The 230,686-nt window shown below is 68.1% G+C and carries 194 protein-coding genes and 24 pseudogenes (1 of these 218 cut by a window edge); 96 read left to right on the top strand and 122 right to left on the bottom strand.

Features of this window, described 5'->3' with window-relative positions; all coding sequences use genetic code 11:
- The 8 genes from tnpA (OG788_RS01090) to OG788_RS01055 form a co-directional block, all read left to right on the top strand.
- Positions 1–54 carry the final stretch of an IS200/IS605 family transposase gene (gene tnpA, locus OG788_RS01090; RefSeq protein ID WP_406368503.1) on the top strand. 405 nt of this gene lie to the left of the window's left edge, so 54 of the gene's 459 nt are visible here — the last part of the coding sequence; its start codon lies beyond the left edge, outside the window; the stop codon is at positions 52–54.
- Positions 38–1,249, top strand: a complete 1,212-nt coding sequence (locus OG788_RS01085; protein ID WP_406368502.1) for an RNA-guided endonuclease InsQ/TnpB family protein — start codon at positions 38–40, stop codon at positions 1,247–1,249. Before tnpA (OG788_RS01090) ends, OG788_RS01085 begins: the two co-directional genes overlap by 17 nt.
- 442 nt (positions 1,250–1,691) lie before the next feature.
- Positions 1,692–2,684 (top strand): acyl-CoA dehydrogenase, encoded by a 993-nt coding sequence (locus tag OG788_RS01080; protein ID WP_406368500.1) that lies wholly within the window; start codon positions 1,692–1,694, stop codon positions 2,682–2,684.
- Positions 2,681–3,454 carry a PIG-L deacetylase family protein gene (locus tag OG788_RS01075; protein ID WP_406368499.1) on the top strand — a complete coding sequence of 258 codons (774 nt, stop codon included), beginning with the start codon at positions 2,681–2,683 and terminating at the stop codon, positions 3,452–3,454. The genes OG788_RS01080 and OG788_RS01075 overlap by 4 nt, the downstream gene beginning before the upstream one ends.
- Positions 3,451–4,065: an SAM-dependent methyltransferase gene (locus tag OG788_RS01070; RefSeq protein WP_406368497.1), complete on the top strand. Its 615-nt coding sequence runs from the start codon at positions 3,451–3,453 to the stop codon at positions 4,063–4,065. The genes OG788_RS01075 and OG788_RS01070 overlap by 4 nt, the downstream gene beginning before the upstream one ends.
- Positions 4,062–4,832 carry a glycosyltransferase gene (locus OG788_RS01065; protein ID WP_406368496.1) on the top strand — a complete coding sequence of 257 codons (771 nt, stop codon included), beginning with the start codon at positions 4,062–4,064 and terminating at the stop codon, positions 4,830–4,832. The genes OG788_RS01070 and OG788_RS01065 overlap by 4 nt, the downstream gene beginning before the upstream one ends.
- 132 nt (positions 4,833–4,964) lie before the next feature.
- Positions 4,965–5,531 carry a Dps family protein gene (locus OG788_RS01060; RefSeq protein WP_406368494.1) on the top strand — a complete coding sequence of 189 codons (567 nt, stop codon included), beginning with the start codon at positions 4,965–4,967 and terminating at the stop codon, positions 5,529–5,531.
- A gap of 418 nt (positions 5,532–5,949) precedes the next feature.
- Positions 5,950–6,516 (top strand): DJ-1/PfpI family protein, encoded by a 567-nt coding sequence (locus OG788_RS01055; RefSeq protein ID WP_406368492.1) that lies wholly within the window; start codon positions 5,950–5,952, stop codon positions 6,514–6,516.
- 590 nt (positions 6,517–7,106) lie between these two features.
- Here the strand turns inward: OG788_RS01055 and OG788_RS01050 are convergent.
- On the bottom strand, positions 7,107–7,619 hold the full coding sequence (locus OG788_RS01050) for a PadR family transcriptional regulator (protein WP_406368491.1): 513 nt from the start codon (positions 7,617–7,619) through the stop codon (positions 7,107–7,109).
- 95 nt (positions 7,620–7,714) lie between these two features.
- Between OG788_RS01050 and OG788_RS01045 the strand changes: the two genes are divergently transcribed.
- Entirely contained in the window at positions 7,715–8,266 is a 552-nt protein-coding gene (locus OG788_RS01045) for a hypothetical protein (RefSeq protein WP_406368489.1), read from the top strand.
- Here OG788_RS01045 and OG788_RS01040 read toward each other — a convergent pair.
- A pseudogene (locus OG788_RS01040) lies at positions 8,263–8,588 on the bottom strand (integrase core domain-containing protein); the annotation flags it as partial. The gene OG788_RS01045 and the pseudogene OG788_RS01040 sit on opposite strands and share 4 nt — an antisense overlap.
- A gap of 455 nt (positions 8,589–9,043) precedes the next feature.
- On the opposite strand from OG788_RS01040, the pseudogene OG788_RS01035 reads away from it, so the two are divergent.
- From OG788_RS01035 to OG788_RS01025, 3 genes and pseudogenes are all read left to right on the top strand, one after another.
- Positions 9,044–9,864 (top strand): annotated as a pseudogene (locus OG788_RS01035) (hemolysin III family protein); the annotation flags it as partial.
- Positions 9,865–10,622: 758 nt separating this feature from the next.
- Positions 10,623–10,961: a MerR family transcriptional regulator gene (locus OG788_RS01030; protein ID WP_406368488.1), complete on the top strand. Its 339-nt coding sequence runs from the start codon at positions 10,623–10,625 to the stop codon at positions 10,959–10,961.
- 172 nt (positions 10,962–11,133) lie between these two features.
- A complete protein-coding gene (locus tag OG788_RS01025; RefSeq protein ID WP_406368486.1) occupies positions 11,134–11,946 on the top strand; it encodes a MarR family winged helix-turn-helix transcriptional regulator in 813 nt (270 codons plus the stop codon).
- A 170-nt stretch (positions 11,947–12,116) separates the two neighbouring features.
- On the opposite strand, the gene OG788_RS01020 is transcribed toward OG788_RS01025, so the two are convergent.
- The 3 genes and pseudogenes from OG788_RS01020 to OG788_RS01010 form a co-directional block, all read right to left on the bottom strand.
- On the bottom strand, positions 12,117–12,512 hold the full coding sequence (locus tag OG788_RS01020; RefSeq protein ID WP_406368485.1) for a PPOX class F420-dependent oxidoreductase: 396 nt from the start codon (positions 12,510–12,512) through the stop codon (positions 12,117–12,119).
- 79 nt (positions 12,513–12,591) lie between these two features.
- Positions 12,592–12,768: a hypothetical protein gene (locus OG788_RS01015; RefSeq protein WP_406377031.1), complete on the bottom strand. Its 177-nt coding sequence runs from the start codon at positions 12,766–12,768 to the stop codon at positions 12,592–12,594.
- Between the two features lie 336 nt (positions 12,769–13,104).
- Positions 13,105–13,236: pseudogene (locus OG788_RS01010) on the bottom strand (chloramphenicol phosphotransferase); the annotation flags it as partial.
- A 294-nt stretch (positions 13,237–13,530) separates the two neighbouring features.
- Here OG788_RS01010 and dacB point away from each other — a divergent pair.
- Positions 13,531–15,120: a D-alanyl-D-alanine carboxypeptidase/D-alanyl-D-alanine-endopeptidase gene (gene dacB / locus OG788_RS01005; RefSeq protein WP_406368483.1), complete on the top strand. Its 1,590-nt coding sequence runs from the start codon at positions 13,531–13,533 to the stop codon at positions 15,118–15,120.
- Between the two features lie 407 nt (positions 15,121–15,527).
- Positions 15,528–15,734 (top strand): hypothetical protein, encoded by a 207-nt coding sequence (locus tag OG788_RS01000; RefSeq protein WP_406368482.1) that lies wholly within the window; start codon positions 15,528–15,530, stop codon positions 15,732–15,734.
- Positions 15,735–15,908: 174 nt separating this feature from the next.
- Here the strand turns inward: OG788_RS01000 and OG788_RS00995 are convergent, their stop codons facing one another.
- Together OG788_RS00995 and tnpA (OG788_RS00990) are read right to left on the bottom strand one after the other, a co-directional pair.
- Positions 15,909–17,120 (bottom strand): RNA-guided endonuclease InsQ/TnpB family protein, encoded by a 1,212-nt coding sequence (locus OG788_RS00995; protein ID WP_406368480.1) that lies wholly within the window; start codon positions 17,118–17,120, stop codon positions 15,909–15,911.
- The gene (tnpA, locus tag OG788_RS00990) at positions 17,104–17,562 is read right to left on the bottom strand and encodes an IS200/IS605 family transposase (RefSeq protein ID WP_406368479.1); all 459 of its coding nucleotides are present in this window, start codon (positions 17,560–17,562) and stop codon (positions 17,104–17,106) included. The genes OG788_RS00995 and tnpA (OG788_RS00990) overlap by 17 nt, the downstream gene beginning before the upstream one ends.
- Positions 17,563–18,489: 927 nt before the next feature.
- Between tnpA (OG788_RS00990) and OG788_RS00985 the strand changes: the two genes are divergently transcribed.
- The 3 genes from OG788_RS00985 to OG788_RS00975 are packed head-to-tail and all read left to right on the top strand — an operon-like array spanning position 18,490 to position 19,946.
- On the top strand, positions 18,490–18,837 hold the full coding sequence (locus tag OG788_RS00985; RefSeq protein ID WP_356756533.1) for a hypothetical protein: 348 nt from the start codon (positions 18,490–18,492) through the stop codon (positions 18,835–18,837).
- Positions 18,838–18,871: 34 nt separating this feature from the next.
- Positions 18,872–19,132 (top strand): hypothetical protein, encoded by a 261-nt coding sequence (locus tag OG788_RS00980; RefSeq protein WP_406368478.1) that lies wholly within the window; start codon positions 18,872–18,874, stop codon positions 19,130–19,132.
- Positions 19,122–19,946: a M57 family metalloprotease gene (locus tag OG788_RS00975; protein WP_406368476.1), complete on the top strand. Its 825-nt coding sequence runs from the start codon at positions 19,122–19,124 to the stop codon at positions 19,944–19,946. Before OG788_RS00980 ends, OG788_RS00975 begins: the two co-directional genes overlap by 11 nt.
- Positions 19,947–20,464: 518 nt before the next feature.
- Here the strand turns inward: OG788_RS00975 and OG788_RS00970 are convergent.
- The 3 genes from OG788_RS00970 to OG788_RS00960 all read right to left on the bottom strand — a co-directional run bounded on the left by OG788_RS00970 (position 20,465) and on the right by OG788_RS00960 (position 22,481).
- Entirely contained in the window at positions 20,465–20,980 is a 516-nt protein-coding gene (locus OG788_RS00970; protein ID WP_406368475.1) for a hypothetical protein, read from the bottom strand.
- 218 nt (positions 20,981–21,198) lie between these two features.
- The gene (locus tag OG788_RS00965; protein ID WP_406368474.1) at positions 21,199–21,516 is read right to left on the bottom strand and encodes a hypothetical protein; all 318 of its coding nucleotides are present in this window, start codon (positions 21,514–21,516) and stop codon (positions 21,199–21,201) included.
- Positions 21,513–22,481, bottom strand: coding sequence for a PIN domain-containing protein (locus tag OG788_RS00960; RefSeq protein WP_406368473.1), 969 nt, complete (start codon positions 22,479–22,481; stop codon positions 21,513–21,515). Before OG788_RS00960 ends, OG788_RS00965 begins: the two co-directional genes overlap by 4 nt.
- Before the next feature lie 156 nt (positions 22,482–22,637).
- Here OG788_RS00960 and OG788_RS00955 point away from each other — a divergent pair, with 156 nt between their 5' ends.
- Positions 22,638–22,853, top strand: coding sequence for a hypothetical protein (locus OG788_RS00955; protein WP_406368472.1), 216 nt, complete (start codon positions 22,638–22,640; stop codon positions 22,851–22,853).
- A gap of 395 nt (positions 22,854–23,248) precedes the next feature.
- Positions 23,249–26,119 carry a protein kinase domain-containing protein gene (locus tag OG788_RS00950; protein ID WP_406368470.1) on the top strand — a complete coding sequence of 957 codons (2,871 nt, stop codon included), beginning with the start codon at positions 23,249–23,251 and terminating at the stop codon, positions 26,117–26,119.
- 176 nt (positions 26,120–26,295) lie between these two features.
- On the opposite strand, the gene OG788_RS00945 is transcribed toward OG788_RS00950, so the two are convergent.
- Entirely contained in the window at positions 26,296–26,541 is a 246-nt protein-coding gene (locus OG788_RS00945; protein WP_406368469.1) for a hypothetical protein, read from the bottom strand.
- A gap of 714 nt (positions 26,542–27,255) precedes the next feature.
- Between OG788_RS00945 and OG788_RS00940 the strand changes: the two genes are divergently transcribed.
- The 3 genes from OG788_RS00940 (at position 27,256) to OG788_RS00930 (ending at position 31,862) form a co-directional block, all read left to right on the top strand.
- Positions 27,256–27,471 carry a hypothetical protein gene (locus OG788_RS00940; protein WP_406368467.1) on the top strand — a complete coding sequence of 72 codons (216 nt, stop codon included), beginning with the start codon at positions 27,256–27,258 and terminating at the stop codon, positions 27,469–27,471.
- A 612-nt stretch (positions 27,472–28,083) separates the two neighbouring features.
- Entirely contained in the window at positions 28,084–28,881 is a 798-nt protein-coding gene (locus OG788_RS00935) for a hypothetical protein (RefSeq protein WP_406368465.1), read from the top strand.
- 74 nt (positions 28,882–28,955) lie between these two features.
- A complete protein-coding gene (locus tag OG788_RS00930) occupies positions 28,956–31,862 on the top strand; it encodes an AAA family ATPase (protein ID WP_406368463.1) in 2,907 nt (968 codons plus the stop codon).
- Positions 31,863–31,865: 3 nt separating this feature from the next.
- On the opposite strand, the gene OG788_RS00925 is transcribed toward OG788_RS00930, so the two are convergent.
- The 8 genes and pseudogenes from OG788_RS00925 to OG788_RS00890 form a co-directional block, all read right to left on the bottom strand.
- The gene (locus tag OG788_RS00925; protein WP_406368462.1) at positions 31,866–34,043 is read right to left on the bottom strand and encodes a bifunctional serine/threonine-protein kinase/ABC transporter substrate-binding protein; all 2,178 of its coding nucleotides are present in this window, start codon (positions 34,041–34,043) and stop codon (positions 31,866–31,868) included.
- Positions 34,044–34,082: 39 nt separating this feature from the next.
- Positions 34,083–36,365 (bottom strand): bifunctional serine/threonine-protein kinase/ABC transporter substrate-binding protein, encoded by a 2,283-nt coding sequence (locus OG788_RS00920; protein WP_406368460.1) that lies wholly within the window; start codon positions 36,363–36,365, stop codon positions 34,083–34,085.
- On the bottom strand, positions 36,365–37,210 hold the full coding sequence (locus OG788_RS00915; protein ID WP_406368458.1) for a hypothetical protein: 846 nt from the start codon (positions 37,208–37,210) through the stop codon (positions 36,365–36,367). The genes OG788_RS00920 and OG788_RS00915 overlap by 1 nt, the downstream gene beginning before the upstream one ends.
- A 187-nt stretch (positions 37,211–37,397) precedes the next feature.
- Positions 37,398–37,583 carry a hypothetical protein gene (locus OG788_RS00910; protein ID WP_406368456.1) on the bottom strand — a complete coding sequence of 62 codons (186 nt, stop codon included), beginning with the start codon at positions 37,581–37,583 and terminating at the stop codon, positions 37,398–37,400.
- 349 nt (positions 37,584–37,932) lie between these two features.
- Positions 37,933–38,463 carry a hypothetical protein gene (locus OG788_RS00905; protein WP_351552319.1) on the bottom strand — a complete coding sequence of 177 codons (531 nt, stop codon included), beginning with the start codon at positions 38,461–38,463 and terminating at the stop codon, positions 37,933–37,935.
- Between the two features lie 308 nt (positions 38,464–38,771).
- Entirely contained in the window at positions 38,772–39,332 is a 561-nt protein-coding gene (locus OG788_RS00900; protein ID WP_406368454.1) for a transposase, read from the bottom strand.
- A 100-nt stretch (positions 39,333–39,432) separates the two neighbouring features.
- Positions 39,433–39,854 (bottom strand): annotated as a pseudogene (locus OG788_RS00895) (IS5 family transposase); the annotation flags it as partial.
- Positions 39,855–41,554: 1,700 nt separating this feature from the next.
- A pseudogene (locus tag OG788_RS00890) lies at positions 41,555–41,787 on the bottom strand (hypothetical protein); the annotation flags it as partial.
- 1,311 nt (positions 41,788–43,098) lie between these two features.
- On the opposite strand from OG788_RS00890, the gene OG788_RS00885 reads away from it, so the two are divergent.
- From OG788_RS00885 to OG788_RS00865, 5 genes and pseudogenes are all read left to right on the top strand, one after another.
- Positions 43,099–43,374 (top strand): helix-turn-helix domain-containing protein, encoded by a 276-nt coding sequence (locus OG788_RS00885; protein ID WP_406376642.1) that lies wholly within the window; start codon positions 43,099–43,101, stop codon positions 43,372–43,374.
- Positions 43,316–43,726 (top strand): transposase family protein, encoded by a 411-nt coding sequence (locus tag OG788_RS00880; protein WP_406368453.1) that lies wholly within the window; start codon positions 43,316–43,318, stop codon positions 43,724–43,726. Before OG788_RS00885 ends, OG788_RS00880 begins: the two co-directional genes overlap by 59 nt.
- Before the next feature lie 123 nt (positions 43,727–43,849).
- Complete coding sequence (locus OG788_RS00875; RefSeq protein ID WP_406368452.1) at positions 43,850–44,317, top strand: Mu transposase C-terminal domain-containing protein; 468 nt, start codon at positions 43,850–43,852, stop codon at positions 44,315–44,317.
- A pseudogene (locus OG788_RS00870) lies at positions 44,314–44,769 on the top strand (AAA family ATPase); the annotation flags it as partial. The gene OG788_RS00875 and the pseudogene OG788_RS00870, both read left to right, overlap by 4 nt.
- Before the next feature lie 97 nt (positions 44,770–44,866).
- A complete protein-coding gene (locus OG788_RS00865; RefSeq protein ID WP_406377029.1) occupies positions 44,867–45,112 on the top strand; it encodes a hypothetical protein in 246 nt (81 codons plus the stop codon).
- 279 nt (positions 45,113–45,391) lie between these two features.
- Here the strand turns inward: OG788_RS00865 and OG788_RS00860 are convergent, their stop codons facing one another.
- Complete coding sequence (locus OG788_RS00860) at positions 45,392–45,787, bottom strand: hypothetical protein (RefSeq protein WP_406368451.1); 396 nt, start codon at positions 45,785–45,787, stop codon at positions 45,392–45,394.
- A gap of 481 nt (positions 45,788–46,268) precedes the next feature.
- Positions 46,269–46,651, bottom strand: a pseudogene (locus OG788_RS00855) (transposase).
- A gap of 703 nt (positions 46,652–47,354) precedes the next feature.
- Between OG788_RS00855 and OG788_RS00850 the strand changes: the two are divergent.
- A pseudogene (locus OG788_RS00850) lies at positions 47,355–47,723 on the top strand (hypothetical protein); the annotation flags it as partial.
- A gap of 15 nt (positions 47,724–47,738) precedes the next feature.
- On the opposite strand, the gene OG788_RS00845 reads toward OG788_RS00850, so the two are convergent.
- The 6 genes and pseudogenes from OG788_RS00845 to OG788_RS00820 all read right to left on the bottom strand — a co-directional run bounded on the left by OG788_RS00845 (position 47,739) and on the right by OG788_RS00820 (position 52,845).
- Entirely contained in the window at positions 47,739–48,485 is a 747-nt protein-coding gene (locus tag OG788_RS00845; RefSeq protein ID WP_406368449.1) for a peptidoglycan-binding protein, read from the bottom strand.
- Between the two features lie 378 nt (positions 48,486–48,863).
- Positions 48,864–49,021, bottom strand: a pseudogene (locus OG788_RS00840) (transposase family protein); the annotation flags it as partial.
- A gap of 28 nt (positions 49,022–49,049) precedes the next feature.
- Positions 49,050–50,252 carry an IS110 family transposase gene (locus tag OG788_RS00835; protein WP_406376641.1) on the bottom strand — a complete coding sequence of 401 codons (1,203 nt, stop codon included), beginning with the start codon at positions 50,250–50,252 and terminating at the stop codon, positions 49,050–49,052.
- Positions 50,253–50,493: 241 nt separating this feature from the next.
- Positions 50,494–50,863 (bottom strand): annotated as a pseudogene (locus OG788_RS00830) (transposase family protein); the annotation flags it as partial.
- Positions 50,864–52,052: 1,189 nt separating this feature from the next.
- Positions 52,053–52,601 (bottom strand): hypothetical protein, encoded by a 549-nt coding sequence (locus OG788_RS00825; RefSeq protein ID WP_406368447.1) that lies wholly within the window; start codon positions 52,599–52,601, stop codon positions 52,053–52,055.
- Positions 52,564–52,845, bottom strand: a complete 282-nt coding sequence (locus tag OG788_RS00820; protein WP_406368445.1) for a hypothetical protein — start codon at positions 52,843–52,845, stop codon at positions 52,564–52,566. Before OG788_RS00820 ends, OG788_RS00825 begins: the two co-directional genes overlap by 38 nt.
- A 72-nt stretch (positions 52,846–52,917) precedes the next feature.
- On the opposite strand from OG788_RS00820, the gene OG788_RS00815 reads away from it, so the two are divergent.
- A complete protein-coding gene (locus tag OG788_RS00815; RefSeq protein WP_406368444.1) occupies positions 52,918–54,495 on the top strand; it encodes a hypothetical protein in 1,578 nt (525 codons plus the stop codon).
- A 125-nt stretch (positions 54,496–54,620) separates the two neighbouring features.
- Here OG788_RS00815 and OG788_RS00810 read toward each other — a convergent pair.
- The 7 genes and pseudogenes from OG788_RS00810 to OG788_RS00780 all read right to left on the bottom strand — a co-directional run.
- Positions 54,621–54,848 (bottom strand): annotated as a pseudogene (locus OG788_RS00810) (IS5/IS1182 family transposase); the annotation flags it as partial.
- Positions 54,849–54,974: 126 nt separating this feature from the next.
- Complete coding sequence (locus OG788_RS00805; RefSeq protein ID WP_406368443.1) at positions 54,975–56,339, bottom strand: hypothetical protein; 1,365 nt, start codon at positions 56,337–56,339, stop codon at positions 54,975–54,977.
- A gap of 16 nt (positions 56,340–56,355) precedes the next feature.
- Positions 56,356–57,951, bottom strand: a complete 1,596-nt coding sequence (locus OG788_RS00800) for a S8 family peptidase (protein ID WP_406368441.1) — start codon at positions 57,949–57,951, stop codon at positions 56,356–56,358.
- A 967-nt stretch (positions 57,952–58,918) separates the two neighbouring features.
- Positions 58,919–60,004 carry a hypothetical protein gene (locus OG788_RS00795; protein ID WP_406368439.1) on the bottom strand — a complete coding sequence of 362 codons (1,086 nt, stop codon included), beginning with the start codon at positions 60,002–60,004 and terminating at the stop codon, positions 58,919–58,921.
- A 328-nt stretch (positions 60,005–60,332) separates the two neighbouring features.
- Positions 60,333–61,415 (bottom strand): M14 family metallopeptidase, encoded by a 1,083-nt coding sequence (locus OG788_RS00790; RefSeq protein ID WP_406368438.1) that lies wholly within the window; start codon positions 61,413–61,415, stop codon positions 60,333–60,335.
- A gap of 2 nt (positions 61,416–61,417) precedes the next feature.
- Positions 61,418–61,738, bottom strand: a complete 321-nt coding sequence (locus OG788_RS00785; RefSeq protein ID WP_406368436.1) for a hypothetical protein — start codon at positions 61,736–61,738, stop codon at positions 61,418–61,420.
- Entirely contained in the window at positions 61,735–63,279 is a 1,545-nt protein-coding gene (locus OG788_RS00780; protein ID WP_406368434.1) for a S8 family serine peptidase, read from the bottom strand. The genes OG788_RS00785 and OG788_RS00780 overlap by 4 nt, the downstream gene beginning before the upstream one ends.
- Before the next feature lie 1,222 nt (positions 63,280–64,501).
- On the opposite strand from OG788_RS00780, the gene OG788_RS00775 reads away from it, so the two are divergent.
- From OG788_RS00775 to OG788_RS00755, 5 genes and pseudogenes are all read left to right on the top strand, one after another.
- Positions 64,502–65,032 (top strand): bacterial transcriptional activator domain-containing protein, encoded by a 531-nt coding sequence (locus tag OG788_RS00775; RefSeq protein ID WP_406368432.1) that lies wholly within the window; start codon positions 64,502–64,504, stop codon positions 65,030–65,032.
- Positions 65,033–65,456: 424 nt separating this feature from the next.
- Positions 65,457–65,660: pseudogene (locus tag OG788_RS00770) on the top strand (IS5/IS1182 family transposase); the annotation flags it as partial.
- 103 nt (positions 65,661–65,763) lie between these two features.
- Positions 65,764–66,708 (top strand): RNA polymerase sigma factor SigJ, encoded by a 945-nt coding sequence (sigJ, locus tag OG788_RS00765; protein ID WP_406368430.1) that lies wholly within the window; start codon positions 65,764–65,766, stop codon positions 66,706–66,708.
- Positions 66,709–66,819: 111 nt separating this feature from the next.
- Positions 66,820–68,016 (top strand): NAD(P)/FAD-dependent oxidoreductase, encoded by a 1,197-nt coding sequence (locus OG788_RS00760; protein ID WP_406368428.1) that lies wholly within the window; start codon positions 66,820–66,822, stop codon positions 68,014–68,016.
- A 544-nt stretch (positions 68,017–68,560) separates the two neighbouring features.
- Positions 68,561–68,869 carry a hypothetical protein gene (locus tag OG788_RS00755; RefSeq protein ID WP_406368426.1) on the top strand — a complete coding sequence of 103 codons (309 nt, stop codon included), beginning with the start codon at positions 68,561–68,563 and terminating at the stop codon, positions 68,867–68,869.
- Between the two features lie 20 nt (positions 68,870–68,889).
- On the opposite strand, the gene OG788_RS00750 is transcribed toward OG788_RS00755, so the two are convergent.
- A complete protein-coding gene (locus OG788_RS00750) occupies positions 68,890–69,657 on the bottom strand; it encodes a transposase (protein ID WP_406368424.1) in 768 nt (255 codons plus the stop codon).
- A gap of 66 nt (positions 69,658–69,723) precedes the next feature.
- Here OG788_RS00750 and OG788_RS00745 point away from each other — a divergent pair, with 66 nt between their 5' ends.
- Positions 69,724–70,269 (top strand): hypothetical protein, encoded by a 546-nt coding sequence (locus OG788_RS00745; RefSeq protein ID WP_406368423.1) that lies wholly within the window; start codon positions 69,724–69,726, stop codon positions 70,267–70,269.
- A 116-nt stretch (positions 70,270–70,385) separates the two neighbouring features.
- Positions 70,386–70,697, top strand: coding sequence for a hypothetical protein (locus tag OG788_RS00740; RefSeq protein WP_351549066.1), 312 nt, complete (start codon positions 70,386–70,388; stop codon positions 70,695–70,697).
- A 14-nt stretch (positions 70,698–70,711) separates the two neighbouring features.
- Here OG788_RS00740 and OG788_RS00735 read toward each other — a convergent pair whose 3' ends face one another.
- Complete coding sequence (locus OG788_RS00735) at positions 70,712–70,924, bottom strand: hypothetical protein (RefSeq protein WP_406368421.1); 213 nt, start codon at positions 70,922–70,924, stop codon at positions 70,712–70,714.
- Between the two features lie 337 nt (positions 70,925–71,261).
- Between OG788_RS00735 and OG788_RS00730 the strand changes: the two genes are divergently transcribed.
- Both OG788_RS00730 and OG788_RS00725 read left to right on the top strand, forming a co-directional pair.
- Complete coding sequence (locus OG788_RS00730; protein WP_406368419.1) at positions 71,262–71,903, top strand: transposase; 642 nt, start codon at positions 71,262–71,264, stop codon at positions 71,901–71,903.
- Between the two features lie 172 nt (positions 71,904–72,075).
- The gene (locus tag OG788_RS00725) at positions 72,076–72,513 is read left to right on the top strand and encodes a hypothetical protein (protein ID WP_406368417.1); all 438 of its coding nucleotides are present in this window, start codon (positions 72,076–72,078) and stop codon (positions 72,511–72,513) included.
- 126 nt (positions 72,514–72,639) lie between these two features.
- On the opposite strand, the gene OG788_RS00720 is transcribed toward OG788_RS00725, so the two are convergent.
- The 23 genes and pseudogenes from OG788_RS00720 to OG788_RS00610 form a co-directional block, all read right to left on the bottom strand.
- Positions 72,640–72,786 carry a hypothetical protein gene (locus OG788_RS00720; protein WP_406368415.1) on the bottom strand — a complete coding sequence of 49 codons (147 nt, stop codon included), beginning with the start codon at positions 72,784–72,786 and terminating at the stop codon, positions 72,640–72,642.
- 1,952 nt (positions 72,787–74,738) lie between these two features.
- A pseudogene (locus OG788_RS00715) lies at positions 74,739–75,476 on the bottom strand (DUF2637 domain-containing protein); the annotation flags it as partial.
- Between the two features lie 152 nt (positions 75,477–75,628).
- Complete coding sequence (locus OG788_RS00710; RefSeq protein ID WP_406368413.1) at positions 75,629–78,952, bottom strand: hypothetical protein; 3,324 nt, start codon at positions 78,950–78,952, stop codon at positions 75,629–75,631.
- Positions 78,952–79,401, bottom strand: coding sequence for a TadE/TadG family type IV pilus assembly protein (locus tag OG788_RS00705; RefSeq protein WP_406368411.1), 450 nt, complete (start codon positions 79,399–79,401; stop codon positions 78,952–78,954). Before OG788_RS00705 ends, OG788_RS00710 begins: the two co-directional genes overlap by 1 nt.
- Complete coding sequence (locus tag OG788_RS00700; RefSeq protein ID WP_406368410.1) at positions 79,401–79,847, bottom strand: TadE family protein; 447 nt, start codon at positions 79,845–79,847, stop codon at positions 79,401–79,403. The genes OG788_RS00705 and OG788_RS00700 overlap by 1 nt, the downstream gene beginning before the upstream one ends.
- A gap of 5 nt (positions 79,848–79,852) precedes the next feature.
- Positions 79,853–80,257, bottom strand: coding sequence for a TadE family protein (locus tag OG788_RS00695; RefSeq protein ID WP_406368408.1), 405 nt, complete (start codon positions 80,255–80,257; stop codon positions 79,853–79,855).
- Positions 80,258–80,277: 20 nt separating this feature from the next.
- Complete coding sequence (locus OG788_RS00690) at positions 80,278–80,493, bottom strand: hypothetical protein (protein ID WP_266766103.1); 216 nt, start codon at positions 80,491–80,493, stop codon at positions 80,278–80,280.
- Positions 80,494–80,539: 46 nt separating this feature from the next.
- Positions 80,540–81,424, bottom strand: a complete 885-nt coding sequence (locus OG788_RS00685) for a type II secretion system F family protein (RefSeq protein ID WP_406368406.1) — start codon at positions 81,422–81,424, stop codon at positions 80,540–80,542.
- Positions 81,421–82,380 (bottom strand): type II secretion system F family protein, encoded by a 960-nt coding sequence (locus OG788_RS00680; RefSeq protein ID WP_406368404.1) that lies wholly within the window; start codon positions 82,378–82,380, stop codon positions 81,421–81,423. Before OG788_RS00680 ends, OG788_RS00685 begins: the two co-directional genes overlap by 4 nt.
- Positions 82,377–83,858, bottom strand: coding sequence for a CpaF family protein (locus tag OG788_RS00675; RefSeq protein ID WP_406376640.1), 1,482 nt, complete (start codon positions 83,856–83,858; stop codon positions 82,377–82,379). Before OG788_RS00675 ends, OG788_RS00680 begins: the two co-directional genes overlap by 4 nt.
- Positions 83,848–84,669, bottom strand: coding sequence for a hypothetical protein (locus tag OG788_RS00670; protein WP_406368402.1), 822 nt, complete (start codon positions 84,667–84,669; stop codon positions 83,848–83,850). The genes OG788_RS00675 and OG788_RS00670 overlap by 11 nt, the downstream gene beginning before the upstream one ends.
- Positions 84,669–85,259: an SAF domain-containing protein gene (locus OG788_RS00665; protein ID WP_406368401.1), complete on the bottom strand. Its 591-nt coding sequence runs from the start codon at positions 85,257–85,259 to the stop codon at positions 84,669–84,671. Before OG788_RS00665 ends, OG788_RS00670 begins: the two co-directional genes overlap by 1 nt.
- A 135-nt stretch (positions 85,260–85,394) precedes the next feature.
- Positions 85,395–85,961, bottom strand: a complete 567-nt coding sequence (locus OG788_RS00660) for an ATP/GTP-binding protein (RefSeq protein WP_406368399.1) — start codon at positions 85,959–85,961, stop codon at positions 85,395–85,397.
- A 278-nt stretch (positions 85,962–86,239) separates the two neighbouring features.
- The gene (locus OG788_RS00655) at positions 86,240–86,920 is read right to left on the bottom strand and encodes a hypothetical protein (RefSeq protein WP_406368397.1); all 681 of its coding nucleotides are present in this window, start codon (positions 86,918–86,920) and stop codon (positions 86,240–86,242) included.
- Between the two features lie 22 nt (positions 86,921–86,942).
- Positions 86,943–87,830, bottom strand: coding sequence for an ATP/GTP-binding protein (locus tag OG788_RS00650; RefSeq protein ID WP_406368396.1), 888 nt, complete (start codon positions 87,828–87,830; stop codon positions 86,943–86,945).
- Entirely contained in the window at positions 87,824–88,345 is a 522-nt protein-coding gene (locus OG788_RS00645; RefSeq protein WP_406368394.1) for a hypothetical protein, read from the bottom strand. Before OG788_RS00645 ends, OG788_RS00650 begins: the two co-directional genes overlap by 7 nt.
- Before the next feature lie 904 nt (positions 88,346–89,249).
- The gene (locus OG788_RS00640; RefSeq protein WP_406368392.1) at positions 89,250–89,648 is read right to left on the bottom strand and encodes a hypothetical protein; all 399 of its coding nucleotides are present in this window, start codon (positions 89,646–89,648) and stop codon (positions 89,250–89,252) included.
- Positions 89,649–90,478: 830 nt separating this feature from the next.
- A complete protein-coding gene (locus OG788_RS00635; RefSeq protein WP_406368390.1) occupies positions 90,479–91,039 on the bottom strand; it encodes a hypothetical protein in 561 nt (186 codons plus the stop codon).
- A gap of 133 nt (positions 91,040–91,172) precedes the next feature.
- On the bottom strand, positions 91,173–92,075 hold the full coding sequence (locus OG788_RS00630; RefSeq protein WP_406368389.1) for an ATP/GTP-binding protein: 903 nt from the start codon (positions 92,073–92,075) through the stop codon (positions 91,173–91,175).
- On the bottom strand, positions 92,021–92,626 hold the full coding sequence (locus OG788_RS00625; RefSeq protein WP_406368387.1) for a hypothetical protein: 606 nt from the start codon (positions 92,624–92,626) through the stop codon (positions 92,021–92,023). The genes OG788_RS00630 and OG788_RS00625 overlap by 55 nt, the downstream gene beginning before the upstream one ends.
- A 673-nt stretch (positions 92,627–93,299) precedes the next feature.
- Positions 93,300–94,205 (bottom strand): replication-relaxation family protein, encoded by a 906-nt coding sequence (locus tag OG788_RS00620; RefSeq protein WP_406368385.1) that lies wholly within the window; start codon positions 94,203–94,205, stop codon positions 93,300–93,302.
- On the bottom strand, positions 94,202–96,811 hold the full coding sequence (locus tag OG788_RS00615; protein WP_406368383.1) for an ATP/GTP-binding protein: 2,610 nt from the start codon (positions 96,809–96,811) through the stop codon (positions 94,202–94,204). The genes OG788_RS00620 and OG788_RS00615 overlap by 4 nt, the downstream gene beginning before the upstream one ends.
- Positions 96,787–97,434, bottom strand: coding sequence for a hypothetical protein (locus OG788_RS00610; protein WP_406368381.1), 648 nt, complete (start codon positions 97,432–97,434; stop codon positions 96,787–96,789). Before OG788_RS00610 ends, OG788_RS00615 begins: the two co-directional genes overlap by 25 nt.
- 218 nt (positions 97,435–97,652) lie before the next feature.
- On the opposite strand from OG788_RS00610, the gene OG788_RS00605 reads away from it, so the two are divergent.
- The gene (locus OG788_RS00605; RefSeq protein ID WP_406368380.1) at positions 97,653–98,180 is read left to right on the top strand and encodes an SMI1/KNR4 family protein; all 528 of its coding nucleotides are present in this window, start codon (positions 97,653–97,655) and stop codon (positions 98,178–98,180) included.
- Between the two features lie 134 nt (positions 98,181–98,314).
- On the opposite strand, the gene OG788_RS00600 is transcribed toward OG788_RS00605, so the two are convergent.
- From OG788_RS00600 to OG788_RS00575, 6 genes are read right to left on the bottom strand one after another with little or no spacing between them, the layout of a single operon-like run.
- A complete protein-coding gene (locus tag OG788_RS00600; protein WP_406368378.1) occupies positions 98,315–99,427 on the bottom strand; it encodes an NlpC/P60 family protein in 1,113 nt (370 codons plus the stop codon).
- Positions 99,428–99,462: 35 nt separating this feature from the next.
- Positions 99,463–102,252: a hypothetical protein gene (locus tag OG788_RS00595; RefSeq protein WP_406368377.1), complete on the bottom strand. Its 2,790-nt coding sequence runs from the start codon at positions 102,250–102,252 to the stop codon at positions 99,463–99,465.
- 1 nt (position 102,253) lies between these two features.
- Entirely contained in the window at positions 102,254–104,869 is a 2,616-nt protein-coding gene (locus OG788_RS00590) for an ATP-binding protein (RefSeq protein WP_406368375.1), read from the bottom strand.
- The gene (locus tag OG788_RS00585) at positions 104,866–105,411 is read right to left on the bottom strand and encodes a hypothetical protein (protein ID WP_406368373.1); all 546 of its coding nucleotides are present in this window, start codon (positions 105,409–105,411) and stop codon (positions 104,866–104,868) included. Before OG788_RS00585 ends, OG788_RS00590 begins: the two co-directional genes overlap by 4 nt.
- Positions 105,408–105,743 carry a hypothetical protein gene (locus OG788_RS00580; protein ID WP_406368371.1) on the bottom strand — a complete coding sequence of 112 codons (336 nt, stop codon included), beginning with the start codon at positions 105,741–105,743 and terminating at the stop codon, positions 105,408–105,410. The genes OG788_RS00585 and OG788_RS00580 overlap by 4 nt, the downstream gene beginning before the upstream one ends.
- Positions 105,740–106,666: a conjugal transfer protein gene (locus OG788_RS00575; RefSeq protein WP_406368369.1), complete on the bottom strand. Its 927-nt coding sequence runs from the start codon at positions 106,664–106,666 to the stop codon at positions 105,740–105,742. The genes OG788_RS00580 and OG788_RS00575 overlap by 4 nt, the downstream gene beginning before the upstream one ends.
- 617 nt (positions 106,667–107,283) lie before the next feature.
- Here OG788_RS00575 and OG788_RS00570 point away from each other — a divergent pair.
- The 3 genes from OG788_RS00570 to OG788_RS00560 all read left to right on the top strand — a co-directional run bounded on the left by OG788_RS00570 (position 107,284) and on the right by OG788_RS00560 (position 109,087).
- A complete protein-coding gene (locus OG788_RS00570) occupies positions 107,284–107,895 on the top strand; it encodes a hypothetical protein (protein ID WP_406368367.1) in 612 nt (203 codons plus the stop codon).
- A 553-nt stretch (positions 107,896–108,448) separates the two neighbouring features.
- On the top strand, positions 108,449–108,805 hold the full coding sequence (locus OG788_RS00565; RefSeq protein WP_406368365.1) for a hypothetical protein: 357 nt from the start codon (positions 108,449–108,451) through the stop codon (positions 108,803–108,805).
- A 75-nt stretch (positions 108,806–108,880) separates the two neighbouring features.
- A complete protein-coding gene (locus OG788_RS00560; protein WP_406368364.1) occupies positions 108,881–109,087 on the top strand; it encodes a DUF6417 family protein in 207 nt (68 codons plus the stop codon).
- 93 nt (positions 109,088–109,180) lie between these two features.
- Here the strand turns inward: OG788_RS00560 and OG788_RS00555 are convergent, their stop codons facing one another.
- The 3 genes from OG788_RS00555 to OG788_RS00545 form a co-directional block, all read right to left on the bottom strand.
- On the bottom strand, positions 109,181–110,815 hold the full coding sequence (locus OG788_RS00555; RefSeq protein ID WP_406368363.1) for a protein kinase domain-containing protein: 1,635 nt from the start codon (positions 110,813–110,815) through the stop codon (positions 109,181–109,183).
- Positions 110,816–111,104: 289 nt separating this feature from the next.
- On the bottom strand, positions 111,105–111,629 hold the full coding sequence (locus tag OG788_RS00550) for a GNAT family N-acetyltransferase (protein WP_406368361.1): 525 nt from the start codon (positions 111,627–111,629) through the stop codon (positions 111,105–111,107).
- Entirely contained in the window at positions 111,626–112,879 is a 1,254-nt protein-coding gene (locus OG788_RS00545) for an XRE family transcriptional regulator (RefSeq protein WP_406368360.1), read from the bottom strand. Before OG788_RS00545 ends, OG788_RS00550 begins: the two co-directional genes overlap by 4 nt.
- A gap of 205 nt (positions 112,880–113,084) precedes the next feature.
- Between OG788_RS00545 and OG788_RS00540 the strand changes: the two genes are divergently transcribed.
- The 11 genes from OG788_RS00540 (at position 113,085) to OG788_RS00490 (ending at position 119,960) form a co-directional block, all read left to right on the top strand.
- Entirely contained in the window at positions 113,085–113,567 is a 483-nt protein-coding gene (locus tag OG788_RS00540; RefSeq protein WP_406368358.1) for an ATP-binding protein, read from the top strand.
- 77 nt (positions 113,568–113,644) lie between these two features.
- Positions 113,645–113,989 (top strand): DUF6415 family natural product biosynthesis protein, encoded by a 345-nt coding sequence (locus OG788_RS00535; protein WP_406368356.1) that lies wholly within the window; start codon positions 113,645–113,647, stop codon positions 113,987–113,989.
- 59 nt (positions 113,990–114,048) lie between these two features.
- The gene (locus OG788_RS00530; protein ID WP_406368355.1) at positions 114,049–114,717 is read left to right on the top strand and encodes a hypothetical protein; all 669 of its coding nucleotides are present in this window, start codon (positions 114,049–114,051) and stop codon (positions 114,715–114,717) included.
- Between the two features lie 202 nt (positions 114,718–114,919).
- Positions 114,920–115,060 carry a hypothetical protein gene (locus tag OG788_RS00525; RefSeq protein WP_406368353.1) on the top strand — a complete coding sequence of 47 codons (141 nt, stop codon included), beginning with the start codon at positions 114,920–114,922 and terminating at the stop codon, positions 115,058–115,060.
- A 267-nt stretch (positions 115,061–115,327) separates the two neighbouring features.
- On the top strand, positions 115,328–116,353 hold the full coding sequence (locus OG788_RS00520) for a radical SAM protein (protein WP_406368351.1): 1,026 nt from the start codon (positions 115,328–115,330) through the stop codon (positions 116,351–116,353).
- Positions 116,350–116,985: a dTMP kinase gene (locus OG788_RS00515; RefSeq protein ID WP_406368350.1), complete on the top strand. Its 636-nt coding sequence runs from the start codon at positions 116,350–116,352 to the stop codon at positions 116,983–116,985. Before OG788_RS00520 ends, OG788_RS00515 begins: the two co-directional genes overlap by 4 nt.
- A complete protein-coding gene (locus tag OG788_RS00510; protein WP_406368348.1) occupies positions 116,978–117,481 on the top strand; it encodes a hypothetical protein in 504 nt (167 codons plus the stop codon). The genes OG788_RS00515 and OG788_RS00510 overlap by 8 nt, the downstream gene beginning before the upstream one ends.
- Positions 117,478–118,278 (top strand): STM4013/SEN3800 family hydrolase, encoded by an 801-nt coding sequence (locus OG788_RS00505; protein ID WP_406368346.1) that lies wholly within the window; start codon positions 117,478–117,480, stop codon positions 118,276–118,278. The genes OG788_RS00510 and OG788_RS00505 overlap by 4 nt, the downstream gene beginning before the upstream one ends.
- Before the next feature lie 18 nt (positions 118,279–118,296).
- Positions 118,297–118,731, top strand: coding sequence for an NUDIX domain-containing protein (locus OG788_RS00500; RefSeq protein ID WP_406368345.1), 435 nt, complete (start codon positions 118,297–118,299; stop codon positions 118,729–118,731).
- A gap of 271 nt (positions 118,732–119,002) precedes the next feature.
- Entirely contained in the window at positions 119,003–119,773 is a 771-nt protein-coding gene (locus tag OG788_RS00495; RefSeq protein WP_406368343.1) for a hypothetical protein, read from the top strand.
- A complete protein-coding gene (locus OG788_RS00490) occupies positions 119,760–119,960 on the top strand; it encodes a hypothetical protein (protein ID WP_406368341.1) in 201 nt (66 codons plus the stop codon). The genes OG788_RS00495 and OG788_RS00490 overlap by 14 nt, the downstream gene beginning before the upstream one ends.
- A gap of 202 nt (positions 119,961–120,162) precedes the next feature.
- Here the strand turns inward: OG788_RS00490 and OG788_RS00485 are convergent, their stop codons facing one another.
- The 3 genes from OG788_RS00485 to OG788_RS00475 form a co-directional block, all read right to left on the bottom strand.
- Positions 120,163–121,083, bottom strand: coding sequence for a Ku protein (locus tag OG788_RS00485; protein WP_406368340.1), 921 nt, complete (start codon positions 121,081–121,083; stop codon positions 120,163–120,165).
- 157 nt (positions 121,084–121,240) lie between these two features.
- On the bottom strand, positions 121,241–121,444 hold the full coding sequence (locus OG788_RS00480; RefSeq protein ID WP_406368338.1) for a hypothetical protein: 204 nt from the start codon (positions 121,442–121,444) through the stop codon (positions 121,241–121,243).
- Positions 121,445–121,521: 77 nt separating this feature from the next.
- The gene (locus OG788_RS00475) at positions 121,522–121,896 is read right to left on the bottom strand and encodes a DUF6233 domain-containing protein (protein ID WP_406368336.1); all 375 of its coding nucleotides are present in this window, start codon (positions 121,894–121,896) and stop codon (positions 121,522–121,524) included.
- A 130-nt stretch (positions 121,897–122,026) separates the two neighbouring features.
- Here OG788_RS00475 and OG788_RS00470 point away from each other — a divergent pair.
- Positions 122,027–122,515 (top strand): annotated as a pseudogene (locus OG788_RS00470) (hypothetical protein); the annotation flags it as partial.
- Here the strand turns inward: OG788_RS00470 and OG788_RS00465 are convergent.
- Positions 122,506–123,056 (bottom strand): annotated as a pseudogene (locus OG788_RS00465) (transposase family protein); the annotation flags it as partial. The pseudogenes OG788_RS00470 and OG788_RS00465 overlap by 10 nt on opposite strands.
- Positions 123,057–123,239: 183 nt before the next feature.
- On the opposite strand from OG788_RS00465, the gene OG788_RS00460 reads away from it, so the two are divergent.
- Positions 123,240–123,866: a hypothetical protein gene (locus OG788_RS00460; RefSeq protein WP_406368334.1), complete on the top strand. Its 627-nt coding sequence runs from the start codon at positions 123,240–123,242 to the stop codon at positions 123,864–123,866.
- 502 nt (positions 123,867–124,368) lie between these two features.
- Here OG788_RS00460 and OG788_RS00455 read toward each other — a convergent pair.
- The 3 genes and pseudogenes from OG788_RS00455 to OG788_RS00445 form a co-directional block, all read right to left on the bottom strand.
- Positions 124,369–124,760: pseudogene (locus tag OG788_RS00455) on the bottom strand (transposase); the annotation flags it as partial.
- A gap of 69 nt (positions 124,761–124,829) precedes the next feature.
- Complete coding sequence (locus OG788_RS00450) at positions 124,830–125,753, bottom strand: hypothetical protein (protein WP_406368332.1); 924 nt, start codon at positions 125,751–125,753, stop codon at positions 124,830–124,832.
- A gap of 246 nt (positions 125,754–125,999) precedes the next feature.
- Entirely contained in the window at positions 126,000–126,929 is a 930-nt protein-coding gene (locus tag OG788_RS00445; RefSeq protein WP_406368330.1) for a hypothetical protein, read from the bottom strand.
- Positions 126,930–127,254: 325 nt separating this feature from the next.
- Between OG788_RS00445 and OG788_RS00440 the strand changes: the two genes are divergently transcribed.
- From OG788_RS00440 to OG788_RS00420, 5 genes are all read left to right on the top strand, one after another.
- Positions 127,255–128,199, top strand: a complete 945-nt coding sequence (locus OG788_RS00440; protein ID WP_406376639.1) for a protein NO VEIN domain-containing protein — start codon at positions 127,255–127,257, stop codon at positions 128,197–128,199.
- Positions 128,200–128,341: 142 nt separating this feature from the next.
- Positions 128,342–128,524, top strand: a complete 183-nt coding sequence (locus OG788_RS00435) for a hypothetical protein (RefSeq protein ID WP_406368328.1) — start codon at positions 128,342–128,344, stop codon at positions 128,522–128,524.
- 960 nt (positions 128,525–129,484) lie between these two features.
- Positions 129,485–130,438: an FHA domain-containing protein gene (locus OG788_RS00430; protein ID WP_406368326.1), complete on the top strand. Its 954-nt coding sequence runs from the start codon at positions 129,485–129,487 to the stop codon at positions 130,436–130,438.
- A 14-nt stretch (positions 130,439–130,452) separates the two neighbouring features.
- Positions 130,453–130,845 (top strand): hypothetical protein, encoded by a 393-nt coding sequence (locus tag OG788_RS00425; RefSeq protein WP_406368324.1) that lies wholly within the window; start codon positions 130,453–130,455, stop codon positions 130,843–130,845.
- Positions 130,846–131,047: 202 nt separating this feature from the next.
- The gene (locus OG788_RS00420; RefSeq protein WP_406377027.1) at positions 131,048–131,257 is read left to right on the top strand and encodes a hypothetical protein; all 210 of its coding nucleotides are present in this window, start codon (positions 131,048–131,050) and stop codon (positions 131,255–131,257) included.
- A 216-nt stretch (positions 131,258–131,473) separates the two neighbouring features.
- Here the strand turns inward: OG788_RS00420 and OG788_RS00415 are convergent, their stop codons facing one another.
- The 3 genes and pseudogenes from OG788_RS00415 to OG788_RS00405 form a co-directional block, all read right to left on the bottom strand.
- The gene (locus OG788_RS00415) at positions 131,474–131,962 is read right to left on the bottom strand and encodes a helicase associated domain-containing protein (protein ID WP_406368323.1); all 489 of its coding nucleotides are present in this window, start codon (positions 131,960–131,962) and stop codon (positions 131,474–131,476) included.
- 109 nt (positions 131,963–132,071) lie between these two features.
- Positions 132,072–132,200, bottom strand: a pseudogene (locus OG788_RS00410) (hypothetical protein); the annotation flags it as partial.
- Between the two features lie 827 nt (positions 132,201–133,027).
- The gene (locus tag OG788_RS00405) at positions 133,028–133,255 is read right to left on the bottom strand and encodes a hypothetical protein (protein WP_406368321.1); all 228 of its coding nucleotides are present in this window, start codon (positions 133,253–133,255) and stop codon (positions 133,028–133,030) included.
- Positions 133,256–134,443: 1,188 nt separating this feature from the next.
- Between OG788_RS00405 and OG788_RS00400 the strand changes: the two genes are divergently transcribed.
- From OG788_RS00400 to OG788_RS00385, 4 genes are all read left to right on the top strand, one after another.
- On the top strand, positions 134,444–135,847 hold the full coding sequence (locus tag OG788_RS00400; protein WP_406368319.1) for a hypothetical protein: 1,404 nt from the start codon (positions 134,444–134,446) through the stop codon (positions 135,845–135,847).
- Positions 135,848–135,943: 96 nt separating this feature from the next.
- On the top strand, positions 135,944–136,543 hold the full coding sequence (cyaB, locus tag OG788_RS00395) for a class IV adenylate cyclase (RefSeq protein WP_406368317.1): 600 nt from the start codon (positions 135,944–135,946) through the stop codon (positions 136,541–136,543).
- Between the two features lie 1,152 nt (positions 136,544–137,695).
- The gene (locus OG788_RS00390) at positions 137,696–137,848 is read left to right on the top strand and encodes a hypothetical protein (protein ID WP_406368315.1); all 153 of its coding nucleotides are present in this window, start codon (positions 137,696–137,698) and stop codon (positions 137,846–137,848) included.
- A gap of 47 nt (positions 137,849–137,895) precedes the next feature.
- Positions 137,896–138,705 carry a hypothetical protein gene (locus tag OG788_RS00385; protein WP_406368313.1) on the top strand — a complete coding sequence of 270 codons (810 nt, stop codon included), beginning with the start codon at positions 137,896–137,898 and terminating at the stop codon, positions 138,703–138,705.
- A gap of 1,131 nt (positions 138,706–139,836) precedes the next feature.
- On the opposite strand, the gene OG788_RS00380 is transcribed toward OG788_RS00385, so the two are convergent.
- Entirely contained in the window at positions 139,837–140,196 is a 360-nt protein-coding gene (locus tag OG788_RS00380) for a hypothetical protein (RefSeq protein ID WP_406368311.1), read from the bottom strand.
- Positions 140,197–140,740: 544 nt separating this feature from the next.
- On the opposite strand from OG788_RS00380, the gene OG788_RS00375 reads away from it, so the two are divergent.
- Together OG788_RS00375 and OG788_RS00370 are read left to right on the top strand one after the other, a co-directional pair.
- A complete protein-coding gene (locus OG788_RS00375) occupies positions 140,741–141,211 on the top strand; it encodes a lamin tail domain-containing protein (RefSeq protein WP_406368309.1) in 471 nt (156 codons plus the stop codon).
- Between the two features lie 238 nt (positions 141,212–141,449).
- Positions 141,450–142,085 (top strand): DUF1524 domain-containing protein, encoded by a 636-nt coding sequence (locus OG788_RS00370; protein ID WP_406368307.1) that lies wholly within the window; start codon positions 141,450–141,452, stop codon positions 142,083–142,085.
- Positions 142,086–142,088: 3 nt separating this feature from the next.
- On the opposite strand, the gene OG788_RS00365 is transcribed toward OG788_RS00370, so the two are convergent.
- Together OG788_RS00365 and OG788_RS00360 are read right to left on the bottom strand one after the other, a co-directional pair.
- Entirely contained in the window at positions 142,089–142,271 is a 183-nt protein-coding gene (locus OG788_RS00365; RefSeq protein ID WP_406368305.1) for a hypothetical protein, read from the bottom strand.
- A 108-nt stretch (positions 142,272–142,379) separates the two neighbouring features.
- Complete coding sequence (locus OG788_RS00360; protein WP_406368303.1) at positions 142,380–143,318, bottom strand: GntR family transcriptional regulator; 939 nt, start codon at positions 143,316–143,318, stop codon at positions 142,380–142,382.
- Positions 143,319–143,991: 673 nt separating this feature from the next.
- Between OG788_RS00360 and OG788_RS00355 the strand changes: the two genes are divergently transcribed.
- Positions 143,992–144,594: an RNA polymerase sigma factor gene (locus OG788_RS00355; protein ID WP_406368301.1), complete on the top strand. Its 603-nt coding sequence runs from the start codon at positions 143,992–143,994 to the stop codon at positions 144,592–144,594.
- Positions 144,591–145,202 (top strand): hypothetical protein, encoded by a 612-nt coding sequence (locus OG788_RS00350; protein WP_406368299.1) that lies wholly within the window; start codon positions 144,591–144,593, stop codon positions 145,200–145,202. Before OG788_RS00355 ends, OG788_RS00350 begins: the two co-directional genes overlap by 4 nt.
- 397 nt (positions 145,203–145,599) lie before the next feature.
- Here OG788_RS00350 and OG788_RS00345 read toward each other — a convergent pair whose 3' ends face one another.
- The 3 genes from OG788_RS00345 to OG788_RS00335 form a co-directional block, all read right to left on the bottom strand.
- On the bottom strand, positions 145,600–145,794 hold the full coding sequence (locus tag OG788_RS00345) for a helix-turn-helix domain-containing protein (RefSeq protein WP_406368297.1): 195 nt from the start codon (positions 145,792–145,794) through the stop codon (positions 145,600–145,602).
- A gap of 238 nt (positions 145,795–146,032) precedes the next feature.
- Positions 146,033–146,623 (bottom strand): HD family hydrolase, encoded by a 591-nt coding sequence (locus OG788_RS00340; RefSeq protein WP_406368295.1) that lies wholly within the window; start codon positions 146,621–146,623, stop codon positions 146,033–146,035.
- Between the two features lie 13 nt (positions 146,624–146,636).
- Positions 146,637–147,710: a helix-turn-helix transcriptional regulator gene (locus OG788_RS00335; protein ID WP_406368293.1), complete on the bottom strand. Its 1,074-nt coding sequence runs from the start codon at positions 147,708–147,710 to the stop codon at positions 146,637–146,639.
- Between the two features lie 162 nt (positions 147,711–147,872).
- Here OG788_RS00335 and OG788_RS00330 point away from each other — a divergent pair, with 162 nt between their 5' ends.
- From OG788_RS00330 to fxsT, 11 genes are all read left to right on the top strand, one after another.
- Positions 147,873–148,430 (top strand): ATP-binding protein, encoded by a 558-nt coding sequence (locus OG788_RS00330; protein ID WP_406368291.1) that lies wholly within the window; start codon positions 147,873–147,875, stop codon positions 148,428–148,430.
- Complete coding sequence (locus OG788_RS00325; protein WP_406368289.1) at positions 148,430–148,855, top strand: DUF6415 family natural product biosynthesis protein; 426 nt, start codon at positions 148,430–148,432, stop codon at positions 148,853–148,855. Before OG788_RS00330 ends, OG788_RS00325 begins: the two co-directional genes overlap by 1 nt.
- Positions 148,856–148,914: 59 nt before the next feature.
- Entirely contained in the window at positions 148,915–149,583 is a 669-nt protein-coding gene (locus OG788_RS00320) for a hypothetical protein (RefSeq protein ID WP_406368287.1), read from the top strand.
- 203 nt (positions 149,584–149,786) lie between these two features.
- On the top strand, positions 149,787–150,020 hold the full coding sequence (locus OG788_RS00315) for a hypothetical protein (RefSeq protein WP_406368285.1): 234 nt from the start codon (positions 149,787–149,789) through the stop codon (positions 150,018–150,020).
- Between the two features lie 495 nt (positions 150,021–150,515).
- Positions 150,516–150,938 carry a CU044_2847 family protein gene (locus tag OG788_RS00310; RefSeq protein ID WP_406368283.1) on the top strand — a complete coding sequence of 141 codons (423 nt, stop codon included), beginning with the start codon at positions 150,516–150,518 and terminating at the stop codon, positions 150,936–150,938.
- 2 nt (positions 150,939–150,940) lie between these two features.
- Positions 150,941–152,956, top strand: coding sequence for a trypsin-like peptidase domain-containing protein (locus tag OG788_RS00305; RefSeq protein ID WP_406368281.1), 2,016 nt, complete (start codon positions 150,941–150,943; stop codon positions 152,954–152,956).
- Positions 152,953–153,918 carry an AAA family ATPase gene (locus OG788_RS00300; protein ID WP_406368279.1) on the top strand — a complete coding sequence of 322 codons (966 nt, stop codon included), beginning with the start codon at positions 152,953–152,955 and terminating at the stop codon, positions 153,916–153,918. Before OG788_RS00305 ends, OG788_RS00300 begins: the two co-directional genes overlap by 4 nt.
- A complete protein-coding gene (locus OG788_RS00295; protein WP_406368277.1) occupies positions 153,890–157,402 on the top strand; it encodes an SAV_2336 N-terminal domain-related protein in 3,513 nt (1,170 codons plus the stop codon). The genes OG788_RS00300 and OG788_RS00295 overlap by 29 nt, the downstream gene beginning before the upstream one ends.
- A 160-nt stretch (positions 157,403–157,562) precedes the next feature.
- Positions 157,563–159,092: an effector-associated domain 2-containing protein gene (locus tag OG788_RS00290; protein ID WP_406368275.1), complete on the top strand. Its 1,530-nt coding sequence runs from the start codon at positions 157,563–157,565 to the stop codon at positions 159,090–159,092.
- The gene (locus tag OG788_RS00285; protein ID WP_406368273.1) at positions 159,089–160,150 is read left to right on the top strand and encodes an AAA family ATPase; all 1,062 of its coding nucleotides are present in this window, start codon (positions 159,089–159,091) and stop codon (positions 160,148–160,150) included. The genes OG788_RS00290 and OG788_RS00285 overlap by 4 nt, the downstream gene beginning before the upstream one ends.
- On the top strand, positions 160,151–164,452 hold the full coding sequence (gene fxsT, locus OG788_RS00280) for an FxSxx-COOH system tetratricopeptide repeat protein (RefSeq protein ID WP_406368271.1): 4,302 nt from the start codon (positions 160,151–160,153) through the stop codon (positions 164,450–164,452).
- A 286-nt stretch (positions 164,453–164,738) separates the two neighbouring features.
- Here the strand turns inward: fxsT and OG788_RS00275 are convergent, their stop codons facing one another.
- Positions 164,739–165,167 carry a hypothetical protein gene (locus tag OG788_RS00275; RefSeq protein ID WP_406368269.1) on the bottom strand — a complete coding sequence of 143 codons (429 nt, stop codon included), beginning with the start codon at positions 165,165–165,167 and terminating at the stop codon, positions 164,739–164,741.
- Here OG788_RS00275 and OG788_RS00270 point away from each other — a divergent pair.
- A complete protein-coding gene (locus OG788_RS00270) occupies positions 165,127–165,459 on the top strand; it encodes a hypothetical protein (RefSeq protein ID WP_406377026.1) in 333 nt (110 codons plus the stop codon). The genes OG788_RS00275 and OG788_RS00270 overlap by 41 nt on opposite strands.
- On the opposite strand, the gene OG788_RS00265 is transcribed toward OG788_RS00270, so the two are convergent.
- Both OG788_RS00265 and OG788_RS00260 read right to left on the bottom strand, forming a co-directional pair.
- Positions 165,354–165,569: a hypothetical protein gene (locus OG788_RS00265; protein WP_406368267.1), complete on the bottom strand. Its 216-nt coding sequence runs from the start codon at positions 165,567–165,569 to the stop codon at positions 165,354–165,356. The genes OG788_RS00270 and OG788_RS00265 overlap by 106 nt on opposite strands.
- A gap of 192 nt (positions 165,570–165,761) precedes the next feature.
- Positions 165,762–165,977 carry a hypothetical protein gene (locus OG788_RS00260; protein WP_406368265.1) on the bottom strand — a complete coding sequence of 72 codons (216 nt, stop codon included), beginning with the start codon at positions 165,975–165,977 and terminating at the stop codon, positions 165,762–165,764.
- 423 nt (positions 165,978–166,400) lie between these two features.
- Here OG788_RS00260 and OG788_RS00255 point away from each other — a divergent pair, with 423 nt between their 5' ends.
- Positions 166,401–166,895, top strand: coding sequence for an RICIN domain-containing protein (locus OG788_RS00255; protein WP_406368263.1), 495 nt, complete (start codon positions 166,401–166,403; stop codon positions 166,893–166,895).
- A gap of 110 nt (positions 166,896–167,005) precedes the next feature.
- On the opposite strand, the pseudogene OG788_RS00250 reads toward OG788_RS00255, so the two are convergent.
- Positions 167,006–167,182: pseudogene (locus tag OG788_RS00250) on the bottom strand (IS630 family transposase); the annotation flags it as partial.
- A 275-nt stretch (positions 167,183–167,457) separates the two neighbouring features.
- Between OG788_RS00250 and OG788_RS00245 the strand changes: the two are divergent.
- Positions 167,458–168,381, top strand: coding sequence for an ISL3 family transposase (locus OG788_RS00245; protein ID WP_406368261.1), 924 nt, complete (start codon positions 167,458–167,460; stop codon positions 168,379–168,381).
- A gap of 1 nt (position 168,382) precedes the next feature.
- Here OG788_RS00245 and OG788_RS00240 read toward each other — a convergent pair whose 3' ends face one another.
- The 3 genes and pseudogenes from OG788_RS00240 to OG788_RS00230 form a co-directional block, all read right to left on the bottom strand.
- A complete protein-coding gene (locus tag OG788_RS00240; RefSeq protein WP_406376638.1) occupies positions 168,383–168,820 on the bottom strand; it encodes an SMI1/KNR4 family protein in 438 nt (145 codons plus the stop codon).
- A 169-nt stretch (positions 168,821–168,989) separates the two neighbouring features.
- Positions 168,990–169,135 (bottom strand): annotated as a pseudogene (locus OG788_RS00235) (L-threonylcarbamoyladenylate synthase); the annotation flags it as partial.
- Positions 169,136–169,226: 91 nt separating this feature from the next.
- Entirely contained in the window at positions 169,227–171,134 is a 1,908-nt protein-coding gene (locus OG788_RS00230; RefSeq protein WP_406368259.1) for a DNA/RNA helicase domain-containing protein, read from the bottom strand.
- A gap of 97 nt (positions 171,135–171,231) precedes the next feature.
- On the opposite strand from OG788_RS00230, the gene OG788_RS00225 reads away from it, so the two are divergent.
- Both OG788_RS00225 and OG788_RS00220 read left to right on the top strand, forming a co-directional pair.
- Positions 171,232–171,588 (top strand): nucleotide pyrophosphohydrolase, encoded by a 357-nt coding sequence (locus OG788_RS00225; protein ID WP_406368258.1) that lies wholly within the window; start codon positions 171,232–171,234, stop codon positions 171,586–171,588.
- A gap of 17 nt (positions 171,589–171,605) precedes the next feature.
- Positions 171,606–174,077 carry a P-loop NTPase fold protein gene (locus tag OG788_RS00220; protein ID WP_406368256.1) on the top strand — a complete coding sequence of 824 codons (2,472 nt, stop codon included), beginning with the start codon at positions 171,606–171,608 and terminating at the stop codon, positions 174,075–174,077.
- A gap of 115 nt (positions 174,078–174,192) precedes the next feature.
- On the opposite strand, the gene drmB is transcribed toward OG788_RS00220, so the two are convergent.
- From drmB to OG788_RS00200, 4 genes are read right to left on the bottom strand one after another with little or no spacing between them, the layout of a single operon-like run.
- Entirely contained in the window at positions 174,193–176,031 is a 1,839-nt protein-coding gene (drmB, locus tag OG788_RS00215) for a DrmB family protein (protein ID WP_406368254.1), read from the bottom strand.
- 1 nt (position 176,032) lies between these two features.
- On the bottom strand, positions 176,033–179,284 hold the full coding sequence (locus OG788_RS00210) for a DNA helicase (protein WP_406368252.1): 3,252 nt from the start codon (positions 179,282–179,284) through the stop codon (positions 176,033–176,035).
- A complete protein-coding gene (locus OG788_RS00205) occupies positions 179,281–181,179 on the bottom strand; it encodes a UvrD-helicase domain-containing protein (protein ID WP_406368250.1) in 1,899 nt (632 codons plus the stop codon). The genes OG788_RS00210 and OG788_RS00205 overlap by 4 nt, the downstream gene beginning before the upstream one ends.
- Positions 181,180–181,187: 8 nt before the next feature.
- Positions 181,188–185,894 carry a DEAD/DEAH box helicase gene (locus OG788_RS00200; RefSeq protein ID WP_406368248.1) on the bottom strand — a complete coding sequence of 1,569 codons (4,707 nt, stop codon included), beginning with the start codon at positions 185,892–185,894 and terminating at the stop codon, positions 181,188–181,190.
- A 989-nt stretch (positions 185,895–186,883) separates the two neighbouring features.
- On the opposite strand from OG788_RS00200, the gene OG788_RS00195 reads away from it, so the two are divergent.
- The 3 genes and pseudogenes from OG788_RS00195 (at position 186,884) to OG788_RS00185 (ending at position 189,619) form a co-directional block, all read left to right on the top strand.
- Complete coding sequence (locus tag OG788_RS00195; RefSeq protein ID WP_406368246.1) at positions 186,884–187,915, top strand: hypothetical protein; 1,032 nt, start codon at positions 186,884–186,886, stop codon at positions 187,913–187,915.
- Positions 187,916–188,096: 181 nt separating this feature from the next.
- A pseudogene (locus tag OG788_RS00190) lies at positions 188,097–188,404 on the top strand (IS1380 family transposase); the annotation flags it as partial.
- Between the two features lie 888 nt (positions 188,405–189,292).
- On the top strand, positions 189,293–189,619 hold the full coding sequence (locus tag OG788_RS00185) for a hypothetical protein (RefSeq protein ID WP_406368244.1): 327 nt from the start codon (positions 189,293–189,295) through the stop codon (positions 189,617–189,619).
- Between the two features lie 124 nt (positions 189,620–189,743).
- Here the strand turns inward: OG788_RS00185 and OG788_RS00180 are convergent, their stop codons facing one another.
- The 11 genes and pseudogenes from OG788_RS00180 to OG788_RS00130 form a co-directional block, all read right to left on the bottom strand.
- Entirely contained in the window at positions 189,744–191,276 is a 1,533-nt protein-coding gene (locus OG788_RS00180) for an AMP-binding protein (RefSeq protein WP_406376637.1), read from the bottom strand.
- Positions 191,277–191,311: 35 nt separating this feature from the next.
- A complete protein-coding gene (locus OG788_RS00175; protein ID WP_406368242.1) occupies positions 191,312–191,989 on the bottom strand; it encodes a lysophospholipid acyltransferase family protein in 678 nt (225 codons plus the stop codon).
- A gap of 1 nt (position 191,990) precedes the next feature.
- Positions 191,991–192,752 (bottom strand): hypothetical protein, encoded by a 762-nt coding sequence (locus OG788_RS00170; RefSeq protein ID WP_406368240.1) that lies wholly within the window; start codon positions 192,750–192,752, stop codon positions 191,991–191,993.
- 161 nt (positions 192,753–192,913) lie between these two features.
- The gene (locus OG788_RS00165; protein ID WP_406368239.1) at positions 192,914–193,963 is read right to left on the bottom strand and encodes a polyprenyl synthetase family protein; all 1,050 of its coding nucleotides are present in this window, start codon (positions 193,961–193,963) and stop codon (positions 192,914–192,916) included.
- Complete coding sequence (locus tag OG788_RS00160) at positions 193,932–194,636, bottom strand: hypothetical protein (RefSeq protein WP_406368237.1); 705 nt, start codon at positions 194,634–194,636, stop codon at positions 193,932–193,934. Before OG788_RS00160 ends, OG788_RS00165 begins: the two co-directional genes overlap by 32 nt.
- A gap of 291 nt (positions 194,637–194,927) precedes the next feature.
- Positions 194,928–195,569 carry a lysophospholipid acyltransferase family protein gene (locus tag OG788_RS00155; RefSeq protein WP_406376636.1) on the bottom strand — a complete coding sequence of 214 codons (642 nt, stop codon included), beginning with the start codon at positions 195,567–195,569 and terminating at the stop codon, positions 194,928–194,930.
- A 14-nt stretch (positions 195,570–195,583) separates the two neighbouring features.
- Positions 195,584–196,564 carry a hypothetical protein gene (locus OG788_RS00150; protein ID WP_406368236.1) on the bottom strand — a complete coding sequence of 327 codons (981 nt, stop codon included), beginning with the start codon at positions 196,562–196,564 and terminating at the stop codon, positions 195,584–195,586.
- A gap of 316 nt (positions 196,565–196,880) precedes the next feature.
- A pseudogene (locus OG788_RS00145) lies at positions 196,881–197,429 on the bottom strand (transposase); the annotation flags it as partial.
- A gap of 174 nt (positions 197,430–197,603) precedes the next feature.
- Complete coding sequence (locus OG788_RS00140; protein ID WP_406368235.1) at positions 197,604–199,049, bottom strand: NF041680 family putative transposase; 1,446 nt, start codon at positions 199,047–199,049, stop codon at positions 197,604–197,606.
- Positions 199,050–199,628: 579 nt separating this feature from the next.
- Positions 199,629–202,394: a trypsin-like serine protease gene (locus OG788_RS00135; protein WP_406368233.1), complete on the bottom strand. Its 2,766-nt coding sequence runs from the start codon at positions 202,392–202,394 to the stop codon at positions 199,629–199,631.
- A 1-nt stretch (position 202,395) separates the two neighbouring features.
- The gene (locus OG788_RS00130; protein ID WP_406368232.1) at positions 202,396–202,710 is read right to left on the bottom strand and encodes a trypco2 family protein; all 315 of its coding nucleotides are present in this window, start codon (positions 202,708–202,710) and stop codon (positions 202,396–202,398) included.
- Between the two features lie 355 nt (positions 202,711–203,065).
- Between OG788_RS00130 and OG788_RS00125 the strand changes: the two genes are divergently transcribed.
- Positions 203,066–203,299, top strand: a complete 234-nt coding sequence (locus OG788_RS00125; RefSeq protein WP_406368230.1) for a hypothetical protein — start codon at positions 203,066–203,068, stop codon at positions 203,297–203,299.
- A 16-nt stretch (positions 203,300–203,315) separates the two neighbouring features.
- On the opposite strand, the pseudogene OG788_RS00120 reads toward OG788_RS00125, so the two are convergent.
- Positions 203,316–204,520, bottom strand: a pseudogene (locus OG788_RS00120) (IS110 family transposase).
- Between the two features lie 482 nt (positions 204,521–205,002).
- Here OG788_RS00120 and OG788_RS00115 point away from each other — a divergent pair.
- Positions 205,003–205,119, top strand: a pseudogene (locus OG788_RS00115) (hypothetical protein); the annotation flags it as partial.
- Between the two features lie 34 nt (positions 205,120–205,153).
- A complete protein-coding gene (locus OG788_RS00110; protein ID WP_406368229.1) occupies positions 205,154–205,753 on the top strand; it encodes a hypothetical protein in 600 nt (199 codons plus the stop codon).
- A gap of 99 nt (positions 205,754–205,852) precedes the next feature.
- Here the strand turns inward: OG788_RS00110 and OG788_RS00105 are convergent, their stop codons facing one another.
- The 9 genes from OG788_RS00105 to tap all read right to left on the bottom strand — a co-directional run bounded on the left by OG788_RS00105 (position 205,853) and on the right by tap (position 218,089).
- Positions 205,853–205,984, bottom strand: a complete 132-nt coding sequence (locus OG788_RS00105; RefSeq protein ID WP_406368227.1) for a hypothetical protein — start codon at positions 205,982–205,984, stop codon at positions 205,853–205,855.
- 170 nt (positions 205,985–206,154) lie between these two features.
- Positions 206,155–206,964 carry a hypothetical protein gene (locus OG788_RS00100; protein ID WP_406368226.1) on the bottom strand — a complete coding sequence of 270 codons (810 nt, stop codon included), beginning with the start codon at positions 206,962–206,964 and terminating at the stop codon, positions 206,155–206,157.
- A 531-nt stretch (positions 206,965–207,495) separates the two neighbouring features.
- Positions 207,496–208,449 carry a PIN domain-containing protein gene (locus OG788_RS00095; protein ID WP_406368224.1) on the bottom strand — a complete coding sequence of 318 codons (954 nt, stop codon included), beginning with the start codon at positions 208,447–208,449 and terminating at the stop codon, positions 207,496–207,498.
- A gap of 142 nt (positions 208,450–208,591) precedes the next feature.
- Complete coding sequence (locus OG788_RS00090; protein WP_406368223.1) at positions 208,592–209,581, bottom strand: integrase; 990 nt, start codon at positions 209,579–209,581, stop codon at positions 208,592–208,594.
- 113 nt (positions 209,582–209,694) lie between these two features.
- Positions 209,695–210,543, bottom strand: a complete 849-nt coding sequence (locus OG788_RS00085) for a hypothetical protein (RefSeq protein WP_406368222.1) — start codon at positions 210,541–210,543, stop codon at positions 209,695–209,697.
- Positions 210,544–210,772: 229 nt separating this feature from the next.
- Positions 210,773–212,413 carry a UvrD-helicase domain-containing protein gene (locus OG788_RS00080; protein WP_406368220.1) on the bottom strand — a complete coding sequence of 547 codons (1,641 nt, stop codon included), beginning with the start codon at positions 212,411–212,413 and terminating at the stop codon, positions 210,773–210,775.
- Positions 212,401–214,404 carry an ATP-dependent nuclease gene (locus tag OG788_RS00075; protein WP_406368219.1) on the bottom strand — a complete coding sequence of 668 codons (2,004 nt, stop codon included), beginning with the start codon at positions 214,402–214,404 and terminating at the stop codon, positions 212,401–212,403. The genes OG788_RS00080 and OG788_RS00075 overlap by 13 nt, the downstream gene beginning before the upstream one ends.
- An 872-nt stretch (positions 214,405–215,276) precedes the next feature.
- On the bottom strand, positions 215,277–215,834 hold the full coding sequence (gene tpg, locus OG788_RS00070; protein ID WP_406368218.1) for a telomere-protecting terminal protein Tpg: 558 nt from the start codon (positions 215,832–215,834) through the stop codon (positions 215,277–215,279).
- An 11-nt stretch (positions 215,835–215,845) separates the two neighbouring features.
- Positions 215,846–218,089, bottom strand: coding sequence for a telomere-associated protein Tap (gene tap, locus OG788_RS00065; RefSeq protein WP_406368216.1), 2,244 nt, complete (start codon positions 218,087–218,089; stop codon positions 215,846–215,848).
- Between the two features lie 191 nt (positions 218,090–218,280).
- Here tap and OG788_RS00060 point away from each other — a divergent pair, with 191 nt between their 5' ends.
- From OG788_RS00060 to OG788_RS00045, 4 genes are all read left to right on the top strand, one after another.
- Entirely contained in the window at positions 218,281–220,743 is a 2,463-nt protein-coding gene (locus OG788_RS00060; protein WP_406368214.1) for a Helicase associated domain protein, read from the top strand.
- Positions 220,744–220,805: 62 nt separating this feature from the next.
- Positions 220,806–221,063 (top strand): toxin-antitoxin system HicB family antitoxin, encoded by a 258-nt coding sequence (locus OG788_RS00055; protein ID WP_339135258.1) that lies wholly within the window; start codon positions 220,806–220,808, stop codon positions 221,061–221,063.
- Positions 221,060–221,308, top strand: coding sequence for a hypothetical protein (locus tag OG788_RS00050; protein WP_406368212.1), 249 nt, complete (start codon positions 221,060–221,062; stop codon positions 221,306–221,308). The genes OG788_RS00055 and OG788_RS00050 overlap by 4 nt, the downstream gene beginning before the upstream one ends.
- A 184-nt stretch (positions 221,309–221,492) precedes the next feature.
- Positions 221,493–222,260 carry a hypothetical protein gene (locus tag OG788_RS00045; RefSeq protein WP_406368210.1) on the top strand — a complete coding sequence of 256 codons (768 nt, stop codon included), beginning with the start codon at positions 221,493–221,495 and terminating at the stop codon, positions 222,258–222,260.
- A 43-nt stretch (positions 222,261–222,303) separates the two neighbouring features.
- On the opposite strand, the pseudogene OG788_RS00040 reads toward OG788_RS00045, so the two are convergent.
- The 3 genes and pseudogenes from OG788_RS00040 to OG788_RS00030 all read right to left on the bottom strand — a co-directional run bounded on the left by OG788_RS00040 (position 222,304) and on the right by OG788_RS00030 (position 225,701).
- A pseudogene (locus OG788_RS00040) lies at positions 222,304–223,076 on the bottom strand (hypothetical protein).
- A 44-nt stretch (positions 223,077–223,120) separates the two neighbouring features.
- Positions 223,121–223,987 (bottom strand): PIN domain-containing protein, encoded by an 867-nt coding sequence (locus tag OG788_RS00035; protein WP_406368208.1) that lies wholly within the window; start codon positions 223,985–223,987, stop codon positions 223,121–223,123.
- 532 nt (positions 223,988–224,519) lie between these two features.
- On the bottom strand, positions 224,520–225,701 hold the full coding sequence (locus OG788_RS00030) for a hypothetical protein (RefSeq protein ID WP_406368206.1): 1,182 nt from the start codon (positions 225,699–225,701) through the stop codon (positions 224,520–224,522).
- A gap of 484 nt (positions 225,702–226,185) precedes the next feature.
- Between OG788_RS00030 and OG788_RS00025 the strand changes: the two genes are divergently transcribed.
- Positions 226,186–227,016, top strand: coding sequence for a hypothetical protein (locus OG788_RS00025; RefSeq protein ID WP_406368204.1), 831 nt, complete (start codon positions 226,186–226,188; stop codon positions 227,014–227,016).
- Here the strand turns inward: OG788_RS00025 and OG788_RS00020 are convergent.
- Positions 226,972–228,171 carry a hypothetical protein gene (locus OG788_RS00020; protein ID WP_406368202.1) on the bottom strand — a complete coding sequence of 400 codons (1,200 nt, stop codon included), beginning with the start codon at positions 228,169–228,171 and terminating at the stop codon, positions 226,972–226,974. The two genes, OG788_RS00025 and OG788_RS00020, sit on opposite strands and share 45 nt — an antisense overlap.
- 114 nt (positions 228,172–228,285) lie before the next feature.
- Here OG788_RS00020 and OG788_RS00015 point away from each other — a divergent pair, with 114 nt between their 5' ends.
- Positions 228,286–228,546, top strand: a complete 261-nt coding sequence (locus OG788_RS00015) for a hypothetical protein (protein ID WP_406368200.1) — start codon at positions 228,286–228,288, stop codon at positions 228,544–228,546.
- Between the two features lie 304 nt (positions 228,547–228,850).
- On the opposite strand, the gene OG788_RS00010 is transcribed toward OG788_RS00015, so the two are convergent.
- Positions 228,851–228,997 carry a hypothetical protein gene (locus OG788_RS00010; RefSeq protein ID WP_406368198.1) on the bottom strand — a complete coding sequence of 49 codons (147 nt, stop codon included), beginning with the start codon at positions 228,995–228,997 and terminating at the stop codon, positions 228,851–228,853.
- Positions 228,998–229,410: 413 nt separating this feature from the next.
- Positions 229,411–229,854: a hypothetical protein gene (locus OG788_RS00005; protein ID WP_406368197.1), complete on the bottom strand. Its 444-nt coding sequence runs from the start codon at positions 229,852–229,854 to the stop codon at positions 229,411–229,413.
- Between the last annotated feature and the right edge of the window lie 832 nt (positions 229,855–230,686).

Genomic DNA, 230,686 nt, shown 5'->3' with positions numbered 1-230,686 from the left:
TGGACCAAAAAGCAGAAGGAACAGGAGGAGGGCGGCAGTGCACCGCGCGTATAAATTCCTCCTCCGGCCCACTGTGCGCCAGGAGCAGGCGCTGGGCGAGATGCTGCGGGATCACTGCTCGCTTTACAACGGGGCGCTGCAGGAGCGCCGTGACGCCTATCGGCACGTCTCGAAGACGGGCATCAAGTACGGCGATCAGTCTGCCCAGCTGAAGGACATCCGGGCGTTCGACCTTGAGCGTCAGGGACGCTGGTCTTTCTCCTCCCAGCAGGCCACGCTGCGCCGTCTGGACAGGGCGATGCAGGCGTTCTTTCGCCGCGTCAAGGCCGGCGAGAAGCCGGGCTACCCCCGCTTCCGGGGCGTGAACTGGTTCGACACCGTTCAGTTCCCGAAGGACGGCGACGGGTGCCGCTGGGACTCCACCCCCCACGACCCGGTCACCCGCGTCCGGCTGCAGGGTGTCGGGCACATCCGCGTGCACCAGCACCGAGCGGTCAGGGGCCGGGTCAAGACCGTTGGCGTCAAGCGCGAGGGTCGGCAGTGGTACATAGTCCTGGCCTGCGACGAGGTCCCCGCCGAACCCCTCCCGGCCACGGGCACGGTGACCGGCATCGACATGGGCGTCGCCCACTTCCTCACCACGTCCCAGGGCGAGCACATCGCCAACCCCCGCCACGGCAAGCGCAACGCCGCAGCCCTGGCCAACGCCCAGCGCACCCTCAAGACGTTCCCGCGAACGAAGCGGGACAACCGCACGGCCAGGCACCGCCGGGCCGTGGAGAAAGTCGCCCAACTGCACCGCAAGGTCAAACGGCAGCGCGCTGACCACGCACACAAGACCGCGCTCGCACTGGTCCGCACCTACGACACGATCGCCCACGAACGCCTCAGCATCGCGAACATGGTCCGCGCACCCAAGCCCGAGCCCGACCCCCGAAACCCCGGCACGTTCCTCCCGAACGGCGCCGCGGCGAAGGCCGGGCTGAACAGGAGCATCCACGACGCGGGTTGGGGGGTGTTCCTGGGCATCCTCGCGCACAAGGCTGAAAGCGCCGGTCGTCGACTGATCCCCGTGGACCCCCGCAACACCTCCCGCACCTGCCCCGCATGCGGGCACGTGTCCGGCCAGAACCGCGTCACACAGGAGAAGTTCGAGTGCGTGAAGTGCGGGCACACCGCCAACGCCGATCAAGTCGGTGCGCTGAACGTTGCTATCAGGGCCGGGCTGGTCCTTCCCGACGTGGCCTAGCCACCGACAGGAGAAGCCCCCGGATTTATCCGGGGGAGGAGTCACATCCAGGCGATCTCTTGTCTACTCTGGTCAACATAGATTTTAGCGAGTCCAGTAGTGAGGTAATCGGCTTCGAGTGGCGACCGTGCGCCGCGCGCCGGGCACCCCTGCGCATCGGTGCCAACGGCGCTGACGGGCGTGCCCCCGGAAGTGGCGGCGGCCCGCGTGCTGTCGGATGCTGGGCTGGACGGAGCGCGCCCCGCCCCCCTGATCCAGCTTTCCCCGGTGCCTTGCAGCCCAAGGGACGTGTGGGCTACTTGCCGGGGGCAGGACCTGCGCAGCCAGGTCCGAACCGTATGCCGTCAGCTCCTGGACCAGCTGTGCTGCGTGTTTTGAGCAGGAACCTACGGATACCCAGACGCCTGCTGATGCTCTTCGACGATGTATGCAGGAGGTCCGCGTGATTGTCACGCCCCCCGAGTTGCCTGAGCACCTGCGCACCCCGCAACTGCGCACGGCGGATCTGTTCGCCGGCTTCGTCGAGCGCGAGGCCCCGGGCGTGCCGCTGCCGGGCCGCTCGACGGCCCGCCGCTTCGCCGTCCTCATGGCCCTGGGGCGGCGGGACCTGTCGCTTGCACGGCTCGCCGAGGGGCACCTGGACGCTGCGGCGATCCTGCATGAACTGGACCACCGCCTGCCCGGCGAAGGGGAGCGGTGGGGGGTGTGGGCCGCGCGCCCGCCGGGTCCCGGCACGCATGCGACGCGCACCGATCGGGGGTGGACGCTCAGCGGCGTGAAGCCCTACTGCTCCGGGGCCCACGCCTGCACCCACGCTCTGGTGGGCGCGGACGCCGAGGACGGCTACCGTCTGTTCGCCGTCGCGCTGGACCAGCCGGGCGCGGAGCCGGTGGAAGGGACGTGGCCGGCGATCGGTATGGCCGGGAGCGACAGCCTGGAGATGTCCTTCACGGATGTGCCCGCGAAGGCCGTCGGTGGGGTGGAGGGCTATCTGGAGCGGCCCGGTTTCCAGCACGGGGGTATCGGTGTGGCGGCCTGCTGGCTGGGCGGTGCCCACGCCGTCGCTGCGCCGCTGTACGAGCGAGGACGGTTGAACGCGCACGCGGCCGCCCATCTCGGAGCGGTGGATGTGCTGCTGCACACGGCCGACACAATGCTGCGGCAAGCGGGTGAGGACATCGACGCCGATCCTCTCGACGCACGCGACGAAGCGCGGGTGCGCAGTCTGCGCGTGCGGGCCCTCGTCGAAAAGATGTGCACCGAGGTACTGGACCACGTGGGGCGTGCCACGGGCGCCGGGCCTTTGTGCCACGACGAACGGCACGCTCGCGCGGTGGCGGACCTGACGGTCTACCTGCGCCAGCACCACGCGGAGGCGGACCTGGCCGAACTCGGCCGCCTGGTGACGGCGGACCCGGCGGAGGCGACACGATGAGCCCGTCGAAGACCGCTGACGCTGCGAGAGCGGCCGCCGCTGCGGCGATTGACTCGCCGGGCACCGACGAGGCGGAGTGGCAGGCGGCACGACTGCCGGACCATCTGCCCCACCTGGTGCTTCCGCCAGGTCCCGTTGTCGTCGTGGCGGCTCACCCGGACGACGAGGTTCTGGGATTCGGCGGTGCGATGGCCACCCTCCTCGACGCCGCTGTGGCGGTCCACACGGTGTGCCTGAGCGACGGGGAAGCATCCCACGGCCCTGCGTCGCCGTCGGCCCGGGAACAGTTGGCCGCCCGCCGCCGCGGCGAACTGGCCGCAGCGCTGGGCGAGCTCGGGGACCTGCCTGCCCCTGTGCATGCAGCTCTGCCCGACACCGGCCTCGACGAGCACGAGACCCGGGCGCAAGCCGTGATCGGCGAGGTGCTGGACGCCGTCGGGGCTGCGGTGTGTGTGGCGCCGTGGGTGGGTGACCTGCACAGTGACCACGAGGCCGCCGGTCGAGCCGCCGAACGTGCAGGCCACGACCGCTCCACGCCGGTGTGGTTCTACCCCGTGTGGATGTGGCACTGGGCTCGTCCGTACGACGACCGTGTGCCGTGGAACCGGGCCTGTGTTCTTCCTCTGGCCCAAACGGCGGCCGACCGTAAGAAGGCAGCGCTGTCACGGTTCACCAGCCAACTGGAGCCCCGCGGCTGCGGCGTCGGGCCGGTGTTGCCGGCGCAGGAGATCGCCCACCACACCCGCACCTTCGAGACGGTGCTGCGTTGAACACCCCCGCCCGCTACTTCGACGACCAGTACGCCCGCGCCGTCGACCCGTGGCATCTCGGGGAGCGGTGGTACGACCGCCGCAAGTACAACCTCACCATGGCGGCCCTGCCCCGCCCCCGCTACCTGCGGGCCTTCGAGCCGGGCTGCTCGGTGGGCGTACTGACCGAACTCCTGGCCGCCCGATGCGATCAGCTGCTCTCCACCGACCGCATCGCCGCGGCCGTCGAAGCCACGACTCGACGCACCTCCGCCTTGGACCACGTCACCGTGAGACGGATGACCGTGCCAGAGCAGTGGCCCCAGGATTCCTTCGATCTGATCGTGCTGTCGGAACTCCTCTACTACTTCGATCCCCGCACCCGTACACGGCTGCTCGAACGGAGTGCGAAGAGCCTGGGGGAGGGCGGTCACCTGGTCACGGTGCACTGGAACCACCCGGTGGCCGAGCACACCTGCACAGGCCGCGACATCGCCGACCGCCTGGACACCCTGACGAGCCTGAGCCACCTCGCCCGCTACGACGATCCGGACTTCACCCTCACCGTCCACGAACACCGGCCAGGTCCGGGCCAGGCGCTCTCCCCGGCCCGCGCGGAAGGTCTGGCGTGACCCCCGCGGCCCTCGCTGTCGTCATCCCGGCACACAACGAGGAACACCGCATACATGCCTGTATGCGCAGCGTGCACGGGGCCGTAGAGCACGTGGCGCCGATGCCCGTCGTGATCGTGGTGGCGGCGGATGCCTGCACGGACGCCACAGCGACTCTGGCCGCCCGCGGCGGAGCCCACGTCGTCAATACCCCGAACCGCAATGTCGGAGCCGCACGGGCGGCCGGCATCGACCACGCCCTGAAGCTGCTGGCAGATGCCGGCCCGGACGTATGGCTGGCCATGACCGACGCCGACACCACCGTGCCGGCCCCGTGGCTCACCCACCAGGTCGCCTGGGCGCGGCGGGGCTACGACGCCGTTCTGGGCACCATCCGCCTCGCCCCCATCACGGCCGGCGCCCCTCATGTGGCCTGTCACGACGCCGACTACTTCCGCACCCGTCCGTTCAAGGAGACGGAGGCGATGTGGGAGCACCCGCACGTCCACGGAGCGAACCTGGGCGTGTCCGCCGCCGCCTACCTGCGGGTGGGCGGCTTCGCACCCCTGCCTACCGGCGAAGACCGCGACCTCGCGGTCCGGCTGTTCGCGGCGGGCTACCGGATCGCCCGTACCGACCGGCATGCCGTGCACACTGCGGCCCGCCTGTGCGGGCGGGCTCCCGGCGGGCTCGCGGATCTCCTCGCCTCCCTGCATCCCGCACCGCACGGCCTCGATTCCGTCCGTCACCGCGGCCCTGAACGGCTGGACCCGGTGAACCCGGCCTGACACCAGGTACCCAAAGACGCGCAGCCCGGCGAGGCGGGAGGGCTGCCTGGTCCGGATGAGGCTGCGGTGGTTGTGTCCTTCGATCACGGGTACCGGGAGTGGGCAAACCGTACGAGAACAGGAGACAAGGCTATGCCTTCCGAGGTCACCCCCGCCCCCCGCTACACCGTCCCGGGCCTCACCGTGCAGGACGCCGGCTCGCTCATCGAGGTGCTCCAGCAGCGCCTGCATGCCCTCAACGATCTCCACCTCACGCTCAAGCACATCCACTGGAACGTGGTCGGCCCGCACTTCATCGCCGTGCACGAAATGCTCGACCCACAGGTCGACCGTGTTCGCGCCATGGCAGACGACGTCGCCGAACGCCTCGCCGCACTGGGGGGCATCGCCCACGGCACCCCGGGCGTGCTGGTCGAAGAGCGCACCTGGAAGGACTACAGCGTCGGCCGCGCCGACGCCATCGCCCACCTCGGCGCACTCGACCTCGTCTACACCGGACTGATCGAGGACCTGCGCGCCGCGGTCAAGACAGTGGGGGAGATCGACCCGGTCACCGAGGACCTGCTGATCGAGCAACTGCGCGACCTGGAGCAGTTCCAGTGGTTCGTCCGGGCGCATCTGGAGACCGCAGGCGGCACGCTCACCACGGCCGGTGCCACTACCGAGACGGAAGCCGCCCAGCAGGCCATGGAGCATTGAATCCTCCCCCAGCTGAAGCAGGGGGATTCCTGGCTCACGCTGCCTACGGGTCAGCGACCCGACAGGTCTTCCGCGATCAACACCAGCCGGGTTGAAACCAGCCCGGTTTGATACAGCAAAGCGTGGAAGTGCATGTGCTGTCTTGGTTCTCGATCAGCACGGTGTGCGGGCTTGGTTCTTGCACCGCACGGCGTGCAGCGTACCCCGACGGCGTTTCGCCCTGGGGGCGAAATCCCGTCGTTTCCAGCCCTGCTCCGCAGGAATCCGATTCCTCCCCGGCTGAAGGCCGAGGCATCCTCGGAGGAACCCGGTGACATCGACAGCAGAGGCGGCGTGAACGGTTGCGGCCGGATCACCTGAGCGGGATCCGGAGCGCGACTGCGATATGCCCCACCCGGTACGAGGAAGGCGCATCACCATGTCCGACAAGCCGTTCAACGGGCACCGTGTCCTGGTACTCGTGACCAACTACGGAGTCGAGCAGGACGAGTTGCTCGTGCCGGTCCGCCGGCTAGGGGATGACGGCGCGGACGTCACCATCGCCGCCGTGACTCCCGAGCCCATCCAGACGCTGGTGGGCGACCGGGACCCCGGCGAGGCGGTGGAGCCCACCACCACGCTCGAGACAGTGGATCCGGGCGCGCACCAACTGCTGCTGATCCCCGGCGGCACGATCAACGCCGACCAACTCCGCCTGCAACCCAAGGCCCTTGAAACGATCCGGGCGTTCGCGGCGTCGGGTCGCCCGATCGCAGCGATCTGCCACGGACCCTGGGCCCTGGTGGAAGCCGATGTCCTGCGGGACAAGACCCTGACCTCCTATCCTTCAGTGCGCACCGATGCCCGCAACGCAGGTGCCAAGGACTGGGTCGACGAACCTGTCGTCAGCGACAGCGCAAACGGCTACACCCTGGTCACGTCCCGGACGCCGAAGGATCTCGACGATTTCCTTAACGCCGTCAGCGAGGCCCTGGTCGGCTCCTGAGGATCGCGCGTTGTGCGCAGGCCCTCCCTTCGGGGGCGAGCGCGGTGCGCGTGTGGAGCGTGCCGGGACACTCGCCCACACGTACTGGCCCGCTCTTGAGCACGTTGCGATGCCATCGGTGTCGCGCGCGGGTGTCCGACTTCTAGGTGGACTGGGCCGGGTCTCGCTGTCGGGTGGCGGGCGAGGGGTCCTCTCGGGCCATGTGGGCCTGGACTGGTTGAACAGTGTGTGCTGTAGGGCGGCGATGGCCTCGCTCCGGTGTGCTGCTGCTCCGCCCGTCTGACACCTCTGCGACAGGGGCCATCGGCACACGGGCGAGGGAACCGGCTGGGGGAGCGTCACGGTGGAGGATCGGCGTTCACGCCCGGGAGACCTACCTGCGAGCTTGGCGTGCGCGGGAGGTCACGACCGGCCCCGCGGCTCATCGCGGACCTGGCTCTACGGGATCGCGACCAATGTGTGCTTGGCCGCCTTGGAAGCCCGCCGCCGCTGGCCCTGCCGGCCGGGACGGTGGCCGAGCGCCTGCCGCTCGTCCCGCGGGCCATGGGGGCGAGGCCGCGCCCACGGGGTTCTGTGTCGAGTGGGACGCCCTAGCGAATCTGGTCGGCCGCCCACGCGGCCCACTCGCGGCGCATTGCGTTGAAGCGGAGGCCGTACTCCAGGGCGATCTTGCCGTTCACCGACAGCGGGTCGTCGCCCCAGTCGATGGAGTCGGCCAGTTGATGCAAGGCCTCGTGCTCCTGCTCCGAGAGCTCCATGAGCTCGGTGAGGTAGCTCCGTGCTTGGTCGGGTGTGATCACGTTGAGGAAGAAGACCCGAAGCAGGATGTCGCTGCGGGTGTGGCGTTGGGGCTTGATCTCCGTCAGCCAGTGGCGCAGTTCCGCCAGGCCCTCGTCGGTGAGGGTGTACTCCTTACGGCCGCGCGGGCCCTGGGCCGAGACGCTGATGAGGCCGTTGTCGGCGAGCTTGGACAACTCCGTGTACATCTGGCTCTGCGTGGCGGGCCAGACGTTGGCCAAAGAGGTCTCGAAGCGCTTCAGCAGGTCGTAGCCGCTGGCGGGGTGCTCTGACAGGAGTCCGAGGAGGGCGTGTCGAAGGCTCATGTCGTCAGCTTACCTTCCACTATTGACATGTCGATGCTGGAACTTCTAAGTTTGACGTGTCAGAATAGGAATGTCAGCAATTCCGGGGGCCTTCAATGTCGTACGTACGCACCTTCCTCCCATGGATCGTCTTCGCGGTGGTCCCCTCAGCCCAGTGGCAGTGGGGGGCGCTCGCCGCTCTGCTGGTGGCGGTGGCGGTGATCGCCCAGCAGCGGCGCGCAGGAGTCGGCTTCGACGCGCTGATCATGGAAACCGGCTCGGCCGTCTTCTTCGCGGTCCTGGCGGTCGTCGCCTTCGCAGACCCCCATTCGGCCGCCCACGCCTACTCGGCGGTGTTCTCCTCGGCCACCCTGGCTCTCATCGCCGGGGCCTCGCTGCTGATGGGCAAGCCGTTCACGCTGGGTATCGCCAAGCGGACCACGCCACCCGAGGTCTGGAGTCTCAAGCCCTTCATCCGGGTCAACGTGGTCATCACCACCGTATGGACCGCCGCTTTCGCCGTCACGGCCGGCGCCCTCGCGGTCCTCGCCCACGCCGACCAGGGCCACTCCACGACGGCGACACTCGTCCAGGTGCTCGGCTTCGTCGTCCCCGTCCTGTTCACCGTGCGCTACGTCGCCGCCGCCCAGGCCAAGGCGAGGGGCTAGTTGTATTGCCCTGTGAGGTTGGGGACGCGGCCGGCGGGTGGTTGGCCTTTCAGCGCGGTGTGTCCGCGGTGGTGATTGTAGGTCTGCAGCCACTGCGGGTAGGCGTCGCGTCGTTCGGTCTCGGTGCGGTAGGGGCGGGCGTAGGCCCACTCGTCCAGCAGGATGCGGTTGAAGCGCTCGACCTTCCCGTGCGTTTACGGCCGGTAGGGCGGGTTCGCTTGTGGGTGATCCCGGCTGCGGCGAGGGCATCGCGCCAGTCGCGTGAGCGGTAGTAGGAGCCGTTGTCGGTCAGCACCCGCTGGACGGTGATCCCGACCTGGGCTGGGCCCGGTCCCAGAAGGCGGTTGTCCGCTCATCGTGTTGGGCGACGGTGTGCGCAGCCGAAGTTCCCGATTGCCGACATGCTCGGGGCCCTGAGCTGCCCGCCGGAGGACGGCCGGCACTGTCCGGCCTGCCGCACCGGCCTGCGCTGGTATCCGGTTGTGGGGGAGGGATACCGGCGCTGCGCGAGATGTTCTTCCGGCGCCGCCGGTGCAGTAGGTGGCCCGACCCCGAATGCGTGGTGCGGGACCGGGCTGAGGCTGAAAGCCCTTGACCGGCAGTGGAAAGCGGGCTCTCAGCGGTCGCGCATCGGGTGGGCACCTGCACGCGATCTCTATGGGAAACGACTCTCTTCTGCGGCAGAAACGGAACTCCTGGTCGGCGGCAGTCCGGGAGCAGCGGTCGCTGGCATGTAGGTGGTCGGTCCCGCATGGTGAGGCTCTTACCATGGCCCGCATGATCACCGGTGATGCCCAGGAGCCCGAGCGAGCACGAGAAGGTGTGTCCCGCGACACCACTGAGGCTGAATGCATACCTGTCACCCTTGCGCGTGGCGAATACCGCGAGGGCGAGCCGCCTGTCGGATCACAAGATGACGATGCACGGGAGAGCGCCAACCCGGTTGCCGCTCTGGTGGAGCGTGCGTCCGACCTGGCCGAACCGATCAAGCCGAGGCTGCGTGGCTGGCTGCACGCAGGAATGGTCCCCGCCTCACTCATCGCAGGCATCGTGCTCATCTGTCTGGCCCGCACCCCAAAGGCGACCGTGGCGTGCGCCGTGTACTCGGTCACCGCCTGGCTGCTGTTCGCAACGAGCGCCGTCTACCACCGCGGCACCTGGGGGCCGCGCGGCGAGGCGATCCTGCGGCGTCTCGACCACGCCAACATCTTCCTCATCATCGCCGGCACCTGCACGCCCCTCGCGGTGGATCTCCTCCCGCCGGACCGGCGGGCCGTACTGCTGTGGATCGTGTGGGCGGGAGCCCTGGCCGGCATTGCCTTCCGGGTCTTCTGGGTCGGGGCTCCGCGTTGGCTGTACACCCCGTGGCCCTGGGGTGGGCACCGGTGCGGTACCTGCCCGACTTCCTGCACACCGGCGGAGTGGCCGTACTCGTCCTGGTCGTGGCCGGCGGGCTTCTCTACAGCGCGGGCGGAGTCGTCTACGCCCTTAAGCGCCCCGACCCCTCGCCCCGCTGGTTCGGCTTCCACGAGGTGTTCCACGCCCTGACCGTGGCAGCCTTCGCCGCGCACTACCTTGCCATCTCCCTGGCGTCTACTGACCCCAGCGCTTGCAAAAAATCTGTTCTGGCTGGAGTAGACATTGGGAGATCGTCTGGCTATGGTTTCTCTCGTAGTCAGAGATCAGCAGGGCCCGGCAGACACGGACTGCCGGGCGGCGGTACAGGTAGTTGCAGTTGGTAGGGCGGTGCGGTGGTGGAGTTCCGAAGCCAGAGTTGTCGTAGGACGGCGACGGGGCTGACGACCGGACCGGGTGGCCCGCAGTGATCAGGGGCCGCCGTGAGTAGGACCGCAGTTGAAGTACCTGTAGGTGCAGTTCGCGGTATCCAGCAGTGAAGTTTGTGAGTGGTACCTCGGTGAAGGCGTCGGCTGCGGGCGCGCGCACCGGGAGGTTCGGCAGTGGGGTTCTAAGCCGGAGCAGTAGTCGCAGGACGGGCGACGGGGCTGGCTGCCGAAGAGTGGCGCTGGGAGAGGCCACTGAGCGGTTCGCATCACCAGCAGTACGCAGTAGAGCAGTACCAGCAGTTGATTGATCCCAGAGGGAAAGAACGGAGGAATCTCGCGCCATCAGGATCGCCCGGGCGGAATGGCTGAGCCCGGGTACCGCAGGACATCGATAGTGAGGTGGTCTCCGGTCGAGCAACCGCGATCCCCGCACCCCCGACAGCATCTCGGTCGGGTCTGCGGAAACTGAAGGCCGGCCAAGTACCAGGGCCGGCAGATGGTGTAGCAGTTCCTTCGGGGCCCTGGCGCCAATGGCGCCAGGGCCCCTCCACGCGTTCCACGAGAGAGGTGCAATGACAGCAGACGACTCGTACGGTCGGCTCGACGACGACGACTACCCCGCCTACACCATGGGCCGGGCCGCCGAACTCCTCGGCACCACCCAGGGCTTCCTCCGCGCCATCGGCGAAGCCCGCCTCATCACCCCACTCCGTTCCGCGGGCGGACACCGCCGCTACTCCCGCTACCAGCTGCGCATCGCCGCCCGCGCCCGCGAACTCGTCGACCAGGGCACCCCCGTCGAGGCCGCCTGCCGCATCGTCATCCTCGAAGACCAACTCGAAGAAGCCCAGCAACTGAACGCCTCATACCGCCGCGAGACCGGAACGGCAGACCCGACAGCTGCTGTCTAAGACGGCTTGGACCGGCACCTCGGGCTCGCGGTCCGGTCTCAGCTCGGGCTCGGCAGATACACCGACGCTTGGACCGAGCCCGATGGGCAGTCATGAGAGAAGACGGAATTTTGCTGACCACGCGCCCGGAGCCCCGTGGGGCTGGATCGACCGCGGCCAGGTTCCACCGCGCGTGGGCGACCCGGATCAGGAACCGGGCCCCGTGGATGGGAAAGGCATGACCGAGTGGAAAGGCCCCGGCTTCGAATCCGTCCTCGCCGTGGCCCGCCAGGCCGGCAGGCTCGCTGAACTCCTCGACGTCCTGTGGGAGCAGGACCGCAACGAGGGCCCGCCTCCTTACGTTTCTGTCTCCCAGTTGCGCGTGATGTACCTCGTCGACCGCGAGAACGGGTTCCCCATGCGGGCGCTCACCCGGCGCCTGGGTGCATCGCCGCCGTCGGTCTCCCGTCTGGTCGACCGTCTCCAGGCTCTTGGCTTCGTGGAACGCCGACCGTGCCCCGACAGCCGCCGCGAAGTCATGCTGGGTCTGACGCCCGCCGGCCGTATACACCTGGCCCGGGTCCGCGAGCGGCGCGACCAGCTTCTCCTCCACGCGCTCCGCAGCATGCCCGGCCAGCAGCGTGCCGCACTGGCCGGAGGCCTTGCCGCACTGCAGCACGCGCTGGTCCTGCCACATGGCGGAGAGGACGTCCCCTGTCCGGACGGGAGCCTAGGTGGGCCACGCAACCCACGGCAGGGAATCGCGCCACCCTGGACGCCTGAAGGCCCAGTTCTGGAGCACACGGGCCACGATTTCGTGGCCGTGCAGATCGAAGGGTCCGTCCACCCGCGCCTGGAAGTGAAAGTCCGGTCCGCCTTCCCGGAATTCGACCTGACAGCTCATGTCGTCGTTGAGACGGACTTGCATGTAGTGCTGGCCCGCAGGTTCCGCGTTCAGCCGGTCAACGATCACGAAGCGGTGGCGCAGATTCATCTCGCTCAGTAGATCGAACAGTGCTTCCTCGGAAGGATCTTCCCAAGAGTCTCCGCTCCAGGTCCTCGCTCGCAGCACCGGCTTCCCCATGGGACGACCCTAGCGATGTTGATGCACTTGCGGGAGTGCGGCGTGGACGGTGACTGTGCCGGGCCCGTTCGTGACGCAGGCGGTTGCCGGGTTCAGACGGAGAACCCGGTGGTCTTCCGCGGCGTCACCCGGACGATGAGCCGGAGCACCTCTTCCGGCTCGGTCGGTGGGTCCTCGCCGAGGTACTTCTGCGAGAGCTCGCGAGGCAGCGACTTGTCCGGGTCCTCGATCAGTTCGGCGGTGCCGCGGATGTCTACGGACCGGTACGGGTTCTCGGTGTCGAAGACGGTGAGGCTGACGCGTGGGTCCCGGGCGAGGTTGCGTGCTTTCTGGCGCCCGGCCGTGGTGGAGAACAGCACCTCGTCTCCGTCCCGTGCGATCCAGACCACCGAGGTCTGCGGCCCGCCGTCCGGGTTCAGTGTCGCGACGGTGGCGAAGTTCCTGCCGTCCAGCAGCTTGCGCGTCTCCTCGTTGAACGTCACTGACACGGTCTCACCTTCCTGTTGGCATGCGTGAGTTCACTGCTTGCGCAGAACAGATGCGAGGGCTGATTCCTTCCCGCCGCGCTCACCGCCCGAGGCCGTCGGCGGAGTGGTCCAGGCGGGCCTGCCTCCTCGCCTGGGCGACGAGGGCCGGGGGCATCTCCGTCGAGAGGAAGCACGGCCGCGTCATGCGCCTGTTGGCCATCGGTGCGGCGTGGAAGGCGTAGCAGGACGAGGGCCGCATCCCCAAGGGTGCGTTCATGCCGGGCATCGACCGATCAACGCCCAGCAGGGCAAGTCGCTGCACGCGGAGCCGATCGCTCAACAGATGGTCGAGGACCGGGTACGGCCGCGCGGGGCGTTCGTAGACCTGGAGAACGAATGGGCGACGTGGCAGCCCAGCGACGATGATTCGCCGGGCCGTTTCGACGGCTCGTGCGTCCTCGTGCACGGCCTGATCCCGGAGCGATCGTGCACGCGCTGATACCGACGTCGCCGCAGCCGGGCCACTACGGGCGGGGCGCGCTGTCGTCGGGGCCCGCCGGAGTGTACGGGCGGGGCATCGCGAAGCAGCCCAGGGAGGCGGCGACTTGCAGGTCACGCCCTGGTGGACCACGTCCGCCTGGGACGCGGCCATCGCGATGGTCCGATCGCCTCGTGCGGTCTCACGGCCTGCAGCCGCCGCGGCGTCACACCTGACGCCGACCCACAGCACCCCCAGTTCACCCACGGCTCTTCCGTCAACGCTGCTGTGAGTTCGGTCCGCCGGGTCGGTTGCCCCGGTGGCTCACTGTGTGCGGACTCCCGGCCTTCCCGGCCTCGGCGATCGACCGACCGGATGAAGTTGTCCCATGCGCTGTCGGCACGGAGCCGAGCTGCGGAATGTGTGCGGGTTTGTGTTCTTACGATGCCGCCAGGAGCGCCCCGCCAGAAAGTCACCGGCGAGTAGGGCCCGTGCGAGTCGGCCCCGTGCGATGCGGGCCTGTCCGACTCGGCTTCTTCGACTCCAGAAACGGCGGAATGCATGAGACCGATGATTAGTGGTGGCCGGCTCCGGACCTGGTCCGCTGCTGGTGCGACACTTGTGGTTCTGGCGGGGGCGGCAGCCGCCGGCCCCCCGGCGGCGGCGCACGACGACGACCTCGGGCCCGCCATCGAGGCGATCATGCACAAGCCCGAATACAAGCACGCGCAGTGGGGCGTGTTGGAGACGGACCCGGAGACCGGCCGGGTGATCCACTCCCAGTTCCCGAACCAGTTCTTCGTCCCCGGCTCGACGGTCAAACTGGTCACCATCTCGACCGCCTGGCACACCCTCGGCCCCAACCACCGCTTCACCACTCCCGTGATGGCGACCGGCACCCGCACCGGGTCGACGCTGCACGGGAACCTGGCACTGGTCGCCCAGGGCGACCTGACCATGGGCGGGCGTACCAAGCCCGACGGGTCCGTCGACTACACCGACATCGACCACACCGAGGCCGCACTCCCCGGCGCGGCCCTCACCCCGGAGAACCCGCTCGCCGGCATCAACAAGATCGCCCGGCAGATCCGCGACGCGGGCATCACCAGGGTCGACGGCAACGTCATCATCGACCCCCGTCTGTTCACCCCTCCCGCGCTGAGCCCGCAGCCCACCCCGCTGATCCTCAACGACAACCTGATCGACCTGCTGACGACCCCGACCAAACCGGGGCAGCCGGCCAAGCTGTTCTGGCGCCCGCAGGTCTCCCCGTACCACGTCACCTCCACCGTCAAGACGGTCTCCAGCGGGGGGACCACCTCCGTCAACGTGACCGCCTCGCCCGACGGCACCCAGATCCACCTCTCCGGCACCATCGCCGCCGGTTCACAGCCGCTGCTGCGGGTCTCCAACATCAAGGACCCCAACGCCTTCGGACGTACCGCGCTGATCGAGGCCCTCGCCCGCGTCGGTGTCACCGTCACCGCGCCGCCCACCGGCCCCAACCCGCAGAAACAGCTGCCTGCCTCCTACCGCAACACCCCCCGCGTCGCCGCGTACGTCTCCCCGCCCTACAGCCAGTACGCCAAGCTGATCCTCAAGGTCAGCCACAACCTCGGCGCCAACCTGGCCCTGTGCAACATGGCCGTCGCACGCGGGAGCAAGAACTGCTTCGACGCGTTCCCGATCGAGCACGACTTCCTCACCGACGTCGCGCAGATCGACCCGAAACAGTTCCAGCTCGCCGACGGGCGTGGCGGCGTGCCGGCCGAGCGGGTCACCCCGAACGGTCTCGTCGAGCTCCTCACCTACTGGCTGCACACCCCCGACGCCAAGGCCTTCCGGAAGTTGCTCCCGATCCTCGGCGTCGACGGCTCGAACGGGATCTCCTGCACCACCAACTGTCCGGCCAAGGGCAAGGTCTTCGCCAAGCCCGGCACGATCATCGGTGACGACGACCTGAACCAGGAGCTCGCGGCCACAGCGCAGAACGAGGCGGGCTATCTGCAGACCGACGACGGCCGTCTGCTGACCTTCTTCGTCGGCGTCAACGGCGCCGCCACCGAGAACCTCGACAGTTTCATCAGCATCTTCAACGACGTCAACCAGATCACCGCCCTCCTCCAGGAGCAGGCCTCGGCACACGCATAGCGCTCCGCCGGCACCGCCGCACCGCCGCCCGGAGTACCAGGGGCCGTTTCGAAAGCGAGGCGACACCTGTGCTGTGCACACTCCGGCGGTCGGTGCGGCGCCCGGGCACCGGCGATGCCCCCGCCGGGCAGTACGGCCGGCAGGCGAGTCAACCGCCGGCGGCGGGGGATCGCTGCACGCCCTGCCGCCGACGGGTCCTACGCGCCGAAGCCGCGCCCGCATCTCGCGCAGCCGACGGCCTGGCGGCGCCGACCACGAACGCGACCGCCATGCCCGCCGACCTTCTCCACCGTGCTTCGGGACAGCCGACGGCCAGTGCTGAACTGGAGGCGTGCCGCACGGCCCCGTACACTCGGCGGCTGCCTCCGTGTCCGACGCGAGGCGCCGACAGGAAGGACGCGTCGCTCGTGTTCCAGGAAGCCCCGATCTACACACAGCTCATCGCGGAGCGCGGTGATGTGCCGGCGCAGGTGCGCGGTGAGGCCGAGCGGATCGGCAGGGACCTTCAGCGGGTGATGCTCCCCTTGCAGGTTTCCGCTCAGCCCGCGCCCGAGCGCGCATGGCCCAGCGCGCCTGCCAGCCTGGCACTCCCAGCCGGTGCGCAGCCGAGCTGACCGGCACCCGGGGACCGTGCGTCCGGCGGATGGTCGCCGTGTAGAGGTCGGGCGGGGGATCGCCCACGAATCGGCGGAGCCGGAGGCCCCCTGAACTTCCACGCAGACCGCGCGCGCCGGGGACGGTGTGACTCCTCCCCCCGGATAAATCCGGGGGGCTTCTCCTGTCGGTGGCTAGGCCACGTCGGGAAGGACCAGCCCGGCCCTGACAGCGACGTTGAGTGCGCCGACCGTGTCGGCGTTGGCGGTGTGCCCGCACTTCACGCACTCGAACTTCTCCTGTGTGGTGCGGTTCTCGCCGGACACGTGCCCGCATCGGGGGCAGGTGCGGGAGGTGTTGCGGGGGTCCACGGGAACCAGCATGCGACCGGCGCTTTCAGCCTTGTGCGCGAGGATGCCCAGGAAAACCCCCCAACCCGCGTCGTGGATGCTCTTGTTCAGTCCTGCCTTGGCCGCCGTGCCGTTGGGCAGGAAGGCGCCGGGGTTTTGGGGGTCGGGCTCGGGCTTGGGTGCGCGGACCATGTTCGCGATGCTCAGGCGTTCGTGCGCGATCACGTCGTAGGTGCGGACCATCGTGAGGGCGGTTTTGTGGGCGTGGTCGGCGCGCTGCCGTTTGACCTTGCGGTGCAGTTGGGCGACTTTCTCCACGGCCCGGCGGTGCTTGGCCGTGCGGTTGTCCCGCTTCGTTCGCGGGAACGTCTTGAGGGCGCGCTGGGCGTTGGCCAGGGCTGCGGCGTTGCGCTTGCCGTGGCGGGGGTTGGCGATGTGCTCGCCCTGGGACGTGGTCAGGAAGTGGGCGACGCCCATGTCGATGCCGGTCACCGCGCCTGTCGCGGGCAGCGGCTCGGCGGGGACCTCGTCGCAGGCCAGGACTATGTACCACTGCCGGCCCTCGCGCTTGACGCCGACTGTCTTGACCCGGCCCCTGACCGCTCGGTGCTGGTGCACGCGGACGTGCCCGACACCCTGGAGGCGTACCCGGGTGACCGGGTCGTGCGGGGTGGAGTCCCAGCGGCACCCGTCGCCGTCCTTCGGGAACTGAACGGTGTCGAACCAGTTCACGCCCCGGAAGCGGGGGTAGCCCGGCTTCTCGCCGGCCTTGACCCGGCGGAAGAACGCCTGCATCGCCTTGTCCAGACGGCGCAGGGTGGCCTGCTGGGAGGAGAAAGACCAGCGTCCCTGACGCTCAAGGTCGAACGCCCGGATGTCCTTCAGCTGGGCCGACTGGTCGCCGTACCGGACGGTGGTCTTCGAGGCGTGCCGGTAGGCGTCACGGCGCTCCTGCAGCGCCCCGTTGTAGAGCGAGCAGTGATCCCGCAGCATCTCACCGAGCGCGGAGCTCTGGCGGACGGTGGGACGGAGGAGGAATTTATACGCGCGGTGCACGCTCCTCCTTCTCCTTCTTCTTCCGCTTGTTGGTCCAGGGGCGTTCCCACTGGGTGTCGATGTACTTCTCCACCGTGTCCGCGCTGACCGCGCCGACCAAGGCGACGAAGAACGACGACGACCACAGGGTCGGCATCTGCGACTTCAAGTGCGGAAACTCCTCGCGCAGAACGCGGGAAGTGAAGCCCTTGAACTGGTTCGCCACGTACGACGCGAACGCCTTCGGCTCGTGCCTGACGAACAGGTGCACGTGATCGGGCATCACCTCAAGGGCGATGATCTCCCAGCCCTTCTCCGCAGCCTTCGCTTCGATCAGCTCACGCAGTCGGACCGCGACCCGGCCGCCGAGAACCCGGCGGCGGTACTTCGGGCACCACACCACGTGCAGTCCCACGTCGTACACGCCGCCGGAATACCGGCGGACCTTCCGAGTCACCGCCACAATCACCAATGTATGCACGGCATGTATCTAATATCTGCTGATATCGATAACCCGAGGCCGACAGGGCAGATCCGTGGACACAGTTGAGGTCAGAGCAGCACTGAGAAGCGATTCCCCCCACGCCTAAAGGCGCGGTCCCTTCGCTAGGTCCTGATGGCACGTGGACGCAGGCGGGTCCGTCACTTCCTCCGTGGCGGCGGACCCGCCCTGCTGCGTGGCCGAGGGCGTCGGTTTCGGTGAGGCGCCTTCCTCGACAGGCCGAGCAAGCTCTCGATCGGACGAGTTGTCAGTGGCAACGCCAATCGGCCTTGGGCGAGATTGACGTTGGCTCCGGTTGGGTGCCCCCGCAAACGCATCACGGCAGCATCGCTGGGCTTCATCGACCGCGCGGATGGACCATGGCGTACCGATACCCTCCAGGCGACTGCCAGCGGCCGGACGCAGGCCACGTTCCGGTAGCGGGCGCGCGTGAAGTCGGCCGACGCCTGCGTGGTACGGCATTCGTTGTCGCCCTGGGGGTGCTGAGTCCAGCTGTCGTCTCCATCGCCGTACCAGTCGAACAGCGGACCCACCCGGTCGTGTTCACCGGCGATGAAGCCGTCCAGCGGACACCATCGCACTCATGACGGCTTGCCCATGTCGACGCGCTCGCAGCCGGTACGAGTGCTGACTCCACACCCTTGTCGACGTCGTCGGTCCACCTGGCGACCCCGTTTTCCGGCGCGGGTGCGGACAGTGATCCGCGCTGCAAGGTTGCAGGTCGGAGCGTAGCCTGGAACCAGACTGCGCTTGCGGAAGTGCGGCATTCCTTCACCTTCCGCATCACCCACCTAGTTCCTGCGTCAACTTCTTGGCGCGGTCGACCGTGTGCCTCGGGTCGGAGGCACGGTAAAGAAGCGCTGACGCCTTTCAGAAGGCGGGCATCACATGGTTTCGTACGCATCCCCGGAACAGGTCGAGATCGACGTCCGGGACGAACTCCTTGAACCCGAGGACCAAGCCGACGGAGAGCAGCGGATCGTCGATTACACGACGTTCTTCTTCCCCGCGCACGGCGTCTTCGCCAGGCGGCTCATCTGCGGCCCCACTCTCAAGTCGTACAGCCGGGCGTTCGTGTCGCTCTGCGAAGTCGACGGGAACAACGTCCCGTTCCGAGGGCTGGCAACGATGAGCGTCGCCAACGTTGTTCCCCACGACGACGGCATCCTGGAGATAGTGGGCTCCATCCAGTGGAACTCCGACATCAAGGTGCGCGCCAGCGTGCTCTGGCAGTAACCGAGTCTTGAGCACGGACTATCCGGAGCGAACAGTGCCCGACGAGAACGGCGCAAGTGAACAGCGGACACAAGAAGGCCGCCTGCTGGACCGGTTTCCCGGGCTGCGTGAGTCCGTCGCGTCGCAGCCGGAGTTCATCGCCTGGAAGGACAGCTTCCCCCTCGTCGAGGTGGACGCCGAGTCGTTCCGGGTCGCCCGGGGCGACCAGCTCATGGATCGTGACCAGATGATGGTCGAGTGGATCAGGCTGTTCCGGCCGCAACTGCTCGAAAGAGGTACAGAAAATGACAGATAGCTCCGACGTGAGGCGCCCCGAGATCGTCATCGACGGCCAGGTGTTCTACCGGGTGGAGGGTGATCTGCTGCTTGACGCCGACGAACTCGATGTCTACACCGAGGCGCAGAGGGCACTGCGGGCACAGCGCAAGGCTGCCCGGCTGCTGGCACAAACGGGGGTCGGCACCATCGGCAGCGGTATCAGCCCGCTCGGGCAGCCGAGCAGCGGCCTGCTCGGCATCCTGCAGGACGGCAAGTTCCTCCGCTGGGAGCCGGGCACGGTCCTGAAGTACTGCGTCCTGCGCAAGACCTTCCCAGAGGAGGAGTTTTACGAGTCGGTCGTCGACAACATGCGGCGCGCCACTGACGACTGGTCGGCGACCTGCGGCGTGCAGTTCGAGCACGTCGAGACCGCCGACGAGAGCGATTCGCTGCGGCCGCCCGAAGTCGTCTTCCCGGTACGACACCTCGACTCCGGGGGCCAGTTCATCGCCGCGGCGTTCTTCCCGAACGACCCGGAGAACCGCAGGCGCGTCTTCATCGACCCGTCGTACCAGACCACCAGTTTCGACCGCGTGGGCGTACTGCGGCATGAGTTGGGCCATGCCATCGGCTTCCGACACGAACACATCCGCTCGGGCGCGCCCGCCCTGTGCCCCGACGAATCCACCGAGGGAACAGTGGACCTCACGCAGTACGACCCGCAATCGGTCATGCACTACTTCTGCGGTGGTGTGGGATCGCGGGAGCTCGCCATCTCCGAACTCGACCGGGTGGGCGCCCAGAAGGTCTACGGACCTCCGCTGTCCAGTTTCAACCTCCTTGCCGCCTGAAGGAGTTGACTGCGGCGCCGCATGGCGGCGGTCAGCAGGAAGCAGCGGCTCTGTCGAGCCGCAAGAGCCCGTCCATGCGGGGTCCAAGCCGAAGGTCACATTCCCGAACTACCAAGTAGACGTGTTCGCAGGCCGGGTGCCCGGACACCTCGCAGGCGTAGCACTCCAGGCTCTGCAGCCAAGTTGCCGGTGTGGTTCGTACACGTCGACAACTGCCCTGGATCTGCCGGCACCCGGCCTGGCCAAGAGCTCGATACGGGAACGAATCCGGCAGCAATCGAGGTCGGGCAGCGTCTTGGCCGCAGGTAGGGTACCCGGGCGTCTTGAAGCACGGTCGGATGCGGCGCTACTGAGCCAGCCTCGACAACGTTAACGCCATTACGGGGCGTTGCCGGTCTGAGTGATCTGACAAGACCAGTGTCACATTCGACGTACTCATGTGGCTGGGATCTGCCCGCCCTGCACCACACGCCAGACCGAGCTGGTGCGGTCACACTTGCGGTATGCCGGGTAGGCCGTCAATGTACGGCGGTGGCCCGGGGATTGACCTCACAGCGCTCGATCTCGTCGAGGGGGCCCGCGCTGGCCACGGCCGCCCGGACTCTCGCTTTGCCCTTCGCGGCGACCAGCACCTGCTCGTATGTCTCGCTCATGGTGAAGCCGTGCGTGTCCTTGTAGTTGATCTTCACGCCGAAGGTGCCCTCGCGCTCGTTAGGATTCCTGACCACGACGGTCGTGTACGGGTCGTCGGCGTCCGCGCAGTGTGTGAGCACGGCGGTGCCGTCCTTCAGGGGCCGGGTGGCAGCGACGGAGAGGGACGGCGTGGGGGTGGAACGCTCGGTCGGCCGCGAACGCTGGGTGTCGCCGTCTTCACCGGTAGGCGACCCTGAGTCGGCGCCGGGGGCGCCCGCCGCTGCCGTCGACGCGGACTGTGGAGAGGACTTGGCGTTGCCCGGCTTCGTGGCACCGCATCCGGACAACGCTATGACTGCCGCCAAGACCACTCCGGCGGTCATGTGCACCCGCTTGATCACGTCACTCTTTCGAAGAACGGAGCCGCAGGATCGATTCCTGGACGGCCGCGCTGGTCAGCGCGTGCAGAGGCTACCAGCGGGCGGAGATCCGGCACCGGCCACGTGATCAGCGCGAGTGAACGACCGGGGACACTCGACGGGCGCAGAAGTAAGGGCCATCGTCGCCGCGCCCCGACACCCAGGACCTCTCTTTCGGATCACTTGGTGGCGGTTCGATCTCAGGGCATGCTGAGTCCGAAGGAACTGCTGCCTGCGACGATGCGCTGGGCCGAGGCCACCTCCGCCCGGCTGACCGCAGCGTCCCCGTCGGCGGAGGTGGGCGCGAGCGCCTCCGGCCACGGAGTGATCTGCGCCCACCGGCTGGGCGTGTAGCGGACCGTGTGTGCGCCGGGTGTCCCGTCCGCGTAAGCCGACGCGTTCACCTCCCACCAGCGGCCCAGCGCCCGCACAACGGGACCGGGCAGCAGGCGTGCGGCCATCTCGCGGTCCACCGCGTCCGCACGCTCCTGGCGACCCTGCCCGTCCTGTTCGTTCATGAGCCGTTCCCTGCCTGACGTGCCGCCGGGCTTGGGGAGGAGTCGGCGGATTCCTTCGGTTCGGGCTGCTGCGGTACGCCCCCGCCCGGCACGAGCTCGGCGGCTGCCTGTTCCAGTTCCTGCCGGCGAAGTTCGCCGCCCTCGATCAGGTACGTGTCGGGCAGGGGCCGTGCCGGCAGCCCCCAGGTGCGGGCGCGGGTCCGTACGCCGATGTCGCGGCTGACGACGACTACCTCCGCGGGAGCGACGGCCTGGTGCAGACGCAGTGCCGAGGCCACCAACTCGTCGTCCGGAACGGGAAGGCGGGCGTGCCCGGGCTCATCGGCCGAGATGAACACGGGGGTTCCGTCGTCCGCGGTCGCTTTCTCAGGCTCTGTTTCCAGCACCGACTCCAGCAGCCGGAACACGCCGCGCGCCCGCCGGGAGATCTTCTTGTCCCCGGTCTGGTAGCTCTTGATGTCGATTTCGTCGACCACGACGTGCGGGACCATGACCGCGGTGCCCTTCCCGAACACCTTCTGCCAGGGGACCTTGTCGAACCGCGTGAAGTGCAGCGTGGTGTTCGTGTCCAGCACCGCGTACCGGACGGCACTGGCGCGCCCGTACCGTTCCTGCAGGGCACGCACCCGGTTGGCCAGGGTTCTGAAGTAGTCCTGGAGCTCGGTGATTTCCACGTACATCATCAGCCGGGCCTCGTCCAACGGTGCGGTGAGGATCGCCCGGTAGCGGCCCGCGCGGAGCTGTCCCGCGATCTCCCGGTCGCTGAACCGCCGGTTGAGTTCCTCGGCGGCCTTCCAGGTCCACTCGTCGTACCGCCTGCGCACGGCCCGTATCTCGGCCTCGGCATCCGCGCCCGTTCTCATCGTGTGAGGGATCCGGATAGAGACGTCGTTGAGGCTCCCGGCCACGAGATCCTGCTCCAGGAAATTGATCGCGTCGGTACAGGTCGTTCCGGCTCTCAGCATGCCCTTGTTCGCTCCCCCCGGACTGAGCTCGGTGCGCTCCGTCGGGCCCATCCTGCCAGCGGCTGGCACCCCGAACCCTGTTCGAGTAGGGCCGCGCCGCCCTAGGGGTGAAGGGCGGCCCATGAGGGCGTGCCCACCTGCGCGAGAGGTCAGATCATGACCGAGCCCGCCATCCATCTCTACGAGGCCGTCAACCCCGAGGCTGTCGATGCCGACAGCCTCTCCTTCTACATCGCTGAGCCCACCGGCACCGTCGTCATCGCCAGCATCGACCGCAACTCTGCCTACATCCGCATCGGTACCTGCCACTGCGCCGACCACCCGCAGCACGGTTCCCGCCTCGACACGGTGATCTTCAACAGTCGTCCATAGGCGGCTTCGTCCCCGGGCCCCGTCTACCCGATGGGGCCCCGGGACTGTCCGTGTGCGCGTCGCAACAGGTGCCCGGCGCTCATCGGTTTCCGCACGCCTTCCCGCGCCCCTATCCGCGGGCCCGCAGGGCGATATGCGGCTTTCGGTTCGACTCTCAGCGCGCGAGCATCATCACTGATGAAGATCTGCGAATCGGCCAGCCCTGCTCTCGTTTCCCACTTGGTTGACGGCAACAATGCCCGGACCCGTAGCTCTGGCGCTCGGTGCGAAGTAGCGATGCCACGGCTGAGCTGTGCCCCCGCCGCCTTCGCGGCAGGACACGCGAGCGAACCGGATCCGGGCGTGAATCGTCTGGGTTGACAAGTACCTCGGCTACGTTTGCGAAGAGGGCGGACATGGGGTGGGCGCGGACGCAATTGGGCGGTCGGTACCGGCTCGACGAACCGTTGGGCCACGGTGCAATGGGCGAAGTATGGCTCGCCGAGGACTTGGAGCTACACCGGCGCGTAGCCGTGAAGCTGCTGCACCCTCGGCTTCCGCAAGACCCCGCAGACCAGCGCCGGTTCCTCCTGCGGTTCGAACGTGAGGGACGGGCCACCGCCCGGTTGCAGCACCCCAACATCGCCGCCGTCCACGATGCCGGGAAGCACGGGACAACGCCCTACCTGGTGCTGGAGTATCTGCGCGGCCGCGATCTGCGAGCGGTGCTGGCTCGGGACCATCCCGGCGGCATGCCGCCTGAACAGGCGCTCGCCTGCGCCAGCCAGATCGCCAGCGCGCTGGCGGCGGCACACGCCGCGGGCATCGTGCATCGCGACATCAAGCCGGCCAACGTGATGATGCTGGACGACGGTACGTGCAAGGTATGCGACTTCGGGATCGCGCGCCTGCTCGACTCGGCGGACCCCCAGTTGACACAGACCGGGAGCGTGATCGGCACTCCGGCGTACATGCCACCGGAACAATTCGACGGCGTCCCCGTAGGCGCCGCCGCCGACGTGTACGCCTTGGGCGCCACGCTGTTCCACCTGCTGACCGGGCGTCCGCCCTTCCTGGAATCCCGGTTCGCCGCGTTTCGCGTGCTGCACGCCTCGGGCCAGATGCCGCAGGTCAGTTCGCTGCGAGCCGAGGCGGCGCCATTCCTGGACGCTCTGGTCGACCGGATGCTCGCGCGGCAGGCGTCCGACCGTCCGACTGCAGCCGACGTCGCCGCACGTCTCGGTGACCCCGCCCTGGCCGTGCCCCGTGCGCAAAGCGCCCCGCTGACCGACATGACGGCCGCCGCGCATGCGGCGCGGCGCATCGAATTTGGTGGCGCCCGGGGGCGCGTGCTGGCCACAATCGCCGCCGAAATGGCCAAGTCAGCCCCCGAGGAAGCGCGCAAACTGCGGGCGGAAGCGGTCGTCGCGGTGCGGAGCGAACGGTACGTCTCGCACCTGGACCTCATCGCCATTGCTCAGGCCATCCGGCCGCACGATCCACCTCACGCGGCAGAGCTGCTGACCGAGGCGGAGCGCCATATGCGAGGCGAGGCCGCGTCGGACGACGCCCCGGCGCTCCACCGGTCCGCCCGAGCGTTGAGCCAGTGGGACCTGCGGCGGCTATCCCGGGTGTGGGCCCTTGTGGACCTGGGGAAGGCCGAGCGCCTGGCCGGCGAGATCGCCGACATGGAGGCCCGGGACGACGCGCTGTGCGGAATCGCGCAAGAAGCGGCTCGGACGCGGCCGGGCGCAGCGGTGCGCATCGCGAGCGACCTGCGCGGCCTCGGACGGAACCATCGGCTGGAGCGCATCGCCGGGACTTTGGCGGAGGTGGACACCGAAGCCTGCTTGCAGGTCATGCGGATGCTCGATCCGGCGTCGCACGCACCGGTGAAGTCGGTGTTCCGTGCCCTGGCCGCCTGCGACCGCGGCGAGGCCGAGCGGGTCGCCGCCGCGCTCCCCGATCCCGATCTGAGAGCGCACGCACTCACGGCGGTCGCCTGCCATGTGGCGGGCGACGACGCGACGCGGGCGCAGCGGATCCTCACGACCATCGACGCGGACAACCGGCGCCGGGCGCGGCAGGACGTCGCCTTGGCCATGCTGGACGCGGATCCGCGCGCTGCCGCGGCCTTGCTCGCGTCGGCGGACTTCGACCGGTACGAGGAAGCGGTCGTGTTCCGCATCTGTCGGCAACTCGCGCCGGTCGTACCGGACCTCGCCGAGCGCTTGGCCCGACGTATGCCCGGTTCCTTCGACCGCGCCACGGCGCTGCGGTGCGTCGCCGCCGCTGTCGCGGGCTCCAACCCGGCACGTGCGGCGGCGCTGCTGGACGACGCCGTGCGGCAGGCGGAGGAGTGCGCGCACCGGAGCGCGATGCCGAAGCCGCTGGCGGAGTTCGCCGCCGAGGTGATGCCGCTGGATCCAGTGCGCGCCGCCGCGCTGTTCAAGGAGGCCGCCCGCATGGCCACGGCAAGGAGAATCGGCGTCCGGCGCGGCAAGGACACACAGTTCGAGGGGGCTGGTTCTCGCGCGATGCAGTTGCTTCAGGTCGCCGAGGCGCTCGCGCCCTTCGACGTCGCGACCGCCGAACGCCTGGTCTTCAAGGCGAGGATCGAAGCCGGGGATTGCTGGATGCTCAATCGTGTCGCCGCGGCGTTCGCCGCAGTCGACCCCGCCGCCGCGGCACGTGTCGCGGGACGCGCCCCCACGCCGCCCCGGCGCGCCGAGGCGCTGACGGCGGCGGTCCCTGTGGCGGCGGCTGCCAACCCGCCCGCGGCGATGCACATGGCCGAGCAGATCACCTCCCAGTTCGACCAGGACCGCGCCTGGGCGGCCATCACCACGGTGATCGTCTCCGGATCCGCCGACGCTGCCGTGCGGTTCGCCCGCACGCTCGCCGAGTCGCTGGAGGCCGCCGAGCCTCGGGGCTGGAGTCGGCGTACGCTGCCCGTGGTCGTCGTCGAGGAGATCGCCGCCGTCGACCCCGCGGCGGCCCAACGCCTCGTCACCGCGCTCGCCATCGGCGACCAGGACCATGCCTGGGCGGCGATCGCGGGGGGTTGGGCGGGGGTGTGCCACCACTGCAAGGGCATTCCGGAGTACGACTGCCTGCCCAGGGTGTGTCCCAAGGGCCGTTCGGGGGGCGGCCCCGCGGAAGCGCGAGCTGACCAGGGCTCCGCAGCACCCCGAACCCTGCCGTCCCCAGCACCGCCCGCCGAGCCGGCGGCCACGGTCCGCGTGGACCGAGCGGTCGACAAGTGCTCGACCGAGAGCGCCGAGTAGTTCGCTTTTACGAACTCCCGGTCGTGCCGGTGTTGGCCTGGTGGCGGTGGGGCCCACGCGCGGCTGGCCGTCTGACAAATCCGGTAGTGATCACTGGGCAGGTGATGTGCCGGCCGGGGGCGCGCCTCCAGTCCGGCCGGACAGATCAGATGCTTCGAAGCACGATCCGTCGTCCGTCAGGGCTGAAAGCGCGCCTGGTCGAGACGCCGGTAGACCATCGACAAAGTGATCAGCAGCTCCAGTAACTTCTTCCGGAGGATCTTGCGGGCCAGGCGTATGTCGTCGGGGGTGTCGACGTACAGCCGCCACGCCGCCCGCCGGACCAAGGACGGCAGGGACAGCGCGAACAGGCCCGCCGGGTGATCCTGCCGCGGCTGGATGCCGCCGGACAGACCTTCGGGGGCGCCGGACGCCGCCGACATGGTGCCGGCCGTACTGCCCGCACCAGAGCGCCGGACCCGCGCGGCGACCGACACCGCCCGCGCCCTGGTGGCCGTCGGCGACGTGTCAGCTACATCCGTCCAGCTTCAACTCGTGGAGCGGACCGCGCCGCAGCCTCATCTGCCGGCGGCGTCTCAACAGGCCCGAATCGTGAGGGTTCAGAAGGGGAGCGGTTCGGCGTCCAGCGACTGGGTGTATCCCGGGGCCCACCGCCCGGGGACGGTCTCGCAGATCGCCTCCAAGTCGGCCCCCGGACGTGCAGCCATGGCGCGCTAGCGGGTGTCGGCGGAGAAAAGCCCAGGGGGCAAGGAGCTGGAAACAACGGACGGCCTCCTGGCGTCTCCTGAGGTCAGGGAGGTCGCAGGCCTTGTCGGCGTGGCGTCGCTCGGGCTTGGAATGCTCGCGGTGGGATCGTGTCCTACCTGGAAATGGGCGACCGTCGGCTTCAGCCCGAGGCTGTCGTGAGTGTTCCCTGCAGAGAGGCCGACGCCCGTGCTGTCATCACCGGACCCTGGCGGTCTGCAGGACAGACCGTCTGTGGTTCGGCCCGTGGCGGTCCGATGGGCGTCGGCCGGGACTGCCCGTCCGGGCTGCGGCCATCCGAGTGTGCTGAAGCCGTGTCAGGCGACCGACCGAAAGCCGATTGACCATGCTGGGCGGGAATCAACACGCTGTCCAGCGATGAGGAGTACGGCATGCCGATGGACTCGGTGGCTAGATTTCTGGCGGCTCTGAACCCGGAGGATCGGCAGACTGTCGACGCCGCACCACGCGATGAGCAGGAGCGCCTCGCTGCGGCCTGGGAAAGCGAGTTGGAGGCAGACGCCGAACTCGACACGCTCGACGAGTTGTCGCCGCCTGCGGCAGAGGCAGAGGCGGCCCGTCGTGTCCTGGACCGCAGAGAAGGTTGACCCCCTGCGGCACCCGTGCCGGCGGCGGCCCTTGCACCGCCGCCAACGGAGACGTGAGAGCGGACTTCTATGCTGAGGCCCTGCACGGCAGGTCGTGGTCCTCTACTTCGCCAAGAGCGGCCAGATCAAGGAGATCGAGGCCGCATAGGAGAGGACGACTCCTGGGCACTCGCCCGTCCGTTGCGCCGCCGCCCAGGTGCCGAGGTCATCGGCCTGGACGATCACCTCGCCCGCCCGCACCGGCAGGGTTCCGCCGGCTCGGTTAGGTAATCGGTTCGGTTCGCTCTGGTGTGGTCGCTGCTGGTCAGAGCATGGGTCCCCAGGTCAGTGATGTGGTCGGTTCTTCGGCATCTGTGAACTTCCCTCGGGATCTGGGTCGGTGGGGTTTCACGCTGGGTGGATGAGTTCGTGCCGGCGCCGGCGGCGCGCCGCACAGTGCGACGCGGACCGGTCGACCCCGAACCCCTCACCCACCGGGTCGACGACCTGGGACATCTACCATCCGTGACGCGCTCACGGCCGGGTGGTCGGCCGCAACCATGGTCAGCTGTGCGGCGTGTGATCCGGTGGGACGGCTTTCGTCTGTTCCCGACCGGAAGGCGAGGGGGCCCGATGACGCAGGAGCAGACCGGGGACACGACGTCGCGGACCAGACCGGGCACGAGGCGGCCCAGGACAGTGCGAGGCCATGCGCTGCGCTGGGTGTTCCGCCTGGTGATGGCTGCCCTGATCCTGCTGCTCGCCATGCGCACCTACGAGGAGACGGGCGTCGCGCACGCACGGTCGACCGGGACGCTGCACACGGCCGAGGCCACCATCACGAAGCTGACGTCCCGCACGACGAGTGGGAGAGACGGCGGAGGACAGGACGGCGGCAGTGGCATCTGGTCCGTCACCACCGTGTACACGATCGAACTGCGCGTCGGCGACGAGACGAAGACGGCGAACGGCGTCCCGAACGACTCCGCGAACGACCTCCAGGAGGGCCAGCGGGTCGAGGCGGGCCTGTGGCATGGGCGGGTCGTGGAGATCAATGGGCGTGACGTGTGGCTCGGCTGGCACCCCGGGGGGTGGGACATCGCGTTGTTCGCGCTGTACCCGTTGATCATGGGGTATCTGATCGCCCTCGCCCTGGCCGCCGCCGCGTACCTGGCCGGCCTCGACGGCCGGGTGAGGTTGGTGCGGCAGGAGCGGTCCGTGCCCTGTGTTTTCGGGTTCGTCGTCGGGGTGGCGGCGAGCTTCGCGCTCCTCGGGTGCGCGGCTTTCGGTAACGGCATCGCGTACTGGCCGGTCGTTCCCGTCGGCGCCGGAACCGCCGCCGCGCTGGCAGGGCTGAGGGGAGCGCTCCGGCGGGCCCGGGCGACCCGCGCCGAGGACGCACCCAGCGGGAGCGCACCGGCCCAGGTCTGATGGCCGGGGCCCGGCCGCCCAGGGGACCACTCTGGAATGATCACGCAAAATCGGTGGGGAATGGAGACGCGCTGGTGCCATCGGTGGACGGGACGGCGACGATGCTGGTCGGCAGATCCGAGGAACTGAGGCGGTTCGACTCGGTGATCGCCGGTCTGGGGCAGGACGGCGTCCCCGCCGTGGTCGACATCGCCGCAGACGCCGGTATGGGGAAGAGCCGGCTGCTGAGCGAGTTTTGTGCGCGGGCGCGGCAGCGTGGGCTGACCGTGCTGCGCGGCAGGGCCACGGAGTACGAGCGGCACACTCCGTTCCAGACGTTCACGGACGCGTTCGCCGACGTCGATCGTGCCTTTCTCGACTCGGACGACGTACCCGAGGCGGCGGCACCGGTGCTGTACGGCGCCGACAGTGCGCAGGGCGCCGCGTCGGGCACGGGCAACCGCGATCGATTCGGCCTCTACCGTGCCGTCACGGAAGTGCTGACCAGGCTCGGGGGGCGGAGCGGGTTGGTGATGGCCCTGGACGACCTGCACTGGGCGGATCCCGCGTCCCTGGAGCTGTTGGACCACTTGATCCGACACCCCGCGTCCGGCCGGGTGCTGCTGGTCGTGGCCCGGCGCGAACGGCAGACGCCGCACTCGCTTGCCGCCGCTCTGACACGTGGCATCGACAGCGGAGCCGTACTGCGCATGCCGCTGCGGCCGCTGCCCGAGCAGGACTCGATCGAGGCGCTGGCCTCCGACCTGCCACCGGGCGACGCCGGCAAGATCTATGAATCCAGCGAAGGCAACCCGCTCTATCTCCTCTCCCTCCTGCACGCCTACCGGCACGGCGCGTCGTCGCGCGGCACCACCATCCGGGCCCACGACGACACCGCGTCCGGCGTGCCGAGCGGACTGGGTTCGCTGCTGCTGGACGAACTGACCGCGCTGACCGAGGCACAGCGCCGTACCGTCGAAGCGGTGGCGGTCCTCGGTGACCATGCCACGCCCGCGATGCTGAGCCTGACGGCCGGACCCACCACGGCGGAGGAACTCGACGACTGCATCGGTGCATTGGCGCGACGGGATCTGCTGCGCAGGGGGTCCGACGGGCGCTGGACCCTGCGCCACCCGCTGCTGCGGGCACTGGTCTACGAGAACACCCCCCCACCGCGCCGCGCCGAGATCCACCGGGGCGCGGCGGACGAACTGGCGCGGGCAGGAGCCTCCGCCGCCGAGCGGGCTCATCATGTCGAGAGGTCGCTGGTCGGCTGGGATCCGGTGTCGGCGGCCGTGTTGAGCGAGGCGGCCGCCCAGTTCGCCCACACGGCGCCCGCTACCGCCGCACATCTGCTGGAGGTCGTCCTGCGGCTCATGCCGGAGGCACCCGCCCACGCCCAGCGGCGTGGGGATTTGACGCTGGCGCGCGCCAGGGCCCTCGGTGTGGGCGGCAGCCTGCGGGAGAGCCGCGATCTGCTCCACACGCTGATCAGCAGGCCCGGGCCGGATGACGCATCGCTGCGCGGGGACGCGATAGCGCTGTGCGCGATGATGGAACGGCACCTCGGACACTCCCCGGAAGCGATCGCCCTGCTGCAACGGGAACTGGTCCGCAGCCCTGGTCCTGAGCCCCGCCAGGCGGTCTCCCTGGGGCTCGCGCTGGGCATGGCGGCCCTGAACACCGTCTCCTACCCCGACGTACGCGACGACATCGAGCGGACGCTCGCGACGGCCCGCTCCCACGGCGACCTCATGGGAGAGATGGGGGCCCTGGCGCTGGGGTCGTTGGGCGAGGCCTACGAAGGGGAGACGGAGGCGGCCCGCCGGTTCGCCGATGCCGCCGCCGGGCTCGCCGACGGTCTGACCGACCCCAACCTCACGGAACTGTGCGAGTCGCTGGTGTGGCTGGCCTGGGCGGAAGCCCTGCTGGAGCGCTACACCGACGCGGAACGCCACGCCGACCGGGGGCTGGACATCGCCCGTCGCAGCGGCCAGGTCCACGTCTTGCCACACCTGCTGAGCAGCAAGGCCTTCGTGCACCTCAACACCTGTCGGCTGCCGTCCGCCCTGGAGTCGGCGCAGGAGGCGGAATCCGTCGCACGAGCCATCGGCAGCAGCGATCTCCTGGCCTTCACCCTGTGTTTCAAGGCGCTGATCCTGCTCCCGCACCGCCCTCTGGGCGACACCAGGGCCTTGCTGACCGCCGAGGAGGCCGTGGCCGCGGCCGGCGGAAGCCGCCACTGGTGGGCGTCGCTGGCCGGCTGCGTGCTCGGTCACACGGCGCTCGTGAGCGGCGACCCGCACCGCGCACAGGACGCCATCCTGAGGGCGGGCGGTCCTGAACTGCTGGGGCTGCAACCCTCCATACGCCCGGGCCAGCTGGACACCCTCGTCAGCACCGCCCTCGCGATCGGCGACGTCGAGCAGGCCGCGCGCTGGGCCGCACGAGCCGTCGAGGAGGCCGACCGGATGGGGCTGCACGGCCAGCGCGGGGCGGCACTGCGGGCCGAGGCGGCGCTCGCCCAGCACCAGGGTGACGCCCGCGCGGCCGCAGACCTCTTCGAGCGTGCCGCGCAGGCGTACGCACCCTCCGGCGCCAGGCTCTGGGAGGCGTACTCCCTGCTGCTGGCGACGACCCAGGCACAGGCCGCGGGCGACCGTCCGCGCGCCGTCGCGATGTGGGAGCGGGCCCGCCGTATCGCCGACGACGGCGGCGCGCGCCTGCTGTCCGACCTGGCCGCGCTCGTGCGTCCCCCAGCAGAGGAGGCACCCCTGGCTCCCACGGAACTCGACCAACTGACCGCACGTGAATGGGAGATCGCGGAACTCGTCGCCGAAGGACTGAGCAACCAGGCCATCGCGACCAAGCTGTACCTCAGCCGCCGTACGGTCGAGACCCACCTGTCGGCGATCTACCGGAAGACCTCCGTGTCGTCCCGCTCGGCGCTGGCGGGCCTCATGACGCGCACGGTCCTGGACCGGCGCGCGCGTGAACGATGAAACTCAGGCCGTGGCGTCCCGGTAGTCGCCGAGACAGCGGAAGGCGCCTCTGGTCGCCCGGAACAGGTACATCGCGTCCGCGTACCGGTAGGTGGACGCGTCGTAGCGCAGCCGTTTGGTGATCCCCCGGTAGTCGGTCTCGCGCAACCGGCCCATGATTGCGCCCCGTTCCGCGCGCGACGCGCCCAGGGCCGTCATGGCGCGGGCCACGAAGAGCGTCGCGTCGTAGGCCTCGGCGGAGTACCAGGGCGGTGCGGTGTCGAAGCGGGCGCGGTAGGCGGCGACGAAGGACTTCGCTGCCGTCACCCGGGCCGGATCGAGGAAGGCGGTGGCGAACACCCATCCGTCGGCGGCGTCGCCCGCCGAGGTGAGGAAGCGGGGGTCGAGGGCGCGGTGGCCGGCCAGCCGCGCACCGGAGTAGCCGGCGGAGCGCAGCGCCCGGGCCAGCTGTGCGGCCCGCGCGTACCCGCCGCCGAACACCACCGCGTCCGCTCCCGCATCCGTCACCGACTCCGCGAGGGCCCGGAAGTCACGGTCCGCGCCGTCCTCGGCGGCGAGGGTGCGCCGGACCGTGGTGCGCTGGGCGGATCGGACGGCCTCGTCGACGCCGGCGCACAGACGCCAGCTGAAGTCGCCCTCGGCGCCATCGTCGATCAGCGCCGTCTTGCGGGCCCCGGCGGTGCGGACGAGGTACCTGAAGACCGGCGCCGCCAGGGTCGCGTCATCGGGGCGGGTGGCCGCGTACACCCGGTACTTGGTGGTGTCCACCTCGTTCAGTCCGACCGACACGGTGACCATCGGGAGCCGTGCCTGCTGGTAGAGGCCGAGGGTGGCCTTCGCACCGGCGTCGGTGGTCGGCCCGAGCACCGCGCGGACCCGGCCGTCGGCCGCCAGCCGCCGGGCGACCTGCCGTGCCCGGGTCGCGCTTCCTTCGTCGTCGTGCACCTGGAGCGCCAGGTCGAAGCCGCGCCCGGCGCGGGAGTTGAGGTGGTCGAGGGCGAGCCGGACGCCGTTCTCCTGGGCGCGGCCCGTCGTACGGCCGCTGCCGCTCAGGTCGGCGTGCAGGGCGACCACCAGGCGCGGGAGGCGGGTTCCGCTTCCCTGGGCCGAGGTACGGCCGGGGCCGTTCGCCGTCCACCACGCTGCCGTTCCGCCGGCAGCCAGGACCCCGGCGGCCGAGCCCAGTACCAAAAAGCGGCGGCGCGTGGCACCTCCCGGGCCGACGGCCGTCTCGGCGCCGGGCGCCGCGTCGGCCACCGTCGCCCCGGACGCTCCGGACACCTCGGTCGCGTCGACGGCGGGCAGGGCGAGCACGGCGGCCGAACGGCGCGCGATCAGCCGGGTCAGGGACTCCGGCAACCAGCCCCCGCCCTCGCCCGTACCGTCCAGGGCCCGACGTATCTCGGCCACCGCCGGCCGGGAGCCGGGCTCCTTCGCCAGGCACCCCCGCAGCAGTGGCAGCAACGGCTCCGGTACGCCGTCCAGTTCCGGCTCGTCATGGACCGTGCGCACCAGAGCCTCGGCCGCGGAGCCATGCCCGAAGGGGCGCTCGCCCGTCACGGCGTACGCCAGCAGACAGCCGAGCGAGAAGACGTCACTGGCCGGCCCGATCTCCCGGCCCCTGCCCTGCGCCTGTTCGGGGGAGAGGAACCCGGGGGAGCCGACCACCATCCCGCTGGCGGTGAGCGCGGTGTCCTCCGGCATCCGGGCGATACCGAAGTCGATCATCCGGGGTCCGTCGACGGCGAGCAGCACATTGCCGGGCTTGACGTCCCGGTGCACCAGCCCCGCCCCGTGCACCGCCTCCAGCGCCTCGGCCAGCCGCGCGCCCAGGACGCGGACGGTCCCGTACGGCAGCGGCCCGCACTCCTGCACCGCCTCCGCCAGCGAGGGCCCCGGCACGAACGCCGTGGCGAGCCACGGCGACTCCGCGTCCGGGTCCGCGTCGAGCAGCGGTACCACCCAGGGGTTGGCGACCCGGCCCCCCGTCTCCACCTCACGGCGGAAACGGGCCCGGAACCCCGCGTCGTCCGCGTGCGCCGCACGGATCACCTTCACCGCGGCGAGCGCGCCTCCGGCAGAGCGGGCCAGATACACCACACCCATGCCGCCCGCGCCCAGCCGGCGCAGCACCCGGTAGCCCGCGATCCTGGCCGGGTCGGCGCCGCGCAACGGCTGCATCAGCGCCTCACCCGGTGGACACCTGGTACGAGCGCCCCATCAGGTGGACACCTGGAACGGCGCCACGCCCTGGTACGCGAACCGGCCGCCGGCGACCTTCCACAGGTAGACCCCGCTGCCGTCGATGACCAGGGCCCCGGTCGCCTTGTCGAACGCGAGGTTCCGGCTGATCCCCTTGTACGTGGCCGAGCGCAGCGCCGTCGTCAGGTTCTGCCGGGTGCGGCGCCCGGCGGTCAGCGAGCGCAGAGCGCGTACGGAAAGTTGCGCCACGTCGTACGTCTCGACGGCGTACCGCTCCGGCTCCGCGTCGAAACGCTTGCGGTAAGCGGCCCTGAACGCCTTCGCCTCGGGCGCCACGGTGGCGTCCATGACCGGGGCGACGATCACCCAGCCGTCCGCCGCGTCCCCCGCCGCGGACAGGAACCGTGCGTCGAGCACCCCCTGGGCGGCAGCCCTGGCCCCCGGGAAGTCACGACTGCCCAGTTCCCGGGCCAGCAGCGCCGCCCGGTCGTGGTAACCGGCGAACACCACGGAGTCCGCGCCCCCGTCGAGCAGGGCATCCAGGGTTGGCCCGAAGTCGGTGCGCAGGGCGCTGACCACCTTCGGCACGGCCGGCTGCCGTTCCTTCCGCAGGATATTGGCGAGGCTGCTGCTGATCTCCCAGCCGTAGGCGTCCGCCGCCCGGTCGTCGACGATCCCGACCGTGCGCGACCTCGCGGTGCCGCGCACATACGCGTCCAGGTAGAACGGCAGGACCGTGTCCGTCACCCGGGCGTGCAGGAAGGACCGGCTGCCCGTCACCCCCAGCACGGTGGCGCCGGGCGACACCGCGATCAGGGGCAGCGAGGCCGCATCGTACGCCGCCAGCGAGGCCAGGGCGGTGGCGTCCGTGGTGGGACCGATCACGGCCAGCACGGAACGGTCGGCGACGAGCTTCGCGGCCGCCTCGGGTGCCCGGGCCGGATCGCCACCGTCGTCCACCGTCTTCACAGCGAGAACAAAGGGACCGTCCGCACGGGAGTTGAACTCCTCGACCGCCAGCCGCAGCCCCCGCTCCTGAGCCCGGCCGACCGCCTTCTGATCGCCGCTCAGGTCGGCATGCAGACCGAGGGTGTACACGGGACTGCTGGAGTTCGGGGCGGCGCTGTCGTTCTCGCCGTCACCGGAGAGCGCCGCCCACGCGGCCAGTCCGCCCCCGGCCGTGACCACCGCCGCGCCTCCGGCCAGCAGGAGGAAACGGCGTCTGCCGACGGCACGGACCGCGGGCTGCGCCGCCGTGTCCGTCGCAGCGGTGCCGACGGACACGGCGGCGACCTCGGTCTCGTCGATGGAGGGCAGCGCGAGCCCGGCGGCCGACCGTTCCGCGATCAGCCTGACCAACGGCTCGGGCAGCCAGGCCTCGTCGCCGGGGGCCGACTCTTCTTCGCCTTCGCCGGGAATCCTGTTGTCCTCGGGTTCCGGAGGACGTACGACGCGCAAGGCCTCCCGCGGGTCGCAAGGCGAGGCGGGCGACGAGGGCGCGGCGACCGTCAGGGCCTCGGACAGCGCCTCGGCCGTAGGCCGCAGCTCCGGGTCCTTCTCCAGACAGCTGCTCACCACCTCGGCGAGCTCCGCCGGAACACCCTCCAGATCCGGCGCGTCGTGCACCGTCCGGTACAGCAGCGCGTCGATCGACCCGGTACCGAACGGAAGGCGCCCCGTCGCGGCGAAGACCAGCACGCAGCCCAACGAGAAGACGTCTCCGGCCGGTCCCGGATCCCGCCCGCCCCGCGCCTGTTCCGGTGGCAGGAACCCCGGCGTGCCCACCACGACACCGGTCGAGGTGAGCGCAGTGTCCTCAAAATTGCGGGCCACACCGAAGTCGATCAGCCGTGGGCCGTCGAGCGCCAGCAGCACATTGCCCGGCTTGACGTCCCGGTGCACGAGACCGGCCGCGTGCAGCTCCCCCAGCGCCTCGGCGAGCCGCGCCCCGAGCACCCGCAGGCTCGGCACCGGCAGCGGCCCGTGCGCGGCGAGAGCCTCGGCGAGCGAGGGACCGGGGACGAAGGCGGTCGCGAGCCAGGGCTGTGCCGCCTCGGGGTCCGCGTCCACCAGGGACGCCACCCACGGGCTGGTCATCCGGCGGGCCGTGTCCGCCTCACGCCGGAATCGCTCCCGGAAATCGGGGTCCTCGGCGTACTCGGCCAGAATCACCTTCAGCGCGACCAGAGTTCCGCCGGCCGAGCGGGCCAGGTACACCACCCCCATACCGCCCGCACCGAGCCGTCCCAGCAGCCGGTAGCCCGCCAGCCTGGCAGGATCCGAAGTTCGCAGCGGCTCCATCACTTCCCCTTCAGCCGCTGCTCGATGCGCGTCAGCATCTGAGCCAGGGCCTTGCTGCCCAGCCGTTCGAGTTCCTGCGCGGTGTTGCCCTTCGCGCCCGTCACAGAGACGGCCACGACGACCGTGCCCAGCCGGGCGACCATCCACCGGTACGGCTGTGCGGCACCGCCGTTCTCGACGTAATCGCCGGCCTCGAGTACGGAGTCGTCGGCGTACTCCTGCTCGCGGGCGCCGAAGGGGGTGCCGAGCGACATGAGACCCGTGATCCGCTCGTCGGACCGGGGCCGCTGCTCCGGGCAGCGCAGCACCTCTTCGAGGGTGGTGCTCAGCTGCTCGTCGGCGCCGAGGACGGAGGAGTGCACGGTGGCGACCGCCGTCACCTTGACCGCGCCCTTGCCTCCGCCGGCCGGCAGTCGGCTGTAGCGGGACGTGCTCGCCAGCACCCCGCGCGAGAGCTTCTCACGCTGCCAGCGGCAGTCCTCGTTCAGCACGGCCCAGGTACCCGGGGTGCTCTCGGCCGGAGTCTGGGCGACGAAACTCCGCCCCCAGCCGGCCGGGGCGAGCACGACGGACTCGGCCAGCCGGCGCCCGTCCTTGGCGGTCCGGGGGACGAGGGAGGCATCGGGCGTGAAGACGGAAGAGGCGGCGGACGCGCCGGCCGACGGGCTCTCCCCGCTGACCGGCGAGGAACTGGCCGAGGCGCGCGGCGAAGTACCGGCCGAGGGCGAATCGCTCTGCCGGGAAGGCTGGTTGTCCGTCCCCTGGTCCGAACACCCGGCCAGCAGCGTCCCCGCGACCAGCAGCGTCACCCAACTGCCCCGCATCCCATGGGCGTTGCTTGTCACTCAGTCCCCTCAACACCGTTCGTGCCATTCGACTCGTCGAACATAGATGGCCGGGAGGGAACGGACCTCCGTAGAACCACGTATCTGGGTACGTAATCCGCAAGCGGAACGACGACAGTCGCGGTCAGCACCAACGCGCCCGCAATCACGCACAGGAACCGTTCGAAGAAGACGACCGGGATACCCCTCATCGGGGGAGCAGGGCGGAGGCGACGGCGCCCAGCGTCGTCGTCACCACCACCGACGCCCAGAACAGTACGGGCCGTACGACGACCCGTGGAGGCGAGCCGTGCCGGCGCCTCAGCAGCCCGCGACACCCGATGTGGACGGTCGCCCAGACCCAGCCGACGATTCCGACCAGCGCGGACGCCATGTGCCGGGCGCTCCACCGGGGTTCCGGGCAGGGTGCCCGGTTCTTTAGGGCCGGGGTGAATGCCCGCCCCCGCGTAGCGAGGCAGAGGCAGCCGTTACGCCCCCTGGGAGTAACGGCGTTCACCATCCGCGACGGCGCGGCGAACAAGCGATACAAGCCACGAGTTCAGGGAGCGGTCGTCAGCCTCGGCGGCGGTCTTGGCCTGCTCATGCAGATCAGAGAGGAGAGAGAGCGCGGAGAGCGCGAGCGCGCATCCTCACCCACACCTGCGGAGCCGTGCCGTGCTGAACCCCACCGACGAGCAGCAGCCGCAGCCGACGCCCTGTTCGGACGGCGCCAGGCGGGCCGGTCAGTAGCCGCCGCTCTGTGACGGCGAGGTCTTGGTGATCGCCTTGCCGTCGGTGCCCAGCACGTACCACTTGGCGCCGAAGGCGTCGAGCCCCTGCCCGTTGGTCTGCCCGGCCTTGGTGTCGTCGGCGAACGTGTAGAGCGGGTGCCCCTTGTACGTGACCTGCTTCGAGCCGTCGCTGCGCGTGATGGTCGACAGCAGCTTGCTGTTGACGCCGCCCCCGGCGGTCGGCTTCCCCTGCGCCTTCAGCGGTGGCCAGGCCTTGGCGCAGTCTCCGTTGCAGGTGGACTTGTTGGTCTTGTCGGACTGGAAGAGGTAGAGGGTGTGCCCCTTGCTGTTGACCAGGATCTTGCCGAGGGGACCGGACTTGGTGGTCACCGTCGCGGAGGACGAGGCGCTCACCGCCGATCGCGCTGCCTGGACGCTGCCTGCCGAACCGTGGCTGCTGCCATCGGCGTACGCCACGGTGGCCGCGGACAGGAAGAGTGCCGTTCCGGTGGCTGCGATGAATGCTCGGGTGTGGTACTTCACGAGAAGTCCTCCGGCTGCTATCGCCTCGGAGTGTCTTGCGGCCGTTGCGCTTCGGCGCGCGTCGCGTACCTTCCATTACACGCCAAAGTCGACAACCCGGCCACACGGCCGTCCCGTCACCACCGCAGGCCTGCGGTGCGCGTGCCGCAGGCTGTCTCTAACTTGATCTTGCACTTGTGTGGCGTGGTAATGGATTGGTCCGTCGCTCCCTCCATTACCGTCGTCGTAGCCGCGCAATGGGGTTGTCGGCCTTCGAAGTTGGGCCAGTCCGCCGCAGCCGATGGACCCGGCTAGGCCACTCGTCGGCCTCAGCTCAGCTCGCCGGCCAATAGTGGAGAGAGAACCGCCGCGCATGGCGGGCACTCCGACAGCGAAGCTGCGGAGCGGGCTGTTGGCGCGCTGAACTCAGGGGTGAGTGGAGACCAGGCGTCTTTGGTGGACAAGCCGCGGAATCTGTCGCGGACCTCGCTGGGGGCGCTGATCATCAGAGCGCGGATCTGGTTGATGGCCTGGGTACGGGCCTTGACTGCGGAGTTGCGAGCCACGCGCAGGACCCGGATGCTTTCCACGACGCCGTCGCGGGTCTTCGGGGTGCCGTCGGCACGGCCCGACAGAACAGCGGTGGCGGCCGCGTAGGCGTCGACGGGGTCGGACTTGCCATTGGCACGGCGGGCCTTGCGGTCGGGACGGTCAACCTCGATGACCGTGAGTCCGTTGCCGCGCAAGAAGCGGGAGAGCTCGGCACCGTAGGAACCGGTCCCCTCCATCCCGACAGTGATGATCTCGCCGTGGGAGGCGAACCATTCCAGCAGTCGCCAGTAGCCGTCCGGGGTCGTCTCGAATGATTCCGTGGCCAGATGGCGGCCCACTGTGTCGATGACAGCGGCCTGGTGAAAGTCCTCGCCAGGACAACTCGACAGCGTCGGTGGATTTTTGGGTCAGGCCCGAAGCGATCACCCAGCCATCATCACTGTGGATTTTGGTGGTCAGTCCGCCCCGGGATCGGCCGAGGGCGTGATCGTCCGGTTCGTCCGGCCGGTGGATCCCCCTTTTCGGCCGGTGGCGGCGGCGTGCTGGTGAGCACGCACGATGGTGGAGTCGATCTGCACGAGCCAGTCGATGTCGCCGGCCGCGTCCGCTCGAGCATGGATCTGCTGGAGAGCCCGGGTGAACACCCCGTCCAGGGCGTAACGACGGAAGCGGGTGCAGACCGTCTTCCACGGTCCGTAGCGTTCCGGCAGGTCACGCCAGGAGATCCCCGTCCGGATCTTGTAGACCATCCCGTTGACGACCTGCCGATCCTCCACGCGGGGACGACCTGTCGCGGCCCGCGGTATGAGCGGAGCGAGTAACTCCCACTCTAGATCGGTGAGTTCATGACGACGTATCACCCCACCATGATCCACCAACCGGCGATCTTTGAAGACGGACCCTAGTAGATCGACAGGTCAGAACATTGCCCAACCAGTGATCCATGCCAGCTTCGTCACGCTTTCGCCGCGATTGAGCGGAAGCAGGGGGCGGGAACCGTCTCTGCATCCCCTTTGCGGCCGCCTGGGCCGCCGTGGCCGTAGCCGCGTTCGTGGGCGAGCCTGGCCAGCGTGGCGCCGGCATCCAGCCGACTTCCTGCTCGCCTTCTTTCTCACCTCCGTAACAGCAGCCGCGTTCTGCGACGACGACACGCCGTGGACGCATTGGTAACCCTTCAGCAACGCCTGTTTCATCCAAGGCCCACGTCGCCGGAACGGGGGCTGTGAATGCTCAGAGAAGACGACTTAAGGCCACTGCCCAGACCGCTTGGAGACATGTCGGATTGCAGCGCAGGCGAGTCAAGGCCGCGCAAGTGCTCGGCTTTCGATCCATTTCCTCAGGGAGAGAAACGATGAGTGAGCGTCCCCGAGTAACCGCGGATGAGTTGACGCAGGCAGCACTTACCGGCGCCATGAGAGCTTTGGACGAACAAAATTCGGACCCCAGTGGAGCGATGAGCGAGCGTTCCCGAGTAACCGTGGATGAGTTGACGCAGGCAGCACTGGCCGGCGCGATAAGGGCTTTGGACGAACGAAATTCGGACCCCAATAGATCGTCTTCTTTCCCTGACCTTGGGCTCACCACAGTCGGCATCGCATTCCACTTTTGAGTGACCCTTGGCTTGAATCGCAAAGCAAGGGAAGCGCCCCGCCCCCTACTGGCAAAGGATAAACATGCCTTCCGAGGAGCACGCTGCGGAAGATCGCAGCAGGGACCAGGACCTGTACTGCCCCAGCGCCCAGCCGGACATGTCCGGGGCTGTGGTGTTCGGCGTGGTGGCCGGAACAGCCAATGAGCCGCATGTGCGCTATCTGGACCAAATGGTCCCCGTAACCCCAGAGATAACGGATCTGGCCCAGCCAGTCGAGCCCGCTGAGGTGTTCCGTATCGGCGCCCCTTGCGCAGGGAGCCTGTGTCGTCACTTCGACGGTGCCCAATGCAGCTTGGCCCAGAGGATCACACGCAGTCTGCCGCCAAGTACAGGTAGCCTGCCAGCTTGTCGACTGCGACCTCGCTGTCGCTGGTGGCAAGAGCAGGGCGAAGATGCCTGTCACCGCTGTCCGCTAATTGTGACCCTTCAACAGCATCCATCTCCTGACGTCGTCGAGGTTGCGAGACCACCCGACGACTCTCCGTCCTGAGCTGCACTACGCGGACCTGGCGCCGGCGCAGTATGAGAAGCCCGTAGGCCTGCTCGACCTTTCATCGCTGGGGTTGCGGCAGGAACCCCCGGTGCCCAGGGTCGCGTTCGACGAATGCGACGTCGATGCCCAGGCCGACGCTGTGTTCGCTGACTTGGTTCTTGAAGCACTCGTAGACCAGGGCCGGACGGTGTTGCCAGCGTGCTCGGAAACCTGGTCCAGCAGGACGATGCCCGCGGTGCTGTCGTGAATGTTCGCAGCGAGGACGACGACCGCGATGATCAGGCAGAGGACGTCCAGGTCAGGCCACGCTTGCGGCCCGGCACCTGCTTGGCCAGATCGAGGCCGGTCATGGAGGCGGGGACTCTGGCGGCCGGGTGGACGCTCTGGGTGTCCGGCGCTACCAGGGTCGGCCTTCCTCATCGGCGGCCGCGTATGCGGACTTGGCCGCTCAGGAGTTCATGGTTGGCTTCGTCCCCCCTCCTGAAGGGAGGGGGACTACTCCGGCTCGCACCGGAGGATTCCCGGTGCGGTCTTGCACTGGCTCCACAGGCTGTCACCGCCAGTCCGGCGGCCAGCAGGTTTTCGCGGCGTTCACGTCCCGGTCGTGGACCCTGCCGCAACCACCTGTCCAGGTAACGACGTTGAGTGGGAAGTGACCAGGCCGAATGAGACGGCGCTGGGACGAAGAGCGCGTCCTGTTGCGGAGGAACTACCTGCTCAACCAGACAGGTCAAGCGGCGCTGGGACTCATCGGCCCACACCTTCGCGGTATCGCGGTAGAGCCTCGACCGGACGCGATCGTCCTCCACTTCGCCATCACCGCACGCACTGCTGAGGTGGAAGAAGACCTCGACGACATTATCTTCGAGCTCGAGGTGTTCCTCGGCGGCGGACCCGAACACGTTCGGCGATCACAGCTGAGGTCCATGTTGGTGGGACAGACGCTACGTGGCTCGGGCGCCAGCACGCTCTGCTCTACGTCGCGAGCCGGAAGCCGGGTGACCGAGGCCCAGGGGTTCTGACGATTCCTCGTCCAGGGCCAATGGCGCCTTGAGCGACATGATCCTTTGGCACTTGGGCAGGCTGGCGGTACTTCGTCCGTGCTCGGAGCCGAGCACAGCTTTGCCGCGGAGACTGTCGGTGCTGATCATGGACTCGGACGCGCTGCTGGTAGAGCGACAGCTGCGAGCCGACCAGCTGGAATGCCCGCTGTGTTCCTCGGTCCTGGCACCGTGGAGGCATGGGCGGCCCCGGGAGATCCCGGGTGACCTGGGGACTCGTCTATTTCTGCGGCCGCGCCGTACGCGCTGCTCGGGCTGCAAGGTGACGCACGTGCTGCTGGCGGAGGTTCTCTGGCCGCGGCGGGCGGATGTGGCCGTGGTGATCGGGCCGGGCTGGAGATAGCCGCTCTGGGCATGGGGAACCGCCAGGTCGCTGCCCACTTGGGCTTGGCCGAGGGCACGGCCCGTGGCTGGTTGCGGGCGTTCGCCGGGCGGGCGGAGGCCGTGCGCCGACATTTCACCGTCGCTTTGGTCGCGCTCGCGGACGACCCGGTGATGCCGGATGCGGGGCCGCCGGCGTTCGCCGACGCGGTCTCGGTGGTCGCGGCCGCCCATCGGGCGGCCGCGACGAAGTGGCCGCACATGCTCACGGTGTCGCGGTGGGAGTTCGCCGGGCGGGCGATAGGCGGCAGGGTCCTGACCTCGCCTTCTATCGCTATTCGATCAACACGGGCCGCCCCTAGGCGGGATCGGAGGGTGCCGGAAGTCTTGATCGCGTCCGCCGGGATGCGGCGGGCTCTGTTCGAGACGCGAGGTGGGTTGCCTATGTCACCGACTGAGGATGAGGACCGTCGTCGGGCGGAGCGGGCCCGGCAGGTGGGCCTGTTTCGCTACGGCCTGATCCAGGACCTGATGACACGAAGCTCACGACACGCCAGCGTGGGAAGCTCGCCCGCGAACTGGCCGCGAAAGAGCACACCGACCCGTTCGGTCGGCAGGTCAAAGTGACCCGCGGCACTTTGGACCGCTGGGCCCGCCACTACCGAGCCGGCGGATTCCCCGCGTTGGTGCCAGCCCCGCGGCAGGTCACCCCGCGGACCCCGGTGGAGGTCCTGGACCTGGCGGCCGCGCTGAAGAAGGAGAACCCCGCCCGCACCGCGGCCCAGATCCAGCGGATTGCGGACGACTCAGGGCTGGTCGCCGACCGACCGGACGCTGCAGCGGCACTTCGCTGACGCTGGCCTGACCGGCGCCGGCGGCGAGAAGAACGTGTTCGGCCGGTTCGAGGCCACCCCGGGCAACGAGCTGTGGACCGGCGATGCCCTCCACGGACCGAAGATCGGCGGGCGCAAGACGTACTTGTTCGCGTTCATCGACGACCACAGCCGGGCGATCGTGGGCCACCGGTTCGGGTTCGCCGAGGACACCGTCCGCCTGGCCGCCGCCCTGCGGCCGGCGCTGTCTGCCCGCGGAGTCCCGGAGTCGATCTACGTCGACAACAGGTCGGCTTTCGTGGACACGTGGCTGCTTCGGGCATGCGCGTCCCTGGCCGTCCGCCTCACGCACTCCAAGCCCGGACGGCCGTAGGGCAGGGGGAAGATCGAACGGTTCTTCCGCACCGTCCGTCACCAGTTCCTGGTTGAACTCGATGACGAACGTGTCGGTCAGATTGACCATCTCGCCGAGCTGAACAGGCTTTTCACCGCGTGGGTGGAGACGGTCTATCACCGCCCGGTGCACTCGGAGACGGGGCAGCCTCCGCTCGAACGGTGGCTGGGTTCGATTCCCCGGCCGCTGCCGCTGCCCAGCCCTGCTGATCTTCGGGAGGCGTTTCTGTGGTCGGAGTTCCGGACCGTGACGAAGACCGCGACGGTCAGCCTGCACGGCAACAGCTACGAGGTCGACCCGATGCTGGCCGGGATGAAGGTCGAGCTGGTCTTCGACCCGTTCGACCTGTCAGAGATCGAGGTGAGGGCCTCGGGCAAGAGCGCGGGCAAAGCCGTTCCGCACCGGGTGGGGCGTCACACGCATCCGAAGGCGAGGCCGGAGACACCGCCGGAGTCGGCCCCGCCAACTGGAATCGACTGCCTGAAGATCCTCGACGAGAAGCACAGGGCGAACACCGCGAAGGGCATCAACTACTCGTCTCTGATGGACGACGGGCGGGGAGCTCGATGATCGACCGCATTCAGGGGTACTTCGGTTTCACCCGTGTCCCGTTCGGCCGCAACCTGGCCCCGTCCATGCCCCACCAGCACCATTCCCACCGGGAAGCCGCCGCCCGCATCGCCTGGTGCATCAACGACCGGGCGATCTGCTTGGTCACCGGCGAGGTCGGATCCGGCAAAACGGTCGCCCTCAAAGGTGCCGTCGCGTCGCTCGACCCGGCCCGGTTCACGGTGATCTACCAGCCCAACCCCGAGGTCGGCATGCGCGGCCTCTATGACCGGATCGTCACCAGCCTGGGCGGGACTCCCAAGTTCCACCTGGCCGCTCTCGCCACCCAGGCGTCCGCCGCGCTGGCCGCGGAGGTCGACGAACGGGGCACGCCGGCCGTCGTGATCGATGAATCGCACCTGCTCGACCACCAAGAGCTGGACGCGATCCGCATGCTCACCAACTACGACATGGACTCCACGACGCCGTTCGCGGTGTCGCTGATCGGCCAGCCCACCCTGCGCAAACGGATGAAGCACGGCGTCCTGGCGGCCCTGGACCAGCTACCAGATGCCCACGATGACGAAGGAGGAGACCGCCAGCTACATCAAGCGCCATCTCACGATCGCAGGACGAGAGGACACTCTGTTCTCCGACGATGCGGTCGAGCTCATCCACCTCACCAGCCGCGGCCTGCCCCGCTCGGTCAACAACATCGCCTGGCAGTCCCTCATCGCCGCTTTCACCGAGGAGAAGGGCATCCTCGACGAGTCCTCCACCCGGACCGCTATCACCGAGACCCACGCGACAGAGTGAGCACGAAGCCGACACCGTGTTCACGAGGACCCCGGCGGCCTGACGGCCGCCGGGGTCATTTCATCCCTACCCGTCGACAATCAGCACGTCGCCTTCATGCTCATCTTCAGCGTCGCTCAACAGGCGAACGCGACCCCTGTGCGTGATCAAAGGCTTCGAGAACCTTGATCATCAGGGGTCGCGTCTCTCGTTTGCCAAACCGGGCGAACCGACCACGGCGGCGCGTACGCAGGCGATCAGCTCATCTCGCCGACTGAGAACGCATCAGCCCTGGTCCACCTAGGTGTAGAACGAGATGCCGAAGGGAAGCGAAAAGCCCCACCTACTCGCGGCGCCATTAGCCGGCGGGACAGGCTGATGATCGATCTGCTGCACGTACGACCTAGTGCGTTCAGGAATTCCGGCGGTATTCATCCACTGCAGCTGCGCGGAGCAACCGGTGCAGTTATTCCAGAATGCGTCGAAGAGACCCCTCGTGTCGTCCGCGGCCTCCAGCGGAACGCCTTGGCGCTGCGCCTCGTTCCTCACGTGATCGGCGAAGTGGTTCGGGTCACTGAGGTCCTGCAGGATTTTTGCGAGCGCATCCGCAAAACCTTTGTTCACGAGGTCGACGACGGCCTGATACTGGTCGAAGTCAGCTCTTGTTGCTGGTGCTTCTGCGTGTGCGGTAGCCATCTCGGGTTTCCCTTCTGTGTCAACTCCCGGACCATGCGCTGTTCTCTCAGATAGTCGCAGGGGGCGGTGTTGCCTTGTGGAGCAAAGCCTTGGATCCACGAACCTCCTACCAGGATGAATATCTTCAAGGCTTCTACCCGTGAGCATCCACTGTCCTTGTTCCAACGACGTGGCCGAATGGTGTAACGAGCGTTGAGCAATCGTTGCCTGTACATCAACGACACGTCGTCACAGCAGGAAGTGGCGGCTAATGAGGGTGCCAAAATGAGTGGGGCCAGGTTGGCGTGGGCTTCGGAGACGACGAGCTGGACGTCAGACAAGTCCCGGGCGATCAGAGAGCACAGGAACGCCGAGCCGGTGCCGTCCTCGCTGGGGGCGCCGTCCAGGCCGAGGACCTCGGTGCCCGCCGGCGTTGACGCCGACCCAATCAACGCGTGGAGTTAGATCAGGCCCCCCGCAGGCCCCTCCTAGGTCAGTGCGTCTACCCAGACGAACGCATCGGCCCGGCACCCAGAGGTCGGTTGCGGAACGCCGCGAGTTGCTCGTCCAGGTGCCAAGTCATCGCCGAGACTTGGGACTTCGACAGCTGGGTCACTTCGAGGGACTCGGCGAGTCGACCCCATGGATAGATACGCCCAGCAGATGGGCGGTGGCGACCACGCTGATGAGAGCCTGCTCGGCCCCTCGGCGGCGCTCCAGCAGCCAGTGAGGGAAGTAGCTGCCGCTACGGAGCTTGGGGAGATGGCGAGTACGACGGTGCCGGCCCGGTGTCCCACTCGCGTGAGCGGTAGCCGATGCGGTGGTTGGCCGTCTTGTCCCTGACGTGCCCGTATCCGGCGCTGCAGAGGGCGTTGGCCTCAGCACACCTGAGTGCGTCGGTGAACGTCTTCACCATCGCGTGCGCCAGATCGGGACTTCGGCGGCGACGTTGCCGTCCGCGAGGCCGTGTAGGGGCAAATTGTCTGGTGCGGTCATCGTGCCGATTTCCACGAGCATGGGGGGCACTCGAAGACCAGCCAGTGGCCGTTCTTGTATCCGGACGCCCTCTCCGACGGGGGGCGAACTCCTGGATCGGGTGGGAACCACTGCACCCCACTCCCGGGATGCAGTCAAGGCTGCCACGCCGCTACCTGCGTCGATGCGTGGGCCAGAGGGATGCGCTCGGAACATGTCGAATGCGTAGTGGTGAATGTGTCTGGGAACGAGGCATCGAGCGAGGTATCGCTCGTAGGCTGCGTAGTGTTGGTGATCCTTGTCGCGCTGGCAACGTTGTCTTCGGCGAGATGTCCACGACGATGCGGTGAGAGGCCTTCCGCAACGGATCGATCGTGGTGGCCGCCAACGGGTTTGGACGGCGGCAGGTACTGGTGTCCTGGTCGCTGCCTCAGGCAGTCAGAGCGGCACGCTCGGGCTTTAACGTTTAGGGGCAACGCCGGTGCGTTACGGCTCTGGGTCAGGTGGTCGGGGTCGTTTGATGCGGATGGCTTGGGTGCCGGTGTGGGTGGGTTGGGGCCAGGTTTGGTGCTCAGGCCGCTTGAGCCAGTAGTTGGACATCTCGCGCTTGGCGACGCGGGACACACCTGATGAGACGCTGTTTGTCGCGATCATCTACGTCCTGGTAGCGGTTGCGCCTGGCAGTCTTTGCCGCCGTGCTTCGAGCATTCCAAGCCCGAGCGACTCCACACCGACAAGGCCGATGTGCTGGCTGTGGAGCCATTTCCTCAGGTCGGGCAGGTCGTAGGCTCCGCATCGCGCGCAAGGGAATCGACTCAAGCGAATGCCTGGGCCGCCGGCGGTGGGCCATCGAGCGCACGACCTCCTGGCTCACCGGATACCGCCGCCTGTCCCTCGCTACGAGCACCATGCCCGCAACTATCTGGCCCTCCTTGATCTCGGCGCCGCCATCTGCTGCTACAAGCGCTTCCTCAAGCTGACCATGCAGGACACGATGTTAGAGTCCAACCAGTTTTCTCCATGTCTTGTTTCCTACGATACCGTCCGAGATGATCCCTTTCTTTTGCTGGAACCATTTCACGGCCGCTTCAGTCTTCGGGCCGAATGCCCCATCGACACTGAGGGCCGGCGTCCATCCCAGGTCATTTAGGCACCGCTGAATGTTCTTGATTCCTTCCGCTTTCGGAGATCCCTGCCTAGCGAACGGCTGGTCAGCTGCCTCACGCTCGGCCCGAGTGGGGAATTTCGTCAGCCATTCACTGAGGTCGTCTGGCAAGCTTCCTGAATAATGCTCCTGTCCCGGACGCCAGCCCTCTATTTTTTGGATTGTCTCAGCAAATTTCGTGACCTGCCCGTCCATCAACTCTTCGACCGTCGTGGTCGTGCTCACCCCAAGGCTCGTGGCAATATTCTGCGCATAGACCTCAGGGTCGTTCGGCCCGTGCCCACTGGGGGCGTAGACTCTCATCATCTCTAGGATCGTCTTCGAACTGCGCTTCAGCAGGAAGCTTCGGATGGCCTGAAATCCTTCGGCCTCGGTGGGAAAGATGGCGAAAATATTGTTGCACTTCCCTCTATACGCTCCGTAGCTCTCCGCTTCTCCCGATCGCACGATGTTGCCAGGGTTCTTGTCGTTCCAGGAGATGCTGCCCTCGGTTCTTATCGCGTCCTCATAAAAGACGTGATCAATCCCAAGTATGCTGACTACGTCGCCAGGTTCCACGTCTTCTCGGATGTCACGCATGGAATTCTCCTTCTAGAGTGGGGAGGTCGAGCTCTATTTCATTTTCTGAGGCCCGACTCGCATCCGTTTCTGTTGCCCTGGCTGATACTTTCTTTCCGGTGGCATCACCTTCTCTTTCCGATTTCGATCCCAGTCGTTCGCCATTCCTTTCAGACGACGCCACAAGGCGCGAACGTGATGCCTCCCGTGGCGATATCAAGCCGTGCCGCAGACTCCTCCATAGGAGGGAGACCCTCAGCCTTCTGCTGTGAGCATCCGCTATCGCTGTTCGGGTGACGTGGGCCAGACGGTGCAATAGCGTTGCTCAGGCGTTTCCCGAGCATCAGCAACCCGTCGTCGCGATGGTGTCCCGCTGCGTCGTGTAGTCAGTGAGCGTTTTCAGCGTTGCCTGTCCAGGGTGAGGACAGGCCTTGGAGGACGGTCATGCGGTTGGGGCTGATGTGAGCCCTGCGGAAGATCTGCCAGGACTTCAGCCGTGCCATGCCGCGTTCGACGGGGGCTCGAACCTGGGCCAGTGCGCGGTTGACGGTGCGCTGTTGGGGGGGGGTGCCCCTATGGGTTTCGTCAAGCTGATGTGGCGGGCTGTGGGTCGTAGAAGGTGCCGTCGCGGAGCATCGCGAAGAGCACGTCGGCTCGTCGTCTGGCGAGGCAGAGGAGGGCCTGGGTGTGGTGCTTTCCCTGGCTGATCTTCTTGTCGTAGTAGGTCCGGGAGGCAGGGTCGGCCAGAGCCGCGAACGCGGACAGGAAGAAGGCCCGTTTGAGCTGCTTGTTTCCGCGTCGGGAGGGTTGTTCGCCGCGGATCGAGGAGCCCGAGCTGCGGGTTGTTGGGGCGAGGCCGGCGTAGGCGGCGAGGTGGGCGGCGGTCGGGAACGAACTGCCGTCGCCGACGTCGATGAGGATGCGGGCTCCGGTCCTGACGCCGATCCCCGGCATGGACGTCAGGACCTTCGAAAGAGGGTGGTTCTCCAGCAGTTCCTCGATCCGAGTGGCCAAGAGTTTCCGCTGGTCAAGCACCGCTCGGAGCGAGTTGGCGAGGCTGGGGACGATCAGAGCGGCCGCGTCGGTGCCTGGGACGACAACGGTCTGTTCGTCCAGTGCGGTGAAGATGTCGTCGACGAGTCGCTCGGCCATCCGCGGTGCCTTCGGACGTATCAGCGTCACGAGCCGGCGCCGTCCGGCTTTGCGGATCTGGGCCGGGGAGCCGAATTGGTCGAGGAGTTCGAGCACGGCCGGGTGTTGGACGCGCGGGCCCAGTACCCGTTCCAGCGACGGGTGGATCTGCGTCAGCAGGCCCCGCATGCGGTTGCTGATGCGGGTTGCTTCGCCGGCCAGGTCGTCGTCGAAGCCGACGATCATCTCCAGCTCGGCGATGGTCTCTTCCTCGAGGGCGACCGAGCGGAGTGTGTGAGGCATGACGCGGGCCGCGTCGGCGATGACGAACGCATCCCGGGCATCGGTCTTGGCCTCGCCGGGATAGAGGTCGGCGATCCGCCGCATCGTCAGCCCGGGCAGATAGGCGACTTCGCAGCCCATGTCCCGGGCCACTGCCAGCGGCAGAGCCCCGATCGAGGCCGGCTGGTCGACCACAACGAGCACGGTCCCGTGCTTGGCCTGCAGCTTGCCGAATACTTCGCGGAGCTTTGGCTCGCTGTTGGGCAGCCGCTTGTCGAAAGCCTTCTTTCCGGCTGGGGTGACGGCGGTGGCGTGGTGTTCGCCTTTGCCGACGTCCAGGCCGAGGAAAGCGCCGATGTCACTGACGTCGATCACGTGCGTCCTTCGGTCGTCCTCGCCCGGCCGTCCCACGGCACCGATCGCCACATCCACATTACGAAGAGCCTCCCGACCTGCGAAGAAGCCGGTGGTCATGCCCCTAATCAGCGGTCTGTCGATGCCTTCGAAGCCGGTGACACCACCCCCCAAGACATGCGATCGACAGGGGGAGAAAGTCATGCCCACTCCGAAGGCCGGGCGCCCCATTGCGGGGCTACCAAAACGGTAATGGGGGGGGGGTGAGTTCGTCGCCGGGTGGCCGTTCGAGCCCGGTGGTCACCCAGGTGCCGCCACCCTGGCAGGCGCGGTCGGCCAGGACCGGGACGCCCTGCCGCTCGCAGATCCGGATGATCCGGTGGCAGCGGGCCGAGGTCAGGTCATGGGTACGGCCCGGCAGCGCGGGCGAGATCCACAAGCACCTTGCCGGTGGGGTCGGTGACGACCTGGACATTCACCCCGCGGCGGCGGCGTTTGGCCGAGTAGTCGCCGCGGCCGTCGCCGGTCCGGTCACACTCGGCAAGGGTCCCGTCCAGCAGGACGAAGTCCGGGTCGCTCTCACGCAGGACCGTCAGCAATCCCGGAGCACGACCGGCGAGCAGACCGACGACGCCCACACTTATCTAGCGTTATTTCACGTTTGAGCAGGTCAGGCTAGCGCCATGGTTCAGGCACGTGAGGCATGTTTTCGTCCGACCGGGGCCTGCGTGGCGCACGGGCCCCGGCCGGACGTCTTCGCGGTCCTGGTGCGGGCTACGAAGTGAGCTGCTCCAGGAGCCAGGCGATGATGGCCCGGATGGTGCCGGAGACGGCACCGCTCAGCGCGGCATCGGTCAGGTTCAGGCGCTTGCGGGACATGCGACCTCCACGGGATTGTGCTGGGCGGGTGGGCAGCCGGCCGGCTCGTTGTCCACGCTGGGGCCCTCGCGGAGATCGACTCTGAGTTGCGACGAACCATCCCCTGATGAGGACAATGGTGCTGTTCAGGGGCATATCGAATGCCTAGCCGGGGGAGGTGGTTCGATGAGTGGCGACACGGGAGGCGGCCCGACGGGTCAGAGGCGGCCGCGGATGCTGGGGCGGGCACGGGTGGGATGGCCGCGGGCGCTGCGGGAGCTGAAGGACCTGCTGTACGAGGTGTATCTGGCGGCAGGCGCCCCGAGCCTGGATGGCATCGCCGCGGACATCGGCAGTGCCGATGCCGAAGACCCCGCGATCGCTGGGGCGCCGAGCCGGGATTCCGTTCGTCGCATCATCAGCGATCCGGTGCAGCCGCCCAGCCAGGCCGATGTGGTTTCCGTTGCTGTGGTGCTGGCCCGCGGGGCTGCGTGGGATGCCTCGGATCTGGCCGGGCGGGTACGTGCCCTGTGGGTCCAGGCCCGGATGGCGCAGGGCGTCGGACGGCCGCTCAGCGAGTTCGACGACAAAAACGTCCTGGCTGACCTGGAAGTCCACCCGGCTCTGGACACCGGTAACGCCTGTGACTTGTTCGGGGCCCTGCCCGCCTACGTAAAGCGCGCGCACGATGAACGTCTGGCGGCGGTGGTTGATGCTGCAGAGACCGGACGTAGTGGGATCGCGGTCCTGGTCGGCGGTTCCTCCACAGGCAAAACTCGAGCCCTGTGGGAGGCGGTCCGGGGGCTACCTGCCTCCTGGCGGTTGTGGCACCCCCTAAGCTCCGCCCGCCCAGGTGCGGTGCTGGGTGACCTTGCGGAGATTTCCCCGCGCACCGTGGTGTGGTTGAACGAGGCACAGCTCTACCTCGGCCCGGACCCGCTCGGCGAGCAGGCTGCGGCCGGTCTACGCGGCCTGCTGCACGACCCGTCGCGCGCCCCGGTGCTGGTGCTGGCCACCCTGTGGCCCGAGCACTGGAACGTCCTTACCACCCGAACCGACCTGGACCGGCACGCTCACGCCCGGGAACTGCTGCACGGGCACAAGATCGACGTGCCGGACGCTTTCACTCCCAAAGACCTGGCCGGCCTCGCCGACATCGCCGGTGATGATGCACGGCTTACCGAGGCCGCCAAGCGTGCAGACAGTGCCCAAGTCACCCAGTACCTGGCCGGGGTGCCCGTCCTGCTCGAGCGCTACGACGTAGCCCGGGGCGCCACCCGGGCCCTGATCGACGCTGCCATGGACGCCCGCCGTCTCGGTGCCGGCCCACACATCCCGCTGGACTGGCTGGCCGATGCCGCCCCCGGCTACCTCACCGACACCGACTACCACGCCCTCGGCGAGGACTGGCTCTCCCAGGCCCTCGAATACGTCACCACACCCTGCAACGGCATCCCCGGCATCCTCACCCCCGTCAAACGCTGCTGGCACCGGGCAGTCCGCCCAGAACACGCCTGGACCCCACTATCTGCTGGCCGACTACCTCGGCCAGCACGGCCGCCGCCACCGCAACGAGACCATCCCTCCCATCGACTTCTGGACCGCAGCCGCCCGCCACGCCCATCCCAGCGACCTCAACACCCTCGGCAACGCCGCCTGGACCCGCGGCCTCTACCAGGACGCCGCCCAGCTCCACAAACATGCCACCACCCACGGCAATCCCCACGCCCCAGCCACCCTCTTCGACCACTTCCACCGCCTACATCCCACCGATCCCCGCCCCGCCCGATGGGCCGCCGCGCACGCACCCCTCGACAACCTGGACGAAGTGTGTTCGCTGCTGCACCTGCTGAGGGAGGCGGGGGCACGGGAGCAGATGGACGCCCTGGCCACCCGGGCCGCCGCCCACGCCCCCCTCGACGACCCACGCGCGGTCGGCCGGCTGCTGTACGAGTTGGGGGAGGCGGGGGCACCGGAGCAGATGGACGCCTTGCTGGCCCGCGACCCCGCCGCCCACGCACCCCTCGACGACACGGGCTCGGTGGTCCGGTTGCTGGGGGCGTTGCGGGAGGCGGGGGCACGGGAACAGACGGACGCCCTGGCCACACGCGCCGCCGCCCATGTACCCCTCGACGACCCGAGCACGATTGCCTGGCTGCTGGGGGCGCTGCGGGAGGCGGGGGCACGGGAGCAGATGGACGCCTTGCTGGCCCGCGACCCCGCCGCCCACGCACCCCTCGACAACACGTACGACGTGGTCTGGCTTCTGGAGGCGTTGGAGGAGGCGGGGGCACGGGAGCAGATGGACGCCTTGCTGGCCCGCGACCCCGCCGCCCATGTACCCCTCGACGACACGTACCCGGTCGCCCGACTGCTGTACGGGCTGCGGATGGCGGGGGCACGGGAGCAGACGGACGCCTTGCTGGCCCGCGACCCCGCCGCCCATGTACCCCTCGACGACACGTACCCGGTCGCCCAACTGCTGTACGAGCTGGTGAAGGCGGGGTCACGAGAGCAGACGCGCGCCCTGCTCACGCGGGCCGCCGCCCACGCACCCCTCGACAACCCGAGCACGGTGGTCTGGCTGCTGGAGAGGTTGCGGAAGGCGGGGCTCCAACAGCGGGTGGACGCCCTGGCCACGCGGGCCGCCGCCCACACCCCCCTCGACGACCCGCGCGCGGCGGCCCAGTTGCTGAAGGCGTTGGGGGAGGCGGGGGCACGAGAGCAGATGGACGCCTTGCTGGCCCGCGATCCCGCCGCACACGCCCCCCTCGACACCCGGTACGTGGTGGACCGGCTGCTGGAGGCGCTGTGGGAGGCAGGGGCACAGGAACAGACGGACGCCTTGCTGGCCCGCGACCCCGCCGCCCACGCACCCCTCGACGACATGTACAACGTGGCCCGGCTGCTGGAGGCGCTGCGGGAGGCAGGGGCACAGGAGCAGACGGACACCCTGGCCGCGCGGGCCGCCGCCCATGTATCCCTCGACAACCCGCTCGCGGTGGCCCAGTTGCTGAAGGCGTTGCGGGAGGCAGGGGCACGGGAGCAGACGGACGCCTTGCTGGCCCGCGACCCTGCCGCCCACGTCCCCCTCGACCGCCCGCGCGTGGTCGCTCGGTTGCTGTACGAGCTGGAGGAGGCGGGGCTCCAGCAGCGGATGGACGCCCTGGCCACGCGGGCCGCCGCCCACGCCCCCCTCGACGACCCGCGCGCGGTGGCCCAGCTGGTGGAGGCGTTGCGGGAGGCAGGGGCACGGGAGCAGACGGACACCCTGACCTCACGGCTTCCCGCCGCCGGGCTCTTCGACCAATTCATCCAAGTTGAAGGCAACTTGGAGCAGTTCCGGTTCGGGCGTGAGCCCAATGGGAGTGCCGCCTCCCCATGGTCATGGGACGACCTGGAGTAATCCAGCCAGGACCCCAAGGCAGAACGTGCTGCCAGACATCACCAACATGCCTGAACACCCTCGGATAACCGTCAGGCACGCTGCTGAGCCTCTACATAGCTCACATGCCAGACACCCATTTCTTACCCCGAGATAACAATGACGTATGCGCGAGCGGTACCGACGGATATCCCGAAGCCGGCCACGATGAATGCGAGGGTGCCGTGGCGGCACAAGCACACCAGGCCGACCAGCGCACGCTGGTGCCACGGGAGCGTGCACCGCCCGTCACCCTCACAGGTGGCGACGAGCACCGTCGTGACCCATCCGACCACAGCGTGAGGCAGCTCAAGCGCGGCAGGACAGGAAACCAACGAGCCTCCTGTGCCACTGGGTTGAGACTTCGAACATCTCCCCCAACAGCACGGGGACCTCATGCGTTACAGTCCCCCGCCCCAACAGCACCGTCACCCGATCAGTTCCCACCCTGAAAAGGCTCACTACGCATGCGCTGCGGCGACTTCCGCAGCGAGCGCCGCCACCGGGATCTTGCAAATGTCTGAGTGCGCGCCGGAGAAGGGCTCTCCTTGTACGTTGTTGATAACGCTGGCGGCGTTAACCCGGTAGAAGGTTCCGGGAGCGAATTGGAAGTTCATGTTGCCGTTGGCTGGCATCACCAGGTCCTTCGATGGGTTCACTGCCTGGTATCCATCGGAGCCCATGCCATCCCAGCGCCCCGCCGTCTTGGCCTGCGCGTCTTCCTGGGCCAGGAAGGAAGCCTTCGGGTACCACACGCCTACTGCCCAGTCGAAGACGCTGAATGTAGCCACCAGAGGACCGTGTACCCGATCTGCGAAGGCGTTGAGGGCGCCAGCGCTGCCGAACGGATTGTCCTTCTTATGCGCGAACGACCAATGAGAGAAGGCACCTTGGAGGAGCAGCAGTGACGCAACCGGGCTGCTTGCAGGTGCGCTGATGCCGGACAAGGCGAAGGAAACCAGTCGGGCGCCGAAGCTATGGCCGATCAGGTGAACCCGCACAGAGGATGACCGGCTGTGCAGGGACTCAAGCAAAGGTCCCAGCCCGCTACGACCGATGTCGCCAGCGCGAGCCTTCATGATCGTGTACGAGAGGACTCGCACGGCGTCCTTCGCACCGTTGAGGGCGTGGCTGAACCAGTCACCGATGCCTTGCGTCGCGGAGCCCGGTGGTGCACTGCCAAATGCCTCGGCGGCAGCTTGGTATGCCGTCTTGGGGTCGGTCGTCAGTAGCAGAGCAGTCTCGCCCGAGTCCTCGAACTCGCCATTGAGCGATGGCGGTACGAGAGATGTCAGAAGCTGGTGGATCTGTCGCAGCCGCGCCTCTTTTTGCGTGTCAGGTTCATTCGAGCCGATGGCGTTTTCCCCCTGGTCGATGAGTTGGCCGATCTCTGTCACCGTCTGCTGCTGCGCCGGGTCGGCGAAGCCCGGCTGGAGGGACTTGGCGATCTCGGTCCCGGAGAGTGCTGCTGTACCGGCGTTGAGATCCACCACAGCGCCGTTTTCTGCCTGCGTCGCGGCATCTGCTGGCGGAGGGGTTGCCTGCGTGGGCGGGAACCACAGGGAAGGCCAGTAGATTCCAGCGAACCCCATCCTGCCGATGCCTGCCGCGCCGGTCGCACTGTCCCGGATCATCGGGAGCATCTTGTTGTACAGCGCGCGGGCGCTGTCCTTTGATGTCCCCCATCCGTGGCTGAACAGGAAGAGGTCGTCAACGCCCTCGGCGATCACCTGATCGAGGAAATCTCGCGCGACAGGTGCCGTCAGTCTGCCGTTCTCTTCGAATTCGAGGTCCCACACCGGCTCGTTCGTCGCCAGTCGTGTCATGGCCACTACCCTTTCGTCAGACATTCGCGAGCATGCGCATCAGGTCAACCAGGCCCGCCCCTTGTGCGTACCGTTCCCGGCCGAGGTCAGTAGCGCTGTCGGTGAGTAGGCGCTTGACCTGTCGGGGCCGGCCGATGAATTCCGGGCGGGCGGAGAGGAAGGCTGCGATGATGCCTGAGACGTGCGGCGCCGCCATCGACGTGCCGGACTGCTCGGCGTAGGTCAGCGAGCTGGCTGGGAAAGACGCATCGGTGCCTAGGTCCAGTCCGGCCGTGGCCCGGATCGTGCCGCTGGCGGCAGAAGCGATCCACTCGCCGGGCGCCACGACGTCCGGTTTCATTCGCCCATCGAGCGTTGGCCCCTTGCCCGATGTCCAGGTGACGCCGAAGGCGTGCGGCGCGTCCCGGTGCGTGGATCCGACCGCGATACAGTCTTCGGCATGCGCTGGTTCGGTGATCGAACCCATGACGGCGGAGGTGTTGGCAGAGTCTCCTGCGGTACGGGCACCGTAATTGCCGGCGGAGACGACCACTACCACGCCGGAGGCGACAAGCTGATTCACGGCCTGGCAGAGCGGTGACTGGCCTGCGGCGTACTGATCGGGTTTCCACTCGGAGCCGAGGCTCATGTTGACCCCGTGAACGCGCAGAACCCCAGGGTCTACGTTGACTTCGGTTCGCAAGTACGTTAGAGCGCGGATGACCGCGCTGGACGACGTGACCCACGTGCCCTGTTGGCTGAGCCGCATGACCTTGAGGCTTACCAACTGGCATGCGGGGGCCATCCCGGACAGTTTACCCACATGGGCCCGCTGAACATATCCCCCGTTCACTGGCTCCTTTGACTCCGCCACACGCGGCGTCAGGCCATCGGGCGTGCAACCAGAAATGATGCCGGCGACGTGTGTGCCATGCCCACTGCCGTCCACCAGGGGCTGCAGTTGAGATGGGGCGACAGGCTGCACCTGGTCTCCGGGGTTCACGAGGAAGCCGAAGTCGCGATGCAATTGGCTGGTCAGTCCTTGCAGCGGATCCTCCCCTCGGCCGGCGGAGGCCAGTTCCAGCTGGGAGAAGTGCGGGTGGCAGGCATCGATTCCGCTATCAATGACTGCCCAGACGATTCCGTGGCCTCGTGCGTCGTAGGAGTGCCAGGCAGCATTGGCCTTCACGGTGGGCGCGGAACGATCGATCTGCGGATGAAGTATGTAGTCCGGCCATACCCGGAAGATGGTCGGCGGTCGGTGGCTGTGCTCAGCAAGTTGCCGGTCTCTTGCCACCATGTCGCGCAGGACGGCGCGGGAAATTACGCACTGGTACAACTTCGGCGCGATGAGTGCGAGACCACTCGGAACGGGGGGTTGGACGGGGCTCGTCGACGTGACTTCTTCGGGCCACCACCCGCCAGCCTGCGTCGCGTACTGCTCCCACAGGCCGTAGAAAGCCTCGCGGACCGCCATCAGGCCCCCGGGATAGAGCACATTTAGCTCGATCAATATCGGGATCTGCTGCTGCGGGTCGATCGGGGTAGGTCCCTCGTCGGCGGCGCCGTCCGGCGGCAGGTTGAGGTGGCCCACGATGGGGGACCGGAACAGCTTCTGCGGCTCGTGCATCATGAGCGGGCCCTTTCCCTGAAGCCACGACGGAGTTGCAGTGGATTCCTCGACCTGGCGCTTTGTCAGTGGCAGCGGTCGGCAGACAACCCCGGACCGGTGAGCCGCTCTTGATAGCCAGTGCAGTCGGTGGTCTGCGTGCAGAATTCGACATAGACAGGAATTGAGACTGATCTACATGGAAAGCGCCATATTCACTAAGGTGTCAGCCAGCCGTGGACATCGCAAGTTGGCGAGAGTGCTTTGTCCGCGAACTGCTGCGCCGTCAGTTGTTCACGAGTCTCGATGGTGCAGCCAACGCCTTCGTCGTCGTTCAGCGGTGATGAGGGCAATCATCTCAATGCCCTGTTGTGGAATGGCATCGCCCGGCCGACGACTGCTGCCGTCTCGCCGTTCACGCGGCGTAGCCTCAACATCGGAAACAACCGGGAGAACTCCAACCCGCGCTCGCTATAAGGGAGATCACGGGGCCGGGTGGTCGCGGAGCCTTTCACACGGGACGAGGAGACCCCGCAAGCCGGGCAAGTCCGGGCCGAGGCACTCCCTGTGGCCGGGTGGACTCGGCGGCCACTGTTCTCACACTGTTTGACCTGTATGACGGACACTCCGTTGAGGTCCAGCACCAACGTCGTATGGTTGACCAAGCCCCTGGCTGCGCAGTGATTTTTCTGCACAGAGAGCAGAAATGATCACCCTGAACCGCGGTCGGCTGAACTCCCAGGCCGGCAACTGTCATGCATGTCAAGGACCATGACAGTCAGTCAGTGCACATACCGAGGCTCACCCACCCAAGTTTGGAGACCCCCCGTTAACAGGACGCCTCATCAGTTTGCAGCGCTCGGTGGAGTCCCTGTGCCTGATCCCGGGTCAGGGAGCGGGTGTCCTACGTCTGATAGCGTTTCGCGGGCCCGCGCGTCGACCAAGCGGGTTACAAGATGCTGCGAAGCGCCGAAAATGACAGCCCAGGCCACTATTTGCGGGCTGGAATCAGATCGCTCAGACCGGGAATGAACCCACCTCTGATGAGCAGCACTCCTATGAACGCCGTCAGAGCCCCGGTGGGGAATTTCAACAGGGCCGCCGACAGTGGCAGCATATAGGGACTACTCGTCCCCTGAATCCGACGCAAAGAAGCAATGACCGTGAGCGCTGCGCCAGCCAGCCCTGCCGCCTCGATGACGAGAACATCGACATGCTGAGCGTAGTGACTCGGGAGATACTTCGGCTTCCGCGCAATCTCTCCGGAAGGGCATGCGGCGATTCCCTTTCCCTCGGGGAGGAAACACATGTTTAGCGAATGGGGGCAGAACCAACCCCAGACCGCGAGTCCACTTGCGCCAAGGAGGACGAAGAAGGTGGCAATCCGCAGAATCACACTGAGGCTGCGAACCCTACTAAATTCGGCATCCAATGCATCGTATGAGGCGTCCAAGGCGACGACAAGGAGCCCGCGGTCCCCCGGCAGTGCCCCATCCACCACCATGCGGTCCGCGACCGCCTCCGCTCTCAGCCGAAGCGGGTCGCCTGGGCGAAGATGCTGTTTAACGTGGCTCAGTACGTCAGCGCTTCGGCTGATCAGGTCTTCTTCTGAGCACAACTTGAGCAGCATCACGTCGGTCGCGCGCGCATTGGCCCACGTCCTCTCCAGGGCTGCGGCTCCGGAGAAGAGGCGACGCTGCGCGGAGATCGCAGTTCCTGCCTCTTCCAGTTGCCGGGCGATCCCTTCCAACGTCCTTTCTCTCTGACATTGATCAGTTCGACTATCAACCGCCCGGCACCTTTCGCGATCTGCTTGCTGTTCCAGGTAGAGAATTCGTGCGGCGGCTCTCTCGCGCCAGACTGTTTTATGAACTCTGAACAGCCTCATGGGCAATTTGGGGAGCTGAACCACATTTTTTCGTCGATTCGTCTCGTATGCGTGATCACCCTTAGATTCGGCTGATATTAGAAAGCGTCCGAGCAAGAGCGAAGTGACCCACAAGAGAATGAAGATGAATGCGCCTCCTCTGGGCTTCTTCGGACTTTCTGTACCGTTGAAAGCGTTCCTGCTGGTCATCGCAACCTCCAGCAAGGGGTCCTCGTCCGAGCGCAGTACGGATAGCCGTCAGGTGCACGCAAGAGCAGGGTGCGTAACGAAGGTCAGTTCGGATCGGGCGGAGCCGTACGACGGCATCGAGGTTAGTGAGCTCTTTCAGCATGGCCACAGACGTTAGACCCGCCCGCAGGCCACGGACCTCCCTGAGAGAGTTGGCGACCGACGAACCGCGGCCAGATGAAGGCGCGGTGCCGGATGCGACACGCCCTTTGCCGAAACCCGTACAACCCTTGCCGACGGTGCCCTGAGGGTGAGGAACTGGCGAACTGGACAGGCGCGTTCTGGGTCGCTACACGCTATGAGTGACCTCGGGAGCGATCAGTGCGAGTGCCATCAACGCGGCCGAGACCTCCTGGATGACCTGTTCGGCTTCGCTGAAGACTGGTTGGAACGTGTCACCGCACTCGATGGTGAATCCGAACACCTTCGTAGCGGTCGGGTCGGTGAGGTGCCGGCTGTACGAGTAGTCGTCGCTCGCCCCCGAGGTGGGGTACAGCCCGTACGCGGCATCGACCCCGTAGTCGACACCACGTACTGCACTCACCGCGTCGTTCATCCCCTCCGCCAGTTTGACCCCGATCTGCAGGTCTCTCTCGGGAATGAACTCGCCGATGCCGTCGTCCGGCCGCCCGCGCACCGCATCAAGATTGGGGTTACGGAAGTTGTCGGTTGGGGTGACGGACTGGTTCTGGTCGGAGCCCCAGTTGTGCAGGATTGCCGGAAGCGCACTGTGGACGTCGACCATCCACTGGATTTGTGGATGGTTGTCGAGAGCCCAGACCACGTTGCGGGTTTCGGGCTCCGACGCTGCCGCAGGGCCTCGGTAGACTTGCAGATCGCACGGGTTGTCTGACGTATGGACATCTGCATTCGGGGCGAACTTCGTGGTGTGATCCCAAAGGAAATCGAAATTCCTGTTCAGGTCCACTCCCACGCATGAGGAACCGGTGAACCCGGCAGGTGCCGGTCGGCGGTTCTTCCGCCACGTTGGAGAGGTGGTCTGACTGAAGGCCCGGCCGTCTGGGTTGACGCAGGGGAAGAAGAACAGATTGAGGTTGTCCAGGACCTGCGTTACCTGGGCCGCGGTGAACGTCGATGCTCCGTAGCCGAGTCCAGTGGCCGAGTCGTGTGCCTCGGGTAGGTCTGCTGCCAACGAGATCAGCGCGTCGGGCGGCACCCACTCCCGGGCGTGCATCCCGCCCAGCAGCAGGATTCCGGGCACCTCGTCGGCCTGTCGTGTTCCCACCCGCAAGAGCCTCGTTGTTCGGCCCTCGTGAGTGTGGTGGGGCGGAGTGATGATCTCTGTCGTTCCGGGGTGGGCGTCGTGCAAGTTGGTGACCGCTGATTCGATCTCAGTCACGTTGAGATACATGATCACTCCTTCCTGCCCAGACCGTGGGGGACGGCGTCCCGGTCTGCGAAGCGGTCAGCGCTGCCGACCTCTTCCTTCCGGGTATGCCAGTTCTCGGTGACGTTCTCTACTTCGGTGATGTTCACCAGCGGTGCCGATCTAGACGCTCTGGCCTGCCCGAGTTGGTCCTGGCGGAAGTAGAGGTCCAGTTCGACGCCGGCCTGGGTACGGTGCGCGATGGCGCGGCAGCCGACATCAGGCTGTGTCTCGTGGAGGAACTTTCTGAGCGTTTCGGCGTTCTCGGCGACGACGTGGCAGCGGATAACCGCGGGTTCCTCGCTCATGGGTTCATCCCTTCGGCGAGTGCGACGGCCTGGGCGGCGTTCACCCTTCCGAAGCCGTAGTCGTCGTTGTGACCGGCCGCGTTGTACTGGACCTCCGGTCCTCCGATGTGGTCGGCAGACTTGTGCATCACCTCGCGCAGTTCATCGCGCGTGAGGTGGGGGTTCGTCGAAAGCACCAGTGCCGCGCACCCGGCCGCGCACGGAGCGGCGAAACTGGTGCCCGTGTTGGTTCCCCAACCGCCGCCTGACGTGGTGCTGACAACTTTGACGCCGGGGGCAATCAGTTCGACCTCCGGGCCGCGTGCCGCGTTGTCCTCCAGGTCTTGGTTGGTCGACCGCACCACGGCGATCACGTCCGCATGGGAGACCACTTCGTCCTTGGAGATGTCAACGTTGTGGCCATTGCTCGCCGCCCAGAAGATCGCCAGCCCCTTGCCCTGACGTCCATTCGTGGAGGCGAACTTGAGAGCAAGGTCCAAAATACTGGTCAGATCCCAGTCCGCGCTGTTCGGGCCCAGGCTGCTGACCAGGATGTCCGCTCCGTTCCCGGGGGCGATCCCGGGGACCTCCAGCGAGGGGTCGGTCGCGTATACCACGGCGCGGGCGAGGGTCGACTGGGTGCCGACCTGGTCCGGCAGACACGCCACTAGCATCAGGCTGCACTCGGGGGCCGCTCCCGAACCACCCGCCCCGTTGTTGTGCCGGGCCCCGACCATGCCGACGCAGAAGGTGCCATGACCGCTGTCTGGCATCCCGGAGGTGCCTTGGACGAAGACTGTCCCTCCCGCGCCATTGGCGAGGAAACCTGACAACGGATCCACTCCGGGGGCGAGGTCTGGGTGCCCTACGTCGAAGCCGTTGTCGATGACGGCGACTCGGATCCCGGCTCCGAAGGTACGGTCCCACGCCGACTCGATATGAACGTCGGCGTCCGGCGTACCGCCGTTTGTACCGACGTTCCTCCATTGCCATTGCTGCGCGTACCGGGCGCCGGCGGGCCTGAACCGGCCGGGGACATGCTCGATGAGCGAAGGCTCGGCGAAGACGAAGCGGTCGTTGCCATGAAGTTCGACGGAAGCGGCGAGGGCGTCCGGCCACGCGACGGCTTGCACCTCATACAGATTCTCCGCGAAGCGGAGTTTGTTGACGACGGTCAGACCAGCCGCCTCAAGCTCGAGTTCGGCCTCGTACTGCGAGAGCGTCGGCTGCAACTGGACAGTAAGCGCGTCGGTCGCAATACCGATTCTGCCGTTGGGTCGCCGGATGACCTTGCCAGCTCCTTCCGTCCCGGGGATCTCCTCGCGTGCGGTGAACGCTTCGCGGGTCCGCCGATTTGGCCTGACGAATATCCAGCTAGCTCGGGCGAAGACGTCGGCCGTCTCGTCGTCGACGCCAGCCTCGCGAACCTGCTCGCGGGCACTGCTCCCCAGTTCTGACTCCACCTCAGCGGCAGCTCTGCCGAGGCTGTCCTTGACGGCAACTACATCGTCGAGTTCTTCAGCCTCAACGAGATGGCCGCGCAGGTAATACTGGCGTGACATGGCACTCGCCTCTTTATGTCGAGTGAAAACCCTGGTCGGTGACGGTTTGGCCCGCAGCGAGGGAAGTGAACCTCATGCTGCAGGTCCGAGGGGCTCGGGGTTCGCCGGGCGGCCCCCAGTTCCTGAACTACGGCACTGGGGTGGGTCCGACCACCTATCGTGGTCCCGAGCCGTATACCGGCACCGAGCCCGAGGCCTCGGAAAGCTCGGTGCCATCCCGTAACAGATTTCCCATCTCGATGAATCAGCCTGTCGCTGGATGGGTAATCCCAGAACCTGTTAATGAGCCCATGACGAGTTCATCGCTCTCGCGCAGGGCGTCCGGGCAAATTCCTTGAGCGGTCGCAGCATCCCTGACCTGCGCAGTGAAGATCTGCGGTCCTTGAGCTGCCTGAGGGATTCGAGAATTGAATCCGACATCGCTTTTCCCATGATCTGCACGACGGTCTAATACGCGTCGCAGCCGGCATCCGCTTCATTTGCTCGTATTGCTACCGCCTGACTGGCGACCATCACTTTTCCTTTCTGAGGATGCTTGGTCCCATTCGCCATGCTTTCAGGCGATGTCGCAGAGAGTGCGGACACGATGCTTGGCTTGGCGATATCAAGCGGTGAGTCCACGGGCCCCTGCACAGGCGAGAGATCCTGAATTCCTCTACCCGTGAGCATCCCCCGCCTCTGTTCGGGCAACGTGGGGCGGATGGTGTAGTGGCGTGACTCAAGCGTTTCCGATGCATCGACTACACGTCGACGTCGCAGGAGGCAGCGACTGCTGCGGCTGCCGAAAAGGTGCCAGTGGCAGGCTGGCCCCGCCGTCAACTGCGCCAATGAGCGGACCGACCGGATGCGCTTGGCACATGCCGACGGCACAGTGGTGAACGTGTCTGGAATCGAAGCCTCGAATGAGGTATCGCTCGAACTCCTGGGTGTCTTCGAGCTCACTTGCTGCGGCAGCAGGGTGCCCCTACCTCTTGGGGCTCAGCGGCTGCTGGCTCTTTTGGGCCTGAGACCTGAGGGCGTCCACCGGAGCGTGGCAGCGGGGCAACTATGGCCTGACTACCCGTGCCACAGAGCCGCGGCCAACCTGCGCTCGGCACTGTGCCAAGGGCGGCGCCCCTGTTGTGTCACTCTGATCGACTGCATAGGCCAGCGCTTGCGGCTGTCGCCAGCGGTCCAGGTTGATGTGCTCCGGATTCGTGACTCGGCCCGACAGAGTGTCGACGTGCTGACACCGCTGCCCACAGACAGCGAGACGCTCATAGAGGCGTTCACCCGGGAACTTTTGCCGGGCTGGCCTGACGAGTGGATGCAATCGGACCGCGAACGCTGGGACCAAATGCGCCTGTACTCCCTGGAGGGCCTGGCCCAGCAGATGTTGACCGCCCAGCAGTACCTGCCCGCCCTCCAAGCTGCGTTGGCTGCAACCGCGATCGACCCGATCCGGGAGACCGCCCACCGCATCGTCATCGAAATTCATCTCGCCGAAGGCAATATCGCGAGCGCGGTGCGGTGTTACCACCAATACAAGGCCTACCTTCAGCGGGAACTCAAAGTCAGCCCGTCGCCGCAGATGGCCGATCTGTTGCAGGGATTACCATGCCTTCAACGTGACCAGCACAGTGCGCCGACGCAAGCGCCGATGCCTGCGCCTGACCGGTTGCGCGGACAGGCCAAAGCCTCACGTGCCCGAGAGGCGCCACAAAGATCCACCTCGCCTGCGACGGCAAGGGACGCCCGCTCGCGATCCTGCTGACACCCGGCCAACGCCACGACAGCATCTGCGCACGCCCCCTCCTCGAGCGCATCCGAGTCCCACGAACCGGCCTTGGCCCCGCTGCCGGCCCGATCAGGTCGTCGCCGATAAGGCCTACAGCTCCCGCGGCTTCCGCGCCTACCTCCGCCGGCGCGGCATCGCACACACCATCCCCGAGAAAGCGCGACCAGCAGCGACACCGTCACAACCGGGGCCGTCGCGGCGGTCGACCTCCGGCGTTCGACCGGCAGATCTACCGCCGCCGCAACATCGTCGAGCGCTGCTTCAACCGACTCAAAGGCTTCCGCGGCATCGCCACCAGGTATGACAAGACCTCCACCTCCTACGAAGCAGCGGTCAGTCTCGCGTCATTCCTGCTCTGGGCAAGATCCGTTTGAAGACGGGCCCTAGTCCCGCCGTTTCCGGCCTCGTGGGACGACCACGTCGACGCCCCGATGCACTGCTTGCCGACCGCGGCTACGACCACGACAAGTACCGTCGCCTGCTATGGCAGCGCGGCATCCGACCCGTGATCGCCGAACCAGGCCAACCCCACGGCTCTGGCCTCGGCGTCTTCCGCTGGGTCGTCAAGCGCACCATCGCCTGGCTTCACTGCTTCCGCCGCCTGTGCATCACGGACGGCCCAGGTCACAGACCTGGGCTCGGCTGTTATCGGGCGGAGGACCGCCTCGCCTGCCGTTCCAGGCACAGGGGCGCCTAGGATCGCGGGCATGGCCCTGATCATGAGTGATGTGGACCGGTTCGAGGCTGCCAGGCCCCGGCTGGAGGCCATCGCCTACCGGCTGCTCGGCTCGGCGGGCGAGGCGGAGGACGCCGTGCAGGAGACATTCCTGCGCTGGCAGGCGGCCGACATCGGCCGGATCGAGGTGCTCGAGGCCTGGCTGACCAAGGTCCTCACCAACTTCTGCCTCAACCAGCTGACTTCGGCCCGCGCGCGGCGCGAGACGTACGTGGGACGGTGGCTTCCCGAGCCGCTGCTCGCCGGGGACGCGATGCTCGGCCCCGCCGACACCGCCGAGCAGCGCGAGTCGGTGTCGTATGCCGTCCTCGTCCTCCTGGAGCGCCTGTCGCCCAAGGAACGGGCGGTGTATGTCCTGCGGGAGGCCTTCGACTACCCCCACCGGGAGATCGCCGAGATCCTGGACATCACCGAGGCGGCCGGCCAGCAGATCTACCACCGGGCCAAGAAGCACGTCGCCGACGGCAAAGCGCGCACCGAGGTCGACGAGGCCACCGCCCGGCGGATCGTCGAGGAGTTCCTCGCGGCGGCGACCAGTGGCCATACCGAACCCCTGATCCGCCTGCTCACCCAGGACGCCGTCTCGGTCGGCGACGGCGGCGGCAAGGTCCCGGCCCGCGCGAAGGCCTTCGAGGGCGCGCTCGCGGTTGCCACCTTCCTGCGTGGCCTGTTCAAGCCCAGCGATGCCAAGCGGAAATACATCGGCGGTGCGCCCGGGATCTACGCCACCACCGCCAACGGCGGGCCCGCGATCGTCGCGGTCGTGGACGGCCGGGTCGTCGGGATCACCTGCCTGGAGGTCACCGCGGAAGGCATCGTGGCGGTCCGCAGCCAGGTCAACCCCGACAAACTCGTCCGCGCGACCGAGCTGTGGGCTGCCACGGACCACGGGGAGGGCCCGCTCTGCACCCTCTGACGCGATGTGACGCGGGTCACGTCGCGATCCTGTCAGGAAACGCCGGGCTGCCCGGTTCAAGGGGCGACACCACGCCGGACAACGGCGCCCCGTCCAGACAGGAGCACGGACATGCAGCACCGCATCGTCGTCCTCGGCGCCGGCTACACCGGAGCCACCGCCGCCGGCCGCCTCGCCAAGAGGCTGCACCGCGAGGACGTCACCATCACCCTGGTCAACCCCGAGCCCGACTTCGTCGAGCGCGTCCGCCTGCACCAGCTCGCCACGGGCCAGGACTTCAAGTCCCGACCGTTCAGCAAGATGTTCGCCGGTACGGGCGTGGAGCTGAAGCTCGCGAGGGTCACAGCCGTGGACGTGGACCGCAGGACGGTCTCCGTCACCGGCGCCGACGGCCCGGCCGAGCTCGCGTACGACACTCTGGTGTACGCCCTCGGCAGCGGCTGGAACGACCAAGGCGTCCCCGGCACGGCCGTACACGCCGACCAGGTGGCCAGCCGCCCGGGCGCCCGCCGCCTCCGCGACCGCCTCGCCGCCCTGGAGGCCGGCAAGCCCGTGGTCGTCGTAGGCGGCGGCCTGACCGGCCTGGAGGCCGCGACTGAGATCGCCGAAGCCCGCCCGGACCTCAACGTCTCCCTGGCCGCCCACGGCGCCCTCGGCGACTGGCTCTCGGCGAAGGGCCGCGCTCACCTGCGCAAGGTGACCGACCGGCTCGGCATCGAAGTTCACGAGCACGCGGCGGTCACCGCCGTGGCGGCGGACAACGTGACGACCGCCGACGGCCGGACCGTCCCCGCCGCAGTCACCGTCTGGACCACCGGCTTCGCCGTCCACCCGATCGCCCAGAACACCACCCTGGAGATCACCGAGCGAGGCCAGATCGTGGTCGACACCACGATGCGATCGGTCTCCCACCCCGATGTGTACGCCGTGGGCGACGCCGCGCTGGCGATCGGCCCCCACGGCAAGCCCCTGCGCATGTCCTGCGCCTCGGGCATCCCCATGGCCTGGCAGGCCGCCGACGCCATCGCCGCCCGGCTCGCCGGCACCAAGGTCCCCCACGTCTCCATCCGCTACTTCCAGCAGTGCATCTCCCTCGGCCGCAGGCAGGGTCTGATCCAGTTCGTCACCGCCGACGACCGAGCGGTCGACAGCGCCCTGACGGGCCGTATGGCCGCCCTCTACAAGGAGCTGATCTGCAAGGGCGCCGCTTGGGGCGTCGCCAACCCGACGGCGGGCCTGCCGTCCCGGCGCCGGCGAGTCGTACGGCAGGAGACCCAGGACCATGCCCGGGCGGAGGCGACCGCTTGACCTTGCCCCCAACCTCTCGGTGAGCAGTCTGCTGCTGTTCCGGCTGGGCGCGAAAGGTCCGATGGCGCTCTGCCGGGCCGCCGGGCGCACCGAGTGCGCCGTCTCGAGCCGCTTTGGATGGTTTGGGGGAGAGGTGGGGCGCCGTCGTCGATGCTGGCCATGGCGAACGTTCGCGCCCGTCCGACCCGCTTGTAGCGGTCTTGGGGCAGGAGGTTGCACACGTTCAACCTGGCAAATTTTTGCCACCGTTGAGTTCGCAGCTCCGGGCCGAGTCGCAGCCAAATTTCATGGAGTTCACGGCTACACCTGGTGACCACCTGGCGAGGCGGCCTTCTGCGGTAAGGCTGGATTGCGTCGGTGGGACGCGGCGGGGCCAGGAGACACAGACCAGAACACCGGAGCTGGGACGAGCGGCCAGAGTCCCCCCGGAGGCGCAGGCCTAAGAGTTGTCCCGTAACCATCCGCGCCACTCTCGAAGAGCCCGTTGCCCCTTGGTGTGGGAGCCCAACGATCAACCGGGGAGGGCTGGGACTAGATTCTTTGCATGTCTTCGCATCTCAGTCCTGGCGCTTCGGGAGCCCTGCGACGCTTCGCTGGATGGCTTGCCCGGGGGTCGGTGGGCCACCCGATGCTGGAAGGGGTCGACTACTGGGAGGAGTTGCGCGAGTCGCCCTCCCAAATGGAGATCTGCGTCGCGATCTTTGCCAACGTCCTCGAACTTGATGACCAGGGACAACCGGTCAACGAGAAGCACGCAGAGCGCCGGGCTGCAGTCTGGCTCTACCGATACTGCACCGGGAAGCTGCCCCCCGGGGAGCCGGATATCGAGCCCTGGGAGTGTCAACTCTATTGACCGCTGGCCTGCGTGGCGGGCTATCCGGTGAGGGCAAGGTTATGTAAGCGAGCGATGCCGTGCATCGCGTGGTGCACTCCGTCGCCTCGCAGTCGGCAGTCGCGCAGGATCTTCCAGGTCTTCATCCGGGCGAAGGCGTGCTCGACGCGGGCGCGAACCTGCTTGTGGGACTTGTTGTGGGCCTGTTTCCAGTCGGGCAGAACCTCTCCCTTGCGGCGGCGGTGCGGCATCACAAGCCCGGTGCCCGGGTAGCCGCCGTCGGCGATGGTCATCGTGTTGCCGACGGCGGCCTTTGCACCGGACTCCGCCCAGGCCCGGCAGTCGTTGCGATTGCCCGGCAGCGGCCGGCCGACCACCACGACCAAGCGGGTGTCGGCGTCGATGACCACCTGATGGTTGGTGGAATAGCGATAGTTCTTCGACTGCTCGGCCACCTTGTGGTCCCGGGTAGGCACCAGGGTGCCGTCCACAATCAGTACCGCGTCCTTGGCGAACCGCTGGCGGGGATGCAGCGCGAGCCTCGGGCCGAAGTCATCGATCACCCGGTCCGCGGCCGACTTCGACACCCCGAACAGCGGGGCCAGTTGCCGCATCGTCAAGTTCGTCCGCCAGTACGCGGCGACCAGCAGCACCCGGTCCTCCAGCGACAGCTTCCACGGCCGGCCCCGGCCCGGGGAGTCGGCACCCTCACGACGCAGCGCGGTCACCAACTTGCCGAAGGCGCGCGGGCTCAGCCCGGTGAACGGGGCTATCCAGGACGGCTCGGACGCCGTGATCACACCTGACACATGCAAGATCATCGCAGAGCAAGATCACTTACGGGACAGTCCTTAGCAGGGAATTTGGTCGTCGGCTTGATTTCCAACGTCCCTCATTTCGCCGAGTATTTCGGTGTACTGTTCGACGGCGACTGCTGGAATGGAGGAGCTGGCGCCCCCGGATGCGACTATGGAACCCAATTTGACAATTGGGCGGCGAAGAACGGCTATGACGTATCCGGGGATGCGTACCAAGTGCCGACATTCTTGGCCGCTGTTTTTGCGCACAGGCCGTCAGGGACGAGGCCGAAGAATTACAATCTCCCCGGATGGAAAAAGGTGAAAATAGGCACGCCGCATATCATTGCGAATCATGCCGCGGGAGGGGTGGGTTATCGTCAGAATGTAAGAGACGTTGAGCGGAAGGGTGGAACTCGCTTCAAGGATAAGTATCATGACGATATGAGTCCTGCGCAGATTGAATCGACGATTCGTCAAGCCTATCGATATGCTGGACCCGCGCTAAAGGGGCAGCGTGAGCGCGTTAGGATGAGAGGTGTGAGCAATGGTCTGACTATCGAGATGTGGTTCAATAGGGATCTAGATTTGATCGAAACTGCCTATCCTGTGGGGCGTGGATGATGTTTTGTACGTGCGTCGAAGTGGAGTCACTGGAACGAACGGATTACGGGACTATTTGGGGGAATGTCTGGCATGAGGTCGAAGGTCAGCATTTTCCACATCAGAGATGGAATGACATGATCGTCCCGTACGTGGTTGCTCTAGCGGATGGGGTTTTCGAGGTCGCGTATGGGCGGGCGGCTGACGTGGAATTTTTCGATGGCCAGTATTCGGTCGAACTGCGGCCCACAGCGGGACGGATCCAGATCGTGCCGAAGGGAGTTCCCGACTTCATTTCGAGCGAAATGGAATACAGTGATTTGGTGGCCGACGTGACGGCGGCGGGGAGACTCCTGCTGGACGCGTGTCGGCAGCGGGGTTGGAGTCTTGACAGTGATGTTCTCCAGCTTAGGGAGATTTTGGAGAGATTGCCTCAAGGGCTCTCGTAGAGGTCACTGCATGATCATGCAACTACGCCGAAGCCCTGCCCGCTGAAGAAGGCGATGTCTCCTGCGCGCATCTTGCGAATCTGCGGCACGTTGGCGTCGTTGACACCCGGTGTGACTCCCCCGAGTTGCGCTTGCCCAACTGGAATCAGGTCATGGAGATCCGCCAGTGTTGAAGGATCGAAAAGGTTCCTGTAATCGTCGTGAGCTTGTTCCGATTTGACGGACACTATCGGTGTGGTGGTCAGGCTGCGAGTGCGGTCTCGTATTCGGCGGGACTGCGATAGCCGAGGCTGCTGTGCAGACGGTGCGAGTTGTACCAGCCCTCGATGACCCCGTTGCCCAATTCGGGGGATTTTCAGTTGATTACCGGCCCGACGGTGGGGTGGTCCAGAGGGGCGATCCTGCTGGTCAGAGGCGGGCTGGATCGATCGAAGAGGCCCTTTGTCGAGCTGGGGGTGGGCGATGTCGATGGGGGCGACTCATGGGGAAGATGTTCCTGAAGTGACGAGCGGCATCGCTCGTGCTTGATGCCATTGCGGCAAAGCTCAACAACCGTCCGCGCAAGTGCCTGGGATTCCGCACACCAGCCGAGAGTGTTGCCTTGGCCGCCACGCCGAGCGCCCCGCCACCAAGTTGGTCGGCGACATCACCTATCTGCCCACCGCGGAGGGCCGGCTCTACCTCGCCTGCTGGCTGGACCTGGCCACCCGCGAGGTCGTCGGCTATGCCATGGCCGATCACCACCGCGCCGAACTCGTCGTGGACGCCCTGGACATGGCCCATGGCCGGGGTGGGCTGGAGCCGGACTGTGTGATCCACAGCGATCGAGGCACCGAGTACACATCGACCCAATTCCGCGCCCGAATGCGGGAGTTGGGGCTTCGGCAGAGCTGCGGGCGCACAGGATCATGTTTCGAACAATGCCGCAGCGGAGAGTTTCTGGGCCCTGCTCAAGGAGGAAATCGGCACCCGGATCTGGCCCGACCCGGTCGGCCACCGCCCGCGCCGAGGTCTTCAACTTCATCGAGACCTTCTACAACCGCCGCCGCCTGTGACAAATCCGCTAAGGATCACTGCATGATTGATGCGCTGAGATGTTGGTCTAGTGATCACTGCAGGATTTCTGGTTGTTGTGACGTGTCGACCGGGGCTGGGGTTTTGGCAGAGGTTCAGGAGCCAGAGGCTCCTGAAGTGCGAGTTCAGTGATCGCTTCGGAATGTGGTGATCGTCGCAGGATTTCCTATTGCCGGGCACCAGTAGGGTGCGCGGGATGAACGTATGCGTTGAAGCCTCGTTGGATGCGGCTGCGTCGGGCAGTCCTGGGGCATCGCTGGTCCGGTGGTTTCGTGCCGCCCGCACCGGGCTGTACCGCGGCTTGGTGGAGGCGGAGACCGGGAGCGGGGGAGGGGTCGTCTCCGAAGCGCGGATCGTCCCGGACATCGACGACTTGGTGCGCCGCTTCCCCCGCATCGGGAAGATGTGGCCACAGTTCGAGGAGGAGCTTGCCGCGTTCTCGGCCTGCCCCCCGCTCACCCGGCCCGGCACCCTCCAGATCCTGCTCGCCGCCGCGCCCTCGGCCGGCCTGACCGCCGTCAAGGTGGGCGCCGTCTGGCGGGCAGCCTCCGGATTCGCGCACGGCCGCTACTGGCCCAACCTCAGGGCCTCCCAGCCCTACGCCGCCTTCCCGGCAGACAACGGCATCCACACCCTGGCCCTGGTCATTGACGAGGACCAGCACCGACCCCTGGCCCAGTACTGCAACAGCATGCTGCGCCGACTGCAGGAGCACTACACCGTGCGTGCCCAGGCCCACTGACCGAGCACGCCAGCAGCGCCCCTGCCACCCCCCGGTTGCGGTAACGCTGTTGAGCACCGACCTCACAAAGTGATTGGCCGATACGCCAGGGCCTGATCGACTACTTCATCAGCAGAAAGCTCGCGCTCAGAGCTCCTGGACGGCGCGAGGATTACGCAGCTCGTACGGGGCCCCCTTGGCGTCCAGCCACTGTCCCTCGGGCAACTCCAGGAGAGCCGTCGGGTTTTGAGCACGCAACGCCGCTCGCGTGGCAGGGAGAACCATCTCTGGCATCCCAGAAGTATCCCGGGCTTGCTGCCCGCGGCGCCCGTTCTTTCGTCGAGACGTCACCTCGGGTGAGGTATTCCGAACACGGGGAAGGCTGCGCTGGTGCCCTCTGCCGGCCTCGGACCGACGCTGCAGGCTGCCGCCGGGGGAGTGCTGTCGTGTGCCGGCGGGCGGGGCGGCTGGACAATTGGCGGCCTGCGGGAAGGTGCTGTGGCGGTGCGACCCGGAGCTGGGCGGAGGGTGAAACGCATCAGTTGCCGGAGCTGCCACCGTCACCACCCGCGCCGAACCCGCCCGCCCGCGGCTGCTGTGCAGCTTTGATCCAGTTAGTACGGCGGCGTACTCGGATACCGGACAGCATCGACGCGGCGGCCCCCAGACCTGACAGAACTGCCCAGGCCGCAGTGATCCGCCTGTCCCGCTGGTCGTCTCGCGACCGACGGCGTGCCCCAGCGAATCCGTGTCCCTCCCGCCATCCCATGCTGTACCGCCATGCGGCGGCACTCTGCTGGCCAGCGCCCGTCTGCCGCTCCCTGCAGGTGTGACGTTTCGCCAAGGACACTCCGGCGTTGTACAGCTGTCCGCAATTCGGGCACGTGAAGATGTTCACCGTGTCGCCCTCCCCTAGGCCTCAACCGTATCGGGCGAGCCGCAGGCTCAGAAGAGGCCCTTCGCCTCACTGTTGCGCGCCCGCTGTCCGTCCGATGGCCCGCTGACGTCCTGGGGTTGCCCTTTCGGTCCGGGCCCAGCCCTGGTGAAGAGCACGAGGATCAGTACGTGCTTCAGGGGGAGACAGGAACGACCTATACCGGGTGAGCCGTAATGAAGGGCGGAGCGCTACCGAGACGCCACCTGGCCATCTACCTGGCGGCGTTCCAGCGGCGTTCGAAGTCGTCGGCCTGCTTGGCGATGTCCTCGGCGGTAATGGGTCTGTTGTATTGGGCGGTGATTCCCTGCTGGGCGCAGTCCTGGGCCACGCTCTCGGCAGAGGGACTGTCCGAGCCCATCCGGTGGTTGGCCCAGACGTGGTACATACGAAAGGTGAGGAAGTAGCGGCGCAGCGTGGAGGGGCTGACGGGGTTGCCGCCGCGGCTGGTCACGCCTTCGCTGGCGAGGCTTGAGGAGAGCTGCTTGTCTGTGGGCTCCTGGCCGTGCACGTTCTGGTAGTTCTTCCACGCGAGGTAGTACCGGTCGACCACAGTGAGGGCGTTGTCCTCGCTCACGGGTGGCTGCTGCTCGTCGATGGATGCGTTCACCTTCGGGCCGGGTATCTCCTCGGCTGCGTGCGTCCCTGTGCTGGCGGCAGGCGCCACGGTGGAGGCAGGCTCCAGCGTCTCTTTCGCTTCGCCGGGGTTGGTCACTGTCTCGGCGGTTGGAGGCCCGCCGTCACCGAAGTCGCGCTGCTGGAAGGCGTGGACGAAGGTGTGGAGGTCTTGCGCGACGAGGGGTTCACCCGTCGCGGTGGTGATGCCGTCGCGCTCGAAGACGTAGCGGGCCAGGGTGGCCGCGTCCGGGTATCTGCCGTACTCATACGCGAAGTCGGTCCAGGCCCGGTAGAAGAACTCCTCCCAGTCCACGTCGTCACCGGCACGCCCGCCCTCAGCAGCGTCAGCGGTGGTGGTCGGCTCGTAGCGCTGCTGCAGGCTGGCCAAAATGGGGGAGAGTTGTTCATCGGACAGTGGGTCGCCTGCTGCTGTTGTGATGGCGAACTGGTCACGGAGGAACAGGGCGAACTGGCCCGGCGTGGGCGCCACAAGGAACTGAGCAACCCACGACTGATAGGCGTCCGCAAACAGACCACTGTCACTAGCATCCTGGAATGCCGGAGCCGACATCTGCGCCTGCGGCATCTGCGCCCATGCCCGGGCCTGCGCCTCGGTCTGCCCCGGGTTCTGCTCTGGGGTCTGCTGGACGTATCCGGCCAGCAGCTGGCTCGCCTCCAACTCCAGGTGCTCGGGCGCCGCGGGAGCGGCGGGAGCCGGGACGGACGCCTGCACCGCCACCGGCGTGGGTGCCGGCGGGAGCACGGCGGGCTCGATGCCCGCCGCCGCCAGACCGGACGGCGCCGTCTCCGCGAGCGGGACGCCGTAGCGCGCCAGGCGCAGCGGCATCAGCGACTCCACCGGGGCCTTGCGACGCCACGCCCGGCCGAAACGGGAACGCAGCCGCGCCTGGTAGACCAGCCGCTCCTGCTCCAGCTTGATGACCTGCTCGTAGGAGCGCAGCTCCCACAGCTTCATCCGGCGCCACAGCAGGAACGTCGGGAGCGGAGAGAGCAGCCAGCGGGTGAGGCGGACCCCCTCCATGTGCTTGTCGGCCGTGATGTCGGCGATGCGGCCGATCGCGTGCCGGGCCGCCTCGACCGAGACCACGAACAGGATCGGGATGACGGCGTGCATACCCACGCCCAGCGGGTCCGGCCAGGCCGCCGCGCCGTTGAAGGCGATCGTCGCCGCCGTCAGCACCCACGCGGTCTGGCGCAGCAGGGGGAACGGGATACGGATCCACGTCAGCAGCAGGTCGAGGGCGAGCAGGACACAGATACCCGCGTCGATGCCGATCGGGAAGACGTAACTGAAGTTCCCGAACCCCTTCTGGATCGCCAGCTCACGGACCGCCGCGTACGAACCGGCGAAGCCGATCCCGGCGATTGAGACCGCACCGGCGACGACCACGCCGATGAGAATCTTGTGCATCCGGCCCAGTCGTACGGTTGTTCTAGGTTTTGGTGTCACGCGCTGCTGGCCCTTCTGCATGGCTGCTATTGGTGCGTGTTGGGCTGTGCCATGGGTGGGGGTGGGAGTCTGGGCCTCGGTCTGGCCTGGGTGGCCGATCCACTGAGAAGTGATCATGGGGTGGGGGCCTTGCGGCTGGTGGTGAGGAGCTCTTGGATGAGCTGTTCGGTTTCCAGCTCGAGGTCGCAGTCGAGAGCCTGCGTGACGTGTTGGATGCGGGTGATCGCGGTGTGCAGGCCGGGCCGGTTCCCGGCCATCCATTCGACGATCAGCCAGTCCCGGTACAGCAGTTCCGCTGTCTCATCAACGTCAAGGCCGGTCACGATGGCTTTGCGTGCGGCGCCGAGATCGTAGTGAACGCCCTTCTGCGTGCGGTGGGTGGCGATGGTGTGGGCGACGTCGATGATGCGGGTGGTCATCTCCTGCTGGTGCGGCTCGGCCCACGCCGGCGCCCGAGTACCGAAGGGGCGCCCCCGCACGAGGGACAGAGCCTCCTCCAGGTCCGCCAGCCCTAGCGGACCCTGGGGCAGTGCCCGTTCGGCGAGTTGGACGAAGCGGGTCCAGTCGCACCGCACGCCGTCGGCGAGCGTGTAGGGGTCGTCTGCGTGGCGGCGGCGCGGCACGTACGCCTCGCCGTTCGCATCGTTGCCCAACGCTCGGCGCAGGCCCTGCAGACGGGCGTTGAGCGTGGCAGTCGACCAGGGACTGATCGGGTCCATATCGGCGCACAGGACGTCGGCAGTGCGGTTGGGGCGGAAGTAGAGGAGTGCGGCGAGCTGAGCGGTGCGCGGTCCATGACCGGTGCGGCCAAGACCGTCCACATCCACCGGCCCCAGCACCCGGATCTCCGGACCGCTGTCCAGCGAGACGCTCGCCTCGCCGGCATCCTCATCAGCGGGCGCCTGGGTCTGCGTTCGTTGTGCGCCGCTGGCGTCTGCCTCGCCTGTGCTCGCCTCTTCGACCGTCAGCAGGGGCTCGATGCCGCCGGTGGCGGCAGGCAATGCGTGCGCAAGCGACAGTGCGCCAGGATCGGCTGACGCCTTCAACAAGGCAGGGAACACGGCATCGTCGGCGTCCGAGCCGGCCGCTCCTGAGCCGTTTTGGACCGGTGGGGACATCGTGCCGTTGTCGCCGGGCAGATCCTCCTGCGAGCTCGGCTCGGCCCGCCGCCCCGTGGCGCTGGGCTCGCCAGGAACGTGCTGCCAGGCTCCCTCCGCCTCGTTTGCGGGCTGCCCGGAGACGGCGAGGGCGGTGATGATCTGCTGGTAGGCGGCGTGTTCCAGACGCTGCACGGTGATGTCGATGCCGAGTGGGTCGAAGCGCTGCGGTGTCTGCGCGGAGACGGCGAGGATGTCCGCCTCCGGGAAGTGACCTGCGGTGGTGCCGGTCGGGGCGATCAACGTGACCGGAATCTGCGGGGCCTTTCCCAGGACGTCGGCGAACTGCCAGGCCGTGTCGTCATCCAGCGCGCTCGCACACAGCACCACATACGGGTGGTCGGCGGTCTCGGGCATCTGGTGAACTTCCAGCAGCCGCTCGGTCAGATCACGCAGCGCGTGCGCGGGCTGGCGCATGTGCGCGATCCGGGAATTCGGCAGCAGGTGCGGGAGGTCCTCGCCGAACCCGACCGCGACAACCTCGACATCCCGCGCCCACGGGCTCATGCCCAACTCCAGCGCCAGCGACGTGCACACCTCGCTGATATGCACCGGATTGCCGTCCAGCAACACGACGGGCATCCGGGCCAGATCGGCCAGGACGAGATCACCGGACTCCGCACTGCCCACCGTGACCAAGGCCGGACACGGCGCCGCAATCGTGCGGGCCTTCTCCTCATCCAAGAGCTCGACGCCGGCATCGAGTCGCCACCAACCGGCTGCACCCGCCACGAACGGCACCTGCGGTGCGGACGCAAGGTCATCGGGCAGCACATGGACGGTGCGGGCATCCAGACGCGCAGCCCGCAGGACCGGCACCGCCCGGCCGTCCTGCTCAGCGGCGTGGACCATCGTGCGCAGCACCACGTCAAGGTGAGCCACACCGGAGGGTTCGGCGGCCGCCGCGAGCTGCGCCTCGGCGGGCGCGGTCTGCGCTGTGATGGCGATCGTCTCGCCCGGCTTGCGGCGCCTGCGCTGCAGCGTCCTACGCAGCGCGAGGGCCGCAGTAACGGCGGCCGCCAACAGCGCGCCGGCACCCACGACGGTACGCAGATTCAGCAGGCTGGTGGCCGGGGCCGGCTCGGCGCCCTCGGGAGAAGGGGTGGCGGGCTGCGATGTGGGGGCGGCGGGCTCCGCCGACTCGTGCGGGGCTGCGCTGGCGGCCGACGGCGTGCTCGAGGCTGACGGCGTCCTCGGGGCTGACGATGGGGGCGCGGCGCTCTGACTCGGCGTTGCGGCTGGCATGTCGTCCTGCCCGCCGGGGCCCTCGGAGGGCTTTTGGTCGGGCGGAGTGTGTGACGCGGAGGGCGGCTCGCTGCCGTTGCTCCCCGGGCGGTCCACCGGCGGGCTGTCCTGGTCGGGGCGGGCGCCCGGCACAGTGACGTGCTGGCCCGCATAGATCATGTCGGGATCGGTGATAGCAGGCAGCCCGTCCGGCTGCCGCTGGCCCTTGCTGGCCTCGAACAGGGCGGGCCACGCGCCGCCGTCGCCGACCTCATTCTCGGCAATCTTCGACAGGGAGTCACCGGAATGAACCGTGACGACGCGCTCGCCCTTCTCAGCAGCCACCGACGCACGCCCATCGGTCTGCGCCCGCAGTCCCTGAGGCCCCAGACTTTCAGGCATGGCCAGCTTCCAGCCCGGCTGCAGGAAGCTGTTGGACCGAAAGACGTGCCCGCCGGCCATGGCATGCCCCTCGTTCAGGTCGGCGATCTCCCGCCACCGTTCCCCATCGCCCAACTCCCGCTCAGCGATGCTCCACAAGCTCTCCGCAGGCCGCATCTCGCGCACCGTGTACGACGGGCTCGACGCCTGTGCAGCAGAAGACGCTTGGACAACCCGGGAGGACTGTGAGGTCTGAGGAGCCTGGCCAGGGACGCGGGTGGCCGAGGCGGTTGTCGCAGCCTGCGCATCGGAAGCCAGAGCCGAACCCGTAGGCAACAAGACCAGGATGCTCCCGACCAGAAGAGCAGCGGCGCGCTGCGAGGCGCCCAGCCCGCGCGGGGCCTGCCAACGGCGGCCGCGCAACTGCGCGACCAGCTCCCGCAGCGTACAGAACGTGAACTGCGCCCACCCGATCCAGCCGACCACGACCAGCACGAGCAAGAACACGGCCCCGGTGTCCTGCCGGTCCAGCAGGTGCGCCAGGTCGTCGTGACTGGACGCCCAAATCACCGGGGTGACCCAGGCCAGCAGCAGCGGCAGCCCGCCGACCGCGACGACCAGGACGAGCAGACTCACGACGGCCTTGAACAGCCGGCCAAGGGTGCGGTTGCGCATCAGGTTCCTTCGGGTGCTGTGACGCCGTGCAAGAGGGTGGCGGTGGCATGGCCGGTCACCGGCAGCGAGCCGATCCCGACGGCCGACAGGAAGGCCGTGTCGCTGGAGCCGTTCACGGTGACAGTGACCTTCTTGCCGTCACCGGACACGCTGACGGTGCCCGCGGCCCCGACAGAGCGCAGATAAGCCTGCGCGGCGGCCAGCGCGTCCTGCGGATCGACGGTGATCGCCTTGCCCGTGATGGCCCGGGCGGGATCGATGGCCTGGCCACCCGCCCGGGCGGCCTCACCCGCCACGTAGTCGGCGCGTTCGGTGGCGGCCATCTTCGCCCCGCCATCGACAGCCACGCCGATGATGCCGATCAGCGCGAGCACGCACACGGCGACGAACACCGTGACACCCCCACGGTCATCACGCGCGCAGGGGCCTATCGCACACCGGAAGATCATCAGGCCCCCCGCTGCCGGTACAGATCCACGACCGACGTCGCCGTGGACGTCAGCGTCCGGGCACCCGGCGCCCCCGGCAGCAGAAGATCGGACAACTGGACGGTGCAGCTCACCGTCACGGTCACCGTCCCGACCTGGCCCACCGGCACACTGAGGCCACCGGTGTTGACGTGCACGCTCGTTGACGAGCAGGCGATGCCCTGGTCGTTCAGGGATTCTGCTGCCGCTGCCCGCGCAGCACTCTGTGCGGAGGCCGCAGTGCGGTGGATGGACGCCTCCCGCGCTGCATCCTCGGCAGCCGCGTCAACCTTTGCGCTCGAGGTGACGATCCGCCCGCCGGCGATGGCCAGACACAAGAACATGATCAAGGACGGGAGGACGATGGCAGCCTCAATCGCGACACTGCCATCATCGCGGCGACCGCCAGGCCACCAGGCCACTCGCATACTGCTCACTCCCCTGGGACCGTCCAGCGTTCCACCGCTCCGGACGCGGACTGGGTGACCTGCAACCCGGCCACGCCAGGGATCATCGACATGGCTGTCCCGGAGACCTGCACCCGCACCCGCTGCCCGTCGCTGCCAGCAGCGACGCTGTAGCCGCGCAGGCTGTCACCCGCTGTCCGTTCCAGGACGTCCCGTGCCCGGGCCGCTCCGTCACCGGGGCCGGCCTGGTAAGCGCGGGCGACGCCGGCCCCTTCGCGGGCAGCGGTCAGGGCGATCTGCCGGGCGAAGTACCACATGGACGCCTGGACGACGGCGATCGTGGCGAGCAGTACGAAGGGGAAGACGATCGCCATCTGGATGGACGTGTCACCCCGGTCATCGCTCCAGCGCCGCCCCTGCCACCAATCCATCAGCCGTGCGGGAGCCGACATCAAAGGCCCGAGAGCTTGCCGTTGTACTTGGCAATCACCACGGCGATGCTTCCCGCGATGAGCACAGCACCGGTGACGGCAGCCACCCAGATGATGACGGTGGTCGTGCTGATGTCCCCACGGTCCGGCCGGCGCCTGGCCTCCTCCAGCCCGTCCTGCAGACGGCTCGTCAGCCAGTACACGGCACGGTACGTGCGGGCTGCGGTGTTCCTCATGATCTCTTCCTCTTCCTCTCTGAAGCATGGGTGGGTCGACTTGGTCTCAGACGGTCAGCATGCGGATCACCGCGGGGAAGGCCATCAGCAGCATCACCAGCACGGCGAGCAGGGCGCCCGGGGCGGTCATCTTCTCGCTGGCGGCATTCGCCTCAGCGGCCTGATCGGCCAGGAGTTCGGCATTGAGCGCGGCAGTGCGGGCGCGTAGCGCTTTGTAGACGGCGGCGCCGTCGGTCGCCGAGCCGCGCATGATGTCGGCGACGTCGCCCAGGACGGGCAGGTTGTATTCGGCGGCGAGCTCCGTGAGTGCCTGATACGGCGGGATCTTCTCCAACCTGGCCCGGCGCAGCGCACCTTGCAGGAACAGGAAGGGCCAGCCGCGGCCGACCTCGGCGGCCTTCTCCAGCGCCTCCGCAGGGCCGGCGTCAGCAGCGCGCTTGAGCGCGACCAGGTCCAAGTAGGCGGACAGGGCGTGCGCGAACTCCTCCCGCGCCCGCTTCGCCTGGTCCCGCACCGCGAGGTCCGGGGTGATGAACAGCAGGCCGGCGACGATGAGTCCGACGCCGGCGGGAACGTAGAACGGCAGGCCCACCCCGGCGATGATCCACGGAATCGTCGCGATCACCGGGCACAGCAGGCCCAGCGCGGCCAACGCCACCTTCTTGAGCATGAACTGACCCGGACCCTGCCCGATCAACGCCAGATTGACGGCAGGCACCCGAACACCCGGAAGCCGTTCAAGGCGAGCCAGCAGCCACCGGCCCCACACCTCGTCACGGTCCAGCTCCGGCTCCGGCATGGTCAACGTCGCCGGGGCGCTGCGTGCGAGAGCCGGCGCCAATGCGGGCTGAGGGCGCAGCAGTTCACGAATCAGCAGGGCCAGGCCCGCGCCGACTGTGCCACCGGACGCCACGACAGGAAGCAGATTCACGGGGTGGCTCCTTCGGGCAACCGGCCAGGCTTTTGCAGCTGGTCCGGCTCCGAGGCGGGGGCGGGGGCGGGCAGCCGAACGGTGCTTGCCGGGTCGGCGACCAGGAAGCGCGGGATGCGGCGAAAGTTGCCCAACTGCCGCATCAGAGCGAGGACACCGACGAACCCGGCCGTCAAGAAGGCGAGTACGAGCTGCCCGAGAAGCGTGGAGTAGGGGCGTGTGTAGGACGGGACGAAGAACCCGGCCACCACCACACCGACCGTGATGATGGTCATCCACCGCACCGTCGTGCGAGGCTTCGCCCGGTCCGCCTCGATGGCGCGCTTCTTGGCGACCTCCTCACGGACCGTGCCCGCCAGGTCCTCCAACGCCTGCGCCAGACCCGGCCCCCGGTCGTTGACCGACAAGATGAGCGCGGCAACCACCTTGTCCGCAGTGACGTCGCCGAGTTCCTCAGCGAACGCGCGGAGCGCTTCCTGCGGCCGCCAGCCCAGCCTCAGCCGATCCGACAGGTTGGTGATCTGCCCGGCGAGTTCCTCCGGCGCCCCCTGACGGCTGGTGATCATCGCCTGCTCCAGGCCCATGCCCAGACGGAGCAGACCCGCCAGCCGCTGAGTCCACTCGGACAAACCCTCCAGCGCACCGATGCGTTCCTGCGCAAGCTGCGCCGGGCTGATCAGCCACGGCACGCCGACCGTGGCCGCACCGAGCAGCGCACCGCCCACGAAGTTCCCCGAGACCAGCCACACCACAACGAACACAGCGACCGCCGCGGCAGTGAAAGTCCGCCGGCGCAGCCGGGCATTCTCGCTCTGGCCGGGCCCGTTCCGCCTGCCCAGCCATCGCTGGCGCAGCGGAGCCCGACGCGGAGCCGTTGTACCCACCAGGCCCGCCACGACACCGATCAGCCCGGCAACCAGGGTCATGCCGCTGAGCAGCGCCCACAGCAGCGTCATCGCCCAGCCACCACCCTGAGCGGCAAGGGCGCAGACCAGGCCCCGTAGGGCTGCTGGAGCAAGGTGGAATCGAAGCCGACGCGGCGCAGATCGTCGACGCACCCCGGGTCCATCCGCGGCACCGCCCGCAACTCACCGAACTCGGCGCCGGGGGAGAAGATCTCGTTCGTAGCCGGGCGTCCGTTCTCGCCGATCCCGGTCAACTCCAAGACGTGAGAGACGTAACGGTGACGGCGGCCACCGATCTGCGTCTCATCAGTCATGTCGACGTACACGACGAAGTCCAGACCGTTCGCAGTCTGCCGGTAGGCCAGAGCCTCGGACAGGTTCTCCTGGGCGAGCGCGTACAGCTCGGCGATCCTGTCGAAGACGATGTCGGGTCGGCGAGCGTGGATGGTGCACAGATTGCCGCCGGATCCATTCGTCAGCGCCTGCATCATCGCCACGACCTCGGGGCCACGGACCTCACCGACCACAATCCGCTCCAACGACATCCGCAAAGCCGGATGCATCAAGTCCAGCAGAGTGACCTCACCGGCACTGCGACCGGTGACGTCGCGCTCGCCGTTGGACTCGCGGCCGACCAGGGAGACGACCTGGCGGTGATAGCCGTTGGCATGGGCGAACAGCTCATCCTCAGTCTGAATGGTCGCGAACCGCGTCTCTGGGTCGAACTCCTTAAGCATCGCCCGCAGCAGAGTCGTCTTACCCGCCTTCTGCTTGCCCGCGATCATGATGTTCTTCTCCGCGCGCACGCACGCCCCGAGGAACTCCCGCAGCACCGGATCGATCGTGCCGAGACGAACCAGATGATCCAGATCGGCCTGGGAGACCCGGTGCCGGCGGATAACCGCATACGTCATCGGCCCCAGACCCGTAATCGCCTGAAGGCGAGAACCATCCTGCAACGACAGGGCGAGCGTTGGGTTCGCGGTGGAGATAGTCCGCTCGTTGTGCCCCGAACCCCGAGCCAACTCCCGCAACAACTCGAGCAATTCCTCCTCCGAGTCGGCGATCGGCCCGACCATGCGGCGCTCACCGTCGCCGTAGTCCAGCCACACCTCACTCGGGCCCTGGATGATGATGTCCTCGACCCGCTCATCGTCCAAGTACGGCTGAAGCCGGCCCGCCCTAAAGAGCAGGTCATAGACGCCACGGCGCAGAGCCTCGTCCTGCTGCGGCGTCATCGCCTGGGCATCCGACCACAGCGCGACCGCCTCATTGATCCAGTCCAGACAGCGCTGCTCCTCGCCGGCCCGGTCCATGTCCGGCGTGCTCTTCAGCAGTTCCTCACGCTGCTTGGCCACTTGGGCGGCAATGTGCCGGGCAACCCGATAGTCCACCGTGACCTGCGGCGTTGAGCTGCCGAGTGCGTGCGTACTTGCGGCAGCACCGGCACCGGCAGGTGCCGCCTTGGCCGGGCGAGGACCGGGCGGCGGGGCCACCGTAGGGTCGGCGTGCAAGGGCCTACCGCGCACCGGGCACCCCCGAAGCGAACGCGGCACGCGGATCGAGGCGAGCACGCCGGACAGCAGCCCGCTGCACCAGCAGGGCGCCAGTCGTTCGAGCCGCCTTCATCAGATTTGACCTGGTGAAGTGCCGCGACTGCTCATCACCATCGGACAGAACACGGGCGTCCTTCGGCGCGTAGGGCAGCGTCGCCACCACCGGAGCCTGCAGCACCCGCTGGACTTCGCCCGCCGGGTAGGGACCCTCATCGATGACCAACAGCCCCACGTCTCCGACCCGCTCCTCCAACTGGCGCACCCGCCCTTGCGCCGCCTGCAGGCAGCGCAAGGTGTTGCGCACCACCACCAGCACCGCGTCGGCCTGCTCGGCCAGGACACCGGACGGGCCGAACGCGCCGCGGCGGCCGAGGTCGAGCAGGACATCGTGGCCGTGCTCCGCTTCGATACCGCGGAACATCTGCGCCAGGGCCTTCCACACCGAACCGAGACTCGCGGCCTGCCCGGGATCGGTGATGCCCGGCAGCAGCAGCCGGTCAGGCGACGAGTCCCGCGGACCGTCCTCGCCGTTCAAGTCGATCAACTGGCGCCAGAACGCCTCACCGAACTCGCCCTTGCGCGCCGCCACCGACAGATTGGGCAGCCCGTACCGGTCACCGAGCGTGCCCTGCAACAACCCGTGCAACACAGCCCCGCCGTCCGGATCACACTCGGCCAAAATCATCCGCCGCCCCGGCTCCAACGGCCAGGCCAGCAGCAGCGCGAGCGCGCTCGTCGTCACACCAGGCGCCCCGCTGCACCCGGCGAGTGCTATCACCGCCATCAGCGGCCGTCCGGAGCAGCGAGGACCAGACGCAGCGTGCCAGCCGACACCCACGCCGCCACAGTCGGCCCATCATCGGCCGACGTCGCGACGTCGACGACCACGACCCCAGTACCCGGGGCTGCGCCGGAGGCCTTCACCACGCGGCCGGGGAGCGTCTGCGGCGGGCTATCCGATGCCTTGCCCGTCCCGGTCTCGCCCTGGACGGGCACATGGACCAGCTGGACCTTCTGGCCCGGCACCAGCACCGTCGCCGGGATCTGCTCCGGCTTGAGCCCGATCGGCACCAGCTGCTCGCCCGCCTTCACGAGACTGTCCTTGGTCACCTGCGACGGGGCCAGAATCGAGCCGGGCCTGAGCTCTACGGCGGCCCGCTTGCCCACCACCTGGTCCAGGTCACTGGCATGAACCGCCTTCACCGCCGGGTCCAGGGCGATGGACGCCTTGCCCAGGTCCTGCTCGGTGAGAACCTGGCCGACCTGCACGTCACGGACCACAGTGACGACCTCGGTGCGGTGCCCAACCTGGAGCAGCAGGACCGCCACGCCAGCACCGCCCGCCGCGATCAGCCCCAAAGACAGGGCGATCACGCCGGGACGGCGGCGGCGCGCCGACACTCGGGGCGGGCTGACGGGGCCAGCCGCTCTGCCCTGCGGTGGCAGCCCACGGTCGGCCACCGCTGTTGATTCCTTCGTCTTACTCAACGTCGTATTCCTTCCGGCGGCCTACCTGACGACCTGTACCTCGCCGATTGCTACCTGCGCCTGCGACTGCCTGGCCTCGGTGAACTGGCCCGTCCCACCACCGCCGTTGACCTGCCAGTCGACCGCCCAGGTAGCGGTCGCGGCGACGGGGTACTTCCCACCTTTCTGGTCGGCGGACGTGCGGCTGTAGGTGTGGCCGCAGGTCGGCGACGCCTGCTTGCCGTAGAAAGCCGTGTACCTCGTACCGGGTCCGTTGCAGGTCACGGTTGATCCGTCACCCATCCGCCAGACGATCTTCGTCACCTTGGCTGTCGCGGTCACCGTCACGCCTCCCGCCGTGGCTGAGGCGGTATTCGGCCCGTACGTGGTGGGGCCCTTGTGCACCCACATCCACATCGGGACGCCCACGATGTACGTGCCGGCTGCGCGCGGGCTGGCGATCTCGGGGCCGGCGAGTTTCATCTTTGCGACGGCCTGTTGCGCGACCACGGCAGGGTCGACGGCGGGTTCACCTGGTGGTGTGTCGGCGACGAACGTGTCGATGACCGGGGCTCCGCCTGGGCCGTTCTCGCATCTGCGCTCGTACACGGCCCCGTCCTTGGAGGACTTGTCCTCCCAATACATGCTTCCCGGCGGGGGCTGCGGCTGCAGCTTCTTGACGCTACATACGGGTTTGCTGGTGTTGCCACTTCCGGTATCGGCAGGCTGTGAACCAGATCCCGAGGCCGATGAGCCGTCGTCCGCTTCGCACACCACCCACTTGCCCGCGCTGCCACAGCCGCCGCCTTCCGGCGGGCTGGCTAAGGCCTGCGCCGGAGCAACTAGCGACGCCACCACCGCAGTGGCCAGACCGAGGCCAACGTGTGTCAGCAGGCGCGCTGCTGTGGAACGACGTCCACGATCTTCCACTGCTTCCCCCACTTCTCTGCTTCGACCTTCGTCACGTAGCGAACGAGCCGGTCCTTCGGCATTTCCACGGGCTTGCCGGACTTGCGGTAGACGAACTCCCAGTTGGCGCTGTCCATGCAGTCCGTCAGCATCGCGTGGGGAACCTTCTTGTCCATCTCCAGCGCGTCGACCGCGGTCTTGTGCGCAGGCGCGCCGGTGGTCACGATGCCCTTCGACCGCAGGTCCTTCAGATCGTCCTCGGTGCCCGACAATGCGAGCGCCGCGGCGTACTGGCTGAGGTCTGTTCCTTTCGTGTCACCCTTCGCATACGCCTTGACCTGCTCGTCCCACATACGGCTGTACGCGTTAAGGACGGCGGCTTGGTCTACCGACTCAGAAGTGCTCGGACTCGGCGACGGCGAGTTCGGCGACACGGCAGACGGCGGCATGGCTGACGGCTTGGCGCTGTCGCCCGAGTCTCTGTCGTTGCTGCACGCAGACAGCGCCGTCAGGCCGGCCGTGATCAGCCCCAGCGACAGAGCGATCACGCCCGGACGGCGGCGGGCCGACACTCGGGGCGGGCTGGCGGGGCCAGCCGCTTTGCCCTGCGGTGGCAGCCCACGGTCGGCCACCGCTGTTGATTCCTTCGTCTTGCTCAACGTCGTATTCCTTCCGGCGGCCCTACCTGACGACCTGCAGTTCGCCGATCGCTACCTGTTCCTGAGACTGCCTGATCGCGCTGAGTTGGCCGGTCTCGCCGCCGCCGGCCACCTGCCAGTCCACCGTCCACGTCGACGTAGCGGTCACCGTGTATTTGCCGTCGGCCTGCGAGGCCGAGGTACTGGTGTAGGTGTGGCCGCAGGTAGGGGACTCCTGTTTGCCGTAGGCGGCTTTGTACGGCGTGCCAGGCCCGTTACAGGTGACGGCTGAGCCGTCGCCCGTCTTCCAGACGATCTTTGCGACGGTGGCGGTTGCGGTCACGGTCACACCGCCAGCGGATGCACTGGCGGTGTTCGGGCCGTAAGAGGTCTGGCTTTTGTTCACCCACATCCACATCGGCAGACCGACGACGTACTTGCCGGCCGTGGCCGGGCTGGCGATGTCCGGTCCTAGGAGCGTCATCTTGTCGAGCGCCTGCTGTGCCAGTTGTGCAGGGTCGATGGTGGCGGCGGGCGGGGTGGCCGACCAGAAGGTTTCCGGCGGTCCCATCAGACCTCCGGCGGCTCCCGCGCCGGCGATGGCCAGCGGGCAGATCCGGGTGTAGATGGCGCCGTCGCCGGGATCGTGCCCATCCCACACCGAACTTCCGGCCGGGGGCTGCGGATCCATCCGGGTCACGATGCACGGTCCCGGCACGGGCGGCTTGCCAGTGCCCTTGCCCGGGGGCGGGGATTTGCCGTCGTCCGATCCTTGCGATCCGCCGACCCCGGCGCCGACGCAGATCTCGACGATGGTGCAACTACCGACGCCGGTCGACGGCTTCGGATCAGGAGCGGCGGCCGCGGTCGTCGTGGCCGCCGCGGCCAGTAAGAGCGCGGCGCCGACGGTGTCTGCAATGTGGCTCAGCATGCGTGGTCTTGCGGTTTGACGTCCAGAACGATCCACCGCTTCCCCCACTTCTCTGCGGTCACGTTGCTCACGTACTTGGTGCGGCGGTTCTTGGGCAGGGCCACTTCGCTCTTCGTCTTGGCGTCCAGGACCTTCCATGTCGAGACGTCAACACAGTCGGTGATCTTTGCCAGTGGAACCTTCTTCTGCAGATCCAGGCTGGTGACCTTCGGATCGATCCGGGGTTTGCCCGCCGTTATCTGCCCGGACGTCTTGAGGTTCTTCAGATCGCTCTGCGCCAGGCCCAGCGCGTTGCCCTTGGCGTACCTCTCCAGCTCGGTGCCGCTCATGCTCGCCTTGGAGTAGGCGGCGGCCTTCTCGTCCCAGTAGTGCCGATAGGTGCTCAGGAGTTGCAGCCTGGCGGTCGCCTCTGGGTCGGCCGAAGATGTTGCGGGGGCCGGGGCGCTGGTTCGCGTGGAGGGACTCTCCTCGGTTCTCCCGGAGTCGTCGCCACTTCCGCAGGCGGCCAAGGCCATCAGCCCGCTCACGAGTAGCGCGGCGGTCGCTTGGATGCGAACAGAAGCAGGCCCTGACGGGCGTCGTGGTGCTTGTGTCACGTTGTCCCCCCGTGAGACGCGGTGCGAGATGGCCGCTGCCCTGAACGCCTGGGCAGGGCGACGGTGCACCCTCCGCGGCCTGGTCGAGCTGCGGTGATGCGTTTGCGTAGCCGCAAGATTACGCAGATGCCAGTCAACTTCCCACCTGAGTAAGCGAGTTCACGTGCATAACTCGGGACGTATTCGGTCACTTCCGAAACCAGAAGTCGATTTGTAGTCGTGTACCTTTGCTCGGGAATTTCGGCAGTTGAATGTCGAATGAAGGGGGTGGATGAACGCGAGCATTCACCGGAAGCGATGAGTGGTCGGTGGGCGGTCGGCCACACGGTGATCACGTCTCCGTCGAGCGTGACGCGCCTGCCCGGGAACCGGTGGCGTACCAGGTTCAGGTCGTCCAGGTTGAAGTCCCCGATCCCCTCGACCACGCAGGCACTCCCGATGCGCGAGACGGCCCGCGTCCCGGCACCGCTCGCTCAACGTCCAATTCCTCGCCCCGAGGGCATCACTGATGCAGACCCGTGTGTAGATGGCGCCGTCACCCGGCTTGTGCCCCTTCCACGCCGGACCGCTCGCGGGAGGCTGGGGATCGAGGCGCTCCACCGCACAGATCTGCGGCTTGGGCTTCTCTTGCCAGAATGCTTGCCCGGATCTCCGCTGGGATGGGCTCCGCCTGGCGATCCGGGCTGCTCCCGGCACACGGTTACGTACTGGCCCACGCCCTCGCAGTCACCGCCGATGACAGGATCGTCGTCACTCGCGACGCTGGGGGCGATGCAGACGGCGGTGGCGGCATCCGCTAAGAAGAGCGCTAAAACGGGGCGTCTCAGCATGTCTGCTTCCCATCCGGTGTGACCTCTGCGATCAGCCACTGTTTCCCCCATCTCTCCGCCTTGGCCGTGGTCATGTAGCGCAGGGGCTGCGCCGACGGGAATGGCTTCACCTGCCCCGACTTCTTCTTGATCGTGTTCCAGTGAGAGATGTCCAGGCAGTCCCGCACAGTCGCCTTGGGGACCGATTCGGTCAGCGTCAGGGACGTGACCTCGGCCCGGTGCGTGGGGGCGCCCTTAGTGGCGGTGCCCGCCTGCTGCATGACCAGGACGTCGACCATGGCCTGGCCTAGCGCCTTCTTGGTGGCGTACTTCTTCAGGTCGGTGCCTTTGATGTCCGCCTGGTTGTAGGCCTTGACTTGCTCGTCCCAGAACGCGCTGTAGGTCGCCAGCACATCCTTGCGTCCAGCGGTCTGGGGGTCGGCGCTCGGCGACGCCGACGGGTGTGCCGAACTGCTCGTGGCCGATGGCTGCTTTGCGGGGCTGTCGGAACCCCCGTCACTGCTACACGCGGACAGCGCCATCAGGCCAGCCGTGATCAGCCCCAGCGATAGGGAAAACACGCCCGGACGGCGGCGGGCCGACACCCGGGGCGGTGCCACCGGTCCTGTCGCGCATCCCTGCTGAGGGACGTCGTTCGGGGCTGTACCTACACGTTCTTCGGTCTTGCGCACTGTACTGTCCTCCCGGGCGCGTTACCTGACGACCTGAACTTCGCCGACGGCCACCTGCACATTGGTTTGCCGGATCTCGGTGAGCTGGCCGGCTTGTCCGCCGCCCTGCCAATTGCATCGTCCACGTCGAGGTCGCGGTCACCGGGAACTTGCCGCTCTGGCTACCAGCCGAGGTCTTGGAGTACAGGTGTCTGCAGGTTGGAGACTCGGCCATGCCCTTCGACGCTGTGTAGGGCGTACCGGGGCCGGTGCACGTCACGATGGAGTCGTCGCCCATCGTCCAGACGATTTCGACACTTTGGCGGTTACCGTCAGCGTTCTCGTCAGAACCGTCGTCGTTGCCGTGTGACGAGCCGTTCTTTCCTCCCGTGCTGCCGTTGCCACCGGCTTGGCCACCGGAGCCCTGCCCTGGGATGTCGACCTCGACCTCGCAGTTCCACCTGCCGCACTTGACTCCGCCGTCGCCCTCCGCGGTGCCTGCCGCGTAGCTGTCGAGGGGGCGGCGAGCGCTGCGCCTAAGACAGTCACCGTGGTGATCGCGATACGGGCGGTCAGCATGACTTCCCCTGGGGATCATCACTGGTGACCCGCCAGCCTGCCGGGTACTTCTCGACGGTGGAGACGACTACGTACTTCGTCAGCCGGTTGGCCGGGAGTTTCACCGGCTTCTTGGATTTGGCGTCGACGGTCCGCCAACGTGAGATGTCCAGGCAGTTGGAGATGGTCGCGTTCGGGATCTTCCCCGAGACGTCGACCTTGGTGACCGTAGGGTCGGTGACCGTGACGTGGCCGACGTAGATGAGGCCGCCGTCACGAGCGCGCTTGGCGTCTGTCTCGGCCTTCTTCAAGGCCGCGGACGCCGCGTACCTATCAAGACGTGCGCCCTTGCCACTGGAGTCGGCGTAGAGCTTTTCCATCTCCCGCCAGTACGCCTCGTACGCTGCGATCGCTTCCTTCTGCGCAGCCTCCTTCGGATCAGAGGTGGCGGGCGCTGTCGACGACTTCGAGACCGTCGAGGGCTTGTCCGTCGCCTCATCCTTTCCGTCGGATGAACTGCACGCCGACAGCGCCATCAGCCCGGCCGCGATCAGCCCCGTCGACAGGGCGATCACGCCCGGTCGGCGGCAGGCCGACACCCGGGACGGACTGAGAGGGCCGGCTACACCGGCCGACTGCAGCAGCCCGCGGTCGGCCACCGCTGTTGTTTCCTGGGTCTTACTCAACGTCGTAATCCTCCCGGGCGCGTTACCTGACGACCTGGACTTCGCCGACCGCCACCTGCACATTGGTTTGCCGGATCTCGGTGAGCTGGCCGGCTTGTCCGCCGCCCTGCCAATTGATCGTCCACGTCGAGGTCGCAGTCACCGGGAACTTGCCGCTCTGGCCAACAGCTGAGGTCTTGGAGTACTGGTGTCCGCAGGTCGGGGACTGGGCCATGCCCTCGGATGACGTGTAGGGCGTGCCGGGGCCGGTGCACGTCACGGAGGCGCCGTCGCCCATCGTCCACACGAGCTTCGACACCTTCGCGGTCGCGGTGACGGTGACTCCGCCCGCCGAGGCCGACGCGGTGTTCGGCCCGTACGTCGTGGTGCTCTGGGTGACCCACATCCACATCGGGACACCCACGCTGTACTTCCCGGCCGCGCGCGGACTGGCTATGTCCGGACCGAGCAGAGTCATGGAGTCCGCCGCCCGCTGGGCCAGCACCTGAGGGTCAACCTGCGCAACCGGAGGTTGTTGACCCGTCGGCACGACGACGAAGCCGTCCGCATTGTCGAGGCCGCCGTCCGTGCACCCGTAGAAGTACAGGTCGTTCTTCTTGGGGTCGGCGCCCTTCCAGGCCGGGAATTCAGCCGGCGGCTTCGGATCGACTTTGGTGTACTTGCACTTCACGTTGCTATCGCCGCTTTCGCTACCGCCTTGTGAGCCGCCCGCCTGCCCGCCGCTGCCTCCGGTCTTGTCATCGACGCCGACGTCGACGCAGAACTTGACGACCTTGCACTTTCCGGCACCGATGTCGGGATCACCGTCAGCGTGTGCGACGCCCGCCGAGGCCAGGGCAAGAGCGCCGGTGACAGCGGCGAGACGTCGGACTAACAGGCTTGCTCCTGAGCGGTCAACTTCGTGACCATCCACGTCTTCCCCCACTTTTCCAGCGTTGCGGTGCTGACGTATTTGATGAGCCGCGTCGTGGGCAGCGGGACCGGCTTCTTCGAGGCCTTGTCGATCAGGATCCAGTGGGTCGTGTCGACGCAGTCCGTGAGCGTGGCCTTGGGGATCTTGGCCTTGGTCACCTTGACGACGTTCGGATTGATCACCGGCTTTCCGGTCGTCACTTGTCCGTCACTCCGCATGACCGTGAGGTCGTGCTCAATATCGAACAGCGCCCTCAAGGTGGTGGTCTTCTTCAAGTCGGTGCCCGCGGACGAGGCTTTGCTGTAGGCCTGAGTCTGCGCATCCCAGGACCTGGTGTACGCCGCGAGGACGGCGGCATCTTCGGCACCGACGGTGGAACTGGGGGACGGCGAGACGTCTGACGGTTTAGTGCTGGGCTTGGACGACGCGTCCGAGTCGCCGTTACTGTCGCTGCACCCGGCCAGTACCAGCAGACTTCCGGCGAGCAGCAGTGCGGTTGCCTGCTTCCTAGCGGGAACAGCGGCGCTATTGGGCTCTGATGAGCGTCGTTGTGTAGCTGTCACGTTGTCTCCCCGTACGACGCGGTGCGGTCGACCGCTGCCCCTGGGCCTCCGACGTGAGGGGGCCCAGAACCGCGGCCTGGTCCAGCCGCGGTAATGCTGAGTGATCGCAAGGTTACGCATATGCCAGTCAACTTCCCACCTGAGTAAGCGAGTTCACATGCATAACTCGGGACGTATTCGGTCACTTCCGAAACTGGAAGTCGATTTGTAGTCGTGTCCCTTTGCTCGGAAATTTCGGCCGTCCGGTTTTTTTCGTACGAGGGGCGGTATGGCGTGATGGTGCCCTCGCGGAGGGGGCGTGCGGTCGGTGCGCGGGTCGGCCACACGGTGATCACGTCTCCGTCGAGCGTGACGCGCCGGCCCGGGAATCGGTGGCGTACCAGGTTCAGGTCGTCCAGGTTGAAGTCCCCGATCCCCTAGACCACGCAGGCGCTCCCGATGTGCGAGACGGCCCGCGTCCCGGCAGGCCATCCATCCTCGGCCCACCCTTCATGGTTGCGAATGGTGTCAGTGGCTTGCTTCATCCGGCATCCCCTAAGTTCAGCGCATGTGCGGCGATTGGGATCGCGCTCTGCGTTGTACGGATGTAAATTACTAGTTCGCGAAAGCAAATATCAAGTGGTTTGTGGGGCAGTTGCAAGGCTGCGACACTCCATCGCGGCAGGCCGCCGACTCACAGCTGGGTCCATGGCTGCGGCTGGCCGCCGACCAGAGGCACCCAGACATCGCCGCTGGGGCCCTGGTGTTCGAGGCTGTCCAGGACTGCTGCGCCGAGCGGCACCTGCTGGGCCAGCGCGCCCACGAGAGGGTGCTGCGCGACCATGGCCTGCAGATCGCTGATCCGGTTGTTCAGGACGTAAGGGGTGGCTCCGGTGAGCACGAACAGGACGCGCGGGAAGACTGGATACCAGCGCAGCCATCCCGGCCCGGCTGCCCGGCGCCGGCCCATGGGCGGGGGCTCGTAGGACCACAGGCGCGCGTACTCGATCAGCTTCGCCGCGAGACGCTCACTGCTCATGGTCGTGCGGTCGACCTCCACGAACGCCCTTAATTTGCGGCGGTGTTCGCCGCTGGTGACGGTGTAGTGCATGACTGCGTCGGCGACGACGCGCTCTCCCTCGCCGATCGTGTGGGAGACCTCGGGGGTCCAGTCCAGGTGCCCGTGTTCGTCACCGCGCCGGCGAGCGTCGGCAACGAACGCCAGGTGGGCACGGAGCACGGTGAGCGTGTGTGGCGTTTTCAGCGAGGCGGCGGAGCCCGAGGCGATCGGATAGGGCGGGCGGCCCCGCAGCGCGGGCCAGTCCCGCGTCAGCCGTGCGGCTTTCGGGGTGAGGAACCAGACGCGGGTGCGGTGGGCCTGGGGCAGCACGGCGAAGTCGACCAGGTGCTCGCGGCGCAGGGTGTTGAGCTGTTGGGAGACCGACTGGCGGGTGCGGTCCGGGCGGAGCAGGACGTGCAGCTGGTGGGTGGTGGCCATGCGGTGCTGGGCGAGGGTGGCCAGCAGCTGGTGGGCGAGCGGCTCGACGGGGCTGGGCGTGAACCCCGCCACGATGTTCTGCGGGGGCTGGGCGGTGGTCATTCGTATCCCTTCGACAGATGGACTCGGCTTGCGGCGGGGGCGTGTTCGGCGAGGAAGGAGCGGACGCGTCCGAGCTGGCCGGTGGCGCGCTCGGTGAGCTGGTGCAGGGGAAGGGCGCCGGCGTTTGTGAGGGCGGCCTGTTCCAGATCGGGGACCTGCTTCGGTCGGGCTTGGGCGGCGAAGACGGTGTCGAGGTGCGGACCGCGTACCTTCACCGGGCCGACGCGGCGGCCGTGCACGTTCATGGACACGTAGTGCGCGAAGCGCTCCATGGTGGCGACCCGCTCGGGGCTGGGGTCATCGCCCCACTCGGCGGTGACCGGCGCGATCGCGGAGGTCGATCCTGCAGTGGTGGCCAGGGTGGAGGCGTTTTGCATCAGAGACAGCCGTACCGGCGTCGGCAGGCGGGCCAGTAGCTGGGTCATGCCGTGGACGTGCACCTTGTACTTGCGGAAGTCCTCGAACATGGCGGCGATGGTCTCCGGCGCCGAACCAGTCAGCGTGATCAGCTCGTCGAAGTACGGGCGAAACGGCACTCGCTGGGCTTCGGGAATGTCGCGGCGCGAGCGCCCGGCCCGCAGCAGATCACGGGCCAGCAGCGCGGTCAGCAGCCGGTCGGTGGGCCCGCTGCCGCCCGGGCACACCCACACGATCATCCGGGAGTCCATCGCCGTACGGATGTCGTAGACCCCGACGGGCTGCCCCAAAAACGCGCGGGTGACGGGATTGGCGGCCAGGCGGACCATCGGGTTGAGGACCACCGCGCACGCGTCGGGCGGCAGGGTGGGGAACACCGTCCGCCACCAGGAATGGATCTCCTCATCGAGCCGGTCCTGTGCGACCGCGAGCGCCAGCGCACGAAACGCCGGGTCGGTGACCATCGCCCGCACATGAAAGAGCGTGGCCTGGTCCTCTGGTCGCCCGGCCTGGCAGGCGGCCGCGTTGACAGCGACCAGGACGGCCAGCGCAGCGGTCAGGATGGTGATCGCGCGCGGGGCTGTCGCGTCGTCCCAACCCAACGCGGACGCATAGGCGTCTGCGATCGCCTCGACGACCTCGTGCGCCTCCTGGCCGTGCTGCATGCCCAGCGGATTCCACGAACTCACCCGCGGCGAGGGACCGAGCCCGTTGAGGTCGATCAGCGAGGTGCGCTCCATCAGCGACTCGTGAGCCAGGAACGTGGTCGCGCGCGGCCAGGAGTCGCGGTGCGGATCGACGAACATCAGCCCGCCGCCGGCATGCGCCCAGCCGATCGCCTGCGCCAAGGCCCGCTCCGTCTTCCCGCCGCCGGCCTTGCCGACCCCCACCTCGAAGAACGTCTCCTGCGCGTATGTGGCCACCACACGCTCCCGCCCGTCCGGACTGCGGTAGGTGCCCTGCAACAGCAACTGCGGGTCCCCGAAAGCGAACGAGGGCAACTCCGCGGCGAGCAGCGGCAGCCTGCAATGCATGGTCGGGGGCTTGAGCAGGCCGGTCAGCTCCTGCATCCGCACCCAGTTCGCCCGCGGCGGCCGGCAGTGACCCAGCCGCCAACGCCGCTCGAAGCTGGACCGGTAGAGCCAGTGGTCACCGGCTATCCGCCACGGACCCAGCCGCCACCCGCGCATCAACCACCGCGAGCCGCCCCCGAACACGTCGAGTCCGGCCTGCACCTGCGCAAGCCGCTCCGTGGCGCGGCCCTCCTGGTTTGCCGCGCACACCACCAGCAACTGCACCCGCATCAGCTGGTCGTCTTCGGCGAGCTTGCCCAACGCCTCTTTCTCATCCACCCGCTGCGGCGCCGGCGCGACGAACAACCGCCGCGACGATCCCGCCCCCGAGGCCCTGTTGCTGAGCTGCTCCTGAAGATGCGCGAGCACCGAATCCTGGCCGCCGGCCCCTTGACGCAGCCAGCGGGCAGAGCGCTGTGCCTCGGCGCGGGCAGCCTGGTGCGCGCCGGCGAGCAGCTGACGGCGGCGTAGACGCAGCGCCCACCGGGGCGGCTGCTGAATGTCGAGCCGGATCTCGGCAAGTTCGCCGAGCTCTGCTTTCAGGTCGGACACCGCGTCGATGAGCGGCTGCAACGGATCCGGCTCCAGCGGCACCTCCCGCAGCGGCGCCACCGGCCTGCCACGCAAGACGAACTCCGCGCGTACCGTGTGCTTGCGCGGCGTGTCAGCGATCGGCTTGGCTTTCGTGACCGTGACGTCCGGTCCGAACGGGTTGATGGACAGCAGCCGTTCGCTGCTCGCCGGGCCCTCGAGGCGGTAGCGCAGCGGAGTGCTGCCGTCCGCCCGCAGCCGGATCTGCACCGCCCTCGCGCGCCGGGGCGCCCACCACGGCAGGGCGGCCGATGCACGGGCGAGCTGCAGACCGTGGCGGAAGATCTCCTCCATAGTCGGCTCGAAGTGCCGGTTCGCCACCAGTTCCAGCGCCATGCGCTGCGACGATGCCCGCGCCGCGTACCGGCGCACCACGGCCTCCCCGACCATCGTCGTGAGGGCGGCGGCGGCCGCGAGCAGGTACCAGTGCGTGCTCAGCCAGCCGGCCGCGGCGAGCAGCTCGGTGAGCAGGTCGACGACAGGGCCGGTTGCCGTTGCACCTAGTGCCGGGGCTGCGGATTCCACGTCGAGGCTCCCTTCTTCGAGAGGGTGCGGGTGAAGTACCAGTCGGTGATGCGGCCGTCGGTGAAGGTGCCGCCCCGGTCGGCGCCCGCCCACACCAGATGCACCACCGCCCGGCCGGTCGCTCCGTTTCGGCGGGCGATGACGGCCTGGACGCGGAAGCGGGCGCTGGCGAACGCGGGCGCGAGCGCCTGATCCAGGTCGTCGAAGATGTGCGGCCAGTGGGCCCGGCCGATCCCGGTGGCGTCCGCGCGGAGCAGGGATCGGCCTTGCGTGCACAGCTGGCGTTCGTCAGTGGGGGAGAGGTCCGCGGGCCATGCTTTGTCCAGCGCCTGCTGGATGGCTCGATCACCGGCGACGCCCTCGCCGTGGGCAGGCAGTGCCGATGCGTTGGCGCTGGATGGTTTCGTTGGCCGGGCGGCCCCGAAGGTGTCGTCCTTCGCGGGGTCGGAGCCGGATGGCAGGGGTGAGACGGTGGCGGGCGGTCTGGGCGAGGCAGCGGTAGGACGTGGGCTGTTGGGTGGCAGGAGCAGGATGAACAGTCCGGTCAGGGTCAGGAGCACGGTGGCGATGATGAGCAGGCGCCGAGAGCGCGGCGAGGTGGGGGTTTCGCTTTCACGGTTCATCGCCGTGCTCCGTGGCGTGCGGCGATGAGCAGGTGTCCAGGTGAGTTGTGAGCGGCTATGTCTGCGTGGTCTGTCGCCGTCCGAGGCGCGTGCGGAGGGGAGCACTTTCGCGTTCGAGCACGCCAGCTCGGGGCCCTCGGACAGGCGACTGCCTGGCTGATCACCGTCGCACCGGGTGCCCCTCGGCTGGTGTCAGTGGTGATCGCTAGCCTGACGGCGTGCCTTCCACCGATGATCGTCAGGTTCCCGCCGCGCTTGCGGCTGCCCTTGCCGTGCCCTTCGCATACAACGGCGGCGAGGGGATCGACTTCGAGCCTTTCCCGGCCTTCTTGACCGCCGAGGACACCACTGACTGGTTCCGGGCGTGGACCGGTAACCCGGAACTGAACGGGGACGCCTTTCGCGTGTTCGGCCAGGACGGCTCGGGCGGATACGCGGCGCTCTGGCTGGTGCGCTCCGGTGAGCCGCTCGTCAGCCAGCCTGTTGTCTTCCTCGGTTCCGAAGGCGAGACCGGCGTGGTGGCTCGGAGCCTGGGTGATCTCCTGTGGCTGCTTGCCGGCGGGTTTGGCCCCTGGGAGGCGGCCACCGACTACGAACCCGACTGGGCTCCGCATCCCAACGAGACATTCGCGGCCGTGGCAAGGCATTTCGCCCCGGATCGGGAACAGCCGGCCGCGACGGTGATCGAGCAGGCCACCCAGGAATTTCCGAACTTCGACGACACGATCATGGCGCTCTGTCGCTGAGCCAGGAAGGACCCCGACTCTTGTCGGGAGGGACCCGGCTGGGACCGCTAGCGCAGGGAAGGCCGGTCGACCAACCGGCTGGCAACACGGCACCTGGGGTGCCGCCATCGTGAGCCGGAAACAGCCTGTCATGGTCATAGCGGGCGGGCCCCTCCTGCATAGCCGGACATGGCGGCGACCGCGTCCAGGCGCACGACCGTGCCCGGGCGAGGCGCGTTGACCATCTGGCCGCCACCGACGTAGATCCCGACGTGGTAGATCGTCGAATCGCGGCCCGGCGCGTAGGCGTAGAAGACAAGGTCGCCGGGGCGTAGGGCGCTCTTGCCGAGGCTGGCGGGAATGCGAGTGCCGACACCGGCCTGCGCGGCCGCGGTACGCGGCAGCCGAATCCCGGCCCGGGCAAACGCGTAACTGGTCAGCCCGGAGCAGTCAAAGCCCTTGATGCTCGCGCCGCTCTTCCCGCTCGGGGAGCAGCAGATCCCGTACGACGTGCCGGCCGCGTTGCCACCGCCCCACGAGTAGGGCACCCCCCGCTGGGAGAGCGCCGCATCGATGACGGTGCGGGCCTTCCCAGACACGTTCCCCAGGTCCGGACTTTTGGCGGCCGCCGTGTACTGATCGATCCAGCCCAGCACGTTGGCCACGTACTCGTCGGAGTGGTTGTACTGCAAGATCGCCGACTTGAGTTGAGAGCGCTGGGCGAGGTCACGGCCGCCTCCGCACAGGTAGATGGCGGCACCGAGGGCGGCGTCGTCGGCGTTGTGCGGGTCGGCTCGCTTGTCCCCGTTGGCGTCGTTGCCGATCCCTTCCCACGTGGAGGGCAGGAATTGGAACGGGCCGACCGCCCGCTCGCCATTCGCGGTGCCGTCCCAGCGGCCGTTGTCGGTGTCCGGGAAGACGGTGGTGTTACCGCCGGCCCCGGAGCCATTGAGGAGGACGCCGTAGATGCGCGGGCGGATGTCGCCGTTGTCAGCGATCCCCCGGCCCACGGCGTGGTTGGACTCGACCTTGGCGATCCCGGCCAGGATCGGCCAGCGCATGCCCTGGCACTTCGGCACATGCTTTCCGACCTGCTGGACCGCCTTCTTATAGGCGGTGAGCATGCGCGCTGGGATGTCGGCGGCGCTGCCGCCCTCGGCGATTCCGCCGTCGCCCTGTGCACCCGTCTTCAGCGCGACGTACGCGCTGATCGCATTCGACACCGGCGCGGCGCAGCACACGGCGGCGAACATCAGCAGCGCCACCATGCATCCCCACCGCCGGACACGACGCCCGGGCGGCCTCACGTGTCCTCACCGGCCTCGGCCCGCCGCCGGGCCCGCTCCTGCTTCAGCCGCACCTGTTCGGCCTCGGGCGGCGCGGTCCTCCGCATCAGTTCCTGCCACTGGGCCGTCGCCTCGGCGCGTGTACTGCTGCGTACGCTCCCGATCCCGGGAAGAGCCGACCCCTGCGGCCGACGGCTCACCGCAGGCCGCGGTGGGTTGCCTCCCCGCAGCGGCGGCGTGGGGGCAGGCGGCGGTGCCGCGGTGCTATCGGCTCCAGAGGCTGGGGCACGGGTCGGTGAGGCAGGCGGGACGGTGCCGCCCGTGGATCCGCCGTACCTGGCAGGTCGTGCCGGCGCAGGCGGGCGGGTAGTCGCGGCTGGCGACGTTGCGGTCGGCGAGGTTGCGGTCGGTAGGCGGCGGCTAACGAACGGACCGGTCCCGCCGCTGTCATCGGTGTGTTCCCGCAGGACCCGGGAGACGTGACGGCCCGTGTCCCCCCAGGCGCGGCCGTCCTCACGGACGGTGTTACCCCACACCCGTACCTGCTGTCGGGCATCCTGCGCGTACTGCGAACCTGCCCGGCGGACGTTGGCCGGCAGACCGACGGTCGCCCCATACGCGGTACGGCCACCCCGGCGCAGGATGCGATACCCGCGAAAGCGGACCAGCCGGTTGTGGGCGCGTGTGGAGAGCAGCGTGCGGTCGCTGTTCTGGTCGTGCAGGGTCTCTCCCGAGCGGCGGTTGACGATTTTGCCGTCCCTAGTGCGGTACCGGTCGGGCGGACCGCCAGGCCTGCGCGGACCGCCACCGCCCGAACCGGTTCCCCCACCGTCCGAGGGGCCGCCCGCAGCCGGGTCACCGGCGCCGGTCGGCTTGCGCCACTTGGCCAACTGCTCCCGGTCGGGCCGCCGGCCGATCAGCAGCCAGTGAGCGCCCTTGATACCGAGCCGCGCCCCGGCCCCGCCGACGGCGGCCGCCGCGGTGAGCGGGGCGAGCCCACGCCCGGCTTCCGCCGTGGCATCGGCGACCATGCGACCGGTGTCCACCGGCATACCCGTCCCATCGGCCAGCGAGGACAGCGCACCCATGAGCCTGTGGCGGGTGCCGAGCAGCCCGAACCGGCCGCCCCCACCGCCGGTCAAAGAGCGCAGGCCACCGCCGTATCCACCGAGCCCAGCGGGGGAGTTCATAGCGAGAGCGGCGCCGAGTTCGGAGGTGTCGCCGGGCATGTGCGAGCCGCCGACCTTGGCGTAGCGCATCCGCATCGCCATGCGCCGGCCGAAGGACGTGATGCCCGTCAGCAGCCGACGGTGACCGGCCGCACCAGCGATGGCCAGCACATCGATCAGCAGGATCCGCTCCACCATCAGGTCGGGCCCGTCGGTGATGGTGGCATCCACAGCGATACCGAAGAAGGGGACGAAGGCGCAGACTCCGACGAGCGTCAGCACGGAAATGCCCCATACCGACAGCCACTTCCACACGCTCTGGCGGGCTGGCCCGGGCAACATGCCCGCGACGAACGTGACGCCCCCGGCGGCCGCGGCCGCCGCACACGCGGCCTGCGTGCCCAGCATCACGATGGCGGAGGACAGCAGCATGCCGCAGATGAACAACGCTGCGATCAGCAGCAGGGCGGCGCCCCCGACCCGCCACCAGGTCGGCTTCTCCGCGTAGGCGGCGCACGACTTGCCGACCGGGCCAGCCTTCTTCATGTCGCCGAGGAACGCCGCGAAGGCCTGGTCCTCGTCGGTGATGATCGCGTTGGAAGCGCCGAGGAGTTCGCCTCCGGGCGTGAACGCCGGGAGATCGTCGATGTCGTGGCTGCTGGTCGGCGGCTTGCCGTCGGCGTCCCTCTCGCAGAACTTCTTGCCTGGTCCGCGGATCAGACTGCAGGCGCGCTTCGCCTTGTCCGAGGGTGGTCCCTCTGGGGCCATGTACCCGCCGGTGATCCACTTCAGGTGGAGGGCGTAAGCCTTGCGGTCGCCTGTCCTGGCCGGGTCGAGGATGCGTCCGTACTGCAGGAGCATGTACGGCTTGACGATCAGCGCGTTGGTGATCGAGTCCTGGATGGGGCGGGCCACTTCGGCGGCCGAGACCGGGCTTTCCCCTTCACGTTCCAGGCACTTGAGCTCAGCGTTGCCGGCCATCCCGTCGCACGGCCCCATGCTGGCGAGTTTGCCGCCCCAGTTATAGGAGTTGACGCTTTGCTGGGCGACCTCGGCGGCCACCTGCTGGCCCTGACCGAGCGGCCCGTCCTGCGCGAGCAGGTAGTCGGGGCGCACGAACGTCGACGCCGCGAACGCCGCGATCAGCAGCGTCAAGAAGATCTCGCCCAGACCCCGGCCCACCTTGCCGCGCACGATCATGAATCCGGCGAACACGAACGCCCAGGCCAGCAGCAGCCCCTTCAGGCCGAGCGTGTCGACGACCACGGTGTTGTAGCTGTCCGCGACCTTCTGCGCGGGACGGGTCAGGATCTTCAGCAGCGGGAACCGGAAGGCCAACTCGATCGCCCACCCAGCCAGTCCGACCAGGAGCCGGATCAGCGTGAACAGACCGGAGAGCGCAAAGGCCAGGGCCTGAGTTTTGAACGCGATGATGGAGCCGCCTGAAGAGCTCAGCTCGTACCCGTTGATCGGCACCCCCTCGGAGGAGGTGATGTTCAGCGGGGCCAGCAGGTCGCCGCTCTCGCTGCTGCTGTTGCTTGCCGCGTAGACGACCTGGCTGTTCACCACGACGAACACCGTGGTGAGCAGCAGAACGAAGCCGGCGGAGCGCAGGGTTGCGCGGTCTGGACGCACCATGTCAGCGCCGCCCGGGCGTGGTGGTGATGGAGGCGGTGATGCGGTCGATGCGGGGAATGACGGTCTTCACCCGGCCGGTGTTCTGCCGGGGACAGGTTAGGAGGAACTCGCCCTCCCGGCCCCGCTGTCCCACCGGGGACAGGCCGGTGGTCACCAGTCGCAACAGCGCCGGATCGTTGGGGTCGAGACCCACGAACTCCAGGCCCCGGCGGGCGCGCTCACGGTCCGCGGTGCGGGCCAGCGCCCGGTAGGCCATGAGACCACTGTCCGGGCCGAGCTCCCGGGCATCGTGGGATCCGGCGAGCAGGCCGGCGCCGTGCTTGCGCCCGTCGTGGAGGATCTCGTGGACCAGAGCGGTGCCCTCCGCCGACGAGGTGAGCCAGTACAGCTCGTCCAGGACCACGGCGGTGAACCGGTCAGGGTCCTCGAACGCGGTCTGCCGGGCGATCGCGGCGATCAGGTACAGCACCGCGCGGCCGATCAGCGCCTCCAGCGGCTGCTGGTGCAGGACTTCGGGCTTGTCGAACGCGGCTTTGGGCGGCAGCGTCAGACCGGTCGTCGTGATGACGATCATGTCGGAGGCGCTGGAGGCGTCCAGCCGCACCGGCGGCAGGCCCGGGTCGAACACCATCGCGGCGAGGGAGTTCCCAGCCACCACACGGATGAGGCCGGCCAGGGTGGCGGCCGCGTCCTGCCGCTTGCCCGCCTCGCTCGCGCCCATCTCCTCGAGGACCTCAAGGACACGGTGCATGGAAGGGGCATCGCTCGCCGCAGCCTGCTCCACCGCGTGGTGCAGCACCTCCCCATGGGTGCTCATCGGGCCGATCCCGAGCTGCAGGGTGAGATAGGACAGGGCGTAGTGGCGTCCCTCGGGGCCCGCGAACATGCGCAACGGGTCGATGGAGACCTCGGCCTGGGCCGCGTCGATAATCTGAACCCGGCCCTTCGCCGCGGTCCGGGCAAACGTCGCCCACTCCCGGACGGGCGTGCGGTCGATACAGATCGCGCAGCCGCCCCGCGCCCACACCGACTCCGCGACGAGTTTCTGCAGGACACTCTTGCCCGCTCCGAGGTCACCAACGACGCCCATCGACGCAGACGCGTCCTGCTTCGGCGCATCCGCAACATTGATCATCACGGGGCGAGTGGTGCCGCAGTCCAGATCGATGCCGAGGAACATGCCGTTCGGGTCGCCGACCTCCGTTGTGGTGAAGGCCCCGCCCAAAGCCCAGTCCTCGGAGACCTGATGTTGGGTGAACTCCCGCACCGCACCCGGCCGTACCGTCCCGGGCAGACCCAGAGTGAACAGCGCCTCCTGCAGACCGGCCGGGCGCACCGCCCGGTAGTCGGCGCCTCCGAGCAGCGCAGCCAGGGCGCGGGCCCGCGCGTCGCAGACGGCCGCGGTCGGACCCCACACCGTCAGCACGGTCACCGACTGCACCTCGACCTCGACCGACGTACGCGACAGCCGGGCATCCAGCTCGCCCAGGTCGCGGGCCGCGTCGCTCAGCGAGGAAGGCATGCCGGTGGGGCGGGCGTCGTACTGGTCGGCCTGGTCGATCAACTCGTTCTTCTTACGCCGCACCTGGTCGCGCGCCTTCTCCGCCGGCACCAGCGTGAGGTCGACGGTGTAGTCGACCGGGAAGTCGAGCATCTCCAGTTGGGCGAACAGGTCCGCGGCATCCTGACTGACGACGGGGGGACACTCGGCAAGCGCCAACTGCGCCTGGTAGCCCGTGCCGGCGTCGGACTCGACTTGGAGCCAGCGCCGCCGCAGTGGCGAGGAGGTGTTCAGTCGCCACCAGGCGCCTCGGCCCGACCGGGCGATCTGCCCCCCGCCCTTTAGGTCGTCGACGTCGTCCAGAGCGGGGTCGATGCCGCCCTCCTGCAGTCGCACCTGTCCGAGGTCGGCGTAGCTGGGGGAGTGCAGGACACCATCGCGGACCTGCCCGCCGTACAGTGCGCTCGCTTCGGCCTCGGCCAGCAGTGGCTCCGCCAGTCCGCGCTGCAGAGCGTGCTGGACCATCCACACGATCTCCGCGGGGCGGGCGGGCCGAAACGCGATCCCGCCGGCGAGCGCCGCCTCCACCCGGGAGGCCTGCTCCCGGTAGGCGTTCACCTCACGCCGTCCCACCGGGACAGGCCGAACCCCCAGCGCCGGCCCCAGCTCCGCCCACACCGAACCCATCGACGCCGCCATCCGCAAGCCAGCTGTCTCCGTCGTCAGCGGCACAGCCAGCCACAGGGTGCGGTGGTGCATCTCCTGCTCGCCGAGCAGATCCAAGGTGGCTTCGACGTTCTCCACCCACGGATGCAGCCCGTCATCCTGCATGGCGTCGGCGGGCTCGATGCCCTCGATCATCCGCAGTGCGACCTCGCCCGGATCGACCTGGGCGCACAGCCCGAACAGACGCGGCGCCCCAGACAGGGACCGAACCAGGTGCGTGATCTTGGCGAGCTGCTCGTCACGGACCGCACCCGGCACATAGGTGCCCTGCACGCTCTCCTCACGGCGCCCCTGCCCGTCGGGACCGGGGTGCAGCCGGTACACAGCCCACACACTGCCCTGCGCCGACCAGACCAGGTGCCCGGCGATGTGACGGATCGGCACTCTCACCGCGCACCCCCGGCCTGTTCGGCGAGCGCGAGCAGCTGCTGCACACCCGACACGGGCCGGGCGGCCTGAGGGGGAGGCGCCGTTGCCGCGTGACGGCGAGGACCGGCAGACCGCTCAGGCGTGCGGGACGGCGACCGCGCTGGAGGAGGTGGTGCGGGCGCGTCCTCGATGGTGAAACCCCCGAGGAACGGACGGGCCGCGCGGTCGCGCGCGGCGCGACCGCCGAGACGGCCACCGGACGGCTGCCAGGCAAGCAGCACCCACCCGAGAGCCGCCTGCAACGGCGCGCGGCCCCGGACCTTCGGCCGGCGCACCGCCCAGATCGCCAGCACCCACGCCACGACCGGCACCGGCCCCATCCACGACCACACCGCGATCGTCTTGAACAGGACGAAACCGCCGCCGACCGCGACCGCGATCTGCGCAGGCGTGTACGGCCCCAAGGGGATCTTCCAGTCGGCGACCCTGCCCAGCACCCACGGGTGGCGGCGCGCAGCTGTGTAGAACCGGCCCGACCGTCCAGCGGCCGCGCTACCGCTCACAGCCGGACCTCCGTACCGGCGACGTGCTCACCCGGCTCCGGCGCCGGTGCGGGGCCCGGCACCGCCGGGGCGCCTTGGGACGGGTTGTTCACCTCGTCCTCGAACATCTTCGCCAGGTCGTTGCGCGAGTTGTACAAACCCAACGCGACCACCAGCGCCAGCAGGGCGGCGATACCGGCCTTGATACTGAACCGCTGAATCATGACGACGACCACGATGCAGACCAGCCCGGCCTGCAGGCCCTTGTCCGCCCAGTCCTTGAACATGGTGATCCAGCTGTCGCCCAGATCGTTGAGCTGACCGGCCAGCATCAGATCGCGCACCGGCGTCATGACCGGCCCCCGTCCTGAACGGTCCCGGACTCCAGGCCGGTGACCTCCCACCGGCCCGACCGGGCCGTGAGCGCAAGCTCGTACGCCAGCGGCCACCGCCCGTCCTCGTCGCGGGCTTCCACCTCGACGAGGACGTGCACCGCCGTACCGTCGACAGCCACCTTCTCGGCAGCCGCGGCCTCCTCGACCGCCCGCACCTGCTGCACCATCACCCTCGAATACGGGGCAGGCGTCACCGCCGACAGCCTCACACCAGGCGCGAGATACCGGTCCACCTCTCCCGCACCGGCCAGGTACGCGGACAGGAACTCGCCCACCGAGGACGACAGATCACCGTCAGGGACGCTCACCCGGTACGGCGACTGCGGCGCGTCCGCCCGTACCGGTCCGGCCACCACACCAGGAGCGCCGGTCACCGTGAACGAACCACCCGCGCGGTCGGCGACCACCGGCACGGCGTAGTTGCACAGCCGGCCGTCCGCGTACTGCGCAGCCACCGTCACCGACCACACACCGCCCTTGCGCTGCGCACTGCGCACCGCCGTCACCGACTCCGGCCGTGACTGCGCACCCTCGGCCAGGTCGGGCAGCTCAACATTCGGCGCCATCGACTGCGCAAGCCGGGCCTGCGCACTGGTGGCGTCATCCGCGGTACTGCGCAGCCACGCGCCGAGAAACAGCTGCGCATACCCGGCGGGGTCGGAACTCGGTGCCCCGGTGCGCACCAGGGCCGGGCGGGGGGTCGCGGCCTGCACCGTGGTCGGGGCTGAGGTGACGGCGACGCACAGGGCGATTGGGCCGGCCGCGATAGCGGTCCAGGCCGCCAAGCGAGAAAGGCGTACGCGACGCCGCATCCTCTCCAGCGCCACGCCCGCGGCAACGGGGCCAGCTGCGCCCTCGGATGCCAGCTTGTCAGGAGGCATGCTCAAACTCCCAGGTCAGAACGACTGTTGATGACCTAAAGCAGACCCACCGACCCCGACCCGACCACCAACCATCCGACCCCGACCACGGTCTCGATGACGACACAAACCCCATGGTCGGCCCGACCACAGACCCCACCACGCCCCAAACGAGGCCCGGGGCGGCGCACGCTCGGCACGAGACAGCCACCATGGCGAGCGATCAGATCGGAGTGCCACAGCCGTTGCGCAACCACCGGGCCGAGCCAATGCGCACAGGCGTCCACTCGGTGCGCAACAGCCGCGCACTGCCGTCATTGCGCACCGCCGCCGCGGTGCGCAATCGGGCCGCGCACTGTGGGCGAGGCGGCACCCTGCGCACCCGTGGTCGGCCCGACCATGAGCCCGACCACGAACCCGACCCTGGCCTGTTGTCAGACCGTGACCGGCGGTCGGGTCCGGTGGACGCCAATCTGGTCGGGGCCGACGAGTGAGCTGGCGACATGCGCAACACGCATCAGGACCTACGCCCGTTCCCACACGCCCCAAACCGGTGGGACACGAAGCAAGCCCGCGCTCTGCGAACCGGCCATCAGCTCAGCGCCGCATGCTCCGCCGCGTGCGAACCCGTACTCGCGATGGAACCCACGCGCTGGGGCTGGATCTCCTGGACCATTCCTAGCGACGGCACCCTCCCCGAAATCCCCCACGAGATCGGCGTCGTCACCCCCGGCACCACGCGCGCCCAACGCGCCGTCCTTTACCGGCTGGCCGGACGTCCGGGCCGGCGCATCACCCTGGGCCGTGCGCTACCCGGATCCATACGCCGATCCACCGCCTACGCCGTCATCGTCAGCCTGCTCGTCGGCCTGCTCTCCATCCACGCCGGCCTCGCCGTCGACGTCGCCCTGCCCGCCATGGCGCTCGTCCCGCTGCTCATAGAGCGACTGGAAGACCACCTGGACGCCAAGGATGCTGCGCACGTCCGCCGCATCCAGGGCGACGCCGCCTGCCAGTACACACAACGCCTCGCCACTCTGCAGGACCAACTCCTCCACCTCGACGTCCCAACCGACAGCCGTTACGAACTGTGGCGCGCGGCCGAAATCGGACACGGCCTGATGTGGGACGTCGCCATGCTGCTCCAGGTCCAAGACACCCGCTCCGTCTCGCCCGCGCTGATCGCCCGAGAGACGCTGATGCTCCAACTTGTGCACCAGGCAGCGAAGTTCAGCTCCGGCCCTCGATAGCCGTTCGACACGTGCAGGCCCGGTGTAACCGGGCGAGGGATCATCTGGGGCATCGGCGACGACGTCTGCTCCCCGCACGTGTGGGGATGGTCCGGAAGACCGGCCGGAAGCCGCGGAGTGCGTGAGGTGCGGCAGGCGTATGGCTACAGCCCACGCATCCCGAGGGATGTCAGATGACGCGCCTGCCGCGGGCCGAGCCTAGCGTCAGCCCTCGATGTATCCCAGCGCGCTGTCCGGCCAGCAGTGGGTACAGGCGGGTACCTGGTCGCCTGCTCGTGCCGCGCGTCATCTGAGAGACCACACCAGGTGGATCAGGCCTGCTTTGTGTTGCCTTCGCCGAGTGCTGTGCGCAGCCAATCGAGGGAGTCTGTTTCGAGTACCGCTTCGGCAAATGTCGCGAGGTGCGGGTGCTCTGGACGGGGCGCGGTGAGCCCTTCACCATGCCGTTGTGGCGTGGGACTGGGTGGGGACAACGGCAGCTGGGCTCTTCGGTGTGGCAGGGACGGCCTTCACGTGGCTGGCTGGCGCGCAGGGACGCCGGCACGCGGAACGCATGCTGGCGCGTACCCAGCAGGCGGAGCGCAGGGCCAGACTGTGGCAGGAACGCCGGGAAGCGTATTTCGGGGCTCTGCGCGTGATCGATCTCGACCTGCGGCGCGAGCGGTACAAGGAACTCGGGCAGCTGCAGAAACTGCAGGAAGTGGAAGGTCACTGGACCAAGGTCAGGAGAGTGGAACTGACCACCGAGGCGGCCACTGCGCTGTGGGCCTTCGGAAGCGACACGGTAAGAGACCTGGCAGCCCGTTGGATCACTGCCAGCGATGCCGACAACGTGGCCGAGATGCGTCAGATCGCCCTCGAATTCCGGGCAGCGGTCCGCCGGGAGCTACAAGACCCGACCCAGGGCTGACCATCTGATGGATGAAGCTCCGCGCAGGTACGGTCGGCCCGTGACGCGCATCCGGGCGGGGGAGTTGACCAGGCCATGGACGACTACGACCACCTCGATCTCGACGCGATCGACTTCGCGCCGTTGGACGGCACCACTGAGCGGCTGGCCCTGCTGACGTTGCAGGAGGCGCATGACCAGCTCCGGCTCCTGCTGACGATCGCGCAGGACGGCCATCCGCTGTCGCCGCAGGCGGACAGGCTGGCGCGGGAGATCGCTGCGCGCATCCCCTCGGAGAACTGACCGCGCAGCCACCGGACAGAGTGCCTCTGAGGGGAGAGCTCCCCCGTACGTCCGGGGATCGTCCCGCGATGCGGGCGCACGGGCAGGGGTCTTCTATACGCGGCAGCTGTCGATGTGGGTGACGTCGCGGAAGTTGGTGATGATGGGGCTGGCCATGGATTCGCGGTAGACGACGGCGGCGCGGCCGTAGGGCCAGGTGGGGTCGTTGTGGAAGTCCTGCTGGGCTTCGCTGCAACTGCCGAACATCAGGCCGCGGACGACGTCGGTCCATTCGGTGTCGTCGCGGTAGTCCTGCCCCTCGGGGTAGGTCCCGGGGCCGAAGGTGACGAACATGGTCTGCGCCTGGGGGTTGAAGGTGACAGTGATGGCATCGTCCAGGTACTGCTGTCCCTGGAGGACGGGGGCTGCGTCGTTGATCAGTTGCCGAGCCGCCTTCTTCTCAGCCACGGTGACCGGTATCCGAGCGTCGGCCCATTCATCAATAGTGGGCTGCGTGGTATCGCTGCGGGTGTAGGCGGGGGAGGGGGCAACGCTGCGCTGCGGGGTCTGTGATGCGGCTCGCGCTGAGGGTGTGGACCCGGCGGGACTCGAGGACTGAGGGGCGGACTCTTTGGTGACGGCGTCCACGGTGGCCGCCGAGGTGGTTTGGCCGCTGCGTGCTGCAGGGCCCGCGCCGGGGTCGTCGTCGGACGACTGGGAGGCGGCCACGGCTCCGCCGATGCTGCCGAGGATCGCAGCGGCCGCGGCGACGGCTACGTAGAGCTGGGCCCGGTTGCGATGCCGTGTCGGGGCGGGCCAGGAGGCATCGTCCTGGGGTGCCGGATCCCAGCGCAGGCTGCCGATCAGGTCGGATATCAGCGTGGGCTGCCAGCCGTCGTCGGGCGTGGTGACAGCGGTTGCCTGGCAGGCGAGCAATTCGGCTGCCGAAGAAGCGAGTTGCGTGGCATTGGGACGGTCGGCTGGCTCCTTCGACAGGGCATTTTCGACCAGAGGCAGCAGGTCGGCCGGCACGCCGTCCAGGTCCGGCTCGGCCGACATGACGCGAAAGGCCACAGCGTCGGCAGCGCCGTTGCCGAAGGGCAGACGGCCGGTCGCGGCGTAGGCGACGAGGGCTCCCCAGGCGAACACGTCGCCGTGGGGGCCGACGGCGCCGGTGCGGTAGTGCTCGGGGCTGATCCAGCCCGGTGTACCCGTCATCACTCCGGTACGGGTGACCGAGGTGCCGTCCAAAGCGTGGGCGATGCCGAAGTCCAGCACCTGCGGGCCGGACGGAGCCAGGATCACGTTGGGCGGCTTCACGTCCCGATGGACCACGTCCGCGGCGTGGATGGCGCAGAGCGCGGCTGCGGTACCGGCTGCCAGTGCGTACAGATGAGCCCCGACCAGGGGACCGTTGAGCGTCACGTGCCGGTCAAGAGTAAGGCCGGGGATAAAGGCCGTGGCGAGCCACGGCAGGGCAGCTTCGGTGTCGGCATCGCGGAACGGCACCAGGCATGGGCCGGTGACCCGCTGAGAGAGCTGCACTTCTCGCCGGAAACGCGCACGGAATTCATCGTCCGCAGCCTGCGCTGGATGAATGACCTTTACAGCCATCCGCTCGCTTGCCGCAGACAGCGCGGCAAACACCGTGCCCATGCCGCCCGAGCCGAGCCGTCCCACAATCCGGTAGGGCCCCACGCGGCGCGGATCGCCCGGCTGCAGTGACTGAACACGGTTGGACACGTACATCCCCCTGGTGATCAACGGCACCGCACGGGCCGAAGCGGTAGCCCATCGTAGGGGCTGTCACATTCAAGTTCTGCCGCACAACCGACACGGCGCATCCAAGATCACGCCGCTCATTGCCTCACGCCCCTCCAGTGCGTGCCGCGCACCGTTGCATGGACGCACCGGCGGACGCATGGCGTCCAGCGACGGGCGCCCCCAGGGGCTGTTCGCCAGCGCGGCAAGCCCAGCCGGAGGCCGGCGTGCGGGCCGTAAGGCCACCGCTCCTACGGCTGCCTCTACGGGTTGTAGATCAGTGCAGATCCTTGATCATGACTGCGTACAGCGGGGAGTCGGCGAACGGCTGTTGCTCACCGACCTTGGTATAGCCCCAGGAATCGTAGAGGTCTTGGACTTTGGGGTGGGTGACGTCGACCAGGAGCACGGCGAGGTCCTCCGGGCGCTCGGAGAGCAGTGCCTCGTGGAGGCGCTCAGCTATGCCTTGCTTGCGCCATCCGGGCCGCACCAAGACCTCGGAGACGGCGAAGGTTGCGCTGTAGCCGTTGTTCGGCTTGTAGCCCGTGGAGCGCCACCACTCACGGCCGGACTGGAGCGGCGCGCCGTAGGCGAAGCCGGTCGGCTCCTCACCGTCGAAACCGACGACGCACGTGAATCCCTCCATGTTCGACCAGTGATTGGCGAACCAGGGGAAGCGCTGGTTGAACTCCAGGTCCATGGCATCGGCGTAAGCGTCAGCGTGGACATCGACCAGCATCTCCGTGAAGTCGGCCGGAAGTTCACCGTGGCGGTACTGCCGCAGGTTGATCACGCTGGTCACGCTCGACTCCATTCATCTCGCATACGGTCCGCCCAGTCCCGGGCGTACGTAGTGGACGGCGCCATGCTGAAGAGATCTCGGTGGAAGTCTCCGATCAGCGTGCGCATCCGTCCAGGCAGCGGGGAGCCCTCCATGAGGGCGAAGACGTTGGCAGCCGTCTTTGTGGCTTGTTCGGGCTCGCCTTGGCGGAGCTGGGCAAGTGCGAGCTGGCAGGTCGCCAGGGCACGGTTGCGTCGAAATGTGCCGGGGATTCTGGCAAGCGCCTGGTGCGCCATGGCTTCAGCATTGGCGTGCAGTCCGCTGTGGTTGAGGATGATCGCGGCGAGGTGGTCGAGCTCGGCTGCTCCGTAGAAGGCCGTCCACCGCGGATGGTCTACTACTACGGCCTTGCGGAGCGTGGTCTGCGCTGCCCGAAGGGAGCGCTGGGCTGCCCTGGTATCGCCGAGGGTTGCGTGAGCCAGGGCGACGCGGACGCCGCCCATAGAGCCGAAGAACGGGTCTCTGCGGGCGGCCGGAGAAGCCTCGGCGGCCTGAGCCGCAGCGAGTTGCTCGGGCCAGTTCCGCCGCTGGTAGGCGAGCATGGCCATGTTGACCCACACACGCATGCCGGTTGACGGGTCCTGCGAGAGGCCGGCGAATGCGGTCGACTCGTGCAAGTAATTCTGTGCGCGGTCGAGGTCGCGAAGGTCGATGCAGGACCAGGCTGCGATGGTGGTGTATTCCGCGGCAAGGGCGTACAGGGCTCGGCGTACTCGCTCGCTCGCGTTTCGCTGCTGCAGTGTCAGTACGTCGGCGCGGCCTCGCAGGGCGGCTGCGGCTAGGCCGGCATGGCCGCCCTGGTGGTCGTCTGCTTCGACGAGCCGGTTCATGTTGGCGGCAACACGCGACACGTCGGACATGCCGACAGAGCGGCGCTGCTTGACGATCGGTAGTACTGCGGCGGCTGTTCCGGTGGTTGAGGCGATGAAATTGCGGCGCCGCACTGGGTCCTCCGGGGGGTCTTGCATGGAGCGTGGTGCGCTGAACCCTAATTCCTCTACCCGGCAGCCGAACACGCGCTCCAGTGCAGCGCACGTACGACCGATGGGTCGGCTGTGCCTGCCGCTCAGCAGGTTGCGGATGGTGCGTGACGATATTTCACCGGGACGGCCGGTGATCTCCAGCAGTGCTTTGTTGAGCTGACCTGCCAGCTCGTCCTGCGTGAGGCCGAGTTCCTGCATCCGGCCTTGAAGGATGAGGTTCGCTCCCATGCGCCGACGGTAGTCCTGCCGCCATCGTGCGATCTAGCCCCGAGGTAATGCGAACGTAAAGTCTTCCGGTTGGGGGCCTGCACGCAATCGGAACCCTTCCTGTTCCCCTCCGCTCAGTGCTCGTTGACTGGACGCGAACCGCCGAGCCGACATTTGGTGCGGCCGGTGACCGTGAGCCCGATGTGCGGGCCGAGAGGACGAGGACGTGTTGACGACAGCCGTACAAACGCCTCGCGAGGTCCGCTACCGCGATGGTGACGTCATGGGTGTGAGCTTCGAGATTGCGTGCCGCCGCGACGGAACCCCGCCGAGCCCCGAGGACTGCGCGTGGGTAGGAGCCATGCGCCGCATTGCCATGGCACGCCTGCAGTACCGCGGGTTGGACGCCCTCCAGGACGACGTGGGCTTCATCGTCTCCGAACTGGTCACGAACGCGATCCTGCACAGCGGAACCACCACGGTCAGCTTGACCATGGCCGTGCAGGACGGCGATCTGTACCTCTCTGTTGCGGACGGTATTCCGGGCGTGCCGTCCCCCGTGCAGGCGGCCGGCACCGACGCCGAGTCGGGGCGCGGTCTCGCTCTCGTCGATGCTTTGGTGAAGGAGAACGGCGGCACATGGGGAACTAACGACATCGGCGCTATGACCTGGTGCCGTCTCGTCATCCCGTCTGGGGACCAGTTATGAGCGGCCCTACGATCCTGCGCTGCACCATGCCCGTGCCTGATTGGGCGCCGCCGTTGGACCCCGAAGCCTTGGAATCAGTGCTGACCAAAGTCCGGGGGTGGCAGCCGTTCGACGGTGAATCGCTCCTCGACGACGTTGGCGCGGTCCTCGACGACGTAACCCCCGCCGAGGAAGCCCTCGATGACCACGCCCTGCGGCTCCGCGGCCATTTGATGCAACTCGTCGCTATCGCCGTCGCCGCGGAGGCCGGCCAGAAGGACCCGTATGCGGAACAACTGATCGAGCGGGCCCGCTGGTTACGCACCGAGGCAATGCCGGGTGACCACCTTCAGGCTGTGGGGCATCTGCGCCGGATGGCCTGGTCGGCCAACGAACTTCACGAGCGCCTCGGCGCGATCAAGTGCCTGCGGGAGGTGACCTGATGCTGGGTCCCCTGCTTCCGTACAGCCCGCCCGCCCCGTCGAGAAGGACGCATCGCTCCATGCCTTCCACCGCAGCCGGACCGGCCGTAGTCCCGTACGTCATCCAGCGGGTGGGGGAGGAGGCCGCGCCCGACAACCTGGTCATCAGGCGCAGCGCGCCGGGCCGAAGCCGCCTCCACTACCTCGACGAAGATCCCCGGGATCGTGATCCCCGCGGTGTGCTGTTCGCGCGGGTCGGCTGGAATCCGCTGGGCGTGGACGGGATGCCGACCGGGGAGCCGCAGTGGAAGTTCATGCACCCGCACCGGCAGATGATGACCATGCAGACTCTCCGTTGCCAGGTATGCGCACAGCCCGCCCGGACGAAGGCCGGCTTCATCTTCCTTGCGGGGCCCAGGGACGAGAACCCCACCCAGACGGAGATTCTGACGAACCAGCCCCCGGTGTGCGCCCGGCACGTCCGCACCGTTGCGGTGCTGTGCCCGCACATGGAGAAGCAGCCGATGGTGTTCCTCGCCCAGAGCGCCCCCCTGTACGGCGTGAGCGGAGTCCTCTACGGCCGTCTCGTCCGCGGGGGCCTGCACGTCGTCGCCCGGCCGGACATCGCCGTGCCCTACGGGAACCCCGACCTGGCCACGTTCCTGGCCTCGCAGGTGGTCCGCCGGCTCTCGAGCTTCCGTGTCCTGGACCTCGGCGAGCTGCTTGAGGAACTCGGGACGGCCGCATAGACCCCTGTCCGGTGGCCCGGAAGACCGTCCGTGCCCAGGCCATCGGGCAGGCCGTACGCCCAGCGCAGGGAGCTGACGGCCGATCCCCTACGGCCCGGCTCTCCCTTCCCGCGCTGGTGCTCACCCCCTTCGCCGCGCATCCCCCGGCGCGACGAAGGGGGCCCACGCGCCTGTATCTGACCGTCCACACCACGGAGGAACAATGACCAACCTCAGGATCCCCACCGTTTTCGGGCAGACGATCGCGAACATCGGCGAAGTTCCCGGCGGCAGGGAGTGGGGCCGGGTGCGGGGAAAGGTCCGAAGCGAGCAGCTCGCGGCCGGCCCCTTGCCGCCGAGCTGAGCGGTCTGTTTCACGACGTGACCACACAGCGGACACCCAGCGTTCTCCGCTGCGCCCCTGCTTGGTGATGCGCGGTTGGAGTACCTCCGCAGGCAATACGAGCGGGGCATCAGCCCCTGATTCCCGACTCGACCCAGGCGCGGGGCGCTGCCCCTATTCCCCCTCGGGCTCAGCGAATTCCCGTGCCGGGTCCACTGCCTTCGCCGCCCTGCCTCCCCCCGACGGGGCGGCGAAGGGCCCGATCTCACGGATGCTCTGGAGGCCAGTATGCAACCGCTGACTCATCCTGTAGAAGCCGACGCCGTCGACTTCACAGCACTGAAGAACTTCGCGGCCCTGCGCGGGCAACTCCGCGTCTCCTTCACGCCGCGGTGCAACATCGCGTGCTGGTTCTGCCACAACGAGGGTGACGTCCCGCCCCCGCTGACCAGGGCGGACCGCTCCCGGCAGCCGCGCACCCGAGCACTGGACCCGGACAGCTACCTGGCGTTGATCCGCTCCCTGACGGCCGAGGGCCTCAAACGCGTGTACTTCACCGGCGGGGAGCCGCTGTCCTCTCCTATGGCCCGGCCGATCCTGGAAGGTCTGCCGGCGCAAGGGCCGGACGGCTCTTACACGCTGATCACCAACGGGACCCGGGTCCGCACTCACCGGGCGTGGCTGTCGCGCACCCCCCTGGACAAGGTGAAGGTATCGCTCCACTACTTCTCCGACGAGAGCCTGAAGGCCATCGCCGGGACCCGCATCGGCATCGACACCGTCCTCGACGGCATCGAGGCGGCCCGGGAGATGTTCCAGCGGGTGGAACTGAACACCCTGCTCCAGAAGGAGAACGCCCACGAGGTGGAGCACATCCTCGACTTCGCCCTGGAACGCCGCCTGCCCGTGCAGTTCATCGAACTGGTCGGAACAGACTTCAACGAAGCCCGGGCCGCCTCAGCCGTGTCGGCCGAAGCGATCCTGACCTACCTGCGCACCCTGACCTCGGACGAGCACGTCGAAGTCGCCGGGGTGGGCCAGGGCCGGCGCGTCTTCCGCATCGACGGCATAGAGATCGACGTGATCCACCGCAACCTCGGCCGGCACCACCTCGGCCAGTGCGGCACCTGCCTCCTACGCAGCCAGTGCGTTGAGGGCTTCTGGGCCCTGCGCGTCGACCACAACGGCGGCATCCAGCCGTGCCTCTTACGCGATGACCTGCGCCTGAGCGTGACCGAGCTCCTGTCCGACCCGGAACGGCTCGTGGCAGCCGTCGCCGGGCACGTCACATCCTTCACCGAAGGGACGCTATGACCCACATCCCGCCGCCCTACCAGCCCTTCTCCTACGAGACCGACCACCCGATCGTCGTTCTGGAAGGCGTGTCCGGCGTCGGCAAGTCCACGCTGGCCAGCCTGCTCGCCGCACGCCTGAAGGCATCCACCTTGCACACGCTGCCCGACCCGCACACCGACTGGTCCCCGCTCATCGAACGCACCCTGCGGCCGCTGCCTCAGCTGGGGTTCTACCTGTCCGGACTGCTGCACGCGTCCGACCGGATACGGCAAGCCCAGGCACACGGGCCCGTGGTGGCTGACCGCTACCTGTCGTCCGTCATCGCCTGTCACTCCGCCGTCCACCGCGTCCCCACCGATGCGGTGACCACGCTGCTCGCACCCTTCCGCCCCTACGTGGCAACGCCCACCCGTACCTACTACCTGCGCTGCGCGGAGGACGAGCTGCGCGAGCGGCTGGCCACCAAGACAGACACGAAGAGCGACGACACCGATCTGCTCGACATCCCCGACCGGCTCCCGCGCCTCCTCGCCAACTTCGCCAAAGTAGCCGAAGCCGACGACACCGCGATCTGGCTCGACACCGACGACAAAACGCCGGACGAGCTCGCCAACTGGGTCATCGCCGATCTGGAGCGCCCCCTTGCTTAACCCCATCGACACGGCCGCCGTCATCCGCGACGGCGGCGCCGTCGGGCACTACCCCGGCCAGATCCACGAGGCCGTCGGCTGGTGGCTGGGCGCCTGCCTGGTCGTCACCACAAAGACCCCCCGTCTCGCCGTGGCCCACGACGGACACCCGGTCAGCGTCGAATTCGCCGACCGTCTGTGCCAGGGCGCAATCAACGCCGAGCACTACGCCTGCCACGTCCGCCACCTCGGGCAACAGCCCGAAGAGGAACTGCTGGCCGCAGCAAACGCCCTTGAAGCCCCGGCAGCGTGGGTGTCCGCGAGAACCGACAACCGCACCGACACCGTACGGATCCGCCTCTACACCCCGCTCGGCACGCTCCTGGACGACACCACCGGGCTCGCAGTGATTCGTGACCTCATCGCCCGGGACCGCATCCCGATCCCCGTGAACACCCAGGCCAAGGGCACGATCGAGCCCTGGCCCCCCACGTCGACAGACGGAGCCCGCCCGTGATCAACGCAGCAGAGATCATCGAGTCCGGCACCAACATCCTGTTCGTCACGCTCGACTCCCTGCGCCACGACGTCGCCCACCGTGCGCTCGAGGACGGCCGCACACCGCGCCTTGCCGGGCTCCTTCCGGGCGGACAGTGGGAACGCCGACAGACGCCCGGAACCTTCACACTGCCCGCCCACATGGCGTTCTTCTCCGGCTTTCTGCCCAAACTGCCTCAGCCCCAGCAGCCGGCCCGCCTGTGGGAGTGCCGCCCACCGGCCTTCAAGAAGGTGCCGCCCCAGACGTTCGTCTTCGACGCCCCCAATCTCCTCGACGGACTCGCCCTGCACGGCTACCGCACCGTGTGCGTGGGCGGGGTCACCTACTTCTCCGACGAGACCCCGCTCGGCTCGGTCCTGCCTGCAATGTTCCACGAGGCGCACTGGCGGCCCGAGTTCTGCTCCCCGGAGCCCGATTCCACTCGCCACCAGACAGACCAGGCCCTCGCCATCGCCGACCACTACGACGGTCGCCAGCCGCTACTGCTGTTCGTCAACGTCTCGGCCACACACGTCCCCCACGGCCACTACCTCGGTAACAGCACGGACAGCAGCGCCTCACAGGCGGCCGCGCTCGCCTACGCTGACGCTCACCTGGGCCGGCTGCTCGACGGGCTCTACGGCCGGGGTCGGTGCTGGCTGGTCATCATGTGCGCCGACCACGGCGATGCCTACGGAGACGACGGCTTCCACGGCCGTGGCATCGCCCACCCTGCCGTGTGGAATGTGCCTTTCGCCGCATGGGTACACAACTGACCGCTACGCTCGATCCGTATGAGCGATGGATCAATGCGTGACGCCTCCGTGGTCGTGGCACTCGACGTAAACGGCCTAGTTGCACTGCTGAGCACCGACTTTCCCGCCCACGGAGGCGAGTACCTGTTCCTGCCCGGCGGACGCCGCGAAGACGGAGAGACCGCGCTGGACTGCGCCCGCCGCGAGCTGCGAGAGGAAGCCGGAGTAACCGCCGGGCAATGGCGGCAGCTTGGCTCACACGCAATCACGCTGAGCTCTCCGGCGCGCGTCCACATCTACGAAGCCCGCGACCTCACCCTCGGCGCCCAGGAACTCACCGAGACGGAGCAGGACTTCAAGCTGATGTGGTGGCCGATGCCCGATGCCCTTCAGGCCGTGCACGACGGGCGATTCCTCCTCCCCGCAGGGCCGTTGGCCCTGCTCCTCGCAGATCACCGCCCTGCGAACAGCTGACAACCCGCCCGTGCACGCCCAGGGGCAGTTGGGGGCCGTAACCGATCGCGGCCGTTGACGTCTGGACGCAGCCGCCGACCCGTAGTTCGCGGCCACTGAGCAGCTCGAAAATCTTCGGGGCCGAACCCGAGCGCGACGCCTTCCTCCTGACCGTCACACCGACCCGCCAGACCGTGCACTACGAGAAGACAGACGGACCAAGCTGGGCTCTCCCGGCCACGTCCTGACCATCGCCCCAGACCGGCTCCGCCTCTCCCGTCCCCCGCGGCGAGTGCGGCCCGCGCTGCTTGCGCTGGTCGTCATCCGCTGCGCGGACTGGGCGGGGCCGGTACGCGATCGGGCCCGCGCGCTCTTGGCCGAGGCGCCCCCGCACCAGCTGGCCGCGCACGCCGCGCTGATCCTGCGGGTCGGCGGCCGCTCACGGGGCGGCTTCACCCAGGAGCTGCTGACCGGGGCGCTGCGTGCGGGCCCGGCCGCGCAAGCCGAGGCGCTGCTCGACAGCGGCGACCGGGCCACGGCTCGCCTCGCGTACCGCGTCGCCTTCGAGCGGCGGTTGCTCCCCATCGCGCGGCTCGCTCAGATTGCCGCCCGCCACCGCGACGTTGTGGTGCAGAATTTGTGCGCCGAAGCGGCTGTGGCCGCCCTCGGCGAGGGCACCTTCGAGGAGTTCGCAGAGGTCGTGGTGCCGTTGCTCGGGTCCCGGCGGCCCAGGGTCAGGTCGGCGGGGGTGACCGCCCTGCGCCGGGCCGGGCGGCACGCCGATGCCGAGCCGTATCTCACCGACCGGTCCGCCGTAGTACGCGCGTGCGCCCGGTGGGTGCTGCGGCAGGGCGGCACGGACCCGGTGCCTCTGTACCGCGCGCTGTGTGCCGACCCCGCGGGCCGGCCCCGCGGGCCGGCCCGCCGCCGCGGTGGGCCTCGGCGAGTGTGGGACGCGCGAGGACACGGACCGGATTCGGGCGCTCCTCGCGCACCCGGTCCCCGGCGTTCGTGCCTCCTCGGTGGCCGGGCTGCGGGCACTGGACGCGGTGCGCGTCGATGACGTACGACCGCTCCTGGACGACCCATCGGCGGCAGTGCTCCAGCAGGCGACCGCGGCCCTCTTGCCGTGGGCCGACCGCGTACCGCAGAAGTTGCTGCGCGAGCTGCTGACCGAGGATCGTCCGCGCCACCAGCGGGTCGCGGCGATCCGGCTGCTGCGAGCCGTCGGGATGCACGCCCAACTCTGACACGCGTTCCAGACGAGCCGCCGGACGGGCCCTGGCCCCGGGGCGACGACGATCGTGGCTCTCCGATCAGCCTGCCTCGTGAACCCGTTCCTGCCGTGAGCTTGACGAGCAACTGCCCCGGCGCGTCAGGCATCGGTGGCCTCGTCCACGCGCACCCCGGGCCAGCCCAGACAGCGAAACGCTGCTGGAGTACTGAGCAGTTTCAGGCGCTGCGCCGCGGTTTCCGCGCTGTCGTCTTCTTGGCTGCCTTCTTGGCAGGCTGCTTCTTTGCCGTCTTCTTTGCCGTCGCTTTTTTGGCTGCAGTCTTCTTTCCGGGCATGTCGTGGACGGTGGCGTCCTCGCCGCGGGAGGCCTTGGCCTTGGCCACGGACTCTTTCAGCGCGGCCATCAGGTCGACGACCTGCCCCGGTGCCTCGGGCTCCTCAGCCGTGGGCGGTTCGCGGTGCTCCCGTTTGGCGTCGATGAGCTGCTCCACGGCTTCCGTGTACCGGTCGGTGAACTCCTCGCCTTCCAGGTCGTCGCGGGTCAGCCGGTCGATGAGCTGCTCCGCCTGGGCGATCTCGTCGTCGGTGAGTTCCACTTCTTCGGGTTTCAGCTGGGACGGGTCGCGGATCTCGTCGGCCCAGCGCATCGAGTGCAGGACGATGACGTTGTCGCGGACGCGGAGCAGGCCCAGCCTCTCGCGCCCCGACCATGCGTATTTTGCGACGGCCACCTTCGACGACCGCTCCAGGGCCTGCCTCAGGAGTGTGTACGGCTTGGCCGCGACCTGGCCGTCGGGCTCGAGGTAGTAGCCCTCGCCGATCTGGATCGGGTCGATGGAGTCCAGGGGCACGAATGCCTCGATCTCGATGGCCTTCGCGGTGGGCAGCGGTATCTCCCGCAGTTCCTCGTCGAGGACCGGGATGATCGTGTCCTTGCCCCACTGGTAGCCCTTGCCGATCTCGGACTGCGCTACTTCACGGTCCTCGATCTCGCAGATCTTGCGGTTCCGCACCCGGCCCATGTCCTCCAGGTGGACCTGGTGGAAGTGGATGGAGTGGTCCTCCCGGGCGTTGACCACGTGGATCGGCACGGTGACCAGGCCGAATGAGATGGCGCCGGACCAGATGGTTCGGGGCATGGGGGACCTCCGCGACAAGCCCCGAGGCCTTCAGCCTAGAAGCAGGCGCAGGCCCAAGCGCGGCGAGGCATCGCCGCTGAACGGGGGAGAGGCGGCCTCGGCCGTGGGCGGTTGGTCGAGGATGCGCAGGGCTGTCGGGCCACGTCGCATTAGGTGTTTACGGGCGGCTGCTGGTGAAGCGGACGGTGGAGCCCCAGTTCTGCTGGACGGGGGCCAGGCACCACTGGCACAGGGGCATGCCGCCGGTGCCGTACTTGTGGGTGCGTCGCTGGCAGCCGGAGCACGGGCCGACCAGGCTGCTGGGGCAGGTGAAGGTGGAGGGGTCCGGTTCGCTGACTGGTGGCGGGGGAGTGCTGGTCATCAGGGTGTCCTGTTTCGGGTGATGGGTGGATTGGTCACCGCGAAAGCAGCCTGAGGCCAGAAGATGCAGGGTGCCGGTCAGCGCATCGCGATGGAGAGGGCTGAGCCGGCGGATAAGTCGATGATCTCCAGCGCGGTGTCGGGCTGGCAGTGACCGCAGGCGCGCACGCCCGAGGTGAGGAGCCGGCGGGCTTCGTCGCGCGGGACGGGGCACCGTCGTTTGCCCGCGGCGTAGCAGCCGCCCACGTGCACTTCGATGGGCGGGCGGCCGTTGCCGATGCCGAGTTCGACGACCCAGTCCGGTTCCGCGGGCCGGTTTCGGCGGCCCTGCTCTTGTTCGGCCTCCCGCTCCTGGAGGGCGGCGATCTTGGTGTCGATGCGCTGCAGCCACATGGCGTGCCACACCCGCAGGGTGAGCAGTCGCGCCAGGTCAGGCGGCAGGTCATCGAACATGCATCCGATTCTAGATCCAGAGGCCATCGGGTTCGCCACCTCGCGTGTTCGAATTCTAGTTCGATAACGTGGAGTGGAGGAGGTGAGTGCTGTGGAGACAGGGACCGAAGCACGACAGGGGGCGAGCGTGATGCACGTGCGCTGCCCGGACCGGCTGCCGGAGGACCTCTACCGGCAGGTGCTGGAGCAGATGGCGGAGCTGTCCCCGATCGTCCAGGCACTGCCCCCGACAGCCGCCCTGGCAGAGCTCAAGGGCGCGCTGCGCTACCACGGCGTGGACGCCGCCCGACTGGGAGAGGTGCTGCGCGTGCGGACCATCTCGAGGCTGGGCGTCGACGTCCGCGTCGGGATCGGCCCGTCAGTCACCGTCGCCGCCACCGCCTCCGGCCAGATCACCGGCCCGGGCGGCGTCCTCGCCATCACCCCCGACGAGGTCGCGGACTGGCTCGGACCCCTTCCTGTCGAGGCCCTGCACGGCATCGGACCCCGCCAGGCCCAGGCCCTGCACGACTACGGCGTCCACCGCATCGGCCTGCTCGCCGCGATCCCGCCCGCCACCGTCCAGCGCCTCCTGGGCGGCCGCGCCGGACGCCAGGCCGCAGACCGGGCCCGCGGCGTCCGCAGGAGTCGCCAGGACTTCAGGGTGGCCATCGCCTGCTCGCCGACTGCTCGGATCTTCGCGTGGGAAAGGTTGACGGCCTTCTGGCCTGCGGAAGATTCTCCCAGCGGCCGCGGTAAGGGACGCGGACGGTTCCGCCGGCACCCTGGTACGCCTTGTCCGCCCAGCAACACATGTCGGCCTCGGCCAGCGCCTCGATGACGCCGTGGGTGCGGGCCGCCTTGACGTCGTGGACCGCGCCGGGCAGCGCGGCCAAGGCCCACAGCAGGCGCCCGAACGGGTCGGCGATGGCCTGGATGTTCATGCCGTGCTTCTTGTGCTTCCCGGAGTAGTGCGGGCGGTCAGCGGCGATCCGGTTGATGGGTAGTAGGGTGCCGTCGAGGATCACGAACGCCTTGCGCGCGGCAGTGCGTACGGCTGCGGCGAGGTCCGGGGCGACGGCTGCCAGGACCTCAACCGCCTCGGTAACGTAGCGGTAGACGGTGGCGATCCCGACGCCGAACCCGGCTGCAAGCTGGGCGTAGGTATGGCCGCACCACAGCGGCGGCACGACACCGGCGCATGGCGACCATGGGAACCGCGGCAGACCGTCACCAGCGCTCGACGGCGGTTCACCGGCCCGGAAGACCTCGGCCCCCTCCCATCGTGGAGAAGCCGTCGTGCGAAGATTCGGCACCGACCGGACCGAATCATGCCCAGCAGTCGGGGCGCCGAGAAAGAGCACATGCGCACCAACACGATCAATGTCGCACGGACGACCGCCGTCGCCGTGGGAGCAATTCTCGCCACCGGATGCGGCACGGGCGTCGGCCCCGCCGACCCGGCCGCGACCACGGCCCCTGCCCTTTCCTCTTCTTCGGCATCGGTGCCCTTCGACCAGAAGGCCGTTCGGAGGGACCTGCAGGCGGCTGTCGCGGCAGCCGGACTGGCAGGCGGCAAAGTGGAGGCGGGGCTCGGCGCGCCCCGGGAGCCACGCGCCCTCACCGACACCGAGAAGGGACGCAAGGCCGCCGCTCTCGACACCCGACTGACCCCCTGCGTGGTCTCCTGGTCGTCCACCGGGAATCGACACCGCTCCCCAAGCGCCGCCAATCCGGCTGACACGCGGCGGCGCCTGAAGATCATGCTGTCCGGTCTCACCGCTCGGGGTTGGAAAGAGATCAGGCCACCGCAGGAGGAGCCTCTCGAAGGCAACGGCACCTACTACATGGCTTCGTACAAGAAGAAGGGCTGGTTCCTTCACGCCCGGCACGCCGCAGCACCCGTGCTCGACCTCACGACGGTCATGGCCACGGAGGAAGCCTGCTTTGGCCGGCTCACCGCTGAGGAGCAAGCCCTCCTCGAGAACTGAGGAAGGCCGCACGAGGCCGAATGTGGGCGGGCCGGAACAGTCTGACCCTCGACCTCTTATGGCCACCTGCTCCAAGCCGAAGCGCCAGGACATGAGGAAGTCGACAACGGCAGCACGCCGAAACAGCTTTGCTCTCGGATGAGCCACTCCGACACGATCCAGCAGCGCTTCCCAACTGCCGCGGAACAGAACCTGGCCAGCGACACCCACGTCGTCCGATTGCCAGGTCACCATGACTTCGGCAGCCACAGGTGTGAGCTCACCTCCTGGTTCTAGCGCCCCAGACGGGCCATGCTCTTGCCGGACGAGAACCGCAGTCAGCCGTTTCCAACTCGACAGTGTCAGCGGGCAGTTGGCGCCGGGTGATGTCGGGGGAAGGGCGAAGCTCCTGGTAGATGGGTTGTCGACCAAGGGCAACCTGTCTGCCCGGAGCTTCACATGCTTGTCTACCCATCAGGGATCGATCTGTCCAGCTCGACCCTGCGGTACCTCTCCCGCCTGCTGACCGGGGCCGGGCCCCGTCGACCGGCGAAGGTCCGGTGCGAGCCCCCCTTTCAGCGCCCGGACGTGCGAGCCGTCGATCGCCGCGTCGTCCATGTCCAGCAGGCCCGCGGCCCGCAGCTCGACCAGCAGCACGTCGTGCAGCTGCGGCCAGACGCCCGCTTCGGTCCAGTCCCGCAGACGCCGCCAGGCCGTCACGCCGCTGCAGCCGACCTGCTCCGCGGGAACGTTCCGCCAACTCACGCCCTTGCACAGCACGTAGACGATGCCACGCAGCGCAGCCCGGTCATCCGCAGGCAACCGCCCGGGATACCGATGCCGTCTGGGCGCACGAGGCGGCAACAGCGGGGCCACACGTTCCCACAGGTCGTCAGGCGCAAGATCAGCAGGCACCCAACAAATCCTGCCGACACGACACCCAACTGCCAAGCCTCACAACCCACTTCATTCTGAAACGATCAGCTAGTCGAACAGTTCTGAACCGGCCGTGATGGCCGCTTGGACAGCCTGTTCGGAGCCTGCCGTGGCGGCGGATGTGATGGCGAGGATCAGGATGCGCTTGATGGAGCGCCAGATGCGGCGGCCCCTATTGGGATCGCTGCCTTCGCGCTCCAGAGCGTTGATGCCGTCGGCGAGGTCTTGGGCGTCGTCTGTGGGTAGATCCAGGGCATGCGTGGTCTGGCGGAGTTGACTCACGAGTGATGTCAACGCTTCTGCATTCACGTTGACCGTGATGGCCTGGGAGTTGCCGCTTCCGCTCGCGAGGTTGCTTTTGTGTGTGTTTCCGTGGACGGTGATGCTGTTGTGGTTGTTCGTGACGGATGCGGTGCTCCGCGGCTGCTGTTTGGCCATGAAGGTCTTTAAGTCTTCGCGTCCGGTAGCGAAGTTGATGCCCATGTTGGTCGGCCGGACGAGGGCGCTGCCGTTTGGGAGACGTTCAATGATGAGAAGGGCCTCAGCTTCGAGGTAGAGAAGGGCAGCAACTACTTCATCCCAGGAGAGCTCGGTTCCCAAATACCACCCGCCCTCTGTGCCGACGAACTCCCAAGCGTCTACTGATCCTGCGGGGCGAGGGAAGCTCTCGTATACCCAGCGCACCAGCGCATTGTGGAGGTGCATGTCTCGCTTGGCTCTGTCCTGCGAGTCTTGCTGCAACTGCTGTGCGTGCAGCAACCCCGTATCTGTCCACACCCACTGCTCCCAGACGAGGCGCTGTTCGTTCTGCACGATGCCGTGTTCCTGCAGCATCCCGAGAATTTCAGCTTTGTACGCCTTGTCAATCTGAGCGGTACGAAGGGCCTCTTTCACATTCAGGACCCGGGTGTAGGGCGACTGCGTTTCGAACGCCGCCTGAACGAACTGCGCGACCAAACGCAGGAGTGTCATGCCGAAGGATCGTAGACCGCTAAGCGGCCATCCAGGCTGCGAAACAGCCGAGTTGGAACCCGTGGCTGCCGTACGCGCCAGAGCCGACCCGGGATCCAACCACCTGCTGTCCCCTCAGGATCCAGCGGGAATGTCTGTCCGGCCCGGGCAGCGAGCGGTGTAACCGCCACACACGGCAGGCGATGCGATGAGCGAGTGGAAGCGGAGAGATGGCAGGGGGCGGGATCCCCTCGGCTGATCCGCAGGTCAGCTGAACAACTGCGAACCGGCCGCGATAGCGGCCTGAACGGCTTGTTCGGAGCCTGCCGCGGCGGTGGATGTGATGGCGGGGGTCATGATGCGCGCGATCCTGCGCCAGATTCTCTGGCCCCGGCCGAGGTCGTCCCCCTCGCGCTCAAGAGTGTCGATCTCCTCGGAGAGGTCCTGGACGTCGTCCTCGGGGAGCTGCAACGTGGGTGCCACCTGGCGCAGTTGAGTGATCAGGGACGCCAACGCATTCGCATCCACCCCGTGCGTGACCGTCTGGGTGTTGTTGCCGCCCGTGGCGAGGGCGCTGCCGGATACCGCCCCGTGGACGACGATGCTGTCGCTGAAGTTGTTCGTGACACCGGGAGAGTGCGGCTGCTGGGTGGTCATGAAGGTCCTCAAGGTCATGTTGGAGTGGGCAAACCTGATGCCCAGGGGAGTTGGCCGGACTCCGATGCGGCCGACGGTGCGTTCCGCCACGAGAAGTGTCTCGGCTTCAAGGAAACCGACAGCGGCCTCTACCTCGTCCCAGGTGACTTGGGTTCCGGCGAACCACCAGCGTTCGTTGCCGGCGAACTCCTGGAGACTTACCGAACCCGCAGGAGGGGTGTGCGTGTACGCCCAACGCACCAGCACGTTGTGGAGGTAGATATCGCGTTCGGCCCTTGACTGAGAGATTCGGCGCAAGTGCCGTGCCTGCTCCAAGCCGTTGGCCGTCAGCCTGATCAGGTGTACGGAACCATCGGCTCGCTCGCCCTCGCTGCTGACGTATTGCTGGGCGATGAGCGACGAGATGACGGCGTCCTTCTCCGCTGTGTCGAGCTGAGCGGACTCCATGATCGCCTCAGGGGCCAGCAACTCGTTGAGACGGCCCCCGGACGCATCGAGTGCGCAGAGGAGGAACTGCGCGACATACACCTCGGTCGTCATGCCGAACGAGCGTAGCGTAGCCGGACGAGCCGTCAGTTCGGGCGGATGGGGCGGCAGCGTCGGTTCGCCCTGGGCACCGAGGCCGGATGGTCAGCTACACGCTCGCGACCAAGCTCGGCAACGCCTGTCTGGTCGGTGGCAGATGGCGCGGCTTACGCCCGGCCCTGTGACCGTGCGAACTGCCCTGTCAGTGAGGCTGCTTGGCGCGGTAGTTCGGTCGGGCCGGCCGTGGCGGCTGGCGCCGGCAGCACCTTCCCATCTGTATCGACCACTGCATAGTGGATGCCTTACGATGTGCTGTGTGACAACTTCCAGTCTGTTCCTGATGGTTCACGTGGGCCAGAGCGTCGAGGCTCAGCGGAACCTCGAGCACGGCATCGAGACCTGCTCCTGGGGATTTCCGGAGAAGAAGCCCGAGTACGACGGCGCCATCCCGCGTTTCGCTGTCCTGGCCACGGGGGCCTCTCCACGCGTCCAGCTCAAGAACTGGCTTGAGGAGACTGCCACCCTCTACCTGTTCGAAGTCCGCGGTGGCTTCTACTCCGGTACGGCTTGGCATTGGCCTGATGAAGAGGTCGAGCAGCGCATCAAGTACCCCTGCCGCTTCGGTATTGAGCCCTTGGCCGTCCTGCACGATGTCCCCCTCGGCCCGGGAGGTCCTCTCACCGAAGCTGGGAGTGACGCCATCCGCCGCTCCGGCACCGATCGCGGCATGGGCAAACTCGTCCCGATGCCCGCGCTGCCGCTCCTGCAGCAGGCCGGCATCCCCATCGACCCCGCCCAACCCGAGACGGTTCCCCTCGATAAATCCCCTGGCTTCACCGCCGATCAAGTCGAGGGCAAGAAGAAGCCCCAGCGCCGCCGCCGCGGCGCCGGCTACATCTCCGACCCGAAAAAGCGCACCGCCATCGAAAAGCACGCCGAAGACCACGCCGCCGCCTACTACGAAAGCCGCGGCTGGAACGTCGAACGCCTCGGCAAGCCCTACGACTTGCGCTGCACCCGCGGCAGCGAGGAACGCCACGTCGAAGTCAAAGGCACCACCGGCGCAGCGACCAGCGTGGAGCTGACCATCAACGAAGTCCTCCATGCCCGCGACCCAAACAACACCGTCGACCTGTACGTCGTCAGCGACATCAAGGTCGACACCCGCACCGACCCCTACACCGCCACGGGAGACACCGTCACCCACCATCAGGACTGGGAACCCGCCGAAGAAGACCTGCGCCCCCGCAAATACGAGTACCGCCTCCCCTCACAGCCGTCCTGACACGCAGCGTCCCAGCAGCATGTCCACCACGGGCTCTATCCGGTCCATGGTTCACAGCAGGACAGGGCGGCGGATCCGCCGCCCTGCCGTCGCCACCTGTTTAGCCCCGCTTCGACCAGGCACCCGCCGAGAGGAAGACCCCGTGTCCACGCTTGCCATACTGGTTGGCCTGCTCTTGATCTTGGTCATCGGCATGGTTGTTGTCGCCCTGGCGTATGCCGTCTACCGCCGCCCCGTGCTCACCCAGCCCGTCCTGGTCGCTCTGACCGCTGTGGGCTCCCTCGTTGCCATCGTTGGCACGATCGTCACCGTCGGCGCCCGTTGACGCCCAGGCAAGGCGCATGCGGGAGGTGTTTTCCGGCGAGATTTCCTCGGGGCAGCAACCGTGCCGGGCGGAGTTTGACGCAGCACTCGACCGCTGCGGAGTGAGGCACGTGCGGCCCTGCAGTACGTATACGGCCGGGCCATCTCGGTCTGCTGTCACCTGGAGATCTCGAGGTCATTGCCTCAGCCGTCCTCGGTCGGTCCGGACGCGCGGGCTACAGTGCCGCGCTCGAGAAGGCGGTCACTCATCGCGTCGGTGATCTGCTGATCCTCGACCGTGTCCATCTCGGCAGGGCATGGAGGGGCTTCGGGCTAGGATCTGGCGGCCGAGGCGATCCGCCGCCTGTCCGGCGGCTGTTGTGCGGTGGCGGTGTACCCGGACACGGGCGAATACCCCGAGGACCGCGGGCAGCTCACCGAGGCATGCCGGCGCCAGGCGAAGAAGAAGATCGCCGCGCTGTGGCAGAGCGTCGGCTTCCAGCGATTGGGCGGGGACCCGGCCGGGGTGGCCCTGGCCGACGTGCCGGAGGCCAAGCGGCCCGGTACCCGCCTCATGCTGCGTGTGGCGCTGGTGCTGTACCAGATCACCGACGCCGACGTGGCTGCCTGGCGAGCGGGCCGAGGCGAGCGGACAGGCAGCACAGACCGTGACCTGACCCGCGGCCTAGCCTTCGGCGCGATCACCGCGGTGCTGCCGCGTCCTGGATCAAGGCGCCGTGGATCGCGGAGAGGCGGGCGGCCGGATGGGCACGGGCCAAAGTCGCGGAGACCAGCCTGTCGGGATCGGAGGGCTGCGGATCGAGGGGACGGCGGTCGAACGCACTGCCGAGTTCGGGCCGTCCGGGATGCTGTGGCAGGACGGGGCTGATCGGCCTTTACTGGAAGGTAGAGGATCACCGGAATAGGCGACCGAATCGTTTCGCCCGACGCTGGATGCTTCGCCAAGGCAGGAGGTCGTGCCATGGACCCGCCTCTGCGAGAGCGCGACCTACCGCACCTCGTGGTCGACCGCCCGGACCGGCTGCGCGGCCGGGTCTTCGTCCTCGACGATCAGCCGATGCTGGTCGGGCGGGACTCCGACTGCCAGATCCAGGTGGGCGATCCGAGCGTCAGCCGACGGCACGCGGTGGTGTGGCGGGCCTCGGGCCGGACCACTGTCGAGGATCTCGCCTCCACCAACGGCACCATGCTGAACGGTCACCCGGTGTTCGGGCAGCAGGTGCTGCACTCGGGCGACGTGCTGGATTTTGGGCCCTTAGAGGTGCATTACGAAGAGCTGCGCCCCGCCGACCGGACCGTTCAGACCCCGAAGCCCGGAGCCGGCGGCACCCCGGGCGGTACCTGGGACACCATGCCGGGCTGGGGCCCCGCCCCTGGGTCCGGGCCCAGGCCTCACGGCGCTCCCGCCGCGGGGCCGCCACCCGCCGGCCCGCCGGGCCGCCCGGCACCGCGCGAGGCCGGCCGTACGCCGCCCGGCGGCGAGCGGCGGTTCGACATCGGGGAGCAGCAGGCCGACCGGCTGAGCAACGTCGCCGGGGACCAGTACAACTACGTTCAGCAGGCGCAGCGCGAGAGCTTTTTCAAGGAGATCGCCGCGACCCGTACCAGGGCGCGACACCTGATCATGTTCGGCTTCCTGCTCTTTCTGGTCGGGGGCGGGATCTACGGCTGGGTGGTCATTCGATTCGTTGCCGGGACCAACGACGGTATTTCGTCGGGGAGTTCGACCTTCGACTCCTCCCCGGAGCTGCTCGGTCCGAAGGTGGCCGGGGTGCCGGTGGGGGCGGTCGGGTTCGCGATGGCGGCTATCGGGATGGTTCTGATGGTCATCGGGATCGTTCTGCACATCGTGACGACGTCCCGGCGCCGCCGCTTCGAGGATGCCGAGCGGCAGGCGTCCTGGCGGCAGCGGTGAGGAGATGGGGAGCCATGGCCTTCAACATCGGCAACCAGCAGGGCGGCGTGGTCAACAACGTCGCCGGGAACCAGACCGTTCACGGTGGCCAGTCGGCCGTCTTCACGGCGGGCGGGCAGGAGGTGCGCGGCCTGGTCCGGGACTTGAGGGCGTCGATCGAGCGGACGGCGCTGCCGCCAGCAATCGAGCCCGAGGTGCGGGCCGAGCTGGACTCGTTGGACGAGGAGGTCGCCCGGCCGGAGCCGGACCGGGAGGCAGTGGCGGGCCGGCTCGGCCGGATCACCCGGCTGCTGTCCTCGGCGGGTGCGCTGGCCGCGGCCAGCACTGGGCTGATCGGGCCGCTCGGAGCGCTCGCGGGCTGGCTCGGCGCACTCGGCCAGCCGATCTTGCGGGCGATCGCAGGCTGATGGGAGGAGGCTGACGGAGACGGCTTTGCCCCCGGATGTTGGACATGGGCCACGCGGGTCCGACAAGACCCGGCCTCAGCCGCTCACCACAGGGATCCTCTCTGTCCTTCATCAAGGCTGAGTGGTCTGCGGTGGCTGTTCCGGTGGTGCGTGGTTGGTAGAAGGTGCCGTCGGGGAGCATCGCGAAGAGCACGCCCATGCGGTGCCGGGCGAAGCGGAGGAGAGCAACTATCTGCAGACCGGCAGGGACCGCCACGCAGCCCATGTCGCGCCCTCCCGGGCAGCGGCCGATCTGGTCGTGGACGGGACCGCGAGCGAGGCGGAGATGCGGGCGGCCGTCATGCCGCTGATCGGGCCGGCCCTCGTGCCGACGCCCGCGGCGCCCTCGCGGGCACGGGGGTGTGCAGTGTGACCCGTACCCCCGGGGTCCCGGTGTTCGCGCTGTGACGTGTCCCGGGGGTACCGGCCCCGGGGCAGACGCCGCGTGATCACGCTTCCGGCGACACAGCCGACCCCCGGCGGGCTCTCAGGCGAATCTTCCTATTCGGCGGGAAGCGTCTGAGCGTCGTCATGAGTACACGTGACAGGCGTTCCTATCCATCACGTGCCATGCCGATCAGGGAGTTGTTCATGCCCAGCGCATCCCGAGCGCATCGAGCTCGGCTCGCCGTTCTGGGGTGAGCTTGTCGGCCCTGCGTCGCGTGTCGTCGAGCCAGCCCCCGAGCTTCAGCTCTACGCCTTCCCCGTCCTCACCAGCCAGTTCCTCCACGTACTTCCTCGGGACGCGCAGGTGGCCTTCGCGAGCGTGGAACTGACGGGCCGCAGCGAGATGGGTGGCCCACCGGTCCGCCTGCGTCTGCCGCACTGGCAGTTCGCCCTTGTCCGCGGGTTCGATTCCAAGGACGCTGTCGAGCATCCACTGCTGGGCCGGGGTGAGCTTGTCCCAGCCCATCCGCTGCGCCACCACCCACGCCCCGAGGTCTTCGCCCTGCACGAGTACCTCGCCTGCCCGTACAGGGAGCGTGGCGCCGGCTCGCAGGTGTGTGTGGGTGAGGTGGAAGCCGCGCTGCCAGTCGATTCCCCAGGCCGGGCACCAGGCCGGATCGATCGCGTCCAACGCTTCCAGACGGCTCTCCTGCCGCCGACACTGTGGTTTCTGCGAACGCACGCCGTTCGGCGTTTTCACGGGTCTTGCGGGCTGCGGCACGTTGGTTCTTCAGCCATACCCCGATCGCCATCTCGTCACCGCCCCACACCGCGTTCGTGGGCGCGAGCAGGTGCCCGTGTACGGCCGCGTAGTCCTGCGCCACAGCCAGGCCATCAGCCCACGCGCTCTCCCACGCCGACCACACCATTCCCAGCGCTTCGAGCGGGGCCCTTTGCGCTTGCGCTCAGCGGTGGTGGTAGCCGATGACGGGCGCCACGCGAATGACCGAGTCCGTCCTGGGCGTCGATCAAAGCCGTACGCGGATGCACGACCCGACGGAACTGTCGTTCGAACCGCATCTCGGGTACGCCTCGCAACAACATCTCTTGCACCAACTCTTGCCGCATCTCCTGCGAGATCTCTTGCGACTTCTCTTGCGCGAGGATCGCCCACATCACGGAATCCGTGCAGGCCACCTCCCCGTGTGGGCGTGGTCGGTTCTCTGACATCCCCTTTGTTGCCCCTTTCCGCGACGATTGGTGATGGGTGAGTGATTGGGGTGGGGTTGGAGGGGGCTTCGCTGCGCTGCGCCCTGGGCCCGCCTTTGGCGGGGCGGTGCTCCGCACCGGCTGTGCGGTGCTCCGCACCGGGGGGCTTCGCTGCGCTGCGCCCTGGGCCCGCCTTTGGCGGGGCGGTGCTCCGCACCGGCTGTGCGGTGCTCCGCACCGGGGGGCTTCGCTGCGCTGCGCCCTGGGCCCGCCTTTGGCGGGGCGGTGCTCCGCACCGGCTGTGCGGTGCTCCGCACCGGGGGGCTTCGCTGCGCTGCGCCCTGGGCCCGCCTTTGGCGGGGCGGTGCTCCGCACCGGCTGTGCGGTGCTCCGCACCGGGGGGGACCTGCTCCGCAGGTACCGGTCCGCTCCGCGGACTGGGCGCAGGCTGGCCGTTCAGGCCGTTCGGGACCCTCACCGGCCGCCTTTCGGAGGCCGCCGGCAGGTGGGCGAGCGCTCGGCCGGCCGCTGCCTGCCATTGCGGATTTCACGACCCGTAGTGGCTCGACCCGAGCCTTGACCTCCATCTGGCGATCGGCTCGAACGGGGGCGTGCTCTTGCCCTCCACCAACAGTTCGTCCCATGACAGCGGTGCTGCGTCGACATCGTCGACGAGGAGGCGGCGTACGGCATCTGGAGCGAGCCACACCGCCTGCCGGAGCGAGCAGTCGTCGATCCTTCTCGCCACGGCCAGTCCGCACGTCTGGCAGGCCATGTTGGGACCGTCGCTCCCGTCGAGACCGCAGCAGGCACCGCCGCGCTTCTCGGGAGCCGGGTACCGCGGTTATCTCCGGGTGTGGTCACAATCGCCTCGGGCGCGCCATCAGACGGGGCGCAGGCCGGCGCGTGGATGCCGCGGGCCTCCGTCCTCTACCGGGTCGATCTCCTCCCACGGTCGCCACGGCGGTCCCCAGGGGTGCGGGTTCACGGCGAACGTCCCCGGCTTCATGAGCACCGGCATCTGGATCCCGTTCCCGTAGCTTTGATGGGCGTGGACCGGGAGAGAGCCTTGCGACAGCGGAATGGTCAGCTCGGCGTCATACCTCGCACAGCCGAAAACGAACAAGAGCCCTCTGCATGGGAGACAGCCGCACCGTCGCACCTCGGGGGTAGCCGGCCAATGCGTTTTCTCGTCCGTCGCGGGGACGGCGCCCGCCACCGTTGTGGAGCTTCCACGCAGTGTGAGGGAGTGTCAGTCGTCGTCTCTGACGGCGGCAAGCGGCTCACTCGGTGGGGTGGCCCTTTTTCCCTTGTGGTGCCCGAGTGCGGGTCGGTGTGGCTCTGCTGGGGGAGCAGTGGTGAGGTCCTCGTGCGGGTAGCCGGTGTGCTGGTCGTCTGGGGGGTCTGGCTCAGTTGTGAGGTGCGGCAAGAGGGAGGGGCGCGGAGGGGACTTGAGGGCCTTTGCTCGTGCTGTCCGTGAGGGGCTGGGCTGTGAGCTGGTGCCTCCGGCGGGCGCCGGGCCTGCCCAAGGGGGGGGGCGTGCCGGGTGCGGGTCGGTGGGTGGTTGGGGTGTGGGGGTGGGCGGGGCTCCCCTCGGCTGTCCGGGCACCCTTCGGGCTACCACCGGGGCTGCGGGGGCCGCCAGGACGAGCCGCTACGCGGTCGCGCGAGCGCGATCCCGGCGGCCCCCGCAGCCCCGGTGGTGTGGCGGAGCTGCCCGGCCAACCGAGGGGAGCCCCCGCCCACCGGTTGGGGTGTGGCGGAGGCCCGCCCGCCGTCGGTCGGGTTTGAGGGTGGGACCGGTGTTGAGCTGCGGTTTTGTGCTCCAAGTCGCCTGCTTTGAGGGGCTGTTGGGGGTGGACACCCCACCTTGAATAAGGCATAATTATGGGTACCGGAAGGGGATAGGAGCCCTGGACGGCACGGCAGAACCCCAAACCTTCAACGCCACACGGAGAACAGAATGACCGTGCAGACCGAAACCGCAGCGGGCCACGCGTTCGCCACCGCCGCGAAGTCCGCCGCCGGCTACCTCGACGAGGCCGCGAACTCGCACGGCCGCGAGAAGATTCGGATGGTCCTCGACGCGCTCGCGCGAACCAACACCGACGCGCCGCATCTCGTGGAGATCGGCCCCGGCGGCGGCGCCGCCCTCCAGCACCTCACCGCCAGCCTCACCCGCACCGCCGACCGGCCCCGCACGCTGGACATCACCCTCATCGAGGCCCCCGGCGTCCTGTCGCAGGCCCTCGCCCGCGCCATCGACGGCTACCACGCCGCCGACTTGGGAACCTGCACCCTCACCAACGGTCTCGCGCAGGACCTCGCCGCCATCCTCGACCACCCCGTGGACATCGTCGCCGCGTCCGCACTCATGCACGAGGTCTACTCCTACGGCAGCGGGTACCGGTCGATCCACGCGATGATGCAGACCCTGCCCACCGTCCTGAAGCCCGGCGGTCACTTCGCCTACCGCGACGTCCGCACCACCGACGCCGCGACCCTGCACGAAACGGCCACCCACACCTACACGCATCGCGGATGGCTCCAGTTCATCCGCATGTTCACCTCGCCGTACCTGAACAACAGCCGCCATCCCTACCACCACTGCGGCGACGACCCGACCGTCCGTCAGAACTCCCGCATCGTCGCCCTGGAGGACATCGACCCCAGGACCAGCGCCGTCATCACCGCACCGATCGGCCTGTTCCGCGAGATCCAGCGCCACTACATCACCTTCCGCGACCACGCGTGGCGCTCCGGTGCCCTCGGATTCCTCCCCCGCCTCGAAGGCCAGCTCTCCGCCGACTGGATCGACGCGGCAGCCGGTCACAAGCGGGTCCACTTCACCCTCACCGAGGCCGAATGGATCTCCCCGCGACAGCGAGCGCTGCTGAAGAGCGTCAGCGAGCCGTACGCAGACCACTACGCCATGGACGGCGACATCTTCGACGAGTGCACCGACGCCGCCATCACAGAACTGCTCACCCTTGCCGAGAGCGGCGACGAGCGGTGCGCGGCGGTGTGGCGAGAGTGGATCGAGCGCGAAGGCCACGAGACCTACGTCTACCTCACCTTGAACGAACTCCTCACCGAGTTCGCGATCACGTCGGCGCAGGCGAACACGGACACCGTGATGATGCCCCGCACGCCCCGCGACGTCGTCACCCCCGAGCGGGCCTACTACACCCGCTACCTGCAAAAGCGCCTGCCCAACCCCCTTGCCGACGGCAAGCAGCTGGTTCTCTTCACCAACATCCCCGCCCACGACACCCAGGCACTCACGGCCGGTATCGAGACCCTGCGACCGCTGTGCAGCCGCGCGGCCATGGCCCGCCTGAACTGCGCACTCACCCAGATGATGTAACCCGCCCCCGGGGCCCTCGGACCACGACCGAGGGCCCCGCCCCCGCCGGGGCACCGGCCCGCATGTACGCCGCAAACAGCACAGGAGGATGACCCCATGACCGACACCATCGAAGTGGAGCGCAAGCGCGAACTGCCCGACGACGGCAGCACTCTTGCGCCCCTGCTCGCCCGACTCGGCTACGTCGCATCCGCCCCCGTCACCGAGGTCGACACCTACTACAGCCGCCCCGACGTCGACTACCTGCAAACCATCGAGTGCCTACGCGTGCGCCATCGCGGCGACTTCGCGGAGATCACATACAAGCCAGCCTCCACCCCGACGACCCACGCAGCCGACGACGTCGTGTCCAAAATCGAGACGAACGTCATCCTGCGCGAGGGCACCCAGGCACGCACGGCTGAGAGGCTGCTGACCTCGATCGGCATGCGTGAACTCGTCCGCGTCGAAAAGACCCGCACCACCTACCGCCACCCGCAGACTCCCGGCGTGAGCGTCAGCATCGACACCGTCCACGGCGCCGGTACCTTCGTCGAAACCGAAGTCAACCGACCCACCGCCGACGGCGCCGCCGAACTCATCGCGCACATCGAGAACCAACTCGGCATCACCGGACACCCCACAGTCGCCCTGCCCTACCGCGATCTCGTGCTCAGCCAGCACGAACAGCCCGCGACCCGCACGGCACACAGGTGATCGAACCACCTCTACGCCGAATGCCGCGCCGCCCGGCCACAGGGACGGCGCGGCTCACACCCTCCACAGGGTGCGCCCGGCCCGGGAAAAGGACGCCCCTGGCGGGGCGGCCGCCTGCTGGTCCGGTGCGTTTCCTGCGGGTCCGGCTCTCCGCTTCGCTCCGGCCAGCCCCTCCGGGCACCGGACCGTGGACGCGCCCCGCGGGGGCGCGGCTGCCCCTGCGCCTTCGGCGCTGGAAAGGACACGCCTGACGGCGTGACAGCTCCATCTGGCCCCTGCGGGGCCGGGTCCGCTGACGCGGACCGAGCCGAACCGGTCCGAAAACGGCAATGCCGCCGCCGGACTGCGGCACCGACTCGGCCCGGACCACGCCGGCGGACGCCCTTCGGGCCACAGCCCTCGACACAGCCACGCCTGGCGGCGTGACTGTGTCGGCCGGCTCCTTCGTCGCCGGCCGGCCGCCCTCCTTCGTCGGGCGGCGTCGACCGCCTACGGCGGCGGTGCGGCGCTTCGCGCCGACAGGTTCCGTTGCGCAGGACCTGTGACCGCCGCTTTGCGAACGACACCGACATGCAGCTCATCACCACGGTGATCGAACGGCCACTTCACCTGGACAGACCGCGAACCCTCCAGCTGCCAGTCCGTCGAAGGGCGCCGACAGGCCCCCAAGGGGGTAAGTCGCCAACCGGCGTACGGTCTGCCGACGCGGATCGGGCGACCGGCTGGACGCACAGAAGAAAGTAAGGCAGAATTAGTGAATTCGAGAGGGTAAGGGTCTCGGCTTCGCCACCGCGCAACCCGCCGAAGACGAAGGCGGACGGCCGGCCCAATAGGAGTAGTGCCGGCCGCCCTATGCCCCCTGGCCCCAGGCCCTTCAACAAGCCCATATCCAGGAAGGCATCTACACATGATGGTAAACGACGCAGACCTCGACGCACCCCCGCCTTCGACGACCTTGTGACCTTCCGCGCAGGCGCCCCGGCCGCAGCCGACCCCGCTGTGACCCACCGCGTTCAGGGCGGCCCAGCTCCCTTGCGTCGGCGGCATCTGGTTCACCGCTCGCCGACGAGCAGGGCACGGTGCTCCGGACCGGGCATCGACGATCAGGACAGCGGCATCGCAACGGCCACGAGGCCGCCCGAGGCCGGCACGGTGCGGTGGGAGCACACGGCGCAGCAGACCCAGGGCCGCAACGTCACGAGCAACGCAGAGCGTGACGCCGAGCACGCGCTCACCGCGACCGGCGTGGTGCTCCTGCGCAGCCCGCCGACCGGGACGACCGCCGCGAGGAGCAAGCCGAACTGACGCGTGAGGCCCTGCCGCAGAACCCACAGACCATAAAGGACACCGCTATGGCCACGCTGGACAAACGCCCCGTACTGACGCGCAAGGAAATCGCCGACATCTACGAGCTCAGCATCACCCACCTGGAGAGGCTGTACCGGGAGCGCGAGGCCAACGGCCACCCCGAGGCCGCAGGCACGATCAACCGCGCGCTGGTCTGGTACGCCGCCGACTGGCACCAGTGGTACGAGCGCCACACGGACGTCGCCGCGCTGGAAAGCCGTGCGGACCTGCACGACCGTACGGGCCTGGGCCTGAGCACCCTCCAACTGCTGTGGCGTGACAGGAAATCCAACCGGCACCCCGAGCCGGAGAAGACCATCGGCAACACCATGTACTGGAACCCGAAGACCTGGGACACCTGGTACGAGAGCTACAAAACCAATCAGCAGTGGCGCTCGAACGTCGACCTCAGCGGAAACGCCGACGACCTGATCTCATTGTCCGAGGCCGCCCGCGTCCTGGGCATGGAACCGACCAGCATCACGAAATACCCGGTGAGGCCGCCGAAGCACTGGCCGGCACCCGCCGAGGAGACAACGACGGACAAGGGCTTCGTCAAGCGAAAGTACCGGCGCGGCGACATCTGGACCTACGCCGAGCACCGCGAACGTGGAGGCGGCCGCCCGACCGGAGGGACGGATCGCCGCTACCCCTACGACGGCGACCCCCGCCTGGACCAGGCCCGCACCGCGATCGAGGCACACCCCGAAACTCCCGCAGCCCAACTCGCCGGCCGACTGGCCCACGAACACGGCGGCACCGCAGGCACCTGGTCCCACATCGTCCGCAGCGCACGACAGCACCCCGAGGACTGAGCCGCGGCGATCAGCACGAGAGCGCTTTCGCCATCTGGCACTCCGCGACCGAGGAAGGTGAGCAACCGGCGTTCTCCTGCTGGGCGCAGGTATGCGAGTGGCTGTCCCACGCACGCGGCGATCTTGGCTGAAGGGCAGCGGGCTCGAGTCCGATGGGCCCGCCTTGGGGGAAGGCCCATCGCACTCACGGCAGCGGCTCGTTGCGCCCAGGAGTGATACCGGACTGCCCGGGCAGCTCCTGCCCCGACGCGGTCGAAGCGCTGCCTCGCAACTCTGTCCGCACCTCACGGATGGCCCTGATGGCGTCAACCAGCAGACGGCACAGAGGAGGGACCATTTCAAAGAGAGTGCGCAGGATCCATGCGGCCCCGCCGATGGCGGCCACTACCACTGCGGCCCAGCCGACACTGTCCATCCGGACTGATGCCCTTTCCGCTTCGGGCGGTCGGTCCGGCGCACAGGCAGGCTCGGTCCGACCACCAACTTCGTGGTCCAACCGAGAACCTGCCGACGTAACAAGGTCTCGCGAACGGGGCGGCATGGGCGGCCTACGTCATCGCGAGCCACCCCTTCAAAATCAATTCCAGAGACGCAACCGGCCGTTGGACCGAGCCTGCTGTGCCAGTACGTCGGCCTGACAAGCAGGGCATCGGCTAACCAGCCTGTCGCGCCTCCTAGCTGTGTCCCCCTGTGTTCTGCTTGGAATTCTGCGAGAGCTGCACGGCCAGCGTCAACCGGACACCGAACCTCTGGGGGCGCGAGGGACCAGAGAGACATCCGGGCTTCGTTGTGGGCTTCGGGCAACGTCGCACGCAGTCCGGCTTCCGTAGACGCCGACTACAGCCCTGCCGCCTCCGCCGTGAACAGCTCGATGCACTCGAAGTGCTCGACCTGCATTGGAAAACCGGCCCGGGATGACCCAGCCAAGCGGCCGACACGGCTTTCTCGCGCGCGCGAGTCTGACGTGACGGCCGCCGCGACACCGGTGGCGATCACCTCACCCCGGACACGCTCCTGACCGGAGTGAGGATCGGCTCCTGGCTGCACCGCCGGCTCACCACCTGGCCCACCCTCCACCCGGCCGGCAGCAGATGATGATCGAGCTCGGCCTCACCCCCGACACCAACCCGATCACCCCCGCCCGCCGCACAACGCCGCAGTTTCGAGGAGACCGTCCAGCTCCTGGAACTCTGCCTCCGCCGCGGAGGCCGCGCCCCCGCCTCCCGGGAAGAGATCGTCGTCGACGGCGACACCGTCCACCTCGGCGCCTGGCTCGCCAAAACCCGCACCAAACACCGCGACGGCCAGCTCCCCGAGGCTCACGCCCGCCTGGTCGCCACGCTCTTCGACGGTGACTGGACGACCGAGGGCGCCGTCCCGGCTGGAGATGGCGCGACAGAGAACAGCGCGGTGCGAAGCGGGTGGGCAGCATGCCTTTCCGGAGATGGCTGTGCCCGGAACACACTCGCCGTCTTCCTGGGAGGCGGTCATTGAGGCCGACGCGCCCTGTCTGATGTTATTGATCTTGAGCTGATCGGCGGAAGTCGCGCTGGTTTGGTGATGCGTTGGTGGTCCAAGGAAAGACGTCCCGCTTCCTGCGGGGAGATGCAGGTGCAAGGCCTGCCCGGCGCTCCACGAAGACCCTGTCCCGCCTTTCTGCGGGGCAGGGTCCCTCTTGCATCCGTGCGCGGTCTGGGCTGGCGTGCACTGATGCGGGCTGTTACTCACTTTCGGGTGACGGCCGGATGCCCGTTGGGGTGGCGTGGCCTGGCGGGTGTGGTCCAGTAGCCAGTTGCCGCAACGAGGAGACGTGTGGTGGGGCGTCAACTTCGCGCCTTCGCAACATAGATGGGCGATACAGGCGAACGTCACCGCGATCCGGATGATCGGTAACACGACACGCGTCTCGTTCACATTCCGGAGAACTGGCGGGAAGGGTGTGAATGCGCGGCCGGCCCGGCCGCCACCCGCACACCGCACAACCCGGCCAGGGATCTGGCGCGTTGGTTGTGCCCGCACGATGCAGGGGGAACCTGTGACCGTATCCAAGACTGCAGTCCGTCGTCTGACCGCCGCCGCGCTGACCACCGCGGCCATCACCGCGGCGATCGCGGTGCCGGCGTCCGCCGCCGACCCGCGCCCGCACCGGTCCGGTGTGGAGATCAGCCGGGTGCAGTACGACTCCCCGGGATTCGACGACCGCTCCAACCGCTCCCTGAACCAGGAGTGGGTGGAGATCACCAACACCACCCGCCACAGCGTCAACCTGGACGGCTGGACCCTCTCCGACGAGGACGGCCACACCTACACCTTCGACCACTACCGCCTCGACCGCCGCGCCACCGTCCGCGTCCACACCGGCATCGGCCGCGACACCCGCACCGACCTCTTCCAGGACCGCCGCGCCTACGTCTGGGACAACCGTTCCGACACCGCCACCCTGCGCAACGACCACGACCGCTTCGTCGACGACGCCTCCTGGGGCCGTCACCACTTCCGCCGCTAAGCGGAATTGAGCCGTACGCCGCGGGTTGCGTGAGCCACCCGGCAGCGGCGCGAGAGAAGGGGGCGGGCCGGTGACTGCGGCCCGCCCCGCCTCCTTGTCCGTCGTTGCGTGGTGACCGCCCGGTGAAGGCGCCGTGGAGGGGTTGAAACGCCCGATCGACGCGCGTAGCGCGCCCGCCGGGCGGTGCGGTTTCCTCAGGAACGCGCATCTCCAACCCCCCACATTCTTTGGAGAGTTCATGTTCCGCCGCACGGTGTTCGGCCTGCCCACAGCCTCGCTGTTGATCCTCGGCGTGTGTGCCGCGCCGGCCCTGGCCGAGCCGCCCGCACCCCCGTCGACCACGACCGCGCGCAGCGAGCTCGCCGCCCTGACCGTCGCCGCTCCGCACTCGATGGACGGCTACGCCCGCGACAAGTTCGACATCTGGTCCACCCAGCCCGACGGATGCACCACCCGCCAGGACGTCCTCGCCCGCGACGGCAAGAACGTCCAGGACCAGCCCGGCAGCTGCCGGCCCGCGAGCGGTTCCTGGTATTCCGCCTACGACGACACCACCGTCACCGTCGTCGCCGATGCGACCATCGACCACATGGTCCCCCTCGCGGAAGCATGGCGCTCCGGCGCCGCCACGTGGACCGCTGATCGGCGCAAGGCCTTCGGCAACGACCTCAAGGACCCCCAGCTCCTGATCGCCTCGGAGTCGTCCAACTCCTCCAAGTCCGACAGCGGCCCCGCGGACTGGAAACCCACCAACCACGCCTTCTGGTGCATCTACGCCAAGGACTACACGCACATCAAGTCGATCTGGAAGCTCACCACCACCGACGACGAGAAGTCCGCCCTGTCCTCCATGATCGACACCTGCACCGACTGAGGTTCAGGCAGCGCAGCAAGAGGCCGCAAAGTGGCTGCGGTCAGACCGCGCGCTCAGCCTTGCCTGAGCCACGGGCAGCACGGGCGAGATCCACAGCATCTTGCTGGTGGGGTCGGTGACGACCTGGACGTTGACGCCGTGCCGGCGCTGCTTGGCCGAGTGGTCACCGTGGCCGTCACCGGTCACGGCCACACCTGGCGAGGGTCCCGGCCAGCAGCACGTCCGGTCTCTCTCGCGCGGGACCTCGAGGAGGCCTGGAGCCCGATGAGGCAGGTGGTGCAGGGGCAGTTGTGGTCAGTCGGTCGTGAGGTCGGTCGTGACGGATTCCCACAGGGAGTCGAACCATTGCTGGGACTGGATGACGAAGGCGGTGTCGTCGCTGGTGCTGTCGGTACCGAACAGCCGGACCAGTCGCATGGGGTTGGCGTCATAGATGTCGATCTGGCGGCCGTCGATGTCGAGGGGGCGACGGTGGAGGGTGTAGTAGGAGAAGAGGGCTTCGGTGTGGTTGACCAGGTAGAGCTTGGCCATGGGGGTGAACGGCAGGGCCCGGAAGGTGATGTGGGCCTCGATGCCGTGGGTGTCACGCAGTGACAGGAGTGCGGCGCGCAGGGTTTGTCCGTAGGCGTTGCGCTGGGCGAGCCAGCGCCGCTGGATGGTGTCTCCGCTCTCGTCCCAGGAGACGGGGCTGGGGAAGGCCAGGTCGATGTCGCGGCTGGGCAGCAGGACTCGGACCGTCACTGTCTGGGGGTTCACCTGGCCGGTGTGGACGGCATGGATCGGGCGGGCCATAGCGATGGACAGGGCCTGGCCGCTGAGGCAGACGGCGTCGATGGTCACCTCGTCCTCGGCGAATGCTGCCGTGAGCAGCTCGCCGAGCGCGGCGATGGCCGAACCGTGTGCCGGGGTCGGTCTGGGTGCCGGGCGGGATGTGTCGCGGCCGGCGGCATCCAGCAGGCCCCTCCAGTGGGGTGTGGAGGGCGGCGCTTTTGCTGCCCACGTGCACAGCTGCGTGACCACCTTCAGCAGGTCCGCAGTCTCCCGGGGGAGATGGTTGCCGCGCAGCCAGTCGCTGAGAGTGGCCAGCGGAACGCCGGTCGCGCGACTGGCCCGGGCGAGGGTCAGGCGGGAGCCGGCCTCTGCCAGGCGGGTCTGCGCCTGGTGCCACAGACTGTTCAGTTCGGTGAGGACCTCGGGGGGCTGACTGCTGCTGGAGGCGGGCACAGGCGTCAACTGCCCTTCTCACGAAGGCCGTCGGAAATTCCGACCCGGAAAAGCAGTCTAGGACCCCATCTGACGACTTTTCCGACGTTGTTCGACATCTCTGCCGTTGGCATGCTTCCCGCGCGTCAATGCCTGGTAGCGGCCGCGCGCATCGGGCGGTCGGCCTCGAAGGGAGCGGAGGGAATATGGCGCAGCGTTCGACCAGACGACGGCTGGCCCGGGCCGCACTGTTTGCCACCGTCTGGGGCGCCGCCGCAGCGGCGGGATCCGGGATGGTGGCCGCTGCGCTGTGGTGGGTCCAGACGCGGTGAACGGCGCGGGGGCGGGCTGTTGTGCGTGGCGAGGGGAGCGGGTGGGGCTGGTGGGCAGGACGGTGGCGAAGAGGTGGGCCACCGATGGCAGCGTGTGGAGGCCTTCATCCGATGAAGAGGCATGACAGTTGGTGGAGGAGGCTGGGTGTGGGGGCTGGGGTCGGTGGTGTCGTGGCAAGCCGGGGCCGGTGTCTGCGTGGTGGTGGCAGTGGTGAGCGGATCGGTGTGGCTCGCTGAGCGGGGTCGTCGGGTCACGCTGGTGGCGTTGGTACGGCACGCGCCGCCGGGGACAGTGGTACGCCAACAACGGGGCATGGGCGGGCCTGCCATGGAGGTCCGCCTCGGGTCTGCGGTGAAGGAAGGGGGACACCGTGAGGGACCGGCGGATCTCCGAACAGACAGCGCATGACGTGTCGAGGCTGTGGGATTGCGAAGCGATGCCCTTACTGCGCTATGCCATGGTCCTCACGGGTGGTTCGCAGCCGGCCGCCGAGGACCTGGTGCAACGGGTGTTCATGGCGGTGGCCCAGCAGTGGGATTCCCTGGCCGAGACCGGCCTGTTCACCACGGGCTGGAAAGTGGAGCCCGGCAGACACCGGGCCTGGCTGCGCCGGGTGTGCCGCAATCAATGGATCGATGACGTCCGCAGGGCACAGCGGTTGAACCAACTGGGCCCTGAGCTGGCGCGCAGCCAAGCCGCGGCGCCACCGGATCCGGCCGATGTCGTGTTGGCCCGTGATGCTCTCGAGCGCTGCTGGAAAGCAATCCGCTCCTTTCCCGAGCGGCGCCGGCAGGTGGCCATTTTGTACTTTGTCGAGCAGTGCTCAACGGCGCGGATCGGCGAGCTGTTGGGGATCGAGCCGTCGGGGGTGCGTAAGCACGTGGCGATCGCCCGCGCAGCGCTGCGGCACGCGGCGGATGGTCCTCTGCAGAGCATGCAGGCCACCAGGTCGCGGGAGGAGGAGCAGCTGTGACAAAGGATGCGGACGACCGCAAGGGCGACGCCGTGATCGCCCGCCTGCTGCAGGATGCCGAATGCGTCATCGACACGCATCCGGGCAGCATGCAGCGGCGCAAGAACGAGCTGCGTGACTGGATGGCCGGCGTGGACCGTACCGACCGGCCTGAGACCGAGGCTGATTCCACCAGCCGCCAGCATCCGCCCGGGGCCCGGCCCCGGTTCATCAACTTCCGTCCCGATCTGGCATTGAAGCCACTCGATCGTGCACGCGAGCCCGACAGGGACCCGATGGCCCGGCTGCGTTGGCCGGTCGGAGACCACGCCCGCACGGTTCCTGCCGGCAGCAGCTGCGGGCGCCCGAGCGGCTGGCAAAACGAAGCGGCCGAGGCCGCGTTGAGCGCGGTCAGTGAACTGCGCACCCGTCTGACCCTGGTGCGACCGGACGCGCAGACACGACTGCTGCACCGTGTGCTGGCCCAGACGGAGGAAGAGCTCAGCCGTACTGGACAGATCTCCGTCGGCCTGTATGAGCAACTGCGCACCGTACTCACCGACGCTCCCTTGGATCCGGCGCTGGCGGACTGTGCCGGCGTTGTTGCACGGCTCCTGGCAGGGGAGTGAACAGGGGCGCGGATACGGCAAGAGCGTCTGGGTCTGCGACCCGGGCCCCGCGCGGCCGGAGCGTGGGGCGAGGTGCCAGGAGGGCCGACGTTGGGGGGCACCGCAACGAGTCGTCCTGCGCTTTCGACTGCGTGACAGAGGAGTGCAATGACATCCGTCTGGTGCGAGCAGGCGGACGCGGCAACGCCTCACGGCGCGGCGGCAGTAGTCAGCTCGCTCAGGGGCCTGGCGGGCTTCTGGACGTGGCCGGTCCGACCCGGCTCCTGACAAGACTTTGTAGACGTGGGACTTGTCGCGGGATGGGTGAACCTTGCCAGGAGGCGAGGCCGGCCGCAGCGGCGACCAGGACGAGCGCGATGGCCTCTCCAGCGTGCTTCGGTTACCCCTCCGGCGGCGCTCAAGGCTGCCGAATGCGCCAGCGGGCTGCAGCCTCTATCGCAGTGCGTTGTTCGGGCTTCTCTTGCGATGCGGTGCCATGCGGTACGAACTCGACGTTGAGGTGGGCGTCGAGCGCGGCTGCCAGGCGTCGCAGAAGAGGCACGGTGGGAGTGGTGCCACCCCCTTCGATGCGGGAGATCGCCGGTTGCTTCATCCCGGCCCGCACGGCGAGCTGGGGCCTGGCTGAGCCCGAGCTGTGTCCGCCGGTCGTAGACCATTTGAGCGAGGTCGTCCCCGTGCAACGGTCTCCTGGTGGCTGGCTGACGCGGAACGCGAGACCATCCCCGCACGTGTGGGGATGACCCCGCCAGCGGCGCCGGAGCGGGGCTGCTTGCCGTGCGGGCGGGGGAGGGTCCCCGGGACGCGCCTTGCGTCCCGAGAGACTAAATTGATCAGGCCTGTTCCCTGTTGCTTTCGCCGAGTGCTGTGCGTAGCCAATCGAGCGAGTCTGTTTCGAGCACCGCTTCGGCGAGTGCATGGGCGGTTTTCGTCGTGAGGCGGCTGCGGCTGTTGTCGATCCAGCGCTGCGCGTTCTGATATCCCTGGGCCTTGTACTCGACGCCTTGGATCAGGCATTCCAGCTTGTCGGCGTCCCGCGCGCAGACCGATTCCGGGGATTCCTTGGCCTCGTATTCGTCGATCAGCTCGCGTACCGCCTGAGCCAGAATTTCGGGCATCTGGGCGACCTGGTCGGCAGTGACGTGGCGGGGGTCGGCCTGCGGCGCGTATTTCCTGCCCAGGTAGTTCACGTCCCCGGTACGGGTTTCCTGCGAGTCGTGCCATACCGCGAGGAATGCCGCCCTGGCTGGGTCAGCGCCTTCCAGCTTGGCGATGATCGTCGCGATGAGGGCGGTGCGCCACGAGTGATCGGCGACCGACTCCGGTTCTTTGACCCCGGCCATCCACCATCCGGTGCGTGCGGTGTTCTTCAGCGTCCCCGCCTCGTACAGGAAGCGGGCCACCGCGGTCAGGTCCTCGGACACCGTCAGGCTCCTCTCACGCCTCGGCGAGGCGGATCGCGTACCGGATGCTCTCCAACTCCCGCCGTCCGCGCGGAGAGAGTCCCCCGCTATCCAACATGATCGATAGCCTCTCGCGCAGCGCGCGGGACGCTGCACCCGAGCGGAGCAGGCCGGGCCGGGCTTGGAGGAGGGCCCAGATGCTGTGGACATTGAGTTCCACATAGCCATGTTCGGGCGAGATCCCGTCGACGAGATGTTTCAGAAGCTTGTCGCCTGTCCACGGCCCGAGAGAGCGGTCGGCGATGAAGGCGTCGGTGAGCTCGACTTGCCTCACCTCACCGACCCAATAGCCGAAGTAGTTGAGGTTGGCAGCTTCTCCGGCATCGTCGTCCACCAGCGCGGTGTCGATGAAGTGAGACAGGCGATCGACATCGCCCTGTCGGGCGGCAATGGCTGCCACGCTGCGGGCGTTCAGCCAGCCGGTAAGCCAATCGGCCGGCCGCTCTCTGCGCTGCTGGTGAACGAGCCACTCCTCCGTGTCCGTCTCCCGGTCGTATCCGCACAGGTAGAGGGCTTGACGACGCAGGAGGAACTGGTCAGTACCGCGCGCCTGCTCTGCAGCACGCCGCATCTGAGCGAAGAAGCCCTGCCGCTCAGCCGATGACAGTTCGGGCCCGGATGGAGTCGGTCCGCGGCGAGGACGGGATGGCGCGGGCAGGTTGCGCACTGGTTGTGGCGGGACGCCGTTGAGCGGCCACACCAGCACTTCGGCGAACTCGCGTTGCATCACCATCGCACCGAGCAAACTCTCCTCGACCTGGGAACCTTCTTCGAGGACGCCAGAGAGGAGCACATCTGCTTCCAAGGCGCGCTCCAGCACTTGTAAGAGAGCGGACGCGGTACCCATCTGCATCAACCGACGACGGTGGACGAGCATCTGTCCGACAGGCACCGCAGTAAGCGGACGCCGCCCGGTTTCCCACCCAGCGATCGTGTTCAGGCTCACCTTCAGGCGCTCGGCGACTTCCTCCTGCGTGAAGCCTTGCTGCTCCCGTATCACGCGCCAGACATGACCGCTGATGACGCCGAAGCGGCCGCGTGAAGTCATACCCGTACTACCGGTCAGGGTTTGTCGAGGGTTCGGCCGCATGGGAGATCCAATCGGGGCAGTTTTCAGCAAGCCACCTGTACTCGCGGTCACTTCAGCAGCTGCGACGGCTTTTCTAGCGTATTCGCCATCACCGTGAGCCTAATAGGGAGGTAGTAACTCATGGGCTTATTTCATGTTCACCAGCCGACCGTGCCAATCCGCCTCCGACCGGTGCTGCAACCCGCCACTGAGGTTGAGATGACAACGACAGCCGTACGGATGCCTCGGACGGTCCCTAATCGCGACGAGGACGTCATGGGACTGACCTTTGAGATTGCTCCTCGCCGTGGCGGCACCCCGCCCTCAGACAAGGACGCCTGCAGGGTCGGTGCCGTACGGCGGATCGCGGCCGCGCGACTTCGGTACTGCGGGCTTGAGGCGATGACGGACCACGTCGCGCTGATCATCTCGGAGCTGCTGACCAACGCGTTGCTGCACAGCGGAACGAAGGAGATCAGCCTGACCATCGCTGTCCGCGACGGCTTCCTTCGGATTGCCGTCCGGGACGGCATGGCTGGTTGCGCCGACCACGGTGAGGTCGATGAGGGTGCCGAGTCGGGGCGCGGCCTCGCTCTCGTCGATGCCTTGGTGAAGGAGAGCGGCGGTGCATGGGGGACCGGCGACGCAGGAGCGGTCACCTGGTGCCGTCTCACCGTTCCGGCCAAGGAGAGGGTGTGATGACCGCCCCCACTGTTCCGGGGCGAACCAGGGCCGTACCTGTGTGGACGCCGCCGTTGAGCCCTGAAGCTTTGGAATCAGTTCTGAGCAAGGTTCATGGGTGGCAGCCGTTCGACGGTGAATCGCTCCTTGACGATGTCGGCGCGGTTCTGGACGTCGTCGTCCCGGCCGAGGAAGCCCTCGAAGACAACTGCCAGCGGCTTCGCGGCCACCTGATGCAACTCGTCACTATCGCCATCGCCGCGGAGGCTGACCAGAAGGATCCGGAAGTGGAACAACTGATCGAGCGGGCCCGTCGGTTACGCGCCGAGGCGGTGCCTGGCGACTACCTCCAGGCCGTGGGGCACCTGCGCCGGATGGCCTGGGCCGTCGACGAACTCCACGAACGCCTCGGCGCGATCAAGTGTCTACGGGAGGCGGCCTGATGCTGGGACCCCTGCTTTCGTACAGCCCGCCCGCCCCGTCGAGAAGGACGCATCGCTCCATGCCTTCCACCTCAGTCGGACCGGCCGTAGTCCCGTACGTCATCCAGCGGGTGGGGGAGGAGGCGGCGCCCGACAACCTGGTCATCAGGCGCAGCGCGCCGGGCCGAAGTAGGCTCCACTACCTCGACGAAGATCCCCGGGATCGTGATCCTCGCGGTGTGCTGTTCGCGCGGGTCGGCTGGAATCCGCTGGGTGTGGACGGGATGCCGACCGGGGAGCCGCAGTGGAAGTTCATGCACCCGCACCGGCAGATGATGACCATGCAGACTCTCCGGTGCCAGGTATGCACCCAGCCCGCCCGGACGAAGGCCGGCTTCATCTTCCTTGCGGGGCCCAGGGACGAGGACCCCACCCGGACGGAGATCCTGACGAACCAGCCCCCGGTGTGCGCCCGGCACGTCCGCACCGTTGCGGCGCTGTGCCCGCACATGGAGAAGCAGCCGATGGTGTTCCTCGCCCGGAGCGCACCCCTGTACGGCGTGAGCGGAGTCCTCTACGGCCGCCTCGCCCGCGGGGGACTGCACGTCGTTGCCCGGCCGGACATCGCCGTGCCCTACGGGAACCCCGACCTGGCCACGTTCCTGGCCTCGCAGATGGTCCGCCGGCTCTCGAGCTTCCGCGTCCTGGAGTTCGGCGAGCTGCTTGAGGAACTCGCGACGGCCGCATAGGCCCCTGTCCGGTGGCCCGGAAGACCGTCCGTGCCCGGGCCATCGGGCGGGCCGTACGCCCAGCGCAGGGAGTTGCCGGCCGATCCCCTACGGCCCGGCTCTCCCTTCCCGCGCTGGTGCTCACCCCCTTCGCCGCTCTTCCCCCAGGGCGGCGAAGAGGGCCCAACGCTCCTGTATCTGACCGTCAACAACACGGAGGAACCATGACCAACCTCGGACTGCCCACTGTTCCCGCGCAGAAGCGCAGGGACCTCGGCGGAGGTGTCGGATACGCATTCAACGGCCAGCACTTCGACGCTCCGGCGGATACTGACGTCGACTCCGTCGCCAAGACGCTGACCGCACCGCTGTCCGTGATCGTGCAGGTCACCAAGCGGTGCGACTTCGACTGCTCGTTCTGCTCCGAGACCCTGCCCTTCGTTCGTATCGGATGGTGAGGCGGCGGCAGCGGAGGAGCCGAGCGATCGACCGTTCGATCTTCAGCGGTGCCGACCCAGGCGTTCGCCGGACGCGAGTCCACAGATCGCCAAGGATCTGCAGGTCAGCGTCCGGCTCGGTGCAGAGACAGCGGCGGAAATGGATCGAGGGCGCTCCGCAGGCGTTTCGCGGAATCGGCGTCCTCCGCGGTTCAGCAGTTCCGTCCGGGACAGGCCGGATAGCCGGGAGGCGCGCGTTCTGGAGAGGGGGACGGAGGAAGAGCCGCTTCACCGACAGGGCCTGCACGACGATGAGGTCGGCGGCGGTCACGGCATCGGCGGCTGCCAGGCGGTCTCCTCCGCCGGTCAGGTGTCTGGGTTGCGGGGGCGGCCTGCTGAACGTGCCGCTCACCATCTGACAATCGCCCTTTCGGGGTGACGATCCAACGGTGTCCGAACCAGCCAGGTCCGGCGTCTGCAGCCGACTACTTTCCCAGGCCCGATCGGAGTTGATCGATGCAAGGGTCAAGAGCCCGCGGAACTGGCATAGTTGATGCCATGGGGGATTTTGTGGAGTTCACCTTCGACGACGGCCAGGCAGTGCTGTTGGAGGTCTTTCCCAGCCCGCTGGGAGACTCTGCGGGGAGTGGCGCTGCACCAGGATCTGCGCCGCTTGTACCCGTCGCGGGTGACGGAAACGGACGGGTGGCGCGGGCTGCTCGTGGCGCACTGCGGCAAGTGCTGCAGCCGTTGGTCCCGGTCCTGCAGTCCGTGCACGACACGGTGTCGGCGATGGACAGACGGCCCCAACAACTCACCGTGGACCTCGGTGTCAAGGTCGGCAACGATCTGACGCTCGGAATCGTCGCGAACAAGGGCGAGGCGAGTCTCACGGTGTCAGCGACCTGGAATCTCGAAACTCCTGCGCCGACGGAGTAGTCGTGCACCGGCAACACGACGACGCGGACGCGCGTATCCGCCGGGCCTGGGTCACTGTGCACACCCGTGACGTGATCGGGACGGGTCTTGGCGCGGGAGTGGTCGTCGCCGACGGATTCTTGATCACCTGTGCCCACGTGATCAACGCGGCTCTCGACCGAGACATGCTGGCGCCCGACGAGCCGACCGCGACGGAGATGCTTCGGGTGGGGGTGTCGCTGCCGTGCCTGGGGGATGAGCATCACCCGGTGGAACTGGTCAGGTGGCTGGCCCCCAGGGTTGCGGGCGGACAGTGGTGGGAGGGCGACCTCGCCCTGCTGAGGGTCGATCTGCGGGACTCTGCCGTCAGCCCGGTACCCGTCCGGGAAACAACCGGCCGATGGATGTCGACCTGGTACGCCCATGGTGCCCCGCGCTCGCTCGTGGACGTCTACGTGCAGGCACGCATGGGCCCGTGGTACATCCTGGACCCTGGGCACGCCCCGCTGGAGATCGAGCCGGGGCACAGCGGAGCGCCCCTGTGGGACCGTGAACGCGGCTGTGTGACGGGTCTGGTGGTGTCCACCGAACCTGACCGTCCCCGCTCGTACGCCATCAGGGCGTCCGAGATGATGCAACTGCTCGTAGCGGCCGGCGTGCCGCTGGCCGTGAGGGGGCTGTCCGACCCTAAAAGACGCGCCCGGTGCCGTGAAGTGGCGGATGCTCTGGACGGACTCCCCGACCGGAAACTGGTGCGATGCACCAGCCGTGTGACCGACGCTCTTGGCATGTCCTGGACTCCGGACACTGCTGAGGAACTCGTCGAAGCGGCCTTGAGCCACCCCCGAGGCATGCCAGTCCTCCTCAGCGCCCTCACCGCGTTCGAGGATGTGAGCCGTAGGGTCCGGGAGGCCGCAGCGAAACTCGGGTCGGTGCGCCTGCTCACTCCGGATGAGTACCACGAACTCGCAGAACTCCTGGGCGCGGCCGCCTACCCGGAGGTCCGCGCGGCGGCCCAACGGGCCGTGCCGCACCTTGCCTTCGCCGAGGCCGGACCTCAGGGTATTGAGGCGCTGGTCGAGGATTTGGAGGACCGCGCGAGCGAACCCGGTCTGGTGCCACCGCTGATCCAGGTGGTCGAGGAGGTGGCCGCGCACCGCGGGGACGGCGGAGACACGCTGCGGGACTGGTCGCAGAACCTCGTCGCACGCCTGGGTGTCAGCCCGGACGCGATGGCACAATGCCGCTGGTCCGCCAGATCCCGTGCCGCCGCCCGGACGGTGCAGCCCGTGCTGCGAGTGTGGCTGTGGCCGCAGCCCGCAGCCGACGTCTTCCACTACGACATCCGCCTTTACGACGACGACACGCGCGGGGAGCCAATGCGGACCTGGACCGACGAGGACGTCCTGCGCGACGGCGATGAGCTGTGTGCCGCGCTCTCCGAGGCCGTCGACGATCTCGACCAGTACGAGGAGTCGGCAGGCGTCGAGTTCCTGCTGGAGGAAGGCTTCTTCGGCCTGGCGGTGGACCGATTGCCGACCCACGCCGGGCCTCTGGGGACACGGGCCATCGGGCTGGACAGGACAGTGGTCGTTCGCGGCCAGAACGCCCCCCGCCGGGGGGACTGGAAGGCACGCTGGGAACACGGACACAGCACGGTGGCCGAACCCTACGTACTGCACGAACTGGACACGGCGAACGGCACCTTGTCGGCACAGAAGAAGATCGCCTGTGTCATCGCCTGCTGTCCGCCCGACCAGCGCGACGGCACCTTGGCCCTGTGCCGCTGGCTGGGGGTCCCCGTGGTCCTGTGGCATCGGGCTGCCCACGGCCCGGACACAGCTGAGACCTTGCGGGCCTTCGTCCGCGACGACTGGCAGCACAGCCTGCGCGAAGAGGTCAGACAGCGGCGTGCCGAAGCCCTGCACGACACCGCGCACATAGGCGCCCACCTGGCCCTGTTGTGGGAGAACCCGAACTGGGCACCGCCCCGCAGGCGGCTGGCCAGCCCGCCCAGGCGCAATGGAGGCGCTGCGTGAACGACGGACGTCCTCAGGAACGGCTCTTCCGCGGGGGCGGCGGCACGTACGACGACTCCGTGCCGCTGCCCGAGCCTCCGCCGTGGCGACGACCGCGACAGGAAGGCGAGGCTCAGCGCCCACGACCGTATTTGATCGGCGACACAGAGGTCGAAGTGGTCAACGCCGCGTTGCGGCTGCGGCGCCCCCTTCTGGTCACCGGTGCTCCGGGCACCGGCAAGTCGTCGCTCGCGCACGCCGTGGCGGCGGAACTCGGTCTTGGACCGGTCCTGGTCTGGCCGGTGAACACCCGCGCCACGCTCACGGACGCGCTCTACCGCTATGACGCTATCGGCCGGTTGCGTGAGCAGCGAGACGGCAAGGACGACATCGGCAGCTTCGTGCGGCTGGGGCCTTTGGGAACCGCGCTGGCAACCCGGAACAACGGGCGGCCGCGGCTGCTGCTGATCGACGAACTCGACAAGAGCGACCTGGACCTGCCCAACGACCTGTTGTTCGTGCTGGAGGAGGGCGAGTTCACCATTCCCGAACTGGCGCGGCTACCCGATGAACAGGCCGAGGTCGCCGTCAACGTGCAGGGGTCGCAGGAGAAGGTGCGGGTGCGCCAGGGCACCGTCCGCTGCCAGGACTTCCCCTTCGTCGTGATCACCAGCAACGGCGAACGAGAGTTCCCCGCAGCCTTCCTCCGCCGCTGTATCCGACTGGAACTGCCTGAGCCGGCTGCCGACCAGCTCGAAGGCATCGTGCGAGCGCACTTCGCCCACGACCTGCCGCAGCTTGAAACACAGTGGCCGCGAGTGCAGGAACTCATCCAGACCTTCACCGACCGGCGCAGCCTTGGCGGGCTCGCCACCGACCAACTGCTGCATGCCATCCACCTGCTGAGGCAGGGCGTCCACCCCGAAGTGGAGCACCTCAGAGAGGCGGTGCTGCGTGAGCTCAGGAGCAGCGGAGTCCGGTGACCCGGACGAGCTGTGGGCCGCTCGCCTGCACGCCGCACTGCGCGGCGTCGGAACGGAGCTTTCACCCAGGGAGCTGAGCGACGCGCTGTGGCTGGCTCTGCACACGCCGCCGGGGCGAACCGCCGAGGCTGGGGCTGAGCCGTATGCACCCGCCCGGCCTGCGGCGACCTCCGGCCTCGCTGCACGGCCCGATCCCTCGGAACGAAACGCCGCTGAGCCTACCCCGAGCGAGCCCCCTCGTCCGGTCTACACCTTCATACGGACGCGGGACGGCGGTGCTCCCGGTACGCCGCTGCGCATTCCAGGTGTGCGGGGCCTGCGTCATCCGCTGGGCCTCGTACGGGGGTTGCGCGCACTCAAGCGACAAGTGCCCTCCCTGCACCGGCACGAGCTCGACGAGGGCGCTACCGCCGAGGCCATCGCCGACAGCGGTGTTCTCGATGCTGTTCTGCAACCAGCCCGGGACCGCTGGCTCCACCTCGTCCTCGCCGTGGATGAGGGGCCCTCCATGCGAGTGTGGCGCGATACGGTCGGCGAACTGCAGAGCGCGCTCACGGGCTCGGGCATCTTCCGCTCTGTACGCGCAGGCCCGCTCGACGCGGCGGCGGCTCTCGTGGTCGCAGGCCGCACCGTCGTCCTGGCCGTGACGGACGGTGTCGCCGATCACTGGTACACGGGTTCTGCCCGCAGGCGGCTGGCCGTCCTGGCCCGCAGGGCACCGACGGCCGTGCTCCATCTGTTTCCCCCGCGTCTGTGGAACGGCACCGGTCTGGCCGCCGAACCAGCGATCGTCCGCACCACGGGCCCGGCGCCGCCCAACACCCTGCTTACCGCTCACGATCCCTGGCTCACCACCTCATCGCGTCCTCGGCCCGGCCTGCCCGTCCCCGTGCTCGCGCTGGAGGAGCTGAGCCTGCGCCCCTGGGCCGATCTGATCGCCTCGCACGGAGGCGTGGCGACGTTGCGGGTCATCGACGCGCTCGCTCCTGGAAATCCCCGCCCCTTCGATGACGAGACCGGCGATCTGGCCACCGAGGAGCCGGACACGGCCGCTGATCGCGTGAGCATGTTCCGGGCATCGGCCTCCCGCAACGCCTACGAGCTGGCCGGTCACCTGGCGGCCGTTGATCCGCTGACGCTTCCCGTCATGCGGCTCGTCCAGGCAGCAGCCCTGCCCGACAGCCATCCCGTCTGTCTGGCCGAGGTCATGCTGAGCGGTCTCATGCATGTCGACGAGCCGCTCGTCGGCCACGACGTCTTTGCCTTCCCACCAGAGGTACGCAGCCGCCTTCGCGCGGTGGTGAGAGCAGGCGCGGCCCAGCGCACCGTCGACGCGGTGAGCGACTTCATCACCCCGCGCCTGGGCCGGACACCGGACTTTCCCGCGGTCATCGCGGACCGGACAGGAACGCTGAGCCTGCCACGAGAGGGGGAGCCGCTCGCGGAATGGACGTCTGCAGGCGCACCGCGTGGCGAGGGCAGCTACCCGGGACCGCAGCTGGGGAGAGCGCCGCTGCTGCCAGGCACGCACAACCTGCCCGACCGCCGTACGGTTCGATGGCATCCTGCCCTCCATCGCGATGTGACCTGGGTGGACGAGACATTGGCGGGCCGGGGCCGACACCGGGCGGCTGCACTCTGCGGGCCCGCAGGGTCGGACAAGACGACCGTCGCGCTGGACTATGCCTACCGCCGCCTAAAGGAGTACACCCTGGTGTGGTGGGTCGACGCACGCGAGCCGGACGGTGTGGAGAGCGGCATCGCGAGCATCGCCCACGCCCTGCTCACGGAGCCCGCCCCCGACTCAGCCCGCATCCACCCCACCGAGAGAGCCCTGCAGTGGCTCGAGTCCCACCCGGGCTGGCTGCTCGTCCTCGACCACGTCACCGACGCGGTGAAAGTGACAGAACTCGCCGACCGTATCGGTGCGTACGGGCATCTCCTGATGACCGTACGCACCCACGAGTCCCCGTGGGACCAGTTCCCGGCACGAGACCTGACGCCCGCCTACCGCGACCGACACGATCTCCTCACCGGCCTCCGGAACGCGCCCACGATCGACGCACAGCTGTCCGACCTGCTGTGCGTCGATCCGCAGACGAACGACGATCCTCATCACACGCACCTGCGCTCCCCCCAGGATGAGCCTCAAGCCGACCGTAAAGGCCTGGCCGTACTCTTTTGTTCCCTCAACGGCCTGGAGAGCATCAACGACCGGTTCGGCCGGAGCGCAGGCGACATCGTTCTTGTCGAGGTCGCCCGTCGGCTGTGCGACACCGTACGAGACGACGACACCGTCGCCCGTGTCGGCGGCGACGAGTTTTTGGTCCTCGTGGGCCAGTTGGACCCAGCCGAAGCGCAGAACCTTGCCGCACGTCTACGCAACGAGATCATCGCGCCGATCGGAGTTGATGGACGAGCAGTCAGCATCGGGGCCGACATCGGCGTCGGCTGGGCGCAGTGCGGCATATCGGCGCAACGCGTCATTGATGTCGCACGGGACAAGAGCCGCCCACGCGGGCGGGGCCTGGGAGTACTGGTTCGCCTGACCGATGCCCTCAGTACGCTGTCGTGCCTGGAGGATGTCCAGGGGCGGGCCATCTTCGCGCTTCTGCTCGCGGAGCAGCTGGGCCGCCCGATCAACCTGCACGGCGCCGAATTACGTAGGGACGTCGTGATCATGGCGCGAGCCGCCTTAAACGCGGCCGGCGGGGCCGACACGCTGATTGACGTCGTGCGGGTATTCGAGGGAGAGGCCGCGAGCTGGGAGATACGGCGGCTGTTCGATGAAGCCGGTGCCGAATCGCCACGCGCCGCGTCGCAGGCCGGGGCAACCGAGCCACGGGATACCCGGATCTCGCTCGCGCTGATGCAAGCGCTGACCGATGCCCTGTGCGAGCTGGACTGCATGCAGGACGCGCCGGGGCGCGGGCAGTTCGCCGCGGTGCTGGCGGACTTGCTCGGCCGGCGAATCGAGCTGCGGGGGAGCAAGCAGCGTGAGGACGCCGCCACTCTGGTGCGTGCCGCGTTGGACACGGTGGGCGGGGAGCACGCCCTGGCCGACGCTGCGCGGATTCTGGAGGGTACCCAGGCCGGCGATGAGGTGGCGCGTCGAATGACGGCCGCTTCCGACTCCCCGGTGCCCAGGGTGCTGTCTGCCGGGGAAGAAGGCAAAGGCCGGGCTCTCCTGCGCGCCGTCACGGCCGACCTGTCCGTCTCCAGCTTGCGCGAGGCACTCGTCCACGACTTGAACGGCCTTCGTCTGCCTGCCGGCCTCTCGCTGGAACAGTTGTTCGCGTACACCCTGGAACTGACCGCGCAGTCCGACGGGCTGCCGCCCGCTGTCCTGCTCGTCGAGCGCGCGTCGCGGCTCACGTCATCGCCGACGCACCGCTCCGCCCTGGCCGCATGCGCCGAGATATGGGCCGCGGACATGGGCTTGTCCGGCGCCCTGCGCCGCCGCAGGGCGGCGGCAGGCGCCTGACCGTCCGCGGCTCGGGCGGGGATTCCCGCACGGCGATCCGGCCTGGCGGAGCACGTTCGATGTCGGCAACAAGCCTGTTCACCCACTGCCGACGTGCTAGTTTCACAGGCTGGGTAGGTATACCGGCTCCGCGGGGAAGGTCGGTGAAGTCGTCGGCGCCATGGGCGAGTTCGAGAACGCGTCGGGCCTGGCCCTGCTGTCCGGTCTGACCGACGCGCTGTGCGGTCTTTCCTGCATGCGACAACCGCGAGGGCGACAACTTTTCGCCGAGGTGCTCGCAGAACAACTGGGCGTTCACATCGCATCCCCGGATACGGGACTGCGTGGTGACGCCCTCTGCCTGGTCCGGGCTGCGCTGAGTGTTGCAGGAGGCGAGCAGATTCTCGCGTCGGTGGTCGGCCTCTTCGAGGGGCCGGCAGCTGCGGAGGGGATCGAGCAGATCACTGCGCCCGTGGCCGGTCCGTACGACTCGGCGCCACAGCTGGCCGGTCCGTTGTCCGAGCGGGACGTTGCATCGGCACGGGCGCTCCTGAGCACGATGACGGACGAGCTGCCGTGGACCGCACTACGTGACGGAATCGCGGCCGAGACAGGCCTGTCGCCGCCGCTCGGTCTGCCCCCTGTGGGACTCCTGCTCCACCTGCTGGAGTGGAATGTGCAGCCTGACGGCCTGCCGCCCGCAGTCCTCCTCATGGAACACGCGGCCGCGGCGGTCCGGGCCCCGAACAACCGTGGCGCCCTGTCCGCGTGGGCGGAGGACTGGGCCAGCAGGGCCGGTCTGCTCACGGAACTCGAACACCGGCGGGCTGCTCGCGCGGCCACCCGAACCGGCCATCCTGTACCCCGATGCCTCCTCGTGATCGTCGAGCCCGCCAGAGACGGTTCCGACGACGTCACCGTCCGGCCCTGGCTCAACACCAGCCCCGACAGCTGGAACCCTCTGCCCGCCGAGCCCACGATCACCACACTCGACCAGCTCGGCATGGCGGTCAGTGCGGCTCTGAGGCAGCTGGCACGGCTTTCGCCGCCGGAAAATGACCCCTTCACCGGCCCGGCGTCCATGCCCCCGTACGTCGAGTTCGTCCTGCCCTACGACCTCCTCAACCGCGATGTAGCAGGGCTGGCATCTGAGTCGGGACGTGGCGAATCACCGCCCCTCGGACTGCGGTACGGCGTGCACCTCCGCAGCCTGGAACGCATGCGAACCCGCGATCCTCTGGTCGTACGCCGGTGGCGGGAACGCTGGCGGACTCTGCAGAGCGACGGAATCGGCGTGTACGAGTGGAAGGACCCCGACACCCGACGGCCGGCCGAGTGGCGCCTCGATCTGGCACGTGAGCCCCACCACACAGCGGCTGTGCTCGATGCACCCGACCGGGAGGGCGCGATGAACGCGCTCAAAGCGGCCATCGCGGAGGGGATCGGGCTGGCCATGTGGGACCGGCGAGGAGAGTTCCTGGACGAACGCAGAGAAGTCGTCCGCACTGTCCTTGCCTCGGTGCAGCCGCCACAGATCCCCATGGCCGTGCACCGGCTCAGACGAAGCGCTGCAGCACACCAGCACGACGCCCGCCTGCTCGGACGGCACATCGGTTTTCTCTGGGACGATCCCACGCGGCTCGTCGACAACCAGGACGCCGACATGGAATTCGACGTGGAAACTCTCGACCGTGAGGAGAACGGCACATGAGCGGGAAGACACCGGCGGACGGGCAGGATTGGCGGGTGTTCCACGCCACCGGCTCCGCACCTGACGGGGGTCCCCGCACCCTGCCCGAGGCCCCGCCCTGGCGCAGATTCGGCGGCGGGCCCGCACTCCCCCCGCCCCCCGACGACGAGCAGGCTGCACGCCGTCGTCTCGGACACGCGGAGCCCGTGTCTCAACTCGACGAAAAGAGCATCGACACAGTCAACGCCGCCCTGCTGCTGCGCCGCCCCTTGCTCGTCACCGGGCCGCCAGGAGTCGGCAAGTCCACCCTCGCCTACCTCATCGCCCGCGAACTGGGCCTCGGACAGGTGCTGGAGTGGAGCATCGTCAGCCGCACCACATTGCGTGATGGCCTGTGCTCCTATGACGCTCTGGGCCGGGCGCAGGCCATCGCGGCCTGGCAAGCAGGCATGAGAGCGCATCTGGCACCCGACGATGCCGCTCCGGGCGACAGCAGCCGCTCCGTGCCAGCCCTGGGCGACTTCATCACCCTGGGCCCGCTCGGGACTGCGCTGCTGCCCTACGACCGTCCGCGTGTCCTGCTCGTCGACGAACTGGACAAGAGTGACATCGACCTGCCGAACGACTTGCTGCACGTGCTGGAGAACGGGAACTACGAAATTCCGGAGTTGGTGCGTGAGGCGGACAGCCAGGCGCTGGTGCACACCAGCGATCCAGGGCTGCGCGCGGTGGTCAACGACGGGCGCGTGGAATGCCGTGAGTTCCCCGTCGTAGTGATCACCAGCAACGGCGAGCGTGAGTTCCCGGCGGCTTTCCGCAGGCGCTGCCTGCCTCTGGAGATGAGGACACCCACCCGGGAGCAACTGCTCACCATGGTGGAAAGCCACTTCAGGGCGCTGCCGTCGGACGCCGGGACCCTGATCGACGATTTCATGGAACGTGTCCGAATGGGTGGAACCCACTCACTGGACCAATTGCTCAATGCCGTACAACTGACCACGAAGAGCGGCTTCCAGACCGACGCTGCGCGCCGCACGCTTGTCGAGTTGCTGTTGCGGGACCTGGCAAAGGGTCGCTGAATGAGCGGAAAGCCACGAGAGCGTGCGCCGGGAAGCGAGGACCCGGCGGCCGCGGGCGAGACCGATCGGCAGCCGGCAACGGCCGAGGAGGACCGGCCGCTGAACGCCCCGCAGTGGCAGGAGCTCGCCGACGCCGTCTGGTTGGCCGCGCACTGGAGCCTGGCCGGACGGATCGGGCCGGGACCGTCCGGCCTCATGGACGGCGAGGCCCCGGACGACGAGGCACCCTCGCCGACTGTCCCGCCATTCGATACGCGGCCGCAACCGGCGGCCGACGAGCCTGATTCCAGTACTCCGGCAGCTGCCCAGCCGTCCTTCGCTTCTCAGGAGCCGATCCAACTCCTCGTGGAATCGCCCCTCCTGCCCAGGGCGCGCTCCGCGGAGGCTCCGACGGCAGCGCGACGTTCCGCGCAGTTGGCACGCTCCCTGCACAGGCTCAGGAGGCGGATGCCGTCCCGGCACCAGCTGCAGTTCGACGAAGAAGCCACCGCCGAACAGATGTTCACCGATGGGCTGTGGATGCCGCTGCTCAGGCCCAGCGAGGCCAGAGCTTTCGAGCTTGTGGTCCTGATCGACGACAGCCCCACGATGTCCATCTGGCATCAGGAGACCACCGCCCTGCTGTCCGCCGCTGAACACAGCGGTTCCTTCGGGTCGGTGCGCACCGTCCGGCTGGACCTGCCGAACGATGCCAGCGGTTCGCCGACTTTGCGTTGGAGCGCGACGCAAAGCTTCACGGACCCCGGTGAGATGCTCAGCGGCCGAGCGGGTCAGCTGTTCCTCATCGTGACCGACGGCCTCGCGCACGGCTGGGTCGGTTCGGGCGCCGACGACTTGCTCGCGCGCCTCGGCCACGCGGGTCCCACCGCTCTGGTCAGCCTCCTGCCTCCCCACCTGCGGCACCGCTCCTCGCTCTACCCCCACAACGCCGTACTGGAAGCGGCCGGCTTCGGCGCTGCGAACCGCAACCTGTCCTACGGACCGTCACCCGGCGGGTTGGATCCGCTGCGGCCACTGCCCCAGGCCGGCGAGGACCGCGTGGTGGTGCCCGTCCTGTCCCTGAAACCGGAGTCCCTCGCCGCTTGGGCTGGCTTGGTCGTCGGGGAGCGGGGCGTACGCCGCGCCCTTCCCGTGGTGGTGGCCGGGGCGCTGAGCGAGGGGAATCCCACGCCCGGGCTGATCGCCCCACGTGTACACAGCGCCGCGCCCGCAGCGGTGCGCCGCTTCTTCAGGCTGGCCACGCCGTCCGCCCGCCTGCTCGCCACCCAGCTGGCGGCGGCCCCCTTCGAGTTCGACCTGATCCAGCAGCTACGTAGCCGCATCATGCCGGACACCGGCGCGGAGCACCTCGCCGAGATCATGATGGGCGGACTGATCGACTGGGACGACAACGGCGCACGTCACCCCGAGTTCGCCGACGGGGTGCGCCAGGCGCTCCTTGCGATGACGACACGCAAACAACTCGCCAGGGTCGTGGGAATCGTCGGAGAGCTTCCCGCAGCGGGAGCACAGGGCGCCGCCCTGCGCGCCGCCTTGCGCGACCCGACGCAGGCCGCGCTGCCCGACCCGGACAAGGGAGGGTGGTGGCAGACCGAACTTGCGGTGATGCGGGCGCTGGGAGGGCCGTACTCCCACCGCGCCAGACGCATTCAGAACACTGTCGCCCCCAGTGCCGGTGACGCGCCCGGAGGGCTGGCGGACCAGGTCAGGCTGGAGCAGCCTCGCCCGGACTCCGCACCGCACCCTGTTACCTCTGCGGCCCCGGCGGCCGCGGAGGTGACGGCGCTCGGCCCGGTACCTGCAGGGCATTTGGCGTCACCTCCCGTCATGCTGAACATCCCTCCGCGCAACCCTCAGTTCACCGGCCGGCAGGAACAGCTGCAGGCGCTGGCACAGCGCCTTGCCGCTGGGGGCACCGTGTGCGTACTGCCGGACGCACTGCACGGCGATGTGGCAGGAACCTCCGAGCTGGCGCTCGAGTACATCCACCGACACGTGGGCGACTACGATCTCCTCTGCTGGATCCCCGCCCGGCAGGAGAGCCTCATCCTGGAGGCCTTCGCGAAGCTGACAGCCGAACTCGGGATCGGCACGAGCGACAGCAGCCCCCTGCCCGTCGATGCCGCGGTGTCCGCCGCTCACGAGGCGCTGCGCACGGACACCGACCGTCGATGGCTGCTGGTCTTCGACGACGCGCAGGACGTCGAAACGGTACGAAGGTACCTGCCTCGGGGCGGCCAGGGCGGTGTCCTCGTCACCTCCCGCGACCGCAGGTGGGCGCAAGTGTCTGACACCATCGGACTGGACGTTCTCGAGCGCAAGGACTCGGTCGCACTTCTGCAGGCGCAGGCGTCCACCCTCTCGGTCCAGGACGCCGACCGTCTTGCCGAATCCCTCCACGACCTGCCCCTGGCCGTGGAGCAGGCGGGCGCTTGGCTCCGTGACACCCACCTCCCTGCCCACGTCTATATCGAACTGATCGAGGAGCGCGCCCGGGACGCCGACGTGCTTGCCGTACAACTTCGATGCCGACCCGCTCTCATCGCGGCCTGGGAGATCACGCTGGAGCGACTCCGGCAAACGAACCCGGCCGCGCTCAAACTCCTCGACCTCTGCGCGACCATGGCGTGCGAACCGATCCCGCGAGCCCTGCTGACCCGGCAGATCCTTGCCGATGCCGGGACACAGGACCTAGGGCCCCTGGACGACCCTGTAGCAGTGGGCCGTGCCCTCCGGGCTCTTCGACAGGCCTTCCTGATCAAGCTCGACCACCGGGCCGACACCCTGCAACTGCACCGGGCCCTGCGGGACCTGATCCTGGCTCGGCTCACCTCCGAACAGCGCGAACAGCAGCGCGAGACCGTCCATCAGCTCCTGGTGGCGGCCAGACCCGGCCACCACGTCGACGCGCAAGAGTGGCCCGCCTACTGGCTGCTGCTGCCCCACCTGCTGGCCTCGCAGGCGCTGACCAGCACGGACTCACGAGTGCGCGACCTCGTCCATGACACCGTGCTGTTCCTCCAGCACCGAGGCGACCGCAACGGCGCCACCGCACTCGCCGAGCAGGCCGGAGCCGCCTGGCTCGCGGCTTCCGGCGAAGAACACCGCGAGGTGTCCCGCATGACGAAGACCAACGCCATGCTGCTGCGGCAGGCCGGCCGGATCGCCGAGTCCGTCCCACTCACCGAGAGAGCGCTGGAAATCTCGCGTCGAACAGCGATGGCCAGCGACGACCTGATCGACTCCCTATGCGAGTTGGCCGACGCCCGCCGCCACCAAGGTCGGTTCCAGCAGGCACAGGACCTCAGCAAGGAAGCCACCCGGCTGGCCCGTTATCACTTCGGCGACGAAGACCCTCTTACACTGCGCGCCACCCACAGCTGGACCACCGATCTGCGGCTGCGCGGACTGTTCACCCAGGCACTGCCACTGGACCAGGAGAACGCCCATCGGTGCGAACTGCTCCTTCAGCCTGCAGACAGCCGCACTCTTCACAGCCTCAACGCCGTCGCGGTCGACATGCGGGAGAGCGGCGACTACTCCGGCGCCCGCGACCTCCAGGAGCGGCTCTACCTATCGGCAGAGTCCGAACTCGGAGAGAAGCACCCGCTCACCCTCGATGCTGCCCGCCACCTCGCGGGCTGCCGGCGACGAGACGGGGCATTCGCCGGCGCCGCCCTGCTGTCCGCAAAGACCCTAAGACACAGCACGACCCGGTACGGCCCCGATCACCCCGCGTCGCTCGCAGCTGCAGTCGACGCCGCCATCGACCTGCGTCTCGCCGGAAACCTCGGCCAGTCCCGCCTACTGAGCGAGACCACGGCACAGCGTCTGGCCGCACGCCTCGGCGAGGATCATCTGTGCACCCTGGTGGCGCAGACCGGTCTCGCGATCACCATGCGAGCCTTCGGCGACCTCGACCTCGCCCGCGAGATCGAGGACAGCGTGGCAGGCCGGCTGAAAGTGACGGTGGGGCACCGTCACACCACAACGCTGATTGTGGAGATCGGCAGGGCCTGCACAGCGTACGTGGAGCTGGATTTCGACCGGGCACGCGAGATCGACCAGCGCAACCTGTCCCTCCTGGACGCGGTGGTGGGCGAACAGCACCCGCTGAGGTCATCCTGTGCCGCCAACCTTGCACTCGACCTTCGAGGGCTGGGGCGAGGCGCCGAGGCCGATGCACTGCAACACACCGCCATCGAAGGGCTCGCAAGTGCCCTGCGTGCCGGCCACGCCTGGCTCACGGCGGCCCGGACGGGGCGGCGGATCGATTGTGACCCCGTCTACGTCTCGCTGTAGCGGTTCCTGACAGCGGATCGGCAGATTCCGGGCGGGTGCGCGCCTGTCGGCAGGCACGTTCCTCGCGCTTCTGCGTGAGCCGCGGTCAAGAGCCCAGATGGCGTCCCGCGTGATGGTGTAGGCGATCACCGTGCGGGTGTGCGCGGGCGGATGCCCGGGGCGTGCATCCGGTGACCAGCCAGCGAATCACCAGCAGGCTTCGCAACGACCACCAGGCGCGGATCACCGGGTTCCTCCGAGGATGAGGACAGATGGCCCCGCAGCTGCTGGAAGCGGCGTGCTTCGCTCACCTGCATCGGTGACGTACTCCATCCGCCTTCTCCTCCTCGGAGTTGGGGGCGGTCCGCAGCCGGTCGGCCACGGCGGCAGAGGGGAAAAGGTCGATCACGACCCGTTCGGCCGGATCACCGGCGGTGGCCCGGCCGCGCAGTCGTTCGGCTTCCGCGAGCGCGGCGTCCGAGGGCGGGCGACGGACCTTGGTCTTGCAGGGAGCCCGGTCGGTGAAAGCGGCCGGCACCGTCCGTTCCAACGCGATCACGTGCCCGGCGTCCCGGACGGTCTGGCCCGCGCCGTCGACGGCCCGCCGGTGCCGGGCGATCACCGCCCGGCCGGCAGTGACGACGTGGGGGTAGTCCTCACCCAGCCGGTGCACCAGCCGCACCTGGACGCCCGGCATGCCGGGCGGCACCGAATGGAAGTTGCCGCGGAAGGACATCAAACTCTGCGCGCTGACCGGCCGCTCCACTTCGAGCTCGGCCGGGAACGGCCTGGCCGAGCAGGTCCAACAACGGCTCACCGGCAGCCAGTTCGGCGAAAGTGAGGGTCATCCCGTCGACCTTGCGGCGGCGCTCGTCCATGCGGAGCGCGCGCTTGTCGACCCCGGACTGGGCCTGCTCAACCGTCAGATGGTCCGGGACGGTCCGCCACCAGCGTTGCGCCGCCGAGTGGTTGGCCTTCTGCACCACGCCCCGCGCCGCGGCGGGCAGATGCCGACGCCGGCCCCGTAGTACTTCGCGACCCCGGCGAAGGCCGCGGTGACCTGCCCGCTGGAGGGATAGCAGACGGTGGCCATCCGGTCGAAGCGCCAGCGCCGGGCGGTCCCGCCGAGCTTGCGCATCACCTGGTCCAGAGCATGGACCAGGTGCGGGAAGTCCTCCTGTCCCTTACTTCAACCCCGTCACAGTGACATACGAACGGACCGACCAGCGCCAGGAGCTGCTGCTGGTGAAGGATGACGGGCGCTGGTGGATAGGCCTCGGCGACGGTGACCCCGCGGCAGGCATGTAGTGACAACCGCGGAACTGGTCGTTCAGCGGGCGGCCCATCCCTTGATTTCAGCCGCGACGCTCCGCACATCCAGTGCGTCGCGGCTGATACGGGCAGCGAGAGCGGCAGCCTGCTTGGGCTGCACGTCCACGATGACGCCGCTCACCGACAGGTAGGAGGCGGCGACGACGGCGCCGAACAGCTCGTTCGAGTGCCTCGACGGCCGGCATTGCAAGGCACGACCACGGTCATTGCCCACACCAGGCGCGAGGGCAGCTTCCTGCGCTCGGCCAGGAACACCCAAGGCCCACCACGACTGCAACCGGTCAGCGACTCCCGTGTACTCGAGTGTTAGGCGGCTTGATCAACGAATACAGATATGCGGCGTGAGCTGCAGCGATGGGTTTCCGAACGGCACAGGGCACACCGCTCCACCGGCAGGGCGAGGGGCAAGCGCCTGCCCGGGAGTAGCCGGCACCCGCTGCTGGTCCACGACCAGCCCAACCAGCCGAGACGGTCCGCTGGATGAACCGGCGGACCACCGCGAAAGGATCGACGTCAGCGAAACGTTGGCGAAGCGTCAGCAGGGATTGCGAAGGTGGTGCGTCAGGAACAGCAGACCGCGAGAACGGAGATTTTCGTACATGAGCGCATGGATCTCGAAGGAAGCTGAAATCATCCAATGAAATTAAAAGCCATCCTCTCCGTGGTATGGGCTGTCGCGTGTGCTTTCGTATTCATGACACCGACCAATGCTGCAGCAGCAGCCGGCCAGCCGGTCGTGCTGCAATTCAGCAGCGCGGCTACGGGATTGTGCCTGGACAGCGACACGGGCGGATATGTTTACGCGAAGAGTTGTGGTTCAAACAACTCGTTTCAGAAATGGAACACGTACCGCGACGGCAATCGGATGATGGTCCAAAATGTGGCGACCGGACGATGCCTCACCGGCAAGAGTCAGAGCGCTTGGTACCCGGTCACAGAACCATGCGACGGGCTGAAGTCCGAACAGTACTGGGAGGACTGGGACCCTGCTGCAACGAAGGTCCTCCTGGTCAACAACAGGTATAAGTACGCAGTCACCAACGGCAGTTGCTGCGACGGCAACGGGGATGAAATCGTGAGCCTTAGTACTCACCCGTTGGTGGGAGAACCGTCGCATACCTGGCTGCTGTGATTCACCCCCGGTAACAGGGGGTCAGGGAACAAGGTCACCCTTGTGAAACCGGCAGCGGGCTGCTCGTCGCAGCGAGCAGCCTCACCTCCAGCCCCGCCCCCGGCGTCGTGCGCCGCCGTGCTGAGAGGGCGTCCGCCCCAGCGGATGCCTTTCTCGCTGCGGATGCGGGCGCGTTCCTTGCGTTCGGCGGCGAGGACATCGCGGTGGCGGGCGTTGGCGTTACGCCAGCGCAGGTAGGCGTGCAGGGCCCGGGTCTGCACGGTGTGGTTGGGGTGGTGGGAGTTCGATCACCGCGAATCCCGCCTCAAGCCGCCGCAGCACGGTCGGATTCTCACCAGAGCAGCTCCGATCCGATCCATCCGCCAGTCACCAGTCATGGCCCCAACTTAGCCACCGGTGATCAAGGCCCGCTCTTCGCTCCCCAACCTCCCCACATACATCAAAAGCCAACCAAGTGAGGCGACGAGCACCCCTGGCCGTTTTCACGGCTCTGTCCGCAGTTCCGTGAATCCCCAGGTCAGCGAAGTGAGCGAGGGATCGTTTCGGCAGAGTATGTCCCGGCATGGCGAGCAAGACGGTCGAGGCTGTGCTGTTTCCCGGGATCGATGTGCGAGTGGAGCGCGTCAGCGACTCCTCCGACGTCCTGGTGGTGGAGGCGCTGTCCACCGCTCGCCCGGGCAGGTGCCCGGACTGCCGGAAACAGGCGAAACGCGCGCACAGCACGTACCAACGCAGCCTGGATGAAAGGCCGTTGGGATTTCGCCGGGTCATCGTCAGGCTGCGGGTCCGCCGGTACTTCTGCGACCGGAAGAGGTGTTCCCGTACGACGTTCGTCGAGCAGGTGCCGGGGCTGTCCACGCGCTACCGCCGTTCCAGTACCGGGCTTGCGGACTGGCTGCGGTCGATCGCGATCGAGCTCGGCGGCCGTCCCGCCGCACGGCTGTGCCGTCGACTGCGGCTGACCGCGGGCCGGACCCGGCTGCTCAGGCTGCTGACGGCGCCGGCGGTGCCGGACCGTGCCCCGAGGGTGCTGGGGGTGGACGAGTTTGCCTTCCGCAAGGGCTGCACCTACGGCACCGTGCTGGTCGACGTCGAGGCCGGCCGGGTTGTGGACGTGCTGCCCGACCGCACCTCCGAGACGTTCGCCGCCTGGCTCACCGAGCATCCCGGAGCCGAGATCATCTGCCGGGACCGGGCCACTGCCTACACGAAGGCAGTCAAGGAAGCCGCCCCTCATGCCCTCGAAGTCGCTGATCGCTGGCACCTGCTGCAGAACCTGTCCGCCGCGGTGGAGAAGACCTGCCACCAGCACCGCGACTGCCTGCGCAAACATACCAAGGAGGAGACCGTGACCGAGGTGCCGGAACCACCCCCGATGCTGTTACCGCCCGCGGAACTGCCCCGCACCCAGATCATCGAACGAACCCGCCACCGCTACGAAGACATCCACCGCCTTCTGCGGATCCGGATCCTCACTCGGCCGTGATCTACAACCGATACCAGTCGTCCCCACTGACGCGCAGGGAACGGCCGAGGTAGTCGCGCAGATTGTTTGCCACCCATCGGCGGCTGTCGGTCTCGTGCTCCCAGACGAAGACGTCCGGACGCTGTGGCTTCTGCACGAGGGCGAACTGATCGCCACCTCCGTTGTCCCCGAAGAACATGAAGGCATCGAAAGGCATGTAGAGGTCGGCGAACGTCCAGTCGGACCAGAACTGGAGGTTCTGGTCGACGATCTGCTCCAAGGTCCAAACGGTGTCCACGTGCGTGTGGCCGATCACCCCGTTGCTCTCCAGGAGCAACCGCTTGAGATCCGCTGGCACGGGTCGGCCCAGGAGTCGTTCCGCCGAGACGATCTCGGATGCATCGACCGGCTCCCGAAGCCCTGCGTCAGGGAAGACTTCCAGAACTGACTCTCTCCACATGATCGCGAGCATAGCCATGCCCCAGGTTCAGATCGCATCAGCATGTATCAGTGGAATCGCCAACCGGCCGCTTCATGATCATTCACGGAATCGCGGTCAGAGCCGTTTTCAACGAGCCCCATCATCACTCCTCAACGTATGAGGTGCGGGCGGGATGGCGGCGCCGCGACGGCGGGCGATGGCCACGTCGCAGGACCAAGGTCAGCGGCCCGGGCCAGAAGTGTTCGGCCAGCAGCGCGCGGTCGCGGGCACCTCCTCGACCCAGTCGTCCAGCTGGTCAGCGGCGGCGATGTGGACGATCAGCGGGTTCGGCGGCCCTGGCTCTGATTCCCCGTTTTCGTGCGAGCGTTTCGTTCACGGCTGGCTGCTGGCTGCTGGCTGCTGGCTGCTGGCTGCTGGCTGCGGGTTACTGCCTGTCCTGAGTGGCTGTGTCGCGCCCGTGGTCATCGGGGTGGATGAGTTGGTGCAGGTATGCCTGGGTGTCCGGGTCGGTGGAGTAGAGGCGGGTGCCGCGGGCGCCGCGGGTGGCCAGGACGCGGTAGGTGTTGAGTGCGTAGCGCAGATACTGGTGTGGTGTCAGCTCTGCGAGGGCGGGGTCGTGGCTCTTCTCGGGGTGGGCCTGCCAGCCGTTCGTCGTCCACGTGAGGTCGTCGCCGAGGATGACGGCGCTGTAGTCGTATTCCATGCCCTGGGCGGTGTAGACGCAGCCGATCTGCTGGTGACCGCCCGCATCGGTGGCCCAAAAGGCCCGCCCGGGTGTGTTGGTGCCTGCGAGGATGCCGTCGGCTCTGGCGTTCCAGGGCCGTTGCCAGTGGTGCTCGCCCGTGCCGTCGTGCCAGGAGTGGGATACCTCGGGCAGTAGAGGCGGGGTGGGGGAGGATTTCCAGGGCCAGCAGAAACCGGCGGTGATGCGGGCGCTGTGGCCGTCGTGGATGCGTGCGTTGACCCAGTCCTCGAGTGAGGCAGGGGAGTTGGCGACGGCGAGGTCGTAGTCGCGGCTTCGCCACGTGGGAGCCGGGCCGCCAGCGGACAGTACGGCGTCGATCCAGTCGAGGTAGGTCCGTGAGCCCCCGCAGCGGAACTGGGTGGACAGATCGATGTGGGCGAACGTGTAGCCGTACGTTTCGGCCAGCTGCTGCAGTTCGTCCAGGGTGGTGCCTTCGTTGGGGCGCACGATCTGTCGCTCGTCGAGGAAGAGCACGAGCGCGGCACAGCCTTGGATGAGGCGGGTGAACAGATTGGGGAACTGGGTGCGGCGCCTGAGCGGGTCAGTGCGGGCGCGATGGGCCTCGTCCAGCAAGACCACACTGCTGTCCTTGTCCAGGCCGACGGGCAGGGTGGTGGTGAGGGTGTGAATGAGGCCCTTGGCCGAATCCCCGACAGCGCGGGCGAGTTGCTGGGTGAGGGTGCCGGAGGGGGACAGCAGCCGGGGATTGGCACCCTCCATGAGGCACAGGTCGCCCAGGATGCGTGCGGCGATCGCCGTTTTCCCGGTCCCGGGCCCGCCGGTGACGACCACCACGTGCCCAGGCGCTTTGCGGTCGACGGCCCGGACCGCCCGGTGGATCACCTGGCGGACCTTGTCCTGGTCGCCGATGAGCCTGAAGCCGTCGTGCCCGCCGATGGTGACGGCGACCCGGGACAGCAGCTGCGGGGAGGGACGGTGATGAGCCTGCAAAAACCCGTCGATCGAGGAGCGGTCCGCGGGTTCAAGCCCCGTGCACAGCAGACGCTCCGCCAACTGCGCAGCACCGGCATCCAAGGGAAGATCGGCGGCGCCCAGCAGCGGGTAGCAGGAGCTGGGACCGTCGGCAGTCTGCTCACGCAGATGCCCCACAAGGTCGGCGGAGGCGTTGTGCAAGAAAGCCAGCCCGCAGACGTTCAGGCCCAGTTCTGCGGGGACCCAGTGCGTCAGGTAGGTGACGTATCCGCCGACCTGGCGGGCCGGGTGCAGCACCTCGCGCCTGCCCACCCTCAGCATCCCGGCTCCCGCCGGATGCGGGGCGGCGGCGGTCCACTGCTTGAGTTCGACGACGACGGCGGTCAGCCGCCCCGCACGCACTCCGAGGATCAGCGCGTCGATGCGCTGGCTGGAGCCGGGCAGCTCATACTCCAGCAGCAGTTGCAGCTCGCCCAGCCCGGCAGCGCCCAACGCCTCCACCAGAGCAGGCCAACTGTTCTCCCAGCTGGCGAGTTCCTCTTCACCGGGGGGCCGGCCGTGCCCTGCCGTGTAGCGTGCGGCGCACCGCGCGACAAAGCCCGGCTCGGCGAGACGGGCCGCGGCCTCGTGCACGGTTCCCTCGAAAACATGCATGGACGATCTATAGCAGCCCCAACGGACAGCACCCGCACGGCAGTTCGCCCGACGGCCTGGGCCGGCTCATGTCCGAGGCGGCTGATAGGGATGGGGCATGACGATCCGCGATCTCCAGGACACGCTGGCGCAGTTCGCCCGCGAGCGCGACTGGGACCAGTTCCACACCCCGAAGAACCTCGCCATGGCGCTCTCCGGCGAGGCCGGTGAAGTCCTCGAACTCTTCCAGTGGCTCACCCCCGAACAGTCCGACGCCCTCACCAGCCAGCCCGAAGGGGGGAAGGCTCTGCGCCAGGAACTGGCCGACGTCTTCGCCTACCTCCTGCGCCTGGCGGACGTCACCGGCATCGACCTCGAAGAGGCGCTGGCCGAGAAGATCGAGCTGAACCGGCACCGCTACCCCGTTGACCTGGCCTACGGGCGCGCCGAGAAGTACACGAAACTGGGGGCGTAGCGGACGTGCGGATCTTCATGCAGCCGGCCAGACGTTCGGACCGCACCGTCGAACGGCACTACCAGGACACCATCGCCCGCCCGGTCGCCTTCGACGAGCACGCCGACCTCCTGGACCCCGCGACCCTGCAGAGACTGCGGCGCCTCTTCCCGGGCGGCAGCGCGGCGATGTGGGGCGTGATGCCGGGCAAGAACGGCGCCAACCTCCCCGAGATCCGCAAGATGGAATCCGGATCCTGGGTGTTCTTCAGCGGCGACAAGCGCCTGTATCTGGGCGCCACCATCGCCGCGACCTGGCGCAGTCCGCAGCTCGCCGAACGGCTGTGGGGCACTGATCCGGACAGCGGAACGTGGGAGTACATGTACGCGCTGGCCGGCCTGCGCGACTTCGACACCCCCATCGAGGAGCTGCGCGACCTGCTGAGCTGGAAGCCCACCCGCAACATCATGCGCTTCCAGGCCTTCAACACCGCCGAGGCCGACCTGCTCGAGCAGCACTTCTCCCTGGAGCCCTACACCCCGCCGGGCGGGGGCGACCCTGCCGGGCGGCCGCCGGTGCTGGCGGGCGTGCACAGCGACACCGCCAGCGGCGAGGACCTCCTGAGCAACGAGGCGGACGTGGAGATGCTCGCGCAACTGGCGGCCGCCACGGTCACCACCCCGCCCCTGGCGGTCGCGCTGCTGGGCGAATGGGGAGCCGGCAAGTCGAGCTTCATCCGCCAGATGAGCAGCCGAGTCGAACAACTCGCCGCGCTCGCGGCCGAAGACCCCGCCCACAGCGCATTCACCGCCACCGTCCGCCAAGTCCACTTCAACGCCTGGCACTACAGCGACGAGCAGGTGTGGTCGGGCCTGGTCGACCACCTCTTCCGCGCCCTGGCCCCCACCCCCGAACCGCAAGCACCCTCCGTGGAGGCGACCGCCGAGGAACGCCAGCGGCGAGCCGCACACCTGGCGCGGCTGGAGAGCGACCAGCAGCAACTCGACACCCGACTCGCCCGCACCGCCCAGGACCGGCCGGTCGGCTTCTTGTCCTTCGCAGGCTCCCCCCTGGAGGGGCCCCGGCTGCTGTACACGGCTGGCCGCCTCCTACTGCGCGACCTCCGGCACGGCCGGTGGGTCCTCGCCACCTGGCTGGCGGTCCTCGCAGGCACCAGCGCCGCCGGGCTGTGGCTGTCCAGCTGGCTGCCCCTGCTCCTCAGCGCCGTCGCGGGCCTCGCCGCCCCGGCCCTGCCCCTGTTGTGGGCCCTGAGGGCCACACACGCGCAGCACACGTCCCTTACCGGCAAACTCCGCGCCCTGCTGGAGAAGCACCAGCGCACCCTGGCCGAGAACGTCAGCGCGGCCCGCGCCCGGCTGGCCGAGGCGGATGCCGCCGTCCGGCTGGCCGACTTCCTCACCGAACGCAGCGCCCCCCAGACCTACCAGCACTACCGAGGACTGCTGGGCACGGTCCACCACGACCTGGTCCAGCTCGACGAGCGACTGCGCGAGGCCCGCGCCGAATGGGCCGGCGCCCAATCCCAGCAGCCGCCGCCCCTGGAACGCATCGTCCTCTACATCGACGACCTCGACCGGTGCCCCCCGGCACGCGTGGTGGAGGTGCTGTCCGCCGTGCACCTGATGCTCGCGCTGCCGCTGTTCGTCGTGGTCGTGGCGGTCGACCCGCGCTGGCTCCTCACATCACTCGAGCACCACTACCGGGACCTGTTCACCTCCCGCGACAGCACGCCCGGCTGGGCCGACACCCAGGACACCGCCACCCCCCTCGACTACCTGGACAAGATCTTCCAGATCCCCTTCGCCGTCCCGCCGACCACCCAGGAGAAGGCCGCACGCCTCATCCGCGCCCTGCTGACCACCCCCGACACCCCCGACACCCCCGACACTCCCGGTCCCGCAGACCCGGCGCAGCCTGCGGACCCCGGGAGCCTTCCGGATGCGCAGGAGCCCGAAGCACCAGCACCGCCGACCGCCTCTGCCCCCGCACCCGAACCAGAGCCGGCCGACGACCCGATGCCTGGCCCCCGCCCCGACCGCACCCCCGTCCAACTGCAGCTCGAGGAGACGGAGATCGCGTTCATGTCCCAGATGGGCGGCCTGACCCGCACCCCCAGGGCGGCCAAGAAGCTGGTCAACCTCTACCGGCTGGCACGCATCGGGGTCGAACCGGGCGACCTGGCAGCCTTCGTGGGAACGGAAGCGATTCCAGGCGAGCACCAGCCCGTCCAGATTCTGCTGGCCCTGCTCGTGGGCAGCCCGGACCAGGCCGCCGCCGTCTTCCGACACATCCTGGAGGCACCCCCCACCAGCAAGATCACCGAAGCGCTGCGCGGGCTCCCCGACGATGTCCCCGCAGCGGCGCAAGCGGTCGACCTGATCGAGCAGATGACCACCGCCCGGCCCGTGATCATGGATACCGCCGTGTACCAGCAGTGGTGCCCCAAACTGGCCCGCTTCTCCTTCTACACCCGCAACCTCATCGGTTGACCCGGCAGCCGTGGCCCAGCCCCAGGACGCTCGGCGACCTGCGGCCGTCCTCGGCGGCTGGGCCACAGCCACGGCGTGCTCGCAGGCTCACCCGGGCCGCAAGTCCGGCCCGATCTCAAGCGAAAAAGCCGGGGAAGTCCTTGGCGGGTGTTCCGACGAGGTGCGCACGATCAAGGAATGTGTTGTTCATTTCGCAGCTTGTCTCGGGCAGCAGGAGGCATGCGTGGCAGGCGGCCAGGTTGAGCCCACCGACACCGTTGGCGTCGGCCTCCATGCACAGAGGGTCGCAGGAGCACCAGGTGGCACGTTCCAAGGCGAACGACAGGCTCCTCGACAGCTCCGCGACCTGTCCTTGCGCGACGATGCCGCCCAGACTTCCTGCCGAGTCGCTGGTTGCGGTGTAGAGGAGGACCCCGCACATTTCGTCGTCGACGTAGAGCCGTTCCCGCAGAGAGGCCGCGGGGTAGCCGCAGTCCAGGCTCCACTCGTTGATCAGTGCGTGCGCCAGGGTGTGCAGGAGGACGAAGCGTGACGTCAGCGGCGAGCGCGGGTTCTCCCACTCCTGTTCCCGGAGCAGGTCCGCGTGCGCGGTTCGCATGCGGTCGGTCCGGTTGGAGTCGATACGGAGCACTGCCGACTCCCACCGGTGGAGTCGCTCCTGGTCCAGGGTGAGGAAGACTCCCTCGCCGACGACGTCGACGGCCGGGAGCCAGCCGAGGTCCGCGTTCCTGCTCAGGCGACCGATGCGATCACGATCGGCCTTCGAGCCCTGCGGAGGGCGGATGCGGGTGAAGCCGGTGAGGACCCGAACCTCGCGGAGGCGCTTGACCAACATCACCCGGTCGACGCCCGGGACGTCGGATCGCTGCGCGTCCTCGGGGGGCTCGCACACGAAGTGCTTGTTCTCGGGGGTGTCCTCGGTGACCTTGGAAAGCTGCTCGTACTCCTCCTGCCGGAGCGGCTCGCCGGCGGCGAACCGGATCTCGTCCTCGTCGTCCTCCGTGGGCTCGGGGTGGACTGCGTTCTCCAGGGTGCGGACGGTGCGCAGTACCTGGGAGGCGGAGTAGCCGCCGGGTGTCAGCCAGCCTTCGTCCTGTGCGAACTCCGCGATGCGCTCGTCGCTCTTGCCGACGAGGTGTCTGCGGTGCGCCTCGACGAGTTCCATCAGTTCCGTGTGCCACGGCGGGATCGACAGGGCCGAGCGCAGGTCGGCGAACCAGGCTGCCGAGGAACCGCGCTGGAGGGTCCGCAGGGGACGCTTGCATCCGCGCTCCGTGGCGCCGCGGCCCAGCCACGGGCGGGTGCCTTGGCACATTAGGCCCAGGCGGCGTAGAGCCGCCTTGCCGAAGGCACCCTCCATCGAGGCCTTCCGTCCGCAGCTGCAGCTGATGACGATGCTGCGGAGGCTGGCGGTGCGACCGTCGGTCTCCAACGTCAGCTCACTGGCGGCCTGCGAGCACGTACGGGGGTGAGCGTCCTTGCGCTCCGGGTCGGCGTGGACCCAGGCTTCGTAGGGGAACTCGTCGAGATGCCCGTCCTCGCAGGCCACCATGAAGCGCGAGGGCGTCAGCAGGGCCGCGCAGTGCGCGCAACGGTTGTCGCCCTCTGCCGCACTCAGGTCGCGGAACGCCTTGAGCGCCTTGCACTGGGGGCACGCGTAGGTGTCCGGGAAACGACGCACGCGCACGCCACGTCCGGTGGCGACGCGCGCCGCAGGTGGCCGTCTGAACCCGTTGACGTGCAGCATCGGTTCCAGGCGCTGGTCTCGCAGGTCGGGCTCACCCGCGACGTCCCAGGTGTCCAGACCGCTGACGATGTAGGACTGGTCGGCCACGGCGAGCAGGCCACCCACGCCGTACGTCGTGATTTGCTGGGCCCGCCGGACAGAGCCCACGGAGGGGCGCTTGCGCTCGTCGCCGGGGGGAGTGGTGCCGGGGGTGCTTCTGCGAGGCATGTCAGCTCTCCAGGTACAGGTGGGACTCGACATCGACGTCGCGCAGACTCCACAGGGTGGGACGGGCCTTGGTGAGGTCGTGGTCCTCGTGGGTGCGCAGCAGGGCGAGGTCCGGCCGGCGGCGGGGGTTGGCCTTGAACGTGAAGGCGGCCTCGTACTCCAGCTTTTCGTTGGTCTCCACGAGTTGACGCCACTGGTCGACGAAGACGCGGATCTCCGCATCCGCGTGGTCGGCCTCGGCAGGCGAGACGCGGCGGATGCGCTTGACCAACTGCTCGCGGGTCGAGTCCAGTTGGGAGGTGAATTCGTTCACGTCCTTGGCGTCCGTGTTGTCCCGGATCTCCGGATGCAGGAGGCGGGCGAGTCCGAGGAAGGCTGCATGCAGGGCCTTGTCGCGGGCGCGGGCGGCGAACGGCGTCACGCTGGTCGACTCGACCTGCCGGTAGAGGGCCGAGTGGTAGCCGACGAAGTTCTCGTAGTGGGAGAGGTCCCTGGATCGTGCCGCGTTGAACAGGGTGACGACGAGACCGGGGTGGGCACGACCGACACGACTGGTGGCCTGGATGTACTCGGCCGTGGTCTGCGGCTGCCCCGTCACGGCCATCAGGCCCAGGCGGTCGAAGTCGACACCGACGGAGATGATGTTGGTCGCCAGCGGCACGTCCAACGCCGACCCGGTTCGCAGGGATCGCCCGAGAGCGCCGAGCAGTGCGGGAAGGTCGCTGGAGGGAACGCGACTGGTGATCTCGGTCGGCAGGACCTCCCGGGGCTCCACCCCGTCACGCGCGGCGAGCGTCCGCAGCCGTTCGTTGACGTCGGCGTTGACCTGCAGCTCGGCGGCGCCGAGCAGGCGCAGGCTGTTGAAGTACCCCACCAGCGTCCAGTAGGCGTCTCGTACCTCCTCGTCCGGGCACGGCAGGTGCCGGGCGTTGTGGAGCAGGGAAGCGTAGGCGCGGATGAGGAGGGTCGCCTGGGAGAGTCCGGGCGAAAGAAGGCCGACGTAGAGGCGCGAGGGCCTGTCCGCTGCGGGTGCCTGGACGGCGAACCACGAATCGCGGGCGTCCAGGCCGGACGGCGGGAACTGCGCCACGCCTCTGCCGAAAAGGGCCTGTCCCTGTTCCTGGGCGCGGCGGATCGTCGCGGTGGAGGCGATGATCTTCGGTTGGGCGCACGCGATGTCCACGGCCGCCTCGTAGAGACCGGCGAGGGTTCCCAGCGGGCCGGAGATCAGGTGCAGTTCGTCCTGGATGACGAGCTCGGGCGGGGGAGTCTTCAGCCAGAGCCGGTCCTTGTCCCGGTTGAAGAGGGCCGCGACGTCCTCGCGCCAGGCGATGCGGGCGAACTTGTCGGCGGTGGCGATCACGAGTGTGGGGCGCACCCGATAGAGCTCCGTGTCCACGACGTGCACGGGCAGCCCGGCGGAGAAGTCGCATGCCCGGTCGTCGCACTGTATGACCATGCGCTTTGCGACCAGGTCGACCCTATGGTTGCGGACCAGCAAAGGAGTGCCGCACCAGGGGCAGTTCTTGAGCTGGACGGGGTTTTCCTCCTGGAGCTTTCCGCCTCCCGCCAGCTTCTTCAGCGCCTTGTCGGCGTTCTTGAGCCTGTTGGGTGTTGCGGCCTTGCCCACCCACATGCCGATGGAGATCTGCTCCTGCCCCAGCCGCTCGGGTTGCTGGGCCCGCACGCGCTCCATCGCGCAGATCAGCAGGGCCGCCCGTTCGAACTGCTGCAGGGTCAGCAGACGCAGGGTGTAGCGCATGAGCACGCTCACCCCGGCCCCGGCCGCGCCGTGGCGCAGACGGCGATGGAAGACCGTGAAGGCGATCAACCCGAGGTAGGCCTCCGTCTTGCCGCCACCGGTGGGGAACCACAGCAGGTCGGCGACGTCCCGGTCGGGATGGGCCGCGTCCACGGTGCCGTTCAGGCACAGCAGCACGAACCCGAGCTGGAACGGCCTCCACGCGCCTTCGGGCGAGGGCGCACCGGCCCGCTCCCGTTTGATCCACTGGCCTCTGCCGCGCTGCACCGCCATGACACGGTTGGCCAGCCGAAACGCCTCCAACGCATCGGGATCGCGTTCCAGGAGGTCGACTCCCGCGCTCATGCGCCGCCGTGCGGTGCGGCAGTGCTCCAGCTGCTCCTGCGCAAGGCGCAGGTAGGCGGGATCGCCGTAGATCCCCTCGCGCAGGAGATCCGCGTCCGCGCTCCGCTCCTCGATCCACTCTCCGTACAGGGCGACGAAGCTGCGAAGAGAACCGATCAGCTCGTGCTTCGGGGCCTGGGCGAGGTGGTGCATCCCCAGGAGTTCGACGGGGACGGAGGAGTTGGAGTCGGACAGGAGGACCTCGCTCACGGGGACGTGCTCGGTCCACACGCAGGCCACTCCCGCGGGCGCGGTGTGCCGCTCGGGCCGATCGACCGGTGAGGGGGACCAGGACCAGTTCGCGGCACAGCCGTGGCCGACGGCGAAGGTCGGGGCATGACGATGCAGGAGCAGGGCGAGCCGGCTCTCGTCGTCGAGATCGCGGACCGTGGGACGCTCGACCAGCGCCGGGACCCCGTCCGGGACCGTGATCCGCAGCCCCACCTGGAAGAAGCACCAGGGATCCTTGATCTCCTGCTGCTCCACGGTGTGGGTGTTCATCAAGGTGGCCGTCACCGAGATCGTGCCGTGGGGTCCGCGAGGGGGACGGACCCGCAGGTGCAGGAACAGGCCCTCGGCGAGTTCCACAGGCTTGCCGGGCGGGTCCAGGACATCCACCGGCGTGACGGTGAGCTGCAGGGGACGGCGGCGCCAGCGCACCTCGGGCTGCCGGGTGCTGCGCTGTTCGGCTCGCTCGGGCACGGCCGGTGCGCCTGCGGCGTCCACCGGGTCGTACACGGCGGCGAACGCGTGCACCAGGACGTGACGGCCGCGCGCGGGATCGACGGCGAAGGTGAGACCGGTCGCCGAGGGGCGGGCGACCCTTGCGAGCACGATGCCCCCGTCGGGGGTCTCGTCCACCGTCACGGTGGAGTCGGCGTCGTCGAGGTCCTGCACCGCGGCGTCCGGGTCCGGTTCGGGGCGCTCTTGCTGCGCCGGATCCACGACACGGGGAAACAGAACCCCCGTGGAGTAGGTGGTGACGGGCCAGTCGTCGAGGATCTCGACGTCCTGGTGGTGCTCGCCGTGGGGGCCCAGCAGGTCCGACTTCAGTTGCTGGGCCAACTGTCCACGCAGCCGGTAGTGCTGCGTGTGATCGTCCGTCATGCGTCGTCGTCCTTGCGGTCGTAGTGGAACCGGCCGATCCCCATCGGCCGCGGCGCGAGCCAGAGCCCGCAGGGGCCCAGACCGGCGCGGACGGCCGCCGCGTCCTCGCCGGCGACGGTCTCGACGAGGTCGATCCGCGTTCCGGTGATGCGGCCGGGCCAGGCCGTCGGCCGATGCGCGGGCCGTTGCTGCATGAAGCGGTAGAGGTCGCGGCGAAAGGCTTCGGAGGCGACAGCGACGATCTGTTCGTCGTGCACAAGGGCGTAACCGGGCGCCGTTCGGCTGTCGTGGGCCGCGGGTACGTCGTCCAGCCGCGTCCAGACCACCTCGTCGCCAGGAAGGACCTCGGCTGCCAGGTACTCCTGAATCTGCCGCGGGTCGCAGGCGAGCTGTTCGAGTCCTGCGGGATGGCCACGATGGACGTCCCCACCGAGCAACGAGAGCCCCAATCGCCGGCTCGCCTTGTAGCCGTAGCGTCCCCACCGCTGCGTGCCCCTGACCTTGCGCACCAGCCGGAAACCGCGACGACGGGCGAGGTGCTCCTCGGGCGGCTGCAAGCGATACAGCTCGTGGCGGGCCCGGGTCATCGCGACGTAGAGGGCCCGGGCGGCGTCGCAGCGGTCGGCGTCCACCTGCTCGTGCTCGTCCTCCAACGGTCCCGGGTCGACGACGAGCACCCGATCGAACTCCAGACCTTTGGCCCGGTGGAACGTGGAGACGACCAGCCCGCTCTCGTGCGGTGTCACCAGAGCGTCCGGCAGATTCCCGCGGGCGACGGCTTCACGCAGCCGCCCCGGCTCGACGACGCGTCCGGTGCGGTCGCCCGCCGCCCGCAGGAGCAGCTGCCACGCGCCGCTGCCCCGGTCGGGATCGGGTGCGTGCGCCAGAGCCCGCCAGGCTTCGACGAACCGGTCCTGGGGGATCGAGACGGTGTCGGGCAGCCGGGACACGACCTGGGCCACCCACGCGGGCACGGCATGATCCTCTGCACCTCTGCGGACACGGTGATCGATGCCCAGATCGGCCAACCATCGAGAGATCAGCAGCGCGTCGCCGTTGGTGGCGCACAGGACGCCGGTGCTGACCTCCGCCTCGCACAGCGAGGCGCGCAGGTAGGGAACCTGCAGGTCGCCGAAGTCCATCCTCGAGGCCAACTCCGTGCGCAGCTGCTCGTGCACTGCCTCCGCCTGCGCACGCGTGGAGCAGGTACGCACCGCGGCCTCGTAGGGGCGGGCACAGGCGGCCTCGTCGGAAGCGGCCCGGAAATTCTCCTCGAGAGTGCATTCCACGAGTTCGCCCGCGAACCGCTCGCGCAGCCAGGAGAAGAACCTGCCCGTCTCGCCCGCCCGCTCCTCGGGATCCTTGACCTGGAATCCGTAGATGGCCTGGGCGGGGTCACCGACCACGGTGAATCCGCACTCGTAGGCCTCAAGGAAGGCCTGCACGAGTCGTCGTCGATCACCGACCAGGTCCTGGACCTCGTCGACGACGACGTGTCGGACCGCGTCGAGCGACTGCGGCGCACGGCTCTCGTCCTCGACGAGTTCGATGGCCGCACCGATGCGTTCGTCGAAGGAATGGGCGTGCCAGTTCTCGTCGTGCGCGGCCTCACGCAGCAGACTCAGAGCCCAGGCGTCGAACGTCGACACGCGCACGTGCCGGGACCTGCCGCCCAACAGGTGCAGGCGGTCGCGGACCTCGGCCGAGGCGGCGCGCGAGAAGGTCAGCACGAGCAGGTCCCCACCCGCGAGACCCTCCGAGACGAGGTGCTCGATCCGCCTGACCAGCGTGAAGGTCTTGCCGGTTCCGGCGCCTGCGGTGACCAGCGCCTTGCTGTCCGCCGGCTCCTGGACGACGCGACGCTGAGCGGTGGTGAGTTCCACCCTGTCGGTCATGGATGCGGTCACCGGCCCGCCCTGCGCCACAGGTGCTCCATGCGGGTGTAGGCAAGTCCACGACCGAAGTTCTCGATGTTGTCGGCCACGTTGAGGATCCGGCAGGACTCCTTGCCCCCGTTGAGCTCGCCGCGCAGCCCTCGACCGATCATCTGGATGTAGGTGTTGGGGCTGAACGTGGGGCGGGCGACCACGACGGCCCGCACGGCAGGGGCGTCGAACCCCTGCGTCAACACCCGGTAGTTGGTCAGGACCCTGATCCTCTTGTCCTTGAACGCGGCGATGCGGCGCCGCCTGATGCTCGGCGGCGTCCCCCCGTCGATCGAGGCCGCCGTGATACCGCGATCCTGCAGCAGTGCGGCAAGAACCTGGGCGTGCTCCACCGAGGTGGCAAAGACCAGGATCGGCCAGTCGGGGGGCAGTTCCCCGATCCTGTCGACGATACGCCGGGTGCGTTCGACGTCCTGGGCGAGGCGACTGACGACCTCGGCCGGCAGCGTCATCGCGTTCGTGCTGCGCGTCTCGGCCACCTGCTGGTCCGTCAGGGTGTAGGAGCCGCCGAGGAGTTCCTCGTGCTCGACCTTGGCCAGGACCTTCAAGGCCTGCAGGTGCCCGTAGGCGTCGTCGTTGTCGAACACCCCGTAGTCCAGACGCTTGCGGCCGAAACGGGACACCAGCGTCCGCGTCTCGTCGTCGCTGTCCCCGCGAAAGGCGGTGGCCGTCAGACCGATCAGATGGCGCGAGGTCCGGTACTGGTCGATGCCCAGAGCGTCCAGGATCCGTGTGTAGGTCTTCGGCACGGCGAAGTGAGCCTCGTCGACGATGACGAGGGCGCACTCACGCAGCCAGGCGTAGTCCTCCTTGGGGAGCCGCTTGACGGCCGTGTCGTCGATGGCGACGACCACCTGCGGCCCGTCGACGACGGGAACGGCGTCCGGGATGCCGCCCCACAGACGGGTGATGCGCAGCGGCTGGTCCGTTCCCACGGTCTGCCAGACGTAGGCCCAGGTCTCGATGGCCTGCTCGGCCAGCTCCTGGCTCTGGGAGATCCACAGGATCGGGCCGTCGAGCAGGCCCTCGCGCAGCGCGCGGACACCGGCCTCGGCGGCGATCCGCGTCTTGCCCGACCCGGTGGGGATCTGCAGCATGGCCCGCTTCTCCTCGCCCTGGGCGAGGTGCTCGCACATGCGCTGCACGAGCGCTTCCTGGTACGGATGCAGCTTCAGCGGCGTGCGCGGGCCCGGGACCGTCTCGTACGGCTCGGGGCTGCTGGGGGTCTGCGGGTCACCGGCCCACGCCTGCGGGAAGCCGTAGGTGCGCACGAAACGTTGCGCCGCCGAACCGCTCCTCCAGATCCGCGGCACGTCGAAGCCCGCGTCGGCAAGCGCAGGGGCCAGGAAACGCAGGATGTCCTCCCCGTGAGCGGCGATCAGCAGCTCGGCCGCTCGCAGACCGTCGACCGGGATCCCGCGCAGTTGCGCGTCCGCCGACGCCAGTCCCGGCGGCAGCTCGGCCGTCAGCCGGTCCTCGCCGATGGCCAGCAGCAGCTTTCTGGTCGGATCGGTCTCCTGGCGGACCATCACCAACTTCTTGTCGTCCCGGTCCCGCGCCTGCTGACGCAGGAGGTCCCGACACCCGTCGGCTCCCAGCCGCAGTCCCAGGAGCCGATCGACGGCCCCCAGGGTCGACTCGTCGTCACGCTCGCCGCACAGCAGCACCGTGTATCCGTCGAGCGTCTCGGTCAGCGCCTGCTCCCGTCTGCCCTCGGGGCCACGGACGATCCTGACCAGCTCGGAGCAGTGCGCCAGTTTCCAGGCCGTTCCTCGAGGAAGCACCTGACGCAGCCGAGGAAAGGCGTCCGTCAGGGACACCGGTTCGGTGAGCGGCACCCCGTGGATCTCCTCCACCAGAAGATCGGACGGGTTGCGGAAACGGAACCGGTCGATGAGGAGTTGGGCGTCGGCCTCGGTGGGGACGAGGAGCGCCGGTACACGCTCACGCAGCAGCACCTCGAACTGGTCCTGCTCGAACGTGACGGCGATGCTCTCGCGCCGCTTCGATGCCCAGTCCTCGCCCACCTTGCATCGGAACAGACGCGTCTCGTCCCCGAGGTTGTCCAAGGGGCCCGAACCCGCGAGAAACACGTAGGCGCTTCCGACGAATTCGATGTCGGTGCCCGCATCCGCGCGCAGAGCCAGTTCGCTCCACAAGGCGGCGGACACGTCCCGGACCGTGGAGGGCAGCCGCAGCGCACGTGCGTGGGCGACGGCGACCTCGGCGACCGGCAGAAGCCTGGCGTCCACGTCCAGCTCGGGACTCACCGCGGCATTCGACCGCCTCACGCCCAACGAGGTGGCCAGCATGCCCCGCTCGCGGAGCATCCAGATGAGAGGCGACTCGACGCGCAGTTCGCCGCCCTGACCGGTCGTTCGGGAACATCGCCAATCGGGCACGAGCCCGGGGTCGGGCAGCTCACGCACGAAGGCGGCCTTGCCTTCCGCGGAAAGCTCCGCCAGGAGGTGCAACGGGCCGGCGGGGTCTTGACCCATCAGGCTCACGGAGGACGGCCGAGGACGGGAACTGTGGGGCGGAAGAGTCGCGCAGAACTGGTTGTACATGACCGCGCTGTAGTCGCTGAACCAGGGATCCGAGCGAGGGTTCATCCGGGGCACCGGACGATCCACCGCCCCGAGGGCCTTGAGCACGTCCGTGTCGGCCGCGTGGAAGGCCGGGTCGATCAGGACCGTGGCGTCGCGCAGTCCGTCACCGGGCACGACGGGCCCTGCCAGGAGGCAGTTGCGGATGAAGCGGAGCTGGCCGGCGGCGGTGCGCACCTTGAGCGCCTCGTGCGGTGCAGGGTGGCGCTCCTTGACGACCTCGACCACCTTGTCGCGCTCGACCGTGCGCGTCAGCGTCCAGAAGTCCTCCCAGTCGTTGTTCCGGTACCGGTCGAAGCCCGTTGTGACAGCGGCCCGAAGACGTCCGACCGCGTTGGCCTCCTCCACCCCCAGGATCCGCAACGCGCTGACCAGTTCGGGGTCCTGCGCGATGACGTCGTGCAGGTACACGGTGGTGTCGTGCGGGAGTCGCACGCTGTCGTGCCGACGAAACACCGTGCCCTCGGACAGGGAACGAAAGCGACCGTCGTCGGTGAGCAGGATCTTCGCGTTTCGTGCTTCGGCCGCCTGTGCCGCGGTCCCGGTCTCGACGATGGACGCCGCCAGCGCAAGTGCGCATTTGGCGCCCTCCACGCTGCGGTCGGAGACCAGTGCCTCCAGCCAGTTGTGCAGCGGGGACGCGGAGACTTCGGCCTGGTCGAGGATGTCCCTGGCCCTCGATCGCCGCTCCCGGCCTTCCACGCTGTGGTGGCACCAGTTCTTGGGACGCCCAGGGTGGGAGGCCCACTGCTCGAGCCAGGCCGGCGCGAGGTTCTCCGGATGCAGCCGCAGAGTCCGGGGGAGTCGGAGAGTCCCGTCCTGGTCCGGCAGGGAGGGTTGACGGGCGGCCGCCTGCAGCACCTTCTGGCTGAGCATCTCGTCGCCCCACTGGGAGGCTTCCCGCCCACGCGCCGTGAGCAGAGTCAGGAAGGACCCCGGATCCTTCTCCTCGTGCAGATCGGGGATCGAGTCGACCACGAGCTCCGCGGCCCGGGTCACCAACTCCTCGTTGAAATCGCTCTTGGTCAGATTCTGGCGATCCTCGGGGGTCTTCCACGGCGCGTTGAGCAGGCCGGTCAGCGTCGTGTCGTAGTGGGTCGGGAAGTAGGCCCAGAAGGTTCCACGCCTCCCGCGCTGCGGGACACCCTTGTCGGGAACCGCCCAGGAGATGGTGACGACAGGCCGATCGTGCAACTCCCCAGCCGTTTCAGAGGCGGTCTCACTGGGCTCATGGTCGACGCTGAAGACGAACCAGCGCTCGCTGCTGCGTGGAGCACCGTCGCGCTGCTCCACGACGCGGTGCTCGACGCCCTGTGTCTCCTGTGTGATCTCCCGGCATACCTCGTGGCCGGTACGGGTGTCCTCCAGGACCAGGCGGTCCACGTGGGGCGAGAAGAGCATGAAATGCGCCGGGAAGTTGACGATGTCGCGCCCCAGCCGATCCTCGGCCCCCTCGTGCAGCGGGAGCACCACCGTTGTCGACGCCCACGTCATCAGCTTGTCGAGCCGTTCGTCACGCCGACGTTCCGCCTCCAGGTCCAGCGGCTGCGCCATCCGCAGCACCGGGGTGGGATCCAGCCTGGAAAGGTCCGGGACCGTTTCCCGGATGACACGGGCCGACCAGTCCTTGTCGAAGCCGAACGAACCGGACGCGCTGTAGAAGCGAGGGGTGTCCGACACGCTCAGCACCGACTTGACGCCGACCCCGAAGCGTCCGATCTTCCCGGTCCGTTTCCGCGACACGGCCATGCGCAGGATCGTGTCGGCGCCGCCCGGGGTCATCGGTGTGCCGGTATTGGCGCAGTACAGGTGTTTGTCGGTGAGAAGGACATGGATCGTGCCCACGACGCCCGGCCGGCGCTCCATGTTCTCGTCCGCGCCGTTCTGGACGAGCTCGTAGATCTGACGTTCGCCGTAGCCGCCCTGTGTGATGCGCCGCTCGTTGTTCGCATGCTCCAGGACATGGCCGGGATCGGCCCGGTAGACGTTGAGAACCCGTTGCGACAGTTCCTCGACGACCTCGACGACGCCGTCCGCCTCGGGCTCGAAAACAGACATGAAAGAAAATACCCCGATCGCATGGGAAAGAAAGCCTTCGATGCCGGACGTGATAACCCGTCGGAAGGCTCGACTCGAAAGGCTTTCCCTATCGCTGACACGGCGACAGAAAAGCGCAGCGCGGCTCTATATGTGCGACGGCCCCCCCGGGCTTACGGAACCGGCCGTGAAGTGGCTGGTTTCCCATCGGAGCACACCCTAACCATGCGATTCGATCCGAGCAAGGACCCTTGACAACGGTCACCGACGTCAGACGGGACCTTTGGAAGGGGTTCAATCAACCCTGATGGACGGCCTTATGACGGGCAGTCAGTATTGACCCGCAGTTGAGTACTATTTCGGGTTGATGGCGAACTCGGACGATGTGCGGATATCGCGAAGTTCATGCCCTTTTGCCTTCACCGAGGCGTACTCGCTCACGTCGACGCGGACCTCCCCGACCGGTCGCAAATTTGCATATCGAGACGGAGTTCGTAACCGCGATCACAAATTCGAAGTTCACCGAGCATTCTCGGAATCCCTTGAACTGCGGTGCCAGGAAGGTGGATTGACGGGATCCGGAAGAAGCCGACCGAAGAGTTCTCCGATCGCCGACAGATCCGACCGGGCATGCTGCAATTCATCCAAGGTCGGCGCCGAATGTGTTCGGGTGCGTCGGACGGCGCCCGCGACGTGAGCGGCTGCGCACCTGCCGAACAGCGGCCAACCGCTCCCCGGTGCCCGGCGCTGCACCCGCACGCACCACGAGATCCGGAGGCCGACACCCTCACGCACTCCTCGACCGGACGACGAATCGGGCGAGAAGGCCGGACCGAGTCGCGATTCGGTGTCCCCGACGGCGCCATCGGCAACACCCGCACGCCAAATGCCCCCGTCCGGGAACCATCGGCCGGGGACAGTTGTCGGCAAGACCGGACGACCACGCGGGCGCCTGCCGACGGGCGGATGACATCCTTGATCGGATACGCCGTCATGTACCGGAGGTTCGTGTGCCGCTCGTTGTCATCCAACCGTCCTACGGCAACCCTGCAGCCCGCCGGCACTGGCGTGACACGCTCGACAACGTCGTCGACTTCACCGACACCGTGCGCGCACCTCTTCTGACCCCCTCGCAGCGCGAACAACTGCAGGGGTTCCACCCCGGTGGATCCGCCCGGTTCTGGGGGGCGACGGGCCGTCAGGACCGGAAGATGGAGCGCCTGAGCCCGGGAGACGTCGTCCTGTTCACCGGCCTGAACCATGTGCGCGGCATCGGCGAGATCGGCGCGCTCTTTCGCAACGCGGCCTTCGCGGACAGCATGTGGGGCGCCGACGAGGACAACGGCAGCTGGCACAACGTCTACAGCCTTCTGTCGTTCACCCCTGTCGAGATCCCCTACACCGAGATCTGGGACCTCCCCGGATTCAACGCCGGCGACAACTTCATGGGCCTTCGCATCCTGGACCCCGAGAAGGCCGCCACCGTCCTGGACGGCCTGGGCATCGAGACACAGACCGAGGCCCGCGACGACGACAGCCTTCAAGAACCCGTCGCCCGCGCCCTGCGCACCCACACCGACATCGTCGACGGCGAGGTCCTGCGCACCCCGAGCACCCGCTACCGACTCGAGGAGCGCGAGCTGATCGTCCACCGCACGGAGGCGTTCCTGGTACAGGAGTACGTCGGCTTCCTGGGCGTCGACCGGCCGCAGCGACTGCGCACCCCCGCCGGGATCACCGACCTGCATCTGGCCCTGCAGGACGGCAGCGAGGTCGTGGAGGCCAAACGCGCCAGCAGCCGCCGGTTCGTCCGGGAAGCCCTGGCACAACTGTTGGACTACGCCCCCCACACCCCCCAACCGGCGATACGGCTGTCGGCACTCTTCCCGGAGCGCCCCGCCGACCGCGATCTGGAACTGCTGCACCGCTACGGCGTCGACTGCGTCCACCGCACGGCTCCGGCGACCTTCGAACGCATGCGGGCACCGCAGGAGACACGAGCGAGCATGATGCCGCTGTGGCAGCAACGCCGGCACGACTGAGCCGGATCCCATCCGTGTGCGGGGGCGTCAGGCTTCGCTCCGCCCGTACGACCACGTACGCATCAAGGGACAGCAGGCGGAGACCGGGTGCGACACCTGTTGTCGATCGGCGAGGGGACGAACGGGGCCCGTCACCCCGATCGCCCGGACAGCGACGCCCGAGGGTCGAAATCGTGGAGCGATATCCGCAGCTCTGGCTCCGTGGCGGAAGCCGCGGGCCGTCCACGGTCCCGGCAAGATCCTCCTGGACGTCGCCCTGGCGGTCGCGCTCGGCGAGGACTGTCTCGCGGACGTCGCGACGCTGCGGTGTGAGCCGGTCGCCTCCGGCCCGACCGTCTCCCGCCTGATCGACACCCTCGCCGCATCCGGCGAGAAGGCCCTGTAGGCAATCCGGTCCGCACGCTCCGAGTCCGCAACCGGGTCTGGTCGTTGGCCGGCGGGAAAGGCCAGCCGGAACGCGAACAGGAAGCACTTCACCCGCTCTCCGGCGAGATCGACCCAGATCTCCCCGAAATCGACCTCGGCATCAGCCCCGGGCACGTTGTGCCGGGTCAAGTAGCCCTCGACCGGCGCCCCTTCCTCGGCAGCGATCACCCGGCGGCGGGCGGTGACGAAGTCCCGCACCGTGGTGTACGGAAGCGTGACGCCGAACTCCTCCTCCAGCCGCGTGCCGATCCGCTTGGCCGTGTGCCGCTGCTTGCGCGGCGCCTCGAGATCCGCTCGAAGCCAGTCGTCGACCGTCTTCTTGTACGGCTCCATCCGCGGCGAGGTCCGCACCGGACGCTTGCGCGGCTTCGCCACCGGTGAGGCCAGCGACTCCCGCACCGGTGGACGCCGTACTTCCGCGACAACGCCCGGACCGACAGCTTCAACTGTCAGCTGTCCCGGCGGATCCGGTCAAACAACTCCTGCTTGGACAACGACATCCACAGCACCCACCCTCGGCGGACCACAACCACCGTCGCACCGCAAGGCCCAGGGTGGGGCCACTTCGCCTCGCCACCACCCCTCAATGCTCCCGAACGCCCCTCACACTGGAGCCAGTTGGAGGCGCCCTGATGGGGCCGCTGAACGCCGCCCTAGCCACCCCTAGACCGGTTCAGCAGCCAGCCTGGTGATCACCATCGGCGACTGGTAGTCGAGGGGGGCGGCGCCCCAGCGGGCCGCGCTGGCAGGATCACAGCATGCTCATCACACCGCGCCCTGGCGCAGATCGGAAGAACATCCGGCAGGCCCTCAGTGGCGTCCACACCACGGCGATGAACCTGCAGCGGCCGTACGGCAGCGCCTTCGAGGGGCTGCTGGCGTATCTGGAGTGGGCGACGGAGTCCGCGCTGCACGTCTTTGCCGCGCTCGCACAACGCGGATGCCGCGCTTATGGCAGCGCTCATTCTCCGCATCGGTGTGCGCCAGATCCCGTGCTGCCTGTTGCTGGCCGCCGTTGGCTCTGCCGCTTATTCACCGGTCGGTAAGCTGACGCTGCAGGGCAGTTGCGCTTTCGAGGAGGCCCGTGGCTTTGGCCTCCTCACGGTAGTCAGACAGCAGGGTTTCGACGGCGGCCTGCCCCGCAGGGAGGTCCCGCCTGGCCAGCGCACGTGCCTCAGCGAATGGCAGCAGTGTGTGTGCGACATCGTTCCTGGTTCCAAGGCCGCGAGTGGCGAGCCGCTTGGCCAGTGCAAGCGCCTCGGCCGTGGTATCGAGTAGATCCGCGGAAGGGGCCGTATCGCGGTCCAGTAGCACGCAGACGAGGTTGTTCAGTGACCGCAGCAGCGGCAGTCCGTGGGCATCGATGTCCGCTGCAGCGAGGGTGCGCCTGCTGGCGTCTGTATCACCGGTCGGGCAACTCCCGAGGGATGACCTTTCCTGCTGGGTTCCTGGGCAGACCAGGCAAGAAGGTTACGTCGCGGGGGACGGAAGAGCGCATGAGGTGTGCGCGGACGTATGTGCGAACCTGTTCTGGGCCCAAGGACTCACCTTCGCGGAGGACGATGAAGGCGGCGAGACTTTGCCCGTAGGTCGCGTCGGGCACGCCGATAACCGCGACTTCTTGCACTTGCGGCAGTTCCCCGATCAGGGTTTCCACCGGTCCAGGGAAAACGTTCTCACCGCCCGAGACGATCATGTCGTCCTCCCGGCCGTCAACGAAGAGCAGTTCATCATCGCTCAGGTGCCCCAGATCGCCTGTAGCGATCATTCCCTGGTACCGCTCCGGTCCCAGAGTGGGTGACTCGCGCGAGGTGTAGCCGCTGAAGAGCATCGAGTTGCTGACGAAGATCCGCCCAACTGCGCCGGTGGGTACCAGCTCCCCGGCTGGTCCGAGCACGGCCACGCGGGTGCCGCGCGGCGGCCGGCCGACGGTGTCGGGGTTGCGACGCAGGTCGGATGGGGTCGCGACGCTCACGCAGGACACCTCCGTTGAGCCGTACACGTTGTACAGCACATCCCCGTAGGCATCCATGAAGCGGGTGGCGAGGCGGGCACGCAGCGCCGAGCCACCCACTACTACGAGCCGGAGCGAGGCTGGTGGCTGCTCCGGCCGTTCCAGGAGCCTTTCCAGCATGACCGGTGCTGCGATCAGGACCGTGCACCCTTCGGCCTCCATCACGCGCAGCGTCTCGGCGGGGTCGAACCGTCGCCGCAACACGACTGTGGCCCGCAGCGCGAAGGCCGCCTGGAGCGCCGAGTGCCCCCACGTCCCGAAAAGCGGCACAGCGATGAGAATGCGGTCGCCGACGCGCAGCGGAATACGCGAGAGAAGCGCCAGAAGTGGTGCCGGGCTGGGAGGCCGAGACAGCGCCGCGCCCTTCGGCACGCCGGTTGTACCAGCCGTGAGCAGGACGACTCGCGCGGTGCGTCGTGGCCGCCCTGGAGACACGGGCCTCTCCGGGACCGGCCGCTCGGCAGGGGGCGGCCCCGGAGCAGGCAGATGAGGTGCATGAACCCGGGCCACCCTGTCCCACGGCAACTCGATCCCAGAGATCGAACTCGCCCAGTCGATAAACTCCGCATCGTGACAGAGCACGTCCAGACGCTGCTCCCGCACCACCTCCAGCAACTGAGGAGCCTTCAGATGCGTGTTCAGCAGCACCGCGTTGGCCCCGGAGACCAGTGCCGCAACCATCCCTTCCACAGCGCCCCGGTGATTGCGGCACAACACCCCCACCCGCTCTGCCTGAAGCTTTTGCAGCGTCTGCGCGACTGCCTCTACTTGGGCCAGCAGCTCCTCGTAGGTGACCCGCCTGTCCTCGTCCACGACCGCCACCCGGTCGGGTGATCGGGCGGCGGCCGCCTGTACTTCCCCTGCTGGACCCAGCCCCCACTTCCCAAACGCGAGCAGCTGTCGGGCTACCCGCCACGGCATGCCTGGTTGTAGAAGACCGCTCCGCAGCAGTGTCCTCAGCATGATCCACCCTTCACCGGCCTGCTCCTGCGGCCCCGGCTGGGAATTGGCGCATAGGAATCCACGTACGTTCGGCCAGACAATTGCTGCACGGCGTGCATCACCGCGTCGGTGATGGCCTGGGAGGAGGGCTCGGTGAACCTCACTGGTCTCCCGAATCTGATCGTCACCTGCCCAGTCCTTGGCAGGTGCTTCCCTGGGGGCAGGATCCGATCAGTGCCGATCACCGCCACCGGCACTGCAGGCGTCCCGCTCACCGCCACGACCCTGCCTACTCCGGTTCGCCCCCGGTGGATATGCCCGTCGGGCGAACGCGTTCCTTCCGGGAAGATCCCGACGGCATCGCCCCGTAGTAACACGGCCGCGGTATCGATGATCGCTTTCTCTGCGGCCGGTCCTCCCGAGCGGTCCATCAGGATCATGCTTGTGGCTTTGAACAATCGCCGCACGGTTAGTCCTTGCAGGCCACGTCCGGCGGAGTACTCCTGCTTGGCCGCGAACATGCCACGCCGCTGTACCGCCAGCTGTACCAAGGAGGGATCCAAATACAGGTGGTCACACGCCAAAATCAGCGGCCCTGCCGCCGGAACGTGCTGCACACCCTCGGTGTCTAGCCCGCACAGGAATCGCAGAGCCGGTCTGGGAAAGACGTAACGCAGCGTCCAGCAGGGCATGTCAGAGCCTCAGGCCGACTGGGGTCGAGCGCAGCGGGAGACTGCCTCGGCGCGCGGGCACGAGCATCAGGTCCGCAGCCAGACGCAGGCTCGGAGCGTTCAGCCGCGCTTGGTGTTCCTCGATCAGGTGAACCAACTCGCCGAAGGAGTCTGGGCAGTTCCGCCGCCACCAGCCCAAGCGTGCGCGGGACGTCGGGCTGGCCGTCTGCAGGACCTTTTCGCGTTCGGCGGGATGTCGCTTGACGAGGCCAACCACCACGTTGGTCCGCCCCTTCGCAAGGTCGTCCCAGAAGTCGATCACATCATCGGCGAGCTTCCCGACGATCCCGACACTTGAGAACTGCACGACCGCCTCAGGATCAGGCTTGACGCCGTTGAACAGGCCGACCACGTGGGCGAGGCACTCCCCGAGGCCACCGGAGTCCAGGACCACACTTTCGAAAAGCCGGTCGAAGTCCGGCTCGTTTTGGGTGAGCTCCACATAACGGTCGTAGGAACCCGAAAGCCGGTCCGCCAGGAACTCTTGGATCGCACGCTGCTCCGGATGGGGCCGCAGAAAGTCGGCTAGTGCTAGCAGACGCCTTTGCACAAGTTTCCCCGCGAAGACATCCCCCAGCCCGAGGGAGCGCCCGTCACCGAGCCTCTCCTCGTATTCGTCGTCGAACGCGCCGATAAGCCGGTTGAGGTGGATGATCAGCTGTCCGGTCTCCTCCCGGACCGGTTCAGCGGTCAGTTCGGCGTAGCCGTCGAGCAGCAGGTTCATCAAAGCGTCATACACCGCGACGCGAACACGCGCCTGGGCCCCGCTGCCGTCACCGAGACTACGACGGTAGGGCCGCGCGGCAAGGTGGCACGCGAAGTGCGACAAGAAGGGACCAGACTGTGCGGCGAGACGCAAGCTTGAAGCACCGGTCCACACCCCCCTCACCCCCCACACGCTGATGTCACGGACGTTGCTGACCGCAAGAGGATTGCGATCAGCAACTCGATCTCTGCAGTGCTACCACCATGGCCTGAAGCGAGGTCCTGGGCCTGTAGGGCTAGCTGTTGGGCCCGCCAGTCCAGCTCTTTCCGGAGGATCTCCGCGATGCCAAGATCCCCGGCCAGCTCAAGCAGCCAGTTCCAGTCAGCCTCCTGGGCATCCGCTGCGCATAGCCGCTGCACGACCAAGTCGGCCGTTCCCCGCTCGCCCTGGGCCGCTAGCACGCGACACAAGGTGATCAGTGGCCAGGTCGGCTTCCCGCCGCGCAAGTCTTCTAGGGCCGGACGGAGTAGTGCGCCGTCAGGGCCGAAGATGTCCAGATAGTCGTCCACGAGCTGGTAGAGCGCTCCCGCCTTGGTCCCGAACTGATCCGCTGACCTCACGAGGGTCTCTGGCGCGCCGGAGACGAAGGCTGCGATCCAGGCCGCACAGCCAAACATGGCACCTGTCTTCCATGCCGTCATTTGTCCGTATGGGTAGTCGTTGATCGTGGAGTACCAGCCGTCGTGCCAGCCGATGTCGATGGTCTGGCCCAGATAAAGGTGCATCGTGGCTGTGCCGACGCGCTCATGGATGCGGAGCTTTTCGAGAGGCTCCAACGTCGTCGAACGATGTAGCGGCTGGAAGGAAAGAGCCCGAATCAACCCTGCTGCGTTGAGCGCGGTGCTGACCCCTGACGTCGTGTGAACGGCCGGCATCCCTCGTCGAACGGCGGAGTTGTCCTGAACGTCATCGAGGATGAGAGAGGCCAGGTGGTAGAGCTCCACCCCGGTAGCGCCAGGGACTACCCGCCAAGGATCACCGCCCAGCAGATCAGCCAGTGTGAACATCAGCAGCGGGCGAAGTCGCTTGCCCCTCCGGCTGAGCTGTCCACGGACCAGCTGCTCCATCTCGGGCACGTCTTGCCAGGGCCAGCACGCCAGTTCCTCGTCGACAAGCCGGTCGATCTCGAAGAGCTGCTCAGCGTAGCGGGCCCTCAGGGACTCGGTCATTGGCTTCTCCCAGCGCGGTAAAGACAACGGAACGTGATCTCGGAAACAGTGCTGGCACTGCCGCAGCGAAGTGTCGGGGATGCCGCGCAGCGAACGCCGCGAGCATCACCGCCCCATCTGGGGAGAGCCCGGCATTCTCATCAACGAAGGCTCGGCATTTATGCTCAGCCTCGCGCTTGCTGCCCAACCGGGCCCTCATCAGCGCCATGGCTGCAGCGCTGTAGCGCCAGTAACCCCGCAGGTCACTCGGTTTGAGCGGTTGGTCAGTCTCCAACCGGACGAGCAGCGGTGCGAGGGCGATGACTGTGGCGATGAAGTCCAGGTAGTCCTGCTGAATCCCGCGGAATTCCGCGTGACGCCGGGCGATTAGACCCGCCAGCTCTCGAACCTTTGCGTTCCTGACGCCTCCGTACCATGCTCGCTCGTCGGTGAACCCCAACAGCCGAAGCAGGAACACGCGCTCCGCTGCCCCGTCGAGTGTGGAACGGGCTAGAGCATCACGGGCGTACGGTGCCCGGACGGCCGTGAGAGCAGGCAACGTCAGGTAAGTGAGGAAGACGAACGTGCCAGCGGTTTCCAGCAGGTCTTGGCCGGACCAGACCGCTCGGACTGCCGCAAGGTCTGATTCATACCCGGGGGAGCGGGTGTAGTCCTCGAAATCGTGAATTCTCATGGAGGGACTCTCAATAGATCAGAAATTTCCGACCTGTCGCAAAGGTTTTCCGTCAGAAGGGGCGCAGAGTGGACGCGCGGAACGTTTGGGGCCCCTCATCCTATCCGAGAGTTCACCCCACGCATTACGCCCAATTTTCGATATTCCTATAACGGTTCCGTCGCTTTGGTGCTAATCGCACCAGGCTGTATCCCACTGGTGGCGGGCCGTGAGCTGCGTCAATATTTGCGGGGTCGACCCGGATCCTAGAGTCCGCTGCCGATAGTGGCACGATGAGGCGATGAAGAAACGTCAGTGAACGTAGCGGTCCACGTAGTCGCGCCCGGATAGCCGGTGGAGTTCGCGCATAATTTCATCCGTGACTGCTCGCGCAGTTCCCCAGTCCTCGGGTGATGCGGACCACCCGGAGAAGTCAAGTGGGCGACCCACCCGGATTCGTGCCCGCTGGAGAGCTGGAGCCCTTCGCGCTGGCGGCAGGATCAGGTCTGTGTTGAGTATTGCTACTGGTACGACGGTTGCGCCGGTGGCCAAGACGACCCTGCCAACTCCCGTCTTGCCTTTGTGGAGTCGCCCGTCTCGCGAGATCCCACCCTCTGGGTACAGGCAGAAGAGTTGGTCAGCGGTCAAGGAGGTGCGCGCCGCGTTCACAAGGGAATCCACCGCTGATCCGCCCGTGGGATCCACGGGTACCGCCTCGCAGGCGTTCATGAATTTTCGCATCAGGTGCCCTGACAGGCCGCGTCGGCGAAAGAGTCGGACATTGGTCACGAAGACCAGCTGTCGGTTGACGGCGAGTTGCAGAAATCCTGGGTCAGCATACGAAAGGTGGTTGCTCACGATAACGGCAGCACCCTCGGAGGGTACGTTTTCCAGCCCCTCCGCATCAGGGCCATAGACGGTTCTGATGACAGGTCCTGGAAAGATGTTTCGCAAGATCCGCCAGGTCTTCAAGACGGTCCTGGCCCACGCTCGGTCGCCGCCGGTCGTGTCGCGGGCCCTCCCCAGGCAGCTGGAAGCAGCATCAGGTCACCCGCGACGCCCAGTGAACGCGCAGATAGTGCCGAGCGATGGGTGGCGAGGATCTCTGTAAACAAAGCGAACGAGCGGGGGCAGCGGGCCCGCCACCATCGGTAGCCAACCCGAGGTGCAGCTTCTGCGTGTGCCGCGAGTACCCGGTACTCCTCCGGGTACTCGCGGCACACACCAGACAGGATATTCGCGACGTCTTCGCGGTAATCCGACCACACGTCCACCATGTCGTCAGCGAGCTTTCCCACTACGCCCAGATGGGCGAACTCTGCAATGATATCGGCCGTTGGGGCATGCCTGTTGAAGATGCCGATCACATGCGCGGTGCAGACCAGGAAGCCGCCGGAGTCCAGTTCGACCATTTCGATTAGATGCGAGATGTTCCCAGCCGTCCCACTGGATCTCGTCAGCGCGAGGTAGCGTTTGTAGTTGTCGGCCGCATAGCCCTCAAGGAAATCGCGGATGGCATGACGCTCCGGGTGGTCTGCCAGAAATCTGGAGAGAGCATCCATGTGCATCTGCACGGGTGCGGACTTGAGAATAGCGCCGAACTCCATCGACCCACCCTCGCGAACTCGGCACTCGTACTCATCGTCGAAGGCGGCCATGAGCCGGTAGAGCAGGATGACGAGCGGCCCCGTCTCAGGCCGCAACCGGCAGTCAGCCAACTCGGCGTAGCCATTAAGAAAGTGGTTGATGACGCTGTCGTACACCGCGGAACGTGCGCTCAGAAGCAGCTTGGACCCCGCGCTCCCGGCGTGCTTTGCCGGCCTGCCGAGTTGATAGGGCTGCCTGATCCAGTGCCAGAGGGAATAGCGCGAGATGGTGGCTAGCAGAGTTGTCTGCTGAGGGCCGGATACCCTCCGCCACGGATCCGCCTTGCCCAAGTCATCGGCCACTGCGCAAACCTACCGTATCAGGGATGTAATGTGCACTTCCTGCTATGGGGGATAGGGGAATATTTGGTGCAGTTCCCTGTGGCAGGGCAGGACTCGCTAGCGTTTCCCGGTTCACTCCGTGCTCGACCGCGTCCGAATCGATCGTCCGACCCGTCGAGCGGACCAACGTCACTGCGAGGTGACTCCCGTGGCGTGGACGATTTGGAGCCCGTACGAACCGAAGCGATCTTGAAGTGTGAGTAGGAGTGTCTGCATGTCAGGTGTGTCCTGCTGGGCAAGCGTTGGTGGCAGGTGGCGCAGATACAGGTCCAGCACCTCAGGACGTCCTGGAGGGTGTCGAGGACTTGGTAGAGGGTGGTACCGGTGCGGGCACTTTTGGGGCCAGGCGTTGTTCGGTGAGGAAGGCGTGGGCGGCGGTCACGAGGGTGACGTGGTGGTGCCAGCCGATCCAGGAACGGCCTTCGAAGTGGTCCAGGCCCAGGCCGTGTTTGAGTTCGCGATAATCGTGCTCGATTCGCCAGCGGACCTTGGCCAGACGGACCAGGTTGGCGATCGGAGTGTCTGCGGGCAGGTTGGACAGCCAGTAATCGGTAGGCGCCTGCGATTCGGTGGGCCACTCAATCAGCAGCCAGCAATCGGGCAGCATCCCGTCCCACCAGCCCTGTTCGGCTGAGGCAGCGTTCCGGATCGGACGCTCGACTGCTTTGCCGGCGGGCCGGACACGCACGGCGCCAAAGCGGGAGCGTAACTCCCCTCGTGAGCCGTGCCGCCAGGGGAGGGTGGTGAAGGCCTCTGGTCGGAGGCCGGCGGCAAGGGCTGACAGCGACGGTGCGGGATGCTCCCGCAGCTCGTCCACGCGACGGCGAGCGACGAGCTCGCGCTGTTCCAGCAGCCCCACGACCGACGGCATCCATGACCTCCCACAGCAGCGGCGACACGACAGACCACCACTCCCACAGGATCGTCCACCCTATGCCCGACCAGCGAAAGCGCCGTCCTCAAGCCCGGAAAGACAACAGCTTCTAATCTTGTTCTTTATCTACCAAGATCTTCCAGGTTTGCCGATGGCCTTGAGGGTCTCGGGACGTTTGGCGGTCTTGCCGACGTCGTAGCGGGTGGCGGGCCGCCGGTTTTTCGAGCCGGGAGGGCGTTCGGGTCCGGTTCCGGTTGGTTGAGGAACCTGGGCGGGGCAGTGCAGGCGTGCGCGGATGTTCCTGAACCCCCGGCGGACCCGGGCTGGGGTGAGGTGTTCGGGCTTGGCCGGTTTTTCCCAGGGCCGGCGAAGTTCGATGGCGAGGGGCCGGGCGAGGCGGAGCTGGGTGTGGGCGACGACCAGGAGCCAGGTCCAGCGGTCCGCGGCTTGGGGAGTACGGATCTTCGGGGTGGTCCAGCCGAGTGTCTGCTTTCCGAACCTGAATGTGTGCTCCAGATCGAATCTCCTGAGGAACACCTGCCACCACAAGTCCACGTCCTGCGGGACGGCGCCTGTCTTCGAGGACCACAACCACACCGGCGGAGCCTGGCGGTCCTTGGAGAGGTGCTCGACCTTGAGGCGGACCAGGGTGCCCTCAACGACGGGGAGTTCACCGTCGTGCTCCAGCCAGGCCGAACGGTGAGTCAGCCGTGGGTGGACCCGATCCCAGGCCTGGGCCTCCGCCTTGCCGTAGTTGATGGTGTCGGTGGCCGTCACGACGGCCGGTTCGGGCCAGGTCTCGGGCTGGGCGAAGCGGAATTCGGGCCCGTGCTTGGGCGGGCGCCCGCCCCTGGGGGCATAGACACGGGGCGGTTTCGGCAGGCGCATCACCCGGTCACTGCGGATCCGGCCGACCAGCTCGACGGGCAGGTCCCGCAGCACCCAGGCCAGACGGGTGACGTCGTAGCCGGCGTCCATGACGATCGTGATGTCCGGGTCTCCGGTCTGCCACTGGCCTGCCGCGACGAGCCGCTCGACCACGGCTCTCAGCTGGGCGGCGGTGACTGCGGTCGCATCATCGGCGGGGCCGAGCCGGACCACGTCCAGGATCGCGGTCCATGACGTGGCCCCGGGTTCCAGGACGGCGACGAAGGAGTACGGCCAGCCCGGGATGAACTGTGACGCCGACTTGGCCCGCCCATAGACGTGGCAGAACAGCCTCTCCGCCGAGCATGGCGCGTCCGACCGCAGCCAGGGCGACACATCGACCGCCAGCACCAGACGCCTCGCTTCGAACCGGGGTAACCGCAGCCCGGCCAGCACAGTTCGCAGCCGCTCAACATCGATGCGGCCGCGGTTGAGGGCTCCGTACATCGCTCCGTGCCCACGGCGATGCTCAGGCACCAGCGTCAGGTCCACCGGCGAGAGGACCGGCCCATCGACACACAGCACCGCGTCGGTCAGTTCGAACAGTTCATCGCCCCGCGCGGTCAAACACTCGTAGAAGTCGGCCCGGAAGCATGACGCTTCCACGAACGCTTCCCGCCGAACACGGCGATGCAGCAGACTCATGACAACAGCCTTCGGTTGATCCCGTATCTCTGTGACGGAGCAAAGGATCAAGCGAAGGCTGTTGCCATGTCTGGCAAATGCCCAGGTGAGCGACCTAGTTCGAGGCGCATTTCGACACTGCTAGATAAAGAACAAGCTAAGGGACGCATCTTGAGAGAGCAGCCCAGTCAGCCAACGGCGTACAGCTGCCAGTCCGGCGGATCGGAACCGTCCCAGTTGTCCATGCGTTCAGTCTGAAGTCCGTGCCGCGGGGCCCGTGACGATCCGCCAACTGCCGCTCGCTTCGCGGATCCCGGAGCCTATCCGCTCCGCGGTCAATGTCCCGACCGTCCTGTCACCGGCGCGGGTGACGGAGCAGGGCACAGCACCTTCTTGACGGAGGCGGGCCACGGCGTGGCGGTCGCCGAAGGCCCGGGGCGGACCCGCTTCGCAGGCCTCGCCGCTTGCTGCGTGCCGGACGCCCGCTCCGCGGCCATCCGGCCGAGCGCTCCGCGCTCTCACGTGGACGCTGGAAGGCGAGACGCTCACCATGGCGGCCACCGACCGCTACCGGTTCGCCAGAGACGTTGTTTGAATTCTTCACTCCTCCTCGGCATCCGGAGCTCGGTACGGCCGATGCTTACCTTCCACTCGCCGTACTCGGCGGCGCGCCGGCAATATGCAGCCACGCTCGGCAGCCTGCTGCTGTAAGGCTTGAGCATCGCTGGTTAGACCTGCTTTCCGCATCATGTTGGCTGCCGCGAGCAAGGCGCTGGAGTCGCCCTTGTCGGCGGCGCGCCGGTACCAGTCGAGTGCCTGATCGATCAGGCCAGCGTTCCGCAGCATCGCGGCGGCGTCCCACAGGGCGAGCGTCTCGCCGGAGTCGGCGGCGCGCCGGTACCAGTCGAGTGCCTGATCGATCATGCCTGCGTCTCGCAGCATCGCGGCTCGCGACCAGACGTCACGATTGTCGCCGGAGTCGGCGGCGTGCTGGTACAGCTCCCGCGCTTGGTCGATCATGCCTGCGTCGCGCAGCATCTTGGCTCGCGACCAGAGGTCAAGATCGCCGGATTCGACGGCATGCTGATACAGAGTCAGGGCTTGCTCGGTACGGCCCGCGGCCCACATCATCAATGTGGCCTCCCACAGTGCGTCGGTGTCTCCGGCGTCGGCGGCGCGCTCGTACCAGACGAGGGCCTCGTCGACCAGGCCCACGCGCTGCAACGCTTCAGCTCTCGCCATCAGCATCGGACTTGGATTGACGACTGCGAAGTGCCGCTCGTCGATCACGTGCACAACCGGTTGTGGGGGAATTGTGTCTTCGGCGGCGCGCTCGTACCAGACGAGTGCTTCGCTGCTTCGGCCCCGGACTTCGAGTACGTGGGCTGCCTCCCACAGTGCGTCGGTGTCTCCGGCGTCGGCGGCGCGCTCGTACCAGACGAGGGCCTCGTCAGTCAGGCGCGCGTCCCGCGCCATGTGTGCCGCCATTAGCGGGGGCGCGATACCGGCCTCTGCCGCTGCAGCGCACAGGAGCCAGGCATCGTGGTGCCTCATTCGCATGTGGAGCTCGGTCGCCATGCGGTACTGGTCGTTTGGTTGAGCGTGGTCGACCAGTGCTTGCCATACGGACTCAGGGACTCGTCTGTGTTGTCTGGTGGTCAGTGCGTGCTGCTCGAGGACATCAGACAAGAGGTAGTGGGGCTCGTCGTAACTAGGGCGACCGCGGCGAGAACGGATTGGACTGAGGGGTCCACGGATCCCGTGAATGGGGCGCCCCGTCTCGTGCAGGGCCGTTCGAAGCCAGTCTTCCGGGAGCAGATCCCATTGGATTTCGGTGAGGTATCCCTCGGCGGCAGTTTCCAGAAGGCTCACGGGTAGAGCGGGGCTGTGACCGACAAGGCGGGCATCCATAGCTGCTTCAATGAGTGCCCGCACTTCGTGCCGAGCGGTGTGGTAGCACTCAAGGAGGGCTGGGGCCCCGGCGAGGAATTGAGTGATGTGGCCCTGCTCCGCGTGCTCTGCGGCGTAGGCGAGTCTCGGATCATGCTCGGTTGCCGTCTCCAGGTTGGCCAGGTCAACGTCGGTGAAGGTCTCCGGGACGATGAGGTCGTGGCCGGTGAGGAGCATCCGTGCTGCGGAGTGGGGGTCTTCAGCGCCGTCGGCGGGCTGCGTGGTCAGGCGGTCCCAGTTCTTGGGCCAGACGGTGCCGAGGATGAGGACGGGGGCTCGGCCAGGGGCATTGAGGAGATTACGCAGGCCAGCAGCACGGTCTTCGCCGTCTGGGCTCCCAGGGGTGATGAGGTGCCGCTGGATTTCGTCCAGCCACACCACGGTGTGCGGTCGGATACGGTCCAGGGTTTCGAGCGCGGCTTCGGAGGGGCTGGGCTCGTAGAGCCACAGCCGCCAGTGGTCCGGCAGGGCTTGAATCGCTTCCCAGCAGGCACGAGTTTTGCCAGTTGACGATCCGCCTACCAATACCAGCAGACGGCTTTTCCCATCCGCTGCTGCCTTCGTTATCTGCCGCAGCTTGGCGTCGTGGGGCCGTTCAACATAGATAGGCAGTTTGGGCAGGCTCGGGCTCCACCAGCTCCCTTGTATGTCGATCGGTTGGTGCACGTCCAGGTCGGTCAACGGGTCGATCGCGTCGATCCGCAGCTCGAGAGGTTCGTCTGGCAGTGGTTGGGCGTCGACAGGTGTCAGTTCCGGTACGGGTCCGCCGGGTGTCGTGACGTGCGCGGTGAAGGCGGGTTCGGTGGCGAAGACGTGGGCCGGTATCGCGTGCAGACGGCGGTTTTCGTGCTCCTCGTCGTCCCATATGGCCACGCCGACCAGCAGGTCCTGGCAGAAGACAGCGGCCCCGGATACACCGCCCCACGCACGCAGGCCGTCGCTGCGCAGCCGTGGCGCCGCCTCCTGGTCCAGGACGTAGAGCCCTCCGCCAGGGCCGCCGCTGGCCAGCGGCGGCAGCATGCCGCGCAACTGCTCGATGCCCCGCGCCCCGTCGGCGCCCGCGGTGTGTAAGGGAAACCCGAGGCCGGTGTAGGGGAGGGCCGTGGTCCCCACGGGACGGCCCCAGCGGACCCTCCCCGGCACTTGGACAGGCTTGTCCAGCTCCAGGAGTGCGACGTCCTCGCCGTCGGGATGGGTCCAGCACACGGTAGCCCGGCGCTGCGCGATCGGGCCGTGGTGGGCATCGGGATGGCCGACGCGGACGGCGATCCTCGTCCAGCTCCTGCCGGTCTTCCTTTTGACGACAACGTGCCGTGCGGTCAGCACTAACCGCGGACCGATCAAGTATCCGGATCCGCGGGTACGGCGCTGCCGGGCGTCACCGGCGCGGATGTCGGCGAGTCGACGCGGGTCCATCTCAGTCCTCCTCCCAGGACCCGTTCTCCTGCCCGTCGACCTCGGCGTGTCTGCCGCCGGTGGCGCGGTCCCTGACTTTCAGCCGTAGGGTCAGCTTGTGCGTGCGCGCCGCGGCCGTCGTCCCGCCGGCGCCGACGGTGGCCACTCCGAACGTCAGCTTCCCCTCGCCGCGGCGCTCCTGACGCAGCTCCAGCAGCAGCTCGAGCTGTGCCTCCTCGATCTCAAAGGCGAACTGCTGTCCCGCAGCGGCGTCCTGCGCGGTGTACAGCTCCTGCCGCAGTTCCTCAATCGCTGCTGCCAATCCGATCTCTGCCACCCCTCCACCCCCGTCAACTGAAAGAAGCCCGTTTCGGACATGGTGTCCCTGCCAGGTCAGCAGTGTGTCAACCCGTGACTGGTTCGCGCAGCTGAAACCCGTCTGGCTCCCGCGCTCGCTGCTGCGTCCGCGCGCCGTGCGCAGCGGCTGTGGCCTTGGTGCGCGCCCTGCTCCCTCTTCGCGGCGCGGGGTCGGGGTGGTGCTGCGCCATTCTGCGGTCTGCGGTCTGCGGTCTGCGGTCTGCGGTCTGCGGTCTGCGGTCTGCGGGGGCGGGGGGGTGCCCCTATGTGTTTGGTCAAGGTCCAAGGCCAGTAGGTTCGTGCGGTCGAGGGCGGGCTGAGCCGTAGGGGTGTGCATGAGTGATAGCCAGGTCACGATCAAGCTCACGAGTGACGAGGCAGTGGTGTTGTCGCACTGGCTGGAGAGGCTCCAGATGACGGACCTCAGCCGTGTTGTCGACGATCCGGCGGTCTGGGCGCCGATCCATCGGATCGCCGGAACACTGGACAAGGCGCTTCCTGAGCTGTTCGCGCCTGACTATGAGCAGCGGCTTGAGGCCGCTCGTCAGCGGCTTCGGCCGGAGGACTGATCGAGGGGTTGGACTCTCACCCGGCCGCAGCTGGGGGCTCGTAGAAGGTCCCGTCGCGGAGCATGGCGAAGAGGACGTCGGCCCGGCGTCTGGCGAGGCAGAGCAGGGCCTGGGTGTGGTGCTTGCCCTGCCCTGGGCGATCTTCTTGTCGTAGTAGGCCCGCGATGTCGGATCGCCCAGAGCGGCGAACGCGGAGAGGAAGAAAGCCCGTTTGAGCTGTTTGTTTCCTCTCCGGGAGGGCTGTTCTCCGCGGATCGAGGAGCCCGAGCTGCGGGTCGTGGGGGCGAGTCCGGCGTAGGCGGCGAGGTGGCCGGCGGTCGGGAAGGTGCTGCCGTCGCCGACCTCGATCAGGATGCGGGCTCCGGTCCTGACGCCGATCCCCGGCATCGACGTCAGGACCTTGGAAAGAGGGTGGTCCGCCAGGAGTTCCTCGATCCGCCCTGCCAGCAGCTTCCGTTGGTCAAGCACGGCCGTCAGCGAAGTCGCGAGGCTTGGGACGATCAGCGCGGCCGCCTCGGTCCCCGGAACGGTCACGGTCTGCTCGTCCAGGGCGGCGAAGATCTCCTCGACCAGCCGCTCGGCCATCCGCGGGGCCTTCGGCCGCAGCAGCGTGACCAGTCGCCGACGGCCCGCCTTGCGTATCTGGGCCGGTGACCCGAACCGTTCCAGCAGCGTGAGGACGGCCGGGTGTTGCAACCGCGGTCCCAGGACCCGTTCCAGCGAGGGATGGATCTGGGTCAGCAGGCCGTGCAGCCGGTTCGCGACCCTGGTGGCCTCGCCGGCCAGGTCGTCGTCGAAGCCGACGATCATCTCCAGCTCGGCGATCGTCTCGTCCTCCCCGTCGATCACCCGCAGTGTGTGGGGCATTGCGCGGGCCGCGTCGGCGATGATGAACGCATCCCTCGCGTCGGTCTTCGCCTCGCCCGGGTAGAGGTCGGCGATCCTCCGCATCGTCAGGCCGGGCAGGTAGGCGACCGGGCAGCCCATGTCCCTCGCGACTGCCAGTGGTAAGGCGCCGATCGAGGCCGGCTGGTCGACCACGACCAGCACCGTTCCGTGCTTGGCCTGGAGTTTGGCGAACAGTTCGCGGAGCTTGGGTTCGGTATTGGGCAGGCGCTTGTCGAACGCTTTCTTCCCGGCCGGGGTGACGGCGGTGGCGTGGTGTTCGCCCTTGCCGACGTCCAGGCCGAGGAAGACGTCGATGTTGCCGGTGTCGATCACGTGCAGGGCCCCTCCATCATGCTTTCGTCCGGCCTTGCCAGGGCACCGAGCTGCCACATCCACGTTACGGAGAGCTCATCCGGCTCGGGTGAAGCCGGTGCTCAAGCCCCTCATCAGCGGTCCGTCGATGCCTCCAGACCCGGTGCACCACCCCCCAGATCATCAACAACAGGAGGGGGAAGTCATGCCGGACCCGAAGGCCGGAGGCCCCATTGCGGAACCACGAAGACGGTAACGGGGGGGAGGGACTGTGCTCCGCGCGGCCTCTTGTCTGTGTGCTTTTAGGCTGTGAGGCGCCGGGGGTCTGGTAGTCGGTAGGCAGCGGAGACCAGCGGAAGCTTCTGGATGGTGAGTTGGACGGGCTCACGGCTCAGAGTTCCGCGTCCGCCCTGGTGCGCGACCGCCACCGCGGGTGATGGTCTGCGTGCGACGAGTATCCCTTCGCCAGCACGTGGCAGGGCGCCCGGTACAGCGGCGGCCCGTTCAGCCGCCGGATGATCAACGCCACGCAGAACACGGATGCGGGCAGGGCGCTCAACGGCTTCTACACCTACAGCCGCGTCCTCGACGGAGACCGGTTCCTGGTATGGATCAGGTAGACCCCAGGCGGACGAGACCGGAAGACAAGACCCCGTGAACGATGAGCCGGCCCGAGCGACAGCCCTGGTACGCGCTGAGTACCACCTCTTCCAGATCACGGACCCGCAAGGGCCCGTGGCCGACGACCTCGACGCAACCCAGAACGGGCTCGTATCCGCTGTCGGCGGCGCCATCGAGGTGGCAACCGGGATCCATACCGGCAACGTCCGTGTCACGGTCGAGTTGTACTCCCAGCAGCCCGGCCCCATTGCGGGCTGGGAAGAGATCGCTGAGATGCCATGCCATTCCCCCTCCGGGGAAGTGCTGGTCACACCCATGATGGAAGACCTCGCTGATCTGCCTTCTCTGGCGTCTCAGGGCCCGGGCCGGTACCGACTACGAGTCCACGCGCTCGGCAGGGACACGGCTGTCGACGACACCACCGACGACATCGTGGAGTCCTACCTGATCCAAAGCTGGCCCGCCGCCCACCAGGACGCCCTCCTGGTGAAGGCGACCGACGCCTACGGAGCCCAGGTACGAGCCCGACCGGCCGGCGACACCATCGTCATCGACCACGAGGACTCACTCGACACCCAGACCGGCCGGGAACGCGACATCCTGCGCCGGGCCGGGCGCGGCGACTACTCCTGACCCGCTCTTGCGGGCCTTCGGTTGGAGCGACCTCGCACGGTTTGCCCCAACCGAAGCCAGCACGCCCTTCGCGGTGCGTTGGCCGTTTCGTGACGGCTGCTATCCGGAGCGGTGGCGGGCCCGGGTCAGGAGTCGGCCGAGCGACTCGCCGAATTTGCGCAGGAGTTGGCCTCCCAGGGCACGCTGGGCAGCCTCCCTCCGGGCACGAGCGAAGTAGTCGGCGCTCGCCACGTCTCCTTCTACCCAGCCAGTGCCGAACCGGACCGTAGTATTCCTGACCTGATTCATGAGACCCCCGAGTGCTGTGCAATTGAAGCCTGGACATTTCTACATAGAGTAGGTGTGTCCGCTACCGTGTAGTGGCAAACGCGCCCGGATCCCGGCTAGGCAGGAGTAACGTTTTACGTTTGCACCACGGGATCTCCGGGCTGGTCTGGAACATTCCTTCGAGGAGTTACTGGAGCCTGGAGCTGCCGCATAAATCCGATCAAGTTCACGATCGAATTGAGGCGTTCGTCATCTTCGAGGCCGTGGGGAATGTGTCCGCTCTTCTGTGCCTGTAGCACCAGAAGGCCATGTGAGGTGGATCCGGTGCGGACGGGTTTGAACAATGCTGTTTTGCAGTCGTCCGTCATGTAGATGCGTCGGTGGTCGGGATCCTTCGCATAATCCTGTACGTAGCGTCCGCTGACGGTGTCCCCGGCTGCCTCTCCGGTGGACTGCGCGATGGTCAGCAGGAACCGACCCTTGTTGGTATTCCCGAAGGAATCCGGCATTCCCGCGTCCTTGGCCGGCTGGTTGACGATACCCAGCTCGAGACTGGTGCCGTCCTCGGACAGCCAGTACAGGGCACTCAGTGCGCGCGGATGCGCGATCTCACCTGCTGCCTCGACCAGGCGCGTCAGCGCACCATCCCGCTCCTGTTCGAATTCTTGAGGCTTCTCCAAAATTTTTCCGATCCTCTTGGACAGAGGCCCCATTGCGGCCTCGAAAACCGCCGACCGCTCAATCTCCGACTTCGACTTACTGGTACGTAGCGTGAGAAATGAAGCTGCCCCCGCACATGCGGCACATGTTGCTACATAAAAAGGACCCACAGTATTCTCTGCGAATGCGGGAATAGTCGGCAGGCCCACTGAGATGGCGCTGAGTACTGCCACGCCCCATGGCTTCACTTTTTTGCTTCTTGCCGACGGATCTGGTTCTGGCACGCTGAATGCACCCTTTCTTCCGTGTATGCAAATGGATGCACCTCCACAGTCTCCGGTTCCCGCGTAGCGGTGTAATCGCTGAAGAGAGTGGTGCCGAAGCGTCGAAGCGCGTCAGGCGCATATGCATAAATGCATGCGCCCCGAAAGTTTGTTCGCTCGCTGGTGGGGCTCGCTACGCCATAGCGAAGGTTCGTCCTGCGCGGGCACCCTGCGCCGATCGCGGCCAGGGCGGGCCGTGTGCCGTTTGTTCTGCCGCCGCGCGGCATTGTGCAAGATCGAATTCGCCCCTCGTCGCGCTCACCCTGCGCCGCAGCAGTCCGGTCCCTCGCTTTGGGACGGAACTGCGCCTGTCGACTGGACTGCCCCAGCACCGGAGTACTGCGCCAGGCCCCAAAAGGGGCCGATACGGACCCGGCGGGGGAGCGGTTCGCGGAATCTGTCAGAAGCAAGGACGGAAGGGCACGGGGCCGAGGCTCAACCTCCCGCATCGTACGGAGCGAGCCGCCCGGCGGCTCCCTGGGTGCTCGATCCTCAACTGGCCGTCGGAGTCTTGGCCTCGGCCTGCCGGGCGCGCCGTTGTGCGCGTACGCCCGTGCCAGCCCTGTCCGGGGCCGACCAGTCCGGCTCGTCCCCGGGGTCCTTCGTCGCCACCTTGGTCACCTGCAGTCCGGCGGCCCGGCCGCGGGTGTGCTGGCTCGTATCGCACGTCAGCAGTCGAACGTCGCGGCCACCGGCCAGGCCCTGGATGGCCACTGTCCGGTCGATGATCTCGACATCGGGGCGGTCCAGGCGCGCGTGGCCGGGGGGATCGAGGACGATCTCCACGTTGACCCTGCCGCGCGTCTCGCCGTCCGAAACGGTGTGCTCACCCTCATGCAGGACCCCGTGGGTGTGGCCGTTGAGGACCCCGTCGAGGAGGCCGAGTGTGTGGGCGGCACGCCAGCGGGCCCGATGCTTGCTGGCGTCCTTGAGGTCGTCCAGCTCGTCGACCACGACGATCGGGAACAGTAGGCGCACGAACTGCCAGCGCGGCACGTCGAGTACCTCGTGCAGGTCGACGTCGGCCAGCTTGACCTCGTTCTGGATGTAGAAGCTGGAGTCGGCCACGACGAACACCTCGCGCTGGCTCCACCGGCCGATCTGCGTATCCAGCGCGTCCACGGCCGCCTCGAACGCCTCGATCCGTTCGGTGACCTCAAGTTGCACCAGGCCGTTCACGAGGCGCTGCTGTGCGGTCCCGGCGAGCGTGCCGCAGCTGCCCAGCAGCGCCTGGTAGCGGTCGGTGAACACAAGCTGGTCCAGGTCCCGGTTGCTGATCTGGGAGCGCAGCATCCGCGCGGACTCCGTAGCCCACTCCAGATACGTCAGCAGCCCCTCGAAGGCGCTGTCGTACGGCCGCTGCAGGTTCTTCGCCGCGGTGTGGACGCCGCTGAGGGTCTGCCGGATGTTTCTCCGGTCTGCGCCGGGGCGAGGTGTGATGAGCATGCGGTGATCCTGTCAGCGAGGCCCGCTGGCGCGCCCAGGGTTTCCGACGTCGCGACCCTCCGGTGACACGACCGCAGTCCCCGGCTCCGGTCATGTCGTCGTAGCCCTGGACGCCGTGGTGATTCGGTCGGGTGAGGGAAGGTCAGGTGAGGCCGGCGGTGGCGTTGTCCTCCCACCCGTCGACCCGCTGGAAGTAGCCGGTCATGGACCGGGAGTGCCGGGCCCATCCGCCCTGGTCGGCGATCACCACGGCGTCCTTGCCGTTCTTGCGGCCGGTCGTGGCCAGGCCAATGCGGAGGCTGTGGCCGGTCCAGGCGATCGCGATTCCGGCACGGACGCTGATCCGCTTCACGGCCCGGGTGACCGAGTCTGGGACCATGCCGCCCGTGACGTTGCCGTGCCGGTCGACGCCGACGAACGCGGGCGCGGACGGCTCCGACCAGCGCGGCTCAGCCTCAGTAGCGAGGCGGGCCCGGTATGCCTTCCACGCCTCCACGGGGCAGATCTCCGGGTCGCTCTGATAGTTGATCTTCGCGTCACGGACGGAGTGCTTGGTCTTGCCGGTGAGCACCGATACGACCAGGCCGCGGGGTGTCAGGGCGACGTCCCCGGCGAGGAGGCTGGCCGGGTCCTGGGCGCGTGAGGCGTAGTGGAAGCCGGTCAGGACGAGCGCCTTGTCCCGGGCCCCGGCGAGGGTGTCGGGGCAGGCCCGCACCACGCGGTACAGATCGGGCACACCGGCCGCCGCCGCCTGGCCGCGGCCGCGCCGCTCCCCGGCCTTGAGTAGTTCGACGGCCGCAGCCTCCAGTGCCGTCCGGGCCTGCGCCTGGTCGTCTCGGCCCACCTCCGCGCCATGGCGGCGGAGCTCTACGACGGCTCCGGCGAGAATCGTCCCGGCCGACGAAGCGGCGTAGCCCTTCCCGTTCGCCTGGCCCCGGTCCAGCATCCACACCACGAACGCCACAAGGGCGCCGCGCGTCGCCTCCAGTTCCGGGAAGCTCTGCGCCGCGCAGAACCGCTCCCAGACACGCCACGCCTTCGCGTACGTGTCCGTCGTGTTCGCGGGTCGCAGCCGCCGCTGGACCTCGTCGGCGAAGGTCTCCGCGTCCGCGAGACGCCGGGCGGTCTCCACCCCGTGGCGCTCCGCCCACCGGACGATGAGGGCAGGTCGCTCAGGGTCGGATCGAACGAGAGGCGCAGCGGCCTCTCCCGACGGGTGCCCGGGGCGGCCGGCCGGCCACGCGGTCACTGCTCTGGCTTCTCGGAGACGCCGAAGCTGAAGCCGACCTCGAAGGCGGGCGGTTCGCCGTACGCGGAGTGCCTCATCTGCTGGTCCTGTATGTCGAAGAAGCCGTCTTCGACGAGGGTGTCGCCGTCCCAGTACCAGCGGGCCAGACGGTCGGCCGCCCCGGCGAACTTCGTCGTCCACGAGCCCGCGCTCACGCTGATCCTGCCGATCGACGCCCCGGCAGGCATGTTCTCGCGCAAGGACTTCACCATGGACGGGATGTCTTCCAGCATGGTGGTGAGCTGGGATACGGCATTGACCGCAGATTGCCGGGGTGGAGGCATCCAGCCCTTGCGGCCGACGATGACGCCCGCCACGAGTTCGGGGGTGATGTCCAGCGCGGCCCTCTGCGCCGGGCCGTAACACAGCCGCCACTCCCGTTCGAACAGCCAGTCCGACCGCCCCTTGGCCGGGTCCGGCTCGTACACCACGCAGCGGTTGTACGTGCGCCGCGGCAGTTCCTCCTTCATCCGGTCGAGCTCGGTGCGCGAGACATAGAGCGCGGGCCGGGCACCGGCGGCGATGAGGCGTTCGCGGTCGAGCACGAGGCCCCACGGCGGATAGGGCCCCCGGCGGACGCCCTCGCGCAGCATCGCCCGGCGAGCTTCCTCGGTGACCTCGCTGAAGCAGATCACCGGGGCGTCGGTCCAGAAGGTCGAGTTCCCGCGCAGTACACCGCTGTGCAGGATGTTGACCAGCCTTTCCTCGGCGCTGCCCTGGGCGAAGTCCGGAATTTCGTCCTTCTCGGCCCGGGGGCGGCCCGTGAAGTGGACCAGAGTGTTCGGCAGGTCGGGATGCGTGCTCACGGCGCCGGTGTCTCCCCTTGCTCGCGACGCCCGCCTGACGGGTCGCCACGGCCGTTCTCTGACGTCGGATAAGGAGAGGTTATCCGACGCCAGAGAAGGCTGTCTCCCGCTTCCTTGGCGGTGACCCGGGCCTGGCCCGCGCAGTTCAACTGCGCCTTGACGCCAGCGGCATGCTGCAACGTGTGCCAGCCGCCCTCAACATCAGAGACGGTTCTGGCCCGGGTACGGCTCACGGATGGATAGTGCCCGAAGCGAACCAGTTGCGAGCTGTCGTTTCCGCTCCGTCCGGGAGGTCGTTGGTGAAGACCACGGCCAGGCCGCGGCGGGCGCGTGAGCAGCAGACGTAGAAGAGGTTGCGTGACCGTTGGGTGCGGTCGGGTTTGTCGATGCCGGCCAGCATCTTGCCGATGTTGTACATGGTCCAGGCGGAGTCGTCGATAACGACGACGACGTTCTCGAACTCGTCGCCCTTGACACCGTGTTGGGTCGAGAACGGGGTGAGTTCGTCGATGAACTGGGTGACGGCGATGACTTCGCTGTAGGGCACGTCGCGGAGTCTGTTGGCGAAGTCTGCTTGCCGTTGGCGTCGTTCGTCGAGGTCAGTTGCCGTTCTTCGACGTTCGCGCTCTCGCACCTTTCCTGGTAGGGCCAGGAGGGGGCTCTCGGTCATGAGGTCCATGACGTCGCCGACGGTCCCTGCCATGCGAACGGAGTTGAGTGCGTGGATGGCCTCGCTGATGGTTCGCTTATCGGCGTGCGCAGTGATGCGACTCTTACCCTGGGCCAGCAGGCTGGTCAGCTCTACGAAATCCCTCGCGCGGTGTGCTGCGCAGAGGGCTTCGACCTGTGTGAGGTACTGGACGTACGGCTCGGTGCGTGCCATCAGGTCATCTGGCCCATGGCTGCCCAGCTGTCGGTACTGCTCCAGCAGGTTGGGGTAGTTCAGTGTTCCGGCGATGCCGCGGTGTGTGAGCATCAGGTACTTGGAGTTTTCGGGTGACCAGCCCATGCCTGCGAGGGCCGATTTGGCGGCCTCCAGGCGGAGGGGGCCGGGTGGCGTGTCAGCTTTGAGGAAGAGGTGCACCTCGCCTTCTTGTCTCTCGCCTGCAGCTTCCTGGCGAAGTTCGGGCCGCATCTTGTTGAGCACGTCGACTACCGGCCGTGAGCAACGGTAGTTCTGGTGCTTGGTGATGAGTGTGAGCCGCTCGTGCTGTACCGCGCCGACACCGGTTCGGTAGATTTTTTGCATCGAGTCGCCGAAGAGGCCGATCACGCAGGGTTCCTTGCCTGCACCCGCCAGGTGATCCAGGAGCAGCTTGATCGTCTTCGGTGAGGTGTCCTGGTACTCGTCGACGAAGATGACGGGGTACTTGCTGGTGATGATGCGTATGAGCTTGGGATACGCGGCGACGAGCCGTAGGGACAGTGCGATGACGTCGTCGTGAGAGATGCGGCCCTCGCTGAACTTTCGCCCGCGGTCCGAATACTCGATCACCGGGGGAGTGGCCACCTCCGTGAGGTCTTCCGGGTTGCGCACGTCGTCGCTGTTGTTGTAGTCGAGGAGTTGCTGCCACAGCTCACGCGGATAGTCCTGGATGACGTCCCAGAGGAACTCGTGGATCGTGCCGACGGTGACCAGCGGGTCCGCAGAGATGCGTTCGAGGATCTTCCTCTTGGCGACGTTCGTGTAGGTGATGCAGGCGATCCGCCGGCCGCTCGACTCCAACTCCGAGCGTCGGTGACCGAGCAGGTACTGAAGGGCACGGACGAGGTCGGTCGTCTTGCCGGCACCTGCTCCGGCCTCTACGAGGAAGCTGTGCCGGGCGTCGAGTTCCTTGACGACGGTTTCGATCGTGGTCAGGTCAGCCACTGGAGCCCCTCTGCGATGTAGCGAGGGACGACCCAGTCCTCCAGGAGCATGACGTCGAACGCGAAGTCGGTCTTGTGTTTGGACAGCCGCTTGGCAATGCCATACGCATGGGCTTCGATGTCGCCTTCGGTGGGGTCAGCTCCGGCTTCTTCGAGGAAGGCTCGCTTCAACTCTAGATGTCTGAGGTCCCGGGCGAGAACGCTCGCGTTGGCGATGATGAAGGCGTCCTCGAAGCTTCGTGCGCAGACCCCTGCTTCCTTCTCCGGGACCTGGTAGGCGACGCGCACGTGGCCATGTTCCTTGGAGCTGGAGTCAACGGTCAGCAGCTCGGTGATCGCGGACTCACCTGGCAGCCACTTCTTGAGCGTGGAGTTCGAGGTGAGGGCACCCGCGGTGCTGGGCGGGCAGGCTTTTTGGTCCGTGGGGCCGACCGAGTCGATGTCGGTGATGACCAGGGTCCGCACATTGAGGAACTCCAGGAGTTCCCGGAACCGGACCGCGTAGGCGTCACCGACTTCGATGACCGATACGTACTGATGCAGGAGTCCTTCGGCACACCGGCGGACCATCTCGGGCAGCAGTAGCCGTTCGGCGGTGCCCTCGATCAGGATCACCTTGTCGGCGAAGAACATGTCGCACCGGTGCAGGACCATGTACTGGCGCAGGAACCGCAGTGTCTCGTCGCCGTGCGGGGTTGCCGTGACCTTCGCTTGGAAGGTGGAGAGGTCTTTGACCTTGCTATCGGGTTCGGAGCGGTCGAAGTATCGGACTGTGTGGAACCCGCCGCTTGCGACGATGTGGGACGAGTGCGTGGTGATGACCACCTGCACCTTCCACGGGGCCTTGCGGTTGATGAAGTCCTGGATGTTCTTGATGAAGACCTCCTGCATCTGGGGATGCAGGTGGGCTTCCGGCTCTTCGATGAACAACACCTGCAGCGCCGGCTTTGGAGCAGCACGCTCGTAAGCCTGGTGAAAGCTGATGACCTGCAGAATGGTGAAGATCAGCTTGCTGTAACCGAGCCCGTTGTGGCCCTCGGGAAGGTGAAAGCCGTCATCTCCGGACGGGTACTGGAGCCGTGTACTGCCTCTGAGGATGCCCGACCCCTCCATGAGGGATACGATGCGTGGCTTTTCGACCGGCGTGATCGTTCCTACCCCGAAACTGCGTAGGTCCTCGAAGACCGGGTCGAACAGTGATTCGTAGTTGGTGTCGAGTTCCAGCGAGGCTGCCGTCAGGGCGTCCTCGATCTGCTCGATACTCTGGTGACGTGCCTCGGCTCCACTCTTGACCTTGTAATAGGTCTCGAACGTCTTGGACAGCGTGCGGGCCTTGTCACCAGGGGTGTCGTCGACCTTGGTCTGCGCGTAGACGAACCTGACCGAGACGATCGCCTGCGCAGCACTGCGCTTGATCCCCTTCGTCACCTTCTCGTCGATCGGGCTTACTGCTCGAAAGACGGGAGCGAAGTAGCCCGTGAAATTCCTGCGCAGCCACTTGCTGGAATCGAACTTCTGCCTCTGGCTTGCTGTCCAGAAGTCCTTGAGGAAGTCGTGCGGCCGTGCTGCTTCCAGCGAGGCTTCGATCTTGACCGTGAAGCATGAGTCGTCGAGGTCCAGGATCACGTCGGTCAACGGAGCGAGGTCATCGTCCTCGTCATACTCGATCGTGAGTCCCAGCCGGATGGACGGCACGAGCTCGTACGCCTTGGCCAGCAGGCTCTCACGCGTCTGCTGATCGTCCTGGGCCGCATGCCCGTTCGCTTCCCCGAAGATCTGACGTGCCTGCTCGATGTCAGCGATGCGGCAGGTGGAGAAGTCCTCCAGCATGAACTGAGTGTCGTCGTCGCCGAAGAACTTCTCGAAGAGGTTGACGAACGATGTCTTGCCGCTGTTGTTGCGTCCCACGATGAGCGTGGTCCGCGGATCAATCCGCACATCTGCCCTGTCCAGGGCGCGGAAATTGATCACCTTGGCATGGGTCAGCTGCATCGCACTCCCGACTTCGTCCCAATCCCCGCCCACAGGGTGGCGGCATATGCCTGCGGCCACCGTGAGTCGAAGCAGTATGTGACGCTGAAGATGAAGGGGGTGATCACTTGACTCAAAGTGGCCGATGATGCGTCAGGTTGCGCCTGTTTCGATCGAGTTCGGTCGACGCAGGGTAGATCAACTGCTGCTCGGGTTGCAGGTTTCCTTGCGGCCTGCGTAACCCCCGCCCCACACGCAAGACGAAGACGGCCAGCCTCATCGTCCCGCCTACATCCCCCGGCGCCGATCCCACCGATCTCCTAGGCACCCCCTACGAAGCCCTCTGGCTCCCCACCGCGGCCCTGCGCCACCACGACCAGACCATCGCTTTCCGGCGCCCGCGGAGCTTTCGGCCTGTGGGCTGGTGGCCGAGGAAGACGGCGCGAGCGTGTCACGTGGTGGGGTGGGTGGTGATCCAGGTGAGGCCGCCGAGGTCGAGGTGGTAGCGGGCGCGGGTGACGGCCACGTAGGCGAGGCGGGCGTCGGTGTCGCTGACGGGCTCGGGGATCGCACGGCCCTGGGTGTCGAAGGGGTGTCTAGAGGTTTTCGTGTGGTGATTCCTCGTAGAATCGGCGGCCTTTTCTGCACAGGAATCTGCAGGGAAACGCGCTGGGTGCGAAGGTCGGCGAAACGGTCCAGGCAGAACGCGTCTGCCCCGGCCCGGGAACGGCGCGTGGCCCTATCTCTTTTCGCCGCCGGATCCTGGCACTTTTTCGGGCGCTCCGGGCGCGGCCGAAGGCAGCCGGGCCTGCAGATGGCCTAGGAGACTTACGTCGCCTCGCGCGCCGGGCCACGGCAGCGCGCGACGCAAGCCGCGCCAGTTCCTACGGTTTCTACAGCTCGAACCGGAGGTCGACGAGGTCTTTGAGGTGGACTTCGAGGCCGTGGGCGCGGCGGCCGCCGTCGCGGAAGTAGACCTCGCCGAGGGCTTCGGCGGCGATCTGGCGGAGGTCGTCCTCGTCGGTGCCGTCCTGCTGGGCTGCAAGGAGGCGGGCGGCGTGGTGGGGCGGGAGGGGGAGGGTGAGGTGGCGTACGCGGGACTGGTCGGTGCTGCCGCCGGCGGCGGTGTAGCCGAACCGGCCCTGGACGTCGATCATGATGCCGCCGCTGGTGGCGGCGGCCTGCCTGGCCCGGGCCCTGATCTGCGGCTGCCAGCGGGCGAGGACCTCGGCCCCCAGCCGGTCGGCGAGCTGAGGGCGGGGGGTTTTGATCTGGTTGCTCACATAGCGCTCCACGGTGCGCTGGCTGATGCCGAGGAGGTCGGCCACCGGCTTCGTCCTGCCGCCGTGCTGTTTGACGAGGTAACGCATCTGCGCCCCGGCGGATTTGGGCAGTGGGCGGGTGAACGCGCCCTGCACAGCCCGCTCGAGTTCTTCCGCGACGGTGACCACGCTGTCCCCCTCTATTTCCCGGTGTCCGGGCTGTCGGCCCGGCCGGTCTTGATGTAGCGGGCGAGGTTGGCGACGTGGCCGTCGCCGCCGAGCTCCTCGGACTTCTCCGCCCCCCACTGCAAGCTCTGGGTGCCCTCGTGCTTGACCATCCCCGGGGAGACGCCGAGCCGGAAGCTGCCCGCGACGGTCTTGCCGTCGGCGCCGTAGGGCAGCACGTCCAGTGGGCTGGGTCCCTCGGCGGCGTACACGGCGCAGTCGGAGAGGACCGCGAGGGGGTAGCGGCCGGTGGCGGCGGCGAGGTTGAGCATCTTGCGGTGCATGTTGATGCGGGCGCGGGAGATGACGGCGGCGCGGATGTCGGGGCGCCAGGTCGGGCGGGCCAGCGCCGGCCAGGGGTTGCCCGGCTTCCAGCCCCCGCCGCGCGCCTTCTCCTGCAACTTGCCGATGCCGCCCTTGACGGTCATCTTCACCGCGTCCAGCACCAGGGCCAGCTCCGGATCGCGCTGCTTGTAGCCGTCCATCGCCTCAAGGAACTCGCGCGGGCCCAGTTTCTCGCCCACGCCCAGATCGGCCATGGTGGCGACGTAGGCGTCGCGCAGCCGCTTGTACCAGCCGTCCAGGTACCGGCCGCTGTCGTGGCGCAGCCAGCCCTCCAGCGGGGCGACGTCGTAGCCCAGCTCGACGGCGTAGGCCACCGTCGGGGTGGCGTACCAGGCAGGGCCCGTGGGGCGTTCCCCTGTCGGCGTGAACGCGCTGGGCAGCAGACCGCCGTGCACGTCGCGCCACTGCTTGCCGATCTTCACCCGGGACGGATCGACGTGGGAGAGGTCGACCAGCCAGGAACCGGGCACCGCCGCATCGAACGCCGGACGCACGACGTGCACCGGGGGAGTGGCCAGGCCCACGACCGCACCGTTGGCGGCCGCCCCGAACGCCAGGTTCACGTCGATGCCCACCAGGTGACGCTGCATGGTATCGGCGCCCGTCATCTCCCGCGCCCAGTCGTACGCCTCCTCCATCAGCTTCTCGTCGGGGCCGCGCACGTGGAAGCGGGGCAGGTGCGCCAGGACGGGGTGACCGTCGGTCGCCTCGCACGGCGCCGGATCCAAAGCCTCGGTCCCCAGCGATCCGGGCCGCACCTCGCGGTGCCGCTTGCCGTCCTCGTCCGGCTCGCTGGCACGGGTCGGCGGGTTGAGCGCCGTCATCAGGTGAAGCCCCGTCACCGCGGTGGTCCCGACCGGGGTGACGACGCGCTGCGCGTACACGCCCAGCACCCGGGCGAGTTCCGCCGGAGGAAGCTGCGCGGCATGGCCCCAGGCACGGTCGTCGAGGGCGTGCCAGGAGGGGATGCACAGCTGCACGCAACTGCGCCGGCCCCCCTGCGCGGGACGGTAGATCCGCGCCCACGGCCCGAATCCCCGCTTGGTGAGCTGCCACTGGGCAGGCTCGAGCTGGCCCAGCACCTTGTGCCCCTCCGGAAGCCGCCCGGCCAGCCGCGCCGCCTCCGGCAGCTGGGCAGGCAGACCGTAGCGCTCACACGCCGCCCCGGTCAGCACCAGCAGCGGGTCGGAGTCCTTGCCCGAACCGTGCAGCCGCTCCGCCCCCAACTGCGCCTCGCTCAGCGCCCACTCGACCAGGGCGGGCAGGGACTTGGCGGGCACGTCCAGGAGCAGACCGCCGACGCCGTAGCCGGTCACCTGTCCGTCCGCGTCGGCGTCCAGGACCAGCAGCGGACCGTGCTCGTGCCCGGCATCGTGCGTACGCACAGCAGCCTTCGGCGCACCCGGACGCCGCGAGGACGGACGGGACGGCGCGGCAGCAGGCGCCGGATGAGGCGCCCGAGCGGCGGCACCGGACTCGGAGGCCGGAACGGAGGCCGGAACGGAGGCCGGAACGGGGGCGGGCGTGGCTGTCGCCTTCGCGTCCGCGGGCCGCGGCCCCGCCCCGCCGGACGCCTCCGGTGCCGGGGCCTCGGGCGGCAGGGCTGCGCCTGCGGCGGGAGCCGGGGCCTCCACGGCCGGGTAGAGGAGAGCGAGTTGGGCGAGCAGGCGCGCGTACGCCTCCCGCTGCGGAGGCCTCGGCTCGGCCTTGCCCGACTCCCAGCCGCCGATCGTCGCCCGCCGGACGTCGAGGGCCGCGGCCACCTCGTCCAGGGTCAGGGCATGCGCCTGCCGCAGACGCCTGCGTTCGGCCGGCGGCGGCAGCGGGGACCGGGACGCGATCAGCGCGTCGACCGCGTCGAAGAGCTCGGACATGGGACACCTCCGGTACCGACTCTATCCCATGGATCGCACAATGTGCGTACGGATACCGTACTTTTCGCGTACGAATGATGGGCGGGCTGGTAGGGTGCTCGATTGGTGGGGCTTCAATACCGGGTCTCGCCGACCTCCCCGACCGCGGTGGTCGACCGGCTGCCGTCACCTCTCGGACTGAGGAAGCTCGCATGACCGTGGCCGCTGTGTTCACCCCAGACCAGCCGAAGGAGCGGCGGCGGCTGTTCGCCGACCAGGCCGAGGCCGTCTCGCGGCTGGCGCGTCATCTGCGGCGGCCCGGGACGCGTGCCCTGTACGTGTCGGCGACGGGTACAGGCAAGACGCTGGTGTCGATCCGGCTGGCGGACGAACTCGACGCGCGGCTCGTCCTGTTCGTCGTGCCCACCCTGGACCTGGCCGCGCAGACGGCGCTGGCGTGGCGCCGCGACGGGCACCTCGAGCACTTGGTGATCGTCTCCTCCATGGACGTGGCCGGCCGCGACGACCTGGTTGCCGCCCAGGTCATGTCGGCGACCGATCCGCGCACCCTGGCCGCGCTGATGTCCGTGGTCGGCGACGAGGAGGACCAGATCCCCGCGCTGACGGTGATCTGCACCTACGACTCCCTGGACAAGATCGAGAAGACCGGTAAGACCCGGTACGCGGTTCCGGCGTTCGATCTCGCGGTCATGGACGAGGCGCACCGCATCGCCGGGCGCGCGGACAAGAAGTGGTTTCGTATCAACGACGCGAAGCGCATCCATGCGGACCGCCGTCTCTACATGACCGCCACCCCGCGGACCTTCCTCGCCCCGGAGCTGGCGGAGTCCGCCGACACCAGCCGCCCGCGCCGCCGCCGCGGCGCTCCCCCGGCCTCCGACGTCGATGCGTTCGCCAACTCGATGGAAAACGAGCAGGTCTACGGCAAGAAAGTTTTTGAATACCCGCTCGCCCAAGCGGTGGAGGACGGGCGCGCCGCGGACTACCGCATCGTGGTGCCCACCCTGACCGACGCCGACCTGCGCCGCCGCCTGAACACGCCCGCCCCAGGCACCGCGGGCACGGCCCCGGACACCTCCGTCGGCGCCGGTTCTGGCGAGGAGGATGACGGTGCGCTGCGCGCCACCGCCCTGCACCTGTCCGTCCTGCGCGCGATGACCGAGCACGGTCTGAAGAAGGTGCTGGTCTACTTCAACCTGGTCGCCGACGCCCGCCGCTTCGCCCGCGAACTCCCGCACACCCTGCGCCTGCTGGCCCGCACCGACCCCGATTTGGTTCCCGACATCGTCCCGCAGATGTTCTTCGCGCACGGGGATAACACCCCCGCCGAGCGCGGCGACACGTTCACCGCCTTCTCGGTCGCCGACTGCGCGATCCTGGCCAACTCCCGCCTGATCGCCGAGGGCGTCGACATCCCCAGCGTCGATGCGATCGTCTTCGCCGACCCCACCCGCAGCGTCGTCCGCTGCGCCCAGGCCCTGGGCCGCGCGCTGCGCCTGGACGTCTCCGGCAAGACCGCTTCCCTGATCGTCCCCGTCTACATCCCGCCCGGCGCCGACAGCGAGAACATCCTGGGCACCGCCTACGAACCGGTGTGGGCGATCGCCACCGCGCTGGCCGGCCACGACCACCGCATCATGGAGCGCCTGCCGGACAAGGCCAACCGCCTGCCCCGCGAGAGCAGCCAGGTCATCGCGCGCCGCTGGAGTTTCGACTTCACCGTCCACCCCGAACGCATCGCCCAGGCGATGGACCTGGTCTCCTTCGACCCCCGCGACCAGCCCGTCTCCCGCAGCCGCCGCCTCGGCCTCGCGGCCGCCCAGAACTACCGCGACGAGATGGGCCACCTCGACGTCCCCGCCGACTACACCGACCCCACCGGCTACCGGCTCGGCACGTTCATCACCACCATGCGCGACGCCCGCACCGCCGGCCGCCTCGAAGCCGACTGGATCGCCGAACTCGACGCGCTCGGCATGATCTGGGACAAGCACACCGCCGCCTGGCGCGCCCGCCTCACCGCGGCCTCCGACTACCTGCACGCCCACGGCCACCTCGCCGCCCCCGCCACCACCCCCGTCGGCGCCTGGCTCGCAGAACAACGCCACCTCGCCGCCCACGACCGGCTCGACGCGGCCCGCGCGCAGGACCTGACCGCCCTCGCCCCCGACTGGCGCCTGCCCCACGGCGCGGACTGGCACCGCAAATACCACCTGCTGCGCACCCACCTCGCCACCGGCGCCGACCCCACCGCGCTCACCCGCGACATGGTCCTGGCTGGGGTGAAGATCGGCTCCTGGCTACAGCGTCAGCTCACCACCTGGCCCGCCCTCACCCCCGGCCAGCAGGAGATGATGACCACCCTCGGCCTCACCCCCGACGCCAACCCGCTCACCCCCGCCCGCCGTACCCGCCGCAGCTTCGAGGAGAGTGTCCAGCTCCTGGAACTCTTCCTCCACCGCGAAGGCCGCGCCCCCGCCTCCCGGGAGAAGATCGTCGTCGACGGCGACACCGTCCACCTCGGCGCCTGGCTCGCCAAAGCCCGCACCAAACACCGCGACGGCCAACTCCCCGAGGCTCACGCCCGCCTGGTCGCCGCACTGTTCGACGACGACTGGACCACCGAGGGCGCCGTCCCGGCCGCCGTGGCGTAGGTGCCCTTGTCGCCCGACAGACCCCCTTCCCCACCTGCTAGCAAATCGCTAACATCGCTTCTATGGGAATCGCACAGCTCAACACCCGGGTCGACCAGGAGCTGGCCGACAAGGTGCGCGCCTCGGCGCAGCGCGCCGGAATGTCCCTCAACGACTACGTCACCGGCGTCCTCGAAGCCGACCAGGCCGCCGCGGACGGCCCCGAAGACCTGCGGGAGGCCCGCGCGCGCATGCACGCCCGCGTTGCCTACCAGAAGTGGATCGCCAGCGGCCGGCCCGAAACCGGCTCCATGACCATGGATGAGGTCTTCGGCGCGTGACGGCCATCCCCGCCCGGTTCGCCGTGCACGTCGGTGAGACCGTCAAAAACCTGCCCGGCCCGGCCAAGGAAGAGCTCCACGACGCGGTGATCCGGGCATGCGCCGACCCCTGGTCCTGGCCGCAGGCCGACAAACACGACATGGATGAGGCGGTACGCGTCATCACGACCCGCACCGCCATCGTCCACTACGTGATCATCCCCGGCCCCGACCCCCACCTGTGGGTCTTCGCCATCACCGTCTGACGCACACGGTGCTGCGCGAGGAAAGGCGGTACGCCGCCTCTCGGCTCCGGCGGACGCCCTGGGCGCAGCGGCCGATCGCTGCGGCGGGTTCCCGGCCGAGGCATACGGCACGAGGCGGTGGAGGGCGTAGCGCAGGATAGGAAATGGCTACCTGCTGCCCGAGCCCGCGTTCTACCGTGCGGGCATGAGCACGCAGGCCTTCAACGGCGCCTACCTTCTGCCCCTCTTCGAGACGATCGAGCAGGCCCGCGGCGAGGGCGCCTACCGGCAACTGCCCGCCCCGCACCCGGCCAGCAGCCTGGCCGCCGACGACGCCACGCTGGGCCCCTACGCCATCGCCCACCTGGTCCAGAACTCCCACACCGCCGGTCTGGCCCACGCCGATGCCCTGCGCCGCCTCACGGTGGCGGGCGAGGTCGACCCCATCAGCCCCTGGACCCTGCTGCGCGGCGCGCTGGAGAACTTCGCCACCGGCCTGTGGCTCCTCGACGGCGCCGGCCGCGACGAACGCCGCCACCGGGCCCTGTCGCTGTGGGACGAGGACATGCGCAACCGTCACCAGCACGAACAGGACACCGGCCACCAGCCGTCGGGTGCGGGCAAGACCGGCGCGGAGCGCCGCGCCGAGATCAAGGACATCGCCGACCGCCTCGGCCTGCCCCCGCTCACCCGGCCCGGCACCCTCCAGATCCTGCTCGCCGCCGCGCCCTCGGCCGGCCTGACCGCCATCAAGGTGGGTGCCGCCTGGCGGGCAGCCTCCGGATTCGCGCACGGCCGCTACTGGCCCAACCTCAGGGCCTCCCAGCCCCGCGCCGCCTTCCAGGCAGACAACGGCATCCACACCCTGGCCCTGGTCATCGACGAGGACCAGCACCGGCCCCTGGCCCAGTACTGCCACAGCATGCTGCGCCGACTGCAGGAGCACTACACCGCGCGTGCCCAGGCCCACTGACCGAGCACGCCAGCAGCGCCCCTGCCTGCCCCCGGGGTGTCGCTTAGCCGGATGTCTCCCAGTCGGCGTGGAACAGCGCGCATTCGAGGAGGTCGGGGGCCGCGCCAGACGGCCAGCCTTCATACGCGCCCAGTTGCTCGGCGGCGGCGTGCATGAAGGAGAGGTAGACCCGGTAGCGGTGGGGCGTCCAGTTCCCGTCCGACCAGACCCAGGCGGCGATGGAGCCGTCCGCATCGTGGCCGCTCTCGCGGCCGACCGCAGCCGCTATCTGCCGCAGGCGTCTGGCCAGTACGCGGTCGAGGATGAGCGGCCGCGCGCCGTGGGCGGGCGCCGCGCAGTGTCGGCGAAGTAGAGGAACTTGGTGAAGAAGGCGGGCCCGAGCCCGGATACCTGCCCCTGAAGCGCGGCGTACGCCTGCGGTGCACCGTGTTCGTGCAGTGCTGTGACCGCGGCGGCCAGCGCCGTGTCGAGGCCGTCGTGGGCCAGGATCTTGTGGAGGGTGGCCGGTCCGCTGCCGCCGGGAGTGCCGCGCTTTCCCTTGCCCCACACGTACGTCGCGACCAGCGCCTCGGTGAACGCCTCCCGCCGCAGCGCGTCGGCGACGGCCGCGGCCACCTCCGCCCGGCTGACCGCGGCATCACCTTCGGCGGCGACGGGAGCCAGCGCTGCGGGCCAGGGGGAGATCTGCGCCCACCGGGCGGGCGTGTAGCGGACGGTGTGCGAGCCGGGTGTCGCGTCCGGGTAAGCCGACGCATTCGTCTTCCACCAGCGGCCTAGCGCCCGTACGGCGGCGTCGGGCAGCAGGCGTGCGGCCATCTCGCGGTCCATTGCGTCCGCACGCTCCTGGCGACTCTGCTCGTTCACGAGCCGTTCCCTGCCTGACGTGCCGCCGAGTCGGGGGAGGGCGCGCCGGACTCCTTCGATTCGGGCTGTTGCGGTGCGCCTCCGCCCGGCACGAGTTCGGCGGCTGCCTGTTCCAGTTCTTGCCGGCGCAGTTCGCCGCCCTCGATCAGGTACTTGTCGGGCAGGGGTCGTGCCGGCAGTCCCCAGGCGCGGGCGCGGGTCCGTACGCCGATGTCACGGCTGACGACGATTACCTCCGCGGGAGCGACGGCCTGGTGCAGACGCAGTGCCGAGGCCACCAGCTCGTCGTCCGGCACGGGAAGGCGGGCGTGCCCGGGCTCATCGGCCGCGATGAACACGTGGGTTCCGTCGTCCGCGGCCGCTTTCTCGGGCTCCGCTTCCAGCACCGACTCCAGTAGCCCGAACACGCCGCGCGCCCGCCGGGAGATCTTCTTGTCCCCGGTCTGGTAGCTCTTGGTGTCGATTTCGTCGACCACGACGTGCGGGACCATGACCGCGGTGCCCTTCCCGAACTCCTTCTGCCAGGGGACCTTGTCGAGCCGCGTGAAGTGCAGCGTGGTGTTGGTGTCCAGCACCGCGTACCGCACGGCACCAGCGTGCCCGTACTGCTCCTGCAGGGCACGCACCCGGTTGGCCAGGGTTCTGAAGTAGTCCTGGAGCTCGGAGAGTTCCACGTACATCATCAGCCGGGCCTCGTCCAGCGGTGCGGTGAGGATCGCCCGGTAGCGGCCCGCGCGGAGCTGTCCCGCGATCTCCCGGTCGCTGAACCGCCGGTTGAGCTCCTCGGCGGCCTTCCAGGTCCACTCGTCGTACCGCTTGCGCACGGCCCGCATCGCTTCCTCGGCCTTTGCGCCCGTTTTCATCGAAAGAGGGATCCGGGTGGAGACGTCGTTGAGGCTCCCGGAAACAAGATCGTTATCCAGGAAATTGATTGCTTCGGCACAGGTCGTTCCGGATCTCAGCATGCCCCTGTTCTCCCCCGGGACTGGCTCGGTGCGCCCCGTCCCGGCCATCCTGCCAGCGTTGATTACGTCCGATGCGAGTTCTGCTTCTTCCTTCTGGGCGGGAACCGCCGTGCCCGAGACTTCCCGGTGTCGTTGCCCAGGTGCCACTCAGCGGTAAGCGGGTGACGGCGTCCAGCGGCGATGCAGCCCGAGCGGGTGCCGCTGAAGACCGCCGGCTGAGGAGCGTCTGCCGGAGCTTCCGACTCGACGGTCATCGGCGTCTGAGCGGGCCCGAGCGCGCGTACGAGACCGGGAGAGCACCGGGGGCGACCTGCTGCGCCTCGAGTAACCGGAGGGACCCCTCGCGGGAAGACAGGGGCCCCGGCGGCGGTGGCCTCTACCGGCGGCGTCGGCCTGCAGCATCGGGACTGCAGGCCGACGCGACACGGGGTTAGTAGTGGACGTTCCAGCCCAGTGCCTCGGCGACGACCTGGAGACCCACCTCCAGAGTGAAGCAGACCCCCAGATCGTGGGCGTCGAGGCTGCTGCCGATCTGACGGAAGTGGCCGGCCAGCGTGCCCGGCTCGAAAGAGTCGGACAGCACGTGCCAGGGCGGGCGATGCCCCGGCCGTTCCTGCTCCTGGGTCGCCAGGGCGACCGTGTAGGCGATCACAGCGGGCCACAGCTGCTCGACGAGGTAGTCCCGGCCGTCCTCGCCCGACTCCTGCTCCAACTCCTCGGCCAGCTGCGCGCGGAACCGCTCCCGCAGGTCCGGGTGGGCCGCTTCGACGGCCTCGACCACCCGCGTGAGACCCGCCCCGGCACCCAGGCCGTCCAGGGCAGCCGGACGTGCGTGCGGGGGCAGCCAGATCCACAACTGGCTCAGATCCGACCAGTGCGCGCCCGGAGCCGCCAGGCCACCGGCATCGTTGAGACGCTCGACGAAAGCCGCGCCGCCCGCGCAGGCCAAAAGCGCGGCCACCGCCGCCCACCCCGCGGGCACGGCCAGCTCCTCGAACCACAGGTGGTCGATGTCGTAAGCCAGACGCACAGGGTCGTACCCGCCGAACAGGTCACCGTCGAAGACGCAGGAGGGGCACACGGTCACCTCCTGTGCCGCGGTGGGCGCCAGCAGGTACCGCGCCGGATAGCTGTCGCCACAGATCGCGCACTGCGCGTCGTTGACCAGCTTGGCGATCTCGTTCTCCCGCGCTCGGGCCACCGCGGCCGACACCTGGCTCACCAGCTCCTGCGGGGGCGTGTCGCCCGGCACCTCGAGGACCATCGCTTCACCGGTGTTGATGCTGATGGGCGGGGCGATGAAGGTGAACGCAGGAGTGGTCGTCAGGTCATGGTGATCGGCGTCGTCGGGGTGAACGTCCGTGTCCCCGGTGCCGGGGCGGGAGAGCAGTGACCACACCGGCCCGGCGTACGAGGACCACTGCCCCCCTTCGGGGAAGCCATCGTTCTCCGTCGGCCAGCCGGCCTGGTGGAACGCCTGGACCGCGGTGCGCTGCACATCGGCGGTAAGGATGGCCCGGGAGCCTTCCGCGTGCATGCGGGCCGTACGGGCGTACCCGCTCTCGCCCGCCGCAGCACGGATGGCCTGCTTGCGTGCACGATTACGCGTCATGAGGGTCTCGTCTCCGGCGCAGCCCCACGTCCCACGCCTGGTACGCATCACGTGCAGGCAGAGGGTGTTCATCGTGAGATTCGCAGAACCTTGTCCACCAGGCCGCGAGCCACGTGGGGGCCCGCAGACGGGAGTCGGGCGATCACGGTCGCCGCGACGAGGGTAGCGCGGCACGTCCCCAGGGTTCAACGTCCTTGGTGACAGGGGCCGTCCCAGGTTCGAGGTCCGAGGCGACCTGATGCGCGGCGCCGGGAACGGGCCTGCTCCGCCCCTTGAGGGGTGGCCTGGCCGAGTCGGGTGGCCGGACGGCACCATGCTGTCCATGAGGGATCAGCGAGCTGAAGAATTCGCCCGGTGCGCCGTACTACTGGCTGCGGAGTTGCGCACGACACGGCGAGACGGTGCGGTAGCCGCCGATCCCGAGGCAGGAGCGGACCCTTTCGCCGCTCCTGCCCCGACAGGTGATGACCCCTTCGCTCCGTTTATGGCGGGCCGGGAGGGCGTCTTCGATCAGGCACTGTCCAACGGGCTGGCTGCGATCGTCGCTTCCGAGTGGCCAGGGAAGGAGGTGGACCGCAACGGACGGGTCCTGTCGGCCAGCGCGCTGCTCAGGGTGATCGAGGAACACATCCCGGCTACGGACGGCATCGTCTGCGTGTCTGACGAGCATCCGATGCCGGACATCTCCCAGGACGACACGGACTCGCTCTTCCAGGCGCCTCGTCTGTCCTCGCACACCCGGATCGATGTGCACACGCTCCAGAACGGGATCGAGGCCAGTCAGGCGGCCCGTCACGGCCGCGGCGCCGGAGCTCTGCAGCATCGCCACGTCGAGGCCCTGCTGGCCCTCGACGGCCACAGGAGCCTTGGAGTGATGGGAGAGGAGCAGCAGGACCGGATCCAGCAGATCGCCCAGGCAGAGGACGCGGCCTCCCAGAAACGAGCTGCCGAGTACCTCGAACGGATCGGTGGGGAAGAAGCCACCCGGCGCGCCGAGAACGTGGCCAACCCCAACGCCTACCACCCGAAGCACAACCCGGATGGACACGACCTTGGCACCTGCCCCGTCTGCGGGCACGAGACGTTCTGCGTGGAGGGCCTTGACCCTGTCTTCGGCCGGGTCGGGTACGGACAGTGCCTGGTGTGCACCTACACGCGCACCCCGGGCGCCGCAGAGGACGAGGCATTCACCGAACAACTCCGGTCGATCATGGACGACGAAGTGATGCCTTCCGGCACCCGCAGCCGTGGCCTTCGGCGGCCAGCCCCGTCACCCCTGGAGTGCGCGCCTCGGCGTGGGCGCGGAAGCCTCTGAGGGCGGGCAGGGATCTTCACCCACCCCGCGCGAGCCCTTCGTCAGCTCCTCCATGGAGCGCATCCACCTCTCCCCGAAGCCGACGGCCCCCGTCTCGTCGCCGGGGATGCTGAAGATGTCCGGGTTCTCGGCGAACTGGTCCATCAGCGTCTCGTACACGTCGTCGAAGAACGGCTCGAGGCAGATCGCCAGGGACTCGGCGAGCTGCCTGGGGGAGGGGTTGATGGCGATGACGTGGTCCAGGAAGGGGAACATGCCGAGGTCGTCGATCCGCTGCCGCAGCGCGGCCTGCGCGGGGGTGTCGGGCAGGAGCAGTCCGTGCAGTACGTACAGCGCGTAGAACATCCGCAGGCCGACCAGCACCTCCCGCGCCCGCACCAGTTTCTCGTCGCTCGCCCGCTGCACCTGAGCCACCATGTCCGCGTGTTGCTGGAGCAGTCCCCAGTCCACCTCGGGCCCCTCGCCGCGCTCGGCCGCGCCCAGCATCTGCGCCCAGTTCTCGGCCGTCAGCCCGAACATGCCGAACGCGGCGAACGCTTCGGCCAACGCGTCCGCCCCGACCTCCTGCGCTCCCAGGCCGATCGCGGCTGCCACGTGCACCATGCTCCTGAAGTCCGGCCCCTCGGCCTCGGCGGGCACGTCCCCGCCGGCTTCGAGCGCCGCCCGCACCACCGCAGGGTTCACCGCCCCGCGGTACGAGCCCATGAGCCGTCCGGCGGCCGCGTACAGCGCGTCCTGTCCTTCCTCGCCCGCCCCGGCCGCGCTGCGCGCGAACTCCACGAGCCGCTGCGATGCCGAGCGTTGCAGCGCCCACACCAGGGCCTCACGCACGGCGGCCACCGGCGGCTCCGGCACCGGGGCCGCCCCCGGCGACGCCGGTGGCATGCCGGCTTCGGCGAACCACTCCAGCACGGCCAGCCGCCGGTCACGTCCCTGCCGAAGATGCCGGGCCAGCGCCGCCGCGCTCTCCACCACCAGCGGATCGACCGCGTCGACGACCGATCCCCGGCCTTGCCCGAGTCCCCGGCGCCGGTGCCGGGGCAGCAGCCCCGTCCGCCGCCAGCTCTCCAGCTGGCTCGCCGTCACCGTCAGGTCCCGCCCTGCCAGTGCATGGATCACCCGTTGATCCGCAGGGCTCGCAGCTCCTCTAGGCATGCCCGCCATTTTAGAACCCCGAGAAGTGCCTTTTTCTACGGAGTGCCGTCTCTGGCTCACTGGTCTCCAACAGCAGCACCGGCAGCCCGTCAACTCCAAGGAACCAGCCCGGCCATGACCCCTCGCCACCCTTCCCGCGTCCGCACCCAGGTCGCCGCCGCCCTCACCACCGTGCTCCTGACCGGCGCCATCACCGCCGGCCTGCACCACCCCGGCCACCTGATGCGCCTCCTGGCCGTCCTCGCGGCCGTGCTGGGCGCCCTCACCGCCACACTCGCCCTCGCCGCGGCTTTCGCCCCCACCGCCACCACCCGGACGGCCGCCCGCACCACCCTCGACCTCCTGCTGCGCCTGGTGCCCTGGTACAAGAACTGACGGCACGGGCGAGAGCGCTGCCCGCACAGGACGGCGCCCCCGGAGGCGACGAGGCCTGCCGCGCCGCGGTCGGCCCCTGGCACGAGGCAGGCGGCCCGGGGCTCAGCCCTTTCGGTGAGCCCGCCGCCCGTCGGTGAGCCTCACAGTGACCATGCCGCTGAGGGAACGCCGTGCCCGCTCGACCGCCTTCCGCCCGGGCCCGGCCACGGGAGGCGTCGAGCGGAGCCCCCGCGGCCGGGCCTGCGACTGAACGTGGCGTCCCGGCCGGGAGCAGGTGGCGGCGCCCGCCCTGCTCGCTGCCTCGTCAGCGCTGCGGCAGGTTGCGGCTGGCATCACCACTGGCGGGGCTACCGAACCGCTGCCGCAGCCAGGCCCGGGTGTAGTGCCGGATGACCGCGCGGGCGGTGGCCTCGGCGGCCTTGCGGAGCGCCCACCAGATTGCCTCTCGCAACTCTGCCTCCGGCACCGCGTGGCAGAGGAGGGCGAGGGCGGCGCAAGCCCCGATGCCGCACAGAAGAAGGCAAAAAGCGGGAAGGAACGAACGTGCGGGCAACGGCTCTCCAATGAGTAACTGGACGGTGAGCGAGGCCTGTTGGTGTTCCAGGCCCCACTACTACCGTGCAGGTGGCAGGGGGTCCCGGCACGCTCGACCGGCTCCCTGGCAGACCGGCGCCGGGCAGACGACCGACAGGCTCTGCCCCTGAGGCTGCCGGTCTCGCACCGCCCCGACACGCTCGACCGCCCCGGCCCCGGCTGCGCGCCGGAACGCCACCGGCCCGTCGCCGCGTCCGTGTGCTCCCGCCACTCCACCTGGCCCGGCAGGTGGCCGGAGAGAACCCCGGCCACCCACCCGCCGCCCTTCCGCTACCGGTTGCCGGTGTCCTCGGACGGAGCCTGCTGCGTCTGGCGGCGGCTCAGCCGTTTCTCCACGGCGGCTTTGGTGGCCTCTTCAATCACCGTTCCTGCGGCCTTCTCGGCAGCCCACAGGGCCGCCTTCGCCACGAGGGACCGGGCCGCCGACGCGGCAGGTCCGTCCGCGGTGAGCACAAGACGGGCAACCGCTACCAGGAGCTCGACTATCAGGTACACGAAGTCCTTTCCGGGCCAAGCCGCCTGCCGGCCAGCCCCATTGACCTTGCCGGTCGGCCAGAGCCACGCACACCCGCCCTGGCCTCCCGCCGTCTCGACCGGCGCGTCAGCCCGCGGACAGGGAACGGTCTCCCGGCCGCCCTGCCGCGCCCTGACACAGGAGCGGGCCACCTTCCGGACGACCGTGCGCGCCACCCGGCGCAGCACCCACTCGGCCACCTTCCGGACCTCCTGCGGCACCCCGGGCAACACCAGGCAGAGAAGGCAGACAGCAAGGGCGCACAGAGCGGGGCGGGGGAGGGGACGACGGAACAAAGACGGGCTCCTCGACAAGGACAACGGGACGGACAGCGGCGCCCGCCGGGTCTCGGCCGGCGCCCAACACGACGGTGCCGACGCCCAGCACAGCGGCAGTCCCGACCGCCGCGGACCCCGCAGAGGGCCACCAGCACGACCGTGCCCGGACCCACCCCACCGCCACACCACGCCCCGGAGCAGCGCCCCGCAGCCACCCGGTGACAGCACGACTGACAGCCAGCCATAACCGCCACACCTATGGCCTGCTGAGGTGATGTCACACAGCCCGCGCTACACAGTCGTTGAGTTCCTCCGCGCCCTCATCTCATCGAGACACATCACAGAGCACCCACCCGCAGTCTCGAAACCCATCTACCTCGAACCCGGATTCACCAAAAGTTCTGAAGCGAAGGAAACAGCCCGCCATCCACCCCGACCTCTGCCTCTTGTAGCCAGCCGCCCGCGAACGCGGGCCAGGGTCCGGGAGCGCAGCGGACGGACCCCTCAGGCTCCTCCAGGAGCGCAGCGACGAGGAGCCGCCGGCTCGGAGCGCAAGCGGAGAGCCGGAAGGCACCAGCCCAACCTCCGGATTCACCCAAACTTCTGACGGAAGGAAACACGGCTCGGAGCGCAGCGCAGAGCCAACTCCTCGCACCGCGAGGAGTGCCGCTCCGTCACCCGCGCGCAGCGCGGGGCTCCACTCCAACTTCCGCGCGCAGCGCGGAGTTCCCTGGAACCTGCGAAGCAGGTTCTT

Origin of the sequence: Streptomyces sp. NBC_00647 (assembly GCF_045207245.1) — a bacterium.
Classification (GTDB): domain Bacteria; phylum Actinomycetota; class Actinomycetes; order Streptomycetales; family Streptomycetaceae; genus Streptomyces.
The sequence above is the reverse complement of the archived record's forward strand: the minus strand, read 5'-3'. Positions and strand labels throughout refer to the sequence as shown.

What these genes read in the sequence shown, in the direction of transcription:
- OG788_RS00555 (WP_406368363.1), bottom strand. Translation starts at nt 110,815, where the DNA reads ATGTACGTGTCCAACCGTGTTCAGTCACTGCAGCCGGGCGATCCGCGC.
- OG788_RS01075 (WP_406368499.1), top strand. Translation starts at nt 2,681, where the DNA reads ATGAGCCCGTCGAAGACCGCTGACGCTGCGAGAGCGGCCGCCGCTGCG.
- OG788_RS01060 (WP_406368494.1), top strand. Translation starts at nt 4,965, where the DNA reads ATGCCTTCCGAGGTCACCCCCGCCCCCCGCTACACCGTCCCGGGCCTC.
- OG788_RS00210 (WP_406368252.1), bottom strand. Translation starts at nt 179,284, where the DNA reads ATGACGGACGATCACACGCAGCACTACCGGCTGCGTGGACAGTTGGCC.
- OG788_RS00720 (WP_406368415.1), bottom strand. Translation starts at nt 72,786, where the DNA reads ATGCCAGAGATGGTTCTCCCTGCCACGCGAGCGGCGTTGCGTGCTCAA.
- OG788_RS00700 (WP_406368410.1), bottom strand. Translation starts at nt 79,847, where the DNA reads ATGCGAGTGGCCTGGTGGCCTGGCGGTCGCCGCGATGATGGCAGTGTC.
- OG788_RS00950 (WP_406368470.1), top strand. Translation starts at nt 23,249, where the DNA reads ATGGGGTGGGCGCGGACGCAATTGGGCGGTCGGTACCGGCTCGACGAA.
- OG788_RS00055 (WP_339135258.1), top strand. Translation starts at nt 220,806, where the DNA reads ATGGGAATCGCACAGCTCAACACCCGGGTCGACCAGGAGCTGGCCGAC.
- OG788_RS00695 (WP_406368408.1), bottom strand. Translation starts at nt 80,257, where the DNA reads ATGGATTGGTGGCAGGGGCGGCGCTGGAGCGATGACCGGGGTGACACG.
- OG788_RS00450 (WP_406368332.1), bottom strand. Translation starts at nt 125,753, where the DNA reads ATGACACTCCTGCGTTTGGTCGCGCAGTTCGTTCAGGCGGCGTTCGAA.
- OG788_RS00335 (WP_406368293.1), bottom strand. Translation starts at nt 147,710, where the DNA reads ATGACTTCACGCGGCCGCTTCGGCGTCATCAGCGGTCATGTCTGGCGC.
- OG788_RS00805 (WP_406368443.1), bottom strand. Translation starts at nt 56,339, where the DNA reads ATGACACGACTGGCGACGAACGAGCCGGTGTGGGACCTCGAATTCGAA.
- OG788_RS00485 (WP_406368340.1), bottom strand. Translation starts at nt 121,083, where the DNA reads ATGCCCCGAACCATCTGGTCCGGCGCCATCTCATTCGGCCTGGTCACC.
- OG788_RS00035 (WP_406368208.1), bottom strand. Translation starts at nt 223,987, where the DNA reads ATGAAAACGGGCGCAAAGGCCGAGGAAGCGATGCGGGCCGTGCGCAAG.
- OG788_RS00600 (WP_406368378.1), bottom strand. Translation starts at nt 99,427, where the DNA reads ATGGTGGCGCTGCTGATGTTCGCCGCCGTGTGCTGCGCCGCGCCGGTG.
- OG788_RS00275 (WP_406368269.1), bottom strand. Translation starts at nt 165,167, where the DNA reads ATGTCCTTCCGCGGCAACTTCCATTCGGTGCCGCCCGGCATGCCGGGC.
- OG788_RS00045 (WP_406368210.1), top strand. Translation starts at nt 221,493, where the DNA reads ATGAGCACGCAGGCCTTCAACGGCGCCTACCTTCTGCCCCTCTTCGAG.
- OG788_RS00460 (WP_406368334.1), top strand. Translation starts at nt 123,240, where the DNA reads ATGCGCACCAACACGATCAATGTCGCACGGACGACCGCCGTCGCCGTG.
- OG788_RS00270 (WP_406377026.1), top strand. Translation starts at nt 165,127, where the DNA reads ATGCCGGGCGGCACCGAATGGAAGTTGCCGCGGAAGGACATCAAACTC.
- OG788_RS00960 (WP_406368473.1), bottom strand. Translation starts at nt 22,481, where the DNA reads ATGCTGAGAGCCGGAACGACCTGTACCGACGCGATCAATTTCCTGGAG.
- OG788_RS00445 (WP_406368330.1), bottom strand. Translation starts at nt 126,929, where the DNA reads ATGACGACCGAGGTGTATGTCGCGCAGTTCCTCCTCTGCGCACTCGAT.
- OG788_RS00175 (WP_406368242.1), bottom strand. Translation starts at nt 191,989, where the DNA reads ATGCCCTGCTGGACGCTGCGTTACGTCTTTCCCAGACCGGCTCTGCGA.
- OG788_RS00755 (WP_406368426.1), top strand. Translation starts at nt 68,561, where the DNA reads ATGTCTTCGCATCTCAGTCCTGGCGCTTCGGGAGCCCTGCGACGCTTC.
- OG788_RS00935 (WP_406368465.1), top strand. Translation starts at nt 28,084, where the DNA reads ATGACGCAGGAGCAGACCGGGGACACGACGTCGCGGACCAGACCGGGC.
- OG788_RS00225 (WP_406368258.1), top strand. Translation starts at nt 171,232, where the DNA reads ATGACGATCCGCGATCTCCAGGACACGCTGGCGCAGTTCGCCCGCGAG.
- OG788_RS00865 (WP_406377029.1), top strand. Translation starts at nt 44,867, where the DNA reads ATGCCCACGATGACGAAGGAGGAGACCGCCAGCTACATCAAGCGCCAT.
- OG788_RS00220 (WP_406368256.1), top strand. Translation starts at nt 171,606, where the DNA reads ATGCAGCCGGCCAGACGTTCGGACCGCACCGTCGAACGGCACTACCAG.
- OG788_RS00430 (WP_406368326.1), top strand. Translation starts at nt 129,485, where the DNA reads ATGGACCCGCCTCTGCGAGAGCGCGACCTACCGCACCTCGTGGTCGAC.
- OG788_RS00345 (WP_406368297.1), bottom strand. Translation starts at nt 145,794, where the DNA reads ATGAAGCAACCGGCGATCTCCCGCATCGAAGGGGGTGGCACCACTCCC.
- OG788_RS00525 (WP_406368353.1), top strand. Translation starts at nt 114,920, where the DNA reads ATGACCAACCTCAGGATCCCCACCGTTTTCGGGCAGACGATCGCGAAC.
- OG788_RS00400 (WP_406368319.1), top strand. Translation starts at nt 134,444, where the DNA reads ATGACCGTGCAGACCGAAACCGCAGCGGGCCACGCGTTCGCCACCGCC.
- OG788_RS00620 (WP_406368385.1), bottom strand. Translation starts at nt 94,205, where the DNA reads ATGACCACCGCCCAGCCCCCGCAGAACATCGTGGCGGGGTTCACGCCC.
- OG788_RS00095 (WP_406368224.1), bottom strand. Translation starts at nt 208,449, where the DNA reads ATGCTCATCACACCTCGCCCCGGCGCAGACCGGAGAAACATCCGGCAG.
- OG788_RS00315 (WP_406368285.1), top strand. Translation starts at nt 149,787, where the DNA reads ATGACCAACCTCGGACTGCCCACTGTTCCCGCGCAGAAGCGCAGGGAC.
- OG788_RS00785 (WP_406368436.1), bottom strand. Translation starts at nt 61,738, where the DNA reads ATGAGCGAGGAACCCGCGGTTATCCGCTGCCACGTCGTCGCCGAGAAC.
- OG788_RS00020 (WP_406368202.1), bottom strand. Translation starts at nt 228,171, where the DNA reads ATGCCTAGAGGAGCTGCGAGCCCTGCGGATCAACGGGTGATCCATGCA.
- OG788_RS00940 (WP_406368467.1), top strand. Translation starts at nt 27,256, where the DNA reads ATGCCGATGGACTCGGTGGCTAGATTTCTGGCGGCTCTGAACCCGGAG.
- OG788_RS00185 (WP_406368244.1), top strand. Translation starts at nt 189,293, where the DNA reads ATGGCAGCGCTCATTCTCCGCATCGGTGTGCGCCAGATCCCGTGCTGC.
- OG788_RS00570 (WP_406368367.1), top strand. Translation starts at nt 107,284, where the DNA reads ATGGAACCCACGCGCTGGGGCTGGATCTCCTGGACCATTCCTAGCGAC.
- OG788_RS00230 (WP_406368259.1), bottom strand. Translation starts at nt 171,134, where the DNA reads ATGCATGTTTTCGAGGGAACCGTGCACGAGGCCGCGGCCCGTCTCGCC.
- OG788_RS00310 (WP_406368283.1), top strand. Translation starts at nt 150,516, where the DNA reads ATGCAAGGGTCAAGAGCCCGCGGAACTGGCATAGTTGATGCCATGGGG.
- OG788_RS00985 (WP_356756533.1), top strand. Translation starts at nt 18,490, where the DNA reads ATGGTTTCGTACGCATCCCCGGAACAGGTCGAGATCGACGTCCGGGAC.
- OG788_RS00800 (WP_406368441.1), bottom strand. Translation starts at nt 57,951, where the DNA reads ATGATGCACGAGCCGCAGAAGCTGTTCCGGTCCCCCATCGTGGGCCAC.
- OG788_RS00520 (WP_406368351.1), top strand. Translation starts at nt 115,328, where the DNA reads ATGCAACCGCTGACTCATCCTGTAGAAGCCGACGCCGTCGACTTCACA.
- OG788_RS00560 (WP_406368364.1), top strand. Translation starts at nt 108,881, where the DNA reads ATGGACGACTACGACCACCTCGATCTCGACGCGATCGACTTCGCGCCG.
- tap (WP_406368216.1), bottom strand. Translation starts at nt 218,089, where the DNA reads ATGTCCGAGCTCTTCGACGCGGTCGACGCGCTGATCGCGTCCCGGTCC.
- OG788_RS00545 (WP_406368360.1), bottom strand. Translation starts at nt 112,879, where the DNA reads ATGGGAGCGAACCTCATCCTTCAAGGCCGGATGCAGGAACTCGGCCTC.
- OG788_RS00795 (WP_406368439.1), bottom strand. Translation starts at nt 60,004, where the DNA reads ATGACCAGCAGGAACGCTTTCAACGGTACAGAAAGTCCGAAGAAGCCC.
- OG788_RS00760 (WP_406368428.1), top strand. Translation starts at nt 66,820, where the DNA reads ATGCAGCACCGCATCGTCGTCCTCGGCGCCGGCTACACCGGAGCCACC.
- OG788_RS00650 (WP_406368396.1), bottom strand. Translation starts at nt 87,830, where the DNA reads ATGCTGAGCCACATTGCAGACACCGTCGGCGCCGCGCTCTTACTGGCC.
- OG788_RS01050 (WP_406368491.1), bottom strand. Translation starts at nt 7,619, where the DNA reads ATGAGCCTTCGACACGCCCTCCTCGGACTCCTGTCAGAGCACCCCGCC.
- OG788_RS00015 (WP_406368200.1), top strand. Translation starts at nt 228,286, where the DNA reads ATGACCCCTCGCCACCCTTCCCGCGTCCGCACCCAGGTCGCCGCCGCC.
- OG788_RS00475 (WP_406368336.1), bottom strand. Translation starts at nt 121,896, where the DNA reads ATGTTCGATGACCTGCCGCCTGACCTGGCGCGACTGCTCACCCTGCGG.
- OG788_RS00705 (WP_406368411.1), bottom strand. Translation starts at nt 79,401, where the DNA reads ATGATCTTCCGGTGTGCGATAGGCCCCTGCGCGCGTGATGACCGTGGG.
- OG788_RS00440 (WP_406376639.1), top strand. Translation starts at nt 127,255, where the DNA reads ATGGTTCACGTGGGCCAGAGCGTCGAGGCTCAGCGGAACCTCGAGCAC.
- OG788_RS00405 (WP_406368321.1), bottom strand. Translation starts at nt 133,255, where the DNA reads ATGGCCTGCCAGACGTGCGGACTGGCCGTGGCGAGAAGGATCGACGAC.
- OG788_RS00645 (WP_406368394.1), bottom strand. Translation starts at nt 88,345, where the DNA reads ATGGCCTTGGCCGCCTGCGGAAGTGGCGACGACTCCGGGAGAACCGAG.
- OG788_RS00790 (WP_406368438.1), bottom strand. Translation starts at nt 61,415, where the DNA reads ATGTATCTCAACGTGACTGAGATCGAATCAGCGGTCACCAACTTGCAC.
- OG788_RS01055 (WP_406368492.1), top strand. Translation starts at nt 5,950, where the DNA reads ATGTCCGACAAGCCGTTCAACGGGCACCGTGTCCTGGTACTCGTGACC.
- OG788_RS00565 (WP_406368365.1), top strand. Translation starts at nt 108,449, where the DNA reads ATGCTGGCGCGTACCCAGCAGGCGGAGCGCAGGGCCAGACTGTGGCAG.
- OG788_RS00975 (WP_406368476.1), top strand. Translation starts at nt 19,122, where the DNA reads ATGACAGATAGCTCCGACGTGAGGCGCCCCGAGATCGTCATCGACGGC.
- OG788_RS00285 (WP_406368273.1), top strand. Translation starts at nt 159,089, where the DNA reads ATGAGCGGGAAGACACCGGCGGACGGGCAGGATTGGCGGGTGTTCCAC.
- fxsT (WP_406368271.1), top strand. Translation starts at nt 160,151, where the DNA reads ATGAGCGGAAAGCCACGAGAGCGTGCGCCGGGAAGCGAGGACCCGGCG.
- OG788_RS00245 (WP_406368261.1), top strand. Translation starts at nt 167,458, where the DNA reads ATGGCGAGCAAGACGGTCGAGGCTGTGCTGTTTCCCGGGATCGATGTG.
- OG788_RS00125 (WP_406368230.1), top strand. Translation starts at nt 203,066, where the DNA reads ATGAGTGATAGCCAGGTCACGATCAAGCTCACGAGTGACGAGGCAGTG.
- OG788_RS00500 (WP_406368345.1), top strand. Translation starts at nt 118,297, where the DNA reads ATGAGCGATGGATCAATGCGTGACGCCTCCGTGGTCGTGGCACTCGAC.
- OG788_RS00380 (WP_406368311.1), bottom strand. Translation starts at nt 140,196, where the DNA reads ATGACCGCCTCCCAGGAAGACGGCGAGTGTGTTCCGGGCACAGCCATC.
- OG788_RS00740 (WP_351549066.1), top strand. Translation starts at nt 70,386, where the DNA reads ATGATCGTCCCGTACGTGGTTGCTCTAGCGGATGGGGTTTTCGAGGTC.
- OG788_RS00845 (WP_406368449.1), bottom strand. Translation starts at nt 48,485, where the DNA reads ATGCGTGACATCCGAGAAGACGTGGAACCTGGCGACGTAGTCAGCATA.
- OG788_RS00780 (WP_406368434.1), bottom strand. Translation starts at nt 63,279, where the DNA reads ATGTCACGCCAGTATTACCTGCGCGGCCATCTCGTTGAGGCTGAAGAA.
- OG788_RS00610 (WP_406368381.1), bottom strand. Translation starts at nt 97,434, where the DNA reads ATGAACCGTGAAAGCGAAACCCCCACCTCGCCGCGCTCTCGGCGCCTG.
- OG788_RS00515 (WP_406368350.1), top strand. Translation starts at nt 116,350, where the DNA reads ATGACCCACATCCCGCCGCCCTACCAGCCCTTCTCCTACGAGACCGAC.
- OG788_RS00425 (WP_406368324.1), top strand. Translation starts at nt 130,453, where the DNA reads ATGGCCTTCAACATCGGCAACCAGCAGGGCGGCGTGGTCAACAACGTC.
- OG788_RS00325 (WP_406368289.1), top strand. Translation starts at nt 148,430, where the DNA reads ATGACCGCCCCCACTGTTCCGGGGCGAACCAGGGCCGTACCTGTGTGG.
- OG788_RS00170 (WP_406368240.1), bottom strand. Translation starts at nt 192,752, where the DNA reads ATGAACCTGCTGCTCGACGGCTACGCCGAACTGACCGCTGAACCGGTC.
- OG788_RS00205 (WP_406368250.1), bottom strand. Translation starts at nt 181,179, where the DNA reads ATGACCGACAGGGTGGAACTCACCACCGCTCAGCGTCGCGTCGTCCAG.
- OG788_RS00200 (WP_406368248.1), bottom strand. Translation starts at nt 185,894, where the DNA reads ATGTCTGTTTTCGAGCCCGAGGCGGACGGCGTCGTCGAGGTCGTCGAG.
- OG788_RS00160 (WP_406368237.1), bottom strand. Translation starts at nt 194,636, where the DNA reads ATGAGAATTCACGATTTCGAGGACTACACCCGCTCCCCCGGGTATGAA.
- OG788_RS00480 (WP_406368338.1), bottom strand. Translation starts at nt 121,444, where the DNA reads ATGACCAGCACTCCCCCGCCACCAGTCAGCGAACCGGACCCCTCCACC.
- OG788_RS00910 (WP_406368456.1), bottom strand. Translation starts at nt 37,583, where the DNA reads ATGGCGTCCGCGCTGGTCGGAATCGTCGGCTGGGTCTGGGCGACCGTC.
- OG788_RS00370 (WP_406368307.1), top strand. Translation starts at nt 141,450, where the DNA reads ATGTTCCGCCGCACGGTGTTCGGCCTGCCCACAGCCTCGCTGTTGATC.
- OG788_RS00030 (WP_406368206.1), bottom strand. Translation starts at nt 225,701, where the DNA reads ATGACGCGTAATCGTGCACGCAAGCAGGCCATCCGTGCTGCGGCGGGC.
- OG788_RS00330 (WP_406368291.1), top strand. Translation starts at nt 147,873, where the DNA reads ATGGGCTTATTTCATGTTCACCAGCCGACCGTGCCAATCCGCCTCCGA.
- OG788_RS00255 (WP_406368263.1), top strand. Translation starts at nt 166,401, where the DNA reads ATGAAATTAAAAGCCATCCTCTCCGTGGTATGGGCTGTCGCGTGTGCT.
- OG788_RS00580 (WP_406368371.1), bottom strand. Translation starts at nt 105,743, where the DNA reads ATGACGCCGGTGCGCGATCTGATGCTGGCCGGTCAGCTCAACGATCTG.
- dacB (WP_406368483.1), top strand. Translation starts at nt 13,531, where the DNA reads ATGAGACCGATGATTAGTGGTGGCCGGCTCCGGACCTGGTCCGCTGCT.
- OG788_RS00955 (WP_406368472.1), top strand. Translation starts at nt 22,638, where the DNA reads ATGACCGAGCCCGCCATCCATCTCTACGAGGCCGTCAACCCCGAGGCT.
- OG788_RS00240 (WP_406376638.1), bottom strand. Translation starts at nt 168,820, where the DNA reads ATGTGGAGAGAGTCAGTTCTGGAAGTCTTCCCTGACGCAGGGCTTCGG.
- OG788_RS00920 (WP_406368460.1), bottom strand. Translation starts at nt 36,365, where the DNA reads ATGGAGCCGCTGCGAACTTCGGATCCTGCCAGGCTGGCGGGCTACCGG.
- OG788_RS00075 (WP_406368219.1), bottom strand. Translation starts at nt 214,404, where the DNA reads ATGCAGCTGACCCATGCCAAGGTGATCAATTTCCGCGCCCTGGACAGG.
- OG788_RS00945 (WP_406368469.1), bottom strand. Translation starts at nt 26,541, where the DNA reads ATGTCGGCGGCGTCCGGCGCCCCCGAAGGTCTGTCCGGCGGCATCCAG.
- cyaB (WP_406368317.1), top strand. Translation starts at nt 135,944, where the DNA reads ATGACCGACACCATCGAAGTGGAGCGCAAGCGCGAACTGCCCGACGAC.
- OG788_RS00860 (WP_406368451.1), bottom strand. Translation starts at nt 45,787, where the DNA reads ATGGCTACCGCACACGCAGAAGCACCAGCAACAAGAGCTGACTTCGAC.
- OG788_RS00575 (WP_406368369.1), bottom strand. Translation starts at nt 106,666, where the DNA reads ATGCCTCCTGACAAGCTGGCATCCGAGGGCGCAGCTGGCCCCGTTGCC.
- OG788_RS00925 (WP_406368462.1), bottom strand. Translation starts at nt 34,043, where the DNA reads ATGCAGCCGTTGCGCGGCGCCGACCCGGCCAGGATCGCGGGCTACCGG.
- OG788_RS00265 (WP_406368267.1), bottom strand. Translation starts at nt 165,569, where the DNA reads ATGCGCAAGCTCGGCGGGACCGCCCGGCGCTGGCGCTTCGACCGGATG.
- OG788_RS00965 (WP_406368474.1), bottom strand. Translation starts at nt 21,516, where the DNA reads ATGAACGAACAGGACGGGCAGGGTCGCCAGGAGCGTGCGGACGCGGTG.
- OG788_RS00060 (WP_406368214.1), top strand. Translation starts at nt 218,281, where the DNA reads ATGACCGTGGCCGCTGTGTTCACCCCAGACCAGCCGAAGGAGCGGCGG.
- OG788_RS00385 (WP_406368313.1), top strand. Translation starts at nt 137,896, where the DNA reads ATGGCCACGCTGGACAAACGCCCCGTACTGACGCGCAAGGAAATCGCC.
- OG788_RS00320 (WP_406368287.1), top strand. Translation starts at nt 148,915, where the DNA reads ATGCCTTCCACCTCAGTCGGACCGGCCGTAGTCCCGTACGTCATCCAG.
- OG788_RS00140 (WP_406368235.1), bottom strand. Translation starts at nt 199,049, where the DNA reads ATGAGTCTGCTGCATCGCCGTGTTCGGCGGGAAGCGTTCGTGGAAGCG.
- OG788_RS00290 (WP_406368275.1), top strand. Translation starts at nt 157,563, where the DNA reads ATGGGCGAGTTCGAGAACGCGTCGGGCCTGGCCCTGCTGTCCGGTCTG.
- sigJ (WP_406368430.1), top strand. Translation starts at nt 65,764, where the DNA reads ATGGCCCTGATCATGAGTGATGTGGACCGGTTCGAGGCTGCCAGGCCC.
- OG788_RS00165 (WP_406368239.1), bottom strand. Translation starts at nt 193,963, where the DNA reads ATGACCGAGTCCCTGAGGGCCCGCTACGCTGAGCAGCTCTTCGAGATC.
- OG788_RS01015 (WP_406377031.1), bottom strand. Translation starts at nt 12,768, where the DNA reads ATGAACGCACCCTTGGGGATGCGGCCCTCGTCCTGCTACGCCTTCCAC.
- OG788_RS00680 (WP_406368404.1), bottom strand. Translation starts at nt 82,380, where the DNA reads ATGACGCTGCTGTGGGCGCTGCTCAGCGGCATGACCCTGGTTGCCGGG.
- OG788_RS00180 (WP_406376637.1), bottom strand. Translation starts at nt 191,276, where the DNA reads ATGCCGTGGCGGGTAGCCCGACAGCTGCTCGCGTTTGGGAAGTGGGGG.
- OG788_RS00595 (WP_406368377.1), bottom strand. Translation starts at nt 102,252, where the DNA reads ATGGTGCGTCCAGACCGCGCAACCCTGCGCTCCGCCGGCTTCGTTCTG.
- OG788_RS00690 (WP_266766103.1), bottom strand. Translation starts at nt 80,493, where the DNA reads ATGAGGAACACCGCAGCCCGCACGTACCGTGCCGTGTACTGGCTGACG.
- OG788_RS01045 (WP_406368489.1), top strand. Translation starts at nt 7,715, where the DNA reads ATGTCGTACGTACGCACCTTCCTCCCATGGATCGTCTTCGCGGTGGTC.
- OG788_RS00670 (WP_406368402.1), bottom strand. Translation starts at nt 84,669, where the DNA reads ATGGCGGTGATAGCACTCGCCGGGTGCAGCGGGGCGCCTGGTGTGACG.
- OG788_RS00530 (WP_406368355.1), top strand. Translation starts at nt 114,049, where the DNA reads ATGCCTTCCACCGCAGCCGGACCGGCCGTAGTCCCGTACGTCATCCAG.
- OG788_RS01030 (WP_406368488.1), top strand. Translation starts at nt 10,623, where the DNA reads ATGACAGCAGACGACTCGTACGGTCGGCTCGACGACGACGACTACCCC.
- drmB (WP_406368254.1), bottom strand. Translation starts at nt 176,031, where the DNA reads ATGCCTCGCAGAAGCACCCCCGGCACCACTCCCCCCGGCGACGAGCGC.
- OG788_RS00025 (WP_406368204.1), top strand. Translation starts at nt 226,186, where the DNA reads ATGGCGGGCCGGGAGGGCGTCTTCGATCAGGCACTGTCCAACGGGCTG.
- OG788_RS00135 (WP_406368233.1), bottom strand. Translation starts at nt 202,394, where the DNA reads ATGGACCCGCGTCGACTCGCCGACATCCGCGCCGGTGACGCCCGGCAG.
- OG788_RS00710 (WP_406368413.1), bottom strand. Translation starts at nt 78,952, where the DNA reads ATGCGCAACCGCACCCTTGGCCGGCTGTTCAAGGCCGTCGTGAGTCTG.